A 230,686-nucleotide genomic window follows, 5' to 3' on the forward strand; every position below is an offset into this window, starting at 1 on the left:
CCAGATGGATAAGAAGAAGTTCTTCCTCTACAACGTCATCGGCGCGCTGCTGTGGGGCGGCGGCGTGACGCTGCTCGGCTTCCTCCTCGGCGACAAGGTCCCGTGGGTGCGGGACAACCTGGACATCATCTTCATCGCCATCGTGCTGGTATCGGTGCTGCCCATCGGCATCGAGGTCCTTCGCGGCATGTCCGCCAAGCGCCAGGCCCAGGCCTACGGTACCGACGCCGTTGACGAGTTCATCGAGGAACACACCCCGGAGGACGAACACAAGACCCCCCGCCACCCTAAGTAGCCGGATAGCGAAAGGCGCGGTCCCCACCATGGGGACCGCGCCTTTTTCATGCATATCCTCGGGAGGTTCCCGGCCCGAGCTGCGTCAGGCGGGCTGAGTTTCCAGGGCCGCCACGATGGACGGCAGCAGGGCACGGAAGGCCTTGCCGCGGTGGCTGATGGCGTTCTTCTCCGCGGCCGACAGTTCGGCACAGCTGCGGTCGTGGCCGGCCGGCTGCAGAATGGGGTCATAACCGAAGCCGCCGGCCCCGCGGGGCTCGCGCAGCAGGACGCCCTCGAGCTGCCCGTACTCCACCACCTCGCGCGTGTCCTCCCCATCGGCTGCCGGGACAGCCAGGGCCGCCGCACAGACGAACGCAGCACCGCGGTGCTGGTCCGGCACGTCGGAGAGCTGGCCCAGGAGGAGATTGAGGTTGGCTTCGTCGTCGCCATGCCTGCCGGACCACCGCGCGGAGAAGATGCCCGGCGCGCCGCCCATGACGTCGACGGCGAGCCCAGAGTCATCCGCGATGGCCACCAGGCCGGTGGCGGCGGCCACGGCGCGGGCCTTCAGCAGCGAGTTTTCCGCGAACGTGACACCCGTTTCGACGACGTCCGGCGCACCCGCCGCAGCCGCATCGACCACCTGGGTATCGACGTCGAGCCCTGGGACCTGGCCGCGCAGGAGCTCGCGCAGCTCCCGGAGCTTGCCCTTGTTGTGCGTGGCAAGGACCAGCCGCGGGGTGGCCCCGTCACTCACAGGGTGTCCGCCAGCGTCTCCCGCTGGATGGCCGCGAGCTGGGTGGTGCCCAGCAGCGCCAGGTCCAGGAGCTGGTTCAGCTCGTCACGGTCGAAGGGCGCACCCTCTGCGGTGCCCTGGACCTCCACGAACTTGCCGGACCCGGTGACCACCACGTTCATGTCCGTCTCGGCCCGGACGTCCTCAACGTAGGGCAGGTCCAGCATGGGAACGCCGTCGATGATGCCCACGGACACGGCAGCGATGGTGTCGGTCAGCGGCTGGGCGTTCCGCGCGATCAGCTTGTTGTCGCGGGCGAAGCGGATGGCATCGGCCAGGGCCACGTAGGCGCCCGTGATCGCCGCGGTCCTGGTGCCGCCGTCGGCCTGCAGGACGTCGCAGTCCAGCACGATGGTGTTCTCGCCCAGGGCCTTGGTGTCGATGATCGAGCGCAGGGACCGGCCGATGAGCCGGGAGATCTCATGGGTGCGGCCGCCGATCTTGCCCTTGACGGATTCCCGGTCGGAGCGGGTGTTGGTTGCACGCGGGAGCATGGCGTATTCGGCGGTGACCCAGCCCCTGCCCTCCCCCTTGAGCCAGCGCGGGACGCCTGCGGTCAGGGAAGCGGTGCACAGGACCCTGGTGTTGCCGAATTCGATCAGCGCCGAACCTTCAGCCTGGTTGGACCATCCGCGGGTGATGCTGATGGGCCGGAGCTGGTCGGGGGCGCGGCCGTCGGCGCGCACAATGGGCACTGCAGTTGCTTCAGAAGTCATGCCTTTAGCTTATCGAGTGCCAAGGGCAGGGTCCGCCCCGGCAGCCGGGCATGCTCGACCGGCCGCTAGATGGTGTAGTGCACTCCGGCCACGGCCACGGCCACATCGCCCGGGAAAACCGGGCGCGCTTCAGCCATGACGGTGGTCTGCGAGGTCCAGACGGGGATGTGGGTCAGCAGGAGCCTGCGGGCGTTCGCGGCCGCTGCTGCTTCGCCGGCGCGCTTGCCGGTGAGGTGGACGTCCTTGATCCCGTCGTCGCGGCCCTCTTCGAAGGCCGCCTCGCACAGGAACAGGTCGGCGTTCTTCGCTGCCTCTTCCAGGCCGGGGCACGAGTCCGTGTCCCCCGAGTAAGTGAGGGTGCGGGCCACCGGGTTGCCATCCTTGTCCGGTTCCACCACCTCCACCCGGAGCGCGTACGCCTCCTCCACGGGATGGTTCACGGCGTAAGGCGTCACCGTGAAAGGGCCCACCGTCACGGGCTGGCGTTCGCTCCAGTTGGTGAAGTCGAATTCCTCGTGCATCCCGGGGTCCAGGTCCAACCCGTAGGCGGTGGCCATCCGGTCAGCGGTGGCGGCGGGTCCCCACACGGGAATGCGGCCTCGGTCCCACCCACCGGGCTTCCAGCGGACGGCGACGTGCAGTCCGCACAGGTCCATGCAGTGGTCCGGGTGCAGGTGGGTGAGGAAGATCGCGTCGATGTCCTCAAGGTCCGTGTAGCGCTGGATGGCGCCGAGGGCACCGCTGCCGAGGTCCATGACCACTTTCCAGGTCCGCTCCCCGTCGGTGGCCGTCAGAAGGTAGCAGGATGCCGGGGATCCGGGGCCGGGGAACGAGCCGGTGCAGCCGACGATGGTGAGCTTCACAGGCCGGTCCCCCCGCTGCTGCCGGCGGGGCCGGTGTCCGCAAGTGCGCGGTCCACGAAATTGGAGATTCGCGGCCGGGTCCGCGCGCTCTGGGCCGCTGCGATCATCTCCGGCGTGATGCGGGCAAGGCTTCCCGTGGGGTACTGCGCAGCCACGTGGTCCACGTGGCGGACGGACAGCACCTCGGGTCCGAGGAACCGCCGGGCCAGGGTTTCGAACTGCGCGGCGTCGCCGGTGGCCACGAAATGGTGCTCGGGCGGGGTGGCCGCCGTGCGCTGCAGGTTGTTGGTTGCCAGGGCCCGGTAGACGTCCTTGGCGGTTTCCTCGGCGCTGGAGACGAGGGTGACATCCGCCCCCATGACATAGGAGATGACGCCGGTCAGCAGCGGGTAGTGGGTGCAGCCCAGCACCACGGTGTCCACGCCCGAGGCCTTCAGGGGTGCGAGGTATTCCTCGGCAACGGCCAGCAGCTCCGGCCCGGTGGTGATGCCGGCCTCGACGTAGCTGACGAATTCAGGGCAGGCCACGGAGGTGATGTGCAGGTCCGGGGCTGCGGCGAAGGTGTCCTCGTAGGCCCGGGAGCCGACGGTGGCGGAAGTTCCGATGACGCCGACGCGCCCGGAGCGGGTGGCCGCCACGGCGCGGCGGACAGCCGGCTGGATGACTTCAATGACAGGGATGCCGTACTTGGCCGTGTACCGCTCGCGGGCGTCCCGGAGCACAGCGGCCGACGCCGAGTTGCAGGCTATGGTGAGCAGCTTGACGCCGGAGTCCACCAGTTCGTCCATGACGCCGAGGGCATTGGCGCGGACTTCGGCGATGGGCAGCGGCCCGTAGGGCCCGTGTGCCGTATCCCCCACGTAGAGGATGGACTCGTTGGGCAGCTGGTCGATGATGGAGCGGGCCACCGTGAGGCCGCCTACGCCGGAATCGAAAACGCCGATGGGCCGGGTTTCCAGCGCCGCTGCGGGAGGGTCGCTGGCTGCGGACACCTGTGCAGCGACCGCTGACGGCTCCTTGCTCGAGGCTGTTGTCATGATTATTCGAGGATAGGTCTTCCCTGAAGCCTCAGCCATCATGTTGTGGCCTGGAACTCGTGTCTGATGTGTCACAGGCCCGGCTGCCGGCGCGGCGGCCGCCGCTCAACGGCGGCTTTCCATGGACTGGAGCATGGCCTGCACCAGGGATTCCTGCAGCCAGGTGGTGAAGTTGTAGACCAGCGCCAGGTAGCTTTCCACGTCTTCGGCCTGGGACCAGTCCTGCATCAGGTGGACGTGCTCGGCATCCTGTTCGTCGCGGATGTCCAGCCGTTCAGCCAGCACCAGGCGGACGTCGTTCAGCGCCGTGGACCAGTGCTTCGCGCCCTCGGTGGTCAGCACGATCTCGTCCTTGTCCAGGTCCAGCGCCGCGGCCCGCAGGGCTCCGATCTTGGTTTCCCGCAGCGAGCGCTCGGTGAGCTGGCGGAACTCCAGCGAGGCGTCGCCGTCGTCCTTGACCACGTTCGGCAGCAACCGCCTGACCGCACGGTCGGTGGGCTCAACCACGTCCATGTCCAGTCCGATGAGTGCCGCCAGCGGGTCCTGGCCCTCGCGTTCCTCCGGCTGCAGCATGGAGATGACATCGGCAATCAGGCTCCGCAGGAGTTCGCGCTCGGTTGGTTCCAGGAATCCGGTGATGCCCTTGAGTCCGTACTTGAATGCCTTAGCCACGTTTCCCCTTGCCCCGGCCCGGGTTGCCGGACGTGCCGCTTGCCTTTTCCACTGTGGCCCACAGCCCGAAGCCGTGCATGGCCACCGCGTGGCGCTCCACCTGTTCCTTGCTGCCGTGCGTCACGATGGACCGGCCCTTCTTGTGGACCTCCATCATGAGCTTGTTCGCCTTGGTCTCCGAATACCCGAAATAGCTTTGGAAAACGTAGCTGACGTAGCTCATGAGGTTGACGGGATCGTTCCAGATCACCAGGTTCCAGGGGATGTCCGGGGCGGCCAGGGTGTCTATGGACTCCGCTGTTCCGGTCCGGGTGCCCTCCTGCGTATCAGGGCCGGGCGCAACGCTAATGCTCATCTGTCCATTCTATGGGGCTGGCTACTAGAGTGATTTTCGTGAGTACCTCTGCCGGCTGGGACCATCCCCGCACGTCCTTTTATACAGACCACTACGAGCTGACCATGCTGCAGGCTTCGCTCCATTCCGGCGCGGCCCACCGCAAATCGGTGTTCGAGGCCTTTGCACGGCGGCTCCCGGACGGCCGCAGGTACGGCATCGTGGCAGGCACCGGCCGGCTGCTGGAGGGCATCGCCAACTTCCGCTTCGGCAAGGCGGAGCTGGATTTCCTGGCCCGCACCAACGTGGTGGATGACGCCACGCTGGAGTACCTGTCCTCCTACCGGTTCTCCGGCGACATCTGGGGTTACGCGGAGGGTGAGGCCTACTTCCCCAACTCCCCCATCCTGATCGTCGAGGGCACGTTCGCCGAAGCCTGCATGCTGGAGACGTACATCCTGTCCGTCCTCAACCATGACAGCGCCATCGCTTCCGCCGCGTCGCGCATGGTCAGCGCTGCCGGCGGCCGCCCCTGCATTGAGATGGGGTCGCGGCGCACCCACGAGGAAGCGGCTGCTTCGGCCGCGCGTGCCGCCGTGATCGCCGGCTTTGGCAGCACCTCCAACCTCGAGGCCGGCATCCGGTACGGCATCAGGACGGTGGGCACCGCCGCGCACTCCTTCACGCTGCTGCATGACACCGAGCGCGAAGCCTTCGAGGCGCAGATCGCTTCCCTCGGCGAGGGCACCTCCCTTCTGGTGGACACGTACGACGTCGAACAGGCCGTCCGCACGGCCGTGGACATTGCGGGTCCCCGGCTGGGTGCGGTGCGGCTGGACTCGGGCGACCTCGTGGCCCAGGCACAGTGGGTCCGCCGGCTGTTGGACGACCTCGGCAACGAGAACACCAAGATCATGGTCACGTCCGATCTCGACGAGTACGCCATCGCCGCCCTGCAGTCCGCTCCGGTGGACGCTTACGGTGTGGGCACGTCGCTGGTCACCGGTTCCGGTGCTCCCACCGCCAGCATGGTCTACAAGCTGGTCAGCCGCACGGACGACGACGGCGCGTACGTCTCCGTGGCCAAGGCCGCCAAGAACAAAGCCAGCGTGGGCGGGCGCAAATATGCGCTGCGCAAGCTGGACAGCCGAGGCACGGCTACGGCGGAGGTAGTGGGCGTAGGCCACCGCCCCGAAGACGATGGGAACGACCGCCCCCTGCTGCAGCAGTTCATGAAGAACGGCGAGCTCCTTCCCGGCTGGACCGGGCACGAGGGAGTGGTCCGGGCGGCCCGGCGGCACGCCGATTCCATGGCCGAACTGCCGCCGGTGGTCAACCGGCTGCAGCGCGGCGAGGCAGCAATCCCCACCATCTACGAAGACAACTGAGGAGGACTGATGTCACGCGCACTAATTATTGTCGACGTCCAGAACGACTTCTGCGAGGGCGGTTCGCTTGCCGTTGACGGCGGCGCTGCCGTGGCCGGCGCCATCAGCGAATACGTCGACGCCCACCACAACGAATTCGACCACATTGTGGCCACCCAGGACTGGCACATCGATCCGGGCGGGCACTTTTCGGAAACCCCTGATTTCAAGGACAGCTGGCCGGCGCACTGCGTGGCGGGCACCCGCGGCGCGGACCTCCACCCGGACCTGGACACCGAATACATCGAGGCGTATTTCCGGAAGGGCCAGTACGCTGCCGCGTACTCGGGCTTCGAGGGACTCCTGGCGCCCGAGGACGCCGTCCCCACCGGGGAGCGCCAGGCCGGTTCAACAGGCGACGCCCTTGAGCCGGACGGGGACGCCGTCGGCCTCGACGACTGGCTGCAGAGCCATGACGTTGAGGACGTTGTGGTGGTGGGGATCGCCACCGACTACTGCGTGCTGGCCACCTCCCTCGACGCCGTCCAGGCAGGATACTCGGTCACCGTGGTCCGGTCCCTCACGGCGGGCATTGCCGAAGACCTGGAAGAAGCCGTGGCGGAGATGGAACTCGGCGGCGTAGACGTCGCCTGAAAGCCGGAACCTACAGGAATGGCCGGGCCTACGGGCCCGGCCATTCCTGTTTTCCTGTCCGCTACTTGCGGCCGACGAACCAGTCCTGAAGCTTCCGCAGCCGCGCCTGCAGCTGTTCCTCGTTGGCCTGGGCCACCGGTGGACCGCCGCAGACGGTGCGCAGCTTGGTGTGCACCATGCCGTGCGGAGTGCCGGTCCGGGCCGCCCATGCAGCCACGTTTTTCGCCAGCTCGTTCCGCAGGTCCATCAGCATCCTATGGTCCGGTACGGCTGGAATCACGGTTTCCGCCGCCGCCGGCCCCTTCCGGTTCTTCCGGTTCAGCTGTTCATGCTGGCGCTGCCGCAGCAGCGTGCCCACCTGCTCGGCATCCAGGAGCCCGGGGATGCCCAGGAAGTCCATTTCGTCGTCGGACCCCACCTCGCCGCCGGTGCCGAACTCGCCGCCGTCGAACAGGACCCTGTCGAAGGAGGCCTGTGAGTCCAGTGCCTCGAACTTGCCCTTGGTGAGGCTGTCCGAGGCTTTGTCCTCCCGGTTCGCCTCGGCCATCAGCGAGTCCTCGGGGTTGAACAGGCCGTCGCCGTCTTCTTTCTCCGGCCGGTCCAGGGCGTGGTCCCGCTCCATTTCCATGGAGTTGGCCAGCGCCATCAGCGTGGGGACGGACGGCAGGAACACCGAGGCAGTTTCGCCGCGCTTGCGGGCACGCACGAAACGCCCCACAGCCTGGGCAAAGAACAACGGCGTGGACGTGGACGTTGCGTACACACCGACGGACAGCCGGGGCACGTCAACGCCTTCGGACACCATCCGGACAGCCACCATCCACCGCTTTTCGCTAGCGGTAAACTCCTCGATCTTGCTCGAGGCCTTCGCGTCATCGGAGAGGATCACCGTGGGCGACTCCCCCGTGATCCGCTTCAGCTGCCCGGCGTAGGCCCGCGCGTCCTCGTGGTCCGTGGCAATCACCAGGCCGCCGGCGTCGGGCACCGTGCGGCGCACCTCGCTGAGCCGCCTGTCCGCGCCCGCCAGGACGGCGGGGATCCACTCGCCGGCCGGGTTTAGTGCTGTCCGCCAGGCATGCGAGGTGATGTCCTTCGTGACGGCAGCCTCGCCCAGGGACGCCGCCATCTCCTCGCCGGCACTGGTACGCCAGCGCATCTGGCCCGAATACGCCATGAACATCACGGGCCGGACCACGTGGTCGCGCAGGGCGTTGCCGTAGCCGTAAGTGTAATCGGCTTTGGAGCGCCTGATGCCGTCGCGGTCCTCGGCGTACTCCACGAACGGAATAGGCGAGGTATCCGAACGGAACGGTGTTCCGGTCAGGGACAGCCGGCGGATCGCGGGGTCGAAGGCCTCCCGCAGACCGTCGCCCCAGGACAGGGCTTCGCCACCGTGGTGGATCTCGTCCAGGATCACCAGCGTGCGGGCGGCCTCGGTCTTGGCGCGGTGCAGCATCGGTTTGCTGGCAACCTGGGCATACGTGACAGCAACCCCGATGAATCCGCGGCCGTGCTGGCCGTCCGAGTTCTTGAAGTTGGGGTCGATCGCGATGCCCACCTTGGCTGCAGCGTCAGCCCACTGCCGCTTGAGGTGGTCGGTGGGCGCCACGATGGTCACGCGGTTTACCGCACCGGAATCGATGAGCGTTGAGGCGATGCGCAGGGCGAAGGTGGTCTTACCGGCGCCGGGCGTTGCTACCGCAAGGAAATCGCGGGGGCTTTTGGCCAAGTAGAGGTCAAGGGCCTCCTGCTGCCAGGCACGGAGTTTCGGGGCGGTTCCCCAGGCTGCGCGTTCCGGATAGGCCGGGGGCAGGGTGGGGCCGCCAAAGAGCGTCTCCGTCACTATTTGTTGCTGCCTGAGTCCCCTCCGGGACCCTTGCCGCCGTCATTGCCCGGGCGGAGGCCCTCGTAGACCTCTTTGCACGTGGGGCACACCGGGAACTTCTTCGGATCCCGGCCCGGCGTCCAGACCTTGCCGCACAGTGCGATGACGGGCTCACCGCTCAGCGCCGACTCCATGATCTTTTCCTTGCGGACATAGTGCGAAAAGCGCTCCCGGTCCCCCGGTTCGACCTCCTGGCGCAGTTCCTCGCGCTCAATGGTGGCCGTGGACGTACCAGCCCCGGAAAGCTCGCGCATCGGGTCGTTTTCGAGAGGGTCCGTCATGCTAGTCATGCCAACCATCTTAGCCTTTCCGGCAGGGCTGCGTCCGACGGCGGCGCGGCTCCCGGGGGCACGTCCATCCGGGCCGGACGCATCCCGGCGAAGCCCGGCGTCGTACGTTTCCGCGACGCGCCCGGGTGCCGGAGGTGCCGCTAAAGGCCCTGCCAGGAGGGCTTGTTGTCGTAGGTATGCCGGTAGAAATCGGCGAGTTTCAAGGCCGAAGCGGCGGCTTCGTCCACCAGGACGGTGGCGTGCGGGTGGAACTGCAGGACCGACGCCGGGCAGATCGCAGCAACGGGTCCCTCCACGAAGTCCCGGACCGCCTGCGCCTTCTGGGCTCCGGTTGCGATCAGGATCACGTGCCGGGCGTCCATGATGGTGCCCAGGCCCTGCGTGATGACATGGTGCGGAACGTCCGCCAGGCTGGTGAAGAACCGCGCGTTGTCCTTGCGGGTCTGTTCGATCAGGCTCTTGATCCGGGTGCGCGAGGCGAAGGAGGACCCGGGCTCATTGAAACCGATGTGGCCGTCGGTGCCAACGCCCAGCAACTGCAGGTCCACGTCCCCGGCAGCGGCGATGGCGGCTTCATAGGCATCGCAGGCTGCCGGGATGTCCGCGGCGGAGCCGTCCGGCGAATGGACGTTGGCGGGATCGATATTGATCCGGTCGGTGAATTCGCGGCGGATCACGTTCCGGTACTGCTCGGGGTGCCCGTCGGGCAGTCCCACATATTCATCGAGGGCGAAGCCAGACGCCCGGCTAAAATCCAGCCCTGTTGCGTGGCGCGCGGCCAGTTCCTCGTAGACGGGCAGGGGCGAGGACCCGGTGGCCAGCCCCAGCACAGCGTCCGGTTTGCGCCGCAACAGCTCTTCGATGGCGTCAGCGGCCAGCTTCCCGATGGGACGGCTGCCGCCAAGGATTACAACTTCCACGTCAGGCCGTCCTTCGGGGGTGGTGGATCAACGGTTCACAGTGAGTTGGGCCAGCATTTCCGGACCGCGGGCTTCCAGCCAGCGGCCGCCAACCCTGACGCCCACCACAAAAAGTACCAGCCCCAGGGCCAGGCCTACGCCAAGGTTCAGCCACCCGAAGAACGGATTACCCGTGACGCTCTGCACGATGAGCAGCGCGGCCTCCGGAATGACCAGGAAGGCAAGCACGCCCATGCCGCCGAATTGCACCAGCATGGTCTGGCCAACATTTCCCGGCGGCTTCTTGAACGGGCTGTCGCCCGGCAGCGGAACGGCGATGTTGTACCGGGCGGACACCACTGATGACAGTCCCAGCCCGCTGAGCAGCATGCCCAGTGACAGGCCCAGCACGCCAGGCAACCACTCCCAGGACCCGGTGAAGGCAAAGGGCACCACCGTGAAGGCCAGCACCACCGGGACGGAGAGGATCAGGCACGCCAGTGCACGGCCCAGGCGGTCTGCGGTTCCCCGGACCCCGGTGGCCAGGTGGAGGGCGAAGGCGGTGTTGTCATAGGAGATGTCTGCAGAAATGGACCAGGCCATGAGGAAAGCCGTGAGCGGGCCGAGCACGGAAAGGGCGCCCAGGCTGTCCCCCTGGCTGGCCTGGAAGAACAGCACCACGGCCAGCAGCGGAATGACAATGAGCGATCCGCCGTAGCGGGGGTCCCGCAGCCAGTACGTGAGTGAACGGGCCGTTACGGCTCCGGTGGGTGTTGGCGGCAGCAAGGCGAACATTCCCAGCTTTCCGCCCTTCCGGCTTCCACCGCCTGCGTAGGGCGGGTTGACCAGCGCGCGTTCCAGGAGGACTTTCCAGCACCAGGTAAGGGCCGCCAGCGTTGCGGCGGCGATCAGCAGTTTCAGACCGGCGGCCCCGGGTTGCCCGGCGTCAATGTCTCCGCCGAGGGACCAGGCCGCACCCAGCGGCGTCCATGCAAGGGCACGGGCGAAGTCAGGCAGGAACGCCGCCGAGGCGCTGATGCCTTGTGCAACACCTGCCACGATGGGTCCCAGCAGGATCAGCGGAATCATGAAGACCACGCCGCTGATGTCCTTGAAGCGCCGGGACGAGGCAAGGCTGGCCGTAGCCGTGGTCACCACCTTGGACAGGATGATGCAGGTCAGGATTCCCAGGACAGCCCCCACCAGTGCGGCACCGGCCGAAAGGATGCCCCGTGACCAGGTTGCCACGGTGGCAAGACCCACCAGTGCGGTGGCCACCCCGGGGATGCCAATCAGGCCGCCCAGTGCGAGCCCCGCCAGAAGCTGCCGCATGGGCACGGCGAAGGTGGTGAACCGCAGCGGGTCCAGGGTCATATCGGCAGAGGATACGGCCACCGGGATGAGCCCCCACCCAAGGATGGCGATGGATCCGCCCAGCACCACGGCAGTCTGTGCAATTTCGTGGCTTTCGCGCCCCACCATGATCAGCGCGACCACCAGCGCCCCCACGATTCCCACGGCATAAAGGGCGCCAAAGGCAATACCCACGATTTGCCAGGGGCTGCGCTTGAGCCCGTTGCGCAGCAGAGTCAGCTTGAGCCTTAGGAGGTGCGCAACCATTCCAGCCCTTCCGTGTGGCTCCGGCCGCCCACCAGCTGGACGAAGCGGTCTTCCAGGGAGGCTCCGGCGCGGACCTCGTCAACGGTTCCGGCAGCCAGCACACGGCCGCCTGCCACCACTGCCACGTGGTCGCACATGCGCTGCACCAGGTCCATTACATGGCTGGAGACAATGACTGTTCCGCCCGAGGCGACGTAGCTGTCCAGGATTGACCGGATATTCGACGCCGAGACAGGGTCCACGGCTTCAAAAGGCTCATCAAGGACCAGGAGCCGCGGGGCGTGGATCAGTGCCGAAGCGAGGGCGATCTTCTTGGTCATGCCGGCCGAGTAGTCCACCACCAGGGTGCCGGCGTCCTGGGCCAGGTCCATGGCAGCGAGCAGCTCGCCCACCCGGGAAGCCACCACCCCGCGGTCCATGCCGCGCAGCAGCCCGGCATAGGTGATGAGCTGTTCTCCGGTGAGGCGGTCGAAGAGCCGGACGCCATCCGGGAGGATGCCCATCAGCCTTTTGGCCTCCAGGGGATTCACCCAGACATCCACGCCGTGCACCAGGGCCGTGCCGAAGTCCGGGCGGAGAAGCCCCGTCGCCATCGACAGGGTGGTGGTCTTGCCGGCGCCGTTGGGACCCACGATGCCGTAGAAGGAGCCGGCCGGGACATCGAGGCTGATTCCGTCCACGGCGATCTTGGTGCCAAAACGCTTGGCCAACCCCCGGATGGACAGTGCCGGAACGGCCCCGCCAGGGGGTGGGCCGGCAGGGGTGGGTGGAAGCGCCGGGTGCGGTTGCGGAGCAGTCATGAAGCCAGACTAGCCCGCAGGTGCCGCCCCTGGGGTCCTCCCGGAGGAGTAGCGACAAAGGCGTACGACGGCGTCCGCGGGCGGGTGCCTAGCGGGCCTTGCGGATGCGGATGGGGCCCTTGGCGGTGCCCGGATCCACCACGGAACCGCCCTGGGTGACCTCGACGTCGCCGGCGTCAACCAGCCGGCGGGCGGCTTGGCGGACCGGCTCCATCAGACCCCGCCAGTGCTCGCCGCCCACGGCGCGGGCGGCATCGGACGGGCAAATAGTGGATGTGGCTGCCCGGGCGGCCAGCAGCTTCAGGATGGCAGTCTCCAGTTCCTTGCCGGTGGGCCCGGAAGAGGAAGAGCCGGAGGCGGACTTGCCGGAGGCGGACTTGCCGGACGGGGCAGCGCCGCGAGGTGCCGCGTCATCCGATGGCTTCGGCCCGTTCACGGCATGCCGTTCAGAACGAGCGCCGCGGAATGGCGCGCTCATACTGCGGAACCCACGGCAGGTCATGACCCAATTCGAAGGCCGCACGAAGCCACCAGTGCGGATCGCGGAGCGCCGCCCTGGCAATCAGCACCGCATCCGCCTGGCCAGTGGCCACAGCGTGCTCCGCCTGCCCGGCGGAGGTCAGGAGTCCCACCGTGCCGGTGGGCACTCCGGTTTCCTCCCGGATGGCGGCAGCGAATCCGGTCTGGTAACCCGGGCCCACGGTGATTTCCTGGTGGGCCACCGCTCCCCCACTGGAAACGTCGATCAGGTCCACGCCATGCTCCGCCGCCTGGCGAGCCAGGCGGACAGACTCCGGCAGGCCGATGCCGCCCGGCGCCCAGTCGCTGGCGGAAATCCGCAGCAGGAGCGGCATTGAGTCCGGGATGGCGGACCGAACGGCATCGATGACGGCGAGCATCAGGCGGTTCCGCCGTTCCTCGTCGCCGCCCCATTCGTCGTCACGGGTGTTGCTCAAGGGGCTCTGGAACTGGTGCAGCAGGTAGCCGTGGGCCCCGTGGATCTCCACAGTGTCGAAGCCGGCATCGACCGCCCGGACCGCGGCAGCGACGAAGTCCGTAACCACTGCCTGGATCTGGTCCCCGGTCATGGCGGCCGGAGTGTCGTACCCCTCGAACGCGATTGCCGACGGGCCAACCGTGGTCCAGCCGCCCTCCGATTCGGGCACCGTCCCGCGCCGGCCGGAAAACGGCCAAAACGTGGAGGCCTTCCGGCCGGCGTGGGCCAACTGGACGCCGATCCTGGCCCCGCCGGTGCCGTGCTGGTGCACGAACGAGGTAATCCGCCGCCAGGCGTGAACCTGATCGTCGTTCCAGATGCCGGCGTCGCGCGGGCTGATGCGGCCTTCGGGGTTCACGGCTGCCGCCTCGGTGAGGATCAGCGCGGCCCCGCCGGCGGCAAAGGAGCCCAAATGCATCAGGTGCCAGTCGTTGGGAACACCCGGGGCGGCGTCGGCATCGCAACTGTATTGGCACATGGGTGATACCCAGCCCCGGTGCTGCAGTTCCAGGGACCTCAGCTTCAGCGGCTCGAAGAGCGCCGGCACTAGAAGAGCACCCTCGCCAGGGCCTGGCGCGCCTTGGCCACCCGTTCGTCCGAGGCCCCCACGACGTCAAACAGCTCCAGCAGCCGCACCCGCGCGGTCTCACGCTCCGGGCCGAAGTTCCGGCCGATAAAGGCCACCACGCGGTTCAGCCCATCCTCAACGTGGCCCCCGGCGACATCAAGGTCCGCGACGCCCAGCTGCGCTTCAATGTTGTCCGGCTCATTGGCCGCCAGCGCCCGGATGGCCTCGGTGTCCTGGGCAGACACCACCTGCAGCCTGGCCATCAGCTCCACCTGTGCCAGGCCGGCCTTGGCCTCGTGATCGGACGGCATCTCGTTAAGGGCCTGCCGGTACGCTTCTGCCGCCGACTCGTAGTCCCCTGCTTCGATGGCGTCGTACGCGGCCTGGTGCAGCGGGGGCAACGGAGCTTCTTCCGGTTCGCCGCCGTCCCCGGCGTTCAGGCTGCCGGTGACACCGTTGGCAGCGGCAACCTTCAGCAGTTCATCGAAAAGGCTGCGCACCTGTTCTTCCTCGGCGTGGCCCTGGAAGAGGGGAACCGGCTGCCCCTTCAGGACGGCCACTGCAGTGGGCACGGCCTGGACCTGGAAGGCCTGGGCAAGCTGGGGGAACGCTTCGATGTCAGCAGCGCCCAGTACCAGCCGGCCGCCGTAGCCGGCCACCACGCGGTCCAGGACCTCAAGGGCCGCAGCGGATTCCGGGGAGTACGGAGCCCACAGGGCGAAGACCACCGGCACCTGCGCGGAGAGCTCCACGAGCTGCTGGAAGTTCATCTCCGTCACCTCGACCCGCAACTCGGGGCCATTTCCCGGACCGCTTGTCCCACCGGCCGCCGGGGTGCCCGCCGGGGCATCCTGCGACGGCGGTGCCGCTGACGGCGACGGAGCGGCGGGGCGTTGCTTCAGGCTGGAAAGATCGACGGCGCCGCGCAGGTTAAGCAGGTTGGCAGCGGCCGGAGGGACTGGACGGGAAGCAGGCGAACTCATGCTTCCCACTCTAGCCACTGCGGCCGCTGCCGGTGGTACTGCGGTAATGGGACTACTTGGTGCGGGCGGCTACTTGAAGCTGGCGCCCACGAGCCCGCGGGTTGCTGCCACAAGCTTCATGGGATCGGAGGACCCCGCCGGCGGCACGTAGACCGCCACCGACTCGGCGAAGCTCAGGACCATGCCCGTGGTGGTTTCCTTGCCTCCGGCCAGGGCTGCGGCGTCGTCACCAATGGAGAGCTTGTCTCCGGCGGCCTTCGGGGTTCCTTCGAAGCCGAAGTTGATGCGGCCCAGCACCAGTGCGCCGCCATCTTCGGTGCGGAACACCACGGTGCCTTCGGGGGCCACCTTGTGGGTGAAGGAGAAGTTTCCGTTTTCGCCGGCCTTGACCACCTCGGCCTGGTAGGACAGGGTGTCGGCAATGTACGGCGAGGACTCGCCTTCCACGATCTTGTCCTTGAACGCCGAATCGGCATTGCTGAGCCGGTCGGCCAGGCCCGACAGGGCCTCTTCCCCGGTGTACAGCAGGCCGGTCTTGTCTTTAGCCTCCACGGTCTCAGTGCCGTTCCGGCTGATGGCGGGGAACGTGGTGCCCGGCTGGAGCGGAGTGGTCTCCATGAGCTTGTAGTTTTCCCGCGGGGACTTCTGGACGAGGGTCAGCAGCTGGGGAACCACGTTGCCATCACCCTGGGAAACGGCGAGGACCGAGCGCGGCCATCCGCGGTCCGTGGTGACCGCCGTCGTCAGGAGCTTGGTGGAACGGACCGGCATGCGGGCCTCATACGAGCCCACCTGCGAGCGGATCTTGTAGTTCGAGGTACGGACTTCCAGCTCCGTACCGCCCACCCGGTCAGCCAGTTTTGCAGCATCCTTGGCGGCGTCGCCGGCGTCGGCAGCACTGGACACCTGCTCAAGGATGCGGCGGAACTGCACGTCCAGCAGGACGGGGGCGGCGTTTCCACCCTGGGCGGCAGGCGCCGAGGCAGAGCCCGTGGGAGCGGGGGCAGGCGATGTGGCGGCCGTGGCGGCAGTTCCCGTGCCGGCCAGTACCGCAGCGGCCACGCCGGCGGCCGCCATGGTGACCCTGGAGGAGGAGCGGGCCTGCTTGCGTGCACGGGCACGCTGGGCGAATCCGCTGCCCTCGCCGTCGCCGTCACCGTCGCGACGGCGGGCCGAGAGCACGGCGAGGACAATCCCGCCAAGGATGAGCAGCGCGCCGAGGACCATCAGCGGGATGGCCCAGGGGGTGGCGGTGTCGTTGGGAAAGGTCATCGAGACAGTCGCGGGAGCAGCCTTGGTTCCGTCAGCGGCCAGCAGCAACGTCCAGTCGCCGTCCGCCGGAGGCGTCCAGGAGTATTCAAGCTCACCGCTGGCATTCTCCGTGGTGACCCAAAGGTCGGATCCTGCAGGGTTGGGTGCCGTGGCTTCGCCGTCGGTATGTTCAACCTGCAGGGACTTGCCGTCCTCGGACGTTCCCGTGATGGTGTTGTGCGCAGCGGTGCCCACCCATGCCTCAACGTCATCGGGCCGGCCCGCGGCAAGCATGAAGTTGCCGTCGCCCTGGACATCGATCTTGACGGTTCCGCCGTGGAGTGTCCGCAGCTTCTGGTCGAAGACGGTCAACGGGGCAGCCGTAGCGTCGGCCGGCGCGGACGCCGTAAAGGTCTCGGAAGGGGCCCAGATGGTCTTCTGGCCGATACCGGCCAGAAGTGTCAGGAGGCCGAGCAGCACAAGTGCGGCTGCAGTCTTTAAACGCAAGGGAACACCTATCATCAGCGGGGTTTAGCTTCAATAGTAACCATTTTGTTACCACGAGCCCCAGTTCAGGCCCGGTTCATGGCTATCCGGCAGTCCTCGCCAGGAGTCTCTGCGGTGCTCCTCCGCAGGTGTTGACAAGCCTGCTGATAGTGTTTGCGATGATCATCACACCGGCCCGCCAAGGCGGTGCCATGCACGGAACAGGCGCCAAAAACCAGTGACTGACAAGACGGACGAGTCCTCCCAGGCAGCAGGCGATCCAAGGGACGTTGGACCGTCGCCCGCGGTCCCCCAGGGGCCCGGAACTGCCCACCGGAAGGGCGCCGCCGCAGCAGCGCTGGGCTTCCTGGCACGTCGCCTCCGCCAGCCGCTGCCCGGCGCGCAGCCGCGGCTCCGTTTCGAGATGCCCCCGGAATACTCCCAGCAGGACCAAACCACCGAGGACCCCGACGGCGTGACGCGCCCCCAGTTCGGCGCCCCCGGACCACGGATGTCCCCGCAACATCCGCTCTACATGGGCTTCATGGGAACCGTCGGCGTCGGGGTGGCGCTGCTGGTCTACTGGATTGGATCACACACCACCCAGTTGCTCCTGTGGATCGTTGCGGCGCTCTTCATCGCGCTGGGCCTCGAGCCCGTGGTGAAGTGGCTCGAGAACCGGAAGATCCCCCGGCCGGCCGGAATCCTGATGTCAGTCTCCGTGCTGATCGTCGCCGTAGTGGGCTTCTTTGCCACCCTGATCCCAACGATCGTCCAGCAGGTCACCGAGATAGTGCAGCAGGCGCCCACGTGGGTGCGGGATTTCATGAACTCGGACCTTTTCCGCACCCTTGACGACCAGTTCGGTGTCCGCGACCGCATCGCCGATGAGTTGAACAAGTTCGTCAACGATCCCAACGCCGTGGGCGGAATCGCCGGCGGCGTCGTGGGGTTCGGCTCCACGGTGGCCAATGGCCTGTTCGGTGCCCTGATCGTCCTGGTGCTCAGCCTCTACTTCCTTGCTGCCCTGCCGGCAATGAAGAAGTGGGGTTACCGGCTGGCCCCGCGTTCCCGCCGGCACCGGGTGGAGGCGTTGTCGGATGCCATCACCAAGTCCGTGGGCAACTACGTGATCGGCCAGGCCTGCGTTGCCCTGCTCAATGCCACCTTCGCCTTCATCGTGATGTCGATTGTGGGCATTCCGTTCGCCCTGCTGCTCGCGTTCGTGGTGGCACTGCTTGCCTTTATCCCGCTGGTGGGTGCCATGATCGCCGGCGTTGTCGTAGTCCTCATCGCCCTGACCGTGGGCTGGCAGACGGCCGCCATCTACGCCATCTGCTACTTTGCCTACCTCCAGTTCGAGGCCTACTTCATCTCGCCACGCATCATGCAGAAGGCCGTGGCCGTTCCCGGTGCCGTCGCCGTCATTTCCGTGATCGCCGGCGGCAGCCTGCTGGGGGTCCTGGGCGCCCTTATCGCGATTCCCACGGCGGCTGCCATCCTGTTGCTGATCAAGGAGATCTATATCGTCCGGCAGGACCAGCACTAGCCCGGCAACCGCGGGGATGCCCGCTTCGGGGACGGGTCAGGAGGCGGCAGTCGCCGTGGGCCCGTCCCACTCGGTCGGCAGTGCAGCGGCGTTCCCGTCCGTTGCGGACACCCGCCCCACAATCTCGTTCAGGACCCGCGCGGCGTACTTCTCGCCCACCCACAGATGCTTTGCGCCGTCCACGCCCAGCACGTGCGCTTGGGGAACCAGGCTGAAGCGGGCTGCGGCCTCGGCGGGCTGGAGGAAGTCATCGTGCTCCGGCACCAGGACCGTCAGCGGTTTGCCCGACTCCGCCCACAGCTGCAGGTGCTTGTCCGTGGCCCGGTGCAGCGGCGGGGACAGCAGGACAGCACCCTCCACCTGCGATGCCACAGGTTCGGTGGCACCGTACATCAGTGCCAGTTCCGTGCCGAAGGACCAGCCCACCAGCCACCGGTTGGGCAGCCCGCGTTCGACGGCGAAACGGACCGCCGCTTCCACGTCGTGGCGTTCCCCCACGCCTTCCTCGAACGCACCCGTGCTGGTGCCCCGGGGGGAGCCGGTGCCGCGCGTGTTGAAACGCAGCACTGCGATGCCGGCCAGCGCCGGCAGCCGGTAGGACGCCTTGCGGTAGACGTGCGAGTCCATGAAGCCGCCGTGCGTAGGAAGCGGGTGCAACGTGATCAGCGTGGCCCGGACCTCGCCGGATTCCGGCAGGGCGAGTTCGCCCACCAGAGTGTGTCCGTCCGCTGTCTGCAGCTCGACGTTCTCGCGCCTGGCCGGCAGGACCGTGGAGGCACGGATGGGAACGGGGCCAGCGGCCTGGCTGAATTCGTACGACGCCGGATCAAAAGTCATGCCTGCCAGCTTAGCGACAGCGGGCGGTCTCCACGGCCCGGGCTCCTCCGCGCCAGCTGTTCAGTGCCGCGTCAGCGGTACCTGTAGCTGCGCGAATTCCAGCAGTTCGTGTGCCAGTGGCGGCGTTCAGCGAGGCCGGCGGCGGCACCGAACAGGTGGTCGTCCTTCCAGACCACCAGGTGTGCCACCCCGGGCAGCACGGCGGTGGAACATTCGGGGCAGATGTAGGTCTTCGCCGCGTTACGCGCTGTCATGCTGCGGACCATCCATTCCCCGTCCGGGGCGCTTTCCCGGCGGGCGATGCCTGCCCGGGCCCGTTCGAGGTCCAGTTCGGGAACGTCACCGTTCCCCTTTTTTCCGGTTCCCCGCCCGGTTGCCGCAGGCTTCCCGGACACGGGACGGCGGGGACGGTTGGAGCGCGGCATGCATCCATTCTGCCCCAGCGGGACGGGGCGCTACTGCAGCCTCTCCGCGAAGAGTGGTGCACTGCCGCCGGCCCCCGTCGTCATTCCCGCTCCGGCACCCGGTAGTGTGTACGGCGTGCGACTTGTGATTGCCCGATGCTCCGTTGATTATGTTGGCCGGCTCAAAGCCCATCTCCCCCTCGCCACCAGGCTCCTGCTGGTCAAGGCGGACGGCTCTGTCCTTGTGCATTCAGACGGTGGCTCGTACAAGCCCCTGAACTGGATGAGTCCGCCGGCCACACTCCGTGTTACGTCACCGGAGGACGTTGACCTGGAGTTGGGAGTCGCGGAGCAATGGACGGTCCAGTCCGCGAAGACGGATGACCGGCTGATCATCAATATCCATGAAAAGCTCAGCGAAACCTCCCACGACCTCGGCGTGGACCCGGGCCTGATCAAGGACGGCGTGGAGGCGGACCTCCAGCGGCTCCTGGCCGACCAGATCGAAACGCTGGGAACAGGCTATTCGCTGATCCGGCGCGAATACTTCACGGCCATCGGTCCGGTGGACATCCTGGCCCGGGACGGCGACGGCGCAACCGTGGCCATCGAACTCAAGCGGCGCGGGGACATCGACGGCGTGGAGCAACTCACCCGCTACCTTGAGCTGTTGAACCGCGATCCCCTGCTGGCACCGGTGCGCGGCATCTTCGCCGCCCAGCAGATCAAACCGCAGGCCAAGGTCCTCGCCAACGACCGCGGGATTGATTGCGTGACCCTCGATTACGACGCAATGCGCGGTGTCGACGACAGCGAATCCCGGCTCTTCTAACGCCGCCTGTCCTTTCGGCATTGGCCAATTGTGTCCCGACAAGGCATGCACCCCGGTTTTTACCTAAAATTTGTCCGATTCCGCCGCCGAAGCGTTGACCTGCGGGAACGGGCATGAAATTCTTAACTCAGTCTTTGTGTAGGTGTTTTTCATGCTCGCAAGACATGTTGCGAGCGCGAAGCTCCTGCAGGGCCAGTTCCTTTTCCGGACGGCTATTCAGGATTCTTCTCGCGGAGTGACCAAGGCCGGTACGAAGTGTGCCGATCTTAAGAAAGTTCCACAATGAGGAGAAATAAATGGCACAGGGAACTGTGAAGTGGTTCAACGCTGAAAAGGGCTTCGGCTTCATTACCCCGGACGACTCCGACGGCGACGTCTTCGTCCACTACTCCGAGATCCAGACCGGCGGCTTCAAGACCCTCGACGAGAACCAGCGCGTTCAGTTCGAAATCGGTCAGGGCGCCAAGGGCCCGCAGGCCACCGGCGTTACGCTCGTCTAGTCTTCGGACAGACTGCTAAGCCTGATTAGCAAAGAATGGTCCCTGGCATAATTGCCGGGGACCATTCTTTTTGCCTGGCGCATTGTTGGGCCAGCCTTAGCCTTTGCGTTATGCGGCCCCGGCCGGGCGATATCCGGCAGCGAACGGCATCCTTATCAGACTAAATTCCGGACCAGCCTGGCGCCCTGGGGCAGGGACAGGCCAGGCAGGTAGGCCCGGGTGAGCGCACGGCCGATGGCCGGCAACTGAAGAGGGTCCTGGTAGTAGAGGTACAACGCCCGGTACTCGGGCTTGAAACGGGACTTGAAGGCCGCCAACGACCGGAATCCATAAACGGGTTCCAGCGCGTGGCCCACCAGGTCAAGGATGCGGACCAGGTTCTTGGCTCCCCCTTGGGCGGTGTCCTCGGCTCCCCCGTCATTCGCCAGCGGTGAACCGGACAGCGAAATCACCTCCACGGAATCCCGCAGTTCCAGGACAGCGGAGGCGATCAGGAATTCCATCACGCCGGGGAAACCGTCGGCGCCCCGGCGCATCACGTCCAGCGTCCGGCTGACGAGGCGGCCGTCGTCGTACACGGGAAGCCAACTGGTGAACCCGTGGACCCTGCCTTCACCGTCGACGGCAAGGCAGCACAGCACCTCATCGTCGTCGAGCTCGTCCACGCTGCCAAGCGTGAAGCCCATTTCCGGTACGGACTTTCCGGCGGCCCATTCCTCGGACACTTCGTTCAACCGGGTGCGCAAGGCTACCGGCAACCCGCTGTACGGACCCCAGACGGCATGCACCCCCAACTTGGCAGCCCGGTTCAGTGCCGTCCGGACGTTCTGCCACTCCTTGCCCTTGAATTCCAGCTCCCGGATGGCCAGCCGGGTTTCCTGGGCCACCGATACCCGGGAGAAGCCGCGCTCACGCAGGGCCGGCCACACCGAGTCGTCGCAGGAATACAGTGCCGGAATCAGCGCCTCGCGCCGGCAATGGGCGAGGAATCCCTCCGTGACGGCCAGCTGGGATCCGGCAGGGCCGATGGCACACCCGAGGGTCAGGGCAACACTGCCGTGCTGCTGGTAGGCCATGGCTCCCTGGCCGTCCGGGCTGAACCAGTATGCGTTCGGTTCCCACAAGGCCATCCAGGACAGCGGGCCGCCGCCCTGGTGGAGCAGCGTCCGCGCCCGTGCCCGGTCCTGCCGGCCGGAGTCGTGCCCGTGGTTTCCGCCCAGCAGCGCCCACCACACGGCTGCCAGCGCAATAAGCCAAAACACGGGCCCGGAATAGGCGAAGAGGACAGCCTCCACCGTGTTCCGGTCTGCGAAGACCCGGTGGAAATGCTGCGGAATCGGCACCGGTACATACTGCCGGGCCAGCTCGGCAAACAGACCCAGCACACCGCCGTCGCGGGACATCCCGCCAGAGGCGAACCATGCGGTGGCATAGGCGGCAGCCAGCACCCCCCAGGAGCCGCCCACCAGCACGGCAAGCGTGCGCCGGGCGGTGGGCAGGGTCTGCACCCGGAATTGCCTCCGGTTCAGCCACAGGATGACGGACAGCAGCAGCGGAACCACCACCAGCGGAAGCACATGGGCAAAGGCGGAGCCCATGGGCGCCGCGTGCGGGCCCTGCGGCCTGGAGGGAACCAGGGCGAACAGTGCAAGGTACACGGCGGCCAGGGCCGTCACAGCCAGCTGGATCGCCAGGGCAATGTTCAAGGCCATCCTGCGTCCCCGGCGCATCCCGTCGGCGCAGATCAGCAGCAGGACCACCGGGACCACTGCCAGTGCCAGGCCGAACGGACCGGCGAAACCTGCCCTGCCCGCTTCAAGGCAGGACGCTTCCACAGTGGCCCCGCAGTTGAACGCCAGTTGGCCCAGCGTGGGCAGCGGATTCAGGACAACGTCCCGAAGCAGCGCCAGCGGCCCGGTGGGTGCCCGGGTGATCCCGGTGAGGATGGGCCCGACGGCGAACACGGCCACCATCAGGGCCAGCAGGTTACGGGCCTCCCGTCCGGTGGAGCGGTGCCGGTGGAGCCTGCCTTCGTCGCCTTGGATCCACCAGCCCACCAGGAGTCCCAGCAGCGCGCCAAGGAGGCCGATCACCGTCTCGGCATGTCCCACGTACAGGACGAGCAGCAGCGAGATCGAAAGTGCCGCCGTCCGCAGGCGCCGCTGCCAGAGCACCGGCAGCCGGGCGCTGCCTGCCATGCCTGCGGCGAGCACCGGGGCGTAGGGGCCGATCAGGATGACGTCGGTCATGGTGTCGAGCCACCCGTCCCCCACATAGGCCGCGAGCTGGGTAACCAGGAGGAACAGCGTGACGGCCGCGAACTGGCCGCCCAGGAACAGTGCAGCGGCACTCCGGAAACCGAGTTTCCGTTCGGCAAGGCCCAGCAGCACAATGATCATCAGCGCGGCCACCACATAGGCAGTGGGGTTGGTGGCGAAGAAGAGGCTGGTGAACAGCGACCACCAGCGCCCCTCACGCAGTCCGGGACCGCTGACGCCGGCAACATCCAGCAGCTGCTCGGACGGACCGGCCAGGAAGCTGTCCGTAGCCGCGCCTGTACCCACAAACACGGCGAGCACCACAAGCGTGAACGGCATGGCCTTCAGCCCCGTCGCCGCCCTGCCCAGCGTTGGCCGGACCACGGTGTCCCAAGCCAATGCCATGGTCCGGGTGTCCTGTCCGCCGCTCATCCGCCGGTCCCCCACTGGGCTGCGAGGAACTGCAGGGCATCGCCAAACCGCCGGGACGACGTGTCCCACGAGTGCCCGGTGTGCTCCACCTCGTAGGCGCGTACGGTGAATCCGGCGTCCCCGGCAGCGGCCGCCAGGGTCCTGAGGTAGCCCACAAATTCAGTATCGTTCTGCCCGGCCGTCAGGTACAGGCCATGGCCGTCAAAACGCTTGTCCGCCATGATGGCCAGCGGCGTCTGCCGCAGGAACGCCTCGGGGTCGCCCGGGAAGGCGGCGTCGATGGTCTTCTGGCGTTCCTTGGCGATGGCGGGCTCGGCTTCTGCCGAGAACGCCAGGACCTCGGGAAACAGGTCAGGATGGCGGGTTCCCAGCTGGATGGCGCAAGTGCCGCCGAAGGAGAATCCCCCTACCGCCCAGTGCGAATGGTCCGTGTCCACGGCAAGGGTGGAGCCGATCCACCGCGGCACATCCTGCGACAGGTAGGTATCGGCGTGGGCGATCTGGCTGTCCATGCACATGGTGTTGGCGTTCTGCGACCCGTTTGCGTCGGGGACCACCACCACGGGAGCCACGCCGCCATGGGCGGCAGCAAAGGAGTCCATGTGGCCGCGGAGGGCTCCGCCGGTCAGCCAGTCGGCCGGACCGCCGGGCTGGCCGGCAATGAGGACCAACACGGGCAACGCCGGACGGTTCTGTGCAAAGTAGGCCGGAGGAAGGTAGATGAAGGCGTCCCGGGTATCCATGCCGGAGATGGTGCCTGGAATGGCGGCCTTGCGCAGGACTCCCCCGTCCGGGATGTCCCCTTGCGGACGCCAGCCCTGCAGCGCCACGCCGTCGGGCGCTCCTGCCGGCCGGACGAGGTTCTGTTCCAGGGCAGGAATGCGGGCAAGGGCGGTCCCCATCAGGTCGCTCACCGTACGGTTGAGGCCGAAGTAGGCGTTGATTTGCACGCTGGACAGGGCAACCACCAGCAGTGCGGCAGCCAGGCCACCGCCACGACGGCGCCAGGAGTTGCGGGGCAGGAGGAACAGCCAGAGGAGTACCGCGGCCACAGCTGGCACCAGCCACAGAAGGACCGGGTCCGGGATGTTTTCCGGGAAAACGGAATAGAGGTTAATCAGCGCCCAGTGGACGGTGGCCACCAGCGCAAAGGCCACGGCAACGGCGGCAATGACCCGGTAGAGCCAGCGCACCGGTCCGTGGGGCGGCGGTGGCATGAGGAGGAACGCGGCGCCGGCGAGGCCCAGGATCAGCGAGGCCCAGTAGAGGGGGCCGTCGGTCAGCCGGACATCAAGGATCCAGTCCACGCGTCTAACGCCAGGTGCCGATGCCGATGACCGGCCCGGCTTCCAGCCACGACGACAGGCCTGTGTAGGCATCGAACTTCATGGCGAGCCGCAGGTCCTGGCCCTCGTAGCGAAGTTCCACGATGACGACGTCGGGCTGTACCTTGACGGCTTCGGCCTCTGTGGGCTTGCGGCGGCCAAGGAGTTCAAGGGAATGCCGCTTGAACTTGTGTTTTGGGCGGACACTGAGCGAGAGCAGCCGGAACCACTCAAGGTCGTTGTCCTGATAACGACAAACCCCCATCTGCCAGCTGTTTCCAGCCATGCAAATGGAGGCGTCCACCGTGCCGAGGGCACGCCGCAGGTTAAAGCGGCGCACCCCCGAAAGGCACAGTGCAAAAATCAGCAATCCAAAGGCGATTGCCAGTGCGATGAACGAAATACCCGGTGCGTCCATCAAGGTCGTGCTAGCGGATCCCAGCGGTAGCCGAGCCGCCAAGCTGGGCGTTGTCAGCAACGATGACTACCCGGTTGTTGTCGACGGAGAAGAACCCGCCGTCAACATCGACCGAAATACGGTCTCCCGACACCGGCTGGATCGCGAGTTCACCTTCGGCCAGGATCGCCAGCAGGGGCGAGTGGCCGGGCAGGATTCCGATCTCACCATCGCTGGTGCGGGCCTTGACCATCGTGGCCGCTCCGGACCACACGAAGTGGTCCGCTGCGACAATCTCAACCTCAAGCTCAGCCATATTACTTGGTCTGTTCCTGGATCTTGGCCCACTGGCGCTCAACGTCATCGAGGCCGCCGACGTTGAAGAACGCCTGCTCCGCAATGTGGTCGAGCTCGCCGTCGCAGATCGCCGTGAAGCCTTCGACGGTGTCCTTGATGGAGACCGTGGAGCCCTCAACGCCGGTGAACTGCTTGGCGGTGTAGGTGTTCTGCGAGAGGAACTGCTGGATACGGCGTGCACGCGACACGACGATCTTGTCCTCTTCGGAGAGTTCGTCAACGCCGAGGATGGCGATGATGTCCTGGAGTTCCTTGTTCTTCTGCAGGATCTGCTTCACACGGACAGCCGTGTTGTAGTGATCCTTGCCGATGTACTGCGGGTCCAGGATTCGCGACGTGGAGGTCAGCGGATCCACGGCCGGGTACAGGCCACGGGATGCGATTTCACGGGAAAGTTCCGTGGTGGCGTCCAGGTGCGCGAACGTGGTGGCCGGGGCCGGGTCGGTGTAGTCATCTGCGGGAACGTAGATGGCCTGCATCGAGGTGATGGAGTGGCCCTTGGTGGAGGTAATGCGTTCCTGCAGGAGACCCATTTCGTCGGCCAGGTTGGGCTGGTAGCCCACGGCAGACGGCATGCGGCCGAGCAGGGTGGAAACCTCGGAACCTGCCTGCGTGAAGCGGAAGATGTTGTCGATGAACAGCAGCACGTCCTGGTTCTGGACATCGCGGAAGTACTCCGCCATGGTCAGTGCGGACAGTGCAACGCGAAGGCGCGTTCCCGGCGGCTCATCCATCTGGCCGAATACAAGGGCGGTGTCCTTGAGGACGCCTGCCTCTTCCATTTCAACCCAGAGGTCGTTGCCCTCACGGGTACGCTCTCCAACACCGGCGAACACGGAAGTACCACCGAAGTTGCGCGCAACACGGGTGATCATTTCCTGGATCAGAACAGTCTTGCCCACGCCGGCGCCGCCGAACAGGCCGATCTTGCCACCCTTGATGTACGGGGTGAGAAGGTCGATGACCTTGATGCCGGTTTCCAGCATCTCGGTGGAGCCTTCGAGCGAAGCGAAGCTGGGTGCCTTACGGTGGATCGGCCAGCGTTCGCTGATGTCCAGTTCCGACTCGGTAACGTCCAGGGGCTGGCCCAGCACGTTGAAGATGTGGCCCTTGACGCCGTCGCCAACGGGGACGGAGATCGGGGCGCCGGAGTCCACCACTGAGGTGCCGCGGACCAGTCCGTCAGTAGCCTGCAGGGAGATGGCGCGGACGAGGTTGTCACCCAGGTGCTGGGAGGTCTCGAACGTGATGGTCTTGGTCTCACCGTTGAGAGTAATCTCGGTGGTGAGGGCGTTATAGATGGACGGGATTGCGTCAGCCGGGAATTCGACGTCGACAACCGGGCCGATTACGCGCGCAATGCGGCCGGTGGCACCGGACGTTGCGGCTACGTGTTCGGTAGCAGTGGCAGTCATCTCTCTCACTTCACTCAGTAGATGGCGTGGGGTTAAGTTTATCTGTTGTGGTGCAGGTTCCGCGGAAACCGGGTCAGTGCAGGCTAAGACGCAAGAGCGTCGGCACCGGCAACAATCTCGGAGAGCTCCTGCGTGATCTCGGCCTGGCGGGCCGTGTTGCGCAGACGCGTGTACTTCTTGATCAGGTCGGTGGCGTTGTCCCCTGCCGACTTCATCGCGCGCTGGCGTGCGGCCAGTTCGGATGCGGCGGCCTGCAGCATTGCTGCAAACAGGCGTGACTCGATGTAGCGGGGCAGCAACGCGTCGAGGACCTGTTCGGTCTCCGGCTCGAACTCGTACAGCGGCAGAAGCTCCGACTCGGAGGCGGCTTCTTCCTCCACTACCTCAAGCGGCAGCAGGCGGATGACCGTGGGCTCCTGGGTGACCATGGACTTGAAGCGTGTGTAGACAACATGGATTTCGTCCACGCCGCCATCTTCGAAGTCCGCAGCAAAGTCGGCCAGCAGTGCGGCACCGATTTCACGCGCGGTGCTGAACTCGGGTGCGTCGGTTCCTCCGGTCCAGACCCGCGCATATTCGCGGTTCCGGAAGTCGAAGTAAGCCTGGGACTTACGTCCCACGAGGTAGGTCTTGACTTCCTTGCCTTCGGCGTGGAGCAGCTCGTTGAGACCTTCCGCCTGCTTGAGGACGCTGGCCGAGTACGAACCTGCCAGGCCGCGGTCCGAGGTAATTACCAGGACGGCGGCACGGCGGATCTGCTCCGGCTCAGTGACCAGCGGGTGGTCGATTTCGCTTTGGCTGGCGACAGCAGAAACGGCGCGCGTGATCGCGTTCGCGTAAGGCAGTGAAGCTGCTACGCGCGCACGGGCCTTCCCGATGCGCGAGGTAGCGATCAGTTCCATCGCCTTGAAGATCTTGCGCATCGACGTGGTCGAGCTGATCTTCTGGCGGTAGACCCGGATCTGGGCTCCCATACTTATCCTTTCCTAACATTCCGTAAACCGGGTGTGCCGGACCCTGCGGGCCCGGCACACCCGGCCATCGGAACTAGCGCTTCTGCTTGACGATCTTTTCCTGGTCGACTTCGCCCTCGGAGATGGCGTCATGTGCCTCGTGGCCTGCGCCCACCAAGTGGTTGTCGCCTTCGCCGAAGAAGCCCTTCTTGAAGTCGATGATGGAGGACTTCAGAGCTGCTGCGGTGTCATCGTCCATCACGTTGGTCTGCGCCAGCGTGGTGAGGATGGAGGACTTGTGCTTGAGGTGCTCCAGGAACTCGGTTTCGAACCGGTTCACATCCTCAACCGGAACGTCATCCAGGTGGCCGTTGGTGCCTGCCCAGATGGAGACAACCTGGTCCTCAACCGGGAACGGTGAGTACTGGCCCTGCTTGAGCAGTTCCATCAGGCGGGCTCCACGGGTGAGCTGCTGGCGTGACGCGGCGTCCAGGTCCGAGGCAAACATAGCGAACGCCTGCATGTCGCGGTACTGGGCGAGTTCCAGCTTCAACGTGCCGGAGACCTTCTTCATGGACTTCACCTGCGCTGCACCGCCAACGCGGGACACCGAAACGCCCACGTCGACTGCGGGACGCTGGTTGGCGTTGAAGAGGTCCGACTGCAGGAAGATCTGGCCGTCGGTGATGGAGATGACGTTGGTCGGGATGTAGGCGGACACGTCGTTCGCCTTGGTCTCGATCAGCGGCAGGCCCGTCATGGAACCGGCACCGAGCTCGTCGGAGAGCTTTGCACAACGCTCCAGGAGACGGGAGTGCAAGTAGAAGACGTCACCCGGGTAGGCTTCGCGTCCCGGCGGGCGGCGGAGCAGCAGGGACACGGCGCGGTAGGCTTCAGCCTGCTTGGACAGGTCATCAAACACGATGAGGACGTGCTTGCCGCCGTACATCCAGTGCTGGCCGATCGCGGAACCTGCGTACGGTGCCAGGTACTTGAAGCCGGCGGGGTCGGATGCGGGAGACGCCACGATGGTGGTGTACTCGAGCGCGCCGTTGTCCTCGAGGGTCTGGCGGACAGCGGCAATAGTGGATGCCTTCTGGCCGATCGCCACGTAGATGCAGCGGACCTGCTTGGTCACATCGCCGGAAGCCCAGTTGGCCTTCTGGTTGATGATGGTGTCGATCGCAATGGCCGACTTGCCGGTCTGGCGGTCACCAATGATCAGCTGACGCTGGCCGCGTCCGATCGGAATCATGGCGTCGATGGCCTTGAGACCGGTCTGCATCGGCTCGTGAACCGACTTGCGCTGCGTCACGCCGGGAGCCTGGAGCTCCAGGGCACGGGTGGCTTCAGCCTTGATCTCGCCGAGGTCGTCGATGGGCACGCCCAACGGGTCGACTACGCGGCCGAGGAAGGCGTCGCCCACGGGCACGGACAGAACCTGTCCCGTGCGGTGGACTTCCTGGCCTTCTTCGATACCGGTGAAGTCGCCGAGGATGATGACGCCGATTTCGCGGACGTCAAGGTTCTGGGCGAGGCCCAGCGTGCCGTCCTCGAAGCGCAGCAGCTCGTTCGCCATGACCGAGGGAAGGCCCTCAACACGGGCGATGCCGTCACTAGCGGTGGTTACGCGGCCGACCTCTACGCGTTCTGCGTTTCCGGGTTCGTAGGACGCCGCGAACTCGTTCAGCGCATTACGGACGTCGTCGGCGTTGATGGTCAATTCGGCCATCTGCAGTCCCTGCTCTCCTGTTTTGTGATCACCGTCAGGTGACCGGGGTTTCTATCAGTTTGGTTGTGCTTGTCCGGCTAGCCGGCCAGCTGGCGTTGCAGCTCGCCCAGGCGGCTGATGACCGAAGCGTCGAGCACTTCGTCACCCACCTGGACGCGGATACCGCCAATGAGTGCCGGATCAACGTTGATGTTGACCTTCAGTTCCCGTCCGTACAGCGCGTTCAGGCCCGCCTGGAGGCGGGACAGCTGCGTCGACGTCAGGGGACGGGTCACGCTGACCGTTGCAATCCAGCGCTGCTGCCGCTTGGCCGCCAACTCGGCGAACCGTTCCACCAGGCGCGTCGCCTTGATGCCGCGGGGCTGGGTGACTGCCTGGGTAATGAGGACTTTTGCTTCCTCACTGACACCGGGCACCAGCTTTTCGGCAAGGGCAGCCTTGGCTGCCCCGCTGGCCTGTGGTTCGGACAGAGCACGTTGTACCTCGTGGCTGGACGCCACGGCCTGGTTGAAGGAGAACAGGTCGTTCTCCAGTTCTTCCAGGCCAGTGATGCCGGAGGCAGAAACGGCCGACTTGTTTTCAGCAACGGAAATGACCACCGTTGCGGCAAGAGTCTCGAGTGCATCGCCGATGTCCCGAGCAGATGCCCAGCGTGAACTGGCCAATCCGCCCGCGACCTCTGCAGCATCAGCGGAGACTTTTCCGCCAACCAGCTGCCTGACCAGCGCCGACTTTTCGTCACCGTTACGGGACGGGTCAGTCAGGGCGCGGCGCAAGCCAGCCGAGCTGTCCACCATTCCCAGAATTCCGAAGAGTTCCTTAGCCAGCTGCAACGATGCGGTGGGAAGCTTTACTTCCAGCGCGGCCAGTGCTGTTGCCAGCGATTCGCTCGATACGCCTGCCATTACTTAGCTGCACCTGCGCTCTGGGTCTCCAGATCTGCCAGGAACCGGTCCACAACCCGTGCTGAGCGGTCGTCGTCGTTGAGCGATTCGCCCACGATGCGGCCGGCAAGGGTGGTGGCCAGGGTGCCAACCTCGGAGCGCAGGGACACAACGGCCGCCTGGCGCTCGGATTCGATCTGTGCGTGTGCCTGCGCAGTGATGCGTGCAGACTCGGCAGCAGCCTTCTCCTTGAGGTCCGCGAGGATCTGCGCACCTTCGGCGCGTGCTTCCTCACGAATGCGGTTTGCTTCGGTGCGGGCGTCGGTCAGCTGCTGCTTGTACTCTTCGAGTGCAGCAGACGCCTCAGCCTGGGCTTTTTCAGCCTTGGCAATGCCACCTTCGATGGCTTCGGCTCGCTCGGCAAAGGTCTTCTCGAACATCGGGACAACAAACTTGACCACGATGAACATGAGAATCGCGAAGCCAACCAGGACAACGCCCATTTCCCAAAGGTTGGGAACGAGGGGGTTAACCTTTTCGCCTTCAGTGGCGGCTGAGATGATCAGCTGATTCATATTTCACCCGTCCTTATCTACTCGGTTCTGAATGTTCGCTTCGCGCCAGGACTAGGAAAGGACGAAAGCGAAGACGAGACCAAGGATGGCGAGGGCTTCGGTCAGTGCCAGACCAAGGAATGCGATCGGCTGCAGCACACGCTGAGCCTCCGGCTGACGTGCCACACCGTTGATGTAAGCGGCGAACACGAGACCCACACCGATACCACCGCCGATGGCCGAGAGGCCATAGCCGATGAGGTTGAGGGAGCCGTTGATTGTGCCTTCCATTTTTCTTCCTTTCAAGATGCCACCCATGTGGCAGGTTGTTTGGGTTGCTTCATCCCCGTGAGGGGAAGATTTGTGTGTGCCTGTCGGCAGGGCGCCTAGTGGCTGTCGGCGTGCAGGGCGCCTTCGATGTAGATCGCCGTCAGCAGGGTAAAGACGTAAGCCTGCAGAACCATGATCAGGGCCTCAAGCATGTACATGGCGATCGCACCGGCGAGCACCAGGACAGAGGTGCCCTTCAGGAGGATGCTTTCCTGCATGACCAGGTATTCGATGCCGGAACCGGCGATCATCACGATGAGGTGGCCGGCCAGCATGGTGGCGAACAGACGGAGGCTGTGCGTCACGGGCCGGACGACGAAGTTGGAGATGATCTCGATCGGGATGACGATCGGCAGGATGAACCAGGGAACACCCGACGGAACGGTGGCCAGCTTGAAGTAGCGAAGGCCGTTCTTCTTGACGCCGATGGCGATCCAGGTGAAGTACACGATGCCGGCCAGGACGTATGCTCCGCCGACGTGCGAAAACGTGGGGAGCTGGATGACCGGGATGGCGCCGTAGATGTTGTTCACCAGGATGAAGAAGAACAGGCTGAACAGCAGGGGCACGTACTTGATAAAGTCGCGGCCGCCGATGATGTCCTTGGCGATGCCATTGCGGACGAAGCCGTAGGCGGCCTCGCCGGCGAACTGGAGCTTGCCGGGTACCAGCTGCTGCTTGCGTGCAGCCAGCACGAAGAAGACGGCGATAAAGACGACAGAGAGGAGGACCAGCAGCATCTGCTTGGAGAATCCTTCTGCGGCACCCCACGGCAGGATTGCCGGCAAATGCATTTCGTTAATACCAGGAGGTGTAAACTCTCCTGAATCTTGGGCCGGGAGCGCAAGCGCGATCAACGCGTTTCCTCTCTGCAGTGTCCATCATTGGGCGTTGGGCGGGGAGCAGGGGCCTTGCGGCCTGAAGTTCCCCCTGTGAAATTATTTGGCATTCGTGCCGCCGTCCTGGGACGGACCGCTGGCAGCAGGACGATCACCAGTGTTTTTGCGGGAACTGGTGAGGCCATGCATGTGGGAAAGGTAAAAACCTCCGACGGCTCCAAGCAGAGCGCCTGCGAGCACAATCCAGCGCGTTCCCCACAGAAAATCCAATCCCCACCCTATCAAACTCCAGACGATGATTCCGCCAATGATGTAGCTGAAGACGGCCATCCCGGCGTTGTATCCGCCGTCGGTGTTTTCGCTGGAGACGCCGGGCGCAGAACTGCCCTGCGCACGGCTGCCGTTACCGGCAGCGTCACGTTTCCTTGAGTTACGCACGGGGCTCCCCTTTGTCCTCTGGATCGTTGTAGATCTGAAGTCGGACTTTGCTGAAACCATAGATTTCGGCCGCCTGCCACAGGACGACGGCCACTACGGCTCCGGCGACGAACCAGCGGCCTTGCAGCCATTGGGGCGCCCCCAGCACGAACATCACAATGGCGAATCCCACGACTTTGATGAAGTAGGTGGCCACGAAGACGCCGATGGCACCGGAGGGGTTGCTTCGTCCAACGAAGTGGCCAACCAGGAGGCTGATTCCAAAGAACAGCATCACCAGCAAACCGCCCAAAGCACTTGAGAGTGCGGCGGCACCACCGTTGAGGAACATCGCGGTTGCACTGCAGAGGACCAGGCCTATTGCCGCGGCAGCGGCGCTGATCTTGAGCAGGTGCAGCCACAGCGATGCGGTGGGACCGGAAGCACCAACATGTCCTTTGCCGGACGCAGGTCCGGGCTCGGCGTTGGAGGTCATTCGATCCCAATCGTCGGGGGCATTTGGCGGGGAGCCAGCAGGGTGGAGTGGCAGCTTGTGCTGCCCCTAAATTCTACACGAGATAGAAAATGTTTCCGCACGGCGTTACGTGGCTGGTTCCTCGCCGCTGCGGGACAGGTACGGCCACGCCGTGATCAGGCCCATGACCAACGTGGCGAAGAGGTCAACCGCGAGGACGATCTGCCAGGGGAAGATGGCAAAGGCGAGCCCGCCGAAGGACAGCACCACTGTCCACAGGTACATAAGGATCACGGCCGTGCGGTGCGAGTAGCCGATGTCGAGAAGTTTGTGGTGCAGGTGTCCACGGTCCGCAGACCACGGCGATCGTCCTCGCGCGGTGCGCCGGACTACGGCGAGGCCCAGGTCCAGCAAGGGCAGGAAGAGCACGGCGAAGGGAAGGAGGATGGGGATGACCGTGGAAATACCGTTGGCCCGGTCATACAGGCCCGAGGTGATCTGTCCCGTGGACACCACGCCTGCCGACGCCATCAGCAGCCCGATCAGCATGGCCCCGGAGTCCCCCATGAAGATCTTTGAGGGGAACCAGTTGTGGGGCAGGAACCCGAGGCAGCCGCCTACGAGGACCGCCGTGATGAGCGTGGCAAGGTCTGAGTAATCCAGCAGAACCGCATTGCGGTGTACCCAGTAGGCGGTGACGAAGAACGCCGTTCCGCCGATCACGGCCACTCCTGCGGCAAGACCGTCCAGGCCGTCGATGAAATTAAAGGCGTTCATGGTGGTGACAATGAGCCCTGCGGTCAGCACCACCCGGAGCGTTCCGTTCTCCAGGTAGATGGGTTCGGGAACCCAGGGAACGATGGTCATTTGTACGCCCCAGGTGGCCACGGTAAGCGCAGCCAGGCTCTGGCCGATCAGCTTCACCCACCAGCGAATGTCCAGGAGGTCGTCGGCCACGCCCACCAGGACGATCACCGCGGCCCCGGCCAGCACTCCCCACGGCGAGAAATTGTTCCGGTAGATGTCCTTGACGAAGAAAGACTGGCTCGCGACGATCAGTGCCACCATCACACCCAGGAAGATGGCGACGCCGCCAAGCCTGGAAACGGGGGTGGAGTGCATGTCGCGGCTGCGGATGGGCTGGTGCAGTTCGAGCCTGTGGCCCACCACCCGGGCACCCCAGGTCGCGGCGTAGGACACGACGGCGGCCGTCAGGCCCATGAGCAGGTACATGATCATGGGGTGATGGCCGTTTCAGGATTGATGGGGCCGGGAATGGACCGCCGCGCCGGCGGCAGATCCGAGATAGGTGGGCTCACTGGCCGGGAATCTGTTCTCCGATAAATGAAACTTCTCCGTCGCCGAGCGCGCAGCAGACAGTACGCAGATAGCTTTACGCAGTGCCTTACAGGGCTGTATTACAGTGGACTCTAGTCAAAGATACTAGCGCCAACGGCGTCATGGCTCCGCGCCACACTCGCGCAGAAGGAGCAGGGAAACCCCTGACAGCCATGCTGAAAGGACCCCCATGACCGCCCGCATTGCAGTTGCAGCCGTGACCTTCGACCGTCCGAAGGAGCTCGCGGTACTGCTGGATTCGATCAAGGCCCAGACGGCCGCAGTGGACACCATTTGCCTGGTGGACAGTGGCACAACGCCGGCGCGCAGCATAGCGGATCAACATGCCAACGTTGACTATGTCCGGTCCGAAGCCAACCTTGGCGGGGCCGGCGGGTTTGCCCTCGCGGCCCTCAAGGCGGTGGCCAGCGGTGCCAAGTGGATCTGGATGATGGACGACGACGCCGTGCCCGCCGATCCTGAATGCCTCGCCACGCTGGTCCGGGAGGCCGAAGCCCGCGACCTGGAGGCTGTGGTTCCACTCGTGACGGCACCCGGACAGCCCGACAGGCTTTCCTTCTTCTTCCGGCTGGACGGCAAGGTCACCCACGACCGCGCCGAGGTGGAGAAACTGGGGTTCCTTCCCGACGACGGGCACTTCTTCAATGGCGCGCTCATCCGGTCCGACGTGTTCTTCAAGGTGGGCCTGCCCGACATGCGCCTGTTTATCCGCGGCGACGAGGTGGACTTCACCATCCGGCTCCGCCAGGCAGGGATCAGGTTTGGAACAGTCACCACCACAGCCATTACACACCCGCACGCGTTTTCCGAAACCCAGCACGTGTACGGCGCCGGATGGCACGTCATCGTTCCGGAATCGGCGTTCAAGCGCTATTACTACTACCGCAACCGCGGGTACCTCATCCGCCGGTATTTCCGGGTCCGTTCGTTCATTGCGGACGTAGGCGGCTACCTGGGGTACTTCCTGCAGCGCCGCGACCTTCCCGGGCTGCTTGCCTGGGCACGGACCTTCAGCGCCGGCCTGCGCGGCAAAGGATTCGGCCCGCTGGAGGACCAGAAGTTCTAGCGGCACTCCCCGCGTAGGGGCTGCCGGAGGAGCCCGTTAGCCCTTGCTGGATAAACGGCGCGTTGCCAGGAGCCACAGCAGGACCCAGGGCTCGCCGAAAACACGGTAGGCAACGCGGCGCGGGTGCAGCAGCAGCCGCCAGGCCCATTCAAGGCCCAGCCGGCCCAGCCAGCGGGGCGCCAGCTTCTGGATCCCGGCCAGCTGTTCGATGGCACCACCCACGGCGCAGTAAATGGCCGGCGGCAAGCCGTCGAGCCGACGCTGCAGCACTTCCTCCTGCAGGGGCATGCCCAGGCCCAACAGCACCAGCTGCGGCTGCTCGCGGTGCAGCCAGGCGACGGCGGCATCCTCCAGTTCAGGGTTCCAGTCCTCGCCCGGAAAACCTTCCACCCGGGCACCGGGAACGATGGTCCTCAGCCGGGCGACAGCACCGGAATTGGCTTCATTGCCGGCGCCCACCACAGCAATCCGCTCGAGGCCGCGCACTTGGTCAAGGGCGGGCAGCCAGTCGGTGGAGCCGAGCCGGTAGTCCATGACGGGACCCGCCGCGTTGCCTGTCCTCCCCCACAGCCACAGCACGGGCGCCCCGTCCAGGAGCACGATGTCACTGGCCTCGTAGAGCCGGCGAAACCCATCATCGGAGAGGGTGAGCGTGACGCTGTGGAGGTTGTGTCCCAGCACCGTCCGGGTGGAGCCGTCCTCGATAAAGCGGCTGAGCTCCTCAACCAGCTCGGGAACCCGCAGCGGCGTGGCGTGGACGTCCAGGACAGGAATCTGCTGGCGGTCCAGTGCCATCAAGGCTGCTGTTCCCTGGCCGGTGCGGCGGCATCCGCCGGCTCGGCCTTCCCTGCAGATTCACCGTTGCCCGCTTCGTTGCCGACGATTCCCTCATCGGCCGGCTCTGCTGCCACGGCTGGCTCCGCAGTATCCTCCTCGGCATTCTCCTCAGCCATGGGAATCTCGCCGAGGCCCAGGACGCCCGGAACGTGCTCGCGAAGCTGGTCGAGACTGACCGCACCGTTGCGGACAACGCGGAGGCGGGGCCCGGTGGCATCAACAATGGTGGAAGGAACCGCGTCCGCGCCCTCGGCCGGGCGGAAGCCGCCTTCCAGGTAGACCTCCACGGAGTCCGCCAGCTGCTCGCGCGCTGCGGCGGCGGTTTGTGCCGGGGCGTGTCCGGTCCGGTTTGCGGAGGATACGGCCAGGGGCCCGGTGAGGGTCAGCAGCTCCTGCGCAATTTCATCGGCCGGCATCCGCAGCGCTACAGTCCCCTTGGTCTCGCCAAGGTCCCAGTCCAATGAGGGCTGGGCGTGGAAAATGAGCGTGAGGCCGCCGGGCCAAAAGGCTTCCGCAAGCTTGCGGGCCTCCGCGGAAATGTCCGTGGCCAGCCCGTCCAGGGCGTTGATACGGGGAATCAGCACGGGCGGCGGCATGGTGCGGCTGCGTCCCTTGGACACCAGGAGCATGGTGACGGCCTGCGGCGAGAAAGCGTCGGCGGCGATTCCATACACGGTGTCCGTGGGCAGGACCACGCATTTTTTCTCGCTGATGGCCCGCTGGGCATGTTCGAGGGCTTCGGCGCGCTGGCTGTCGGTGCTGCAGTCGTAGGTTGTGGTCACAGGCCTATTCTTTCATTCCGTGTGGCCAGGTCCGGCAAGGAAGGCGCTGGTGGCGCGCTCTTTGCCGTTCAGGTCCACGTGCGTGCTGATACCGGTCCAGGCTCCCTGCCTGCCGAGCATGGCGGCGACCCAGCCGGCCTGGACTTCGGCGTGTTCCATCACAAAGTAGCCCCCGGGCCGTAGAAGACGCGCAGCGGAGGCCGCTGCCGCCGTCGGGAGCTCCATACCGTCCGCTCCCCCGCCGTACAGTGCCTCCGGCGGGTCGTGCAGTGCCACTTCGGGTTCGTTGGGGATGGCTTCGGCGGGGATGTAGGGCGGGTTGGAGATCACGACGTCGAAGGTTCCGTTCAGCTCCGGAAGTGCCGTTCGCAGGTCCCCCAGGACGAGGTGGACGCCGAGGGGTTCGAGGTTCCGGGCCGCCCAGGCGTGGGCCAGCGGACTGAATTCGACGGCGTGGACTTCGGCGACGGGAACCTCATGTGCGATGGAGCCTGCGATGGCGCCGGACCCTGTTCCGAGGTCCACGATCCTCGGCGCGTCCATTCCCGCCACATGGTCGATCACCAGCTGGACCACCGATTCAGTCTCGGGACGGGGAATGAAGACACCCGGGCCTACCGCCAGTTCCAGATACCTGAAGTGGGCCACCCCGGTGATGTGCTGAAGGGGTACACGGCCTGCCCGTTCCGCCACAAGTTCGTCATACCCCTCTGGCGCCGGGGTGTCGCCCAGCATCAGGGCGCGGAGCCGGCCCAGGCCCACCTGGAGCAGGTGGTCGGCGAGGAGCTCGGCGTCAACGCGGGGGCTGGGCACACCCGCCTCGCGGAGGACAGCGGTTGCCGCACTGACGGCGTCAGCGAGGGACTGGCCTGCACTCATACGCGCGGACTAGTCGCCGATGGCGTCCAGGCGTGCCTGTTCGTCCATCTCGATGGCAGACTGGATGACCGGTTCCAGGTCCCCATTCATGACCTGGTCCAGGTTGTACGCCTTGTAGCCGGTGCGGTGGTCCGCGATCCGGTTCTCCGGGTAGTTGTACGTGCGGATCCGCTCGGAGCGGTCCATGGTGCGGATCTGGGATTTCCGCTGCTCGGAGTTGGCGGCGTCAATCTGCTCCTGCTGGTGGGCAAGGATGCGTGCACGCAGCACGCGCATGCCGGCTTCGCGGTTCTGCAGCTGCGACTTTTCGTTCTGCATGGCCACTACGATGCCCGTGGGAAGGTGCGTGATGCGGACGGCGGAGTCCGTGGTGTTCACCGACTGGCCACCCGGGCCGGAGGACCGGTACACGTCGATCTTGAGGTCGTTCTGGTTGATTTCGAGCTCTTCGGGCTCGTCAACCTCGGGCAGGACCAACACGCCGGCGGCGGAGGTGTGGATGCGGCCCTGGGACTCGGTGACGGGGACGCGCTGCACGCGGTGGACGCCGCCTTCGAACTTGAGCCGTGCGTAGACGCCCTCGGCGGGATCGTTGGAGCTGCCCTTGACAGCCACCTGGACGTCCTTGTACCCGCCCAGGTCGGACTCCGTGGAAGAGATGATTTCGGTCTTCCAGCCGCGGGATTCCGCGTACCGGGTGTACATGCGCAGGAGGTCACCGGCGAACAGCGCGGCTTCGTCGCCGCCTTCGCCGCCCTTGACTTCGAGGATCACGTTGCGGGCGTCGTCCGGATCGCGCGGGATCAGCAGTCGCCGAAGCTTGGCCGCAGCAGTCTCCAGGGATGCCTCCAGCTCGGGAACCTCTGCAGCGAACTCGGAATCCTCGGCTGCCATCTCCCTGGCAGCGGAAAGATCGTCCCGCAGCCCCTCCCAGCGGTGGTAGGCCTCCACAATGCCATTAAGCTGAGCCGACCGCCGCCCCAGCTTCCGGGCAAGCCGCTGGTCAGCATAAACAGCAGGATCCCCCAGCTGTGCCTGGATAGCATCATGCTCATCAAGCAGGCCCTGTACGGACTCAAACATTTATAAACCTCTTTCGTTCTGTGCCCATCTTAAAACAGGCACAAGAAGCGGCGCGCCACGGTGAGCGAGCCCCGTAACTGCCGCGCGGATGTTCCGCCCAGGGAGTGGCATCGGGCCTATCGAAGCGTTGCAGCTGACGTACGCAGTACGTCAGCTGCAACGCGAAGGGGCGGGGGCGGAACATCCGCGCGGTACCCACCGCACGAACGCACCGCGCCCCGCCCTTTACTCAGCTACTTGTCGTTATCCGACTTAGCACCAAGCGTCGTCTTCTGTACCTGCATGAGGAACTCGACGTTGCTTCCGGTCTCCCGGATCTTGTTGGTCAGCAGCTCAAGGCTCTGCTGCGTTTCGAGTCCGGAGAGGACGCGGCGCAGCTTCCACATGATCTTGACTTCCTCCGGCGAGAGCAGGTTCTCTTCGCGGCGGGTGCCCGATGCGTTGACGTCCACGGCGGGGAAGATACGCTTGTCTGCCAGCTGGCGGGACAGGCGCAGTTCCATGTTGCCGGTGCCCTTGAACTCTTCGAAAATGACTTCGTCCATCTTGGAGCCGGTCTCGACGAGGGCGGTGGCCAGGATGGTGAGCGAGCCGCCGTTTTCAATGTTGCGGGCTGCACCGAAGAAGCGCTTCGGCGGGTACAGCGCGGCGGAGTCCACACCACCGGACAGGATGCGGCCGGAGGCCGGTGCTGCCAGGTTGTAGGCACGGCCCAGGCGTGTCATGGAGTCCAGGAGGACCACCACGTCCATGCCCATTTCCACGAGGCGCTTGGCGCGTTCGATGGAGAGTTCGGCCACGGTGGTGTGGTCGTCTGCGGGACGGTCGAAGGTGGAGGCAATGACCTCGCCCTTGACTGTGCGCTGCATGTCCGTGACTTCTTCGGGACGTTCGTCAACCAGCACCATCATGAGGTGGACCTCAGGGTTGTTGGTGGTGATCGCGTTGGCGATGGACTGCAGGATGAGCGTCTTGCCGGCCTTGGGCGGCGAGACGATCAGGCCACGCTGGCCCTTGCCGATGGGAGCCACGAGGTCGATGACCCGGGGACCGATCTTCTTGGGGTCCGTTTCGAGGCGCAGGCGCTCGGACGGGTAGAGCGGGACCAGCTTGGCGAATTCGACGCGGTCCTTGAGCTCTTCGGCGGTCTTGCCGTTGACGGACGTGACGCGGACCAGGGCGTTGAACTTCTGGCGGGTGGACTGCTGGCTGCGGTCTTCGCCGTCGCGCGGTGCACGGATGGCGCCGACGACGGCGTCACCCTTGCGCAGGTTGTACTTCTTGACCTGTGCCAGCGAAACGTAAACGTCGTTGGGGCCGGGCAGGTAGCCGGAGGTGCGGATGAACGCGTAGTTCTCCAGGACGTCCAGGATGCCGGCGACGGGCAGGAGGACGTCGTCCTCGGTGACCTCGACGTCGTCGACGTCGGGGCCCTGGTTGCGTCCGCGGCGGCGGTCGTTGCGGTCGCGGAAGCGGTCGTTGCGGGAGGTGTTGTCCCGGTCCTGGCCACCGGAGCGGTCGTTACGGTCGTTGCGGTCGCGCCGGTTGCGGCGGTTCCGGCGGCTGCTGCCGTCGGTGTCATCGCCATCGCGGTTATCGCGGTTGTCACGCTGGCCGGCGTCGCGCTGGCCGGCATCACGGCTGTTGTCGCGCTGGCCGGATTCACGGCTGTTGTCGCGCTGGCCGGCGTCACGGCTGTTGTCGCGCTGGCCACCGTCGGCATCGCGGTTGTCGCGGCCTCCACGGGTGCGGTCGCGGCGGTCATTGCGCTGGCCGGCATCCACGGTTTCGGTGGACTCGGAGCGCTGCTCGGCGGCCTTCTGCTCCGTGTTGCCCTGATCGGCGGCCTTGGATTCGCCGGCCGGCTGCTCCGCGGGAGTTTCGGCGGGAGCCTCCTGGGCGGCGGCTTCGCCACGGCGGCGGTTGCGGGTACGGGGCTGGCGGCGCTCGGAGGCACCTTCGGCGGCTTCCGCAGCGGGAGCGGCTGACGGCGCTGCAGCGGTTTCCGCAACGGGCGCTGCTTCAACTGCAGGAGCAGTTTCAGCGGCCGGGGTCACAACAACACCATCGCTGCCGGCGCGGCGGCTGCGGCCGCGGCGGGCACGGGTGCCTTCGGCGGCCGGTACTTCGGCAGCCTCAGGGGCGGCCGGAGCGGAAACAGCGGGAGCGGCAACAGGAGCGGTGGCCTTTTCAGTTGCCCGGGCCGGTGCCTTGGTGGTGGGAGTGCCGGCACGGTGGGCGGAGATGGCAGCCACCAGGTCCCCCTTGCGCATGCGGGAACCGCCCGAGATTCCAAGCTGGCTGGCCAAGGCCTGCAGCTGGGCGAGCTTCAGGCCTGCAAGGCCGCTGCTCTTGGCGGGTGCTGCCGGTGACTCGGCAACAGAAGATGATAGTTCCACAGCTGGTGACAGCTCAGTGGTTTCGGTCACGAAGGATCCTTCCCCCTCGACGGCGTCCGGACTGGGAGCTGGACGCGATGATTTGATCTGGGCTGCAGTTCAGATCTGCAGCCGCATTTTGCGGCCTTGCCGGTTGGATTTCGGCCAGCAGGGCCGGTACTGATTCACCTTCCGTACCGCCCGTGGCGGGACGGAGGGCTGACGCGTGGGGGGCAGTTGGATGCTGCAAATTCCTGCGACAGACCAAGCAGGTGGCACCGGAATAGATTCGCAGTAGGAGATCAGTTGCCACTGAGTGCAGAAGCAGATCAGATAGGCGGAATTACCGCCGGTGCACGTCCACCTTAGCACCTTCCACGTCCACTGCGAGCTTCAGCACGCGCCAGTTCACTTCCGGCGTGTTGGCTCCTGTAAACGCGGTGATGAAGGCCAGGATGTCGGCTGCTTCCGGCTCGCCGTTGGCCAGTACCAGCACGGTGGGGCCGGCACCGGAAACCACTGCGGCATGGCCCGCCTGCCGCAGCGCACCAATCAGCGCTGCACTGGGCCGCATGGCCGATGCACGGTAGCTCTGGTGCAGGTAGTCCTCAGTGCCCGCCAGCAGGAATCCGGGGTCCCGGGTGAGGGCGTGGACCAGCAGCGCGGCCCGGCCGGAATTCATGGCGGCCGCGTGGTGTCCCACCGAGGCGGGCAGGAGGGCCCGCGCCGCTTCGGTGGACAGCTCGAAGTCCGGGACAGCCACAATGGGAACCACTGTTCCGGCCACCTCGGCGCGGGTGCTGCTGTACTGGTCACTGTCCTGCCATGACAGCGCCAGTCCGCCATAAATCGCCGGTGCGACGTTGTCCGGGTGGCCTTCCATCTCGCTGGTGAGCTGCAGGATCCAGTCCCGGCCGCGCCGGCTTTCCGCTGGAACCATGGCATTCGCGGCAGACACTGCTGCAACCACTGCCGACGCGGAGGAGCCCAGCCCCCTGCCGTGCGGGTTGACGTTCTGGGCCGTCACCTTCAGGCCGCCGTGGCGGAAGCCGAGCCGTTCGAAGGCCGCATCCATTGCCCGGATCACCAGGTGGCTGGCATCCCGCGGCAGGGTATCTGCCCCTTCGCCGCTCAGGTCGAAGACCAGTTCCTCCGTGTCCAGGCTCTCCACCGTCAGGGTGTCGTGCAGGGCCAGTGCCATTCCGAGGCTGTCATATCCCGGGCCCAGGTTGGCCGTGGTGGCCGGGACCCGGACCGTGACGCGCTGGCCGGCCTTAATGAGTTGCAGTCCGACGGCGGCCTGCGAGGTGGCGTTCAAGGCTATTTTTCTTCCAGTCCCAGTTCAGCAGCAACAGTAACGACGTCGTTGGAGACCTTTACCGGCTGGACGTCGCTGCCGTCCTCGGTGCGCAGCGCCCACTGGGGATCCTTGAGCCCGTGCCCGGTGACAGTGATGACGATGGTCTTCCCGGAAGGAACCTCACCGGCAGCGTGCTTCTTGAGCAGTCCGGCGACACCAGCAGCGGAACCGGGCTCAACGAAGACGCCTTCCTTGGCGGACAGCCAGCGGTGTGCGGCCAGGATTTCGTCGTCGGTCACGGCGTCGATCAGGCCGCCGGACTCGTCGCGGGCACCCACGGCACCGTCCCAGGAGGCGGGGTTGCCGATCCGGATGGCCGTGGCGATGGTGTCCGGTTCGGTGATGGGGTGGCCGGCAACGAACGGCGCGGCACCGGCGGCCTGGAAGCCCCACATGGTGGGCGTCTTAGTGGACACTGCGGGAAGCGTACCGGCGGTTTCGGACTCGAACGGCGCGGAGTACTCCTTGTAGCCCTTCCAGTACGCGGTGATGTTGCCGGCGTTGCCCACGGGGAGGACGTGGATGTCCGGGGCGTCGCCAAGGGCGTCAACAACCTCGAACGCTCCGGTCTTCTGGCCCTGGATGCGGGCGGGGTTCACGGAGTTGACCAGGAAAACCGGGTAGGACTCCCCCAGTTTCCGGGCAATGTCCAGGCAGTTGTCGAAGTTGCCGTCCACCTGCAGCAGCGTGGCGCCGTGCGCAATGGCCTGGCTCAGCTTGCCCATGGAGATCTTTCCTTCGGGCACCAGGACGGCGCACTTCAGTCCCGCTGCCGTTGCGTAGGCGGCTGCGGAGGCGGAGGTGTTGCCGGTGGAGGCGCACACCACTGCCTTGGCACCGGCCTCGACGGCGGCGGTCATGGCCATGGTCATGCCGCGGTCCTTGAAGGAACCGGTGGGGTTCATGCCCTCAACCTTGAGGTACACCTCAGAGCCGGTGAGCTCGGAGAGCTTCTGTGCGTGCACCAGCGGAGTGCCGCCTTCGCCCAGGGTGATGACCCGTGTGGATGCCGTGACGGGCAGGCGGTCAGCGTATTCGCGGATGACGCCGCGCCATTGGTGAGCCACTTAGACTCCTTCTACCCGCAGAACGGATGTAACTGAATTGATGACGTCCAGGCCCTTCACGGCCTCGACGGTGGCCGCAAGGGCGGCCTCGGACGCGCGGTGGGTGACGATCCTGAGTTCGGCGGATTCCACGTTGGAGTCCGCGTCGCGGTGGATGGTCTGCCGCATGGTTTCGATGGAGACACCGTTCCCGGCGAACAGCTGGGCAATCCTGGCCAGGACGCCCGGCTGGTCCGCAACATCGAGTCCGATGTAGTAACTGGTGACCGAGGCATCGATCGGCAGGGCCGGGACATGGCCGGTGGTGGTTTCGGTGCGCTGGGGTCCGCCCAGGACCAGGCGCCGTGCAGCTGAGACGAGGTCGCCCAGGACGGCAGACGCCGTCGGCGTGCCACCGGCACCCTGTCCGTAGAACATCAGTTCGCCGGCATTTTCCGCTTCGATGAACACGGCGTTGAAGGCGCCGCGGACAGCAGCCAGCGGGTGCTCGCGGGGCAGCAGCGTGGGGTGCACGCGGACGGACACGCCGTCTTTGCCGTCAGTTTCCGTGCCTCCGGCCGTCAACTTCTCGGCGATTGCCAGGAGCTTGATGACGAAGCCGGCGTCCTTGGCCGCGGCGATATCTGCCGCAGTGACGGAGGTGATGCCTTCGCAGTGGACGTTTTCCAGCGCAAAGCGGGTGTGGAAGGACAGCGTTGCGAGGATGGCGGCCTTCGCGGCGGCGTCATGGCCTTCGACGTCGGCTGTCGGGTCGGCCTCCGCGTAACCGAGGCGCTGCGCTTCGGCGAGGGCGTCGGCGAACTGGGCACCTGTTGAATCCATCTGGTCAAGGATGAAGTTGGTGGTGCCGTTGACGATGCCCAGCACCCGGGTGATCCGGTCGCCCGACAGGCTGTCGCGGATGGGCCGCAGGATGGGAATCGCACCAGCCACGGCGGCCTCGAAGGACAGCTGCACGCCGGCTTTGTCCGCTGCTTCGTACAACGTGGGGCCGTCCTGCGCGAGCAGGGCCTTGTTGCCGGTGACCACGCAGGCACCGTTAGTGAGCGCGGAGAGGATCAGCGTGCGGGCCGGTTCGATGCCGCCCATCAGTTCGATGACCAGGTCGGCGTCCTTGACCAGGGTCTCGGCGTCGGTGGTGAACAGTTCCTGCGGCAGTTCGACGTCGCGCTTGGAGTTTACGTTGCGCACGGCGATGCCGCTGAGCTCCAGCCGCGCACCGGTGCGGGCGGCGAGGGCGTCGGCGTCCTCAATGAGGATCCGCGCAACCTGGGCCCCAACGTTGCCACAGCCCAGAAGGGCTACTTTCAGGGTTCGCATTTCCGTCATTCAGGCTCCCATGTCGCGGTTCAGCAGATCTTCTTCGGTTTCCCCGCGGACAATCAGCCGGGCAGATCCATCGCGCACCGCGACAACGCCCGGCCGGGCCAGATAGTTGTAGTTGCTCGAGAGGGCCCAGCAGTAGGCGCCGGTTCCCGGTACAGCAAGCAGATCACCGGCTGCCACGTCCCCGGGCAGATATACATCTCTAACAACTATGTCGCCGCTCTCGCAATGTTTGCCCACCACTCGGGACAGCTGCGGGGCGGCCGTGGAGGTGCGCGAGGCAAGGACGGCCGAATAATCGGCGTCGTACAGCACCGGGCGGGCGTTATCGCTCATGCCGCCGTCCACTGAAACATAGCGGCGGGGATACGTAACGTTGTTGCCTGCGTCACCATTGTTCGACGCATTCGCGTCGACGCGGACGGTCTTGAGCGTTCCCACTTCGTACAACGTGAAAGTGGTGCTGCCAACGATCGCGCGGCCCGGCTCGATGGAGATGCGCGGCGCGTCGATGCCCAGCTCGGCGCAGGTCGAACGCACGACGGCGGCCATCGCCGTCGCGATCTCCGCCGCGGGACGCGGGGTGTCCACCGGCGTGTAGGCAATGCCGTAGCCGCCGCCGAGGTCCAGCTCGGGCATGGTGATGGAGTACTTTTCCTGCATGGCCGCCAGGAAGCGCAGCAGCTTCTCGGCGGCCAGGGCAAACCCGTCGGGTTCGAAAATCTGCGACCCGATGTGGCAGTGCAGGCCAAGCAGCTCGATGCCCGGGTGGGCCGATGCTGCGGCCACGGCTTCCTCCGCTGCGGAGAGCCCTGCCTGGTCCGTGGTGTCCGCGGCCATGGAGAGGCCGAACTTCTGGTCCTCGTGGGCGGTGGCGATGAATTCGTGGGTGTGCGCGTGCACACCCGGAGTGAGCCGGAGCATGACCTTTGCCAACCGGCCACTGGCACGGGCGATGTCCCCCACCCTGACCAGCTCGTCCAGGCTGTCCACCACGATGCGGCCCAGGCCCATGTCCAGGGCCCGGGTGATCTCGGCGTCGGACTTGTTGTTGCCGTGCAGCGCAACCCGCTCCCCTGCGATGCCGGCGCGGGCAGCCACGGCGAGCTCACCGCCGGACGCGGTGTCGAGGCGGAGCCCTTCCTCTTCCACCCACTTCACCACGGCGGTGCACAGGAAGGACTTACCGGCGTAGTAGACGTCCACGCCGCCGCAGATATCGGCGAAGGCTGCGTCGAAGGAGTCCTTGAAGGCGCGGGCACGGGCACGGAAATCGGCCTCGTCCATCACGAAGAGGGGCGTGCCGAACTGCTCTTTGAGCTCCTGCACGCCAACGCCGCCGACAGTGAGGGCGCCGGCACTGTTCCGGTCAACGCTGCCAGCCCACATGGGTTCGTGCAGCGCATTCAGGTCGGCCGGGACCTGCAGCCATTCGGGGGCCAGCGGGGACGCCGCGTGCCCGGCGTGCACAGTCCTTCCAGTGGTTGTCATGGCGCTCACATCCGTTCCGGGGCGGAGACACCCAGCAGGTCAAGGCCGTTGGCGAGGACCTGGCTGGTGGCGTCGTTGAGCCACAACCGCGTGCGGTTGGTATCGGTGACGGCTTCGTCTCCCATGGGGGCAATCCGGCAGGCGTCATACCAGCGGTGGTAGGCACCGGCGATGGTTTCAAGATGCCGTGCCACGCGGTGCGGTTCACGCAGCTCCGCGGCCTTGGCCACCACCGACGGGTAGCTGCCCAGGAAAGAGAGCAGCTCGTTCTCGGTGGCGTGGTCCAGCAGCGAGGCATCGAAGCTGTCCGCGCCGTCCACCTGGCGTTCCACGCCGGCTGCCACCGCGTTGCGGGCGGCACCGCGGGAACGGGCGTGGGCGTACTGCACGTAGAACACCGGGTTTTCGTTGCTGTTCTTCTTCAGCAGCTCCGGGTCCAGCGTCAGCGGGGAATCCGCCGGGAAGCGGGCCAATGAGTAGCGCACCGCGTCCTTGCCCAGCCAGTCGATGAGGTCCTTGAGCTCGATGATGTTGCCCGCGCGCTTGGAGAGCTTGGCCCCGTTGACGGAAACGAGCTGGCCGATCAGCACCTCGATGTTGACCTCGGGATCGTCCCCGGCGGCGGCAGCGATGGCCTTGAGGCGGTGGATGTAGCCGTGGTGGTCGGCTCCCAGCAGGTAGATCTTCTCCGTGTAGCCGCGGTCCTTCTTGGAAAGGTAGTAGGCGGCGTCCGCGGCGAAGTAGGTGGGCTCGCCGTTGGCGCGGACCATGACGCGGTCCTTGTCGTCGCCAAAGTCCGTGGTGCGCAGCCACACCGCACCGCCGTCGTCGAACACGTGGCCCTGCTCGCGCAGGCGCGCCACGGCACTTTCGATGGCACCGGCGTCGTGCAGCTCCTGCTCGGAGAAGAAGACGTCGAACTCGACGCCGAAGTCCGCGAGTGTGGCCTTGATGTCCTTCATCTGGGCTTCGTAGGCGGCAGCACGGATGACCGGCAAAGCAGCGACCTCGGTGAGTTCGCGGATGTCCGGATGCGCCGTGAGGACCTCATGGCCAAGGTCTGCGATGTACTGGCCCGGGTAGCCGCCGTCGGGGACGGGCAGGCCGTGCAGGCGGGAGTACACGGAGTTGGCGAACGTGTTCATCTGCGAGCCGGCGTCGTTGATGTAGTACTCCGCGGTGACGTCGGCGCCCGAGGCCCGCAACACCCGGGCAATGGCGTCGCCGAGGGCGGCCCACCGCGTGTGGCCGATGTGCAGCGGCCCGGTGGGGTTGGCGGAGACGAATTCCATGTTGACGGTGTGGCCTGCGAGCGCGGTGTTCGTGCCGTACTGTGTGCCGGCCTCCACGATGACCTTGGCCAGGGCACCGGCGGCAGCGGCGTCAACGGTGATGTTCAGGAAGCCCGGCCCGGCGATGTCCACGGCGGCGACGCCGCTGATCGTCTTCAGCCGCGCACTGAGGATGGTGGCGAATTCGCGGGGATTCGTGCCGGCCTGCTTCGCGAGCTGCAGCGCGATGTTGGTGGCCCAGTCGCCGTGGTCCCGGTTCTTGGGTCGCTCCACGCGCACGTCCTCGGGGACGGCTGATTCTGCCAGGGCGATTTCGCCGGCGGCGACGGCGTCCTTCAGGCATGCGGATATGGCGAGGGAGAGTTCTTCGGGAGTCACCCTTCTAGGGTACCGGGGGCCAGTCACAGCAAAGAATTCCGGGCATTTGCTTCGTCGTGTATCCGAGCAGGGCGCCTCCAAGGAAATCCCAGAGAATGCACAGGGTTGAACCAATATGGTGGTTTCAGCGTTGACAAGGTCGTAACGTCCGCCCATACCTGTGATCACCCTACGAAACGAGAGCCTTCATGAGACCCTCAGCACTGAACCGACCGGTACGCAAGAGCATCTATGTTGGAATCGCCGGGCTGTCCCTCGTGGGCACTGTGGCCGGCTGCGCCCCCTCGGCGGCCGAAAGCAACCCCGTTTCGACCGCGGGCGGCGCCTCTGCCGCGGCAACCACACCCTCCGCAGGGGAATCTGCACTGGCCAGCAGTGGTTCGAGCTACAAGGACGGTACCTACAGCGCTGACGGGACGTACGTCTCGCCCAACGGAAACGAAACGGTGGGGGTGCAGCTGACCCTGGCGTCGGGCAAAGTGACTGATGTCCAGATCACCCAGCACCCGTCCAATCCCAACACCCGCAAGTTCCAGGGCGAGTTCGCCGGCGGTGTCGCCGCCCAGGTGGTGGGCAAGAACATCGAGGACCTCAATGTGTCCAAGGTGGCCGGTTCGTCCCTGACCAGCGGTGGCTTCAACCAGGCCGTGGAGCAGATCAAGTCGGAGGCGCAGTAGGCGGTGCCGCACGCGGACTGGGCTGCTTTCTCGTTCGAGGGAATCGGGACGGGCTGGGAGGTTTCCACGCCGCACGCCCTTGGGCTGTCCGCACAACAGGACCTGCTGGCCCTCGTGGAAAAGTTCGACGCCGTCTGGTCCCGTTTCCGCGCCGACTCGCTGGTCAGTGCCATGGCCCGCGAGCCCGGCAGCTACAGCTTTCCAGCAGAAGCCGCCGGGCTCGGGGAACTGTACAGGACGCTGTACGGGCTGACCGGCGGCGCCATGACGCCGCTGGTGGGCGCAAGCCTCGAGCGCCTGGGCTACGACGCCGCCTATACGCTCCGGCCGTCGGGTGACCCGCTGCCGGCCCCGCGCTGGGAGGACGTCCTGGACTGGAACGGGACGTCGATCAGCACCACCGCCCCGGTGGTGCTGGACATCGGGGCAGCAGGCAAGGGCCTGCTGGTTGATGTGCTGGCATCCGCCCTGGAGGTACACGGCGTGGAGGCCTTCATGGTGGACGCCAGCGGGGACCTGCTGGCCCGCGGCCCCGGTACCGTCCCGGTGGGGCTTGAACACCCGTATAACCCGGCCCAGGCCATCGGCGTGGTGGAACTTGGCGGCAGGGCACTGTGCGCTTCCGCCGCCAACCGCCGGGCCTGGGGCGACGGACTGCACCATGTCCTTGACGCGACCACCGGGCAACCGGTGCGCACCGCCGTCGCAACCTGGGCGCTGGCGGACACCGCCGCCGTGGCCGACGCCCTCGCCACCGCCCTCTTTTTCGTCCCCGGCGCTGTGCTCGAGGAGTCATTCGACGTTTCCTGGCTGACGGTTTTTTCCGACGGCAGCGCCGCCTATTCCGCAGAATTCGAAGGGACACTGTTCACATGAGCACCGTTGAGACGCCGTCCGCCGGCCCGGCACCCACCATTGCCGGGCGGCTGGACACCGTGCTTGGCCGCTTCACGATGTACCGGCTCATCCTGCTGGTCCTGGCGGGCCTGGTGGCCTACAGCCTGCTGCTGGACGTGCTGGGATGGCTGACGTTCGGCGTTCCGGAGATGCTGGCCCACCTGGCCCTGTGCCTTTTCCTGACCTATGCCTCGAACCGTGGCCTGGCTGCGTTGTTCAGGGTACGCCCGCACTCGGAGTCCTCCCTCATCACCGGCCTGCTGCTCTACTTCCTGTTCTGGCCTACGTTCCAGGCAATGGACGTCGCCGGAGTGGCGTTAGCCTGCGTCCTTGCCTCCGCCTCGAAATACGCACTGGCGTGGCGGGGCAGGCACGTCTTCAACCCTGCAGCCCTCGGTGCCTTCGTGACCGGCCTGACCGGGCTCAATATCGCCACCTGGTGGGCGGCCACGCCGGCCATGCTGTGGCTGCTGGTTCCCGGCGTCCTGCTGGTCCTTTACCGGACCAGGAAGCTCCTGATGGCCTCGGTGTTCACGGTGGTCTCAACATCGATCATCACGCTGGAACTGCTCCGGGCCGGTATGGGCGCGGGGATGGGTGTCTGGCAGGCACTGGCGCAGCGGCCTGTGCTGTTCTTCGTGGGCTTCATGCTGTCCGAACCCCTGACGCTGCCGCCGCGCCGTTGGCAGCAGCTGTCCCTGGCGGCACTGGTGGGCGTGCTGTTCGCCGTCCCGTACAACTTCGGCTTCATCGCCAATTCACCCGAGGCTGCACTTCTGGTGGGCAACCTTGCGGCCTTCCTGCTGGGCCAGCGCGGCGGCGTAAAGCTCCGCTTTGCCTCCAGCCGGCCACTCACGTCCAGCACCACCGAGTTCTCGTTCACGCCATCGCATCCCGTGCGGTTCCTCCCCGGCCAGTACATGGAACTGGACCTGCCGCACGCGAAAACCGACGGCAAGGGCAGGCGGCGCGTGTTCAGCCTTGCCGGTTCGCCGAGGGAACGCCTCGTGAAATTCGGCGTCCGTACTGCCGAACCCCTTTCTGCGGCCAAAAACGTCCTGCTGGGTCTGCAGCCCGGTGATGAGCTCACGGCCACGTCCGTGGGCGGCGACTTTGTCCTGTCCCGGGATCCGAACCGTCCGGTGCTCCTCGTCGCGGCGGGCATCGGCATCACGCCGTTCCTCTCGCACGTCGCCTCCGGCGCACTTGAGGAACGCGACGCGGTACTGGTCCTGCTGGCCAGGAGCGCGGACGACGTCGCCTATGCGGACGAACTCAGGGCTTCGGGTGTCCGGGTCCTGGTACGCACCGCCGACGGGTCAGAGCCGCCGTCAGGCCTCGACGCTGCGCCGGCCGGCACTTCCAGGCTCGACGCAGATGCGCTGAAGGCCCTCGTCCCGGACATCGCGGGCCGCGACGTCTACGTGTCCGGCTCGCCCGCCAGCGTGGCGTCCTTGCGCCGCGCCGCGCGCCAGGCCGGGGCACGGCGCGTGCATGTGGACTCCTACTCGGGTTACTGATGGGCGTGGCCCAGGGTGCCCGGGCAGGCCGTTCCGGCACTGCCAGGGATTGGCCGGGGCCTTGAACCCGCGCCGATTTTCCTTTGCGGGGCACCTTCCTGCTAAGCTCTAGGACGTCCCGCCAGCAACGGCAGGAACCCCGGATTGCCCTCGTAGCTCAGGGGATAGAGCGTCTGCCTCCGGAGCAGAAGGTCGTAGGTTCGAATCCTATCGAGGGCACAGCAAACACCCCGCCGTCCAGTACGGCGGGGTGTTTTGTTTAACCCGCCGGACAGCAGCCCGCTCTGTCATGCGTGCACAGCCGCGGCTGCTGACTGCTGCCCGGCGGAAACGTGGCTGCCGTGTGGCTGCCGCCAAATGTCCGTGCCCCCTCCTAACCTGAAGTTACCTACTTGAGGGGGTACGCCATGCACGTTCCGTTCTGCACCATCGTTCCGCCGTACCTGCTGCGGCGTCTTGCCCGGCAGGACGCACCGGAGTACTCCGCGGCAGCCAGGGCTGCCAAGGAAGCCCTGGTCCATGTGAAGAGTGTCCAGGCCGCCCGGATAACCGCCCGTCCGGAGACCACCGCCGGGATGCTGGCTGCCAAACCGGGCCCGGCAATCAGGACCATTTATGACGCCCACGGTGCCGAATCCCTCCCCGGAAAACTGGTGCGGAAGGAAGGCGAACCACAGACCGGAGACGCCGCTGCCGATGAAGCCTATGACGGCCTGGGCCATACCCACCGCCTCTACGCGGACGTCTTTGGCCGGGACTCCATTGACGGCCGCGGTCTCCCGATGGACGCCACCGTGCATTTCGGCAAGCTGTACGACAATGCTTTCTGGGACGGCAAGCAGATGGTCTTTGGTGACGGCGACGGTGCCGTCTTCCAACGGTTCACCGCCTCACTGAGCGTCATCGGCCACGAACTGGCGCACGGGGTCACGCAGTTTTCCGCCGGCCTTGCGTATCGCAACCAGGCCGGCGCCCTGAACGAATCAATGTCGGATGTGTTCGGCGCACTGGTGGAGCAGTATGTGAAGGGCCAGTCCGCGGCGGAAGCCAGCTGGCTCATCGGCGAGGGACTCTTCACACCGGAGGTGCAAGGGCAGGCACTGCGCTCCATGAAGGCCCCGGGAACGGCGTACGACGACGATGTGCTCGGCAAGGATCCCCAGCCTGATTCCATGGACGGCTACGTCCGGACCAGCGCTGACAACGGCGGCGTCCATATCAACTCGGGCATCCCCAACAGGGCGTTCTACCTCGTGGCGGAAGCCCTGGGCGGAAACGCCTGGGACGCACCGGGGCGCATCTGGTACGAAACCCTGACCGGGGGCTCGCTTCCCGCCACGGCCACCTTCACCGTCTTTGCCCGCGCCACGCTCGCGGCGGCGGTGGAACTTTTCGGGTCGGACAGCAAGGAGCATGACGCCGTCCGGCAGGCGTGGGAAACTGTGAAGGTCAAGCTTTAACAGATGCCTGGCTGCCGGATTCCAGGCCGCCAGGCTGAGCGGAAGCCCCAGGAACCAGGCCATGAAGATCAGTGTGGAGCGCACCGGTGGAATCGCGGCGATCACCAGGGTGTGGACCGTGGATGCCCGGTCCGAGACTGCCATCAACCAGTGGCAGCCGATCGTTGAGGCGTGCCCCTGGGACGCCGTCCCGCGGACCGCGGTGGCGGCGGCAAGGGAGTTCGCCGACGCCCAGCCGGATCGGTTTATTTATTCCATCCGTGCAGGCGGGCGCCGCGCCGCGCTCCCGGAGCGCGCAGTCACCGGTCCGTGGCGCATCCTCGTGGAGAGTGCCCGGGCCGCAGCGGAACAGGACCAGGCGACAGCGGACGACGACGGGACGTCCGGCGCGTGAGCTAGCCCGCCTCGGCCAGTTGCCCCCGGAACGCCCGGCGATAGGACTGCGGGCTGGTATCCAGTACTTTTGCGAAATGGTGCCGCAGCAGCACCGGGTGGCCGAATCCTGATTCCCTGGCCACTTCATCGATATTCAGGTCCGTGGACTCGAGCAGTTCCTGCGCCCGCAGCACCCTTTGGGAATTGAGCCACGCGGCGGGCGTGGCCCCGGTTTCCGACCGGAACTTCCGTGCGAACGTGCGCGCTGACATGTGCACCCGGGCCGCCAGTTCATTGACCGAGTGCTCACGGTCAAGGTTCTGTACCATCCAGCGCAGCAGTGCCTCCATGGGCGCCGAGCCGCAGGTGGGCATGGGCCTGTCGATGAACTGGGCCTGGCCGCCGTCACGGTGCGGGGGAACCACCATGTCCCGTGCGATGGCGGAGGCAACCTGTGCGCCGAGCTCCACCCGCACCAGGTGCAGGCAGGCGTCAATGCCTGCGGCGGTTCCGGCGGAGGAGATGATGTTGCCGTCCTGGACATACAGGACGTTTTCATCGACCCGGGCGGCCGGATAGGACGCGGCCAGCTGGTCCGAGTAATGCCAGTGCGTGGTGCAGCGGCGGCCATCCAGCAGCCCGGCCCGGGCCAGGGCGAAAGCGCCGGAACAGATGGACATGACCCAGGCTCCCCTGGCATCAGCGGCGCGCAGGGCATCCAGGAGCGATTCCGGCAGGTCCTGGTCGCGTCCGAACGGGGCCATGATCACCAGGTCCGCGTCCTTTGTCGCTTCGAGGCCGAGTTTGACGTTCATGGACAGGCCGGATTTCAGCGGCACGTCCCCCGGCGACGGCGTGCAGACCCGGAATTCAAAAGCGGGAACGCCGCTCCCCCGGTCCGAGCGGTCGATTCCGAACACCTCGCAGGCGGTGCCGAATTCGAACATCGAGAAGTTGGGAACCACGATCACTGCCACGGTTTTCAGCATGTCTTCAGTATGGCAGAAATTTTCCCTTTTTGGGCATTTCTGCCACTGTTTCCTGCCGGTCCACAGGAGAAGCATGGAGATATGGAAATCTTCGCAGCCATCCTCATCATCGTCCTCCTCCTCGTCGCCGCGGCCACCGTGGCGGCACTCCTCAGCGACGGCCGCGGGCACACGCCGCCCGTCGCTTCGCACCAGGACTGGTCCGCGCTGGACCTGCCCAGCACCAACTACACCCTCCGCATCTTCTAGCCACCAGCAACCGCCGCAGGCAGTCGAACCACAGGGAGCCGGCCCCGCCGCAGTAGACTGTCTGCAGCCATGACTTTTCACATTTCCTATCCCGCCGAGCTGCCGGTCTCCGAGCGCCGCGAGGACCTGATGGCAGCCATTGCGGCCAACCAGGTGACTATCATTGCCGGCGAGACCGGTTCCGGAAAGACCACCCAGATCCCCAAGATGTGCCTGGAACTGGGCCTGGGCGAGAACGGGCTGATCGGCCACACCCAGCCGCGCCGGCTCGCCGCCCGCACCGTCGCCGAACGCATCGCCGAGGAACTGGGCGTGGAGATCGGCCAGGAGGTGGGGTTCCAGGTCCGCTTCACCGGCGAAGTCAGCAAGGCCACCAAGGTCAAACTGATGACCGACGGCATCCTGCTGGCCGAGATCCAGCGCGACAAGCTGCTCCGCAAGTACAACGCCATCATCATTGATGAAGCCCATGAGCGCAGCCTCAACATCGACTTCATCCTCGGCTACCTGAAGCGGATCCTCCCCCAGCGGCCGGACCTGAAACTCATCATCACCTCGGCCACCATCGATCCCGAGCGCTTCGCCCACCACTTCGGCACGCCGGAAACACCGGCACCCATCATCGAGGTCTCCGGCCGTACCTTCCCGGTGGAAATCCGTTACCGCCCCCTCTCCCAGCCCAGGGAGGAAGACGATGACGCCTCGGACGACGAGCTTGAAGAGGACCGCGACCCCCTGGACGCCGTCTGCGACGCCGTGGACGAACTCGCGGCGGAAGCCCCGGGCGACATCCTCGTGTTCTTCTCCGGCGAGCGCGAGATCCGAGACGCCGCCGAAGCACTCCAGGCGCGCATCCAGGGGAACCGCCGGCTCGCAGGCACCGAGGTGCTACCGCTCTTCGCCCGCCTGAGCCTGCAGGAACAGCACAAGGTCTTCCACCCGGGCAGCAAGCGCCGGATCGTGCTGGCCACCAACGTGGCAGAAACCTCGCTGACGGTCCCCGGCATCAAATACGTCATCGATACCGGCACGGCCCGCATCTCGCGGTACTCACACCGCACCAAGGTCCAGCGGCTGCCCATCGAACGGGTTTCCCAGGCCTCAGCCAACCAGCGGTCCGGCCGCTGTGGCCGCGTCTCTGACGGCATCGCCATCCGGCTGTACTCGGAGGAGGACTTCGAGTCCCGCCCCCAGTTCACCGATCCTGAGATCCTGCGAACCAACTTGGCAGCAGTAATCCTGCAGATGACCGCCATGGGCGTGGCACGCGGACCCAAGGACGTGGAGGAATTCCCCTTCGTCGAACCGCCGGAAACCCGGGCCATCAACGACGGCGTCACCCTCCTTCGCGAGCTCGGCGCCCTGGCTCCCCCGCGGTCCCAAGGCAAGGCCGGGCAGGCGGAAACAGGCACCCGGGGCGGACCCCAGGGCGGCGGCCTCACCGCCGTCGGGCAGAAACTTGCCCAGCTGCCCGTGGACCCCCGCCTGGGCCGCATGATCGTGGAGGCCGGCAAACGCAACTGCGTGCGGGAAGTCATGATCCTCGCCGCTGCGCTCACCATCCAGGACCCGCGCGAGCGCCCCACGGACAAGCAGCAACTGGCGGCAGAGAAGCACAACCGGTTCAAGGACGAAAACTCGGACTTCACCGGTTACCTGAACCTCTGGAACTACCTGCAGGAGAAGCAGCAGGAACTGTCGTCGTCGGCGTTCCGCCGCCTGTGCCGGGCGGAGTTCATCAACTATCTCCGGGTCCGGGAGTGGCAGGACCTGTTCACCCAGCTGCGCCAGCTGGCCCGCCCGCTGGGCATCAGCCTGGACAACAAGCGGCTCACGGATCCGGTGGGGAACCACGAGGGTGTCCACATCAGCCTGCTGTCCGGGCTGCTGAGCCACATCGGCATCCTGGACGAACGCAAGCGCGAATATGCCGGTGCCCGGGGCAGCCGGTTCGCCATCTTCCCGGGCTCCGCATTGTTCAAGAAGTCACCTACGTTCGTCATGGCTGCCGAATTGGTGGAAACCAGCCGGCTGTGGGCCAGGGTGGCCGCGAAGTTCGATCCCGACTGGGCCGAGCAGGTGGCACCGGACCTGGTGAAGCGCAGCTACAGCGAGCCGCACTGGTCAACGCGCCAGGGCGCCGTCATGGCCTACGAGAAGGTGACCCTCTACGGTGTCCCCATCATCGCCCAGCGGCGGATCAACTATGGCCGGGTGGACCCGGTGGTGGCGAGGGAGCTGTTCATCCGGCACGCCCTGGTGGAGGGCGACTGGCGCACCCACCACAAGTTCTTCCACCGCAACCGTGCCCTCCTGCACGAGGTGGAAGAGCTTGAAGCCCGGATGCGGCGCCGTGACCTGATGGTCGACGACGACACGCTCTTCGACTTCTACGACGCCCGGGTGGGCGCCGATGTGGTCTCGGAACGCCACTTCGACAAGTGGTGGAAGGATGCCCGCCGGGACAATCCCGACCTGCTGGACTTCGACAAGGCACTCCTGCTCAGTGACGATGCCGAAGACCTTGACGAGGCCGCCTACCCGAAGACCTGGCTTCATAAGGGCTTCGAACTTCCGCTGACCTACGAGTTCCACCCGGTGGCCCCCGGGTCTCCCCCGAACCCCTCCGACGGCGTGACGGCGGAAGTTCCCGTGCTGTTCCTCAACCAGCTCGATGACGCCCCGTTCCGGTGGCTGATCCCCGGACAGCGCGTGGAGCTGGTGACGGCCCTGATCAAATCGCTGCCAAAACAGGTGCGGAAGAACTTTGTCCCGGCCCCCGACGTGGCACGCCAGGCCGTGGCGCTGCTTGAGGCCGACTTCGATCCCGCCACGGACGGGCTGGAACCGTCACTGGAGCTGGCCCTGCGCCGCCTCCGCGGAGCGGTCATTCCCCCCGGCTCGTGGAACTGGGACGCCGTGCCGCCGCACCTGCGCGTGAGCTTCACGGTGGTAGATAGCAAAGGCAAGGCCCTGGGCGAAGGCAAGGACCTTGCGGCGCTCCAGGAGAGCCTCGCCCCGGCTACCCGGCGCGCCATTGCCGAGTCCCTCGGAGCCACGCCCGCCACCACGACCCGCGCGAAGGCCCAAGGCAAGGGCCAAGGGCCGTCCGGGGCCGCTCCAGCCGGAGCAACGCGCGACGCCGGAGCGGCGCCGGCCGGGCAGCCCGCCCCCACCAACGCCGGCGACAGCCAGGCCGCTGCCGGATTCGTGGAGCGCGACGGCCTGACGGAGTGGAGCTTCGGCACCGTAGAGCGCAAGGTCAGCAACATGGTCAAGGGCCATACGGTGACCGGGTACCCGGCGCTGGTGGACCAGGGCACATCCGTGTCGCTGCAGGTATTCCAGACGCCGGATGAGCAACTGGACGCCATGCGGGGCGGTGTCATCCGCCTGCTGGCGTTGCGCGTCCCGGCGCCGGACCGCTACGTCCTCGAACACCTGAGCAACACCGAAAAGCTCACCTTCAGCCAAAATCCGCACGGCTCAGTGTCAGCCCTGATCGCCGACTGCGCGCTGGCGGCCATCGATAAGCTCACCCCGGCTGAGCTGCCGTGGGACAGGAACGCCTTCGACCGGCTCTATGAGGTGGTCCGTGCGGAGCTGATCGACACCGTGTTCAGCGTGACTGCCGTCGTGGAGCGCATCCTCGCCAGCACCCGCCGGATCGAAAAGCAGCTCAAGGGCACCACCAGCCTGTCGCTGATCAGCGCCCTGAACGACGTCAAAAGCCAGCTGGAACAGCTGGTCTACCCCGGTTTTGTGGCACGCACGGGCTACGCGCAGCTCAGCCAGCTGCCCCGGTACCTCACTGCCATCGAGAAACGGCTGGAACGCCTGCCGGGCAACGTCCAGCGCGACGCCCTCAACATGGCCGTGGTCCAGCGTCTCGAAGACGACTACGACGATGCCGTCTCGGCGCTGCTGCCGGGGCGGCGCGCCGGGCATGAGTTAACCCAGGTGCGCTGGATGCTCGAGGAACTCCGGGTGAGCCTCTTCGCCGTCGAACTTGGAACTGCCTACTCCGTCTCGGAGAAGCGCATCCGCACCGTACTCAACAAGGCCCTGGCCCCGGCATAGCGGGCAACTTACCCCACGAGAGGAAACCCCATGGAGATTTCGCTTGCCCACGGGCCAGCCGGCACCGAGATAGCCGGCTTTGGCCACGCACAGCCGGTGCGCGTCATGGACAACCATGAGCTCGAAGGCATGATGGACACCAACGACGAATGGATCCGCCAGCGCACCGGCATCATCACGAGGCGGATCGCCGCGGAAGGCGAAACCGTAGTGGACCTCGCCATTCCCGCCGCACGGATGGCGCTGGAAGACTCAGGCGTTCCGGCCGCGGACATCGACCTCGTCGTCGTGGCCACCACCACTGCAGCCGAGCGGTCACCCAACACCGCCGGACGCGTGTCAGCAGCCCTCGGGCTGGGACGGGACGGCCGGGGACCCGCCATCATGGACGTCAACACGGCCTGTTCGGGATTCGAGTACGCCCTGGGCATCGCCGACCAGGCCATCCGCATGGGAAGCGCCTCGCACGCGATCGTGGTGGGGGCCGAGACCCTCTCGGCGGTGACTGACTGGACGGACCGTGCGACGGCGGTGCTCACCGCCGATGGTGCGGGCGCCGCCGTCGTGCGCCCCTCCGCCACCCCGCGGATCGGCCCGGTGGTGTGGGGTTCGGAAATCGGCATGGCCGACGCCGTCAAGATCTCCCCGCCCTCGGGACGCTTCGCCCAGAACGGCCGCGAGGTGTTGCGCTGGGCCCTCACCAAGGCACCGGAGCGCGCCCGCGAGACCGTTGCCCGCGCAGGCCTGACCCTGGACGACATCCAGGTGCTGGCCGCGCACCAGGCCAACCTGCGCATCATCGAGCCGCTGGCCGAGGCCCTGGGCATGACGGACCGCGTTGTCATCACCGATGTCACCGAATCGGGGAACACGTCTGCTGCCAGCGTGCCGCTCGGCTTGAGTAAGTGGTGGCACTCCGGCAAAATCCCTGCGGACGTCCCGGCATTGCTCTTCGGGTTCGGCGGAGGCTTTACCTACGCCGGCACGGTGGCGATGACGCCCCGCCGCGCGTAACGGACCCCACCGGGCTGCTGATTGCCGGCACATCTCGCCGGCAATCAGCAGGGCCTAGTCAGCCGGGACAAACTCCCCGTACCCGGCGGCCCGGAGCCCCTCGCGGAGTTTGGCGGCATTGGCATCCAGCACGGCAGGGTCCGGGTTCTGGTCCGCGGATCCGAAGTCGAAGTCAGCCATGGTCCGGGACGGCCACACGTGGACGTGCAGGTGGTTGATCTCGTACCCGGCCACGATCAGCCCGGCCCGGCTCGCGCCAAAGATGTCCACCTGGACTGCGCCGATCCGCCTTGCCACCTCCATGACTTTCGTCAGCGTCTCCGGCGACGCGTCCGTCCACCGGTCCACTTCTTCGGTGGGGACCACCAGGGTGTGGCCGTCAGCCAGGGGGCCGGTGGTGAGGAAAGCGCCGACCCCGTCCTCGCGCCACACAAACCGGCCGGGAATCTCGCCGTTTAGGATCTTGGTGAAAAGCGTGCTCATGCGTCTGCCTCCTTGGCGGGTGACTGAAGGGTTCCGGCGTCCAGCACGAAACGGTATTTGACGTCGCCGGCAACCATCCGGTCGTAAGCCTCATCAAGCTGGTGCGCACCGACCACTTCGATGTCGGCCAGCACGCCGTGTTCCGCGCAGAAGTCCAGCATCTCCTGTGTTTCTGCGATACCGCCGATCAGCGAGCCGGCATAGGCCACTCGGCGGCGGATGAGGGTCCGCGGATTGACCGGAGGCATCTCCCCGGACGGCAGGCCGAGCTGGAACAGGGCGCCGTCCACGCGGAGGGTGCGGAACAGCGCGTTCAGGTCGTGCGGTGCCGCCACGGTGTCGATGATGACGTCGATGGTCCGGTTGGCGCTTGCCATGGCGTCCGCGTCCCGGGACAGGACCACCTCGTCAGCTCCCAGCTCCAGCGCGGCGGCCACCTTGGATTCCGAGGTGGTAAAAACGACCACCCGTGCACCCATGGCTTTGGCCAGCTTGACTGCCATGTGCCCGAGTCCGCCCAGGCCCACCACACCCACTACGTCGCCTTCTTCAACATCGAAGTGCCGCAGCGGGGAGTAAGTTGTCACACCGGCGCAGAGCAGCGGCGCGGCGGCAGCCGGGTCCAGTGCGTCCGGGATGCGGAGGATGTACCGTCGGTCCACCACGATTGAGGAGGAGTAGCCGCCCTGGGTCATGGCGTCACCGTTCCTCCGGTCCGTGGCGCCGTACGTTCCGGTCATGCCGTTTTCGCAGTACTGTTCCAGGCCGTCGAGGCAGCTTTCGCATTCCCGGCAGGAATCCACGATGCAGCCGACACCCACGCGGTCACCCACGGCGAAGTCCGTGACGCCGGCACCGACCCGGCTGACCCGTCCCACAATCTCGTGGCCTGGGATCAGCGGGTAGGTTTGGCCGCCCCACTCACCCCGGGCGGCATGGACGTCTGAATGGCAGAGGCCGCAGAATTCAATGGCGATTTCGACGTCGTCGGCCTTGGGTGCGCGCCGGGCGACAGTCAGCGGGACCAGTCCGCTGTCCTGGGACACGGCTCCGCGGGCTGCCGCCAGCAGGCCCTCGACCCCGTTGGCGGGGAGACGGCTGCCGGGGAGGTCGGCGGCGGGTTCGATGGGTTTGGCAAGGGGCGGGGGAACGGGGCGTCCTGGGGTCATAGTGCGACGCTACCCTTGCCTGCGGCGCCGTTTCCAGCCGGCCCCCGGGTGGTGCGTCCGGGTTCGGGGCCTGTGGCCACCGGCAGGTCCGGATGGTTGGACCACTCGGAGAACGAACCCGGGTACAGCGCCGCCGTAAATCCCGCGGCGGCCAGCGCAGCCACCTGGTGCGCGGCAGTCACGCCGGAACCGCAGTACACGGCCACGGGTGTCTCTTCACGGACGCCCAGCACCTCGAACCTGCTCCTCAACACGGCCGCCGGCAGGAATGCGCCGGTCCCGTCGACATTCTCCGACGTCGGCGCGCTGACGGCCCCGGGGATGTGACCGGCACGCGGGTCCACCGGCTCAACCTCGCCGCGGTACCGCTCCCCCGCCCGCGCATCGAGCAGGAGCCCGCTGGCCGCCCAGGTGGCGGCAGCAGCGGCGTCGACCACAGGCATGGCTCCGTCGCCCAAGGTGACGTTGCCTGGGACCGGCTGCACCGGGCCCGTTTCAATTGCCAGGCCGGCGGCACGCCAGGCGCCCAATCCGCCGTCGAGCAGGTATGCCTCGGGCAACCCGGCGTTCCGCAGCATCCACCACGCCCTGGCGGCGGCCATGTTTCCGGTGTCGTCGTACGCCACCACCACGTCGCCGTCGTTGATTCCCCAGCGGCGGGCGGCCGCCTGGAAGTCGGCGGGAGCGGGCAAGGGGTGCCTCCCCCGCCTGGGCTCTGCGTGGGCAGCGAGTTCCGTGGCCAGGTCCACGAACACGGCGCCGGGCAGATGGCCTGCGAGGTAGTGTTCCCTGCCGTGCGGATCCCCCAGCGCCCAGCGCACGTCCAGCAGTACGGTGCGCCGGCCTTCAGCGAGGAGCTCCGTCAGCCGGGCCACGTCCATCAGGGGATTCATCGTTCTCCTTGGGTGGTTGCCATTGTGCTTCCACTCTAGGCGGCGCGCTCCCGTCCGCGGGTAGGCTGGTGCGGTGGCAAACGGATACAACGGTTATGCAGGCGGGGGCAACGCAGGCGACGGCAGCAGGGCGGGTGCGGACGGGAGCGGCCGTGGGCGGCAGGACCGGGATTGGGCCGACCAGGCGATCCGCAGGATTACGGCGGAAAACAACCGCTCCGCCGACACCCATCTCTATTCCATTCCGCTGCCGGAGCACTGGGGCGTCCAGCTTTACCTGAAGGACGAGTCCACGCACCGGTCAGGGAGCCTGAAGCACCGGCTGGCACGTTCCCTCTTCCTCTTCGGCCTGGTCAACGGCTGGATCCGTCCCGGTACCACCATCGTCGAGGCCTCCAGCGGCAGCACCGCCGTCTCCGAGGCCTACTTCGCCCAACTGCTGGGGCTGCCGTTCGTCGCGGTCATGGCGCGCAGCACCAGCCCCGAAAAGATCGCCCTGATCGAACAGTTCGGCGGTTCCTGCCTCCTGGTGGACCACGCCTCCGATGTGTATTCGGCGGCGGAAGAGGTGGCCGCCACCTCCAACGGGCACTACATGGACCAGTTCACGTATGCCGAACGGGCCACTGACTGGCGTGGCAACAACAACATCGCCGAATCCATCTTCGGCCAGCTCAGCCAGGAAGAGCATCCGGTGCCGGACTGGATCGTGGTGGGAGCCGGAACCGGCGGCACCAGCGCCACCATCGGCCGCTACCTCCGGTACCACAGCCACCCCACGCAGCTGCTTGTGGTGGATCCCGAGAATTCAGCTTTCTACCCGGGCTGGCTTGGCGGGAGGACCGGCGCCACTGGCCCCGCCACGGGGCTGCCGTCCCGCATCGAAGGGATCGGGCGGCCGCGCATGGAACCGAGTTTCGTGCCGTCCGTGATCGACCGGATGGTCCAGGTCCCTGACGCAGCGTCGGTGGCTGCCATGCGGCACCTCCGTTCCCTCGCCGGGCTCCATGCCGGCCCGTCGACGGGAACCAACCTCTGGGGCGTCTGGCAGCTGATCGCGGAGATGCTGGCGGACGGCCGCCACGGCAGCGTCGTCTCGCTGATGTGCGACGGCGGCGAACGCTACGCGGGCAGCTACCACAACGCCCAGTGGCTGGCCTCCCAAGGCCTTGAACCCGCGCCGTGGGAAGCGGTCATCGCGGAGTTCTTCGAGACCGGCCGGTGGACGGGAGCCTAGATTTCCACGGACTCCCCTGCAGCCAGGTGGACATAGTCGGTCCCATACTTGGCACCGATCCGCTTGACGTGGGCCTCTACGATCTTCAGGCCGTTATCGTTGAGCAGTCCGTCATGGATCTGGAAGGCTTTCGGCGCGCGCACGCCCACCACGAAGTCCACCACCTCACCGGCCTTGCTCCAGGGCGCATGCAACGGGACCAGGAGGGTCTTCACACTGATGCCGTCGGGGATGATGAACGAGTCGCCCGGGTGGTACAGGTTTTCATCCAGCAGGTAGCCGATGTTCGCCACCACCGGAATCTGCGGGTGGATCAGTGCATGCTGGCCGCCGAAGCTCCGGATATCGAATCCTGCTGCCTGGAATGAGGAGCCCGGTTCCACGGCGTGGATGCGGTCCTGCGCGTCCCCGGCTTCGGAGCGCATCTGCGCCGCGACGCCTGCGGGGGCATACAGCGATAGATCCTTGTTGTTGCGAAGGGCACCTGCCACTGCGTCGACGTCGATATGGTCAGCATGTTCGTGGGTCACCAGCACCGATTCCACACCGGCCAGCGCCTCCCCGGTTTCGGAGAAGTTGCCGGGGTCGATCACCAGGACCCGGTTGTCCTTCTCGAGGCGGACACAGGCATGGGTGTATTTCGTCAGCTTCATATCGCCAGCCTAGGGCGGCCCCCGGAAAGGTGTCCACGGAGCTCCGGCTGGTAATCTTGATAGTTGCCACCAACACCACGGAAGCGAGTTCATCCATGCCGCTCGGCGCCAAGGCTGATTCCACCCCGCCTGCCCCGCCTGCGGGTGCCGGCAAGGAACAGCGCGTCACCAAGCAGCGCCGTGCCGTCAGCGCTGCACTGGACGAACTGGACGACTTCGTCAGCACCCAGGAGCTGTACAGGATCCTGCAGAACCAGGGCGTCTCGGTATCCCTGGCAACCGCCTACCGAATCCTCCAGTCGCTCGCGGACGAGGGATTGGTGGACGTGCTGCGCAACGGCGAAGGCGAAGCCGTCTACCGGCGCTGCGCCGTCACGGAGCACCACCACCACCTGTTGTGCCGCAACTGCGGCAGGGCCGTGGAGGTGGAGGCGCCCGCCGTCGAAACCTGGGCTGCCCGCACCGCTGCCGAGCACGGTTTCACCGAGGTGGCGCACACCGTGGAAATCTTTGGCCTCTGCCCGGACTGCACCGCGCTCAAGGCCGCCGGCCGGCTCTAAGCCCGGAGGCTTTCCGGCCGAATCCTGTCAGCGCGGTTGCAGGACCCGCCCGTTGATGCCCCTGCGCTGCCGGACCGATCCGATGACGCGGCACACCACATAGATCAGGAACGACAACGTGGTCACGTAGGGGCTGATGGGAATCCGTCCGCCGAGGGCCAGCAGGATTCCGCCCACCGTCGCCGTCACAGCGAAGGCCACGCTCAGCGCCACCACGGCCACAGGGGAGGATGTCACCCGAAGCGCGGCTGCAGCAGGCGTAATCAGCAGGGCCAGCACCAGCAGGGCGCCCACCACCTGGATGGACAACGCCACACTGACGCCCAGTAGGACCATGAAGACAATGGCCAGGGTCCGCACCGGAACACCCCGTGCTTCGGCAAGCTCGGGATCCACGCTGGCGAAGTTCAGCGGCCGCCACATGGCAACGAGCGCGAGCATGACCACCACGGCGGTTCCTGCCAGCGCCTGGAGCTGGACCGTGTCGACGGACACGATCTGGCCGGTCAGCAGGCCGAACTTGTTGGCGGCGCGGCCCTCATAAAGGGACAGGAAGAGGATTCCCAGGCCGAGCCCGAAAGGCATGATGACGCCGATGATCGAGTTCTTGTCCCGCGCCCTGACGCCCATCAGCCCCAGCAGGAGTGCCGCGGCGACGGAGCCGACGAGGGAACCAAAGACAATATCGGCGCCGATGAGCAGGGCGAACGCCGCACCGGCGAATGACAGCTCGGAGATGCCGTGCACCGCGAAGGCGAGGTCCCGCTTCATGACGAAGGTTCCCACCAGGCCGCCCAGGAGGCCCAGGATGGCTCCGGCCCAGATGGAGTTCTGCACCAGGACCAGCAGCTCACCGTAGTTGTCGAAGTTGAAGATGGCTCCGAGGATGCTGTCAGCGTCCATCAGGCAACCTCCCCCGCCAGCTCATGCGTTTCGGCATGGTGGTGGGTGGTGGCGTCAGGGAGTCCAACCACCACCAACCGGCCATTTGCCCGGATGACCTCAACATGGCTTCCGTACAGGTCGGACAGCACTTCGGTGGTCATGACGTCTTCCGGTGTTCCCACCCTGAACCGGCCGCCAGCCAGGTACAGCACCCTGTCTACGTAGTCGATGATCGGATTGATTTCGTGGGTTACGAACACCACGGCGCTGTTGCGTTCGCGGCACTGGTTGTTGATCAGCGCGCTGACTGCCTGCTGGTGGTGCAGGTCGAGTGAGAGGAGCGGCTCGTCGCACAGGAGCACCTGGGGGTCCGAGGCAAGGGCCTGGGCCACCCGCAGCCGTTGCTGCTCGCCGCCCGACAGCTGGCCCACAGGCACCTTCGCGTAGTCGGCTGCGCCCACCAGGTCCAGGAGTCCGTCGATCCGGCGGCTGGTCTTCGCCGACGGGAGCCGCAGCCCCCAGCGGTGGCCGTCCACGCCCAGTCCCACCAGGTCGCGGGCGCGCATGGGGGTGTCGGGAGCAAAGGATTTTTGTTGCGGGACGTAGCCAATCAGCCTGCTGCCACGCTCCACGGGCTTGCCGCCGATATCGACGTTGCCGCGGTGGAGGTTTTGGAGGCCGAGCAGGACTTTCAGGAAACTCGTTTTACCGCTTCCGTTGGGTCCGAGGACCGCAAAGAACTCGCCGGGGTTGATGTCCAGGTCGAGGTCCTCCCAGAGCGTCCGCTCGCCGAACTTCAGGGACGCTCCGGTAAGGCTGACGACTGGTTCCACCTATTTGCTCTCCAGGATCGTGCTGATGTTGTCCACATTGTCCGTCATCCACTGCAGGTACGTCTTGCCTTCGGGGAGGGTTTCGTTAAAGTCCACCACCGGGACGCCTGCGGCCTCCGCCGCCTTCTTCAGGGCCTCGGTCTGGGGCCCTTCGGTCTGTTCGTTGTAGGCGAGCATCCGAACGGACTTGCCGGACATCAGGTCTGTGGCCGCCCTGAGGACGGCGGGCGGCACGTCCGTGCCTTCCTCGATCGCTGCGGTGTAGTCCGCGGGGGTCGCGTTGACCAGGCCTGCGTCTTCCAGGAGATAGAGCGGCACGGGTTCCGTGACAGCCACCCGGGCTCCGCCGCCTGACGCCTTCAGCGTGTCCAGCTTTCCGTGCAATTCCTCCAGCGACGACTTGAAGGAGGCAGCGTTGGCCTTGAACTCCTGCGCGGATTCCGGCGCCCGGGCCGACAGTTTGGCTTCCAGCTCGTCGGCGAGATGTTCCATGGCATGGAGGCTGTACCAGACGTGTTCGTTGAAATCGCCATGGTCATGCCCGTGGTCTCCTGCCGAGGCATCGGCACTGGCGGAGGGCTCAGCCTCCTCGCCGGAATGCTCCAGGCCGGAGAGTTCTACGGCGTCAAGCACGTTTCCGGCGTCGAGCTTGCTGCCGTCCACCAGGGTATTCATGAAGTCGTCGTACCCGCCGCCGTTGGTGATCACCAGGTCGGCCTTGGACACCGCCAGCCGGTCCTGGGCGGTTGCCTCGTAGGAGTGCGGGTCCTGGCTGGTCTTGGTGATGATCGAAGTTACGCTGACCTTGTCGCCACCCACTGACGACGCGATGTCGCCGTAGACGTTGGTGGAGGCAACCACATTGATTCCAGTGCCACCGGACTGCGCCCCCGGCGAAGCGTTGTCCGGCTGGGCGCTGCATCCGGAGAGCAGCAAGCCAAGGCCGGCAAGGGCGGCCAGGGGCGGACGGACGGCGGAGCGGTGCACGGAAAACCTCGGTTCACTGGGGAGGGGAACAACAGGTGCCCAGCTTATACCTAAATAGGAATCATTCCTATTTAGGTATGGGTAAGCCCGGCCCTCTGGACCCCCCAGGGACCGGGCTCACCGGCACTGCAGCGCCTATCCCCCGTTGGGTTGCCCCAGCCGGCGGATGCCGGTGGCCTGGGTGGCATCCCGGATCTCACCAACCAGCTGTTCAATCACGTCCTCAAGGAACAGGATGCCCTGGGTGTTGCCGTCCTTACCGATGACGCGGGCAAGGTGCGAGCCTGTCCGCTGCATGACGGACATGGCCTTTTCGATTTCATCGCCGAGGGCCAGGTTGGCCAGGGAACGGACCCGGCTTTCTGCGATCGGCAGCTCGTAGGCCGCCGCAGGGATGGACAGCACATCCTTGACGTGCAGGTAGCCGTACAAAAGATCGTCCTCGTCCAGCATGGGGAACCGTGAAAAGCCCGTGCGGCTGACGGCCTTCTCAAACTCCACCGGGGTGGTGGCAGCCTTGAGCATGACCAGGCTGTCCAGCGGCACCATGATGTCCCCCGCCGTGTATTCGGAGAACTCCAGGGCTCCGGTGATCAGGCCGGCGTCGTCGTCCACCAGTCCGTGCCGGGTGGATTCCTGCACGATGGACTGGACCTCCTCGAGCGTGAAGGACGAGTTGACCTCATCCTTGGGCTCGATCCGCAACAGCTTGAGGATGTGGTTCGCCGACCAGTTCAGCACCGAGATGACGGGGTGAACCAGCCGTGCCACGAAGACCAGCGGCGGGGCAAGGAACATTGCCGCCTTGTCAGCGACCGAGACCGAAATGTTCTTGGGCACCATCTCGCCAAAGGTGACGTGCAGGAAGGTCACGAACATCAGGGCAACAGCGAACGCGGCGATATCGGCCACCTCCACGGGCAGGCCCACCAGCTCCAGCGGCGCGGCGAGGAGGTGGTGGATCGCGGGCTCGGCCACCAGCAGGATCAGCAGCGAGCACACCGTGATGCCAAGCTGGGCGCAGGCCAGCATCAGCGACACGTTCTCCATCGCCTTCAGGGTGGTTTGGGCCCGCTTTGACCCGGACTCCGCCAATGGTTCAATCTGGCTGCGCCGGGCGGACATGATGGCGAACTCGGCCGCCACGAAGAACGCGTTGCCGAGCAGCAGGAACGCCAGCCAGACGATGCCGGCCCAGTCGCTCATGATGCGCTCCCGTCGTTGTTGCTGTCCGGTTCAGGGGCAGCCGGCCGGAAGCAGATACGGTCGATGCGGCGCCCGTCCATCCGGGTGACGCTCAGCGTTCCGCCATCGACGGCCACCGTGTCCCCCACCGCTGCGATCCGGCCGAGTTTGCTCATCACGTAACCACCCACGGTTTCGTAGGCCGATTCGTCCGGGACCGTCAGGCCCGGGATCTGCTCGGACAACTCGTCCGGGCGCAGGAGTCCCGGGAAATACCAGTCCCCGGAAGCGCTCTGCAGCAGCCCCGGCCGCACCTTGTCGTGCTCGTCGGCTACCTCGCCCACAATTTCCTCGACCAGGTCCTCAAGCGTGGCAATGCCTGCGGTGCCACCGTATTCGTCGAGGACCACAGCCAGCTGGAGGTTGCCCTCGCGGAGTTCCGCCAGCAGGGCGTCAAGGTGGATGGTTTCGGGAACCCGGAGGACTTCGGTCATGATGGCGCCGGCCTCAAGCTTGTGCCGCCTGTCCCAAGGCACGGCCACGGCCTTCTTGACATGAACCAGGCCCTTGATGTCGTCCGCGGAATCGCCAATCACGGGGAACCGTGAATAACCAGTGCGGCGCGCCGCGTCAACGATGTCGGAGACCGGCTGGTCGGCATCGACCATCTCCACCCGGATGCGCGGCGTCATGACGTCGGCCGCGGTCCTGGAGGAGAAGTTCAAGGTGCGGGACACGAAGTTGGCCGTACCGGCGTCGAGCGTTCCCATCGCCGCCGAGCGGCGCACCAGTGACGCCAGCTCGGACGGGGTGCGGGCGCCGGAAATCTCTTCCTTGGCTTCCATCCCGAAGATGTGGAGCACCCGGTTGGAAAAGCCGTTGAGGACCACGATGGCCGGCCTGAAGACCGCGGTGAAGATCAGTTGCGGCCGGGCCAGGGCCTTGCCGACGGGGAAGGACAACGCGATGGCCATGTTCTTGGGAACGAGTTCGCCCAGGAGCATCGACAGCAGCGTGGCCAGCACCATGGCGAGGACCAGCGAAATTGAGGCCGCAGCAACCTGGGGCAGGCCAAGGGCAGTGAGCGGGCCCTCCAGGAGGCGGCCCACCGACGGTTCCATGACGTAGCCGGTGAGCAGCGTGGTGAGGGTAATGCCCAGCTGGCAGCTTGAGAGCTGGGTCGACAACGATTTGAGGCAGGCCAGCAGTGGCACGGCACCGGTGTCACCGGCGTCGACGGCGCGCTGGACCGTCGGCTGGTCAAGGGCGATCAGGGAGAATTCGACGGCGACGAAGAAGCCCGTGCCGGCGATCAGCAGCAGTCCTGCCGCCAGGAGTAGCCATTCCATTCAGCACCCCGCCGGCCCGGACAGGGGTCCGGGAATCACGGGGCTGGAATATCGGTCCGGCGGAGGGTGGTCGGCGGATGCCCTGTCCCCGGGGAATTCGACCGGGGAGGCCGACAGCAGATGATGGGCGCGTGTTCGGGGTTTGCCGGCTCTGCGGGTGGGCTGTGCGGCGCTGTGGTTCATGCTCCGCTGACAGCCCCCAGGCCGGCACCTAGATTTACTGTCCATAAGGATTTCAGTCTACAGGAGCACCTGTCCCCGGCCCGTTCCCCCGGCACCGGCAGCGGACTCCGGATCCCCATACCCGGGGACACCATCCGGGGTCTCTTCCAGCCGCCATAATCAACGGCCAGAACGTCACTTCATGATTTGGGTCACCCTTATTGGCAGATACCACATCGGGGTTACTAGACTTGCAAAGGTCTGGGTTCAGAGGACTCAGGGAAACCGGTCCGTCAGAGTGCTGTAGCACCGTATGGCCGGCAGAGAAATCAAACTCATGGAAGAGGCGTATTTCAAGTGCCAGAGCAGCCAAGCCACCGTCTACCAGAGGAATTTGGCGGGAACGAGTGGCTCGTTGATGAACTGTACGAGCAGTATCAGCAGGACAAGAACGCTGTGGATGCCAAGTGGTGGCCGCTGTTTGAATCGTTCGACTCAGGCAGCAGTTCTTCTTCCAACGGACACTCGGCGAATGCCGCAGCGAACCCTCCCACAACCAAGATGCCTATTGTGAACGCGGCACCTGCAGCACCGGCACCGTCGCCGGCCGCCGCACCGCCTGCGCCCGCAGCAGCACCGGCCGCAGCACCCGCGGCCGCGGCACCTGCGAAAAAGGCTCCCGCCACGGAAGCTCGCGACGGCGGCCGGAAGCCCGCCGCCGGAGCCCAGCCCATCCCGGCCCAGCTGCCCAAGAACGTCAAGGCACCCACCGCTCCGGAAGAGGACGTCGTCTCCGTCCTCCGCGGACCGGCCAAGGCCATCGCCACCAACATGGTCACCAGCCTTGAGGTTCCCACCGCCACCAGCGTGCGCGCCATCCCGGCGAAGCTGCTGATTGATAACCGCGTGGTCATCAACTCGAACCTCGCCCGGGCCCGCGGCGGCAAAGTCTCCTTCACGCACCTCATCGGCTACGCCGTGATCCGCGCCCTGTCCCAGTTCCCGTCCATGAACGTGTACTACGACGAGGTGGACGGCAAGCCCGTCGCAGTCCAGCCGGCGCACGTCAACTTCGGCATCGCCATCGACATGCCCAAACCTGACGGCACCCGCCTGCTGATGGTCCCGAACATCAAGAAGGCCGAAACCCTCAACTTCGCCGAGTTCTGGCACACGTACGAGGACCTGATCAAGCGCGCCCGCAACGGCAAGCTCACGGCCGACGACCACCAGGGCACCACCGTGTCCCTGACGAACCCCGGCGGCATCGGCACCGTGCACTCGGTTCCGCGACTCTCCAAGGGCCAGGCCGCCATCATCGGCGTCGGCGCCCTCGACTACCCCGCCGAGTTCCAGGGTGCCAGCGAAAAGATCATCGCCCAGAACGCCATCAGCAAGGTCCTCACCCTGACCTCGACGTACGACCACCGCGTCATCCAGGGCGCCGGCAGCGGCGAGTTCCTCAAGCTGGTCCACCAGCTGCTGCTGGGTGCGCAGAACTTCTACGACGAGATCTTCGAAGCACTGCGCATCCCCTACGAGCCCGTACGGTGGAGCCCCGACCTCCAGGTCGACCCGGCCGACGAGATCAACAAGGTTGCCCGGATCCAGCAGCTGATCCACTCCTTCCGCGTGCGCGGCCACCTGATGGCGGACACCGATCCGCTGGAGTACGTACAGCGCAAGCACCCCGACCTTGACGTCCTGACCTATGGCCTGACCCTCTGGGACCTGGACCGCGAGTGGCCCACGGGCGGTTTCGGCGGAAAGCCGATGCTGAAGTTCCGCGACATCCTGGGTGTCCTCCGCGACGCCTACTGCCGCACCACCGGCATCGAGTACATGCACATCCAGGAGCCGGAAGAACGCAAGTGGTTCCAGGACCAGCTCGAGCACCCTTACTCGAAGCCCAGCCGTGAAGAGCAGCTCCGGATCGTCTCCCGGCTCAACGCCGCGGAAGCATTCGAAACCTTCCTGCAGACCAAGTTCGTCGGGCAGAAGCGCTTCTCCCTCGAAGGCGGCGAATCACTGATTCCGCTGCTCGACGCCGTCATCTCGGAAGCGGCCGACGACGGCCTCGACGAGGTTGCCATCGGCATGGCCCACCGCGGCCGCCTCAACGTCCTGACCAACATCGCCGGCAAGACCTACGCCCAGGTGTTCCGCGAATTTGAAGGTACTCAGGATCCCCGCTCCGTCCAGGGCTCGGGCGACGTCAAGTACCACCTCGGCACAGAAGGTACCTTCACGTCGGAGAACGGCAACGAGACCAAGGTCTACCTGGCCGCAAACCCGTCCCACCTCGAAGCCGTGGACTCCGTCCTCGAAGGCATCGTGCGCGCCAAGCAGGACCGCCTGGACCAGGGCGAGGCCTTCCCCGTCCTGCCCATCATGGTCCACGGCGACGCCGCGTTCGCCGGCCAGGGCGTTGTTGCCGAGACGCTGAACCTGTCGCAGCTCCGCGGGTACCGCACCGGCGGCACCATCCACGTGGTGGTCAACAACCAGGTCGGGTTCACCACCGCGCCGTCGTCATCGCGTTCGTCCACCTACTCCACGGACGTCGCCAAGATGATCCAGGCACCGGTGTTCCACGTCAATGGCGACGACCCCGAGGCAGTGGTCCGCATCGGCCAGCTTGCCTACGAGTTCCGCCAGCGCTTCCACAAGGACGTTGTCATCGACATGGTGTGCTACCGCCGCCGCGGGCACAACGAAGGCGACGACCCTTCGATGACCCAGCCGATGATGTACAACCTGATCGAAGCCAAGCGTTCGGTCCGCAAGCTGTACACCGAGGCCCTCATCGGCCGCGGCGACATCACCGAGGAAGAAGCAGAGCAGCTGCTCCGCGACTACCAGGAACGGCTGGAGCGCGTCTTCGCCGAGACGCACGCAGCGCAGACGTCCCCGATCCCGATCGTCACCGCCGACTCCGCGGCCGTCTCGGACATCGAGCGGCCCATCGCCCAGCAGTCCGATTTCGGTACGAACGCCCCGGCCAGCACCGCGATCTCTGCCGACACCCTGGCCCGCATCGGCAAGGCGCACGTCGAGATCCCTGAAGGCTTCACGGTGCACGCCAAGCTGAAGCAGCTGCTGGAGAAGCGCGAGCAGATGTCCCGCGAAGGCGGCATCGACTGGGGCTTCGGCGAAATCGCCGCGTTCGGCTCCCTGATCATGGAAGGCGTCCCCGTCCGGCTCGCCGGCCAGGACTCCCGCCGCGGTACCTTCGTGCAGCGCCACGCCGTGTTCCACGACCGCGCCAACGGCAACGAATGGCTGCCGCTGGGCAACCTGTCAGATGACCAGGCCAAGCTGTGGATCTATGACTCGCTGCTCTCCGAATACGCGGCCATGGGCTTCGAATACGGCTACTCGGTGGAGCGTCCGGATGCACTGGTCCTTTGGGAAGCGCAGTTCGGCGACTTCGTCAACGGCGCGCAGACCATCATCGACGAGTTCATCTCATCCGCTGAGCAGAAGTGGGGCCAGCGCTCCTCGCTGGTCCTGATGCTGCCGCACGGCTACGAGGGCCAGGGGCCGGACCACTCGTCCGCCCGCATCGAGCGCTTCCTCCAGATGTGCGCCGAAGAGAACATGATCGTGGCCAACCCCACCACCGCGGCATCGCACTTCCACCTGCTGCGCCGCCAGGCGTACAGCCGGCCGCGGAAGCCGCTGATCATCTTCACTCCCAAGCAGCTCCTGCGCCTGAAGGCCGCCGCGTCCTCCGTCGAGGACTTCACCACCGGTACCTTCCGCCCGGTGATCGCCGAGCACGAGCACCTGGATGCGAACGCCGTCGAACGGGTCCTCCTGGTCTCTGGCCGCCTGTACTACGATCTTCTGTCAACCCGCCAGAAGACCGGCGACAAGACCACCGCCATTGTCCGCGTTGAGCAGCTGTACCCGCTGCCGAGCGCTGACATTGCGGCCGAGCTTGCCAAGTACCCGAACGCCGAGGTTATCTGGGCCCAGGACGAGCCCGCCAACCAGGGACCGTGGCCTTTCATTGGCCTGAACCTGCCGGACGCACTTGACCGCAGGGTCCGCCTGGTGTCCCGGCCCGCATCGGCCTCGACGGCGGCCGGTTCCATGAAGCGGCACGCTGCTGAGCAGGATCTGCTCCTGAAGCAGGCATTTGCACGGAAGTAGGCAGCGCGCTGCCCGGCCGGAGTCGAAATACCAGACTCCGGCCGGGCAGTTCTGTTTAATGGATGGACAGCGCCCTTTGTGTGCCGGTTGCAGCTCCAGGCGGCAACCGGCGCACACCGGCCGGTCAGTACGAACGTAAAGAGGATCGTGTGGAAGACAGGAAGCTGCGCATTGCAGCTGTAGGAGACGAACTGCTGGCCGGACTGGGAGACCCCCGCGCGCTGGGTTGGCTGGGGCGTGTCCTTGCCCGGACACCACAGGACGGCATGCTGCTGGAAAGCTATGCCCTGCCCTGCCCCCAGGAAGGCACCGAGGGGCTGGCCGCCCGTTGGCTGGGCGAGGCCGGACGGCGCTTCAGCGACCAGGCGGAGAACCGGCTGGTCATCGGGCTGTCGGGCCGCGACGTTGAGTTCGGCCTGTCCACGGCACGAAGCCGCCTCAACCTCGCCAACATCCTCGACTCCGCATCGCAGAACCGGATCGAGGTTTTCGTCGTGGGCCCGCCGCCCACCCTGGACCCGGCCCAGAACCGCCGCCTCGACGAGCTGAACACTGCCTTCGCAGATGTCACCACCCGCCGGAAGCACCTCTACGTGGACACCTTCTCCCCCTTGCTCAACCATGAGCAATGGCGCCAGGACCTCGCCGCCAACGGAGGAACTCCCGGGCAGGCCGGCTATGGCCTCATGGCCTGGCTGGTCCTGCACCGCGGCTGGTTCCAGTGGCTGCGCATCAACGCCCCGGAGTAGCCCGGTTTCGCGATATATCTTGACCCGCCTGCGCCTCCGGCGTACGGTGGATGCAACCGCGATATATCGTCTTTGGAGGGGCAATGCCTGAGCAGAGCTGGACAGTCACCAGTCCGCAAACCATCGATATCGACGCCGTGACGTCGCTGAAGCTCGGCATGGTCAGCGGCAGGTTCGATGTTGTGACCCATGGAGAGCCGGTAACCCGCATCGAGATCTCCCAGGTCGAGGGAGATCCCGTCGCTGTCTCGGTGGTGGACGGCAGGCTTGAGATTCGCCACCAGCTGCACGGCCCCCAAGGCTGGTTCAAGAACCTGATGGGCACCGTCAGCCATCACAGCGACAATTCCGCGATCATCAGCATCGCAGTCCCGGAGAATGTCGAAGTTGAGGCAGGCACTGTCAGCGGCGACGGGCTGGTGTCCGGGATCTCCGGACACACCAGGCTGAACACCGTCTCGGGATCAGTCATGGCGGACGGCACAGCCGGCGAGTTGCACGTCAATACCGTCAGCGGGGATGTAACCGCCCGGAGCCACTCCGGCGTGTTGACCGCCAAGAGTGTTTCCGGCGAGGTCACCGTTTCCGGCACCCTCAGCCACGTCCGGGCCAATACGGTCAGTGGGGACCTCAGCTTCGACCTGCACGGCTTTACGGAGGACTTCGGTTCCAACTCGGTGTCCGGGGACCTGACAATCCGGCTGCCGCACGACGTCGGCGTGGACATCGTGGCCAAATCGGCCAGCGGCGCGGTAGTCATCAACGACCACCGCTATGCCCAGGTGGGCGGGAAGGTGGAAACCATCGCCGGGCCGGACCGCCAACTGATGCTGGTCCGGACAAATTCGATCTCCGGCACCACGTCGATCTTCCACGGGGCGGAGCGCGGTAACGCGGAAGCAGGGCTCTGATGCCCCCGGTATTCGCGCATGGCGCCCTCCGCCTGTATCTCCTTGCGCTCCTGGAGTCGGGGCCGAAACACGGCTACGAGCTCATCAAGGCCCTAAAGGACAGGTTTGGCGGCACCTACTCCCCCAGCGCGGGCACCATCTACCCTCGCCTCGGCAAGCTTGAGGAGGAAGGGCTGGTATCCACTGAAACCGCCGGCAGGAGGACCAATTACCGCATCACCGAGTCCGGCCTGGCGGAGCTGAACAGCCGCCGCGACGAACTGGCCGGGGTGGAGAACGAGATCTCGGCCTCCGTACGCCGGCTGGCGGACAGCCTTCGGGAAGACATCCGAAGCAACATGCGCGGCCTCCGCGCGGACCTCGCAGCCACGGCAGAGGCAGCCCGCGCCACCGCAACCGCTGCTGAGTTCAGGGGCAGGAGCGGACGGACGCCGGCCGAGGGAAACCGGGCACTGAAGGAAGCGGAAATGATGCTGCAGGCATTCCGCGACGACCTCCGGCGGGAGCTGCGGCTGAAGGCGGGCAAGGAGCCGCTGAGCCCGGTGGCATTGGAGACGGTCCGCACTGTCCTGGAACAAGCCAGGATCGCCGTCCTGAACTCCCTGGCGCGCTAGCAGCTGCCACAGCCGCCGGGTCCAGCTGCAGGTCATGCGGCGGTGCCGGTTCGCGGCGGGTCTGATCATGTGGGAGACTGGAGGGCAGCTCTTTTGAGTACCGAAAGTAAGGAGGCCAGCTATGAGCAAGCGTGCACGCAAGCGTCGTGACCGTAAGCGTGGCGGCGCGAACCACGGGAAGCGCCCCAACACCTAGGCAACAGCCAGGTACCACGGTTCAAGTGAAAGACCCCGGACGCCAATCGGCTTCCGGGGTCTTTCACTGTTTAAAACCTGTTACTGCTCCCGCACCCAACGTATCCCGTTGGGTGCGGGCTGCCGTCGCGGCGCGTGCTCAGCGCACCGCTGCGTCCTGGTCTAGGCGTCCACGGGCCTGATGGCGTGGATGCGGTCCAGGATGGCGTTCTTGAGGTTGTCCGGGGCCGCTTCGGTGCAGGAGCGCTTCACCATGTTCCGGATGACGCACTCGAGGTCATACTGCTCCGTGCATTCCGGGCACTCGTCGAGGTGGTTCTTGATCTCCGTGATGTCCTCACGGGTCAGCGCACCATCGAGGTACTCATAGATGCGTTGCATCCGGGCGTCGTCGCAATCGCCCAATCCCTGGCAGTCGCTCATTTCCTGCTCTCCTGTTGTTTGGTGTTGGCCGCGGCCTGCGATTCCACGCCCGTCTTGAATCCGCGCTCTGCGGCGTACTCCGCGAGCATGTCCCGCAACATCTTCCGGCCGCGGTGCAGCCGGGACATCACCGTTCCGATGGGGGTGTTCATGATGTCGGAAATTTCCTTGTACGCGAACCCCTCCACATCCGCGAAGTACACGGCAAGCCGGAACTCCTCGGGAATGGCCTGAAGGGCGCGTTTGACGTCAGAGTCCGGAAGGTGGTCCAACGCCTCTGCCTCGGCGGAACGGAGTCCGCTTGAGGTATGCGATTCGGCCCGCGCCAATTGCCAGTCCTCGATGGTGTCCGAGTTGGACTGAAGGGGTTCGCGCTGCCGCTTGCGGTACAGATTGATGTAGGTGTTCGTCAGAATCCGGTACAGCCAGGCTTTCAGGTTTGTTCCCGGCTTGTACTGGTGGAAGGCCGAAAACGCTTTGGTGTAAGCCTCCTGCACCAGGTCCTCGGCGTCGGACGGGTTCCGGGCCATCCGCATTGCGGCAGAGTAGAGCTGATCGACGTACTGCATGGCGTCACGCTCAAACCGGAGCCTGCGTTCCTCCACCGATTCGGTGGAAACGTCCAGGCCGTTGCCGCCCGAATCGCCGGTGGGTACGTCCCGGGTTTCCCCGCCGTCTGACGGCACTGCAACGTTTCCGCCCTTAGCTTCAGCGCCGGACGCTTCATACATGGCCGAAACGGCCGGATCCAAGGTACTCATTGCCTTCAAGTCTACTGTCAGGCTCCTCGGCCCGGCGCTGCCATACTCCGGCAACGCGTCCGATACCAGGTCCAGTGCCACCGGCCCTGGAGCACCAACTCCGTCCAACACCCTCGCCAAGGCCCAACTCCGCTCTCTGTCCGGTGTCCCGTTCTGCTGCTTGCTTTCGGGTCCAGCCCCCTGCGCGGACCCAAGAGCCATAACCGCCGGCCTTGGGCAAATATTCCCTAAAAGTGCAAGACTAGAACGGACTTATGCCGCTGCCGATGCGGTTCGTCCAGCCAGGAGGAAATCCATGTCCTTTGTCCGCACGCTCGCCCGCCCCATGCTGGCTTCCAGCTTCGTCATTGCAGGATTGGACAAGCTCAAGAACGCCGACGACACTGCCCAGCAGTTGTCACCCCTGCTCCGCAAGGCGGCGGCGTCCCTGCCCTTCCAAACGGACGAGAAGACGCTCGCCCGGGTCATCGGAGGAACCCAGGTAGGCGCGGGAGTGCTCTTCGGACTGGGCAAGTTCTCCCGGCTTTCCGCCACCGTCCTGACGGTGGTCTCGCTGCTTAACACGTTCGTTGAATGGCGCAGCGCGGACATCAGCAGCAAGGAAGGCCGCGAAGCGCGCCGGGGCCAGCTGCTCAAGAACCTGTCGCTCAGCGGCGGCGCACTGCTGGCTTCCGTTGACACCGCAGGCAGGCCCGGACTGGCGTGGCGCGCGGAACACCTGGCTGCCGACGCCCGCAAGGGTGCCGCCCACCTCGCCGCGGATGCGCGCAAGACCACGAACAAGAAGCTGACCAAGGCCGACAAGGCCGTGCGCCGCGCCGTGGAGCAGGCTACGGGGGCCTAAAGGACATGATCGCTGCAGCCGCTGCCCGGAATGACTCCGGAACGACTGTCCCCCACTGGCCGGCACCCTACGCAGACCGTCCCGTAGACGCCACCGTCACGGTGCCCGGCTCAAAGTCCCTGACCAACAGGTACCTGGTCCTGGCAGCCCTGGCTGACGGGCCATCGCGGTTGCGGGCGCCCCTGCATTCCAGGGACTCCGTCCTGATGATCGAGGCGCTGCGCCAGTTGGGCGCCACGATCACCGAGGTTCCCGGCGACGGCGCGTTCGGCCCCGACCTTGAGGTGGTTCCGATGCGGCACCGGGAACCTGAGGGGCAGGGGAACGCAGCGGGCACCGCGGTGCGCATCGACTGCGGCCTTGCCGGCACCGTCATGCGCTTCGTTCCACCACTCGCGGCGCTGCGCAGCGGTGCCAGCACGTTCGACGGCGACCCGCACGCGCGGAAGCGCCCCATGGGGACTATCATCGAGGCCCTTAAAGCCCTCGGCGTGAATGTCTCGGCCGAAGATGGCAGCACCCCCGCGTCGCTGCCGTTTGTCGTCGAAGGAACCGGAGCAGTCCGCGGCGGGCACCTGGTTATCGACGCCAGTGCGTCCTCGCAGTTCGTCTCCGCGCTCCTGCTGGTCGGTGCACGGTTCACCGAAGGCCTGCACCTGGAGCACGTGGGCAAGCCTGTGCCCAGCCTCGACCACATCAACATGACGGTGGCTGTACTCCGCGGCGCCGGTGTGCAGGTGGACGATTCCGTTCCCAACCACTGGGTTGTTGCTCCGGGGCCCATCCGTGCCTTTGACCAGCAGATCGAGCAGGACCTTTCCAATGCAGGTCCGTTCCTGGCCGCCGCCCTCGCATCCGCTGGAACCGTCAGGATCCCGGGCTGGCCGGAGCAGACGCAGCAGGTAGGCGACCTGTGGCGCAGCATCCTGGCCCGCATGGGCGCAGAAGTGACACTGCTGGACGGGGTGTTGACGGTCCGGGGCGGGTCCGAAATCAAGGGGGCGGATTTCGCCGACACCAGCGAACTGGCACCCACAGTGGCCGCGCTCTGTGCCCTGGCCACCGGCCCCTCCCGCCTGAGCGGCATCGCCCATCTCCGGGGGCATGAAACGGACAGGCTCGCCGCACTGGTCACCGAGATCAACCGCCTGGGCGGCGACGCGGAGGAAACCAGTGACGGCCTGGTCATCCGCCCGGCGAAGCTGCATGCCGGCGTCGTCCACAGCTATGCCGACCACCGCATGGCCACAGCCGGGGCAATCCTCGGCCTCGCGGTCGAGGGTGTCCAGGTGGAGGACATCGCGACGACGGCCAAAACCATGCCGGACTTCCCGCGGCTGTGGACGGGCATGCTCGAACAACGGGGAACGGCCTCACTGGGCTCCGAAGCTGGAGCGGGAGGTTCCGCCGGTGCCGCGGAGGACTGACTCCTGGGACGAATCCGACGTCCGGATCCGGCCCAACAAGAAGGGCACCCGGCCGCGCACGAAGGACCGCCCCAGCCACGACGACGCCGTAACAGGCCGCATCATTACGGTCGACCGCGGACGCTACACCGCCGTCGTTGACGAAGACTCCGGCGATGAGCGGACAGTCATTGCCGCGCGGGCGCGGGAGCTGCGCCGGAACCCGGTGGTAGCCGGCGATTTCGTCTCCCTCGTCGGTGACGTGTCCGGGGACCCCAACACCCTGGCGCGGCTCGTCAAAATCCAGGACCGCACCACCCTCCTGCGCCGCAGTGCAGACGACACTGACCCCATTGAACGTGCCGTCGTGGCCAACGCCGACCAGCTGGTGGTGGTGGTGGCAGCAGCAAACCCCGAACCCCGCACAGGATTCATCGACCGCGCCCTCGTGGCAGCGTACGACGCCGGCATTGAGCCGATCCTGCTGGTCACCAAGGCGGACGTGAAGGATCCCGGCGAGTTCCTGGCCAACTACACGCACCTTGATTTCCCGGTCATCATCAGCCGGACCGCCGACCTGGAGGCGTCAGGCATCGACGCCCGCTCCGATGACGGGTTGTCGGCCCGGCTGGACAGTGACGCCGTTGCCGGGCTCAGGGCACACCTGGGCGGCAAGGTCACCGTAATGCTGGGGCACTCCGGCGTCGGTAAATCAACCATGGTGAACGCCCTGACCGGCGCTGAACGGGCCACCGGCGGCGTGAACGCGGTAACGGGACGGGGACGGCACACGTCGTCGTCGGCCCTTGCCCTGCGCCTGGCCGACGCCCCTCCCGGCAGCTGGATCATCGACACCCCAGGCATCCGGTCATTTGGCCTTGCCCATGTGGATCCGGACCGGATCCTGAGGTCGTTCCCGGATCTTTCGCCGGGCACTGATGATTGCGAACGCGGCTGCAAGCACACCGCCACTGCCGTCAACTGCGGGCTCGACGCCTGGGTGGCCGGCGGACACGCAGGACCCACCGGCGAAGCACGCCTGGCTTCGCTCCGCCGGCTCCTGGGCGCGGATCCCAGGATGGAAGCCCAGGAGGCCAAGGAGCTCGGCACCATCAGCTGACAGCGCCAACCGGCACGGCCGACCTCCCGGCAGAACCGGCGCCAGACGGTAGTTTGGAACCATGATCCAACCCGCTTCGACCTATAACGACGACCTGCGGCTGGCCCATGTCCTGGCCGATTCCGTGGATGACCAGACCATGAGCCGCTTCAAGGCGCAGGACCTCCACGTGGAGACCAAGCCAGACCTGACGCCTGTCACCGATGCGGACAAGGCCGCCGAGGAAGCCATCCGCGGCCAGCTCTCACGCTCCCGGCCACGCGACGCCGTGCTGGGTGAAGAGTTCGGCAGCACCGGCCACGGCTCCCGGCGGTGGATCATCGATCCCATCGACGGCACCAAGAACTTCGTCCGCGGTGTTCCCGTCTGGGCCACGCTCATCGCCCTGGTTGATGAGGGCGAGCCGGTAGTGGGCGTCGTCAGCGCACCCGCCCTGGGAAAGCGGTGGTGGGCCGCCAAAGGCATGGGGGCCTACATGGGCCGTTCCCTTGCGTCGGCCACCCGGCTCCGGGTCTCGGACGTTTCTACCCTGTCCGACGCTTCGCTGTCCTATTCCAGCCTGGGTGGCTGGAAGGAACGCGGCAACCTTGACGACTTCCTGGGCCTGACTGAGGACGTCTGGCGCACGCGCGCCTACGGCGATTTCTGGTCCTACTGCATGGTGGCCGAAGGGTCCGTGGACATCGCCTGCGAGCCCGAACTGAACCTCTATGACATGGCCGCCCTCGTGCCCATCGTGGTGGAGGCCGGCGGCCGTTTCACCTCCCTCGAAGGCGAGGACGGCCCATTCGGCGGGAACGCCCTGGCCACCAATTCCATCCTGCACACCGAAGTGCTGCACCGGCTGAACCCCGGCCTGGACGACCTGCTGTAGGCCGGCCTCCTCCCGAACAATCGACCGCGGGCGCCTCCGAAAGGTGGCGCCCGCCGTCGTAATCTTCGAAGAAAGTCCCGTTTCCGGGCCGCACGTAACAAAACCCTTAACAATCCTCCCGGCTTCAGACGGGGCCGCCGGATGTTCTAAGGTTTTATCCAGGTCACGAGTGCCAGCGCTAAACCCCGGTTTGCTGGCCGGCAACCCTCCATTCGCGGTGGGGTGCCCCGGGTGACGACCAGGCCGGTCCGGAGCGGATGCGGCAAGCGCGGATTCCAGCACTGCCGGAGTCCTGTCCTGAAGTGAGGTCTCCATGACTACTGCCGTCGACTCCCCCATTACCGCCATCGCGGCCGAAAACGTCCCTGACGAACGCCTGGCCGCCGCCGGACGTCCGCTTTCAGCGGTTACCGGCGCTGAAATCCTGGCCCCGTTGATCTCAGGTGGCCACGTCCGCTACGCCAACCTCGACTACGGGGCGTCCGCCCCGGCCCTGACCGTGGTGTCGGCCTACCTCAACGAGATCCTGCCGTTCTACGCCAGCGTCCACCGCGGCGCCGGCTACGCTTCGCAGATCAGCACGTCCGTTTACGAGAACGCGCGCAACATCGTCCGCGAGTTCGTCGGCGGACGCCCCGACGATTCCGTCATCTTCACCAGGAACACCACCGATTCCCTTAACCTCCTGGCAGGTTGCCTGCCCACCACGGACGGGCGCCCCGCAGGGGATGTCCTCTACCTGGACATCGAACACCATGCCAACCTGCTGCCGTGGCAGGGTGTCCCCCACCGGAGCATCGTTGCGGCCGACACGATCGCCGGGACCATCGATTCGGTGCGCGCCGAGCTTGAGCAGGGCGGCGTCAGCCTGCTGGCCGTCACCGGCGCCTCCAACGTCACCGGCGAAATCCTTCCCATCCGTGAGCTCGCCGCCCTCGCCCACCGGTACGGTGCCCGCATCGTGGTGGACGCGGCCCAGCTGGCGCCGCACCGCCGCGTCGACATCAGCGCCGACGACGTCGACTACCTTGCCTTCTCCGGGCACAAGCTCTACGCACCCTTTGGCGCCGGCGTCCTGGTGGGCCGCCCGGACTGGCTCGACGCTGGTACCCCGCACCTTGCCGGCGGCGGCGCCGTCAAGGAAGCAAGGCTCGACGGCGTCAGCTGGGCCACTGGCCCGGCCCGCCATGAGGGCGGCTCCCCGAACGTGCTGGGCGCCGCTACCCTGGCGCGGGCAACACAGGTTATCGCGGGCCTGGACCAGGACCGCTGGCACGCCCACGAGTCGGCCATCCGTTCCTACCTGGTGGAAGGCCTGCAGGCGATCGACGGCGTCACGGTGCACCAGATCTTCAAGGACACCGATCCTGACAAAGACACCATCGGGGTAGTGAACTTCTCGGTGGCGGGTTACGACGCCGGCCTGGTAGCCGCGTACCTGTCCGCCGAGCACGGTGTGGGACTCCGTGATGGCCGTTTCTGCGCCCACCCGCTGCTGAAGCGCCTCGGCCTGCCATCGGGATCGCTGCGGGCAAGCTTCGGAGTCGGCTCCCGGCTCGAAGATGCCCAGCGGCTCCTCGCAGGCATTGAAAAGCTCCGCCGGGACGGGCTCGGCTGGGACTACGTAGTGGATGCCGGACGATGGGTGCCGGCCAACGACACCAGGACCTACCCCCACTGGGCACCGAACACCCCGGGAACTGCCGGCGCAGCTCCCTGCCTCGACGACTGACGGCCAGAAGCCCGCACCCGGGTGCATGCGGTAAATTCGGACGGTACCCGCAGGGAATCAGCTGAAGGAGGCCGTACGTGGTTCGGGGTGGGCCCAAACTCGATCACGGGCGGCGCCGTGAGCTCGGCCAGAGCTTCCAGGACGGCGGCAAGCACTATGACAGGGTCCGTCCGGGGTACCCGGCGGAATCCGCGCAGTGGCTGGTGCCCGCGGGCGCCCATGATGCGCTCGACGTCGGTGCCGGGACGGGAAAATTTACCGACCTGCTGCTGGCGCTGGGATTGTCCGTAACCGCCGTCGACCCGTCCGCGGACATGCTCGCGCAACTGTCCGGCCAATACCCGGCCGTTGCAGCCCTGCGCGGCACTGCCGAGGCCACCGGGCTCGAGGACTCAAGTTTCGACGTCGTCAGCGTTGCCCAGGCCTGGCACTGGTGCGACGCCCTCGCGGCCAGCACGGAACTGGCCAGGGTCCTCCGCCCGCAGGGAACGCTGGGACTGGTGTGGAACCAGCTGGACACCTCAGTGCCGTGGGTGCACCGGCTTTCCCGCATCATGCATGCCGGGGACGTCTACAAGCCCGGACAGCGGCCGCTGGTAGGCCCCGAATTCGAGGGCCTCGAAGGTCACGTGACCCGTTGGCAGGATCCTGTCACGCCGGCCGACCTGATGGAACTGACCAAATCCCGGAGCTATTACCTGCGGGCCAATGAACAGACCCGTGCCAAGGTCCTGGCCAACCTCACCTGGTACCTCCACGAACATCTGGGGCACGCCGAGGGTGAAGAACTCAGCCTGCCGTACCTGACGTTGTCCTGGCGCGCCGTCCGCGCGTGACACGCGGATCCCGGCCGCGTCCCGCCAACGGGTAGGCTTGAACTGTGAAGACCAGCGCGCCCTCCTCCTCCATTGAGGACTACGTCAAGGTGGTCTATTCGTTCACTGAATGGCAGGACAAGCCCATCACGTCCTCGCAGCTGGCGCAGCGCCTGGGAGTGGCAAATTCCTCAGTTTCGGAGATGGTCCGCAAGCTGAAGGACCAGGGGCTGGTGGACCACAAGCCCTACAGCGCAATTACCCTCACGGATGCCGGGCTCCGGCTTGCGCTGTCCATGGTGCGCCGCCACCGGCTCATCGAAACGTACCTTGTCCAGCAGCTGGGCTACAGCTGGGATGAAGTCCACGACGAAGCCGAACTGCTGGAACACGCTGTCTCAGACACCTTTATCGAACGGGTGTCAGCGCAACTGGGCCACCCGGACCGCGACCCGCACGGTGATCCCATTCCCACGGCCGACGGCAAGGTCCACATGCCCGTTGCCCGCCTCCTCGGCGAACTCGACGAGGGCCACACCGGCCGGATCACCCGTATCAGCGATGACAACCCTGAGCTGCTGCGCTACCTCGCGGCCGAAGAGATCGACCTTGATTCCGAGGTTGAAATCCTGGGACGGCGGCCCTTCGGCGGTGCACTCATCGTGCGGATCAGCAGTGCCGGCCGGACCAGGGAATTCGATCTCGCGGACGAGGTCACCTCCGCGCTGTGGGTGCACACCGGCCGCCCCCACGAGGGTTGCATCCTGGCGGAGTCCTGACATGCGCACGGCCGGATGAGGGAGTCGTGGATTCCGTCGGGCCGTGCCTGGCTGGCGGTAGCCGCCGGCGGCCTCGTTGGTTCTGAACTCCGGTACGGGCTGGGCCTGGCCTTCCCCGACCCCGCAGGGTCGGTGCCCTGGACAACGCTCTGGATCAACGTCGTCGGCAGTTTCGTCCTGGCCGCCCTGACCACCTCCTGGATGGCGCGGCCGCACACCGCGTTCTGGCTCCGTGCCGGGCTGGGGCCTGGGCTGCTTGGCTCCTTCACAACGTTTTCGGCGGTGGTGTTTGCCGTGGACCAGCTGGCGCGCGACGGGCAGCACATGGTGTGGATCGCCTACCTGGGGCTCTCCCTGCTGCTGGGCCTGCTCTCAGCCGCCCTGGGCTGGCGCCTCGGTAAGCTCACCGGGCGATTGTCCACCCCGGACGGCTCCGGGAGCCGGCAGTGATCAGCGCCGTGTTGGTGGGAATTTTCGGTATCTCGGGTGCGCTCCTGAGGTTCGCCACGGACAGCTGGTTCGCCCACCACAGCTCCCGGCGCACCGTCCGGCTGGGACTGTCGAAGGACCCGCTCCACTGGCCCTGGGCAACACTGGTGGTCAACGTGGCAGGCTCCTTCATCATCGGGATCTCGTACGGCCTCACCACGCAGCTGGGGCTGGGGCACGAGTGGAGCATTGGCCTGGCGACGGGCTTTGCAGGCGGCCTGACAACCTTCAGTTCCTGGACCACTGCCACGGTGCGCCTGCTCGGAGAGGCAAGGTTCGGAGCCGCAGCCATGAACCTCGCAATGAACCTCGTACTGGGCCTTGGCGCCGCCGCCGCCGGGATCGCCTTGGTGTCCTGAGGACGCCGTCCCGTCCATGGCGGCCTGTCCCGTTCACGTATTGTGGAGGTGATGATCAGCAGACGCGACGTGGCTATAGCCCTCGATATCCCCATGGAAATGGCCCAGCGCCACGGCCTCCCCAAGTTCATGTCCGAGGAGCAACTCAGCGCGCTGTTGGACAGCCCGCCGGCCTGGCTGGAACAGTCCCGTGCCAACCGGACGGGCAAACGGCCGGTCTGGGTTCACCTGGTGTGCGCGGTGTGCGGTTACGAGGAAGCGGCACGGCCCAAGAAATGGTGGCCGGACTTCACCTATGTGGTGTGCGACCATCACCGCCCGGACGAAGTGCCGCCGGCCCAGCCGGGATTTGTCCGCAGCGAGTTCGACGGCGTGGGCACCCGCTTCGTCGGCATCGCGGACGTGGAAGCGCCCGACGGCGGACGCTGAACCGTTCGGCCAGGCTCACTTGGGGTTGCTGGTCATTTCGTCAGGGACCGCCACCAGGCGGAGTTCCGCCCCGTCACGGAGCACCTCCAGGTCCAGCGGCTCACCGATGGCATCGGAGAACAGCAGCCGCTGCAGGCTTTCGGCGTTGCTGACTGCCCTCCCGCCGGCGGTCATGACGATGTCCCCTGCAGCCAGGCCGGCCCGGTCTGCCGGAGAGCCGGGCAGCACCTCAACGATGCGGAGGCCGTCCCGCTGGCCGCTCCGGATGACAGCCCTGGGATTGAGCCGGACCGGGGTACTGACGAGTCCCAGGTAGGCCCGCCGCACCCGGCCGTCCGATAGCAGGGCGGAAATGATGCGCCGGGTGGTGGAGTTGATGGGGATAGCCAGGCCCAGCCCTGCCCCGGCCACGGCGGTGTTAATGCCCACGATCCTGCTGTGCGTATCGGCCAGGGCGCCGCCTGAGTTCCCCGGGTTCAACGCAGCGTCGGTCTGGATGACGTCCTCGATCACCCTCCGGTTGCCGTCCGCCCAGACCGGTATGGCGCGGCCCAGGCCGCTGACCACTCCTGCTGTTACGGATCCTGCAAGTCCCAGGGGGTTTCCGACGGCGACGACGAGTTGCCCGACGCGGAGCGACTCGGCATCTCCCAGCTCGGCGGGCCGGACCCTGGGGCGCCGGCCATGGACCACTGCAAGGTCGGACAGCGGGTCAGCGCCCACCAATTCCAACTCCATCCTGCTCCCATCGGCAAAGACAGCGTGCCCATTACTTGTTCCCGTCACCACATGGGAGTTCGTGACGAGGTAGCCGTCCTCCGTGAAAAGCACCGCTGAACCGGCTCCAACGCGCATCCGGCCGTTGCGGCGGGTGGCGGACATTTCGATGGCGGCAACATGCGGCGTGACCGCCGCTGCCACCCGCATGACTGTGCGTGAATACGAATCCAAGGCGTCGTCGTCGTACCTGCCCGAAGCCTCTTCCCGTGCGCGCTCCATGACGCACCTCCCTGTCCTGGCACCTTGCGCCTGCGGCGCTGGGGTGCTTACCGGATACAACCAGCGGCCGGGCAACCCTAGTCCCGGGCCGGCTACGCCTTCGGTGAACGCCTGCTCTTCGTGCTCCTCCCCTGCTGCAACCGCATCTCCGCCGCACCCCGGGCCGCCTTCACCTTGGCCCGCCCGCACCATCACCGGGGCATGTGCGGTGCTAAAGTACCCGAGGGGAATTCCTCCACAACCCCAAACTTTGTGGGTTGTACTGGCTTCACCGACGATGCGGTTTTCATGCCACCCGGGCGTTGTTCCCGCGGAAAGCACGCCTGGCCGCCAAAGCTGTGCCGGCACAGGACCCCGTACCAGGGTGAACCCACAGGACGAATAACAAGGAGTACGTGTGACCGGACAGGTCTTGTTCCGAACGCGGTCGGAACTGCGACGGAAAGAATCGGTCAACGCGACCCGCAAGGACATCCAGGCCCTTCGGGCCCTGGCAGTCATGCTCGTGGTCCTCAACCACTTGTGGCCCGTCCGGCTTCCAGGCGGGTACGTCGGCGTCGACGTATTCTTCGTGATCTCGGGCTACCTGATCTCCAAGCACCTGCTCGGCGAGCTGGAACGGTCAGACCGCATCAACCTTGGTCAGTTCTATGCCCGGCGGATCAGGCGGCTCCTTCCGGCAGCAACTCTTGTGGGCGTCATCTCCCTCCTGGCCGCCTGGGTGCTCCTTCCGTTCTCGCGCTGGGTGGCCATAGCCCAGGAGACCATGGCATCGGTCCTGTATGTCGAAAACTGGGTTCTGGCCGCCAAATCCGTGGACTATTCAGCGCACAACGAAGCCGCGTCCACAGTGCAGCATTATTGGTCGCTCTCCGTCGAGGAACAGTTTTACCTGGTCTGGCCGCTGCTTATGCTCGGACTGTTTACGGCCGCGGTCAGGTTCCGGCTCCGCCGGCGGGCGCTACTGGCCCTGGGGGTCGCGCTTGCCAGCGTCATCGCGCTGGTGTTTTGCATCTGGTTTACATACACCAACAAGAGCCCGGCCTACTTTGTCACGCCGGCCCGCGTCTGGGAGTTCGGCGCCGGGGCCCTGTTAGCCATTGGGGGCGCCCACGCTGTGGGAGCTCTGCGCCTGCGGCTGCCCTCCTACCACCTGGCCCTCTCCGGAACAGCGCAGTGGCTGGGGTACGGCCTGATCGCGTTCTCCGCCCTGACGTTTAATGAGCAGACGTTTTTTCCCGGCTTCGCTGCCGCGGTTCCCGTCCTCGGCACTGTACTGGTGATTGCGTCGGGGCCGAACAGCCCCTTCTGGTCGCCCAACCAGGTCCTTGCCGCAAGGCCTATCCAGTTTGTGGGCGACCTGTCCTACTCGCTCTACCTGTGGCACTGGCCGCTCATCGTCCTGGCGCCGGCCATCCTGAGCCGCCCGCTCGGCACCTTGGACAAGATCGGCATCCTGGCACTGGCCATCGGGCTTTCCTACGCCTCGAAGAAACTCGTTGAAGACCCGGGCCGCACCAAGCTCCTGAAGGGGGCCAAACCGCTCCGCGTCGTGCTGGTCATGGCGGCCGCCATGGCCACCGTCTGTGCCTTGTGCGGGGGCCTTCTGCTGAGTTTCGGAAAAGCGCAGGAGGCAGAGACAGCCAAGCTGCAGAATCTTTCCGGGGACCCCTGCTACGGCGCCCGCAGCCTGGACCCGAAAAACAACTGCGGTGATCCCTTTGGCCCTGCCCGGGTTGCCAACGTGGGCCCGAACGAGGCACCGCGCTTTGACGCCCCGGAATGCCACCCGGCCGCAGACCCCATCGTTTTTGAGGACCAGAAACTCCTGACGGAATGCGATTTCACCGGCGGCGCTCCGGCCTCCGCAACTGTTTGGCTGATCGGCGACTCGCACGCGGAGCAGTGGAAAAGCGCCCTGTATGAACTGGCCCGGCTGCACAAGTGGAAGCTGAAAGAGTCCATGGTGGGCGGGTGTCCGTTCGTCGATGTAAAGCGGGTCGCTTTCATGGGCGAACCCGCGGATGACGCACGCTCCCAGAAACGGTGCCTGGAATGGAGCAAGCAGGTGACGGACAGGATCGTCCAGGAAAAACCCGGCATGGTCTTCGCGTCCTCCTTCGGCGCCGGCGAGACGATCGACGACGGCACGGGCCGCCCCCAGTTGGAGCAGTACAGCGACGCCGTCGCCAAGCGGTTCCTCGCCTGGACGGGGGCGGGGTCCCGCGTCTTCGTCTTCCGCGATCCCCCCTTGACCCTGCGCCACAGCAGCCCGGACTGCGTGGCGCTCAACCAGCAACAGCCCATCAACTGCGCGAACCCCCGTACCGAGGCCCTGGTGCCGGACCCGATTGCGAGTGCAGCCGTTGGCATGGGCAAGCCATCGGTGAAGGTGCTCGACATGTCGGACCAGTTCTGCGACGACCAGACCTGCTACGCGGTCATCGGCGGCCTGCAGGTCTACGCCGATTTCGACCACGCCTCACGGAGCTACATCCACTCGCTGATGCCCGTGGTGGCGCAGCGGTTCAACGAGGCCCGGCAATAACCCTGCCTGCAGAGGTCTGAGGAACCGGACCCTGGATCACGCTGGTCCAGGGTCCGCTCTTTGTTTGAGGCACCAGCCTGGGCAATCCGGGCAAAGAAAAGCACCCCGGTCCGGAGACCGGGGTGCTTTTTTCGGTGACTCGACCCATCCGCGAAGGATGTCCCGAATCACCGCTTGGGTGTGGAGATGGGGGGAATTGAACCCCCGTCCGATGTCGTGTTGTCAGGGCTTCTCCGGGCGCAGTTTGCGTCGGACTTTCTCGGCCCCAGCCATGCTGCAAACAGCTGGCTGATCCGGGCCCAGTCATCTAAGAGTCCCGTTTACCCCGATGACGGGGGCAAACAGCAGTGGCTATCTAAATGACGCCAGGATCCGGGGCAATAGCAACCTCGGGCTGACGGACTGTCTTACTGCTTAGGCAGCAAGAGCGAAGTCAGTGCGCTTAGATTCGGCACTTATTGGTTTGCAGACAGCGTTTACGAGATAATTCTGCATCCTCGGCCCGCTTCACCTGTCGCGACTAACATCGTCGAAACCGATCATCCCCGTATTTTGTTACCAATCCATGTTACCCAATCCCGCGGGCGTACCCGCCGGACTATTCATAGTAACGCATGTTGTGCCGGATTCATTCCGGGCAACACCGCTCAGCCGCGCCGCCTGTTGCGTTCCCGCATCTCGCGCTGGGCTTCGCGGTTGTCCTGTTGTTCGCGGAGTGTCTGGCGTTTGTCGTACTCGCGCTTACCGCGGGCTACGCCTATTTCAACCTTCGCGCGGCCATCCACAAAGTAGAGCTGCAGCGGCACGATGGTGTAGCCGGCCTCCTGGACCTTGCGGGAGATCTTGATGAGCTCTTCGCGGTGCAGGAGCAGCTTACGGCGGCGCCGGGCAGCGTGGTTGGTCCAACTGCCCTGGTTGTACTCCGGAATGTGGATGGCTTCCATCCACAGTTCGTCGTTATAGAAGGTACAGAACCCGTCCACCATGGACGCGTGCCCCTCTCGAAGGGATTTCACTTCGGTGCCCATCAGCGCAATACCGGCCTCATAGGTATCCAGCACGTGGTAATCATGCCGGGCCTTGCGGTTGGTGGCCACCACCTTACGGCCACTTTCTTTGGGCACGGAACAGCTCCTCAATCGAATCGAAATGTCCTCCGGCCGGGTCGCAGCGGAGTCATACCAGTGTACGGCAGGGCCGCGCAGCCCTAGAGCAGGCCCATCGGGTCGACGGCGGCACCGTTCAGCCAGGTTTCGAAGTGGGCGTGGCAACCTGTGGAGTTGCCCGTACTGCCGGAGTAGGCGATGAGCTGGCCCTGCGAGACCCGCTGCCCATTCGACACCACGATGCTGGAGTTGTGGTAGTAAATGGTGGTCAGCGAGTTGCCCTGCACCACCCCATGGTCCAGCTTCACCCGCCAGCCGCCGCCGTCAGCGGAGTTCCAGCCGGAGCTGAAGACTTCACCGGCTGCTGCGGCGTACACCGGGGTACCGCAGGCGGCACCGAAATCGATACCAGTGTGGACATAGCCGCCCTGGCCGTAGAAATCGATGGTCCCTGGCGGAGTGGTCCGCCAACCAAAACCGGACGTGATGGGAATGCTGCCGTCGAACGGATGGCGGAGGCCGAAGGCCGACGGCGATCCGGCAGCAGGGGGCACATACGGCTGGACCGGCGGTGCCGGGCGGTTCGCTGCCGCGGCCGCGGCGGCGGCAGCCGCAGCAGCTGCTTCGGCCAGCCGGCGCTGCTCAGCTTCCCATGCCTCCCGTGCCCTGCGATCGCGCTCGGCGATCTCGTTGGCCACCTGGTTCTGGCTTGCCTGGACCCCGGCGAGCTGGGCCTGGATTCCCGGCTTGGCGGCCTGCAGCTCAGCGTCGAGGCGCGTCGTGTCTGCGATCAGCTGGTCAACCTGGGCTTTCTTGGCTGCGGCTTCGTCGCGGGCCGCCTTCTCACGCTCAAGGGCGGCGTCGGCCTTGGCCTTTAGGTCCTTGATTTCCGCTTCCACGGCCTGGAGGCGTGCCTCGGAGTTGACGTTGGTGGCGTTCTGCTGGCTCAACTTGTCCATGGCGGCGTTCTGGCTGCGCATGGCCTGATCAGCAAGGTCCATGGTGTCGGTGAGGCTGCCGCCGTTGTTCGAACCGAAGAACAGCGAGAGGTTGGAGGGGACACCGCCGGACTTGTATGCCTGCGTGGCGATCTGGCCGATCAGTTTCTTGGTGTCGGCGATCTTCTGCTTGTCCGTTTCCAGCTGCTGTGTGATTTTCGCCTTGTTCTGCTGGGCCATGTCAACGCGGGCGGACAGTGCCTCGACTTCCTTGACGGCGCTGGCCACGCGCCCCTGCGCTTCGAGCAGCGCCTGCTGGGCGCCGGGCAGTTGGCCCTGGTACAGGACCAGGTCGCCGGCGGCCTTGGCAATCCGCGAGTCAACGAACTCCAAAGACTGCTGGACGCGTTGTGCTTCGGCCTGGAGCGCGGCCTGCTTGTCTTCCAGCTCATCGGCGAATGCCGGCGGTGTGGACGAGGCAAGCCCGGAAGCGAGGACGACGGCGAGTACCCCGCTCAGGAGCGCCGAGCGGCGCGCTGCATGACGCCTCGGTCGCAGGCGCACGGGATTTTCTGACGTTACGTTCATCGGCATTCCTTGGTCGGTTTGCATAGCCTAAACGCGCAAATATCTGCGAAGGGTCAAGAGGGACGAAATTCCAGCCAAGGATCCGCCAAGGATCAGCAGTGCAGGCACCAGGATCAGTGTCTGGCCCGAGGAAATGAACGCGGTGTCCGGATACTGCTTGGACATGTACTCCCCCAGGAAGAAGTGGGCCACGGCCCACAGCGTTGCCGAGGCAAGGGCTGCACCGATCACCGCTGCTATGACGCCTTCGAGGATGAAGGGCAACTGGATGACGGTCTTCGAGGCGCCCACCAGGCGCATGATTCCGGTTTCCCGCCTGCGGCTGAAAGCCGAAAGCCGGATGGTGGTGGCGATGAGCAGGATGGCACACACGATCATGACACCCGCGATGCCCACCGCAACGAGGGAAGCCCCGTTCATCACCGAGAAAAGCCGCTCCAGCAGCTGACGCTGGTCGATCACGGTTTCCACTCCGGGCTGGGAGCTGAAGGTTTCACTGATGATTTCGTACTTTTCCGGGTCCTTCATGTTGATCCGGAAGGAAGCCGGCAACTGGTCCGGGGTTACGGAATCGACAATCGGTGAGTTCGAGAACTGGTCCTTGAAGTGCTTGTAGGCATCTTCCTTGGACTCGAACTGGAAGTCGTTGATGTATTGGGCCACAGCCGGGGACTCGAGCAGGGTATTGAGGCTGTCCTGCTGCTCCGGGGTGACCGAACCGCCCGCACAGCCGGTGGCCGTCGAGCCGTCGCTGCAAAGGAAGACGGCTACCTGGACTTTGTCATACCAGTAGCCCTTCATCTGGTTGATCTGCATCTGCAGCATTCCAGCCGCACCCACGAACGTCAGCGAGACGAACGTGACCAGGATGACCGAGACCACCATCGAAAGGTTGCGGCGCAGGCCGCTACCGATTTCGGAAAGGATGAATGCGAGCCTCATCGCTGCGCCTCACCTTCGCTGCCTTCGTCCGCCGGGCGCGCGTCGGGTTCGTCCCTGCCGCTGGCGTCCTTGAGCCTGCGGGACTGCCCGATGACCGGAATCATCGAGGTGTAAAGAGCCTTGGCCTCGTCGCGGATCACCACGCCGTTCTTGAGCTCCACCACCCGTTTGCGCATTTCGTTGACGATATCGTCGTCGTGGGTGGCCATGACCACCGTGGTGCCATTCTGGTTGATCTTGTCCAGCACTCCCATGATGCCCATGGAGGTGGTGGGGTCCAGGTTTCCGGTCGGTTCGTCAGCGAGGAGGATGCCGGGGCGGTTCACGACTGCCCGGGCAATGGCTACACGCTGCTGCTCACCGCCGGAGAGCTCGTGAGGCATCCGGTGCTCCTTGCCTTCGAGCCCCACGGTCTTCAGGACCTCGGGGACGGTGTCGCGGATGACGCTGCGGCTCTTGCCGATGACCTGCATGGCGAAAGCCACGTTGGCGAAGACGTTTTTTTGAGGCAGGAGGCGGAAATCCTGGAAGACGACGCCAATGCCGCGGCGGAGGCGGGGCACCCGCCAGCTCGAGATCTTCGCGACGTTCTGGCCGGCCACGTAGACGGCGCCCGAGGTGGCGCGGTCCTCTTTGAGCACGAGCCGCAGGAATGTTGATTTTCCGGAGCCTGATGCTCCGACGAGGAACGCGAATTCGCCGCGGTCGATCTCAAGGTTGATGGAGTCCAGCGCCGGCCGGGCCTTCTGGTCGTAGACCTTGGTGACATTTTCGAATCGGATCATGGCCCTAAGTACCCTGCAGGGCATGGCTGATTCGGAATGCAGCCCAGTTCTGCAGCCGGTGCACGGGTGTTCGTTGGGGGAAGTAGGGCCCCGGCCCCTCGACTATACGCAGGATTCGCTGGCTAATACGCGGCTTTGGGGGCGTGTCGCGGTAAGCCGATCTGCCGTGGCCGCGTTCCGGCCCTACTTCTCAGCGTTGCGGTTGTCCGTGCGCCAGCGGATGCCGGCGTCGATGAAGTCGTCGATCTCGCCGTCGAAAACAGCCGACGTGTTGCCCACCTCGTGTTCGGTGCGCAGATCCTTGACCATCTGGTACGGGTTCAGGACGTATGAGCGCATCTGGTCTCCCCAGGATGCCTTGACGTCCCCGGCCAGCGCCTTCTTCTCGGCGTCTTCCTGTTCCTTCTTCAGCAGCAGAAGGCGGGACTGCAGGACGCGCAGTGCAGCTGCCCGGTTTTGCAGCTGCGACTTTTCGTTCTGCATCGACACCACTACGCCGGTGGGAATATGCGTGAGCCGGACAGCGGAGTCTGTGGTGTTGACTGACTGGCCGCCAGGACCGGAGGACCGGAAGACGTCTACCCGGATCTCGTTATCCGGGATCTCGATCGAGTCCGTCTGCTCGATCAGCGGAATGACCTCCACCGCGGCGAAGGACGTTTGGCGCCGCCCTTGGTTGTCGAAGGGGCTGATCCGCACCAGCCGGTGGGTGCCGGCCTCAACGCTGAGGGTGCCGAACGCGTACGGTGCCTTGACCTCGAACGTGGCCGACTTAAGCCCGGCTTCTTCGGCGTATGACGTGTCCATGACAGTGGTGGGATACCCGTGGCGCTCTGCCCAGCGGAGATACATTCTCATCAGCATTTCAGCGAAGTCGGCAGCGTCAACGCCGCCGGCGCCGGCACGGATCGAGACCACAGCTTCACGCTCGTCGTACTCGCCGGACAGAAGCGTGACCACCTCCAGGTTCTTCAGCGCCTTTTGGATCGACTCCAGCTCCGTGGCCGCTTCTCCCATGGAGTCGGCGTCACCTTCGTCCTGGCCGAGCTCCACCAGGACTTCAAGGTCATCGATGCGCGATGCCAGGGTGGTCAACCGCTCAAGCTCTGACTGCCGGTGCGAGAGTCGGGACGTGATTTTCTGGGCCGCGGCGGGGTCATCCCACAGGTCCGGCTCCCCCGCACGCTCACTGAGTTCGGCGATGTCTTCCCTCAGCGCCTCCATGTCGGTAACCCGTTCAATGGACTCGTAGGTGGCGCGGAGCGCGCGGATTTCAGCGGAAAAATCAATATTGGCCATGGTCGTTTAAGCCTACGCTATCCGGCGAAAGGCACTGTTCTCCGCACCCGGCCGCGGGTTTGCCGGCCTACCGTGTTAACCGCGAGCGCGCTGTCGACGTCGCTTCAATCAGGATTCCGTCTGGAACCAGGAAGTTCACCACCGGCGGATGGACCGCGGCGGTGAGCACGACAACGGCGGTAGAGCCATCCGGGGTACCGGTTGCCCCGGCAACTGCCAGGGCGTCAAACCGTGCCGAGGCGGGGCTCCTGGCTACAAAGTCAGCCGCGACACTCCGAACCCTTGCGGGGTTGAGGACGGCAGATGGGCTGCCGCCCTGGGAAGCCACCTCACCCAGCGTGTAGCTGTCCGCTGCAGCAAGGGAGGCGCCGTCTGCCAGTGACAGCAGGCGCTTATGCTCCAGGTAAACGGAAGAAATTCCCATCACGACTGTGGCCACCAGCAGCGCCAACGCCACATACCCGACTATCATCACCGTTATCTGGCCGTCCTCGGATGTCGACTCCCTCACCGGAACCTCCCCACAATCTGGGTAGCGGCTGCCTCCACCTCGGTGGCAGAGAGCCGGACGCCATCCTGGAACGGAACGAACGGCAGCGGGATGGACAACCTGACGGTGACGGTCACAGCAGTGCCCGGCGCCAGACAGTCAGCGGGGTCACAGGTTGTTGCCATCGAGGCCTGATCCGGGCTGTGTCCAAAGTCGGCCAGTGCCAACGCCACGGCCTGCTCCGCGGCCGCCTGGGCTGACGTGCTGTCGGGTTGGGCGACGTAGACCTTCGCAGCCTGGTCGGCCGCCCCCACCACAGCGAACGAGCCGCCCTGCATCTGCGCGACGGTGATGATGAAGTAAACGAGCGGGACCATCAGCAGCAGGGCAAGGAACGTGAACTCCACAACCGCACTTCCCTGCTCGCTGCTCCCGGCGGCTCGCCGGCCGGATGATTCCGGTCCCCGGCACAGTGCCTCCAGCAACCGGCAACAGACACGTCGGAGCACTCGCCGGGAGTCACGGCTGTACCGCGGCATGGCCCGTCACCTCCAACATTCCGCGGGGTCCGATCAACCCCACTACAGGCATGGGAGCCCGGACCGTTACTTCCAGCGTTCTTAGCCCCTGGACGGTCACTTCGCTCGTGCTGATCTCCTCAGCGAAGGATGGGTTCAGGGCAGTCATGATGAGGCCGCGGGTCCGTTCTTCCGCATCACCAGGACCCCGGTCCGCGAGTGTTCCGTACCGCGCGCCAGAAGCTGCCGCGTCAATCAGTGTGTTCCGGACGTGGAGTACAAGGGTCAGTTGGAGAATTGCCAGGAAGAACATCGTGAGCAGGCCACCCACCAGCACAAAATCCACCACTGCCGAACCCTGCTCCCGGCCAGGGACACCTGGCTGAGCGCGACCGAAGGCGCGTACGGAAGCGGCCATGGGGCTAGTTGCCCACCTTGTCCATTGCCTGGTTGAACATGGCCTCAAGGGCGGGACCGGCTAGCGCCAGCAGAGCAGCCACGAGGACCGCGGACATCAATGTGATCATGACCCACCCAGGAACATCACCCCTCTCGGGATGATCGGCAACGTGGGACTGCCCCCGCTGTTGCGCGCGGCGATGGACGGCAGGGAAACGGTACCGGGCCGCGCGCCGCACGCCCGTGCTGGCCCAAGCGCCGGGTGAGGCGGCGAGCGCAACCAGTAATACTGCCCAGCGGAGTGCTCGAATCTTCATTTACTCTTCCTGTCCTGTTGTTTTCCGTGCCGTTGACGGCGTTGTCTTGGATTGCGTGCTGTTTTCGTCCCGATCAGTTGACGCCGTTAGAGACCCAGGCTGATTGCGGCGATGCCGGGAAAGACGGCAAATACCACCGTCAGTGGAAGCACGCCGAAGACGAGGGGCACCATCATGGCAATTTCCTTCTTCCCGGCGGCTTCCATCAGGTCCCGCTTGGCTGTGTCGCGGACATCCTGGGCCTGCGCCCGCAGTACGTCTGCGAGGGGTGTACCCCGTTCGACCGCAACAACGATTCCGTCCACGAACCGGACGAGAGGTGCAAGGTCCGTACGCGCGGAGAACTCCTGGAGGGCGTTGATCAAGGGCTTGCCTGCCCGCGTTTCTGCCAGGATCGTGGAGAACTCCTTGGACAACTCGCCCTTGGCGCTCCGGCAGACCCGGTCCAGGGCTCCGGTGGCACTCTCCCCTGCACCGACGGCCAGTGCCATTAGTTCGGCGAGGCTGGGAAACTCAGCCATCATCCGCTCTTCCCTCCTACGGACCTGCACACCCAGCCAGTAGTCCCGGACAACAAAGCCCGCCACCCCGCTGCCGATGATGGCCACAGCAGCCAGCAGGGCGTTAAACCTTCCGGCCGCAGCCCCCACGGCGACAATGGCCGAAGTGAGGGCAAAACCTGCGGCGGCCCACATGACCTGCTCGGCGCGAAAATCTATGACTGACTTGCTGATTCCGGCCTGCGCGAGCCGGCGGGCTGTTGCCCCCGGAGCGGGACTCATCTTTCCCAGGGCGGAGATGCCATCGCGGATAAACGGGCGGAGGATCCGCTCCAACGGTCCGAAGGGCGTCAGGGTGTGTTCACCGGACAGAAGGCGCGATTCCAGGTTCTGCGATTTAAGCTGGGGCTCAATGCGCTGGGCCAGAGTGGTCGCCCGCATAAGCGGAGACCTGAAAATGACCAGCCACAGTCCGATTCCCAGCACGGCACCGCAAACGGCGGCGGCCGGTGACACGGTGATCATCGGAGCACCCGTTCATCCTGGGGCAGGGCACCGATCCTGAGCATCGTTGAGTAGCAGACCAACGAGATCACGAGCCCGCCGAGGAGTACCGCCGCTCCCATGGCTGTGTTGTATGCCTGCACAGCCTCGGGCCGGGTAGCGAGGAGAAGCATCACAATCCACGGCGCCGCGACGGCAAGCCGGGCGGCATTGACGGTCCAGGACTGGCGGGCTTCGAGTTCGCTGCGCGTTCGGGCGTTTTCGCGGAGGAACTCGGCCAGGGTTCCCAGCAACTTGCCGAGGTCCGACCCTCCGACCTCACGGGTCAGCCGCAAGGCTTCGACGATCCGGTCGGCCACGGGGTCGGCGAGCCGGTTCTTCAGCTTGTTCAGGGAACCGTCGAACTGTCCTCCGGCCCTGTAGTCCGCGCCGAAGTCGCGAAAGACCGGTCTTAGCTCCTCAGGCCCCTTATCACCCAGTTGGATGAGCGCCTCCGGCAACGGGAGTCCGGCCCGGATCGCGGATCGCAGATGGTCAACGACGTCGGGCCACAGCTGGCGAAGGAGTGCAGTCCGTTTCTTCGCGCGCGACCGAAGGATGGTCAGCGGAAGCCAGCCGGCGAACAGCCCGAAGCACACAGCGATCGGCCACGACCTGCTCACGGCGAAGAACACCAGGACTACGAACAATCCCAATCCGAGGCAGGTTCCGAGCAGTCCGCCCACAGAGACCTTTTCGACTCCTGCGGCGGCCAGCAGGTCTACGATCCGGCTGGGCTTCCGTTGGCGGGGCTTGCGCTCCGGCGATTCCCACAGTGACCCCAAATAAGGAACAGGCCCGTTCCCGCCGTGGCTCCCAGCAGTGCGGACATCATCGCGGGTCCAGCAGGGCTGCAACGTCATAGCCTGCGCGGGCAAACTTTTCTATCGCAGGCATCGCGTTGGCGCGTGACTGCAGGACGCCGTCGGCCATGGCGAACACCGGCGATGACTCAATGATTCCGTTTTCAACCCGCCGCCCAAGGGAAAGGATCTCGGTTACCTCCCGGCGTCCGTTGGCAAGCCGGCTGCAGTGAACCACCAGGTCAATACAGGATGCGACCGTTGGAACGACGAAAGCCGACGAGATGTTCTCCCCTGCCAACAGGGGAAGCGTGCAGATCTTGGTGACGGCATCATGGGCTGAGTTGGCGTGGACCAACTCCAATAAATACCGGGTCTCAAAAGTGCGTGCTGCCACGCCGGTTGACTTGCCTCAATGGCAATCAACCGAGGTGAAAGCAGAAACATGAAGCAGCAGTCAACAGAACCCCACTGGCTGGACGATCTATCAGAAGCAGACATCAACGGGCTGAGCGAACAGCTCATTAGTGGCTTCGCGGGCAACAGCTACGAGGTCGTCACTCCGAAGACTCAGAAGCCAGTCACCCGCATCCGGAAAGCCACGCCCGCACACAAGGGCACCATCGGCTTCCTGACCGCCGCGTGAAGGGTTCTAAAGGTCCCGATGCAGGCTTTTGTAAAAACTTGTCAATACCTCTGGGCAACTTTTTCGGAGAAATTTTGGACGACGACCAGCGGTCCGCTTTTCCGCTCAATCTAGCGGATTCAACAATGTTGACGAAGTGCCTTCGGAGTGACAACCGCTATTTACACATTCGACCTTGCGTCCAAATTTGTACCTCATCATGGTATTAGGAGCAGATGCAGTTCAAGAATATTGAACTCGGAAACTGCTCCGGGAATGCCACCAAATAGGAAGGAGAACGATCGTGAAGATTTGCGGAAAGGGTCACCAACGATCTGAGCATGAGACCAGATGCGGCGAGTGCCACACAGAGGCGAAAGCGTCTTGGTACGACCGCAACCGGAAAGAGATTTCGGAAAAGGGCAAACAGGATCGTCTCGACGCAATGGCGTACCGGCAACTCGTCGCCTCGCAAAAAGAGCCAATCGCCAGCTAAGTATTTCGAACTGCTGAGCATCAGCAGACAAAAAACAAAGGCTCCGCCGCTCTAACGACGAAGCCTTCTGAAAATGCACCACTCCCACGCTACATGGAAAGAAGTTCATCAACATGAGTAAATCTACCCCAACAGCGAAGGTCTACGCAAATGGACTGACAGCGGTCCAGCGCGCAGCCAAAAGGCACTTCACCAACAACCCCGACAACGACCAGCTCGACACGCGTGTTATCGATGCAAAGTCCTTCCTGACGATGGTGCCAGCGTTCTTGAACACGTTGACCCGCCCCAAGCTGGATGCCATCTACCGAGCAACCTTCAACGGTGTGACCGACTGGGATGCATGCGTTCAATGGGCAGACGATCCCGCCGACGACGGCTATGCGCCTAGCAACGCGGTACGGCGGCTGTGGAAGCAGTTTGCTGGTTGGGAAGTCCCCAAGGGCATGCGGGTCCACCATTCCTGCCACATCCCAAGCGAGTGCGCAGACGGAATCTTCTGCACCCACCGCGCATGCGTCAACCCCCTTCACCTGTACCTGACGACCCCGAAGGGTCTGACCTCGAAGAGCCACAACGCGAAGCTGGGCAAGGGCAAGAAGCTCCCCGAATACATGTTGACGTGGACGGTCTGCAAGTACGGACACGACACAGTCCCCGGCAAGGCATGCACCAAGTGCAACGCGATTCGCCAAGCGAATTTCCGGACTAATGCTGCTGCTCGTCGCGCTGAACGGGAAGCCGCTCTCGCAGCAGAACTGGCTGCTGAGCTTGACCGCGATCTCTTCGACGAACTGGTCACGCCTGACGCTTCGGAGCTGACAGCCCTTGGTTATTGGGTCACCAAGCCGAAGACGAAGCGGGCAAAGAAAGCCGACTGACACCAGCACCACCAGCTTCACCCCGATGCGGGGAGCGTTCTGAGAACACTCCGCTCCCGCGTCACCCTCCCTCACTGTTTCACCGAAAGATTCCCCGGAAGGGGTGCCGCATCATGTCCTCATCCTCATCGAAAAAATCCGCATCCGTTTCCGCTGCTGACGACATCAACTTCGACGTTTCGCTGTACACCGACATGGTCCTCATGGCGAAGGAACCGAAGAAGAACAAGTCGATTCCCTACGCGGACCGTGTTGCGAACAAGACGCCCGATGGTCAGTTGCGCCGGGGCACAACCACCTACCGCACGCCCGGTGCACGATCCGCGATCCTGCGTTTGTTCAACAGCGTTGATGTCGCTTCGCTCGGTGACGATCTGGTCATGATCACGCTCAAGTACAAAGGCTCACGAGCCAAGCGCCTGCGTCTGGCACCCAACGACGAGTCCGTCAACGGGCAGATCGAACGGTTCGACATGTTGCTGTCGGAAGAGCTGGGCACGCCAGCAAAGTTCCTCTGGTTCAAGGACTTCAATGACCCCTACCTTGGCGGCGGAGTTCATGGACACTTCCTGCTATCCCGTGGCGGCAGGGGCGCTCGTGGCTTCGATCGACTTGTTCGCGGCTGCTGGGCAGAGGCATCAGGTCAAGAGTTCGATGCCCCCGGAGAAAACGCATGGACGCCCACGGTCACCGAATTTTGGTACGGCGAAACTCCGGAGCAGACGTTCAAGAATTTCGTCCGGTATGAGGCACAGAAGTTCAACCCCGAGACCGGAGAAGTTGAGAAGAAGATTGCCCAGAAGCGTGTCGACAAGGCGTGGCTCGACTCTGACAACTATCAGGTCAAGTGGGCTGGTATCTCCGACGCTTTGATCCCCGCAACCCCCCGGAAATTCAAGATCACCTGCGCTTGCGGCAATGCTGATATCCGCTCCGTCATGCAGAAGCACTCCCCCGCAGAGCGCAACGTCGTCCAGTTCGATTGCCGGGAAAACCTTGGCGAGAAGGTCGACATCGATTTGGGACGTTGGTCCTACGACCTCACGGACAAGGGCTGCACTGAGTTCATCCGCGTCACGCCGGACCTCATCGAAGACATCGCAGCAGTCGAAGAAGCTCACGCCGGTTGCACCGGTCCCGCCACTGTAGAAGCCGTTGAAGCAGCCGATGCTCCGGCTACCACTCCTGAAGTTTCCACCCCCGCAGAAGCCAACACAGCGGCTCCTGTTTCAACCGCAGTATCCCTCACAGAAGATAAGGAAAGCACCATGAACAACTGCCCCAGCCAGAACCTTGACTACACCGAGTTCGAAGCGAACCCGTACAAGTTTCTGCTCAAACTCAATTCCACGATGAAAAACTTCACCATCGACGACGCCCCTATCCACGACCTGCTCGTTGTGACCAGCAGGCTTGCCGAAGATGGCATTGATGACTATTCCGATGTCGAGACCCGCATGATGTGCATTGCGGTAGATGCGTTGGTCGAGCGCTATCGCTGGAGCTTCGAAGGTGACGAGCAGTGGGCGAACACTTCCGCCACCGCCCCTTGGGAGGACCCGCAGCTTGTGGCTTGCTACGTCTTCGGTTCGATCGTGGACTACGAAGAGCGGCTCGCGGAAGAGAAAGCTGCGTACGAAGAGCGGATGGGGAACCACCGGGCGATGATGAAACTCATTCGACTGGGCAAGGAAGAAGAAGCAGCCGAAGCCGCAGCGGCAGCAGCCATCGTTGCTGGTGCCGAAGAGCTTGTCCGCACCGCAGAGGTCACCGGAGAGATGGAAGAATCCGAGATCATGGAGCGCGTTGCAGCTCGCGCCGAGGTCATCAAGCCGCGAGTTTCATCGTTGCTGGTGAATGCAGGTCATGCTCCGGTATCGGAACGGAAGACGTTCGCAGCTAAGACGTTGTCCGAGCAATTCGCAGAGGTGGAAGAATCGTCAGTCCACGCTGCACTCGTGGAGATTCCCCGGATTGCCAATGATCCCGAGTCCCGCCGTCCACAGTTTGTGGCTCGTCTGGCGAACCGGACCGAAGCTGACCTCGACTACCTTGCAGCGCTGGTTCGTATGGAGCGCAACGCGGATGAGTTCGTGGCGGACCTGATCCCGGAGGATGAATTGAGTGAGCGCTTTGCGCAAGAGACTGCGCTGATGAACTCGTTGCTTAGCTCCGGGAAAATGACGCCCATTCCTCGGGCGTGGCTGGAAGCAAGAAGGGAAGGGGCGCTCTGAGGTTCCGGAAGATTGGTGGGGTGCTGCTGGTGGGAAACTGCTGGCAGCACCCTTCACTTTGCTCACAGACCCCCTAGGGGTATCTAGCGCGCCGGGAAGAGCCGCCGAAAAGCCCCTCACCCCCAATATGCCAAGTGCACGCCCCGCTCCTCGTGCAATGCCATCTACTTTTACTGACACTTTGGGATGTTTTGTCAGCAAGATGCTGACAGTTAGGTCTTCTGTCGGCAAACATCGGTGGGTGAACATCCGTCAGGCGGATGCTCAGTCCCATGGGGGTATCGGGTGAAGCGGACGCGAGGACAGACGGTCCACTCCCCTCTTAGGCTGGCTCCGGTCGTGGGGCGGCGCTGCGCGCGGCAGGGAGGCGGCGGGCGAAGCGTTCAACTGTCAGTCCTGACCGATAGCCTCCGGCTCATGGAAACAAAAAGGATCGAGAAGGTCTTTGGTGGTCTCGCGGACGGTGCAACCTTCCAGCACGACGGAGTTCTTGCCGAACGCTTCGATGCCCGCGTGTACTTCGGCGCTGAAGACACGGAGATGTGCGGCTGTGATCCCGACGAGGAGAGCCTGAGTGCCCCCTACAAGCTCGATCGGGAATTGAGCGAGCTTAGTGGTTGCTGGGCTTATGTTCCGGACGCAGAGGCTGTCCTGTGAACTCGTTGGTGGAATTGCTTATGCACGGCGGTGGTCTCGAAGGTGCAAGCCAGAAGCAGATTCGCGCGGTGCTTGAGAAGCTCGGCACCATCGCGGTTGTTGTCCCGCATGCCTCTTTGCCGCAAGCCCACTTCGGCGTCAACGATGGTGAACCGTACCTCATCCTTTTGAGCGCTGACGGCGGACCAAACACGTCGGTCCCCTTCGCACGCGAGCATCTTTCAGCCGGACGGTCCATGCGTGCAGTGAAGGAATCCATGTCGGTGCATGCCGCGATAACCTCCGAGGTTCCGATCCATCAGGACTCCTACGGCAAGGCGCGGGAGCAGTTTCTTCGCAACCGGATCGAAGCTGACTCCATCGCAGCAGGCGGGGCACCAGCCCTTGCGGAAGGTGCGCTGTGAGCGTCGCACCGGGACGCCCGATTCGCCGTTGGACGGATGAAGAGCTGGACGCACATGCTTTCGCTGGTCCGCATGCACCGCTAACATGCCAAGGTTGCATTCAGCGTGAGCGCAGGGAATACGAGCGCGCTGCTGTTGACGCTGGTGATGTTATCGAACGTTTTGCAAAAGGCTGGCTTTAGCGAAGGCTCCTGTTTCATCCCAGAAGCAGTGTCTGCAATTGCAGCTAACTCACGTAGCCCCTTCTGTTCGAAAAAGCGTATTCCATTTCTGGTATAGAATTTAGGTAGGAACAGAAACCCGATCGAACCGGATCGCGGGTACAGAATTGCATAGCAACTTCACCAACAAAGTCTCCGGCTGGCTGGCACTTCCTTTCGCAATATCACTGCGTCTTAAGGAACTGCTATGCAAAACAATGTCTCCCAGTATGCCGAGTTGAATGCGCTGTTGCGCGTTCTCTCCCGACCACTCGCCACGGATGCTCTGCATCACCTCTCCAAGGGTCCCTTGACCGTCAATGAGCTGACGGACCGCATTGGTCAGCCACAAGCATCAGTGAGCAAGGCGCTGACCGTTCTGCGTTTTCATAACTTGGTGTCGTACAAAAAGGTTGGCGTGAAGCACGTTTACCGGATGGAACCAACCGAACTGATGCACGTGATTAGCGCTCTTTCCGAGTGTGTGAGCGGCGATATCGAGGTGACGGCATGAGCACCTCGCTGATTGATTTCTTGTTGGCTCGGATTGCCGAGGACGAGAGCTTCGTCCAGCGCATAATTGCGGCTACCTACTGCGATCACAACGCCGAGTGGCGATGCGATTCGAGTGCGGTGCTGTCTATCGGCGACGAAAAGTTGGATTCACTGATTCCGACTTGTTGTGCCGTTGTCGGTGATTTTGCGGCTCGCTTCGACCCGGCTCGCATCCTCGCTGAGTGCGCGGCGAAGCGTGCGGTAGTGGAGTTGCATGAGGGCGAGATACAGATCATCCACACGGGCGCGAGTGCCATGAGCGGCGATCCACTCGCCCACGGTCTGGTCATCAAGTCCGAGGGTCGAGTGATCTTAGAAGCCCTCGCTACGGTCTACTCGTCGCATCCTGAGTACCAGAGTGACTGGGCGGTGACGGCATGATCACCTTCGGGAACGAAGAGGATACTCGCGCATTTCAGAACGGACTCAAGTCGATCTTTGGCTTCATATCTGGGCAGGAGATTGACCTCGATGTGGTCCTGTCGCATTCGCGTTTGACCATGGAGGACTACGGCGATGCTGGCAGCAAGCTATCTATCAGCCTCTCCTGCAATACGGCGCAAGGCAGGGTCGAAGTTGAAGCAACGGGCATGAGCATCAACCGAATTCTGGAACTCGGCAAGGCTGAGGTGCATCGCATGGCGATTGACGCTGGCATCGCTGCTCCTGTGGCGGACGGGTGGTTGTGATGAGCCGGTCCTACGAGGCGTCAGCAGCTATGCGCCGTGCCGCATGGTCTCCCGAGGGCAAGGCGTTCGCATCAAAGGCGAGCAAATACTTCGCGAATGAGCGCCGCAACGCCACGAACCAACTCGCCCGTGAGTACGTCGGCGGTGGACTGTCAGTTGCACTCGTGTTCGAGGGTGACATCTACTCCGTCATCGTCCATCACCCTGAGCACCAGTACCCGATCACTCACGCCGAGGCTCCACGCGAGCGTCCTGCGCGTCGGCTGTTTGGTGAGGTAGTTGCGGAGCTGACCGAGCAGTTTGAAGCGCAGGGATGGAGGTGGACGGCATGAGTGAATCGGTAGAAGACCAGAAGCTCACAGCAATCGATGTTGCCCTATTGATGCTGGCTCAGCACGCAGAGTCGTTCCCGGACGTGCGCGGGATGGATGAGCAGAAGCTCCACTTCCTCGTGTACTTCGCTCAGGGACATTGGTTGGGAGTTCACGGCACACCTCTCTTCGATGACCCGATCATCGCCGGTCCCAACGGTCCGTGGATTCCTTCCCTCGAAGCACTACGACCGAAGGGGCACGTGTTCTGATGATCGCGAAGCCACCACCACGAGTCACTGGCAAGTGCTGGACTCCGGGCAAGCGCGGGTACAGCAGCTTCAGGGAGGCACTGTTCTCATCGCGCCTCTCCTTGGAGCTGTTCGTCTACGCCTGCCCCTGTGGACAGTTGCACCTCACCCGCAAGGACAAGGGGCAGGTCCACCCGGCGCATGTCGGAGATAGCCGCCGAACTAGGTATCAGTGAACTCACGAAGGAAGTAGCACGATGAATGGCGTTGAATTCTCTAGCGATAACGGAGAAGAGTTGGGGATGCTGTTCCGGCTTGGCGCGCTGAAGATGCTCTCGGACATCCTTGGGCGGTCGGTCACCGAAGCCGAAGAGGACGGGATATTCCACGAGATTGAAGGATGGTCTCATAACAGGACCGAGACCCTGACAATGCGTCTCAACACTGGCGGCGAGGTCTCTCTAAAGCTCTCGCATCCTTTGAATAACCGCTTCTTAGAAGTAGGACGTGAAGAGCGTGTTCGCCTCGCTACGGAAGCCGGAGCAACCTCGCTGGCAGTCGTTGAAGGATGGCTCTAATGAAGAACTCCATGGTTGATTCCTCGGACGATCTGTTCGCTGACCTGTTCGCCGTGACTGATGTTAATGTCGCACCAGCTCCCGTCGTCGCTCCGGCTGTCGATCCCCCGGCTGTTCCAGTTGGTCGTTCTGTCCTCGATGTTCTTGATGCTCAGCATGTTGCGATGGCTGTCCCGCTGACGCGGTCCGTGTTCCTGTCGTTCCTCGGGCTGCTGTACGGGTCGTGGCATTCCCCGGATGTCCAAGACGTTGCGGAGGCTGCTGGTGTCGATATGAAGCTGGCACAGAAGCACCTGACCGTTCTGGAGAAGGCAGAGTTGCTCACGGTCTGCAAGTACACGGGCAGTGTCTCCATCAACCGCATGATGTTCCAGCAGTTCAAGGACTGGGTGCTGGGTCCGTACGTGGACGAGATGTCCGATGACCTTGTCCGCGTACTCGATATAAGGAGTGCGTGAGAGGAACAAAGAAGCCCCGATCCAACAACCATGGATCGGGGCTTCTTGCTGACTTCAGAACTAGCGGCGCAAACGCATGCGCTGGATAGCTGCGGCTACTCCCACGCCCTTCCAGACAACAAGGGTGACAAAGCCGGCTATGACAATAAGGGCGACAAACAGAACCCACGGCACAGGACTGATCGTGTCAGCCGAGGCAGTAGTCGCGGCAACGCCCATTGCCTCAATACCCCCGTCTCCAACGATGTCCTGTACTGGACGCACTCCGTATGACCCGGCATGCGGTCCTACAGGTGCCACAGCAGCCACAGCAGCCACTGAAGGAGCAGCCATAGCCTCCGCAGCATTCTGGACGCTCTCAGCCGCAGCAGGCGCTTCCGCTTCTACTACCGGTACATCTGCTGGCTGGTTAGGTGTGATCGCTGCCTGCCCCGCTGCGGGCACAGGAGCTGCATAGACCGGTGCTGGTGCAGCCGGAACCTGATAGACCGGCTGTGGAGCTGCTGGAGGCTGGTATGACGGTGCTGGTGCAACGTACATAGGTGCAGGGGCTGCTGGAGCAGGAACGTAGGGAGCCGGTGCAGGTGCTGGCGGAACATATGGAGCCGGAGCTGGTGCGGGTTGAGCGGGGACAGGAACCTGCGCGGGAGGAGGCGGTACTGCTCCAGCACCACCCGTACTGCCACCACCGACGCTGCCGCCAACGCCAGTGTTCGCGCCTTTGCCATCGTCGAAGCAGTACTGCGAGCCGTTCGGTGCAGTCTGGCAAATCGTTGCTGCCTGTGCTGGGGCTGCTGCCAATGCTGTTGCAGCCAGTAGCCCGAGTGCTAGGGCAATGGATGATCTTCTGATCACTTTGTACTCCATTTCTTCTCTAGATGGATGGAGTGCACAAACTATTGCGAGGCACTGACAAAAATACCCCATGGGGGTATCCGCTAAAATTGAACCACGGGGAAACATACGCATTGAGCAGCCGGGAACCGGCGCAACCACACAAGAGATCGCCCGCAGTCAAAACAATCCCCTCACTGCTGGAGCGCCGAAATGTCATCTGTCATTGCCACACCTATGCCCGTCACCCTCGAAACCGAGATCAAGAATCTCCGCACCTATCTGAAGAACGCCCTATGGATGCCGCAGCATCTCGATATCACGATGGCGAAGCTGGACGTGATTGCCCGCCCCGGTTCAGATGGTGGCAGCGCCAAGCTGAAGAATGAGCAGAACCCCATAGCCTTTGACGCCTTCTTCGCCCACGAGCAACTTAGACGAGCACTTTCCGTCACGGTCAACGACATCCAGCAGTGCCGAGCAGCGTGTGCCATGCTTCCCGACGAGACAACAGGGGCGCTGGCTCAGTGGCTATTGGACGGCGACCAGCTCGTCTGGCTGTCCCAAAGCCACCTATGGAGGAATACCTACAACTCCATCATCGAAGGGGTCTCAGGGGCACACAAGGCGATTGACCTGCCTGAATACGAAGAGCCGACGCTGGACAATCTCATGCGCACCATTCAGAACATCCCGGCATACGTGCTGGACGCTTATGCCACTGCGCCGAAGATCGTGGAAGCACTGAAGATTCACGGCATCACGAACCTGAACCGGAACAGGATTCACGCATGGGCTGACGATAAGCCGGACGAGCTGGTCGCCGTGGTTCGCCCGATCGTCAAAGCGCGCTACTCGGGATATTGGTTGACTCAGGAGATCGTCAACACTCCCACCTACCGCCTTCGGGATGTGTGCAACCTATGGCTCGCAGCCGAGCTAAAGAAGCAGGCAACGCTGCTCAAGAAGCAGGCTGCCGCAGAACGTAAAGCGGTCAGATTAGCCAAAAAGAGTGAACTAGCTATGGCTGCTTGAGCTTATTTGTGCGATCCTGAAAGATTATGTTGACTTTTGATGTTTTCTGTCGTACAGTTTTTATAGCTAGAGATGTCGGAAAAACTGGATCTCTGAAAAGAAGCCCTTTGAGCATTAGCTCGGGGCTTCTTTTATTTGCTCCCACATTCTGGTGGGACGGACGAATTTCCTAGGCACTTCCCTAGATCGTGTGGTGAAGGTTCAACTCCCCCATCGTCCGTCCCACCCGCAATCCCCGAGGCGCGCGTTTTGACTTTCGCCCTTTTGACTTCCTGCTGTGAGGGCGGGATATAGGCAGAAGTGGAATTTTGATGGCGCGCGTTTCGGTACCACTTGCAAGCGAACAAAGGTCAGCGATGCAGAACACGATGAACACCCACCGCCGTGCCTATCTGCTATCGATTGTTGATCCGACTGCCCGAGCATACGTAGCGAGCATCATCAGCACCGCTGAGAGCCTTCCTGACGCTGTTTGAGCACCAACCGCTTATACATGTGGTCACGCATATGAGGAGGCTGTCTGAAGCCCTCTGATCGCATGTTTACGGTTCGGCAGTTTCCTTTAGGTACTCCCGAACTCCCAGCCGTTCTCGTCTCGGGAGCTTGTGTAGGTCAAGCTTCATGGCGAAGGTCAGGCGACCAACTGCCGTCGTGTATTCATCGCCAAGCCCACCCAGCACACGAGCCTTTTCTTCTTTGGGAAGGTTGCCTACTTTTCTGGCGATCTTCTTCGCAACTGTCACCACGTCTTGGGCTAGTTCCGTGATCTCAATGGGCGCGAGGATGGTGATCCGCTGCGAGTGCACTAACTGTTTTGCAAGATACTCGGACTCCAAGATGGTCCCGTCGAGGATCAGGTCCAAGTTCCCCAACCCCGAATCCGCTAAGAAGCTGCTGTACGCCTGCTGCTTTTGCTCGCGTAGCCACTTAGCGTGGTCAAGCCGCGCGTTGAGCCGTGATCCCAGCAAGACGCCCAGAAGCGTGAATATGCCGGTGGTTCCAGCGGTCATCAGGACTGTCTGCCAAGGCTCCATGACCAAATCCTATTCACCTCGTTCGCAACGCCATAGAGAGGCTCACACAGCCATGGAATCAGCAGCACCGAAGCCAGCGCCCCTCAAGCCTCTGGTAGTTCCGGAGAAGCGTGCACAGCGCCTCGCACCGGACACAAGGAGCTGGTCATCGTCATCAGAACCGTTGACGAACAAGGTCTTCTCCAAGGACGACGCCGATCGCATCAAGAAGGCGCTGGGGTTCTGATGCTGACCATAATCCCGGCGGCTACAGCCAAGAACACTGGGTGTGACTGCCCTGAGGATGCTGAGCGCTCCCGTGTGCTCCATAAGGCGGACGGCAGCATCGTCGAGGGCTTCGTACCCTCACGCACTAATTCACGGCTCTCCTAGAGGCATTCAACGAGAGGCGTTCCAAGTACCTGAACGGAGGCGTCATGCCGGTGTCAAGGCATAGCGCCGAAGAGAAGGCTGCGGCAGTCGAACGTTATCGCCTCGAAGGTCCAACCGTGGCTGCTGAGCAGTACGGAGTCACGAAATCAACGATCAAAGACTGGGCTGACAAGGCTGGCGTCCGAACGGTTCGGACGGCTTCCACGCGCGCGGCAACAGAAGCTCGGGCATTCGATCTGAAGCTGAAGAGGCAACAAGCCATCGAGCTGCTGATGAATGAAGGGCTGGAACTTCTCCACGATATTCGCAAGCCCTACAAGGATGTCGTGGTCGGCGGCAAGGACAACGTGGCTACCGAGTTCATGCGTGAGAAGCCGTCCTTCGTGGATCGCAAGAACATCATGACCGCTTCGACGACTGCCTTCGCTTCTGCTGCACGTCTCGCAGCGATCGATGCCACCACTGCTTCTGACCTGACCGAGAAGCGCAAGGACCTTCTGACGCGTATGGGCGAGCAGTTGGGCTTCAAACCGTTCGAAGACGACCATATAGAGGAGGTCCCCGATGTCAGCTTTGGCGATCCAAGCGAAGCTACCGATGGCGATCTCTCCGAAACAGTTGGACTACCTGCGGAACTCGAATAAGAGCTTCAACGTTTGTCACGGCTCGGTCAGTAGCGGCAAGACTGTGATCACGCTTTATCGCTGGGTGTTCTTTATGGCGGATGCCCCACCGGGTCAGGCTGGGATGTTCGGTCGAACGCGCGAGTCGGTAAAGAGCAACCTGTGGAATGTCCTGAAGGACCGTGAGTTCTTCGGTGATCTCGTTGACGAGTTCCAAGGCAACCCGCTGTCCGGCTGGGTCAAGATGTTTGACCGTGAGGTCCGCGTCATGGGCGCGAACGACGTAAACGCAGAGATGACCATCCGAGGTGCAACGCTCGTCGGTGCATGCGTGGATGAGATCACAGTATTGCCTGAGGGCTTCTTCAAGATGCTTGTCAGCCGTCTGCGTGTACCTAGGGCGCAGCTATTCGGCACGACCAACCCGGACTCCCCGAATCACTGGTTCAAAGTCGACTTCATCGACAAGATCAACGACCCGGTGAAGCCCCTGCCCGGTTGGACTCTGTGGCATTTCACCATGGATGACAATCCGGGGCTGCCTGCTTCCTATGTGGCGCAGCAGAAGGCTATCTACGCGTACGGGCTGTTCAAGCTTCGGTTCATCGACGGCTTGTGGGTGTCTGGTGACGGTGCCATCTTCGACTTCTGGGACCCTGCTAAACACGTGGTGAAGCACGCTGATCTCCCGCTGATGCGCCGTGTCTACGCCGTGGGGCTGGATGGTGGCTTGTCCAGCGCGTCAGCCGGTATCTGGTTGGGGCTGGGCGCAGACAACGTCCTCTACTTTTTCGATGAGTGGAACTGGACGCACAGCAAGGACAGAGCTGGATTGAGCTATCACGAGCAGGCAAAGCTTTTCGTCAAGAAGTTCAACCAGCCAAACACGTTGGGGCTGAGGAAAGCCGATCTGAAACCTCGGTGGACCATCGTGGACTCCGCTGCCCTCGACTTCAAACGCGCTCTGCGGGACAACGGCATAACCAACATCGGCAACTGCAAGAAGGACAACGTGCTGCAAGGCATTGGTGTCATTGGTTCGATGTTGGAGAGCCGCAAGTTGAAGGTCTCTGACTCGTGCATTGGATTGATAAACGAGATTCCCGGCTACGCGTGGGATCAGAAGCAGTCATTGGTCGGCGTCGATGCTCCCAACAAGAAAAACGATCACCATCTTGATGCGGCTCGATATGCATTGATGAGCACCCAAGGAGACTGGCTCCGCGATATGGAGCGCAATCGCTAACGAAATGGAGGGCAGCTATGGCTTTGCCTAAGAACGGTACTGATTTCCCGCTGCCCCAGATGGCTGCAATCGCTCCAAAGTACCGCGAGTACAACGCGTGGTACATGGCTGATGCATCCGAGTTGAGTCACATCTACTCCACTGCTGGCAATAAGGGGAAGGTTGGCATCTTCACTCGCATCAAGCGGATGTTCATGGGGACGCCACCGGATGAAGAAGGCAATCAGCATGTCTATAACCTGAACGTTGCTGCTGAGATCACGCGCAAGTCAGCGGACCTGCTGTTTTCCGATCCTGTCCGGATTGAAGCCCGCGATACCGTAGAGGACCGTCCGCAGGCACTGGACCTCAGCAAGCTCTCTGCGCGCCTCCAGTTGCTCACCGGACCGTATCTCGATGCGACCCTCATTGGAGCCGCTGAGACGGCTGCTGCGCTTGGTGGGACGTTCCTGAAGGTCGCATGGGATGCCAACATCAAAGACCACGCGTTCATCGTCAAGGTGGACGCCGACCTAGCTGTACCGGAATTCGCGTTCGGCTTCCTCAAGTCGGTTCAGTTCTGGCACAACGTAGCCACTGAAGGCTCCACTGTCTGGCGTCACGTCGAGGAACACTTCGTTGACTCAGATGGGATCGGTCTGGTTCGTCATGCCCTCTATATGGGTCGGGACGACAATGTCGGCATCGTCGTCTCGCTGACTGATCGAGACGAAACGCGATCCTTTGCTGAATTCGTCGACGAGAACGGGTGCGTGAGCACCGAAACGCCCGGTCTGAGCGCCGTTTACCTCCCTAACCGGACTCCGAATGCTATTTGGCGGAAGGACCCCTTAGGAGCCAATCTGGGGCGTTCCGACTTCGAAGGAATCTTGCAGCCTCTTGATGCAGTAAACGAGGCTTTCAGCTCTTTGATGCGAGACATCCGGTTGAGCAAGTCGACTTTGATCATCTCCGAGAAGCTACTTGAAGACCTCGGTGTGGGCGAAGGACTTGCGCACGATATCGATCGCGAAATCTTCACTCAGGTCAAGGACACCTCGGTGCCTGACGGTGACGGCAACGGTATGCCGATCACACAGGTGCAATTTGCCGTCCGGGTCGAGGACTTCCAGAAGGTGATCAACTTCCTCAAGGGAGCACTGCTGTCTATTGCTGGATACTCCAGCCAGACATTCGGCTTGGTGGAATCCAACAGCGCTATGACGGCTACCGAGACCAACGCGCGCGAGCGCGCCTCTCACATGACCCGTGAAGCCAAGGTTCGCCTGATGGCTCCCCAGTTGTCCGCTATCGCCCTGAAACTGCTTCTCACTGATGCAGCCAAGTTCGATACGGGCATCACGGTTCCTGATGGTGTTGTCATCGAGTCGATCTTTGCTGACGCCGTGCAGCCTGACGCTGAAGCTATCAGCGCTCAGAATGCTAGCGACTTCTCGTCTCAGTCTGCCTCAACTGTGACCCGTGTGGGTCGCGCTCATCCTGATTGGTCTCCCGCTCAGGTGAAGAAGGAGGCTGAGCTAATTCTGGCTGAGCACAAGAAGCCTGAGCCAGCCGCTGCTGCACCTGCGGAGACCGTTGTGGAACCGGCAGAGGACCAAGTAGCGGCGTGACGCTGCAACTCCCCAACTCATAACTAAATACGCCTCACAGCCACTCGTAGATCGGGTGGCTTTTTTCATATGCAGAAAGAGTCAGGTACTCCAGATGAACAGCTCCACCGCGCTACTGCACGGCACTATCGATCCAGCTTCACCCGACTTCTATGAGCAGCTCCGTGCGTTTCACTACGCCACGTTCGGGGATGCAGTCATGGAAGCCGATGGCGATGCTCCCTCAGGCGATGTGGTTGATCCCGACGCCTCCAAGGAACCTGCTTCGACTGAACCGACGAAGTGGGACGGCGACATCAAGTCGCTGCCGACCGAAGTGCAGACGTACATCTCCAACCTCAACAAAGAGTCCGCTTCCAAGCGCGTCTCCGCTAAGGAAGCTAAAGACGCTCAGAAGGCGACTCTGGACGCGATTAGCAAGGCGCTTGGATACGAAGTCGAAGACGGCAAACAGCTTGATGCCACTGCCCTCGCCGCCGACGTGTCTGAAAAGAACCGGGTTCTTGCCGAGAAGGACGCTCGAATCAACGAGCTGCTGACCGATGCCGCTCTCCGTGATGCAGTGCTTGCTTCTAAGGCATCCCCGTTGACGGTCTCAGTTCTACGGGGCGAAGGAAAGCTTGCCGGTCTTGATCCTGCGGCTGACGACTTCGCATCCAAGATCGAAGCCCTTGTCGCAGACGCCGTCAAGCGGCACCCCTCTCTGAAGGGGCGCTCCAGTGCCGGTACCAGTGGACCGGACCTAACGGGCGCTGACGGAGATACGCCGATCACCCAAGAGGCATTCAACAAGATGGACGCTTTCGAGCGCAACGCTCTTCTCGTTTCACATCCCACCACCTATCGGAAACTTTCCGGTCGGAACTAAGAACCTAAGGAGTTCTCAAAATGGCAACACTACGTAAAGACCTCTTCGCCCCTGAGGTCTATGAAGACATGGGCAACGCCGAGTTCAAGAAGAAGATCGTCATGGCTCAGGCTGCCAATCAGGATGACACCCTCGTCGGCATGCCCGGTGAAACGGTTGTCTTCGAACGCTGGGAAACCCTCAGCGAAATCGAGGACATCGATGAAGAGGACGTTCTCGAAGTCGAGTCGATGACCCAGAGCGCCTCAAGCGCCACCATCAAGGAAGCCGGGAAGGCTGTTGGATGGTCCGACCGCGCGAAGCTTGTCGGTAAAGGCAACTTGCAGGACCAGCTCATCCAGCAGTACGGCGAACTGACAGCCCGCAAGGTGGATAGCGACCTGATGAGCGCAGCTCTTCTGCGCGTTCCCGAGGGGCGCTACTACGCTGACGGTCGTCCGGCGACCCCGACCAACCCGCTCAGCTTCAACGCGGGTGAAACGACCGGCTTCAGCTACAACCCCATCGTTGACGCCGCGCAGCTCGTTGGTGATGACTTCGAAACTGATGAGTGGGCTGGTCTCTTCATCAATAGCCTTGACCGCGCTACCGCGATGAAGGACACGCAGTTCCAGCAGGCTAATCAGGGTGACGGCTACAACGGGCTTATCACCCGTGGACGCATCGGTGACGTGAACGGTCTTGCCGTTGTCGTCTCGGACCGCGTCCCCGTGGGCAAGTCTCTTCTGCTCAAGAAGAACGCCCTCTCCGTCAAGTGGAAGCAGCGTCCTTGGGTTGAGCAGGACCGCGACATTCTGGCTCGAAAGACCGTTGTCGCCATCCACCTCCACTACGCCACGAAGCGCGTGAACGACAACGGCGTTATCGAGATCAACTGGAACACCGCTAAGTAGCCTCTGGCTGCTCGACGGGTCCGAAAGGGAGATTGACATGGGAATGCTCATGGCAAGACACCGCAGCAAGTACGTCGGGCGAGCAGTTGTAGAGCCGGTACAGGACGAAACTCCTGTACCGGCTTCTGCCGACTCCTCCGAAGCCTCTGCTGACGGCGCTACAACGACTGAGGCATCAGCAAACACCACCGATGAAGCTCAGGCAACTACTGACGCTGACAACAAGGTTGAAAATGCCGGCGACAACGAGGGTGACAGCCAGAGTGCTGAAGCCGAAGCAGGTCCTGACGAGAAGCCTTTGACGGCTGCTCAGAAGAAGAAGCTCGCTTCTGCCGAGAAGAAGGCTGCTGAAGCCACCAAGTAGTACCCAACGATTCGAAAGGAGGCGCTCCGATGCGCACTTATGCAACAGCCGCTGATCTCGTGATGTGGCTGGATGGCGGGAAGAATCCGGACAACGCTAAGGCATTGCTGCGGAGCGCCTCCCTTCTTGTCGAAAAAGCCACCAAGAGGGCGGTCTACAGAACGAATTCTGAGGGCTTCCCGCTCGACGCGGCAGTCCGTGTTGCTTTTCGCGATGCTACGACGGCACAGGTCGAGTTCTGGGCTGCTCTGGGGGTCAATCCGGTCGCTGGTACAGCCGGAACTCCACTCGATGTCCTTGGAAAGGGCATGGATGGTGCTTCTGTCGCTTATGGGGCGGATAAATCAGTCCTAGCAGCGAAGGCAACCGCCGCTGAGACTCTTGGTCCCGTTGCCCTGAACATCCTGAGTGCGGCTCGCCTGCTCTCTGGACCAGTCAGGGGCTACCGATGAGCGGTCTATTCGCAGAGTTCATGATCCACACGCTCCGGGTCCATGCCAAGACGTTCACGCTGGACTCCACCGGCTCGCCAGTGCCCCACACGATGGCTCCGGTCACCGTCAAGGGCAAGATGCGGTCAATCAGCGCCAGAGAGTCCGGAGCATCCGGGCTATCACTCACCAACACGTGGGTCTTTACGACTACTGATGAGTGGAACTTCGGTGCTGTGACCGATGTGGAGTGGCTGGACAAGCTCAACGCCGCCGGTGAACCCCGCACGTTCGACCAGCACGGCTCATCACTCCCGTCTGAGATGGGCTGGGAGACCGACCACACCAAGGTCTACCTCGTGGAGCGGGGTGCTGATCTTGGATAAGCGTCAGTTCTCTCGCATGTTGAAGGAGAAAGCAGCCAAGACCGCCAAGGTGCAGCGGTTCGCTGAGAAGGCGGCTGATGCACTTCGAGCTGAGATCGAGCCGCACCGCAGGACGGGTCAGCTTGGTCGCTCCGTCGAGATTCAGCAGCACACCAACAGCGATGGCATCAAGGTCCCGTTCGTCGCACTCACTCATCCCGCTGCCTATTGGATCGAAAACGGTCACTGGGCTGGTGACGGTCCAGAAACAGTCTGGGTCGAGGGCATCCACGTCGTGTCCAACACGGCAAAGAAACTAAGGAGGTCGTGATGCACGACGATGACGACCTGCTTGATGAGGAAGTCCTGATCGTGACGCTACTGAAGGCAGCAATGCCTGATGTCACGTTCACGACGACCCCTACATCGCTTAGCGCCAAGAAGCTCCCCTACGCGGTGATTCAGTCCTCGGAGTTGGATGACGCAGTGGACGCCCTTGGTCAACGGTGGCTGTTTGAGATCACGTCGTCTCATGAGACCCGAGAGCAGTCCAAGCGCCTCGCCATGGACATCTTTTCGCTGATGGGCAAGTTCCACCGCGAAACAGCCGGTTCTACCGAGCTGGGCTACATCAACGAGGTGACTCGCTTCAAGCCGCAGCGGTATAGCACCACCGCTGAATCATCTGTGGGCAGGGAGCACCTCTACCACTACCACGCTCGATACGACATCGAAGTGGCTTCCTAGCGGGTTCCCCGCACAACAAGACAAGGACATAACCATCATGGCTAATGAACTGAACAAGGCAACCCGCCTCCGGATCAAGTACATCGACGTTATCTTCAACGACGATCTGACTGCCGAACCCATCGACCCCGCCGTATTCGATCGCCGCGCTCTGGTCGGTGAGTGGCACCAGCTCGGGTACCTCGACCGTTCACAGGTCGTGGAGATTCCGCGATCCGGCGGCGAGGTCACTGTTGATGACACGCTCAACGAGCTGGCTGTTGACAGCGAGCAAGCTCCCATCGATCGCGATGTGACCTTCGCAGTGCAGCAGACCGACCTCGGAGTGCTGAAGGCGATCTACGGCGACGATCTCTACGACGAAGAGACCGACGAGTTCGAACTCCCTTCACAGCCCATCAGCAAGACGCGTCAGTACCAGATCATGCTGGAGACCACCAAGGGTCAGAAGCGCTGCTTCCGTCTCGCTGGCTCCATCTCGACGACTGCTGACCTGTCGCTGGACCCGACGAAGACCTCTGCTATCCCGGTCTCCATCAAGGTCCTGTCGCACAACGGCAAGGGCATCCGCATGGTCGGCTTCGGTCCGGCTGCGCCTGTCGTCCCCTAGTAGCTAGCAGCTACCCCGCAATACCAGCATGCCCCGCAGATTCTGAGAGTCGTCTGCGGGGCATGCCTTTGCCCCGGCAAGGATGCATCACCCCTGACTCTCGCCGTTTCTTTCAGACTCTCAAACCCCTAAGGATTCACCATGTCCGAGAACATCAGCACCGAAGCTACAGCGTCCGCAGAAGCCCCCGAAAACGTGGCGGCTCCGGATGTTGCCCCTGAACATTCCGATCCCGTTGTGGAGCCGCTGGTGCTCCCTGAGCAGGTCGAAGGGATGTCGAACATGCGCCGAATGAAGACCATCCATATCAAGGACCAGAAGCCACTGCTCGTTGGACTCCGGCACCTTGCCAAGAGGGAATCGGAAGAGAAGTGGGATGGCTTCGACACCGCTGCCAACTATGCCGAGTTTCTGCGTCGCTACGCCGTGGACAAGGACGATTTCGACGAATTGTGCTCTGGCATTGATGCTCGGGTGAAGATCATGTTCCTCGCCGCTGCTTGGATGTCCGAGCTAAAAAAATAATCGCCGTCCGGGAGTTGATGCAGGCGCATCCGGAGCTGGCTAGAGACTTCGCTGCGCACTTCCCGACGTTCGATCCATGGGAAGTGCTCATCGAGCAGACGCCGGCTCTGGTTCGCGGCTTCTACGACCGCCTAGGACGGCTGCGCCTCGCACCAGACAGCGAGTACTACGCCCCGCAGGTCAAGGAACAGGCACGCCTCGCCAAGGAGAAGGAAGACGCTCTAAAGGCTTCCCCTGACTTCGATGAGGAACTGTACCGGCTGGAACAGTTTGAGGCTGCTGAGAAGGCACGCAAGGCGAATCCGCTGGAGTTTTACGGCTATACGCCCACGGATCGCCGCCTTGATGACCTCGCGGACGCCATTGGTCTCCTGCGGTTCAACGCCCGACAGCACTGGGCTGGTGATCGCCACGACGAGCTGCCACCATTCCGATTCGTCCATCGTCCGGGCAGAGAGATCAAGCACCCCGACGCTGACGATCCCCGCTACACGGATGACTTCGACGAAGTGTTCGGTGCCTCGGAGTAGTCCAACAAAACAATAAGAGAGAAGTGCACCGTGGCAAAAAAGAACCTTGGCGCTGATCAGGTCGGCATGGAAATTGTTCTCGATGAGGGCAATTTTGACCGGGATAAGGAAAAGCTTCTCGCGCCGCTGAAGAAGCCCGTCAAGGTTCCTGTCGAACTGGATGAGGAAGCCGCACGGAAGGCTGCCGCGAAGCAAGAGGCAATTCAAGCCGAACGCGATCGGAAGGCAGAGCAACGCGAAGCAGAAGCAGCACGCAAGAAGGCTGAGCGTGAAGACGCTGCCGCGAAGATCAAGGCAGAGAAGGACGCCGAGCGGGATCGAATCCGGGCAGAACGCGATGCTGAAATTGCACGCAAGAAGGAAGAACGCGATAACGCTGCTGCCGCGAAGGAAGCAGAACGGCTCCGCAAGGAGTCTGTCAGTGACCTCGACAAGGCGTTCGTCTCTCGGAACCAGTCCGACGTAAAGAAGCTCGCCGCTAAAGCAGATGCTCTCATCCCCGTTGGTATCGACGGCGACAAGCTGCGAGCTGAGCTGGCTGCAAAAGTGGCTGCTGCAACGGCAGCCCTCAAGGCAGACATTCCCGTCGAAGCTGCCGAGGTTGCGGAGTTCCGGGCTGGTATCGCGACACTCGTCAATGAAGTTGAATCGCAGGTCGTTGACCTTCAGGTCGAAGCTGACACGGTTGCTGCAAGGCTGAAGCTAGAAGCCATCGAGCGAGACCGCCAGCTCAAGCTACAGGTGGACGTTGATACGGCTGCTGCCAGCGCTCAGATGGCTGCATTCCGTGCCAGCCAGATGGCTGCTAACGCTGCTGCTGGTCTCGGATCAGTCATGGGCAATGGCGGTTCAGGCGGATTTGACCCGTCGAAGCTCTTCGGCAGGGTTGGGAACATCGGTGGTGGCGGCAACGGCACCGGGATCACTTCCGCTGTTGGCATGGCTGGACCTTATGGCGCAGCCGCTGCTGCGGCTCTGGGACTCGCGCAGGCTGTCGGGCAAGTAGTTGCCCAGACTGCTGGATTGAGCCTCGTAGCGGGTGCTGTGGGGCTTGTTGGTACTGCCGCTGGTTCATCGCTCGCACAGGTCACTAGTCTTGCCGCGTCCGTTGGGACTCTTGCTGGTACTGCTGCACTGCTCCCTGCTGTGGCAACGGGTGTTCTTGGCATCGCTGGGACCGCGCTGACGATCATCGACGGTCTCCCCGACGCTCTGACGGCGATGCGGGAGGCACAGAAGACTGTTGTAGCCGCTAACCCGGAGATCGAAGCCAGTAGGGCGAAGCGTGCGCGCGAGACCGTTGTGGACGCGGAGAAGGCTGCCGCCAAGGCGCAGATCGCTGCTATCGACGCAGTGGCTGATGCCCGTGAGGCTGCCAACAAGGCTAATGACAACGCGGTTGATTCCTACCGCAGTGCTGCGAAGCAGGCTGATGATGCTGCCAAGGCTTTGATCCTGACGCAGCTCGACCTCACCAAAGTCCGTGAGGACGCGGCTGCTGCTCTGGAGAAGATCGGGGTTCAGCTTGAGCGGTCTGCCTTCAATGAGACCAAGGCTAATAAGGCGCTGAAGATCGCCCGCGACAACCTCGCGGAGGCTTCGACCAACAAGCGCTTGATGCCAGAGCAGCTTGGAGCCTACAAGGATGCCGTCACCGAAGCCGAGATCGCTGCCAAGGAAGCCGCTGCCAACCACAAGCAGACGCAGAAGGACTTCACTGAAGCCGACAAGGTCCGCATTGACGGTACTGGCGAGATCATCGCCGCTAAGGACCGGGTGAATGAGGCTGAGGAACGCAGCATCGAGCTGGCTCAGCGTGCATCCGCTGCACTTGCTGCCATTGAGGCAACACGCCTTGCAGGCATCGAGAATGTCGAGCAGGTACGGATCGATTCTGCCGAGCGTGTCAATGAGGCTGAGAAGCGTGCTGATGCTGCGGCTGAGGATTTCCGTATTCGTGGGCTGGAAGCGGCTGACAAGCAGGCTGCCGCCACGAGTGGGCTAGAGGATGCCCTCAACCGCATCTCCCCTGCTGCTCGCCGTGCTCTGACCGCTGTCAGTAGCCTGATGGACGAGTACAGGTCACGTGTTGGCATGCCAGCGCAGGAAGAGTTCTTCGAGGGCTTCGAAGAGTCGCTGCGGAACGCTACCGACAAGTTGCTACCGGAACTGGAAACAGGTCTGGGACGCATCGCTGGCACTCTGGGTGACGCGACGACGACTTGGTTCGATGAGATCGCTGGTTCGCTTGATGAGGGCGTGCTGGACCGGATTCTGGACAACTTGAACACCGGTCTTTCCAACGCCAACGCTGGTATCGCTCCGATCGTGGATGCGTTCACGACGATGGGGGAAACGGGTTCAACGTTCCTGCCAGAGCTTGGTGATGGGTTCGCTGATCTGGCGGTGAGGTTCAACGACTTCATTCAGGACGCTGCTGCATCGGGCGAACTGGAACGCTGGATCGAAAAGGGTCTGGATGGCATCGAGGACCTCGGGTCCATCGCGCTGAACGCTGCTAAGGCTATCGACGAGATCGGGAAGGCTGCTGACGCTGCTGACTCCCTCTCGCTGGGTAGCTTGGCTGATGGCGTGGAGGGCTTCTCCGAGTGGCTGGCTGATCCCTCCACGCAAGAGACGATGAAGACGCTGTTCGAGGGCGGGAAGCTGTTCTTCGACAACCTTGGAACGTCATTGCCTGTTATCGGGGACGTTCTCGCGAAGAATGCACCAGCGATGTCTGAGCTGGCTGGAACCTTCGGTGAGATCGGCTCTGAGGTGCTTGGCACGCTTGCAAAGCTGTTCGGTGACCCTGCGGTCGTGGAAGGCGCTCAGAAGTTTGCTGACGGGCTGCTGGGAGGTCTGGAGGCTCTAGAGCCTGCCATTCCCGGTATCGCAGAGTTCCTCGGGAAGTTCCTTGAGTTCCTCGGCGTATTCAGTGAGGAGGGCGGTGAAGGTCTAGCTGACTTCATTGAATGGTTCGCCCCGATGGCGACTGACCTCGTTGAGGGCTTGACGATCGTCCTGCCGCTGCTGAACGACTTCCTCGGATTCGTCAGCGGCATGTCCAGCATGGACCCGGAGACGCTCGGCTCGTTGTTCGGCGGAGTTATCGATGGTGCCGAAGGCGCTCTGAACTTCCTGAACGGTGACTTCTCTGGCAACTGGGGTGACGCGTGGTCCGGCATCTTTGGGCAGGTCTCACCACCAGCCATGGCTGGTGACTTTGCTCTCTGGTCGCAGGAGCTGTTGGGCGGTGTCGATGGCGTGTTTGGCGGCTTCGACTTCGGAGCAACCTTGGATGACGCGTTCAGGAACTACGGCAACTTCTGGGATGACATCTTCGGTGACTTCGACGAGGGCTTCGCTGACCTCCTCGACGGCATCGTGGATAGTTTCCGCAATGGTGGCGTCGATGCGCTCAACGCCCTGAAGGACGGACTGCAAGGCTTCAATCTCGGGTCCGCGATGGACGCTCTGAACCCCATGAATGTCTTCAACTTTCAGGGTGGTCAGGGTGCTCGCATGGCACCGATGAGCCTCGCGTCGGACCGCATGTTCATGGCGGCAAACGCTCCAACAGCTTCTGACTACAGCTCCTACGGGGGCAGCCGTCAGTCCGCTGCGTCCTCTGCCGGTGCAGGCAAGTACTACACCATCGAGAACCTTTCGATGACCGCACAAAACGATCTCGACGAGATGCTCTCGGGATTCTTCAACCGCATTGAAATGGGAGCATAACGATGGCATTCGACAAGTCGAAGGCGTATGAGTACACCGTCATCGGCGGCTCTCAGGTCTTGACCAGCAGCACCCCAACCCCTGACGAGCGCGGTGGCTTCATCACGCTCGGCAGGGGTGGTGTGCGGGGCTGGGATGAACCGGTGTCACTGAAGGCTGATGGAACTCCAAACGGCAGGACTGTTTCTCTCTCCGGGGCTGTGAAGGCTCCTGATGGGCGGCTCCACCGCGATGAACTCTACGACAACCTCGTTGGTGCTGTCCCGATGGGCGACCCGGAACCGGTGGTGTTCTACCGTGATGGGCTGGTGCGGCACATTCTTGCGAAGCTGGGGTCCACTCCGCCACAGAAGGACATCGTCAACCCACGCAAGGCGAACTACGGCATTCAGCTCTACGCCGAGGACTCTCGCCGCCTATCCGGTGACGGTACGGGCTACGAGTTCTCATCGGCTACACAGCGTGGCATGGCTGGCTCCATGACCATGTACAACAGCGGCAACGGCATCACGCCGCCGATGGAGCTGCGCTTCGAGGACTGCGCTACCCCACGCATCACAGTGGATGGTTCGCCCACAGCGCCTCTCTGGCTCGACTTGACAGTTCCGGCGGGTCTGGAGCTGCGCGTCGATCTGGAGAGCCATCAGGCGTTCCTGAGCAACGGTCTGGACGTGACTGGTGCTATCCGTGGCGACTGGCCGCGGCTGGATCGCAAGACAAACACCTTCCGCTTCACAGCGAACACCCTCGGCACAGAATCTCTGGCTGCGATCTGGTGGCTCGACTCTTGGCTATAACTTTGGAGCTTCCCCATGCGCTTTCTCATTGCTAACAACCGGTCCGACCTGATCGTCGGCGCACTACCGCTAAAGAGCAGTGGGTTCGGGTGGGCGATCCAGCAGTTCTTGAACCAGACGTTCACCTTTGATCCGAAAGACAAGAAGTGCCCGCGCAACTGGCGGGCACTTCTTGAATCAGGCGTGAACTACATCGTTCCAGTCAGGGATGATGCTGACCCGTCAGACCGCATGATCGGCTACACGATCAATAGCTGGAGCGAATCCGGCGATGGTCTGATCAAGATTCAGACTTCGACTTGGGAGCGGGTCTACGACAACTTCCTCGCCGGTGGTCCTAGGTTCGATCTGGCGGACGTGACGAGCACCGTGTTCGTCACTGTCGCCAGCACAGTGAATCAGGACGGCGTTGGTTGCAACATGACCTTCGATTGCCCTGCCAGCGGACGCTTGATCAACAAGTACGTCACTGCCGGTGACCGCCTGACTCCACGAGACGTTATGGATGACATCGCCGTTGATTTTGAGTGGACGACGGATGTCGTGTGGGATAACGAGGAGCACACCAAGCTTCGCAAGGTGACACGGACGGGCTACCCCCATCTGAGCATCGCCACGACGACGCCAACAATCGCCTTCACACGCGACGTAAACGGCAAGGGCAACATCCTTGACTACTCGTTCACGGATAGCCGCAGGGAGGGCGAATACGCCACGTACGTCGTTGCCACAGGCAGCGGCGTGGATGATGACCAGATCGAATCAGCACCTGTCATCGACGAGCTGGCAGAGCGGGCTATCGAAGACGGCGGCGAAGGTCGCATGCGTGTGATGAAGTGGGAAAACTTCTCCGGTGTCACCACTGTTGCCGAGGCGAACGTCATGGCGCAGCGTATGGCGGACAACTACTTCGCCAAGCGCAACATCATCACCTTGAAGGTCTCCACGACCGGAGCGGTCAAGCCGTCACAGATTGAAAAAGGCGCGTTCGTGCGTCTGGACCTCTGGACCAAGGCTGGAAACCGTATTGACGAAGTGTGGCGCGTTATTGCCTTGAAGGAATCGTCTGATGGGAAGTACTACGAACCGACACTGGCAAAGATCGGCGTAAAGCCCGCTGACTTCCCGCGTCCGGCTGACGTATCCGAGATCGGTCGTGCGATCCGAGAGGTCAACAGGCGCGTTGATCGTCTGACAAACCGCAACCCCAGCATCAACGGTGTTAGGACCAGCGGTTCACGGCTCCGCCCTGACGGGACGATTGAACGCCGCAATGGCAGCACGTGGGAACCAGTCACTGCTGGTGGTGTCTCCCGAGGCATCGTGGCGAGCTACGACGCTGCGGGTCGCACTGCTGACGTGACGATGGACCGCTCCGGAGCGTCCAAGACGGCTATCAACGGTGAGATGGATGCTCTGCATCCCGGCGACATTGTCTGGGTAGCTGCTAACACTGACCGTGACAGCATGCCGGTGATTGTTGCTGCACCCCGCATCACCAACCCCAGCACGGACATCTTCGGTCCATATGGCGCATCGCCGTTCTATCCCATCGATGCGGCTGCTGAGGTTCGCACTCTTCCCTACGGTGCAACGTTCAAGGACGCGGACAACGCGCTCGGCTTCGGTCGGGATGCCGTGGTCATCGACAGCCCAGAAGACTTCAACATCTTCTTGCCCGACTCTGGGACTCGCGAGTCGATAAAGCCACCTGCTGGCTACGAATGGGTCCCCGGCATGCAGCGCGTGTGGGAGAACAGGTTCTTCCAATTCTTCAGCAAGGACGGAAACCCGAACTCTCCGGTCTGGCTCTTCCAGTGGAACCCGCAGACGCGAGGCTGGCTTGATCTCGGCGGATTGCCGGCGTTCGTTGACGCCATCACCAATACTCATGGTGACGGTGTGTGGGCTTCTCATAGCGCCGGTGTGGAGGTGTTCGCTCCTCCCGCAGTTGTTCTGCTGAAGGTCCGCCAGCAGCAGTTCGTCGGGTCGAACCTCTTGGGATGGCGTATCCCCCTCACTGCCAAGGTGTACTACTGGAACGCAGTAGCGGGAATGTGGAACATCGCCAGCCTCGACATCATGTCGGGCAAGATTCCGAACTGGTGGTCTAACGATGCGCCAGTGTACGACGCAGCTACTACGGCGATATCCGCGAGCTGGGGGATCAACAGCGGCAACCACGTCTTCTTTCGGACATGGCTTCGCGGTCAGAACCTCGATGTGAACTCGGAGCTACACCACCTAAATCTTGCATCAGGCGATTTGTCCACGGTTGCTGTTAAATCGGCGTACATCGACGATCAGGACCAAGGCGCGGTGAGCGAGTACGTGGGTTCAGGACTCGGCAGTTTCATTCGCCTTTCTTCGGACGGGCAAATGTACTGCGGCACCCCGGCAAAGCGCGCCTACGAGTTCGGTCAGATGGTCATCACGGACGCGACGCTGAAGATACGGAACTTGGATAGTTCAACGATCCGCACGTCGATCGTGCAGCCCGCGAACATGGACTCCAATACGCCGGTGGGTCAACTGATCCCTCAGCGTGTCTGGAACACTGCTCGCTACATCCTGTCCTCCCAGATTTACAGCGCGGACAGCAATGGAACTGCGAAGGGGTACAGGGGCGCGCTGTGGGACCACTGGGCGAGTTCCGGCACGTCCTACCAGATCGTCACCCCGGACACGGTTCAGACGGGCATACGGCGCGCGCAGGTGTCGATGCCGATCCAGTGCACCGATGGCGACGTGATCGCCAACCTTGACACGTCGAATGCGGATGCAGTTGGCAGTCAGGGACCGTCTCACCAGATTCACCAAGTGGTGATCTAGCTCTACCCCCTCATATTCAGCAGCAGCGCTTCGGTTCCGGGGCGCTGCTGCTGTTTCCCGAAATCAGCCCACGCAAATACTTAGGACGCCTAACAGCACCTCGCACCCGAACGGAACGACCCATGCCCGTCCCTACTCCACCCTCAAGCTCCGACGTACTGCTCGCGAACTGGGCGATCATCTCGTTCATACTGCTTTTTGTCTTCGGCATCATCGCCGCTGTACTGGCAATCACTTGGCGCAACGTCAAGAAGAACCCGAAGGTCATGAATCTCTTGACCAACTTCATGCAGATGGTTGAGGACTACACGGGAGAACCTGCCCGTCCCGGTGTCCCTGAACGGCTGGGATGGAATATGCGGCTCCAGAACATCGAAGTCAGCCAGACCAGCCAGACGGCGTCGCTCAGGCGTCTGGAGGACATCCAGAAGGCTCACGGTGAGCAACTTGACTCTGTGCACCACGAGGTGAACTTCAATCACGGAGGAAGCGTCAAGGACGCTGCTGTGGAAGCTAAGCACGGTGTGGCGGAAGTGAAGACCGAGATGCAGGAGCTTCGAGCGGGACTGGACACGATCACCGAGCTGATCTCAGCAAAGGTGAAGCCGCTTCTCTCCATAGAGCACACCGTGAACCACAACGAGGTTCGACCGATCGACGGGACCATCGAGGACTGATCTGTGGCAGGTGCTTATACATACACTCACGCATACCTACAGCCCTTCATCACCCGCTGCGCTACGTCTCCACCCCTGCTTATCTATGTTCCCGACCACTACTCTCTCCCCTTCATTCACCCCTACCTGACTCCACCTTGCTTGCTCCCTGATTGCTTCGCGAAGCGATGGGATTCGTGGTGTTTCGTGGTGCTCTGGCTTCCCTGTGATTCGGTCTGTGGTCCTTCGGACTGATTCAGGTTGGTGGCAGCAGAATGCACCGTCCTGCTGCCCCTTCTGTACTACCCCTTCCCCCTTATAGCTCCCGGTTGCGGGATGCTTCGTCCTGCCTGCTTATAGGAGCTTCATCATGCCTTCTGCTACTTCTGCATTCTCTGTCCCCTTGGAAACACACCGACTGGTGGAAGGGATAAGTCCGGACCGCGTTGGGGGAATCAATGGGGGACGCGGGGTGATAACTCCGACTGTCTCTGCTGTTGTTCGAAACGGGAAGACGGTGACGCTGGTCCCGTGGGAGTACACCATTGAGGCAGATGGTTCGATTCGCTATGTGAATGAACTGGGTGTTGTTCAGTCGTTTATCGATGTGCCTGCCTATGACGTTCCGGGAGCAACTGCTGGTACCGGGTTGCAGTACAAGGTCCAGCGTTGGTACTCGCAGAATGGTGTCCCTGTTCAGCTTGAGGACTTCCATATCAATGCTCCGGCTGCGGGACTGACGAACTTGTCTAACGTTGCTCCGGTAGCAGTGGTGGATGGTGTTCCGATCACGAAGGGCGATAAGGGTCCTGTGGGTCCTGCTCCGGTGCTGAAAGCCGGTACTGCGACTGTTGTGGCTCCGGGGTCTCTTCCGGTCCTCTCAATGCGTTCTGAGGCTCCGGGGACGTATGCGTTGGATGTTGCGATCCCTGCTGCTGCTCCGGGGCGTGAGGGTCCTCCGGGTCCTGCTGGTCCGGCTGGTATGACGTGGCGTGGCTTCTGGGATGCTGAGATCGACTATGTGGACGGCGATGCTGTTTCCCACGATGGCAGCTCTTGGTTCGCTGCTGGTGATCCAGCGGTTGGCGAGGAGCCGTCGATCGATTCTGTCTCGTGGCACGTCACTTCGATGCATGGCAAGGATGGTCGTGATGGTGCTGACGGTCTTCCGGGTCCGGCTCCGCAGTTCACTGCGTCCGCTACGACGTTGGCAGCCGGTGCAGACGTTTCTGTGGAGGTCTCGGGTGTCTCGCCCAGCTTGCATCTGGAGTTCGGCATCCCTCGGGGTGCTGATGCTGTTGGTGGAAGCGGTGGTGGTGCCTCGGAGCGTTCGACGGGGTGGCACGCCTTCGGGAACCAGTACGCTTCCCAGCGTGTCCGCATTCGGCGTCGTGGAGACATCGTGGAGGTGTTCATCCTCAGCGTCAGCGGGGCAACTGATCAGTACACGTGGGTCCTGCCCAACTACTTGGGGTACGGACCGGGCTTCGGCACCGTCATGAACCACCTCTACCCTGTGTACTCCACGGCGAGCAAGCGGCAATTCCTTAAGTGGGAAGCCAGCAACGGCTCCATGTACGCATATTTGGAGAACCCGGACTACACCAATCCCGCAGTGGATAACAGTGGCGTTTACGTCCACTACTTCCAATACCCGACGCTGGAGGCATTCCCGGAACCCGAGGACATTGTGTTGCCTCAGGGGTTCTACAAGATGACGGAGCCGGTCAGCAAGTACGACTGGTAGCCATCGAAGGGTACTCACTTTTGAGTACCCCTCTAACTGAATAACTTCCCTTCAAGGCATCCGAGCACCGGGTGCCTTTTTCTATGCCCTGAGAAAGGCACCCACCGTGGCGTACAAGCTTGAAACTCAATACAACAGCCCTAACTTCACCGCTGGCAGCTCCGTTCCGAGCGTCTACGGCATGCTGCGGCTCATCGACTACATCACCATCCACTGGTGGGGCGAGCCGTCATTGCGCCCTTCCTACGAGGGTGTCGTTGCGTACCTCTGCCGTCAGGGTGGCAACACTTCTGCTCACGAGGTGATCGAGGCTGGTCGTGTCGCTGTCATCATCGACCACATCAACGCGGCTTGGCATGCTGGCAACGCTACGGGCAACGCTCGAAGCATCGGTCTGGAGCTGAATCCCCGTGCGAGCGAGGGTGACTACCAGACAGCAGCAGAGCGCGTTCGCGATCTGTGGGCGTTCTACGGCGAGAAGCCCCTCAAGGCGCACAGGGACTGGTTCAGCACTGCCTGCCCCGGCGTCTACGATCTGGCGAAGCTGGAACGCCTTGCCAAGGGTTCGTTCGGTGTTCCGACTCCTACTCCCGTAGTTGCGGCTCCTGCCCCTGTGGTGACCGCCCCAGCGCCTGCTGCACCCGTTGTGGCTAGTGGGAAGCGCCTGACACTGCCTGCTTCTGCAACTGGTTGGAACATCTACCCGTTGAACCGTCCTCCTGTGAACGGAATGCAAGTTGGCAAGCTGAACCCGAGCCTGTTCGGCGGTCTGACCTACGACATCATCAGGATGAACCAGCCCGCTGTCGCCGTGATCCGCACTCGCGACTTTGGCGAGGTCCAGATTTACGTGGGACCTGAGACTGGCGCGGTGATCAGCGGTGCTGCTTCGGCTCCTGCTCCTACTCCGATCCAGCCTGTACCAGCTCCGGCTGCTCCATCTGCTGAGCTGCACAGCCGCACGGTGACCAACGCCGTGGCATGGGTCCGCACTGGTCCTCGTGCCGACGCTCCAACAGCCCCCGGCTACCCGGAAGGGATCGCCAAGGGCGCGACTCTGTCCATCCGTGGATTCGTCGCCGGTCAGGACCCCTACAACAACGGAAACGATGCTTGGTACGTCACCCGGAGCGGATTCTTTGTGTGGGCTAACGCTGCTGGAAACTCGCTTGCGGGTCTTCCGAAGCTGAACTAGGCGGCGGTGTCAGTGGGGAGACACGTCGCTGTTCGCAAGAAACGCCCGATCAGGAACTCTCTGGTCGCTTCTGTAGCCGTCGCACTGATATTTGGTGTGGCGGCTACGGCTTTCCCTGCTGTCTCCGCACCCGTGGAACAGCCTCTGACAGCCGAGATTCAGCTTCAACCGATAGTTGCGCCTGTAGGTGTTTCTGTCCCGTTTGAGCGCCCTGTGGTGACCACTGTTGCCGCCCCGATTCCGGTCGATGACGGGCGCATGAGCCTCGCTCAGTTCATCGCCAAGTACGAGCACACGTATCAGGTGCTTCCCGGCTACAGCACTGCCGAATGCATGGCTTTGTTCAGTCACTACAACTATCAACTGGTCCACGGTGATGCCTATTCGGCTCCCGGCGCTCAGGACGTGTGGCTCAGCAACACGTGGTCAGCGTATGACCGGATCGATGCCTCACAGCCTGCTCGGCGCGGCGATGTCGTGCTGTGGTCCGGTTCTTTCGGTGCCTATCAGGGCGGCGGCTACGGGCACGTGGGGATCGTTCTGGAGGATCACGGCGGCACGCTGCTGGCTCTCTCGCAGAACCCAACGCCGATTGTTCGGCTCGAACTCAGCAAGTACGGGGTGCTCGGATATCTCCGACCCCACAACCTCAAGCAATAAGGAGCATCATCATGGCGGATCACCGCGCTGTCCCTACAAGTACCCAACAGCTATACCCGTGGCGTACCGTTGCCCGGTCCATCTTCCAGTTCGTGGTGGCTGTAGCTGCCGCTGCACCGCTGATCTACGTAGCGATCTTCAGCGCCTCCCCCGAGGCTGCTACCGGGGCTGCTGCTGTTGCTCTGGCTGTCTCAGGTGCCATCACTCGCGTCATGGCGTTGCCGGTCGTCGATGAGCTGCTGAAGCGCTTTGCGCCGTTTCTCGCATCTGAACCGAAGAGCTAGGCTAGACGTTCATTCACTGATTCAGACAGTTGGATGTTTCCAAAAAGACCCCACCTTGCCTTCGTGGCGGGGTGGGGTCTTTTGTCGTTTAAGGTCTACTTGGCACTCAGGGCGAAGACAGCGCCAAGCGTCGTGAGCAACACCCCGAAAAAGGTCATGCCCTCGGTGAAGAGTGAAAAGCCATCCTTCACATCACCGGGGGAATTCTTGATTGTGGAACTCTTAGCAAGCAGTTCCCCGAACTTGCCCGACGCAGCGATGACTGCTCCCGCAACGGCTAGCCGCGTCGTCTCAGTGGCGAAGAATCCGGCGAGAAGGGCTAGCCCCCCGCAGATGACTACTGCTACACATACATACACAAGTTTCATTATTCGTATCCTTGTCTGTGATCCGGACATTGCTGTCGACAATGTCAATCTTGGATTCCTAACGGCTTCTAAATCTCCCCATCGAAAGCCTGTCTAAAGCTCGACTTCAACAGGCAGGGATTTTGTGCACTCAGTAGCCGGGATGTCGACGCCGTCCTTTACCCAAGTCTGTCCCGTTAGGACTTTGTACGAGTCAGACTTGGTGGTCCGCCAGTGGACGCTTCGCGTTTCACCCCAGTAGTCGAGAACAATCTTGTCTGCGCCGCTTATAGCCACGTCGAATGCTGGGGTGAGGAGAAACTCCTCGACACCCTGCGCTCTGTGGAGCATGCCGCCGAATGGCGTTGACCGTCCTCGGATTTCGCCTACGGGGCATGTCCCACTGGTGCCATCGCGCAATACCCATGACAGCGTTCCGCCACGTAGAGGGTGAACGCTAATGTTCTCAATCTCGACAGCAATGCTGCACATGCCCGGTTGAGTTTCGGAGCGCTCGATTTTTGGACGTACCACTGGCATGGGCTTAGTTGCGAAAGCTAGCGCCCTCGTCGCATCCTTCGCGGTCGCGGCGCTCTGTCGTGCTGCAATCATCGCGGCGATGGCAGCCAAGGCACCAGCGGCTGCGGCCACCGAGTCCGCGTCGAGATTCAGTGCCCGCAGGATCGTATACATCACGCCAATAACGGCGATGATGAGGAGGACAAGGAAGATTGCGGACTGCTGCCGGAGCCACCGCTCCGCACTGCCCCTCCATGCGCGAATGCGACCCATCAGGGGCGCATCTCAACGAATCCGAAGTCCGTGCTGACTCGGCAAGTTTGGTTGGTTGTGTTTACGGTCCCGTCCTTATGCGTTGCCGTGTAGGTGAAGTCCACCTCATACGCTGACTTGTTGCGTAGAAGAGCCACCTGCTCAACGTCGCCCCGGAAGCTGGTCGCGGTGATCTCGTAGTACTTTGGGGCAACCCCAGCAATCTTTCGGGCAGCATTGGCTGCCACCGTTTTCACTTGCTTTACGCACGCCTCTTTGACCTTGGTGGCGGTGCTGGTGTCTACGCGTTTAAATTCTTCGGCAGCCACAGCCGCTTCCGAGGAGGCGACGGAAGCAGCTTCCTTTTCACGGTTGGCGTTCATGCTACTGGATACCACCAGCCCAATGATCAGTACTACCCCTACACCAAGCCATACTAGGCAACCGGCGAACGGACTCTTCCTTTTAGGCGCAGTCGTAGGCGCCTCTCCCCCATTTGTCATGCGCTGATCTTATCCAGCGACTGGATCAAGCCCCGTCTGTGACGCCCCGTTTGGAGAGCATGATGAGCACGTATCGGTGCAGGTGCGCCCAACCTTCCCATTCCTCACCTGCTGCACGGTCACGGATCACCTTCAAGGTTCCGGTACTGGCTGTGGGGTGCCCGGCGATCCTGCCGAGGGCGTGTGGGCTATCAGTGTGTTCAGCAAGCCATGCCAGTTCATCTGCCGTGACACCGGCTCGGGAGATGAGAGCCAAGACGACCTCATGGTGAATGCCGGTGATCATCAGGGCAGCAATGGCTTCAGGCGTGACGTTGGTCCGTGTAGCCGCAGTGACCTGATCCTGCCAGCGTTCAGACCGAGCGAGTTTCAGCAGCTCCTCTCCGGTGTAGCTCTTGTTCATGCGTAGGGACGCGTCGCTTCCGGGCTTTTCATCTGTATCTCTGCGAGCCACTCCGGGTCAGTACTCGCGATCACGCGGGTGATAGTTGCGACACCGTTGGCATCCCTCCTCATGTCCACCCCTACGACATCCTCCATAGCGATGCTCCTGCAAAGAGCGACCAGTGTTCCGGAATCCAAGAAGTAAAGATGCTTCATCCGCTCCTTCTCAGACGCAATGAAGTATCCATTGAAGAGGTAGCTGCCCTCGACTTCGATCCCGTCCTCTCCTTCATACGGGGCTTCGACCTCATCGCAACTGAGCACGAGCACAAAGGAGTGGATGATCTGGTTGGCGAGGTGGGCGAGGGTGATCTGATCCTTGATCGGGTTGGCGATGTCGTAGAGCGCGTCGATCTCATCGCGGTTGTAAAAATCCGGTATCGGTCCAATGCGCGGGTGTCGCACTACTGGAACCTGCTTGGCGGCGAGGCTATCCGAGAGTTTTCGAGCCTCCAGCAGGCGTCGTATTGCATAGCCCGCCATCATCAGGTCCTTCTCCACACGGAAGCTCGACCGTTCCGTCCAATGCTCCTGACGGGTCTTCCGCTCTAGCCGTCTGGCGATGCGCAGGAGTTCGTACCGCCATGGAACAGAATCGGAAATCATGCTGGGAGTCTATCCGGGCGGGTGTCCGAGGCACCTGTCAAAAACTATAGGTTGTGACAGTGCGTGGAGACGAGCCGTTTCTCGCGGGCGATTCGGGGCGATCCACTGTCAATAAGCCTGTCATTATCAAACTGTCATAAACTCTACTGTCAAAACTGACTTTTCTGTGGCAGACTGACAACCATGACGACGACGGTGGAAGCAACGGGCAAGACAGTAGGGTATGGGCGCATATCCACAGGCTCACAAGACGCCTCATTGCAGGAGGACGCACTGAGCAAATACGGCGTCGAGAAGATTTACATCGACACCATCTCCGGCGCGAAGGCTGAGCGTCCTCAACTCCAGATCATGCTCGACCACCTGCGCAGCGGCGATACCGTCGTGGTCTGGAAGATTGACCGCATGGGTCGTTCCCTCATCCACCTCGTGCAGCTCGTTGAAGAGTTGCAGAAGAAGGGCGTCGGACTTGTGTCCCTGACCGAGGGTCTGGACACCCGCACTGAGATCGGACGGTTCCAGCTCAACATCCTTGGTTCCGTAGCCCAGTGGGAACGGGACACCATCAGGAGCCGCGTGCAGGCTGGTGTGGACTCCGCGAGGGCAAGGGGGCGCGTAGGAGGCAGGAAGCCGAAACTAAGCGCTCAGAAGCTCAAGATGGCAAAGACCATGTACGCGTCGAAGGAGTACACCATCAAGGAGATCGCGGACGAGCTGGTGGTCAGCGAATCCACCATCTACCGGGCGATCAGGGAAGCCTAGGCGAGAGGGTCCCTGCTGACCAGCAAAGGAGTTCCCGCGCTGGTCAGACTGCCCCAAGTCTCCGTCAACCCGCCGTTCACCCTCCACACGACCTTTAGTCGATGGGGATTGAGGATATTCTTGATACCAACCATTGGCGGTGCTTTGCGAACGGCAATGCGGTCAATGACGATTCGCAATCGTGCATTCTTCTTCGAGACGCTCAGCCCGTTGAATACCTCGTTCAAGGACATCAAATTCTCGAAATCGACATTGGACAGTCGCAAGTCTGACAGCTCATCCTGCAACCGCTTCTTGGTCGCCTCGTCGGTTGCGCGAACGGCGTTATAAACATCGGTGGTGATCACATCGTCACGTAGGTCCTTGTACGCCCGCAAAAGGTCATCAGTGACTTTTTGTATGCGCGTCTCCAGAGCGACGATCTCGGCGGCATTGTCGTTAATCCGCTGGAGTTGTTCGTCAGGAACCACCCGATTCAGCATCTTCACAAACTCATCAACAATGAACTCCTCCAGTTTCACAGCCCCGATGCGCATTTTTCCGCAACCATGATTGGAGTCCGAGCAACGATAATTCGGGTAGCGATGAATGCCAGATTCGGGGTCACCGTCTACCTTGTACTTGATCCCGTCGTAGCCCATGGGTCCGCCGCAGTTCATGCAGAACACCATGCCGCCTAAAAGGCTCAGGGTCGGACGCTTTCCCCTTTTGCGATCGGACGTATTGATCAGCTTGTCCCGAAAAGCCCTCCATTTCTTTTCGCTGATGAGAGGCTCCCAAGTGCCCGGATGGAAGCCTGCCTCGTTCTCTAACAGAGAGGGGGTAGTCACAAGCTCGTTGGTGCGGCGGTTGCCACGAACTTCCTGCGACAGGTGCATCCGCAGACCAGCTATTGACGGGGAGGCTAGCGATACCTTGAACGACGTGTACTCGCGCTGCTCCCCCGTGACCTCCCTGAATCTCTTCAGGCACTTCATCAAGCTTTCACCAGAGAGATAGTCGTCGATGACCCTGACAACTTCAGGTCCGGCAACGGGGTGGGGCACTAACCGCAGCTTTCCTCCGAACCCTGTGACAGCTTCGTCGTTCGGGATAGCCATATAGCCAATCGGTACCCTTCCCCCGTTCCACCGCCCATCTTCGGCGTGAGTCTTTTTCTTGTCTCGGATTCGCTGCGTCATGCGCTCGGTCTCAGCACCGCCGAGAATCGAGCCGATACCAGCCATAACCCTGCCGTCAATGGAGTTGAAATCAGCATCTGAGGACGTGACGAAGTGCAGCTTCAGCGGGTTGCCCGCGTCCCTAACCCGCTTGATGAATGCAAGCATCTCGTGGGGCTGCCGGTGGATTCGGTCAGGCGCATAGGCAACGATAGAGTTCACCGCTCCTGACAGCGCGAGACGCTCTACCGCCTCCCATGCGGGGCGTTTCGTACCAGCCTTGGCTGCTGACAGGTTGTTATCCGCAAAGCCCCCACGGTAGCCACCAAGGCGCGTGTCGTCACTGGTGTTTGGGTAGTGCACGAGGTCTGAGCGACCGGCAAGAAACTCGTGGCATAGCCTGATCTGCTGCTCCGTGCCTGACGCGTCACCGTACTTGTCAGAACTAATCCGAGCATAAATTGCAGTTGGCATACGCCAACCCTATACGGGGCAGCAGACCCGCCCTTGGGGTGCATCATGTATTTATTGGAGTTGGCGTGGACGGTACACATCCCCGGCAATCCGCTGTTGAGCGCAATCAGCATGTCAAGACTTTCAGCCTCCCGTACTTCACCGACCACGAGGCGGTCTGGCCGCATTCGCAGCGCTTCCTTGACGAGGCGCCGGAGCGGGATCTCGCCTGTTCCTTCAAGGTTCGGCTGCCGGCACTGGAGTCCCACCACATCACGCAGGGGAAACTGCAGCTCAAAGATTTCCTCCACCGTGATGACCCGCTCCCGGCTGCCGATGCTGGCGGCGAGGCAGTTCAACATGGTGGTCTTACCGGCCTGGGTTGCCCCTGATACCAGGATGTTGAGACCACTGGACACTGCCGCCCCCAGGAACCGGGCCGACTGCGGCGTCAGGGTGCCCAGCTCCACCAGGTGTTCGAGCCGGCTGGCTTTGACGACAAACTTTCGAATATTCACGGCCCAGTGGCGGCGCGTCACGTCCGGAATGACGACGTGGAGCCTGGAGCCATCAGGGAGCGCAGCGTCAACAAACGGAGATGACATGTCCAGGCGCCTGCCGGAACTCTTCAGCATCCTCTCAACCATGTCACGCACCTGCTGCTCAGTAAGGCTGAGCGAGGTTAACTCTGATTCCCCGTTGCGTGCCACATAGATTTCGTTGGGAGCGTTCAGCCAGATCTCTTCTATCGAGGGATCGTCCAGCAGCGGTTGGAGCACTCCGAAGCGTGCAACTGCGTCGAACAGAAACCGCCGCGCTGCGTCCAAGGGACCCAGTGGTGGAAGCGGCCCCATGAGGGCCCGTTCGTCGTAGTCCGTTACCGCGGCGTCGACTAGCCGTCGCACTTCGCCTGATTGGTTGAGCGGGTCAAGCCCCCTGCGCCTGATCAGTTCCCGGACTTCGTCCTCGACTATCCCCAGAGCATCCATGCCAATTTCCCCCAGTTGACTGCCGCCCCCGGCGGAGGCAGTGCAATTGGGTCCAGCCTAGGGAGGCTACACCATGGCAACAAGTCAAATTCCACAGAATGTGGATAAACCACCACAGCGCCGCCCTTATCACTCCAGCCCCAAAAGAACCACTGGTTACGCTGGTCACACCAGTGCTATGGTGAGCGCGTTAATTGTCGAATTACCACGGTCAGGTGCCTCCCTGGGGGGCAGCATTTGGCCAGTTATCGAAATGAGCGCTCAGGAGAGCGCCACATTGTCTCCGGAGCCAATATGAAGCGGAACCCGTCTCAGTCCCGTCGCCCCGCCGTGAAATCGCTGTGGGTCATGCTGCTCGCAGCCTCGCTAATGGCAAGCCCCGGAATTACGGGCGCCGCCGTGGCTGTTGAACCGGCGCCTTCACCAACTGCGTCGGCAGCACCAGAAGCAAGTTCGCCGACCACACCGCCTGCACCCGCCTCGCCATCTCCGGGCGGAGCCACCCCGGCATCGCAGGAGCCCGCGGCAGCCACCGAGCCGCCGGCTCCGGCGCCCTCTCCGGAAGCCCAGCAGTCCATGGCCGAAGCGGTCGGGATTGGCGGCGCCGAAATGGGCCAGCGATCTGCACGGGTGGTGCGCTCGGCCCCCTCGGAATCCGTACGGAAGCTTAGTTCCGAAGCGCTGACCAGCGAAGGCACCTGGATGCCCACGTTCGGGGTCCAGGGGCTCGACGTGAGCGGCCACCAGCCAAGCGTGGACTGGAAACAGCAGTGGAACATGGGGTCCCGGTTCGCCTATGTGAAAGCAACTGAAGGGAACTACTACACCAATCCCTCCTACAGTTCCCAATACCAGGGAGCGCGGAACGTGGGAATGATCAGGGGCGCCTATCACTTCGCCATCCCCAACTGGTCGTCCGGCGCAGACCAGGCCCGCTACTTTGTGCAGAATGGCGGCGGTTGGTCCTCGGACGGCTACACCATGCCGCCGGTTCTGGACTTTGAGTTCAACCCTTACGAGGGCCGAACGATCAACGGTTTCTACTTCGGCAACACCTGCTACAACATGTCCGCAGCGCAGCTTCAGTCCTGGATCCGGGACTTCGGAAACACCATGCGCTCATTGACCGGGCGGCTTCCCGTTATCTACACCAACACGAGCTGGTGGAACCAATGTGTGGGCAATCCTTCCGGGTTCGGTGATTATCCACTGTGGATGGCCGCCTACCCCAGTTCTGCCACCAACAATGCCGGCCCTGTCCCGACGGGTAGCTGGAGCACCTACAGCATCTGGCAATACAGTTCCACGGGCCCCTTCGCCGGCGATTCCAACGTCTGGAACGGCGACTACGCCTCCTTGCGGACGTTTGCCGGAGCTGCGGCTCCCGACGGGTCCTTCGACGACATGTCCGTGCAGCGGGTCGGATCCACTACGCAACTGAACGTGCGCGGCTGGGCTGTCGACTTTGCCAATTCTTCGGCCTCAACGCAGGCTCATGTCTATGTCACCGGCCCGGATGGCGTGCGCACCGGCTATGCGCTCCCCGCCAACATAGCCCGCCCGGATGTGAATGCTGCCCTTGGAGTCACCGGGCAACATGGCTTCCAGCAAGGCATCCAGATTCAGAAATCCGGAACCTACCAGGTCTGCGCCTACGCCATTGGCGCATTCAGCAATACTGAAATTGGCTGTAAGTCGATTGATGCAAAGGGCGTTGAGTCGCCCATGGGCAGCATTGATGACGCCAGGGAAGTGCGGAGCGCAGACAAGGTCACGCTTTCCCTTCGGGGCTGGGCAATTGACGGTGCCAACCCGGCCACGGCAACAGAAGCCCATGCCTACCTGACGGCGCCGGACGGTACCAGGACCGGTTACGTGATGCCCGCGAACCTGTCGCGACCCGACGTCGACCAAGCATTGGGGATGGGCGCCAATCATGGCTACCAACGCGATATTCCCATTACGGCGCCCGGCAGTTACAAACTCTGCGTTTATGCCATCGGCCAGTACAGCAACACCGAGATCGGCTGCAGGCAGCTGAACTTCGCCCCGGCGGCCGCTCCCATTGGCAGCTTCGATGACGCGTCCCTGATAAAGACCTCCACCACAGCCGCACTTTCAGTCCGTGGTTGGGCGCTGGACCGCGGGGACTCAACACGGTCCATCTCTGTCCACGTCTATGTGACCTCGCCGGACGGCACCACCAAGAACTATCCGTTCTCCGCCGCCCAGGCCCGGGCCGACGTCAACAGCGCCCTTGGGGTGACGGGGAACCATGGCTTTGCCGCGGCCATACCCATCACGGCGCCCGGACAGTACAAGGTCTGCTCTTATGCCATAGCACTCAGCCCGCTTGCCCCCGGAAACCCCCTGCTGTCCTGCCGCAACGTCGATGTCGGAGCGGTCGCACCACCAATCGGGAGCCTCGACAGCCTGACTGTCAACAAGACGAGCACCGCTGCCTCGCTGTCCCTCGCCGGCTGGGCCGTGGATAAGGCAGACGCCTCGCGGCCCATCGACGTGCACGTATATGTCACGGCACCTGATGGAACCACTAAGGGCTATGCCTTCAACGCGTCCCGCCCCAGGGCTGACGTCAATACTGCGTTCGGTGTGACGGGCGACCACGGCTTCGCTCCCTCGATCCCCATCACCAGCCCCGGCGTCTACACTGCCTGTGCTTACGCCATCGCGCCCAGCCCTCTGGCGTCCAACAACCCGCTGATCGGCTGCCGCACGGCTGACGCCGGCAAGAGCGGTGTACCAGTGGGCGTGCTCGACTCTGTAGCAATCAAGACGGTTGCGGGGGTTACCTCGCTGGAGGCGACGGGGTGGACCTACGACCCGGATATGCCCACGCTTTCGAATCCTGTTCACGCTTATGTCACCGGCCCCGACGGCAAGACCACGGGATACGTTTTCTCAACGACGGTGGACCGGCCCGATGCAAACAAGGCTTTCGGTATCACGGGTACCCACGGATATTCCGTCAACGTCAAAACCACGGTCCGTGGAACTTATACGTTGTGCACCTACGGGATCGGAGTGTCACCGTTCACCACCGGTAACACGGCGCTGGGTTGCCGGACCCTGACGTACTAGGGGCTGCCCGGCCAACAGAAAGAGGGGTGAAGCTCGGCTTCACCCCTCTTTCTGTTGGTAACTAGTTGTTGCTCTCGGCCAGCAACTCCAGGAGGTACGCCCCGTAACCGCTCTTGACGAGCGGCTCGGCGCGTTCGCGCAACTCGTCGTCCGTCAGGAAGCCCAGGCGCCACGAGATCTCTTCCGGTGCCCCGATCTTGAGACCCTGCCGGTTCTCGACGGTGCGGATGAAGTTTGAAGCGTCGTTCAGGTCATTGAATGTCCCCGTGTCCAACCAGGCAGTTCCCCGTGGCAGGATCTCCACCTGCAGCTTTCCGGCTTCGAGATACTTACGGTTGACATCCGTGATCTCAAGCTCTCCGCGTGCCGAGGGCTTCAGGTTTTTGGCGATGTCCACCACGTTGTTGTCGTAGAAGTACAGTCCGGGCACCGCGTAGTGGCTCTTCGGTGCAGCTGGCTTTTCTTCCAGAGACAGTGCCTTGCCCTGTTCGTCGAACTCGACCACGCCGTAGGCCGACGGATCCTTGACCCAGTACCCGAAGACCGCACCGCCGTCGATGGTCTTGAACCGGCGCAGCTGGGTGCCCATGCCCTGGCCGTAAAAGATATTGTCGCCGAGCACGAGGGCCACACTGTCGTCGCCGATGTGCTCTGCTCCGAGGACAAATGCCTGGGCAAGGCCATCCGGCGAGGGCTGCTGCTTGTAGGTGATGGAGACGCCGAAACGGGAGCCATCTCCGAGGAGCCGCTCGAACTGTTCGGCGTCATGCGGGGTGGTGATAATAAGAATGTCCCTGATCCCGGCAAGGATGAGGGTCGACAGCGGGTAGTAGATCATCGGCTTGTCGTAGACAGGTACCAACTGCTTGCTGACACCCAGTGTGATGGGGTGAAGCCTTGAGCCGGTTCCGCCGGCAAGTATTATTCCGCGCATGCCCCCCATCTTTCCCTTCGCTAAGTGCAGCGGCAAATCCGGTACCCTTGGGAATTATGCAGCGACTTCTTGTGACCGGCGGAGCCGGCTTCATTGGCTCAAACTTTGTCCACTATGTATTGGAAAACACTGATGACCACGTCACTGTTCTGGACAAGCTGACCTACGCCGGCAATCTTGAATCACTGCGCGGCCTGCCCGAGGACCGCTTCACCTTTGTTGAGGGTGACATCGCCGACGCCGGCATCGTGGACGGCCTGGTCGCAGGCACCGACGTCGTGGTCCACTACGCAGCAGAATCGCACAACGACAATTCCCTGCACGACCCCCGCCCCTTCCTGGACACCAACATCATCGGCACCTACACGCTGATCGAAGCGGCCCGGAAGCACGGCAAGCGCTTCCACCACATCTCCACCGACGAGGTCTACGGCGACCTCGAGCTGGACGATCCCGAGCGGTTCACCGAGCAGACCCCGTACAACCCCTCCAGCCCGTACTCGTCCACGAAGGCCGGCTCGGACCTCCTGGTCCGCGCCTGGGTGCGCTCCTTCGGGCTGCAGGCAACCATCAGCAACTGCTCGAACAACTACGGCCCGTACCAGCACGTGGAGAAGTTCATCCCGCGGCAGATCACCAACGTGATCGACGGGATCCGTCCCAAGCTCTACGGCAAGGGCGAGAACGTCCGCGACTGGATCCACGCCAACGACCACTCCTCCGCCGTCCTGGCCATCATCGCCAAGGGAACCATCGGGGAAACGTACCTGATCGGTGCTGACGGCGAAAAGAACAACAAGGACGTCGTTGAACTGATCCTCAAGCACATGGGCCTGGCCCCGGACGCGTACGACCATGTAGTGGACCGCCCCGGACACGACCTGCGGTACGCCATCGACTCCACCAAACTCCGCAACGAACTTGGCTGGGAACCCCAGTTCTCCAACTTCGACGCCGGCATCGAAGACACCATCGACTGGTACCGCAACAACGAACAGTGGTGGCGCCCGCAAAAAGCCGCCACCGAAGCCAAATACAAGGAACAGGGCCAGTAGTCCATGTCTCTGGAGTTCTCGAAAAAGCTTTCCGGCCACACAACCCCCATTCCCGGCGTCGTTCTCTACGACCTCCCGGTCCACGGCGACAACCGCGGCTGGTTCAAGGAAAACTGGCAGCGGGAAAAAATGGTTGCCCTGGGACTGCCGGACTTCCGGCCGGTCCAGAACAACATCTCCTTCAACGAAAAAGCCGGAACCACCCGCGGCATCCATGCCGAACCGTGGGACAAGTTCATCTCCGTTGCCACGGGCCGGATCTTCGGGGCCTGGGTTGACCTTCGCGAAGGGCCCTCGTTCGGCGCTGTCTTCACCGCTGAACTGGACCCCAGCCAGGCCATCTTCATTCCGCGCGGAGTCGGTAATGCCTTCCAGACCCTCGAGGACAACACGGCCTACACCTACCTGGTCAACGACCACTGGTCCGCCGATGCCCAGGGGCAGTACACCTTCCTGAACCTGGCTGACGAAACCGCTGCCATTTCCTGGCCGATCCCGCTGGACCAGGCCGAGCTCTCCGACAAGGACAAAGCCCACCCGCGGATGGCAGACGTCGCCCCGATGCCGGCCAAGAAGATCCTCGTCGTTGGCGCCAACGGCCAGCTGGGCAAGGCACTGCGCGAACAGTACGACGGCGACGCAAGGGTCGAGTTCGCCGGCCGCGGTGAGTTCGACCTCGCCCGGGAGGATTCCTTCAAGAACCGGAACTGGAAGAATTACTCCGCCATCGTCAACGCCGCGGCCTACACCGCTGTGGACGCTGCCGAATCCGAGGAAGGCCGGGCTGCCGCCTGGGCCATCAACGTAACGGCCGTCGCCAACCTGGCGCGCACCGCCGTCGAGCATGACCTCACGCTGGTCCACGTCTCCTCCGACTACGTTTTTGACGGGAGCCAGGACAACCACGACGAGGACGAGCCCCTCACACCCCTGGGCGTTTACGGCCAGACCAAGGCTGCAGGCGAGGCGGTGGCAGGTGTCGTTCCCCGCCACTACATCGTGCGTACAAGCTGGGTTATCGGTGAAGGCAACAACTTTGTCCGGACCATGGCCAGCCTCGCTGGGCGGGGGATCAAGCCGGCGGTGGTCAATGACCAGACCGGCCGCCTGACCTTCACCCAGGACATCGCAGCTTTCATCAGCCACCTGCTGACCACCGAAGCCGCCTACGGTACCTACAACTTCAGCAACGCCGGACCCGTAAAGAGCTGGGCCGACATAGCTGCGGACGTTTACGAGCAGGCCGGCGCCTCCAGGGCTGATGTCACTGGAATCACCACTGCTGAATACTTCAAGGACAAGGCCGCCGCTCCGCGACCGCTCAAGAGTGCCCTGAACCTGGCGAAGGCACACTCCACGGGTTTTGATGTCGCCAATGCCGATGAGCGGCTGACTGCCTACCTAAAGGCGGAAAACGATAAAGCATGACTCCTGCAGAGCAAGCCCACCGCACCCTGGTGATCATGCCGGCCTGGAACGAATCGGAGGCCATCGGCGGCACCATCCGGGAAGTGTTCGAGTTCGGCCCTGACTGCAGCGTCCTCGTCGTGGACGACGGCTCACGCGACAACACTGCCCAGGTTGCCCGCGACGCCGGCGCACTGGTGGTGCAGCTCCCGTTCAACATGGGGGTGGGCGGAGCGATGCGGACCGGCTTCAAGTACGCAAAAATGCATGGCTACACCCGGGTCATCCAGGTGGACTCCGATGGCCAGCATGATCCTCGTGATATCAAGGCCGTCCTCGACGGCCTGCAGGAAGCGGACATCGTTATCGGGGCCAGGTTCGCGGACAAGGGCACGTACACCGTCAGGGGCCCCCGCAAGTGGGCCATGAACGTCCTGGCCTGGACCATCTCGCGGATTGCGGGCACCCGGCTCACGGACGTGACGTCCGGTTTCCGCGCTGCCAATGCCAAGGCCATCCGCCAGTACGTGGACCACTACCCCGCCGAATACCTTGGCGACACCATCGATTCGTTGGTCGTCGCCATCCGGTCGGGATGTACCGTGCGCCAGGTGGGCGTCTCGATGCGCGAACGGCAGGGCGGGACCCCAAGCCATGACCCCGTCAAGGCCGCCATCTACCTGGGCCGGTCAGCCTTTGCCCTCCTCTTTGCGTTGACGCGCAAGAAGAACGAACCGTCGTCCAACTAGGAGTTTCCATGGCCACCCTCGTTGGCTTCATCTTTGTGCTGGTCATTCTGCTGATCATCTTCGAAATGCTGCGCCGCCGTCACCTGCGCGAAAAGTACGCCGTCATCTGGATCATAATTGGGATTGGCGTCCTGGTGCTGGTGGCCTTTCCGCAGCTTCTCTTCTGGTCAAGCGGAGTGCTCGGCGTGAAGGTGCCTTCAAACCTCCTGTTCGCCATGGCTATCGTGCTGCTGGTGTCCGTTTGCCTCCACCTGTCCTTCGAACAGTCCCAGGCGGAAGACGAAGTCCGCGTCCTGGCGGAGGAAGTGGGTATCCTTCGGCTCAAAGTCCTCCAGCTGGAAGAGAGCCTGACGCAGCGTGGCACAGCCGCCGGCAATGAAACACACCCGGAAACGCTCCCACCCGAACCAACAGCTTAACGAAAAAAGGTGGCTGCCCCAGGATCTGGGGGCAGCCACCTTTTTATTCAGTCCGCTAGGAAACCACGTGCTTCAGCAGCCTGGGCAGCGAATCGGTTTTCCCGATCATCAGTGAGCGGGCAACCAAGGTGGCTGCGTTCAACCGCGACGTCGTGTGGAAGGCCGCAGCGCGCGCCGTCCCGTTCCAGCCAAGTTCCCGGAAACGCCGTGCCTGTCCTTCGAAGTACGCGCGCTCTTCATCGAACCGGCGCCCGTCAAGTGCCTTGACCGACGAGTCCGATGCCGAGTGCCGGCGGTAGAGGAACGCGAGCGTCGGGTCAACCACCATGGCACCGCCTTCGGCTGCAATATCCAACAGCAGCGCAAGGTCCTGCACCACGTGCAAACCCTCCGTGAAGCCGATACGGCGGATAACATCCGTGCGCCATGCCAGGGACGGGAAGTACGCCCAGTCGGCCCGGACAAGGCTGGTGGCCATCTTTTCGCCCTGCAGCAGGACTGTGGACTTGGTGGAGGGTGCGTATACCTTCTTGACGATGTCCACCAGCGGGGAGCATGCACGCCCTTGCTCATCGATAACCTGAACGCCGGGCTGGACAACACTGGCCTCGGGGTAGGCTTCGAACGCCCTGGACACGACGTCGAGGTAGTTCGGCAGCATGATGTCGTCGGCACCCATGACCACAACAATGGGAGCTTCGGCCAGTTCCAGCGCCTTGCGGTAGTTGCCGTTGGCGCCGAGGTTCTCTTCGTTCTTCTGGTAGCTGACCCGCGGGTCAGACATGGATTCGAACCAACGCTGGGGTTCCGGGCTGGGGTAACCGTCGTCGACCACGATGAGGCGCCAATCCTCGAACTGCTGGCTCATGACGCTTTGCGCCGCAAGTTTCATCAGGTCGACGTCGCCGTAGTACGGAAGCAATACATCAATGGCCATGTGCCAGGTAGGTCCTTTTCTTGAAGATTCACAGGGTTGGATCTGTTTGCCCGGAGATGAGCACCCCGGTCAATGCTACCGTGTCGGCCTGTGCGGGCGGCTTCCAGCTGCCTGTCCCGGCCCCTGACCCTGGGCAAATGGAGGCTCCTCCGCCCCGACGATAGACTGAAGCCTGCTGTCTGACAGTTCCCTGACGCATTGGAACGGTCTATTTGGGTAAGCGAGAAGGAACTATAAGACGTGACGCACCAGAGTGACCCGCGGGTGGTGGCTGTTATCTCGGCCTTCCACCCTCCCCAGGACCTTCCCGAGAGGGTCGAAAAACTCAACCAGCAAGTCGTCCACACAGTTGTTGTAGACGACGGTTCCGACCCCCAGCAAACGAGCAGCGTGCTGAAGGGTCTGGAAGCCCTGGGATGCACCGTGCTGCGCATGCCCGAGAACGTGGGAATTGCGGCAGCACTCAACGCAGGAATCGATGAAGCGCTCAAGGCGTGGTCTCCGGATTTCCTCGTCACGCTTGACCAGGACTCCGCGCTTGATGATGGATACATCGCTGCCGCGTTGGCCACGTACGCGGAGGCAAGTGCCAACGGGGTCGACGTCGGCCTGGTCAGTGCCCAGTCGCACAACGGCCTCCACGTTCCGCTGCTGGCCAAGAGGGCACGGTTTCCCGAAGCCTTTGACCCCCTGCAGTCGGGCGCCGTCATCCCGGTATCCACGCTCAAAACAGCTGGAATGCTCGACGGCAGGTTGTTCATTGACTGCGTCGATTCTGAATTCAACCTCCGTGTCAGGTCCCACGGCCTGGCCACCCTTGTGGGCAAGGGGTGCAACATGACCCATGCCCTCGGCCAGGCACAGCCAATGATGCTTTTCGGATGGCATGTCAGCGTTTTGGGCCGAAAGCGCCACGTACATTCACATGCCGCTTTCCGGGTGTACTACATGACCCGGAACAACATCCACCTCTGGCGGCAGTACGGCGCCAGATTCCCGATCTGGCTGCTCCGCAGGCTCCGCTTCCAAGTGGAAAGTGACGTTTTCAGGATGCTGTACGGCGCCAATCGGAAGGGGCAGTACCGGGCGTTCGCCCGCGGCTTCGTGGATGGCTGGCTGGGACGGCTCGGCAAGATCGATCCGTCTTTCCAGCGGAAGATCAGCGCGTGAGCGGGGCCGGCGCTGTGCGGGTATCCGTGTGCATGGCAACGTACAACGGCCAGGAGTACGTTGCAGAACAGATTCAATCCATCCTTTCGCAGCTGTCACCGGAGGACGAGCTCATCGTCGTGGACGATGCGTCAAAGGACTCCACGCTCGACGTCGTCCGTCGCATTGAGGACCCGCGCATAGTTCTCCTGCCAAGCGCGGAAAACAAGGGTTATGTTGCCAGTTTCGAAAAGGCAGTCTCTGCCAGCAGGGGCGAGTACATCATGCTGTCGGACCAGGACGACATCTGGCTTCCCGGACGCGTCGAGAAGCTAGTGGACGCCCTGCAGACCAAGGACTTCGCCGCGAGTAATTTCACCGTGTTCGGGGGCCCGGCCAACAGATATCACAAAGTTCAGCTCAAGGAATCGGACAGCGGTAGGTGGGTGGCCAACCTGGTCACCACGTGGATAGGCATCCGCCCCTACTACGGGTGCACCATGGCATTCCGGGCGGCAGCCAAGAAACAGATCCTCCCCTTCCCGGAGTTCCTCACCGAAACCCACGATCAATGGATCGCTATCGTCGCCAACCTCAACCGGAGCATGGTCCACGTGGCAGCCCCCACCGTTGCCCGGAGGCTGCACGACGAGAATACGACCCCCAAATCCCGCCGTCCGGTCGCAGTGATCCTGCGGGCAAGGATCATGCTCCTTCGCGCCATTTTCGTGGCCCTGGTGCGGAAGCCGGGAACTCGATGACATCGCAAGGGACCCCTGCACCGCACCCATCCGGGGCGGGTACCTACGCCGGAACCTTCGGCGCGGTGGCCTTGGCCGCCTACAAGCCGGACCATCCCATGTTTGCGCGCCAACTCCTGTCAATCCAGGCACAGACCCACACGCATTTCGTCTGTCTCATCTCGGTGGACGGCGACTACCAGCAGGTTGCGGATATGGTCCGGCAGATCTGTGGCGGGGATGACCGCTTCCAGGTTCTCGGATACAGCAGCCGGCTTGGGTTCCACCACAATTTCGAGCGGGCCCTCAAAGCCGTTCCGGAAGAGGCCCGCTGGGTTGCCCTCAGCGACCAGGACGACTACTGGTATCCCGGGAAACTGGAGGCGCTTCTCCCCCGCCTTGACGGTGCCGCCCTGGTTACAGGGCAGGCACGGGTGGTGTCGCCGGAAATCTCCGCAACCGACTCGGACCCCGCAAGGGGGAGGCTCACCGATAGGAGAAATGTCGGGGCTGCGGACCTCATCGCCACTAACCAGGTCACCGGATCCCTGTGCGTATTCCGGCGCGAATTGCTTGAGACAGCTATCCCCTTCCCGTCGCTGGCAGCGCCGTCCCAATATCACGACCACTGGCTTGCGCTGTGCGCCCTCGCCTCCGGAGGCATCAGCATCCTTGACGAGGTGTTGCAGGATTACATCCAGCACGGCGGCAACGTGGTGGGCGAATCGCGGCAAAGCCTGCCCACTTCCATACGGAACACGCTCCGTTTCGTGAAGCGGTACGAAGGAAGCACCTCACCGCGGAGTATCTGCAGCATCATCTATAAGACCGGGCTCGGATGGCGGACGCTCATGGCGAGGACTCTGTTGGCACGCTCCGCGCAGGCCGGCTCCTCCACGAACCCGGAATTGCAGGATGCCCTGAACTTGTATGCACGGCCCCGGGCCTGGCGCCTGTTCAGGTCCCTGAGGGACGGGGTGCGGCGCAAGAACGTCGCTCCCATCCGCGCTGCGGAGATTTACCTCGGCGTCGTGCTCCCATGGAACCGGCACAGCGGGATCAGCAATCCACGGTAACCCAGTGTCGCTCCCAGAGCACCGGCGGTAGAGACCTGAGGCGGCGCTCCGCCACGATCTCGCTCGGGATCGTCAAACATCCACGCACGCGGCCCTGGGACGCGCAGCAAACGGCTCTAACAAGACCGGACGGAGCTGCCCCACGGCCAGCCGGCAATACCAACAGAAGGAAGCACTTAGAGCATGAAAGCTGTGTTGTTAAGATTGGCCGGCTTTACGGGGTTGCCCCTGGTGTCGATACTGACCCCGTTCCTTCTTGTTCCCATAGTGGCGCGCGTTGCCGGGGAGGGCGGCTGGTCTACCGTCGCATCCGGGCAGGCCATTGGGGCCTTTGGCGGTGCAGTCATCGCGTGGAGTTGGAACACCCTCGGCCCAGTAGAGATAGCCCAGAACCCTTCCCAGCAGCACCGTGCCGAGGTTTACCGGCAAAGCATCAGAACCAGGCTGGTCCTGTCGGCGTTGGTTTTCCCGTTTGTGTTCATACTGGCCTGGCAGTTGGCAGCCCCTGACCACCGGCTGGATGGCGCAGCGATGTCCATGACCACCGCTGTTGCTGGACTATCCCCGGCCTGGTATTGCATCGGCGCAGGAAAGCCTGCCCTTCTGGCAACGTTCGACGCGCTTCCCCGGGTGGCGGCCACAATTGTTGCCGTCCCCGTGATCTTGCTGACGACTCATATTTGGCTGTACGGAGTCATCCTGCTCGCTGCCGTTGGCGTAAGCCTGGTCATATTCCAACGCATCGTAGTCCCGGAACGGGGTAAAACCTTCACGTCCTGGGGCGGAACTTGGCGCTACTTGCGCCAACACTTCGGGCCGGCCGCCATCAGCCTGTCCGGCACAACTTACGCAGCAACCCCTGTCCCCATAGGCCAGGCCCTTGTTCCCAATACCGTTATGGCTGGATTCAGTTCCGCGGACACGGTCTACCGTTTCGGTCTCTTCTCCGTGATGGCTTTGGGCAATACGTTCCAAGGCTGGACTTTGGAGCCGCAGGAGGCCAGCCCGAAGAAGCGCCACACCGCCGCCATTGTGTCCCACCTTGCACTGGGGCTGGCGGGAGCTGCCTTCCTGGCGATCCTGGGACCGCTGGCTACAGAGATTATCCTTGGATCCGTCAACAAGGCCGGCCAAGCGACATGCGCTCTCTACGGCCTGTCATTCCTTTTCATCTCCGCCAGCACTCCGTTCATCCGTAACCTCCTGCTCCCGCAGGGCCGCCAGCGTCTCATCCTTGTTTGGACGCTGATCTCGGCCGTCATCGGAATTACCCTCATGTTTCTTGCTGCGAGCCGAGGATGGGCCGATGGCATCGCTCTGGCAATGGCCCTCAGCGAGGCCATACTTTTCCTGGGCCTGCTGGTGCCTGGGCTACGCCTGCTGAAAAAGGCGTAGCCCAGTACCAGTTTCCGTCAACGCCACGGTATGTGGCGCTGGCGGGTCCCTCGCTCAGTTGCCGCAAAGCTGGAGCTTGTAAAGCTTTGCGTCGCCTTCCGAATCTTCAAGTGTGGCCATGCCTGCGGCAATGAGGCTGTCCAGCCCCTTGTAACCGCTGTCCCGGCCGTGCACTTCACGGTGGCCGAAGTCCAGTATGTAGTCGATGTTCAGCTTTTGGACCGCAGGGCAAACCGCGGGATCGTCTTTGGACGGGGTTGGCCCGTTGAGGAGCGCTCCCGTTCCGTCAGGAACGGCGCTAAGGATGTGCAGCTGGATGAGCTTCCGGTCTGCCAGGGCATAAGCCAGGGAACTGCCGTTCCAGGGGTTCCCCACCATGACGGCGTCCTCCGGAACTTCCTCCGAAAGGCGGTCAATCAGCTCCAGCTCATCACTGGAGATCAGGGGTGAGTCAGCAGAAAGCCTGTATGAACCGGCCATGGAGTCCTGCGCCGGGCGCACGCTTCCACGCTGGGTGAGCACACCCAGCGCCAGGACGGCAATCAGGCCGGCAACCACCATGTAGGTTGCCAGCGGTACACGGGCGCCCTTTTCGAAGGGTTTGCCCCGTTCCGCTGCAGTCTTCCGCTTCGCAATCCCCGCGCTGCGGGTGACGCCCCGAAGCATGAGCTCCCAAGCGCAAACAGCACCACGAGTGGCAAGGGGAATCGTGACCAACGGCAGGAGAGCGGCAAGCCGGGGAGGATCGTTGTACCAGATTCCCGTCCAGTAGGCCCTGAAGTTGTCAGCAGGGAAAGAACTGACCACAACAAAGAGGAACGCCGCCACGGCATAGGTTCCCAACCACCACAGCTGCCGGCCGGACCTGATTACCACGAAGATGCCAACAAGGGTCAGCGCCATGACGGCCCACGCCACGGGGCGTCCAATCGCGGAGCTGGCGATGACTTCTCCTATGGCCTGGCCGCTGCTCTCAACGGGCGGCCAGAAGGCAGCCTCCGCCGGTGGCCGGACGAGGTCCCAGAGGATGCGCACAACGACGACGGCGATCACGCCCATCGCCATCAGGGCCGCCGTGGCCGTCCATCGGGTTCGCCCGCGCGCCGAAGTCCATGTCCGCACCAGGAAGCGCACATAGACGAAAACCGCAGGCGGAGTCATCAGGGCAATCCAGGCCATGGCGGCGCTGGGGTGGGCGAGGGCGACGCCCGGGAGTACTGCGAGGAGGAAGAGTGCTCCGATGATCCTGGAATGGATCGGCACCGCGGACAATCCGAGTACCTCAAGCGAGACAGCCAGAACCAGGGGCAGGAGGGCAACGGCAAGGAAATTCGGGTACAGCACCCCAAAATCCAGCAGTGAAATGGGAAAGGCGCCAAAACCGGCGGACAGGACACCGGCGGACAGGATGACCGCGGGGCGCTTTCCCCAGACAGTACGTGCGAGATACAGGCAGCCCAGGGGCCAGACAACGGCGGCTACGACAATGTTGATCACATTGACCGAGACCGGTATTCCGCCGCCGCCAACGCTGACCAGCAATGAAACAAGGTCATGCCATGCCGCGGGGTAGGAGGCCGCACCGGTCATCTCATTGAGCGTCAGGGATGAGCCTGAGCCGGTGTCGAGGATGTACCGGATCGCGTTCAGATGAAAGACATTGTCAAATGTCTGGGAAAATGACTCCGGGTGGCCGATCGCTTCCACAAGCCGGCGCGCAACCAAAAAGGCTGCCATGACAACCGCCAACACGATGGAGCCCAGGACCCAACGCCGATTGCCGCCGTCATGCGGCTGAACTGCCGTGCCTTTCTTCGCCACCACAACCGACGCCACAAAGGCGAGTCCGGCCAAAATCGCAGTGATAACAAGGACTGGCGGCAGCGACCACCGGACTCCCGCGAACGGAGCCACGATCGCAGCAATGGCCACGATTGAGACGCTGATTCCCGGTGCCAAGGCGAAGATACGGAATCCCCTCAGCCTGGCTGCCGCACCCACGGCGAGTCCCGGGACAAACAGCAATGCCGCTGCCAGGACAAACTGAGGGACTGTATCAAACCAGGACAAGAATCCTCCGAAAATTCAGTGGCACAGCGGCCAGAGCGGCACGCCGTGCCACAAAACTTTGACGATAAGGGACCATCATCCGCCCCGAAGCGAACGTCCTCGCGCAGCTAACTGTCAGGCCCGCAGAATCGAGACTGCCTCGTGGATTGGTCCGTCGAATTTCACGTTACCGTGCTCCAGGAGGATTCCCCGGTCGCAGATGCGGGAGACCAGGTCCAGGTCGTGACTCACCACCACAAGCGTCTTCCCGTCGCGGGCGAGTTCCTGGATCTTGTCGATGCACTTTCGCTGGAAAGGCTCGTCGCCCACGGCAAGGATCTCATCGATCAGGAACACTTCGGGATCAGTATGGACGGCAACGGAAAATGCGAGCCGCAAATACATTCCTGATGAGTAGAACTTGACCTCGGTATCAATGAATTGCCCGATCTCGGAAAATTCGACAATGTCGTCGAATCGGTCCTTGACCTGTTGCTCGGTCATTCCCAGGATGGCGCCGTTGAGGAAGACGTTGTCCCGGCCGGACAGGTCGGGATGGAATCCGGCCCCCACTTCGATGAGGCCCGCCACCCGCCCCCTGGTCCTTACGGTTCCCGAATCCGGCAGCATCACTCCGGAGATGTGCTTCAGCAACGTCGATTTGCCGGAACCATTGAGGCCCAACAGCGCCACGGTCTCCCCCGTTTTGACGTCGACAGAGACGTTCTTCAGCGCGTGGAACTTCTCGGACAGATCGCCTTTCCGGCCCTTGACCAACCAAACAACTGCCTCCTTGATGGAGCGCGTGTGGCGGAGGACGAACTGCTTGCTGATGTCTGAAACTTCAATTGCGTTGACCACTCACAGCTCCTGAGCGAAGCGGCCCTCGAGCCGCCGGAAGGTGAACTGACCCAAAATGACAATGGCCAAGGCGATAACCAGGCCCAGCGGTGTCCACAGGGTGAAGAGATTTGGTGGCATAGCGGTGGTGCCATCTGTGGTGGGGAACCAGAACGCGTAATGGAACAGTTCCACACCAATGGTGATGGGGTTCGCCTGGTAGATGGCAAACCACGTTGAACCGAGTTTCGCTTCCACCATCGACCACGCATACATCACCGGCGAAGCCCAGGTTGCAACCATCAGGAGCATGTCCACCAGGTTCTCCGAATCCCGGAAGTACACGTTGGCAGATCCGAAAAGCAGGCCAAGGCCGGTGGCCAGCAGGCCCACGATCACGAAACCCGCCACAGCTGCCAGGAGCTGGAACACACTCGGATGCCATCCTGCCAGCAGGCAGCCGGCCACAAGGACCACCAACTGCGGGAAAAAGTGAACCGCGGACACCCACACAGAGGCAACCGGGAAGAGCTCACGGGGCAGGTAGATCTTCTTGATCAGGTTTCCGTTGTTCACAATTGAACGGGACGCGTTTCCCAGCGCCTCGGAGAAGAAGTTGATCAGAACGATCCCCGAGAAGAGGTAGACCGCATAGTTCGGAAGACCCTCGGGGTTCCTGGCGCTGCGCTCCAGCCCCAGGAATACACCAAGGGCAACGTAGAAGACGACGAACTGAACGCCGGGTTTTACGTAGGACCACAGCAGTCCGAGAACGGACCCTCGGTAGCGGACCTTGAGTTCCTTGCGGACCAACAGCTTGAGGAGGAATCCCGACTGCCGAATGTCCCGCAGTCCACCCCCAAGCCCTGGACTTGTCAGTTCAGCCGGAGAAGATGCACTCACTTGATTTCGTTCTGCGTGTGTTGCTCGAACGTCTTCCTCCACGACTCCATCGACGTCAGGTCCGCGACAGCTGCCTTGTACTTCCTGCTGAGCGCGGGCCATTCCTTGAGCAGCGCGGTATGCAGGCGCGCACTCTCCGCCAGCATCTTCCTCAGTTGCTTGGGGTCCCGCTGGTACCAGGACGCACCGGTCCCCTCGGCGTTCGAGACAACTGCACTGTCGTACTGCGCCATGCGCCACCACCGGTTGTCCTGGTGGGCAATGGTCGTTTGCGGGCGTTCAGTGCTGGTTCCCTTCACCGGGCTCGCCAGCTGGCGGACGACGGTTTTTGCTGCCCAGGGAAGCAGGGAAATCTTTGACGGCTGGGCCGGCCCGTGTCCTCGGCGCGGCGGCTTGTCCATCTTGGCCGCCGGGAAGTCTTCAGGATTCGGTTTGAAGACGGCGTCGGGGTGCGCAGACATCATTTCGCGGATCTGGGGCAGCTTGGCCGGCAGAAGGTCAGGCAGGGCTTCGGGCCCCTTCAGGACGTCTTCGAGCGCCCACTGGCGGCCCTGCGCGGTGGCGTACTGCATGGAAACAAGGTGTTTGACATCGGCATACTGCGATTCCTTGATCACGCGCCCGCCGAACTCGTAAGGGCTGTGGAGCAGCGCGGCCACTACGCGGTTCCGGGCGTGGAAGTACGCCTGCCAACCGACGAGGTCGTCCTTGTCGATCCAGGAGACATGCCACACGGCCGATCCCGGAAGAGAGACAGTGGAGTAACCGTGGGCCTTCGCACGCAGCCCGTACTCCGAGTCGTCCCATTTGATGAACAAAGGAAGGGAGAGCCCGATTTCCCGGATTACCTGCGTGGGTATCAGGCACATCCACCACCCGTTGTAGTCAACATCGCAGCGGCGGTGCAGCCAGGACGTCTGACGAAGGTTGGAGGACTGGAAGTCGTGACCCAGGATCATTTCGTCGCTGGGCAGGGACGGCTGGAAGCGGTAGGGGTTAACCACCTCTCCAAAGGTGTGCAGCACCGTCCGGTTGTAGAGGTCGAACATGTGCCCGCCCACCAGCGTTGGCGTCTTGCAGCGATCCGCGAAGGTCAGCAGCCGGATGATGCTTTCCGGCTCCACGACGACGTCGTCGTCCATGAGCAGTGCATAGTCGCTGCCGTTTTCAACGGCCTCAAACATGCCACGGGCGAATCCGCCCGACCCGCCGAGGTTGGACTGGTTAATGATGCGCAACTTGCCGTTGAGCATCTTTTTGATGTCCTCAAAGCCATCCGCATCGGCGAGCTTCTGCGTCCCCTGGTCCACAATCAGGATTTCCTGTACGTGGTCGAGAGCCTCTTTGCTTTCGGCCAGGAGCCGAAGATTATTGAGGCAGAAGTCGGTCTTGTTCAGGGTGGTGATCTGGAGGGTCACAGAGCCGGGGCTGCTCTCAACGGCAGGGCCCTGCCATTCCGCATCGAGCATCACCAGTGGCTCGGTTCCGGCCAACAGGTCGAACCAATACCAACCGCCGTCACCGAAAGGTGCCAGCGACAGCTCGAAGAAGTTCTCGGCAGTACCCTCAACGCGGCGCGTGTCTACGCGCTGCAGGGAGCCGCGGGCGTTCGACTTGTACACGATGACAGAACCAGCACCCTGCGTGCGGACCTGCAGCCGGACCTTGTCCACGGTGGTCCAGCGCCGCCAGTAGCTTGCAGGAAAGGCATTGAAGTAGCTGCCGAAGGACACCCGTTCGCCAGACCGTACGGAAGTCGAGTGCCGCGAGAGGAAATCCTCCACGTGGGCTTCCTTGGTGGGGCTGCTGATAGTCCGGGCCTTGGGGGTTTTCCCGTCCCTGTCGCCGGCTGTCGGCAACTGGATCCCTGTGGCAGTGCCCATGTCCATGTAGAGGGGAACAGTATCCATCTGGCTGGCGCTGGGGAGGATGACGCGCTGCAGCGTCTGCCACTGCTGGCCGGTTTCCACCGCTCCGCCCTCGGCCTTGTTCTGGTTCTTGGTATCGGTGGGGACGCTCATGCGTCGACTCCTCCGCTTTCGATGTCGGCTCCCGCCTCGAAGTGAGGACGGATCTTGTTGTCGAACATGGTCAGGGCAGAACCGATGGCCATGTGCATGTCAAGGTACTTGTAGGTGCCCAGGCGGCCACCGAAGAGGACGTCCTTCTCACCGGCCGCAAGATCGCGGTACTTGAGCAGCCGGTCGCGGTCTGCCGATGTGTTGATCGGGTAGTAGGGCTCGTCGCCCTTCTCCGCAAAGCGCGAGAACTCGCGCATGATGATGGTCTTTTCCGTCTGGTATTCCCGCTCGGGGTGGAAGTGCCGGGGTTCGATAACGCGGGTGTAAGCCACGTCTTCGTCGTTGTAGTTGACCACGGACGTACCCTGGAAGTCGCCGACATCGAGGACTTCCTCTTCGAAATCAATCGTGCGCCAGGAGAGGTCACCCTCGGCGTAATCGAAGTAGCGGTCAACGGGACCCGTGTATACGACCGGAATATTGCCGACAACCTTGTTCTTGCTGTATTCGTGCGACTCGTCAAAGAAGTCAGTGTTCAGGCGGACCTCGATGTTCGGGTGCTCCGCCATCTTTTCGATCCAGGCCGTGTAGCCATTGGTGGGCAGGCCCTCGTACTTGTCGTTGAAGTACCGGTTGTCGTAGTTGTAGCGGACCGGCAGCCGCGAGATGATCCCGGCGGGAAGGTCCTTCGGGTCCGTCTGCCACTGCTTGCCCGTGTAGTGCTTGATGAAAGCTTCGTACAGGGGACGCCCGATCAGCTGGATTCCCTTGTCGTTAAGGTTCTGCGGGTCGGTGCCTGCAAGCTCTCCGGCCTGCTCCTGGATCAGGTCCTTGGCCTGGCCCGGAGTGAGGTTTGCCCGGAAGAACTGGTTGATGGTGGCGAGGTTGATGGGGAGGGAGTAAACCTCACCCTTGTGAACGCCGTAAACCTTATGCACGTAGTTGGTGAAGCTGGTGAACCGGTTGACGTACTCCCACACGCGTTCGTTTGAGGTGTGGAACAGGTGGGCACCGTAGCGGTGCACCTCGATACCTGTCTGCTCTTCCTTTTCGCTGTAGGCGTTTCCGCCGATGTGGTGGCGACGGTCGAGGACAACGACCTTCAAGCCGAGCTCAGTGGCGGCCTGTTCTGCGATTGTCAGGCCAAAAAAGCCGGACCCTACGATGACGAGGTCAGCGGTCACAAAATCTCCTGGTTCGAATGCGGGCAGCGCAATGTTGAGCATTGTCTGCTGCTCTAGCCTACCCGAGTGACTGCGGCGCCAGTCGAATCGCCTCCCTTACCGGCTCGGCCAGGGATGCGGGTCATACCTCGCGCAGCTCCCCGTCTGTTTCCACATAATTGGCCCCGGTCTGCGGACAGACCCAAAAGGTTCCCTCCTGCTTTAACGGGTGCCCGGCACGGCCAACCCATCCAACGCGGCGGGCAGGCACCCCCGCGACAAGGGCGAAGTCCGGCACATCCTTGGTGACGACGGCGCCCGCAGCAACGGTGGCCCAAGCACCGATCGTTACGGGCGCAATGCACACGGCCCGCGCTCCAATGGCGGCACCTTCCCGGATGGTTACCCCTACCTTGTCCCAGTCCCCCTCCGCCTTCAGGCCCCCGTCGGGCGTGACCGCCCGGGGGAAGACGTCATTGGTGAGTACAACGGCGGGTCCGATGAAGACGCCCGGGGCAAGGACGGCGGGCTCATAGACAAGGGCGTAGTTCTGCACCTTGCAGTTGTCCCCCAGGACCACTCCCGGACCTATATAGGCCCCGCGTCCAATCACACAGTTACTCCCCAGCCGCGCCGATTCCCGGATCTGGGCAAGGTGCCACACTTTCGAACCGGACCCGATGACGGAATCGGGGGAAACATCGGCACTGGCAGCAATGGTGCTCACAGGTCTCCTTCGTGGCCGCAGGACCGCCGGTGGAGGTCCGTGTGGGCGATCCTAGCCCAGCGAAGGATCAGCAAGGCAGTACCTGCGGAACAATTCGAGGTTTTCCACATAGCCCCGGTACGGGCCTGCCCGTTCGGAGCCCGGCCCTTAGCTTGGAAACAACGTTCAAAGGAATCCACCACATGACACTCCACTGCACGTTGGTAAGAGCAGCCGGCCCTGGTTCGGGCAACGAGCCCCTGGAGCTGACCATCGAGGCTCCCGCCGGAACGGCCGGGACGGAAATCCACCACCTTCTTGCCCGCAAGTTCGGCACAGGGGAGGTTACCGTCCGGGGAATACGCCTGGGCTCGCTCAACGTTGGCACGGCTCCCCTAGTCGCCGGCGCGGTACTCGTCGATGCCGGAGATGCCAGGCCGCCGCTCCGGAAGCAGCTGCCCCGGATTGCAGACGAGGCGGAAGCTGGACTGGCGTTGGCTGTCCACAGCGGCTCGGGAGCCGGCACCGTTGTAGCCCTCGCCCGCGGGACCTTCACGATTGGCAGGAGCGGCGCACGGATATCCATTGACGACGCCGAAATGTCGCGGGAGCACGCAAAACTGACCGTCACGGACACGGGCATCTTCATCGAAGACCTGGACAGCTCCAACGGAACATGGGTGGATGGCCGGAGAGTCCGGAATGCGGCGGTGTCCACGGCATCCGACATCCGGTGCGGAACGTCGGCCATGTCCCTGATCTTCACGGACGGCCCGCCGGCGCCCCTGGCGGACGCGGGCGCTTCGGTGGCGGACCCCATCCCCGTTACCGCCGGCACTGATCATGGAAACCGCGCAGTCCTCGTACTGACCGCAACGCTCCCCCTGGCCATCGGGGTCGGGTTGGCCGTCTTTACGGGAATGTGGATGTTCCTGGCGTTCGCCGGCGCCTCAGCCGTCTCGATGCTGATTCCGCTGCTAACAGGGCGAAGGCAACGGCGGGAAACCGCAGCCGCAGTCGCTGGTGCTGTCCAGGAAGACAGACAACGACGACGGCGGGCCGGGCCATCCCTGGCCACACTCGCCTTGAGTACGCCGCGCCTTGGATCCAACGGAACAGGCGCCGGCGAAGGGAGGATCTGGCTTCGACTCGGCCTCGGCGTCCAGCCCGCGAATATCAGCGTCCAGCATGCCCGCGCCGTCCGGGACCTGCCGTCCGCGGGTGCAGTGCCACTCCTCCTCGACCCGTCCCGGCCGGAAACAGTGTTTCAAGGAGCACGCCCGGCGCTGGATGCCATGATTAGGGCGCTGGTCATGCAACTGGCCGGTTATCCCAGGGGCCGTGAGACCAGGGTGGTCATCCACGGCCGGCCCGAAGTCCTGCCCCTCGCTGCAAGGTTCCTTCCGCGAGTCGTCCTGACGGCAACCGGGGAGTCATGCCGACGGCATCTGTCGGAGAAGTTATTAGGGGGTTGCCCGCATGGAGTCCTCATTCTGGCCGGCCCGTCCGATTGCCGGGAAACGGACAACACCCTTGCCGCGACTGGCGTCCAGCTCGGATGGCAGGTGCTCAGGTTCACCACCCCGGCAGAGCCAGCCAGTACCGCGGATGTGGAACTGTCCGAACCGGAATCGTCCCTCCTTTGCCCGGAAACCCACACGAAATTCGTTTCCGATCTGGCCCCTGCGAAGGTCTTTGACGCGTTCTGCCGAAACCTTGCAGCCGGAGCGGATGGCAGGGCGCGGGAAGACTGCATCCCGGATACGTGCGCCCTCGCGGACGTCATGCCCTTATCGGCGGACGCAACGGCTGCCCGGTGGGAGAAGGGTGCGCAGACCACCGGGCTGGCAGTTCCGTTGGGGCTCAGCGCCGGAGGCGTCAGGTCCTGGGACCTTGACGGAGACGGGCCTCATCTCCTGGTGGCGGGGACCACCGGTTCGGGGAAGTCGGAGTTGCTGCGAACCCTCGTTATTGCGCTGGCACTAAATCATCCGCCAGAACTGGTGAACTTCCTGTTCGTCGACTTCAAGGGTGGCTCCGGACTCGGGCCGCTGGCCGACCTCGTGCACTGTGTCGGGCTGCTGACTGACTTGTCCGCCAGTGAGCTTGACCGCACGCTTGCCTCACTGCGGGCTGAGATCCGGCTCCGTGAGGAGGCCCTCGCCGCGGCCAACGTGCCGGATCTGGCCTCCTACCAATCCACGCAGGATGCGGCCGGCCCTGCGCTCCCCCATCTGGTCATCATCATTGATGAGTTCAGGATGCTCGTGGATGACGCCCCGGACGTCCTGCGGGAGCTGATGCGCATTGCCGCCATCGGACGGTCCCTGGGCATCCATCTGGTGATGGCCACGCAGCGGCCGCAGGGAGCACTGACAGCCGATATCAGGGCCAACGTGACATCCAGCATTGCCCTGCGGGTCCAGTCCGACATGGAATCCCATGACATTATCGGCACCAAAGCTGCGGCGGGCATCGGAGTGGACTGCCCAGGACGCGCATTCCTTGCACGGGGAACGGAGCCTGCCCAGGAATTCCAAGCGGCAACACTGAACCTTTCCGGCAGTGAAACCCGGAACGATGCCCTTCACGTTCAGCGCACCTTCGACTTCCTGAGGGCGGAAGAAGGAGCTGCTCCCGGATGCCAAACGCCAACCCCAGCGCAGGCCGCGCGGCCCTATGTTGAAATGGTCCGCAGGCTTTGGACATCACGGGGCCGGTCCCTGCCCCGGCACCCAGTAGCGCCTCCCCTCCCGCATGATCTCCGAGACCCTGTTTCGGCACCGGCGCAGGCAAGCGGCCAGCCGCCAACCGGATCGCGGCCGGATTGGTCTGTTGAGCTGGGCGCCCTCGACCTGCCCCATGCCCAATGCGTCCTTCCCCTGACCTGGGAACCATCCCGGCACGGCCACCTGGCACTTGTTGGCTCTGCCTCCTCCGGCGCCGTTGAAGCCCTGGACCTCGCAGTCCGTCGCCTTCTGGCGCACCCGCGTGAGTCACACTGCTACTTCCTCGACGCCCCTGGCGGACTCCAGCATGCCGCCGGCCATAGAAGGACGGGTGCCCATGCCGGAATCCACGAACTCCGCCGCGCGGTCCGGATATTGGAGCGGCTGGCCCTCGAGCTTGGGCACCGCCTCAGCCGCCCTGATGAAGGGGCTACTCCGTTGGTGCTGGTCATCTCCGGATGGGGATCGTGGATGTCTGCCTTCAGGTCCGGACCGCTTGCGTGGGCTGAGGACGTGGTACAGGACCTGGTCCGGGACGGTCAGCGCGCCGGGATAACTGTCGCGATATCCGGGGAACGGGAACTGGCCACCGCCCGCTTTGGCGGTTCCCTGCCCAACCGGCTGTACTTCCCCGCAGCCTCCAACGAGGACAGCAGGCTCGCGTGGCCCAGGATGCCTTCCACGGAAAAGGTAAAAGGGCGGGCGGTGGCCTTCGGACCAGTCGCCGGAAGCGAGCCCGCGGTCTGCCAGGTCTACGACCTCGCCATAGCGGACCAGTGGCAACGGGACCCGGACATGGAGCTGAACTCCACGCCTGAAGTCCCGCCCTTCCGGATTGAGTCATTGCCCCCGCTTATCTCAGCGACGGACGTTCAGGAGTCTGCGGCGAGCCCGTTCTCATCCGTGGCCGCCGCCCGGTCCACCCCGCCCGGACTTCTGATCGGCGTGGGTGGGGACGAACTCTCCCCGGTCCGCCTGAACTTACCCGCCGGCGGCGTTTTCACCATCCTTGGCCGCCCCGGCGGTGGTAAAACCAACAGCCTCCGCGCGCTGAGGATCCTGAACCCGGAAGCCTGCTGGGTGCATCCGCCGGACACCGTAGAGCCGGACAGGTTTTGGACATCACTGCGCTTGGACCCCGCGTCCCGGGCCGCGGCCGGGCGCCGGATCCTCATCGCCGACGACGCCGACCAACTGTCTGCCGACGCCCTGACCGCACTGGCGGAACTCCAGTCACGGGGCCATAACGTCCTGTTGACAGCAAACTACAATCCCCTGCTGCTGCAACGCCTCCCCCTTGTTATGGCGTCCAGGGCTCACGGCACCGGAATGCTGCTCGCGCCGCGCTCCATGGCGGACGGGGACCTCTTCGGCGTCCGCTTCGAAGCGGAGCCCACTGCTCCGCCGGGCAGGGCAGTGCTGATTTCCGGAGGAGGGTCGGCCGCCCTCCAGGTCGCGTGGGCGCCGCCGGGAGGGGTCGCCGGAGGCCGCAAGGCGGGCTAAAGGCCGGCGGCGCTCCTCCGGTCCGGGAAGCGTAGGCGGGCTATAAGGCCGGCGGCGCTCCTCCGGTCCGGGAAGCGTAGGCGATAACGCTGCTATGGAACAGGAGCACAAGGGCTGCCACCGCAGGAACGACCATCGCCAATCCAGCCAGGATCAGTCCGCTGGTCAGGGTGGGGAAACCGATCGTCAGAACGAACAGTTGGGCTACCAGGGCCGCCGCACGGGTCCACCGGAACCCGCGGTACAGGAAATGACCGACCGCGAACAACCACGCCGAAAAGGCGAGCAAAAGCCCGAGGGTAAACACCGCACCCCAGAACGACAGGACAGGGCTCCCCGATACCAACTCGAATGCGTACCAGGCAGCTGCCGCCAGGAGGGCCGTCGCCTCAACCGCAACCACCACGGCAATAAGGACAGCGGCGCGGGGAGGCCGCACTTTCACTGATGGAACGGCACCGTCCTGGCCAGGGTGGGTTCCCCCCGGAGGAGGCGAGGAATCTGCGGGGTTGGAAGGGGGTCTTGACACACTGGCACCCTACCCGACATAGTCGGAGACTGGTGAGGGCCAGTGCCAGCAGTGTGATGTATCGCTCAGCATTCCCGGGATATCAAGCGTTATTACCCCTTGTTTACACAGCGTTAACATGACAGGCTTGATGGAGATGACCAAGGGGGCCCCGCCGGGCCCTTTTCCTTTGTAGCTACTAGTGAATAATTTCACAAAGGGCGATTCCCAGAAATGGAGCAACTAATCAGCATGGATTGGCGTAACCGCGCAGCGTGCCTCGAAAAGGACCCGGAACTCTTCTTCCCCGTCGGGAACACAGGGCCGGCTCTCCTGCAGATTGAGGAAGCCAAAAGTGTCTGCCGCCGGTGCCCGGTAGTCGATACCTGCCTCCAGTGGGCACTTGAGTCCGGCCAGGATGCCGGCGTTTGGGGCGGCATGAGCGAAGACGAGCGCCGCGCCCTTAAGCGCCGGGCAGCCCGGGCACGCCGCGCTTCATAAGCGGCAGCCCCCCCGACATACAGCGGAAGGATATCCGCCAAGTAGAAAGAGCCCCGGCAGCAACCGATCAGGTTGCCGCCGGGGCTCTCTCCATTCAATGCCAGGGGACGCCGCCGGACAGCAGGCGGCGTCCGGCTACCTGCCCAAGAGGCTGAGGCGGATGCGGACCGCTGTGCCGCCGCCTTCGCGGGGCAGCCACTGGATGGTTCCGCCAAGCTCGCTGGTCACCAGGGTCCGCACGATCTGAAGGCCAAGACCCTCGACGTGCGGAGTATCCGGTAGTCCCACGCCATCATCGGCGATGGTCACGGTGAGCTCTTCGTCGTCACCATCTTCGCCCTCGGCACGGTCGGCAATGAGCCACACAGTCCCTGCCCGCCCCTCAAGGCCATGTTCCACAGCATTGGTGACCAATTCGTTGATCACCAGCGCGAGCGGGGTGGCCAGATCGCTGGGAAGCTCGCCAAAGGTACCCGAACGCTCCGTCTTCACCTGCTGGGACGGCGAGGCGACCTCCGCGGACAGCCTGAACTGCCGTCCGATCAGCTCATCGAAATCGACGCTCTGGGTCAGGCCCTGGGACAAGGTTTCGTGGACCAGGGCGATCGTCGCAACCCGGCGCATCGCCTGCTCCAGGCCCTGTTTGGCTTCCTCGCTGACCATCCGGCGCGACTGCATCCGCAGCAGGGCGGCAACGGTTTGCAGGTTGTTCTTCACCCGGTGGTGGATCTCGCGGATGGTGGCGTCCTTGGTGACCAGCTCCATTTCCCGCCGCCTGAGCTCCGACACATCGCGGCACAGCACCAGGGCTCCGAACCGTTGCTGTTCGTCGCGAAGGGGAATCGCCCGAAGGGACAGGCTGACGCCGCGGGACTCGATTTCACTGCGCCACGGCATCCGGCCGGTAACAACCAGGGGCAAGGTTTCATCGACCATCCGGCGGTCCTTGAGGAGGCTGGCGGTTACTTCCGCCAAGGAACGGCCCTCCAGCGATTCACCATCACCCAGCCGGCGGAAGGCAGAAACGCCGTTGGGGCTGGCGTACTGCACCACACCGTCGGCGTCGAGCCTGATCAATCCGTCCCCTACCCGCGGTGCGCCGCGGCGCGACCCCGTTGGTGAAGCGAAGTCGGGCCACAGGCCAAGCGTCCCCATCCTTAACAGGTCATAGGCGCACTGACGGTACGTCAGCTCTAGCCGGGACGGCATCCGTGAGCTGGACAGGTCCATGTGGGTAGTGACAACGGCCAGGGTCCGTCCATTCCGAACCATGGGAACAGCCTCGACCCGCAGGGCCATGTCGCTGCTCCAGTTTGTCTCGCTGGAGCGCTCGATGGCCCTGCTGTTCCAGGCCTTGTCCACCAGGGGCCGAAGGTCGGAGCGGATGCCTTCGCCGACGAAGTCCCCGTGAAACACGGTGTGCGTTGTGGACGGCCGGACGTGCGCCAGCGCCACATACCCGTATTCGGGATGCGGGAACCACAGTGCGAGGTCGGCGAAGGCCAGGTCAGCAACCATCTGCCAGTCCCCCACCAGCAGGTGAAGCCATTCGGCATCACCTGGGCCAAAATCGGCGTGTTCCCTGATGGGGTCGGTAAAGATTGCCACTGCACCTCCAGTTGCGACGCCTGATTAATCAGCGCCGGACGATAGACCTCAAGAGCCTCAATGCTACCGACAGCGACGCCATATCGTCTGTTTCGAGTGCGTTGACCTCATCGAACATGCTCTTCGCACGCCCCAGCTGTTCGGCGTTCCGGGCCTCCCACTCCGTGAGCCGCGCCTCTGGTGACTGTCCCGCGGCCGTGGCGTCCAGCACCGCCGTCGTAATGTCCGACACCGTGGAGTACAGGTCATCACGAAGTGCCGCCCTCGCCAATGCCTGCCAGCGGTCCTGCCGGGGAAGGCTGCTGATCCGTTCCAGTAGGGAATCGGCGTGGAAACGGTTGAACACCGTGTAATACGCGGCGGCGATGTCCTCAACCGGCTCTTTCCGCAGGCGGGCGATCTTTGCGATGTCCAGCAGCACGAAGCTTTCGAACAGTTCAGCCCAGCGCAGGGCAAGGCCATCCGGAAGTTCCCATTCGCGCGCGTTCTCGAGCCAGCTTCCCACCCGTTCACGGTCCTCGCCCCGCAGGTAGTCCAGGACGCGAGCACGCAGGGGATCCATGAGTGGCTTGAACTCAGCCACCACTTCATCGATGGGCTGGGATACGGTGCCCTGGGTGAGGAGCCACCGCACTGCGCGGTCAAGCAACCTGCGGATATCCAGGTGGACCGTGCTCCAGTGCTCCGTGGGGAACGAGGCAGGCAGGCTGTTGAGCTCCCGGACCATCACGTCCAGCTCGTAAATCTCACGCAGTGCGACGAAAGCCTTGGCCACGGCCACTTCGCTGGCTGACGTTTCTTCCATGACGCGGAAAGCAAAGGTGATGCCTCCCATGTTGATCATGTCGTTGGCAACCACCGTGGCGATGATTTCGCGCCGCAGCGGATGGGTGTCCAGTTCAGCGTCGAAACGTTCACGCAGCTGCGTCGGGAAGTAATCGCGGAGGGTTTGCCGGAACCACGGATCGTCCGCAAGATCGCTTTCCCGCAGTGCTGTCGCCAGTTCTATCTTGGCGTACGCCGCGAGGACTGAAAGCTCAGGAGACGTCAGTCCCTGGCCCTGCTGCAGCCGTTCGCGCAGTGTGTCCGTGGTGGGCAGGGCCTCCAGGTCGCGCTTCAGGTCGGCTGATTTTTCCAGCCAGTCCATGAGGCGTTCGTAGCTGGGGCTCCACTCGGCAACCCTTGTGCGGTCGTTCAGCAGCAGGATGTTCTGGTCAATGTTGTCTTCCAAAACGAGGCGTGCCACCTCGTCGGTCATGGAGGCAAGGAATTCAGCACGTTCGGCCGCGTCCAGCTTCCCCGCAGCAACCATCCGGTCAACGAAGATCTTGATGTTGACCTCATGATCGGAGCAGTCCACGCCTGCGGAGTTGTCGATGGCGTCGGTGTTCAGGATGACGCCCTGGAGTGCCGCCTCGATTCGTCCGCGCTGCGTCATTCCCAGGTTGCCGCCTTCACCGACCACCTTGACGCGGAGGTCCCTGCCATCAACCCTGATCGAGTCGTTGGCCTTGTCCCCCACCGACGCGTTGGTCTCGCTGCTGGCCTTCACGTACGTCCCGATGCCGCCGTTGTAGAGAAGATCTGCGGGGGCCAGCAGGATGGCCCGCAGGAGTTCGGGCGGGCTGAGCTCCGTGGTGGCGGCGGGAAGTCCCAGGGCGTCGCGTACCTGGGGCGACACCGGAATGGACTTGGCCTGCCGGGCGAAGACACCGCCACCTGCGCTGATGAGGGACTTGTCGTAGTCGTCCCATGACGACCGGGGCAGCTCGAACAGGCGCCGGCGTTCAGCGAAGGACTGCTCCTCGTCCGGCGTGGGATCCAGGAAGATGTGCCGGTGGTCGAAGGCAGCGAGCAGCCGGATGTGCCGGGACAGCAGCATGCCATTGCCAAACACGTCGCCGGACATATCGCCCACGCCCACCACGGTGAACGGCTGGGTCTGGGTGTCCAGGTCCAGCTCGCTGAAGTGCCGTTTCACGGATTCCCACGCACCGCGGGCGGTGATGCCCATCGCCTTGTGGTCATAGCCAACGGAGCCGCCCGAAGCGAACGCGTCTCCCAGCCAGAATCCGTACTCAGCGGCCAGGCCGTTGGCAATGTCCGAGAAAGTGGCAGTCCCCTTGTCCGCTGCGACCACAAGGTAGGAATCGTCGTCGTCATGCCTGACAACGTCCGACGGCGGCACCAGCTTCTCATCCGCGCCTTCAGTAACCAGATTGTCGGTGAGATCCAGCAGGCCCCGGATGAAGGTCTTGTAGCTTTCAACGCCTTCGGCCATCCACGCAGCCCTGTCGACGGAGGGGTCCGGCAGTTGCTTCGCAAAGAAGCCGCCCTTGGCCCCGGTGGGAACAATGACCGCGTTCTTTACCGTCTGGGCCTTCACCAGGCCGAGCACTTCGGTGCGGAAGTCCTCCCGGCGGTCCGACCAGCGCAGGCCACCGCGGGCGACCTTGCCAAATCGGAGGTGCACGCCCTCAACCCGCGGAGAGTAGACCCAGATCTCGAACATCGGGCGCGGGAACGGCAGGCCGTCGATCCGCGCCGGATCGAGCTTGAAGCTCAGGTGCCGCTTGTCCTGGTAGAAGTTCGTCCGCAGGGTGGCCTCAATGAGGTTCACAAATGTCCGCAGGACACGGTCAGCGTCCAGTGTCGCAACCTTTTCGATGGACGCTGACAGTTCTTCGCGTACGGATTCCTGGGCCGCCTGCCGTGCATCGGCATCCAGTGACGGATCGAACCGTGCGGCGAAAAGGGCACTAAGCCCCCGGGTCACGTCGGGGTTGGCGAGGAGGGTATCAGCCATGAACCCGAACGAATTGGTGTTACCCATCTGACGCATGTAGCGGGCGTAGGCACGCAGGACGGTGATCTGGCGCCAGTGCAGCCCCTCCCGAAGGACCAGACGGTCAAAAGCGTCGGATTCTGCCGCGCCGGTCACAGCCGCGCTGAAGGAGTCGGCCAGGAAGCCTCCGGTTGCCACCGGGTCAACGCCCGCAGGGTATTTCAGCCCAAGGTCGTAGAGGAAGAAGTCGCGGCGGTCCGCGGTCTCGATTTCGAAGGGCCGTTCATCGAGAACCTCGAGTCCCAGATTGTGGAAGAAGGGAAGGATTTGGCTCAGGCTCTTGGGCTCGAGCATGTACAGCTTGACCCGCGCGTCCTCCTCAAGGGTTGCGCCGGCCCCCTCGGGGAGGTAGACGTGGACGCCCGGACGCTCCTGCCGTGCACCTTCGGTGCGCTCGGCTGCCGCTCCGTACTTCTCGAAGCGGGCGATGTCGGCAAGGGCATCTTCCACTTCGTAGTCCACCCGGTAACTCGCCGGGAACGCTTCAGCCCAGATGGCCGCCAGTTCCTTAGCTTCCGCCGCGTCGCCGCCGTCGCGCAGCACCTCGGCGATGCCCTCGCTCCAGGACCTCGCCGCACGGACCAGCCGCTTTTCGAGCTCCCCGCTGTCAACGTGGCTGACGTCTGCATCCTTCGGCAGGCGGATCCTGAAGAAGAGTCGGGCCAGAGCCGATTCCGTCATCCTGGCTTCGTAGTCAATGGACACCGCCTGGAAGGTCTCGCGGAGTTCCTGCTCGATCCGAAGCCTGACATTGGTGGTGTAGCGATCCCTGGGCAGGTAGACGACAGCCGACATGAAGCGGCCGTAGATATCGGGCCGGAGGAAGAGCCGGGTCCGGCGGCGCTCCTGCAGCTTCTGGATGCCGACTGCCGTGGCGGCGAGGTCGGGGACTTCGATTTGGAACAGCTCGTCGCGGGGGTAGGTCTCCAGGATGCCGAGCAGGTCCTTTCCGGAGTGCGAGTCCGGCGGGAATCCCGCATTGCGGAGGACAGCGTCGACCTTTTCCCGGACGATCGGAACTTCACGTACTGAGCCGGTGTAGGCACTGGTGGCAAACAGCCCGATGAAGCGCCGTTCTCCGTTGACGTTGCCGGCGGCGTCGAAACTCTTGACGCCGATGTAGTCCAGGTAGGCGGACCGGTGGACGGTGGAGCGGGAATTGGCCTTCGTGATGACAAGGGCACGCTTTTCCCGCGCCTTTTTGCGTCCCGTATCCGTCAGGTGCTGGATGTGGGGGGAATCGGCCGCTGCCCGGAGCAGGCCAAGGCCGCTGTCCTCCCGCAATTCCAGGACGTCCTCCCCGTCCACGTTGATCAGGACGTATTCCCGGTAACCGAGGAAGGTGAAGTTTCCGTCGTCGAGCCAGCGGAGGAGGTCCTGCGCCTGCCGCAGTTCGGCAATCTGGGCCGGGTTGGCTACCTGGTCAAGGCTTTCGGCAATCTGCAGCGCTTTCTGGCGCATTTTTGGCCAGTCTTCGACGGCCGCGCGAACGTCCTTGAGCACTCGCTGCAGTCCTTCAAGCAGCGACGCTTTGGCTTCGTCGGAGATGCGGCTGATCTCGACGGCGATCCAGGACTCCATGTGAGAGGCATTTTCGCCGGTGGCTATCAGGTGGGACAGGCTCGGCATCGCTGCGGTATCACCGCTGGAAATTCCGATATGCGACGGAACCCTGTTGACCTTGACCAGCTGCCCGGATTCCCGGTTGCGCGTGGCAACGAACATGGGGTGGATGACGAGCTTGATGGCCGCATGCTGGCGGACCAGTTCAGCGTTGACTGAATCCACCAGGAAGGGCATGTCGTCCGTGACGACAAACACGACGCTGCTGTCTTCCTCATCGGAAATGGCCACTTTCGCCTGCCCCGGCAGCCGCTCTGTTGCGACTTCGCGGTGGTGGTCCGCCCGCTGTGCCAGCAGTTCCTGCGGATAGCTGCGCGCGTCCTCCTCGGCGAGATGCTGGTAGTAGTCCCCCATGAAGCCTTCAAAGCCTTCAACGGAAAGGGCCTGATCCTCCACGCTGGATCCAGACGACATCAACAAACGCCTCCATCACACGATATGCGCTGCACCTTTGCAGCTCTTATGGCGAGCCTAGTCCTTTGCCCTGCGGCCTGCTGTGGAAGAAAATACAGAGGATTTCGCCTTTTGCTGGACGGGTGCACAAACAAGTTGGCGGATGGAGCGGCGAAGGGCTGACTCGGGCGACGATTCGAGCAGCAATGATCCTGCAAGCAGGGCCGCATCTGCGGCAGCGATGTCGTACGGCAGGAATGCTTGGAGCTCAGATGCCGGACCGTAACGCTCCCAGGCATCCCGCAGCTGCCGTTCGGGGCCCCTGCCAACAGAAGACGACCGCACTTTGTTCATCACTACCATGGGCGAGGCCTGGGGAACGGCGTTCTCCAGTTCAGCAAGTCCTTTGACCAACCGCGGCACGCCCACGGGATCAGCAGCCCCGACCGCGAACACGGTGTCCGCCACCTCCAGCGCACGCAGGGTTGCCCCGTTTCGCCGTGGCGCCATGGTGTCAAAACTCAGTTCTTCATCCGCCTCGAGGCAGAAGCCTGTGTCCACCACAACAACGTCGGCGATCTGCCGCGCCCGTTCCAGGACGAGCGCCAAGGCCGGTGCCCTGAGCTCCGTCCAGCGGTCTGCCCGCGTAATCCCGGTGAGTACTGTGAAGGTTCCGGCAGTGGTTGCCACAGGGACGGCGAGCCTGCGGAGGGCGTCGGCATCGAGGGCGCCCTGGTCGGCAAGCCGGCAGGCCTGTGCCAATGCAGCCGATTCGTCGAGCAGCCCGAGCACCGCAGCGACGCTCGCCCCGTAGCTGTCAGCGTCGATGAGGAGGACCTGCTCGCCATCTGCCGCCAGTTCAGCCGCCATGTTGGCGGCAAGGGTGGTCCGGCCCGGAGAGCCGGCGGGTCCCCATACTGCGATGATTCGTCCTGGTCCGGGCCCGCCCGGATCTGGTTCAGGTTCCGCGGCAACGGGATGCAGGGCTGCGCCGGTGTCCGCAAGGGAGCTCATTGCGGCCGCACGGGCCGGCGCCCCTGTCAGTTGCTCCACGGCGTCGGCGATCCGGTCCGAAAGTTCCGCAGATTGCACGCCTGTCAGGGCGGACGCCACACCGATCTTGCGGAGTCGCCCTGCTTCTTCGGCACTGTCGGTGAGGGCGATGATGGCCACGCCAACCGCTCCCAGCCGGTCTACCAACGAAGCCGTGAGGGCTTCGGATCCGTCTGCCACGACGGCCGCCCTGGCCAGCCCGCTTTGGCACGCCGCCAGCAGTTCGGGCAGTTCGGCGCATCTCCTGACAACTGTGACAGGGCCGTGCAGGCGTTCGAGTCCGCCCACCAGGTCTTCCCGGGTTTGCCCGACGGTGACGACAGGTATGCTCACTTGGCGCCCCCCGGGTTCCACACGACGGAGATCCGGGCGTCGTTGGCCTGGGCGCCCAGGATGGCCGGCATACGGCTGTCCTCCACCAGCACCATAAGCACCGTGCTTTTGGCGGATCCGAGTGTTGTTGAACCTGCTGCTACTTCGGCGATTTCGGCACCCGGCAGCAGGAGCTTTGGTTCACTGAATCCGTTCTTGGCATCCGGCTGGGCAACCCAGACGTCCACACGGGCCCCTGCGATAACCTGCGCAGGCAGGGTTCCGTCCACCGTAATGGCCACCGGCTTGCGGTCAAGGTCGTCCACCTCCCCGAGGCTGGCACGAGGGACCAGTTGGTCTTTTCCGATGCGTTGCACGGCCACCGCGCCCCGGGGCAACCCGGATTCGGCGGTGATGTAGTGCCGTTCCGAATCGCCGAGCCGCACCTTGGCACGTACCACGTTCGCTTCCGTCAGCGCTTCGCCCACGGCTATTCCGTCGCGGGCCGCGTAGACCTCCGTGGTTTGGTCTGCACTTCCGACCAGGAATACGACTCCCGCCACTGATGCAAACACCAGGAGGATCCCTACCAGCAGGCGCGGATCTTTCCACGAGGGGCGCTTCAGGCGTGCTGATGCGGCTGATGTTTCTGGAACCATGCCGTTTCTCCCCCTAGACATGCCGGCGGGCCGTTCCGTGGCCGGACACCTCATTGTGGCGGGACGGACGCCGGAACGAAAGTCAAAGTCCCAAATATGCCGGAACTGTGGATAACGCAGGCATGTACCCCGTTCGGATGGCAAAATGGTGGCATGCCCAGGTTCCTCACGCTCGCAGATGTTGCCGAGCAGCTCCAGATCAACTCTCCAGCCGCGTACGCACTTGTACGGAGCGGAGAATTGAAGGCCATCCAGGTTGGTGGCCGCGGGCAATGGCGCGTGGAAGAGAAGATGCTCGAACAGTACATCGAGGAACGCTATGCAGAAGCGAGCAGGATGATTCAGGAGTCCAAGTCGAAGTCGGTCTGAGCGGGCGCGTGCTTCGTCACCGCCGGCCCTGCCGGGACCGGGCGCCGGCTACAGTCCGGCCTGCTTCCTGGACCTGATGGCCGCAAGTGCGGCGAACGGCACGGTTGATACGTCTCCAACATGCCGGCTTCTCCGGGCTTCACCGGGCGTAACTGCCGCTACGTCCACATAGTCCTTGCCCACGCGGTCAATTACGCCGTCCAACCGCGTGACGCCCGTGCTGCCACCGAGGCTGATACTCAGCTCAGCCCTGTCCCTGGCGAGGGCCCGGAGCGAATGCGCCAACCCAAGCGCGCGCCGTACGGCTGACGGTTCGGTTCGAGCGAGCCTGCCCAGGCCTACGTAGCGGGCAACCGCCGGGTATGGAATGAGGACCTGGTACCAGTCTTCGTCAATAACCAGGGCCTCGGCACCGGCGTGGGCAAGGCGGCCACTGACCGATTCTCCGCTCAGGAGGTGGACCCCGAGCGTGCATCCAAGTACGCCGCGGAGCCTGTCGGAGAATTCGATAGCCACCAGTTCAGCGCGGGTTCTCTCCCCGATCTCGGCCTCCAGTGAAAGCCGGTCAGATTCCGCCAGTTGGCTTTCCAGGTCGTCGAAGAGTGCATCCCAGCGCATCCGGCCACAGTAGGTCCGACCGGGCACGCCGTCAATTCCAGGAAGTTTTTCTCTCCACCGTCTGGACATATGGCTGAAAACGGGCGCAAACTGAGTCAAGCAATATCAAACTGCATCAAACAACATCAAAAGGATGAATCAATGATGAAGCGCGACTCGCACGGATTCAGGCTGGACGCCCTGATGGCCTTGGCGTTGTTAGTCCTGGGAGCTGTGCTCGTTTTCATCGGATGTGGTCTTGTCCTGCAGTGGCAGGAGGCAACTGCCAAGCACCAGAGCACGTCCGCCGAGGACATCCTGGGGGCCGTCGCACTAATTTCGGGCTCGGTGCTTATCGCCTGGTGGTTTCTGTCTCTTGTGGCCGCCGGAGCGGGCGTGCTCCTGGAGCGACACGGAAAGGTCCGTGCAGCTTCGCTGACGCGCAGGCTTTCGCCCGCTTTCATGAGGCGCCTGGTCGTCACGGCGCTCTCATTGCAACTGGTGTCGGGTGCAGCGGCCAACGCCGAAACCTTGACTTCGGGTCCGCAGTGGGCCCCCACCCAGGAGTACGCCTCGGCTGTGGATGCAACCCCGGACCTGCCGGCCCCGCGCCCGGTACCTTCCACAGGGACGCCAGGCGACCCCGTCTGGGACGCCACCTCCACGCAGGCTCCGGCATCGGATGCAGGCCCGGCGGCGGGCCAGCCGGAGCAGACCTTGACGCCGGGATTAGTCCCGACGTCAGCGGGACCGGACCAACTTGCCCAAACAACGCACGCTGCTGCCCCAATCACTGCGGACGCAAGCTCCGGCGCCGCGAATCATTCCCAGCTGCAGCCCCGATGGCAGCCCCGGACTGCCCCGCTGGTGGATCCAGGGCTGTTGGCCCCGCCCGCCCAGCGCGAAGAGGCCACGCCGGGTAGGGGGTCAGATCACACAACAGGAATCGTGGCAGTCCTGGCCGGGGACACCCTGTGGGACATTGTGCGGGGCCAGTTGGGCACCAATGCTTCCGACATTGACGTCGCCCTCGAGTGGCCGAGATGGTACGAAGCCAACAGGGCTGTCATCGGCCAGAACCCGGATGTCCTGCTCCCGGGCCAGGTCCTGCAGCCACCCTCAGCGTCTTAAGCATCCGTAACCATGCCGGTTTGGTGCCGGCACCACCAAAACCAAAGGGGAAAGCAATGCCAGCAGTGACGCCAATCCGCGCCCTCCAAGGAAGAACCGAAAGTAAAGCTGACAAGGGCTTCACCCCGGGCGCAGCCAGCCAGGAGCCGCCGGAACAAACGCAGCTGCGACAGAGGCAGCTGCGGGCCCTGGGCCAGGGCCGGCCGGCCCCGCGTTCCGGAGAGCCGGATCAGCTCCGGGCCGCGGACGAGGAATCGGAAGTCCGGGCCCTTACGCGTGGAACGGTGCAGGCTGCCATGGAAGTGCTGGCCGGGATCCGGCCCGTCCACCAACTTGCCCGCCGGCTTGACCCCCGGTGCCTCGCCGCCCTCCAGCACCGCGCCGCGCTGATTCGGCGGGAAATCACCAGGACCGGAAATCCGGCGCTGGGCCGGCTGCACCGAAACTCCATTGTCCGGTCAGTAAGGATCTGCGAGGTGGCAGTAGGCACCTACGAAGCCAGTGCAGTGGTAGTCGATGACGTCCGTGCGCGCGCCGTGGCAATCCGCCTGGAGCGCAGCAAGCAGGTGTGGCGAGTCACGGAACTCGTCATTGGATGACCATCCGGTTGGCCACCCGGACAAAGAAGAGGGCAGGGTCCCGGGATACTGTCTCCCGCTGGCCCTGCCCTCGCCTTACACGTCGTCGTCCGTGGACTCTGCTTTAGCGCCGCTTCTTCTTAGCCTGACGCTTGGCGGCTTCTTTCGCCGCATCCTGCTCCGCCGCCTTTGCGGGGTTGCCTGAGCGTCCTGAGGAACGGGTTTCCACCCGGGTCTGGGTTCCACCGCTCTCGCTGGGTGCCGTGTACTGCAGCTGCGCAGGCTTTTCGGGGGCTTCCAGGCCGGCAGCCCGGACCTGCGGCTCAACGTGTTCGGTGTGTCCGCCGGCGGCGTCCTCCACCACCACGTCCTGGGCCGGAGTCACTTCGACTTCCAGGTTGAACAGGAACCCGACGCTTTCCTCCCGAATGGCTTCCATCATGCTTTGGAACAGGGTGAAACCCTCGCGCTGGTACTCCACCAGGGGATCGCGCTGGGCCATGGCACGCAGCCCGATGCCCTCCTTGAGGTAGTCCATCTCGTAGAGGTGTTCCTGCCATTTGCGTCCGATGACTGACAGCACGACGCGGCGTTCCAGTTCCCGCATACTCTCGGAGCCGATGCTTTCCTCCCGCGCCTGGTAGACAAGCCGGGCATCCGAAAGCAGCTCTTCCTTCAGGAACTCCACCGTCAGCCGGGACTTTCCGCCGACTTCTTCGATGATGTCGTCCGCGCTCACGCTGACTGGGTACAACGTCTTGAGATTGGTCCACAGCTGGTTGAAGTCCCAGTCGTCGCCGTTGCCTTCGGCGGTGGCGTCATCGATGAGGGCCATGATGGTGTCCTCGACAAAGAACTGCACCTTTTCGTGCAGGTCGTCACCCTCGAGGATCCGGCGGCGGTCGCTGTAGATCGCTTCACGCTGACGGTTCAGGACGTCGTCGTACTTCAGGACGTTCTTTCGCTGCTCAGCGTTGCGGCCCTCCACCTGACCCTGCGCCGAGGCGATGGCGCGGGATACGAGTTTGGATTCGAGGGCCACGTCGTCAGGAACGGAGCTGTTCATGAGGCGTTCTGCAGCGCCGGAGTTGAACAGCCGCATGAGGTCGTCTGTCAGGGAAAGGTAGAACCGGGACTCGCCCGGGTCGCCCTGGCGTCCGGAACGGCCGCGGAGCTGGTTGTCGATGCGGCGGGACTCATGGCGTTCGGTGCCGAGGACATACAGTCCACCGAGGTTGAGGACCTCTTCATGCTCATCTTTGACGGCCTGTTTGGCCGCTTCAAGTGCAGCCGGCCACGCGGACTCGTACTCCTCGGAGTTCTCCTCCGGGTCGAGGCCGCGCTTGGCAAGTTCGGCAACCGCCGTAAACTCGGCGTTGCCGCCCAGCATGATGTCGGTGCCTCGGCCGGCCATGTTGGTGGCCACCGTGACGGCGGCCTTACGGCCGGCCTGCGCAACGATCGCGGCCTCCCGTGCGTGGTTCTTGGCATTCAGGACTTCGTGGCGGATGCCGTCCTTGGCGAGCAGCCGGGAAAGATACTCGCTCTTCTCGACGCTGGTGGTACCCACCAGGACGGGCTGGCCCTTTTCATGGCGTTCGGCAATATCCCGGACGACGGCGTCGAACTTCACTGTTTCGTTCTTGAAGACGAGGTCGGACTGGTCGATGCGCTGCATGTCGCGGTTGGTGGGAATGGCCACGACGCCGAGCTTGTAAGTGCTCATGAACTCGGCCGCTTCGGTCTCAGCGGTACCGGTCATGCCTGAGAGTTTGCCGTACATGCGGAAGTAGTTCTGCAGGGTGACGGTGGCCAGGGTCTGGTTCTCCGCCTTGATCTCGACGCCTTCCTTGGCCTCGATCGCCTGGTGCATGCCCTCGTTGTACCGGCGGCCGGCGAGGATACGGCCGGTGTGCTCGTCAACGATCAGGACTTCGCCGTCCATGATGACGTAGTCCTTGTCCCGCTTGAAGAGTTCCTTGGCCTTGATGGCGTTATTAAGGAAGCCGATGAGTGGCGTATTGGCGGACTCGTACAGGTTGGAGATGCCGAGGTAATCCTCGACCTTCTCGATGCCGCCCTCAAGGACGCCGACGGTGCGCTTCTTTTCATCGACTTCGTAGTCTTTTTCGGGCTGCAGCCGAAGAACGACCTTTGCGAATTCGCTGTACCAGCGGTTTGTGTCGCCCTGGGCGGGTCCCGAGATGATGAGCGGGGTACGGGCCTCGTCAATGAGGATGGAGTCAACTTCATCGACGATGGCGAAGTTGTGTCCACGCTGGACCAGTTCGTTCCGGTCCCAGGCCATGTTGTCGCGCAGGTAGTCGAAACCGAATTCGTTGTTGGTTCCGTAGGTGATATCCGCTGCGTACTGCTCGCGCCGGACCGCAGGGTCCTGGTTGGCAAGGATGCATCCGCTGGTCAGCCCGAGGAAGCGGTAGACGCGGCCCATGAGGTCGGACTGGTATTCGGCGAGGTAGTCGTTCACGGTGACCACATGGACACCCTTGCCGGCGAGGGCATTCAGGTAGGCAGGAGCGGTTGCCACCAGGGTCTTGCCTTCACCGGTCTTCATTTCCGCGATGTTGCCCAGGTGGAGGGCGGCGCCACCCATCAGCTGGACGTCGAAGTGCCGCATTCCCAGGGTGCGCGAAGACGCTTCCCGAACAGCAGCAAAGGCCTCCGGCAGGAGGTTCTCGAGCTTTTCGCCGTCCTGGTGGCGTTCGCGGAGCCGGTCCGTTTCTTCACGGAGCTCGGCATCGGTAAAGGTCTTGAACGAGTCTTCGAGGGCATTGATGGAGTCGGCATAATTCCGCAGTTGCCGAAGTGTTTTCTTGTCACCCGTGCGGAGAAGTTTTTCGATAAGTGATGCCACGTGAAGATGCTCCCAGTCTCATGCCGCCGAATTCTGGCGTTTTTAGTCTACGGGAGAGACAACCTGCCGGTGCCGGTTTCCCTCAGAGCGGATCGGAGTCCGCGTTGCCGACGGCCCGCGCAAGGTCCGGCGCGAGGTCACCGGACGGCCAGACCTCCACGGACTGGAGGCCCAGCCATTCAGCCATAAGGCGCAGTTCCGCGGCAAGTTCGACGGCGGTGTCCGGCGGGGCGGCCGGCTCGGCGAAGGCGGCCCGGGCCAGCAGTTTTCCGCCTGCGCGGTCGGCCTTCAGGTCCACCCGGGCAACGATGCCGTCCCGGAGGAGGAAGGGAAGGACGTAATAGCCGTGCCGCCGCTTGTGTTCGGGCGTGTAGATCTCAATCCGGTAGTGAAAGCCGAAGAGTTCTTCCAGCCTGCGGCGCTCGAACACCAGCGAATCAAAGGGGCTGAGCAGGGCACGTCCAGTTGCCCGCCGAGGCAGGACAGCATCGGCATGGCGGTAGACATCCCGCTTCCAGCCCGAGACGGTCACCGGTTCCAGCACACCCCGCGACACCAGGCGTTCCACAGACTGCGCCGTTGCGTTGACGGGTGTCCGGAAATAATCGGCAAAACACCGGACAGTTCCGACGCCGTGCGCACGGGCGGCAGCCTCAGTCAGCCGGTCCAGTGCCCCGGCCCGATCTCCGGTTCCCGTGGGGTCCTCCCCCGCGCCAATTCCGGCATGCGGGAGAATCTTCGCCGTGAGGGTGTATTTCCGCTCGAATTGCTCTGTCCGTGCAGCTGCGGAGACGAGCCCCGCTTCAAAGAGGTGTTCCAGGACCCTTTTGACGGCGTTCCAGTTCCAGCCCCAATTGCCTGTTTGCCGTTCTTCCACGTGGCCGATCCGGGCGGTCAGCTCGGATGCGGTCAGGGGACGGCTACCGGCAAGGGTTGCCAGGATCAGCTCCGATATCGCAGCCCGCTGGTCCGGGTCCATGCTTCCGGCACCAACCCACGAACGTTTCTGCCAGAGCAGGAGGTCCGCATAGTGTTCCGGTCGGATGTAGCTGGCCTCGTGTGCCCAGTACTCAACCATCCTGCGCGGGTGGACACCGGACATCCGTTGCAGAATGCTCCGGTCGTAGTTCCCGAGGCGCGAGTAGAAGGGAAGGAAATGGCTCCGCGCCAGGACGTTTACGGAATCGATCTGGACCAGCTGCAAGCGGGCAAAGGTGCGGCCCACCGTCCGTGAAGTTACGGGTCCGGTGGGCCGTCCTTTGTCGAGCCCCTGTGCTGCGAGAGCGATCCGCCGGGCCTGGTTAAGGCTCAGCGAAGCGGGCACCCCAGTCCTCTCTGTTGATTGTTGCTGCCAGCACCCTAAGCGGTTGCCGCGGCATCATCCGAACGGTAGGCGAGGATCTTTTCTTCCACCACGGTGTCTCCGGGTTCGCACTCGTGGTCAAGCGTGATCACACCATAGGTCCAGCCGCGCCGCCGGTACACGACGGACGGGGTATTGGTGGCCTTGTCGACGAACAGATAGAAGTCGTGCCCCACGAGTTCCATGTTGTCCACGGCGTCGTCGAGCGTCAGCGACGCTGCCGGGAAGACCTTCCGGCGGATCAGGACGGGGGAATCGCCTGCCGGGATATCGTTGTCCACGTCGTAGGGAGACCTGTCGGCGGATGACGCGCTGGCCTCGCTCCGGTGGCTGGCCTCCATGTAAAGGGGCTCGTGCGCACTGGCCGGTTCGAGGGACGCGGTTGCTTCCCTCACAGCCTTGGGCGTGTGGCGTCCGTGATGGACCTTCTTCCGGTCCTTGGCCCGGCGCAGGCGTTCAAGCAGCTTGTTGTACGCAAGATCGAAGGCGGCGAACTTGTCGGCAGCGCTGGCTTCGGCGCGGATCACCGGTCCGCGGCCCAGGACTGTCACCTCAACGGTCAACTGGTCGCCTGTTTGCCGGGCATTGGTCTCTTTGGAAACCTTGGCATCGACCCGCTGGACTTTGTCCCCCAACGACTCGATCTTTGAGATCTTCTCCCCGGCATATTCGCGGAACCGGTCTGACACTGTCAGATTTCGTCCGCTGATCATAAACTCCATGGTGCCCTCCAAATGACTTCGGTGACACGACGGCGGCGCTTCCCTGGGCCGATCTGCCTGACAGTCGAGCCCCTCTCCGAGCCGCCATCGAAAGGTACATTCTGTCTTGGTACCCACAACCGACGTTAGTTCATCGTCATCCGTTATTCATCCTTTCCCGGTTTATTTTTTTCTAAGTCGCGGTAGTTTCGCTGCTGGCTTAGGATGGGCCGTCCGGGCCGCCCGAGACCGGCGGACGCGTTGCGGCGAGTACCACCGCCCCTGCCACCCGGACCCCGTCGCGGTGCAGTGCACGCGCGGCTTCGGACAACGTGGAACCGGTGGTGAGGACGTCGTCGACGATGATGCAGCGCCTCCCGGCCACCCTGCCGCGGGCGCGCCGCCGCACCGTCATGGAGCCCCGGACGCGCCTTGCCCGGTCACCCCTGTCGAGGCCTTTCTGGCCGCCGGCCGGCCGGATACCTCCGGGGGTGGCCTTGGCGAGGACGTCCTGCATAACGGCGCCGGGAAGCTGCCGGACGGCCTCGGCAAGGAGCAGGTGCACGGGGCTGAATCCCCTAGTCAGATAGGCGGCTGAACTGGTGGGAACCGGAACCAGGACATAGGGCCGCCAGTCTCCCGTTGCCGTCCGCACCGCTTCTGCGAGCGCCCTGCCCAGGCACTTCCGGAGCCGGTGCTGGCCGTGGCGCTTATAGGACAGCAAAGCCTGGGCGAGTTCCTCCCTGTAGACGCCGGCTGCAACCACCGGCAGCAGGATCCTTCCGTCCACATCTGTCAGCGCGGGTGCGGCAGCTTCGGCACGGAACGGTTGCGCGGTGAGCCGGCGTACCTGCCGGGAGCAGTGCGGGCAGAGCTGGTGGTCCTCAGCGCCGCAGCCCACACAGTCGGCAGGAATCGCCAGAGCCAGAAAGTCTGCCGCGGCTCCTGCCACCTGGTCGCCAAACCGAAGGAGGGCGCTCCGATGTTCTGACCGGTGCCTCGCCACGGGTTGGGACGGGAGGAGGTCAGGGTCTGCCCGGCCACTGCCGGGCATTGATTCGCTGCTCACGGCTCAACGATTCCTGCAGCCGGCAGCAAAGGAAAGCAGCACCAGGGCCTATGTGGACCCAGACCACACCGCGTTACCCATGGGCCTCAGTACCTGCAGCCCCTACCCCGGGTACGAAGGATCGATGGGGCCCTTGATCTGCGGCGACCATCCGTTCCCAAGCCGCTGGAAGATACCCTCTGACGATTGCCCGTAGATCTCCTCCTGCCCGTTTCCTGCGCTGAGCGCCACCAGGCCCGGCCAGGGAGCGAGCTGCTGGGGCTGGCCCGAGGTGAGGGAGAGCAGTTCCGGCGTCACGTTGGCTGCCGCCGCGCCCTTCATGACCACCACCGTAGAGTCGTTGACCCAGGCACCCTGGTCCGGGTTGCTGTCGGTCGCCAGGGTGGTCGGCTGGGTCAGTTCACGGGGTGTCCCGTCACCGCCGCGGATGATCCCGGCGACCTGGACCCGGGTCTTGCCGTTCTGTTCGGAGATGACCAGCGCACGGACGCCTTCCCGGGAAACCCGGAATTCCTTGACGGACCGTCCCGCCAGCCAGGCCGGCGCCAGCGTCACCGACGGAACCGAAGCCCCTTCAGCGACTCCGGTGGGGCGGAAGGCCACCACTTCGGTGGCCCCGTTTCCCCCGGGCCCGGCCGACCATACCCAGTCGTTGAGGCTGAAGGAGGGCCGGCTCAGTGTGCTCCGGGTCGTCAGGGCGCGGGCCGGCTGGCCCGGGTTGATGCTGTACAGGGTTGTTCGGCTCTCATTGAGGAAGGCAGCGGTCTGCGAGACCGGGGATTCCGCAGGAAACCGTGGGTCCAGGGCGGAGACGGGCTGCATATCCGGAAGAGGCGAAATCCTGTTGTTTTCGTACCGCACCAGTTCATTGCCGCTGACGGCGATCTGGCGCGAGGGGGCGCTCTTGTCCTGGACCGGCGGGAGGACCGAGCCGTTGTCCTCCACCCTCACCAGGTCCTGGTTGGCCCGCAGCTCGACATTCACGACGTCGGGCTGGCTGCGGAACGTCAGGGTGAGCTGCATCTGCATCCGAAGGCGGTCCTCCGGGGATGTCTCAGTGAGTTCCTTGGCCGTCAGGTCCACCTGTGCGGCTCCCGAGACTACGGGAACGGACTCACGGGCGAGCTTGATGCCAGACGGGAAGGCGCTGGCCACCGCGCCGCGAAGGTAGGGGGCCGGCCCCGCCAGCAGGGCACTTGTCATGGCCTTGACCGTCTTGTTCCTGATGAACCAGCGGACGTCGGGGACGGCGTAAGTGAACGTGGGGTCGTAGAAGTAGATGGGATAGGCGCCGTAGATCACCTTGAACGTTTCCTCGGCGATGGCGGTCCCGTCCGGTATTGCAGAGATACGCCATTCCCCGTCCACCTGGGTAACGGTGACGGGGATCCGTTCCACGGTGCCTTCCGGGGACTGGGTGGTGATCCCGTCGGCGTCGACGGTGTAGGCCACATCCAATTCATAGTTGTAGACGTTTTCGGTGCCTGTGGCCACCACGCGCGCGTCCCGGTATACGAGGGCACGCTGGTCCGGCTTCCAGGACACGGACGAGGCCTGCGTGAGGTACTGGCGGGCCACGGCGTAGTCGTCCTCGTAGCCGCTGCCGGCGCGGTAGAAGTAGTCGATAATGGTTTCCGGTGATGCGCCCGGTTGCGGTGCAGCCGGGAGGAAGACCGGCGCGTTCAGGTTGCCGGCGCTGCCTTCGCTGCTCTTGCCGACCGGTCCCGAGATGGGGATCCGGGCGCAGCCTGCCAGCACCACAACCAGCAGAGCCAGCAGGAAAGCACCGAGCTGTGCCGGACGGCCGCGGCCGGTCATGGGTTCTCCTTCGTCGTCGGCACCGGCGCCAACCGCGCCGCTCCGGTTTCCAGGACCAGGATGTTCCTGGTGTCGGGTTCCCGGGGAACGCTGCCCGGTTCGCCCGTGGTGATGTTGTCTTCGGGTTCGAGCTGCACGGGCGAGTTGCCGATCTCTTCGCCTTGGCGCAGCGGCAGGGTGAGCCGGAAGTTTGCCCCGCTGCCTTTCCTCCCCCATGCCTGCAGCCAGCCGTTGTGGAGTTTGGTGTCCTCCGCGGCTATGGACAGTCCCAGGCCGCTGCCGCCGGTGGTCCGGGCGCGGGCAGGGTCCGCGCGCCAGAACCGGTCAAAGACCCGGGCCGCCTCAGCCGGTTCCATGCCGATGCCATGGTCACGGACAGCGATGCCGACGGCGGTTTCGCTGGCTGCCACAGTGACGGTCACCGGCCTGCCCTCACCGTGTTCGACGGCGTTCAGGATCAGGTTCCGCAGGATCCTGTCGATCCGGCGCGCGTCCATGTCCACAACGATGGCCCCGGCTGGTGCACTCAGAACGATCTCTGAGCCGTATTCCGCGGCTACGGGCGACGCGCCCTCGATAACGTGCGCGATGACGTGGAGGATGTCTTCCGGTTCGGCATCCAGCACGGCCACACCGGCGTCGAAGCGGGAGATCTCCAGCAGGTCCGAGAGCAGCGACTGAAACCGCTCCACCTGGTTGTAGAGCAACTCGGCAGACCGCTTGTTAATGGGGTCGAAATCGTCACGGGCGTCGTACAGTACCTCGGCCGCCATCCTGACGGTGGTCAAGGGAGTGCGCAGTTCGTGGGACACGTCGGACACAAAACGCTGCTGCATCTGCGAGAGTGTGGCGAGCTGGGTGATTTGCTCCTGCAGGCTGGCAGCCATGTGGTTGAACGAGGCGCCCAACCGGGCCACCTCGTCCTCGCCGCGCACCACCATGCGTTCCTGCAATTGCCCGGCGGCCAGTTTCTCCGACACCATCGCTGCGTGGCTGACCGGGCTGACCACGTTGCGGGTGACGTACCAGGCCACCGCACCGATCAGGAGAACCAGCACTGCGCCGCCGGCCCAGAGGACGCTTTGGATCTCGTCCAGGGTCTGCTGCGCCGTGTTGAGGTCATAGATCAGGTACAGCTCATAAACGGTGCCGTTGAAGGTCACCTTGTTTCCGACGGCGATGCCTGGCCGGTCCTCGGTGCCCACAGGGATCACTGTGGACGCCCAGTACTGGTCCTTGCCGGATTCCTGGACCGCCTTGCGGAGCTCCGGGGGGATGACACTGACAGTCAGCTGGTCAGAGGCCCGGGATTCCACCCAGCGGTTCCGTGGCTTGGTCTGCTCCGGCATGGCTTCGAAGACATAGCGGCGCTGGATCACGGAGCCGCGGCCTTCCACCGCGTTCAGGGTGTCGTAGACCAGCGTGATGACGCTTGACTGGTCGGTGACCTGGGCGCCGTCGAACGTCTCCTGGACCTGCTTGACGTTGTACCGGGTTTCCGATTCGGCCTGCGTCAGCCGTTCCTGGAAAAGGTTGTTGGCGATCTGGTTCGACAGGTAGGCGCCAACTACGGCGAAGGACGTGACGGCCAGAAGCAGCGTGGTGAGGACAGTCCTGAACTGCAGGGAACGGCGCCAACGCTTCTGCAGGGCGCGTCCGACGTAGCGCAGTGCCGGCAGGAAACGGAGAATGCCGGTTTTGACCAGCCGGGCCACCCTGAGGCTGACAATGACGGCACGGCGCTGCCAGATCCGCACGCGGAAGGCGAACTGCCTGAATCCGGGACTGATGGCATCGGTGTGCTCCGCGGACTGGTGGTGCTGCGCCGTTTGGTGGTGCTGCTGTTCCTGGTGTGGCTGTGCCACGGCACGCTGTTCCGAATCCGCTGCTTCTCCGGGGGTCGCCTGGGCGGGGACGCCGGACCGGCGTTCCCCGTCGGAGGAAGCGGGGTCAGGCCCCTGCTTTGTAGCCGACACCACGCACCGTCAATACAACTTCCGGAGCTTCCGGGTCCTGCTCGATCTTGGACCGCAGGCGCTGGACATGGACGTTGACCAGGCGGGTGTCTGCCGCGTGGCGGTAACCCCATACCTGTTCAAGCAGCAGTTCACGGGTGAAAACCTGCCACGGCTTGCGGGCAAGGGCCACCAGCAGGTCGAATTCCAGCGGCGTCAGGGAGATCCGTTCGCTCCCGCGGCTTACCGTGTGCCCGGCAACGTCAATGGTGATGTCCGCGATCCGCAGAGTTTCCGGTGCCTTCTGGTCTCCCGGGCGGAGCCTGGCCCGCACCCGTGCCACGAGTTCGGCGGGCTTGAACGGTTTTGGCACGTAATCATCGGCCCCGGATTCAAGGCCCCGGACGACGTCGGACGTGTCCGCCTTAGCGGTGAGCATGACGATGGGCACGTCCGACTCAGCGCGGACCTGCCGGCAGACCTCGATGCCGTCCACCCCGGGGAGCATAAGGTCCAGCAGGACCAGGTCCGGCCGCGATGACCGGAAGATGTCAAGCGCCTGGGCGCCGTCCGCGCAGAAGACGGGTTCAAAGCCGTCATTGCGAAGAACAATTCCAATCATTTCGGCCAGCGCTTCGTCATCGTCAACCACCAGAATGCGTGCCTTCATAGTTATATATTCCCTTATCAGGGGGGCTTTGTCCTGTTGAGCGGCTTCGGCATGGCGGAACGCTAGGACGTCCGACGCCGGAACTATAGGCTGGGACCGTGCCGGACCTTCCCGGCGGCTTACGGCTGTCAGGGCCCGGCCGCGGGACAACGGTGCGGCCGGAATGGGGGAAGGAAGAGCGTGGCAGGACAGGATTCAGGCCGGGAGGAACCGGCCGGAGCGGAGCAGCCCTCCGACGGTTCCCGGGAACCGCGGCCAGGCCAAAGCCAGCACGGCAGCGGCGGGAACCAGCGGAGCCGGAGCGATGACGGATGGGTGGCTCCGAACCGGGAAACTGCCGGCGAAGGCAAGGGGACGTGGGGTGGCACCCCGTCGTGGGGTCCCCCCGGGCCATGGTCCCAGCAGCCGGGCGGCAGCCCAGACCAACCAGGCCAAGCCCAGCCGGGGCCGGGCCAACCGCCGTACGGACAGCAGGCCCCGTGGAACGGTCCCCCGCCGGCTTACCCGGGCGCAGCTTATCCGCAGCAGCCCTACGGAACGCCCTATGCACCCGGCTCCGGGAACCAGTACGGCAACCAGTTTGGGAGCCCCTACGGACAGCCCCGCTATGTTGCCCCACCTAAGCCCGGCATCGTTCCGCTGCGGCCACTGATGTTCGGCGAAATCCTTGACGGCTCCTTCCAGGCCATCCGCCGGAACCCGAAAGCCATGCTGGGTGCCGCCCTGCTGGCGCAATCGCTCTCGGCGATACTCGCCGCCGTCGTCACGGCCGTGTCCGCCACATCTGCCGGCTCCATCGAAGCCTGGGTGGAGGGCGCCAGTCCCGCGGACTTGGCCGGAGTGGGATTCGGCTTCGCCGGCGCCATCCTGGTGGCCAGTATCCTGACGCTCGTTATTTCTGCGGTGCTGCAGGGCGCCATGGTGGTGCCGGTGGCCCGCTCGATCCTCAACAGGCCCACAGGGTTCCGCCAGATGTGGGCCCTCGCCAAGTCCAGGGCCGGTGCGCTGATTGGCCTCGCTGCGCTGCTGATGGCAGCCGTGCTGCTTGCTTTCGTGATATTCGGTGGCGTGGCGTTCGCGCTCATCGCCGGCACCGACCGGGCAGCCGGGGCGCTGTTCCTGATTCCCCTTGTCCCTGCCTTCATTGCAGTGTTTGCCTGGATTGCCATCAAGGTCATGGTGGCCCCGGCCGCGGTGGTCATCGAGGAAGTGGGTCCGATCGCCGCCCTCCGCCGGTCCTGGCAACTGACCCGCGCCAACTGGTGGCGGATCTTCGGAATGACCCTGGTGGTAAGTCTTCTTGTGGGCGTGATCAGCCAGGTGGTGATGATCCCGGTCAGCCTGCTGACCAGTTTCCTCGGCACCGTGGTCTCACCCCACGGCGGATCCGGGCAGGACGCGGGGATGGCGGTGGCTATAGGCATCGCCACCGCTGTCCTCGGCGCCCTGGTGGGCGCGCTGGGTTACGCGTTCCAGACGTCGGTGATGGCCTTGCTGTACATGGACCTCCGCATGCGGAAGGACGGCCTGGACATCACACTCCTCCGCCTGCTCGAGACGGGCGCTGATCCCGACGGCGTTCCAGGCCGGGGTGCGGCATTCACCGCACCGGGCCACGGTTCCCAGGGACCGTCCGGAAGTGCATGGCCGGATGTCCGCTGAACCCCCGGTGCTTCCCGACGCGGACAAGGCACGCAGGTGGGCCGCGGAGGAGCTGGCAAAGCCTGAGTACCGGGACGTTGAGCCGTCCTGGCTGGAGACCGCGTGGCGGAACTTCCTCGAGTGGCTGGGTTCCCTGGACGGGCCCTCGGGTCCTGCCGGGTCGGTTCCCACCCCGGTCATAGGCATCGTTATCGTCCTGGTCCTGGCCGTGGCCATTGTCCTGGCCCGCCCACGGCTCAACCCGGCCGCCCGGAAGCCGAAGGATGTCTTTGGTGCTGACAGCACCCTCAGTTCCACCGACTACCGCCAGCGCGCCGCTGAGGCCGCGGCCGCCGGAAAGTGGGACGACGCCGTCGTCGACCGTTTCCGTGCCCTGGTGCGCTCCGCCGAGGACAGGGCCGTCATCGATCCGCAGCCGGGCCGGACCGCGGATGAAGCCGCACGCGAACTCTCCGTGCCGTTCAGCGCTGAGGCGCAGCGGCTGGCCCAGGCAGCCGCTGCCTTCGACGCGGTCCGCTACGGCAACAGGCCTGCCGGCAGCGCGGAGTACCAGGACATGGTCCGGCTCGACGACGCCCTGGCGGCAGCCAAGCCCGAACGTCCTGTGGACCGGAATCAGCCGGCGGTCCTGCCATGACCGGACCCGCGACGGTGGCTGCCCGGGAAGCGGTCGCGGGGCAAGCTACCCGTCGGTCCTTCCGGGCCCGGCTGCGCCGCCACCGGGGAGTGGCAGCATTCGGCGCGCTGGTGGCCGTCGGGCTGGGCCTGGTGATTTGGGGCCAGTTGGCGCCCAAGGGAGACGTCGTCCCGCTGTCCGTGAGCAATGCCGGTCCCGGCGGCGCCCGCGCCATCGCCCAAATCCTTGGCAACCACGGGGTGCAGGTCCACGACGTCCGGAACTACGACGCTGCAATGGCTGCCCTGGACGGCAGTTCGTCCGCTACCCTCCTGCTTTACGACCGGAACGGAGCCCTGGACGAGGAGCGCCTCCGTGACCTCGCGGACTCAAGTGCCCGGGTGGTGGTGGTCTCACCACGCCTCGAGACGCTCCGCGCCCTGGACAGTGACATCCGGCAGGCAGGCGTTGTGCCGGACGGCACGCCCGCGCTGGACCCCGGCTGCTCCCTCCCGGATGCGCGGGCGGCAGGCCAGGTCACCGGCGGGTCAGGATTCGTGTACGACGGCGGGACCACCTGTTTCCGCCCGTCCGGCTCGGCCGCCGGGGTGCTCGCGGCCAGCACTGACGGCAGGCTGGTGGTCCTCGGCAGCACCGCAGTCCTGGGAAACGAGCGGCTGGACGAACTGGGAAATGCCGCCCTCGGGCTGCGGCTGCTGGGTGGCTCGCCTGACCTCGTGTGGTACCTGCCGTCCGTGGAGGACATGGACCTCACCGGATCGCCGCGGACCCTCGACGAGTTGGCACCGGACTGGGTGCGCTTCCTGGGCCCATGGCTGGTTGTCGTCGCCCTCGCCGCCATCGCCTGGCGCGGCCGGAGGCACGGGCCGTTGGTCTTCGAGCCCCTTCCCGTCGTGGTCAAGGCGGTGGAGACTGCCGAGGGCCGCGCCCGGCTCTACCACGATTACCGGGCCCTGGATCAGGCCCGGGACAACCTGCGCGCGGGCACGTTGTCCCGCCTCGCCGTAGCCCTCCGGCTTGGTCCGGGAGCCACCGCTGAGGCCATCGTTGATGCCACGGCACGGCACTTGGCTACGCCTGCATCCACGGTCAGCGGCCTTATCAATGAACATCCCCGCAGCGAGGCCCGCCTGGTGGCCTGGGCCCGGGAACTGCACACCCTGGAGAAAGAGGTCAAAAGACGATGAGTGAACATGGCAGCGGCCAGCAGGTCCTTGACCCGATGGAGCACGATTCCGCCCGGCAGGCGCTCCTGGATGTCCGGCATGAAGTGGCCAAAGCCGTGGTGGGACAGGACGCTACCGTCACCGGCCTGCTGATAGCCCTGCTGTCGCAAGGCCATGTCCTCTTAGAGGGGGTGCCCGGCGTTGCCAAGACCCTGCTGGTGCGGGCATTGTCCGCGGCACTGGATCTGGAGACCAAGCGGGTCCAGTTCACCCCGGACCTCATGCCCGGCGACGTGACAGGGTCGCTGGTCTACGATTCCCACACGTCCGAATTTACGTTCCGGGAGGGGCCGGTCTTCACCAACCTGCTGCTGGCCGACGAAATCAACAGGACCCCGCCCAAGACGCAGGCTTCGCTGCTCGAAGCCATGGAAGAACGCCAGGTCTCGGTGGACGGGGAGCCCCGCCCTTTGCCGACGCCCTTCCTGGTTGCCGCCACGCAGAACCCGGTGGAGTACGAGGGGACCTATCCCCTCCCGGAGGCGCAGCTGGACCGGTTCCTGCTCAAGCTCACCATGCCGTTGCCGGAGCGCGGAGACGAGATGGAAGTCATCAGGCGCCACGCGGCGGGTTTCGACCCCCGGGACCTGGCAGCGGCGGGTGTGCGTCCCGTAGCGGATGCCCGTGACCTGGAGCGGGCCAGGCAGGCAGTGGCCACCGTGGACGTAGCCCCCGAAATCATCGGATACATCGTTGACCTCGTGCGGGCTACCCGGACTGCCCCGTCCTTCCTGCTGGGTGTATCGCCGCGCGGGGCGACAGCACTACTCAACACGTCCCGGGCCTGGGCATGGCTGTCCGGCCGGACGTTCGTCACGCCGGACGACGTCAAGGCGCTCGCCCTCCCCTGCCTGCGGCACCGGGTGGCCTTGCAGCCGGAAGCACAGATGGACGGGGTGCAGGTGGATGATGTGCTGGGCAGCATCCTGGCGTCGGTCCCCGTTCCGCGCTGATGGCCATTTCCGGGCGTTTCGTCCTCCTGGTACTGCTGGGGCTTGTACCGGTCCTGCTGCTGCCGGGGTGGGGCTCGTTCTTCGCCGTGGCCGCTGTGCTAGCAGCCGTTGCAGGCGCTGACCTTGCCTTGGCCGGATCGCCCCGCTTGCTGCAGCTGGTCCGCAGCGGGCCCGTCAACGTTGCCCTCAACGCGCCGGTGCACGCCGCGCTCACCATCCATAACAACGGACGGCGCCGCGTGCGCGGCAGTTTCCGCGACGCCTGGCAGCCTTCGGCCGGGGCGGCCAACCCAATCCAGCTGGTGGACGTGCCCGCGGGCGAAAGCCGGCGTGCCGCCGTCGTGCTCCGGCCCGTCCGGCGCGGCGACCTGAAATCGCCGCATGTCACCTTCCGTTCCTTCGGCCCCATGAGGCTTGCCGCCCGGCAGCGGACCGTCATTTCGGCCGGGTCGATCCGGGTGCTTCCGCCGTTCAATTCGCGGCGGCACCTGCCCTCGAAGCTGCAGAAACTCCGCGAGCTCGACGGCAAGGCGGCGGTCCAGATCCGCGGCGCCGGCACCGAGTTCGACTCCCTGCGCGACTACGTCCGGGGCGACGACGTCCGCTCCATTGACTGGCGGGCAACGGCGCGGCGCTCCGCCGTGGTGGTGCGGACCTGGCGTCCCGAACGGGACCGCCGCGTGGTGATGGTGCTGGACACTTCCCGCACCGCGGCGGCAAGGATCGACGACGAGACGCGGCTGGACAGCGGCCTGGAAGCTGCCCTGCTGCTTGGCATCCTCGCCGAGCGCGGCGGAGACCGGGTGGACTTCCTCGCTTTCGACCGCAGGGCACGGGTCCGGGCTGGCACCGCGGGCAAGGGCAACCTGCTGGGACGGCTAGTCCAGGCCATGGCACCGCTGGAACCGGAACTCATCGAGATGGACTGGGCCGCCGTTCCCGCCGAGGTACGGGCGGTAACTGCCCACCGCTCCCTGGTGGTGCTGCTGACCAGCCTCGACGGAGGCGCACCGGAGGAAGGCCTCATTCCCGCGGCGGCGCAGCTGGCCGCACAGCACGTGGTGGTGGTGGCCGCGGTGCGTGACCCCCAACTGGGCGCCATGTTGGCCGAACGCAGCGATGCTGCAGGAGTCTTCAGGGCAGCTGCCGCCGAACGTGCACTCCTCCAGCGTGCCGCCGTCAGCGCTGAACTCCGCCGTTTTGGCGTGGAGGTGGTGGATGCCGAACCGCACCAGCTGCCACCCGGGCTGGCCGACATGTACATCCGGCTCAAGGCTGCCGGTAGATTGTGAATCCAGCGCCGCAATCCAGCAGGAGGTCCCCATGAACGCACCGATCTATAAGCAGGCCCTGGGCGCGGACTTCAGCCGGCTCCAGCCGGAACTCCAGGAGTACTTTTCCCTGGTGCCCGGCTCGGGGCGGTACGGCGTGGGCGAGGGAACGTTCGACGTCGTGGGCTGCCGCCAATCCTGGCTGCGCCCACTCATGCGGCTTACCAGCAGCGAAGAGGCGTTCTTTCCGGAGTACGGCGAGAATGTCCCGTTCCGGATCGAGAACCACGCGCACCTCGATCCCTTCGGCCGTTCCAGCCTGACAGCACGGCGGGAGATCCGCTTTACGGGCCGCACCCGGATGTTCCAGGACACCACCAGCGTCAACCAGCGGAGCGACCTGCAAGAGCAGGGCGAGGGGAAGAAGCCGAGCGGCGGAACCCCTCTGGTGGACTACGTGGGACGGTGCCGGCGGATGGTCACCGACCTGAACCTCAGCGTGACCCCGGAGGGCAGGCTGCGCGGCGTATCCGAAGCCTCCCGCCTGTTCCTCGGGCCGCTGCGCATTCCCCTGCCGTCTGCGCTCGACGCCAAAGCCTACGCCGAGCAATGGTGGGATCCGGCCGAGGGCCCCGCCGGCAGGCACCGCATCCAGGTCAAGGTCATCCAGCCGCAGATCGGCTTGGTGCTGGTGTACGCCGGCAGCTTCGATTACCGGCTGCGGCCTTACACCGGGGGCAGCTCCGCCCAGAGTTTCCTGCCGCGGTACGCACAGCCGGATCGATGGGAAAACCGGACCTGAGCGTCCTGGCCGGCCTAGCCGAGGGCCTGCTGGTTCAGCCCGTCGGCCACCTTGGTCAGCTGGCCCAGGAGTTCCTTTGCCCGGGACGGGGTGACGGCGGCCAGCCCGGATGAGGGTGTGATCCGGACGCTGCTGATGGCGGCGGCAGGAAGACCAAGCTGCCGCCACGGGCGCCACACGGCGTCAACGCAGTCAGCGGTCTTCGTCCGTGCAGTGCCGGCCACGTCCAGCGCACCGATCCAGAGCCGCTTTCCAGCTTCAGAGGCGCCCGCCAGCTGTTCCCACTGGCGGGTGGTCAGCGCCTTGAGCGGCACGGCAACTCCGTCCGCACCGGCCGCGAGGATCTGTTCGAACGGCGCCTCCACCTCAGGTACCGCAATAACAGTTTCCACGGCGCCGGCGGCACGTAATGCGTCCAGTACGAGGCGCCACGACTCCCGGGCTTCGGAACCCGCCACCGCGCGGAGGGTACGGTAGCCGCTGGCCGTGGGGATAGTGCCGGCCAGCACCGCAGCGATATCCGGTTCGTCCAGCTGGACAACCAGCCGGGCTCCGGGCACGGCGGCCGCCACCCTGCCGAGGTAGCTTCCCACGCCGGCAGCCAGCGACGCCGCGAGGTCCCGCCGGGCACCATAGTCGATCAAGGCACGCTCACCGTTATGCAGGTGCAGTCCCGCGGCCAGGCTCATCGGGCCGACCAGCTGAATCTTGATTTCCGGGGCAGGGCTGTCTTCTGCGCCCGCCACATCGGCCAGGATGTTGATGTCCGTGGACAACGCCGAGGCCGCGCGGCGGTAATCCTTGCCCGGCCGGTCCACCAGGCGCCAGCCGAAGGGCTGCACATCGACGGCCAGCTCTTCAAGGAGGGACGCGGTGCGCCCCAATGCGTCGGAGCCGACGCCGCGGGCCGGGAGTTCCGGGAGGAACGGCAGGTGCGGGCTGCCGAGTTCGCCGCGGATGATCCGCATTGCTTCGTAGGGGTCGTCACCGGGCCACTGCCCGAGTGCCGTGGCGGTCACTTCCGTGGGCAGGAGCTGTTCCGGCGCCGGAGCGGAAACCCCTGGGTGTTGGGCGGTCACGCTCGCGTCGGCGCCTGCGCCTGCCGGCCAGTCGCCGCCTGGTGGTCCTCGGCAATGGCTTCGTGGTGCCGGATCACTTCGCCAATGATGAAGTTAAGGAACTTCTCGGCGAACGCCGGATCCAGGTGAGCGTCCTCGGCGAGCCTCCGCAGCCTTGCGATCTGCGCCGCTTCCCGCCCGGGATCGCCCGCAGGCAGGCGGTGGTTGGCTTTGAGGAATCCGACTTTCTGCGTTGCCTTGAACCGCTCGGCCAGCAGGTACACCAGGGTCGCATCGATGTTGTCGATGCTGGAGCGGATTGACAGCAGTTCAGCCATCACCGACTGGTCGACCTGCCCGGCCAGCGAACTGGCTGCGGGGTCGAAATCGTCGGAATCGGAAGAATGGAGGTTGTGCTGCGTCATGCATCCAGTCTATGGGCAGGCAGCGTATTGAACCGGCTGTTAAGCGCCGGTGCAGCGTTTGCCGCACCGGCGCTTCACCCCGTGGCCGAACCCCGAGCCTAGAGGCCCAGGAGTGCCCGGCTTTCCTCCCGCCGCCGGGCCTGCTCGTCAGGATCGGGAACCGGAAGCGAGGCGATCAGGCGGCGGGTGTAGTCGTGTTGCGGACTTCCCATGACCTGGCTGCCGATCCCCTGTTCCACCAGCTTTCCCTTGTACAGCACGCCCACCCACGTGGACAGGATGTCTACCACCGCGAGGTCGTGGCTGATGAACAGGCAGCCGAAACCGAACTCTTCCTGGATGTCCCGGAACAGTTCCAGGACCTTCGCCTGGACCGAGACGTCGAGGGCCGACGTCGGCTCGTCGGCAATCAGCAGCCGCGGGTTCAGGCTCAGCGCGCGCGCCAGGGACGCCCGCTGCCGCTGCCCGCCGGAGAGTTCATGCGGGTACCGTCCCGCATACGACGCCGGGAGCTGGACTGATTCGAGCAGCTCGCCGACGCGTTTGCGCGCCTGCCCTTCGCTGGGCCGGGTGTGGATCACCATGGGTTCGGCGATGCATTCGCCGATGGTCAGCTGCGGGTTGAAGGAAGCGGCCGGGTCCTGGAAGACGAACCCGATGTCCTTGCGGAGCGGCTTGAAGGTCCTTTCCCGCAGGTCCAGCATCTCGTAGCCCAGGACCTTGAGGCTGCCGCCGGTGGTCCGGTTCAGGCCGGCGATGGCCCGCCCGATGGTGGTCTTGCCAGAGCCGGACTCCCCCACCAGCCCGAAGACCTCACCCCTGGACAGGGTGAAACTGACGCCGTCCACTGCCTTGAAGGCCGGTGTTCCCAGCCTTCCGGGGTATTCGATGGTGAGGTTTTTCGCTTCGACCAGCACCTCCCCGCCCTGGTGGCGCCGTTCCGTCAGCCCTTCCGACGCCGAGTTCCGGCCCAGGTGCGGCACCGCGGCCAGGAGCTGCCGGGTGTACTCCTGCTTGGGCTCGGCGAACAGCTTCCGCGCTGGCGCCTCTTCCACGATGTCGCCCCGGTACATCACCACCACCCTGTCGGCCAGGTCTGCCACCACGCCCATGTTGTGGGTGATCAGGACGATCGAGGTGCCGTATTGGCCGCGCAGGTCACGGAGCAGTTCCAGGATTTCCGCCTGGACAGTGACGTCGAGGGCTGTGGTGGGTTCATCCGCCACGATCAGTCCGGGGTTCAGTGCGATTGCGGCTGCAATGACCACCCGCTGCTTCTGCCCGCCGGAGAACTGGTGGGGGTAGTAGTTCACCCGGTGTTCGGGATCCGGGATACCCACCTTGCGGAGGGCATCGATGGCCCGTTCCTTGGCTTCCTTGGCTGAGACCCGTTTGCCGCTGCCCTGTCCGGAGTGGGCGCGGATACCCTCTGCGATCTGCCAGCCGACAGTAAAGACCGGGTTCAGTGCCGTGGACGGTTCCTGGAACACCATTGCCACGTCCCGCCCGCGGATCTGACGCAGGCGGGCAGGGCTGAGGCTGATGATGTTGGTGCCGTTGATGAGGACGGCGCCGGAACTGGTGGCCGTTTCAGGCAGCAGGCCGAGGATGGTTTTGGCGGTGACGGTCTTTCCCGAGCCCGACTCCCCTACGATGGCCAGGACTTCACCGGCCTTGAGCTCCAGGCTCACATCCTTGACGGCATGAACGTCGCCGGAGTCGGTGGCAAAGGTGACCTCCAGGTGGTCGATGCCAAGGACGGTCTTTGTTTCCGGGCCTCCGTTGCCCGATGGCGTGTCCAGGTTTTCGGTCACGGTTTGCTCGATTCTGTGTCTCGTCCCGGGGCGGCGTTGCCGGCTGGGGAAACGGCCGGAGCCTTGCGGTTCGCCCGCTTGCGGCCGCGCAGGCGGGGATCGTTGAGGTCGTTGATGCTTTCACCCACCAGGGTCAGTCCCAGGACCACCCACACAATGGCCAGGCCCGGGAAGACTCCCGTCCACCAGATGCCGGAGGTCGTATCAGCAAGGGCCTTGCTCAGGTCGAAGCCCCATTCGGAGGCCGAGCTGGGTTCGATGCCGAAGCCCAAGAAACCCAGTGCGGCCAGCGTGAGGATCGCTTCTGACGCATTGAGCGTGAAGATCAGTGGCAGTGTCCGCGTGGCGTTCCGGTAGATATGGCGGGTGATGATGCGCAGGTTCGACGCCCCCACCACCTTGGCGGACTCAACGAACGGTTCGGCTTTGAGCCGGATGGTCTCGGCCCTGATGACCCGGAAGTACTGCGGGATGAACACCACGGTGATGGATATGGCCGCTGCCATGACACCGCCGAAGAGGCTGGACTGTCCGCCGCTGATCACGATGGCCATGACGATCGCCAGCAGCAGGGAAGGGAAGGCGTAGATGGCGTCCGCCACCACCACCAGGATCCGGTCAAGCCAGCCGCCGATGTAGCCGCTGACCAGTCCAAGGATGACGCCGGCGAAGATGGACAGCACCACGGCGATGATGATGACCAGCAGTGCCGTCTGGGTTCCCCACATCACGCGGGAGAGGACGTCGTAGCCACCCACGGTGGTGCCCAGCGGGTGCTTGCCGCCGGGCGGCTGCTGGGCGGGAAAGTTTCCGTCGCCGTCAGACAGTTGGGCGAATCCGTACGGGGCGATGAAGGGGGCAAGCAGTGCGGTCAGGAGAAAGACTGCTGTCAGGACGAGGCCCATGATGAGCATCCCGCGCTGCAGTCCCACGCTTTGGCGCACATGCGACACCACCGGGAGCCGAAGGAAGAAGGATGCCCGCGGGTTGGCCACGGGTGCTGGTGCTTCAGTTGTGGACATGGTCAGTACCTCACCCGCGGGTCGATCAGCGCGGCGACGACGTCCACGATGAAGTTGGTGGTGGCGACGATGACTGCCAGGAGCACCACAATGCCCTGGACGGCAACGTAGTCACGGGCCGTGAGGTACGTTGCAAGCTGGAAGCCCAGCCCCTTCCATTCGAAGGTCTTCTCCGTCAGGACTGCACCACCGAGCATCACGGCGATCTGCAATCCCATCACGGTGATGATCGGAATCAGCGCCGGTTTGTACGCGTGCTTGGTCACCAGCCTGAACTCGCTGACCCCGCGTGAACGGCCGGCCTCGACATAGTCCTTGCCGAGCGTGCCGATGACGTTCGTGCGCACGAGGCGGAGGAAGATCCCGGCCGTCAGCAGGCCCAGGGCAATGGCCGGAAGCACAGCGTGGGCCATGACGTCGCCCAGGGCAGCCATGTTCCCGCTGCGCAAGGCGTCCAGCCAGTAAATTCCCGTGGGAGCCTGGAGCGACGTCAGTGCCAGTTCGGTCGAGATCTTCGCGCGCCCGGCCACCGGCAGCCAGCCCAGCCAGACGGAGAACGTCAGCTTCAGCAGCAGTCCGGCGAAGAACACGGGGGTGGCGTAGCAGAGGATGGCGAAGATGCGCAGGACGGCGTCCGGAAGGTGGTCCCTGCGCTGGGCCGCCAGCATGCCCAGCGGAATGCCGACGAGGAGCGCCACAATCAGGGCGTTGATGCTCAGTTCCAGGGTGGCGGACCCGTAGGTCCCGAGCATTTCTGTCACTTTGCGGTTGTCGGACAGTGTGGTGCCGAAGTTGCCGGTCACCAGCTGTCCCAGGTATTCGAAGTACTGCACCAGGAGCGGCCGGTCGTACCCGGCGGCGGTGATCCGCTGCTGCAGTTGGTCTGGCGGCAGCCTGCCGCCCATCGCGGCGGTGATCGGGTCGCCTGTGATCCTCATGAGGAAGAACACCATGGTGACCAGGATGAAAATAGTGGGGAAAATCAGGAGGAAACGGATCAGGATGTACTGGCCAAGTCCTCCGCCGGACGACTTCTTCTTAGCCGGCAACAGGCCGTCGGAATCTTCCGGCGGCGCTTCAATCAATGTGGTCATCGGATTACCTAAAAGCTAAAGCCCGCGCCATTGCTCCCCCACAGGACTGGCTGGAAGCGGCCAACGGGGCGGGATGCTGGTGCATCCCGCCCCTTTGCCCGCCGTGGGCAGAATTGGCCGGACTACTTGGAGATAACACCCAGGCGGGTCTTGAACGAAGCGTCCAGGGTGGTCTCCACGCCCTTGACGTCGGCACCGGACACGAGGACCTGGGCACCCTGGAGCAAAGGCAGGGTGGAGAGGTCCTTGGCAACGGCGTCCTGGGTTTCGCCCAGGATCTTGACGCGCTCGTCCTTGTCCACTGTGGTCAGCTGCTTCTGGATCAGGGCTGCAACGGCGGGGTTGTCGTAGTGGTTCTTCAGGAAGTTACCCGGAACGAAGAACGGCGTGAGGTAGTTGTCCGGATCGGAGTAATCGGGGAACCAGCCCAGCTGGTAGACCGGGTAGGCGTCGGCGGTGCGGTCCTTGGAGTACGTGACCCACTCGGTGGACTGCAGGTTCACGGTAAACAGGCCGGACTTTTCAAGCTGTTCCTTAATCATGGCGTATTCGTCGCCCGAGGAGCTGCCGTAGTGGTCCGGGTTGTACTGGAGCTTGATGGTGACCGGGCCGCTGATTCCGGCGTCGGCGAAGACCTTCTTGGCCTTGTCCAGGCTCGGCTTGCCGCCATCTCCGTAGAGGTCCTTCAGGGGCTGCTTTGCGCCGAGGAATCCTTCCGGGACCACGGAGTAGGCAGGCAGGTACGTGCCCTTGTAGACCTGGGTGGCGATGGCGTCGCGGTCCACGATGTTGGCCATGGCCTGTCGGACGGCCAAGGCCTTTGCGGGGTCGGCCTCGGGGGTCTTGGCGCCGTACGGCATGGTGTCGAAGTTGAAGACGATGTACCGCAGCTCGCCGCCGGGGCCCTTGTGGACCTTGACCTTGGAATCCTTCTCCAGGTCGGCGACGTCCGTGGCGGTCAGCGACCGGCCGGCAACATCGATGTTGCCCTGCTGGATATCGAGCTTGAGGTTGTTGGCGTCGGCGTAGTACTTGATGTTGGCGCCGCCGTTGGCTGGCTTGCCGAGCAGTCCCTGGTAGTCAGGGTTCACGCTGAGGCTGATGAGCTCGTTCTTCTTGTAGCTGTCGATGCTGTAGGGACCGGCGAAAGGCTTGGCTTTGACGATGTCGTCGTCGCCCATGACCTTGTCCGCCGGGAAGACTTCCTCGTCGATGATGGGTCCCGAGTTTGACGCCAGGACGCCCGGGAAGACCTGGTCGTTTGCGGCCTTGAGCTTGAAAACGACGGTGGTGTCGTCAGTCGCTTCAACGGACTCCAGGTTGCTCAGCAGCGACGCAGGGCCATTGGGGTCCGCGATCTTGACCACGCGGTCAATGGAGAACTTCACATCGGATGAAGTGAGCGCATGCCCGTTGGCGAATTTCAGTCCGGATTTCAGCTTGACCGTGTACTCGGTGGGGGCGGTGAAGGACGCTGATTCGGCGATGTCCGGCGAGGCGTCGGCACTTCCGGGCTTGGCGTTCAGCAGGAAGGGGTAGATCTGGTTCATCACCAGGAAGGAACCGGCGTCGTAGGAACCCGCGGGGTCGAGCGTGACCACTTTGTCAGTCGTTCCGAGGGTAATCGTGCTGCCTCCGCTGCCGTTCGTGGAGGTACCGCCACCGCCCGACGGGCCCGTGCAGGCCGTCAGTGCGAGTGCGGAGATGCCTGCCAGCGCGATGGCGCTGTGCAGTGCTTTGTTGCTCTTGGTCATCTCTGAACTTTCTGTCCGATGAGTACCTGCGCGCCGGCCACAAAAAGGCGCATGAGCCCGGGCAGCGGCGCGCAGTGCTGATGGGTAGATTCAATCAGAGAGTCAGCACCCAGGAGCGCCAATCCTGTGAGTTGAGACACAAAATTTACCTTGGGCAACAGATGTTTTCCTCCGGCCTGCCGGTCAGGGGGCGGCACGGCAAAAAACGCCGCCCCTACTGCGCGGGGCGGCGTCGTGAGGCGGGCGACTGCCCGGCCTGGGGAAATGTCCTAGAGCACTGCCCGCTGGAGCGAGCGGGCGGCGTCGATGGTGGCCTGGCCGAGCACCCGGCTGCCCTGGTACAGGACAACCGTCTGTCCGGGTGCCACGCCGCGCAGAGGGTCGGTCAGCGTGACCACAAGCCGAGCAGGGGCGTCCGCGGCCTCGGGATCCGCTTCCATCCGGGCACGCGCCGGAACGGGGTCCCCGTGGGCCCTGACCTGGGCATAGCAATCGAATTCCGCGCCGGTTTCCACTTCCCCGATGGGCAGCCCGGCCCAGGACACTTTGATGCCCTGGATCTCATCGATGGCCAGCAGCGCCTCAGGGCCGACCACCACCTTGTTTTCCTTGGGCCGGATCTCCAGCACGAAACGGGGCTTGCCGTCAGCGGCCGGGCGTCCCAGCTTCAGGCCGCGGCGCTGGCCTACCGTGAAGGCGTTGGCGCCGGGATGCTCGCCAACCTTCGCGCCGGTTTCGTCCACGATGTCCCCGGTGGCCATGTCGATCTTTTCGGCGAGCCACCCGGCGGTGTCGCCGTCGGGGATGAAGCAGATGTCGTGACTGTCGGGCTTGTTGGCCACCGACAACCCCCGGCGCTCAGCTTCCGCGCGGACCTCGGCCTTGGACGGCGTGTCTGCAAGGGGAAACATCGAGTGCTTGAGCTGCTCGTGGGTCAGGACGCCCAGCACATAGCTCTGGTCCTTGGCCCAGTCCGCGGCGCGGTGGAGCTCGCGGTTCCCGTGGGAGTCTTCGATGACCTTGGCGTAGTGGCCGGTGCAGACGGCGTCAAAGCCCAGGGCGATGGCCTTTTCGAGAAGCGCCGCGAACTTGATCCGTTCGTTGCAGCGCATGCAGGGGTTGGGGGTGCGGCCCGCGGCGTATTCGTCGATGAAGTCCTGGACCACATCTTCTTTGAAGCGCTCCGAGAAGTCCCACACGTAATAAGGAATGCCGAGTACGTCGCAAGCACGCCAGGCGTCCCGCGAGTCTTCAATGGTGCAGCAACCCCGGCTGCCTGTCCGCAGCGTACCGGGCATCCGGGACAGCGCCAGATGGACGCCGACGACGTCGTGGCCCGCCTCGACGGCGCGGGCGGCTGCAACGGCGGAATCAACGCCGCCGCTCATGGCTGCTAAAACTCGCATGCTGGCTTTCTGGTGGAGGTATTCGGCTTGTGGCCAAGGGGCGGACCGCCGGCACGTGCCGGAAAACGATCCTCGCCTATCTATTCTACGGCCGGCCGCAAATCGACACCCTTGCCCACCCGCGGCCGGTAACGGCACCCGGTCAGCGGACGTTTAGGCGGGCAACCGTCGCGGCCGTTTGGATGGAGGATTCATGGCCAGCCATCCCCGCCTGCCGCGCGCGGGCGCAGGCATCAGGAAGCGCTGCCAGCAGGGCCTCCACGTCCGCCTCCGTGGACGCGTGGCCGAGGGTGAAGCGCTGCGCACCACGCGCGGTTTCCTCATCCAGCCCCATGGCCAGGAGGACGTGCGAGGGGCGCGGCACCCCGGCGGTGCAGGCCGAACCGGTGGAGGACTCCACGCCGGCGAGGTCCAGGAGGAACAACAGCGAATCGCCTTCACAACCCGGGAAGGTGAAATGGGCATTGCCGGGCAGCCGGCCATCGCCCGGCGCACCGCGAAGGATCGCTTCCGGCACCCGCTCCCGGACGCCGTCGATCAGCCGGTCCCGAAGGGCGGCGATCCGGCTGGACTCCGAGGCCAGGGCAGAGGTTGCCCCCTGGGCCGCAGCGGCAAAAGCGGCGATGGACGCCGTATCCAGGGTTCCCGAGCGGACATCGCGCTCCTGGCCCCCTCCGTGCTGGACCGGGGTCAGCTTGACTGCCCGGCCCAGAAGCAGCGCCCCCACGCCCACCGGACCGCCGATTTTGTGGCCGGACACGGACATGGCGTCCAGCCCCGAGCCCTTGAAGTCCACCTCTACCGAGCCGAAGGCCTGGACGGCATCCGAATGGACAGGAACGCCAGCCGCGTGGGCCATCCCGACAATCCGCGAAATGGGCTGGATGGTCCCCACTTCGTTATTGGCCCACATCACGGTCACCAGGGCGATGGATCCGGGGTCGCGCGCAAGTTCAGTTTCCAGGACGCCGAGGTTCACTACGCCGTCGCTGTCTACCGGCAGCCACGTCACGTCGGCGTGTTCGTGCCGCTCCAGCCATTCCACAGTGTCCAGTACTGCGTGGTGTTCGACGGCGGAACAGAGGATTCTCCGCCGCGCAGGATCCTCTGCCACCCGGGACCAGAACAGGCCTTTGACGGCGAGATTGTCGGCCTCAGTGCCGCCGGAGGTGAAAATGACTTCGGAGGGGTGGGCGCCGGCGGCAGCGGCCACCACTTCCCGGGCGTCCTCGACCGTGCGGCGCGCCCGGCGCCCTGAGCCGTGCAGTGACGACGGGTTTCCGGTACGGGCCAACTCGCGCGTTAAAGCGGCCAGCGCTTCGGCGGAAAGTGGGGTGGTGGCGGCGTGGTCGAGGTAGGCAGACACGCAGCAATTCTATCCCCGGGGCGTGACCGCCCCTGGCTGCTGTGTACCCGCGGGTGTATCCACAGCTGTATCCGCGTTGATCCTGGCGCAACATCCTCCCGGGACAGCGGCGGCCGCCACATCGTCCCCACTGCCCCCGCAGGCCTGCGCGGCGCCGCGCAGGAAGGCTCCGTTCATGACGCAGACTACGTCGCGGTACTCCCGTGACAGCCGGTGGAACGGGCAGTTTGGCAACGTGTAGCCGCCGCTCCCGTCCGGAACCGGCCGGTATCCCGTGGACGTCAGAAAGTCCTCCAGCGACGCGGCGCCGCCGGCCTGGTCGCGGCCCGCCGTAAAGGCAGCTTCCCGAAGCGCCTCGCCTACCGTCTCCCCCGTGGTTTGCGCCCGCTCAATGGCCGCAGCAAGGACTTCTCCGGCAAGGTCATAGTTCCGGTCGGGAACCGAGGCCGTAACTTCCCGGGCAGCGGGCCGGTACATCTTGGCCGGCCGGCCCGATCCGGGCCCGGTGCGCCCCGGCGGCTTGTGGAATTCCACGGACAGAAGGCCGTCCTGGACCAGGCGGTCCAGGTGGAACGAGGCGGTGCTCCTCGGCACGCCGGCCGCGCCGGCCACCTCATCGCGTCCCAGCGCGTGCGGGGCGGCAGCGACGAGTTCAAAAATCCGGAGCCGCTTGTCGTCGGCCAGCGAGGCGAGGGCCGCCACGCGGCGCACCCAGGGAAGCCTGCCCATAATCCACCACTTCCATAGTCAATATCTCTTGATTATAGACCTGCGAAGTTTCTAAAATAGTAAAATCTACTTTTAGAAGGAGTTGCTATGAAAACTGCATCAGCCACACGCACTCATCACCTGACGGCCGTTGATCCGGCGCGGCAGGCCTTCCTGCTCCTGCGCACGGTGTTCACGGTTGCGCCGATCCTGTTCGGCCTGGACAAGTTCACGAACGTGCTCACGGACTGGACCATCTACCTCGCCCCGCAGGCCACCGCCGTGGTGCCGCTCCAACCCGAGACCTTCATGTACGTGGTTGGTGTCGTGGAGGTAGTGGCAGGCATCGCCGTCGCAGTACGCCCCCGCTTCGGATCCCTGCTGGTGGCCGCTTGGCTGGCCGGCATCATCATCAACCTCCTCGTCCTGGGAAGCTTCTTCGACGTTGCCCTTCGCGATTTCGGCCTGCTGGTGGGTGCATTGGCCCTCAACCGCCTGGCGCAATGGAACAGCAGCGCCCAGCGGAACGGAGCGTCCAGGCAGGAGCAGACAGCGCCGCGGACCACTTAGTTGGACGGTGGCAGGATCGGCAGGAACTTAACGACGTCGCCACGTGCCGACCCCAAGGATGCGGTATCAGGGCAGGACACACTGACGTAGACCGAAGAACCTGCAGTCGCAAACAGCCGGGCCAGGATTGCCGTGGCCCGGCCGCCCTGCGGCACGGCGGGCTCCAACGCCAGTACCTCGACGGTACGGGCGGGCGCGTCAGGATCGCCGCCCCACCGCAACTTCTCCGTCTTGAGGTATTCCGGCAGGATCGTGGGATCCAGGTACTTGAAGAGCGCCACTGTGGATTCGCGGTCGTCACCCTTGGCCAACGCCGACTGGTTACCCCTGACCTTCGCCGCCACCAGGCAGCCGTCAGCCTTAAGATATTGGCTTTCACCGGCGACGTTGTCCTTGACCTGCTTCCACCCCGGGGCCTCCTTCAGGCCGTCAGCCAGCCCCACCGGAACACCGCGCGCCAGGATGGCGCCGGCGCTGAAGGGAAGGTCCTGCGCAGCCACGGCTTCAGCATCATGGCCTGGAGTGATGGTAGGGGTGGCCAGCGCCGACGGACTCTGCACCGGTTCGGGAACGGACGGATCGCGGACATCCACGCTGCACCCCGCCAGCAAAGTACCCACCACTGCGGCTCCGGCCGCGAGCGCCTGCAGCGGCACCCGCCGAGGCCTTGCGCGCGCAGCCCTGCCCGCCGTCGGCATCTCCATCTCCACCCCAGTCAGTTCCCGGACGGCCGCTTCGGCCGTGCCCCCACGAGTCTAAACTCCAGGGCACCGGGAACCGGAGCCGCCCGGACGGACGTTGAGAGAACAGAGACCGCGGCCGTCCCATAAGGAAGGTCGCTGGCTAGACTGGGCAGGCCGGATTCCCGCGGACCGGCTGACGGAGAAAAGGATGAGTGTTTGACTGAGGGCAACAGCTCCCACTACCAGGTCCTCAAGGTGGCCGTCACTGCCACCGACAAGGAAATCAAGCTGGCGTACCGCCGCGCTGCCCGCTCGGCCCATCCGGACCAGGGCGGCGATGCCGCGATTTTCCGGCAGGTGACTGCAGCGTATGAAACCCTCATCGATCCGCAGCGCCGCAAGGCCTACGACCGTTCCTATGCGGCCGGATCCTTCCAGAACGGTGCAGCGGACAGTGGACCGCATTTCGACGCTCCGCCTGCCGGCAGCCGGGCTTCCGCTACCGTCCACCGCCAGCCCGGGACGCGCAACACCGCCGGAGACCCACCCGTTTATGTGCCGCCCTACGACGACGGCGGCATGGTTCCGCTGATTCCCCTCGCCCAGGCCAGCCAGCAGGTCCACGGCGTGCCGCGTAAACGCGGAATCTTCGGCGCCGAGGCCAGGATCCAGCGCGAGATGCGCACGGTTCAGCTCCTCACCCGGCAGGTGCTGCCGGCCATCCCGGCCGCGAGGCTGATCAACGGCCTCCTGTCCCCCGCCGACAACAGCCACATCGATCACGCGGTCCTCTCGGGTTACCGGCTGGCGCTGGTGGGTTCCATGCTGCTTCCCAAGGGCGCCTACGCGTGGGACGGCCGGACGCTGAACCACGGAGGGCGTGCCATCGCACCACCGCAGCTTGGGCAGGTGGTGCGCGCCATGCAGGATATCTTCCCGGAGCTGAACGTGACGGGATGGACTGTGGTCCACAGCCCCGGCGGAAATTTGCACGAACCGGTGATTGACCAGCACCGGCGATCAGCTGGCGAACTCGAAGCAGTCAGGATCGTGAACGCTGCGGGGCTGACCCGCGGGCTCAAGGAGTTCCTGTCCTCCGGCCCGGCCCCCAACACCGTGAATGTTCCGGTCCTTGCCCGCCTCCTGCACGGAATGCACTGACTGCGGTAGCTAGGATGGGATGGTGTTCCGCATCCTCTTTCACGAACCCGAGATTCCCGGCAATACGGGCAACGCCATCCGGCTCGCAGCCATCACCGGTGCGGAACTGCACCTCGTGGAGCCGCTGGGCTTCGACTTTTCTGACGCGAAGCTCCGGCGGGCGGGCCTGGATTACCATGACCTCGCCGTCGTTACCGTGCATCCCACCCTTGAGGACGCGTGGCGCCACCTGAAACCGGAACGCGTCTACGCCTTCACCTCGGATGGCACAGCCAGCTACACGGACATCGCCTACCAACCCGGCGACGTCCTGATGTTTGGCCGCGAATCCGATGGCCTCCCCGCCGAGGTGAAGACCGACCCGCACGTAACGGCCACTGTCCGGCTGCCCATGCTGCCCGCCCTGCGTTCCCTCAACCTGGCCAACGCCGCCTCGATCGCCGTCTATGAGGCGTGGCGGCAGCAGGGGTTTGCCGGCGCCAAAGTCTGATCAGGCATCGTCACTCCGCGTCGCGCCGACGCCGGGTGCCTGCAGGAAATCCGCAAGGCGGCCCATCCATTGGCCCGGCAGCCCCGAATCACAGCTGGGAATCGTCGCACGCGTGATGGAGGAGGAGCAGGTGACACTTCTGGAGGCAGGGTCCAGACCCGCTCGGCATGTCAAGGGCATTGCTAAAGATTCTCCGCCAGGAGACTTATGCTTGGAAGCAATGGAGACTCCCAAGGCGCCAAACACCGAGGCTGTGGCAGCAGTAACAGATCCCCCGGCTGACTCGAGCCACCAACTGGCAGTCCTGCTGGAGGGTATAGCGCGGGGCGATCAGGCAGCATTTGCCGAGTTTTACCGGCTGACGTCACGCAGGGTGTTCGGCATGGCGCGCCGGGTGCTGATCGACCCCGAACTCAGCGAAGACACCACCCAGGAAGTATTCCTGCAGGTGTGGCAGAACGCTGCGAAGTTCGATTCCTCGGCCGGAAGCCCGCTGTCCTGGCTGATGACTATTTCCCATCGGCGGGCCGTGGACCGGGTGAGGTCGGCACAGTCCTCCAGCGACCGCGAGGCAAAGTACGGCGCGAGCTCGCAGGACATCGAGCATGACAGTGTTTCAGACGAGGTAAGCAGCAGGCTGGAAGCCGAAGCTGTGGTCCGCTGCCTGGAGACATTGACCGAAACGCAGCAGGAGTCAGTGCGCCTGGCCTACTACGGCGGCCTTACCTACCGGGAAGTCGCTGAACGGCTGAACGCTGCAGTACCAACCATTAAGTCCCGAATCCGCGACGGGCTGATCCGATTGAAGACCTGTTTGGGGGTGAGTTGAGATGACAGACATGAACCAAGGACACCACGGCCGGTCTTTCGGCGATACGGTCGCCGCGGACCTCGCATCAGGCAGGGCCGTGGATCTCGCGGAGCTCTATGCCCTGGACGCTGTGACGGACCAGGAGCGGAGCGCCATCGACGAGTACGTCTCCTCCGCACCGGAGCCCGAGCGGCAGGCCTTCCTCGACAGGGTCCGCCAGGCACGGGAAACACTGGCTGCCACCTTCCGCGTCGAGGAAGAACCCCCCGCAGATCTCTTTGATCGGATTGTCGCCCAGCTTCCGGCGCACGCAGTGGCCACCGAGGCCCCACCGGCAACAGTGCCCGCAGCGGCGGACGGCGATGAACTCGCCATGGCGCGCCAGCGCCGGGAAGAACGGCGCCGGTCTTCGGGAACACGCCGCTGGCTCGCGGGCGTTGCTGCTGCCGCGGCAATAGCCCTGGGCGGAGTCGGGTTGGGAGCGTACTTCGCAGACCAGAACGATCCCGTCAACCAGGTAGTCAGGGCATCGGATCTTCGCGAGGCGTCTGTGGACGTTACCGGCGGCGGTACGGCCACACTGTTCATCTCGCCCTCGGAAAACGCCGCAGTGGTGAAGATGAACGGCGTTCCGGCGCCTCCGGCGGGCAAGGTCTACCAGATGTGGCTCATTCCCAAGGACGGTTCGGCACCAGTTTCCCAGGGGTTGATGGACAAGGAAGCACTGTCCAAGCCGGCTGTGGTGGAAGGAATTTCGTCAGCCGCAACGCTCGGAATCACCGTGGAGCCTGTGGGCGGTTCCCGCACCCCCACCCTGCCCACGGTCGCAGCTGCTCCGCTCGGAGCGTAGCCACACCCCGAATGCAGAGAACACCCCGCCTCCTGAAGGAGGCGGGGTGTTCTGCGTTGGCGGCTAGAAGCCGGCGATGGTCCCTGGGCCGTTCACGGCCACTACATGGAACGCCTCTGCGCTCTGCCCGGCCGGAAGCCCGGCCCGTTGGGCGTTGACGCTCATGCCCTGCCTGACGGCTGCCTCCATGGCTGCCACATCGGGATGCTGGCTCACGTGCACGTGAATGGCCTGGAGCTTCGCGTCCACGTGGCCGGTCACGTCCACCACGTGGTTTTCGCGCTCCTCCGGGCCCGCATAGAGCCACAGCCACGGCAGCTTATAGGCCTCAAGCCCCGCTTCAGCCAGTTCCGGGTAGGCGAAGGGGTTTTCGACCGCCGGGTAGACGGCGCGTGTCACGGCCTCCCCCACCGCCAGGTGGTCCGGATGGCTTTTCTGGATGCGCCGCCAGTTACGTTCAGGATGCATGGAAAGCACGACGTCGGGACGGATTTCGCGGATAAGCCGCACCACTCCGCGCATCACGTCGTGCGTCGGTTCGAGGTAGCCGTCGCGCTCGTGGAGGTAATGGATGTCGGAGACGCCCACCAGCTGGGCGGCCCTTCGCTGTTCAGCGTCACGCATGACGATAATGTCTGCCCGGTGCGCCGGATCGAATCCCCCGGCGTCGCCGTCGGTCATGATGCAGTAGCTCACCTGCACCCCTGCCGCCGTCCAGGCGGCGATAGTCCCGGCAGCACCGAAGTCGATGTCATCGGGATGTGCCGCGAAACAGAGCACCCGCTCCACCCGGTGGATTTCCGGATTGAACGGGCTCTGGTCCTGCTGAATCAGTGCAGCCAAGGTCAGCCTTTGCGCTTCCTGATTTCCGCCGCTGCCTGGGGCAGCACATCGAAAACGTCGCCGATGATTCCAAAGTCTGCGATTTCGAAGACGGGAGACTCGGCGTCCTTGTTGACCGCGACGATGACCTTGGAGGTCTGCATCCCGGCTTTCTGCTGGATGGCGCCCGAGATGCCTGCCGAGATGTAGAGCTGCGGCGACACGGTCTTGCCGGTCTGTCCCACCTGGGCGTCGTGGCTGATCCAGCCTGCGTCTGTAGCCGCCCGCGATGCACCCACGGCAGCGCCCAGGGCGTCTGCTAGTTCCTCGACGGGGCCGAAGTCACCGTCCATGCCGCGCCCGCCGGCCACCACTACGCGTGCGTCTGTCAGGTCGGGGCGTCCGCTCGCCGCTTTCTGCTCGCGGGCAGTGATGCGGGCAGCGGGTACGGTTCCGACTGCAACCTCCACGGTGACGGTTTCCGGTGCCGAGGGTGCTGCCGCCGGTTCCGGTACCACGTTGTTGGCCTTGATGGTCAGGACGGACACAGGGGTCTTGGCCTTGCAGGCGGTGGTGTAGGACCCCGCCAGGACCGACTTGTGGGCGGTTCCGTCGGCATCCACGGACACGACGTCGGTGATGACGCCGGCGTTGAGCCGGATGGCCAGGCGTGCCGCTACTTCCTTGCCTTCCGGCGAGTTATCCAGCAGAACGACGCCGGCTCCCGTGTTCTCTGCGGCGGCGGCCAGGAAGGCGGCCTTGGGGGCGACCAGGAAGTCGTTCAGGTCCTGGGCGGAGGGCCGCAGCACGGCCGCGGCGCCGTATTCGGCAAAGGAGGCGGCGACGGCGTCGGTGAGTTCACCGTTGACGGCGACGGCGGGTTCCCCCAGCGAGCGGGCCAGGGTCAGCAGCTCAAGGCTGCTCTTCTTCAGGGCTGCGCCCGGGTTGTCAATGAAAACGAGTACTTTTGCCATGTCTGTGATCCTCTTAGAGCAGCTTCTGGGCGGCCAGGAAGTCCACCAGCTTGATGCCGGCGTCGCCTTCGTCGGTGATGATGGTGCCGGCGGTCCGTGGCGGCCGTTCTTCGGCGCTGGTCACCGTGGTCCAGGAGCCGGCGAAGCCAACCTGGTCGGGGGAAACTCCGATGTCCGCGAGGGACAGCGTGGCGATGCTCTTGCGCTTTGCAGCGATGATTCCCTTGAAGTTGGGGTACCGGGGCTCGTTGATCTGGTCCGTCACGGACACGATGGCGGGCAGCGGTGCTTCCACGGTTTCGGAGGAAGTGTCCGCGTCGCGGCGTGCAGTAAGGCTGCCACCGGCGACCTCCAGCGAGGAAGCGAAGGTCACCTGCGGCAGGCCAAGCCGTTCGGCCAGCTGTGCCGGTACCAGGGACGTCTCACCGTCAGTGGATGCCATGCCGGTGATGACCAGGTCCACCTGGCCGAGGTGCCGGATGGCTGCTGCGAGCGCGAGCGACGTTGCGGCCGCGTCGGAGCCTGCCAGGGCATCGTCGGTGAGGTGGACGCCTTCGGTGGCACCCATCTGCAGGGACTTCTTGACGGCGTTGACTGCGCCGGAGGGGCCCATGCTCAAGGCGATGACCTGGTTGCCGGCCTTGCTGCCGCCGCGTGCCTCGGCGAGCTGCAGCGCCGCTTCGAGCGCGTACTCGTCCAGCTCGGACAGGATGCTTTCATCGCGGTCCGTAGTGTTGCCCTCTCCGTTGAGGTGGCGGTCAAACTGGGCGTCCGGTACATGCTTGACCAGGACGACAATCTTCAAAGTATCTTCCACTGTAGTGACAGCAGCCTTCCATGCTTGTGGACAGCCAGCCGGGTGAGGTCATGGCCGCGGAGTGCCCGGCATGCGGGTAGGTCTAGCTAACCATATTGCGACCGCCATGTGACGCCCGGTTAACCCCTGTGTCCGTGCGTTTCCCTGCGCGGACGCCGGCATCCGGAAACACGGCGGCCGGGCGGTCAACCGAAGGCGGCGCCGCCCCCGAAGGTGCGGCGCCGCCGTCGTTATTGCCGGTTCACCGGCGTGGTGGCCCTAGCTGGCCGCCGTGCCCAGTTTGACGTCGAACGTCTGTTCCTTGCCGCTGCGCAGGACGGTGATCTTCACGGAGGATCCTGCCGGCTGTTCGCGGACAGCCGCAGTCAGCTGGTTCGGCTCACCGATGGCGAGGTCGTTGAACTTGGTGATGACATCGCCCACCATGATCCCCGCGTTGGCTGCGGGCGAGTTGGCTTCCACGGTGGCAACGTCTGCGCCGACGGAGAACTCGGAGGATGCCCCGGAGGTCGTCTTTGCCTTGACGCTGACCCCAAGCTGCCCGTGGGACGCCTTGCCGTTGTCGATGATCTCCTGAGCCACGCGCTTGGCGTTGTTGATCGGGATGCTGAAGCCCACACCGATGTTGCCGCTGGAGGAGGATGAGGTGCCCGAGCCGGCGGAGGCGATGGCAACGTTCACGCCGATGATCTCGCCCTTGCTGTTGACCAGTGCGCCGCCGGAGTTACCCGGGTTGATGGCCGCGTCAGTCTGGATCACATTAATGGCGATGGATCCCTGGCTTGAACTCTGCTGGCTCTGGCCGCCGCCGGGAGGCGCGAACTGGAAGCCCTCGTCCCCGCCCTGGCTGTTGTCTCCGCCTTCGGGCGCTGCCGACGAGGCCACGCTGATGGTGCGGTTGAGGGTTGAGACGATGCCGTCCGTCACGGTGCCGGTGAGTCCCAGCGGTGAACCGATGGCAATGGCGGTGTCGCCCACATTGAGCTTGGAGGAGTCGCCGAGGGTGGCAGGCGTGAGGCCGGACGTGTCGTCCACCTTGATCACCGCAAGGTCAGACAACGGGTCGGTGCCCACCAGTTTGGCGGGAACCACCTTGCCGCCGCTGGTACGGATCTCCAGGCTGGCGTTGGCAGACTGGCCGTCAAGGGTCACCACGTGGGTGTTGGTCAGGATGTGGCCCTGGTCGTCAAGGACGATGCCCGAGCCGGTTCCGCCGGAACTTCCGCTGGTGGCGCTGATGGTGACCACGCTCGGCGAAGCCTTCACGGCGGCCGCGGTGATCTCGTTGACGCTGTCCTGGTTGTTGACGATCACGGTGCCGGGCTGGCTGTTGCTGCTGGCCGTGGTGGAGGTTCCCGTGCTGCCGAACAGCTCGCCGGAACCAACCGTGGCCACGCCGCCGCCTACGAGGCCGGCAGCAAGGATGCTGGCCACCAGGGTCCCGACCCCGAACGTCGCCTTGCGCCGAGGAGCATCCTTGGCGTTGGGGGCAAATCCAACGCCGCCGGCGGGATCCCCGTGGGCAGTTCCGGCAGCCGGCTGGCCGTAATTGTGCGCGTTCCCGTTCTGCTGGTGTTGCGGGTTCTGCCCGTGTTGCGGGTTCTGCCCGTAATAGGCCGACTGGCCGTAGAACGGCTGGCGCTGCGGGTACTCGGGGTGCTGGCCCCGCGGAATTTCCCGGGTGGGGTTGTCCGTGGCCTGGCGGTCAAACTGTTCGGTGGGGTACTGGCGCCCCTGGTCAGCTCCCCCGGTGTTCGCGTGGGTAGGAGTATTGCTGTCCGCGCCCTGGTTGCCTGTTTCAGGGCCGGCACCCGGACCGTCCGCATGCCGAGCGTCCGTGGGACCGTCTCCCGGCATCGTGGGCTGCTGCCAGGGATTCCGGCTGGTGGACCGGCCGTCCTCGGGGCCGTGTCCGGAACTTTGGTTCTCAGTCATGGGACTTCCTTTCATCCTCGTCTGCATTAACTATGTACCCCGTCGCTGGAACAAGTTCGGATGTTTGCTGGGAGCTTGCTGAACGCGGCTGGCACCTGATCACCAGCTATGACCTCCCCTGGGAGCGGCCCTGCCCGCATCGTTTCGCTGGTGGCATATTCAGCTCAATGGACGGCCTGTGGGGTGCACCATAGAATCAAGATGAAATGCCACAGCGACCTGCGGCTTCACACCGAGCGTGGGGGCGCTGCTGGATTTCGTGACGACTGATTCGTCCGGAATCGGTGTCAGGCGTGCTGAAGGGTTGCACATGCGGTCAAAGTTCAAACGTATTCTCGCCGTCGTTGGCCTTGCCGGTCTGCTGGCGGTGCCCGCCGGCGCGGCCTGGGCCGAAGATCCGGTCACCATCCCGTCGGGAAAGAACATCGTCGACAACGCGAAGGTTCTTGGCGGCCGCGAGGGTGAAGTCCAGAAGGCCATCCAGGACTTGCTCAAAGACCACAAGTACAACCTTTACGTTGTCACGGTCGACACCTTCACGAGCCCTACTGATCCCGTCCAATGGACGCAGAAGGTGGCCGAGTTGAAGGGCATGGGCCGGGCCGACGCAGTTCTGGCGATGGCCGTGGATGACGGAAAGTTCAATTTCGTCACGAACTCCGCGAGCCCGATACGGTCCAAGCAGGCCAACATCAGCCAGAACGCTGTCACAGCCAACCTCGCCGGTGGCAAGCGCGACTATGCCCAAGCCGCCATCGACACTGCGGCGGCTATCGGAGACGCTGCAGGCGGAGGTAACGGCAACGTCTCCTCCGGCAACGACGCCGGTGCTGCGGTACTCGTGGGGACAGGCGTTGTGGCCGCCGGTGGCGCCGGCGCCTACCTGTACTTCCGCAACCGCCGCAAGAAGGCAGCCGGTCAGGCTTCGAGCGCCAGCTATGGCCCTCAAGGTGGCCAGGTGGACCCCTTGGCTTCCCTTAGCGTCGAAGAACTGCGCCGCAAGAGCGGCCCACTGCTGATCGAGGCTGATGACGCCATCAAGTCCAGCGAACAGGAACTCATGTTCGCCCAGGCCCAGTACGGCGACTCTGCCGTGGGCAACTTCACCAAGGCCCTCGATGAGGCCAAAGCCCACATGACCGAATCGTTCAAGCTCCAGCAGCAGCTCGACGACCACATCCCGGACACTGAGGAGCAGCAGCGGACCTGGCTGGGCGAGATCATCCGGCGGTCGGAGGCTGCGCTGGCCTCCCTGCAGGAGCAGAAGGCGGACTTCGACTCGCTGAGGGAACTCGAAAAGAACGCTCCCCAGGCCCTTGCCGTCATCAATGCCGGAGCACGCGACGCCGACGCAAAGATTGCCAACGCCGAGGAATCGCTCACCACGCTGCGCGCCAAGTACGCCGACAGCGCCCTGGTCCAGGTGTCCGACAACATCCTTCAGGCCAAGGAACGCCTCGCCTTCGTCAAGAACGCCACCGCGGCCGCGCAGCAGAAGCTGGACGAGGGTGAAGCGAGCCTCGCCGCCGTGGCCGTGCGTGCTGCTGAGGAAAGCCTCCACCAGACGACCGTCCTGATCGATGCCATCTCCAAGCTCTCGTCCAGCCTGGACGAGGCCCGCAACAGCCTTGAGGCCGCGGTGGTTGACACCTCCCAGGACCTTGCCCAGGCCCGGGCGATGATCCAATCCGGCGCCCACCCCGAGCTTGCCGGCCCGGTAGCAGGCGTCGAGGCTGCCCTGGCCCAGGTCAAAGCCGAAATCCAGGGTGGCAAGATCGACCCCATTGCCACGCTGCAGCGGGTCGAGGCTGCCCATCAGTCCCTCGACCAGTCGCTGACCGGAATCCGCGACCAGCAGGAGCAGGCACGCCGGGCCCAGGCCTCGCTGCAGCAGACCATCATGTCCGCACAGGCGCAGATCAGCGCTACCTCGGACTACATCACGGCCCGCCGCGGCGGCGTCGGCACCGAGGCGCGGACCCGTTTGGCGGAATCCCAGCGGAACCTGGACTACGCGCTCTCCATTGCACGGACCGATCCCGTCACAGCCCTCACCTACGCACAGCAGGCACACGCCCTCGCCGCGCAGGCAGCCCAGTTGGCCCAGGCGGATGTGGACCACTTCGACGGCTACGCCAACCAGGGCTACGGCCGGGGCGGCATGTTCGGCGGCGGCGGAGGCGGCGGCCTGGGTGGCGCCATCTTGGGCGGCATCCTGATCAACTCCATCCTCAACGGTGGCGGCGGCGGCGGTTGGGGCGGCGGCCACGGCGACGGGGGCGGCGGGTTCGGCGGAGATTCCGGCGGCTTCGGTGGCGGCGACTTCGGCGGCGGTGACTTCGGCGGCGGTGACTCGGGGAGTTTCTAGATCCACAGGCTAGGCGCCCGCCGGAATACCGGCGGGCGGATAGACGCAGTACACCACTGTTCACCGGCAGCAGTGGCCACAACAGAGCAGGACGAAAGGTAACACCATGGTTAAGCAGTCCATTTTCGGCCGCATCGCTCAGCTGGCGAAGGCAAACATCAACTCCTTGCTGGACAACGCTGAGGATCCGCAGAAGATGCTGGACCAGATGGTCCGGGACTACACCAACAACATCGCCGAGGCTGAGTCAGCCGTGGCGCAGACCATTGGCAACCTCCGCATGCTCGAAGACGACTACAACGAGGATGTCCGCAATGCCCGCGACTGGGGCAACAAGGCCCTGGCCGCCTCGCGCAAGGCCGATGAGTTCCGCAGCAATGGCGACGTGACGGACGCCGAGAAGTTCGACAACCTGGCCAAGGTGGCCCTGCAGCGCCAGATGGCTGCCGAGAGCGAAGCCAAGGGCGCTGAGCCCAGCATCGCCTCGCAGCGCGAAGTGGTTGACAAGCTCAAGAACGGCCTCGACCAGATGAAGGGCAAGCTCAACCAGCTCACCAGCAAGCGCAACGAACTGGTGGCACGGTCCAAGACCGCAGCCGCACAGACGCAGGTCCACGACGCCATCAAGAGCATCGACATCATGGATCCCACCAGCGAAGTGGGACGCTTCGAAGAGAAGATCCGCCGCGAAGAGGCGAAGGTCCGCGGCCAGCAGGAACTCGCCGCATCGAGCCTCGATGCACAGTTCAACCAGCTGGAAGACCTTGGTGAGCAGGTGGAGATCGAGGCCCGCCTGGCCGCACTGAAGTCCGGCGGCAAGAGCACCCAGGCCATCGGTTCGGGCAATTCGGCCGAACCAGCATCCACCGTGGATGAGGCGGATTTCGATAAGCTCTGAGCCTGCGGGAGCAGGTAATCACCAACGTTGAAGGGCCGGGACGGAAAGTCCCGGCCCTTTGCCGTTCCCCGGTGTGTAGCGTGGTGGCATGGCTTCCACAGATCTGACGTCACTCGTATGGCTGCGCGACGACCTTCGCCTCGATGACAACCCTGCACTGTCCGAAGCTGCCCACCTCGGTGTGCCGATGACAGTGGTCTATGTACTGGACGAGGAGTCGGACGGTGTTCGGGCGCTCGGAGGGGCCAGCCGGTGGTGGCTGCACCACTCGCTGGCGGCACTCAGCGCCGATCTGGAAGCCAAGGGTTCGCGGCTGGTGCTGCGCCGCGGCAAGGCCGCCGACGTCATCAGTTCACTGGCTGCGCAGACGCATGCGGGCCACCTCTTCTGGAACCGCCGCTACGGCGGGCCGGAACGCGATATCGACGCCGGCCTGAAGGAATGGGCTGCCGGCAACGGCATCGAGGCCTTCAGTTTCCAGGCCAACCTGCTCTTCGAGCCCTGGACCATTAGGACCGGCGCAGGCGGCCCGTACAAGGTCTACTCACCGTTTTGGCGTGCCTGCCTGGCAGCCGGCGACATCCGGGATCCTTTCGACGTTCCCCAAGACCTTCCCGAACCGGCTTCCTCCGGCCGCGGCCTCCCGGCGAGCGACTCCCTAGGCAGTTGGAAGCTGCTGCCTACCTCGCCCGACTGGAGCGGAGGGCTGGCCGACACGTGGGTGCCGGGCGAAAAGGGCGCGCTGGACCGCCTAACGGACTTCCTGGACGGTCCCATTGAGGACTACGGGACCGGAAGGAACATCCCCGGCACTGAGGGAACCAGCCGGTTGTCTCCGTACCTCCGGTTCGGCGAAGTCAGTCCGTTCCGGGTATGGCGTGAGATCCGCCGCCGCCATCCGCGGCAGGTTCCTGCCGACGTCGGCATCTTCCGCTCCGAACTCGGCTGGCGGGAATTCAACTGGCACCTGCTGTATCACAATCCGGAACTGGCCACCCGGAGCTTCCGGCCCGACTTTGAGAAGTTCGAATGGGGATCACTGAGCCGGCAGGAACTGGCCGCGTGGCAGCAGGGCCAGACCGGCTATCCGCTGGTTGACGCCGGTATGCGGCAGCTCTGGCAGACCGGGTGGATGCACAACCGCGTCCGCATGGCAGCGGCATCCTTCCTGGTCAAGAACCTCCTGACCGACTGGAGGGTGGGCGAACAATGGTTCTGGGACACCCTGGTGGACGCCGACGCCGCAAACAATCCCGCAAACTGGCAATGGGTGGCCGGCTCCGGAGCGGATGCCTCGCCCTACTACCGCATCTTCAATCCGGTAACCCAAAGCAAGAAGTTCGACGCCGGCGGCGACTACCTGCGCCGGTTCATCCCGGAGATCGCCGGCCTTGAGGGCAAAGCGATCCACGAACCATGGACGGCGGAGCTGGAGAGCTACCCCCAGCCCCTGGTGGAGCTCCCAGAGTCACGGGAGCGGGCACTGGATGCCTACCAGAAGCTCAAGGACTCGTGACCGCTTGTACGGGCCGCCAGGGTCAGCGGCTGACCTTGCCCATCAGTGACGCGATGGGGCGCAGGAAAAGCGGGCGGGCGAGGAACCAGGCGCCAACCATGACAGCCACGGAAGCGGCGAAGACCCAGAAACCGAACCAGCCGTCGTCGTCACGCACACCGTACATGTGGTTGAGGTTCCGGAGCGCCCCCGTGGCGAAGACCAGGAACACATGCACCACCACGAAGGCCACGAAGTAGATCATCACCGGGAAGTGCACGGCACGGGCCCACTCGATGGGGTAGGCCTTATTCAGGCCGGCAGCCTTCTTGGGCCATGCACCGGACATGCGCAGCCCGGTGATGAACGCCAGCGGTGCGGCGATGAAGACGGTGATGAAGTAGGTCAGCAGCTGGAGCGCGTTGTAGTTGACCCAGCCGTTCTCCGTGGGCCAGTTCAGCGATGCGTACTGGAGGGCGGCCGAAAGGGCGTTCGGGAACACATCCCAGCTGGTGGGGACAATCCGCATCCACTGGCCGGTGGCAAACAGGAGAACGGCGAACACCAGGCCGTTGAGGATCCACAGGGCATCCAACGTGAGGTGGAACCACAGCTCAAGGCTGATCTTCGTTGGAGCGTTCCGGGTCCGGATCAGGCCCTTGTTGTTGCGGGTCCAGTGGGCGCTGGGACGGGTGGTGGTCCGCACCTGCCAGCCCGTACGGATAATCAGCAGCAGGAAGAAGGCGTTGAGGAAGTGCTGCCACGCCAGCCACGCCGGGAAGCCCTCGGGTGCCGAGGCCGGCAGCTCCGAATGCCCCGGGTAGGCAGCCACGAAGGAAGCCACGGCGGGAAGGCCCACAAGCCATCGGGCGGCGAGGACCACCAGTACCAGCGCCACGAGGACGGCCGGGACGCCCCAGTAGAGTCGGGACCGCTTACCCGTGGCGGCGCCGGGCTTCTTCGTGGGTGTGGACATCGAACTACATTCCTCTCGAGAATGACTGGCCAGGTGCTCGCAGCACGCAAGCCCTGCGAACGAGAATACTAGGAACTACCCTCATCCACGGAAAAAAGAAGACCCCGTCCGGCTGGTGTGCCGAACGGGGTCTTTCCATAGTTGCGGGGACAGGATTTGAACCTGTGACCTCTGGGTTATGAGCCCAGCGAGCTACCGAACTGCTCCACCCCGCGTCGCTTGATCAACACTACCCTATCTTTTCGGCCGCCGTGACCACGTGGCCCAAAGCCCCTCCCGGCCATCCGCCAGAGGCGTGCCATGCCACCGCCAACCGACACAGCCAGGAGCACAAAAAAGACCCGGACACTGTTTCCAATGTCCGGGTCTTTTACCAGTTGCGGGGACAGGATTTGAACCTGTGACCTCTGGGTTATGAGCCCAGCGAGCTACCGAACTGCTCCACCCCGCGTCGCAAGAACTACTTTACCGGGAGGTGAACGCCAAGCCAAATCGAGACAGCGTGACGTCCGTTACGCAAGCGGCACCCGCTTCCCGGAGGAAGCGGGTGCCGCTTTACGTCGTCGTACTTTCATTCAGGTCCTGGGCACCCGGGGGGGGGCTCAGGACGCCGCGAGCCTGGCTAGTTGCTGGGCGACGGTGTCGGCGTTGCCGTTGGTGCCGGGCTGGCTTCCGGGGCGGTGCCGGGAATCTTGGCCTCGGCGTCCACGGCCTTCTTCAGTGCCGCTGTGATCCGCTTCTGCGCCTCACCATAAGCGGCGAAGTCACCGGTTGAGAGAGCCGACTGGCCGGCCTGGATGGCGGCATTTGCTTCGTCCAGCGCCGCCTTGAGCTCAGCCTTGGCGTCCGCTCCCGGCTCCGATGGATTAGCCGGCGCGGCTGGCGTCTGCCCGTTGTTGTCCGAGTCGCCCGCCGCTGCGCCGGAATTACCGCCGAACAGCTGCTTGAGTGCTTCGTCCAGGGTGGGCGCGAAGCCCACCTTGTCACCGAACGCCACCAGCACGCGCTGCAGGGTGGGATAGGAGGTCTCACCGGTCGACTTCAGGTAGACCGGCTGCACATACAGGATGCCGCCGCCCACGGGCAGGGTCAGCAGGTTGCCGTTCAGCACGTCCGAGGCACCCTGGCGCAACAGGTTCAGGGCCTGGGACACCGTGGGATCGGAGTTGAACTTGTTCTGCGCCTGGCCCGGGCCGGGGACCTGGGTTTCCGGCGGGATATTGAGCAGGCGCAGCTTGCCGTAGCCCTCACCCTTGACCCCTGCCTGGTTACCGGCGTCGGAATCCGCTGCCAGGAAGCCATAGAGGACGTTGCGGGCGTTGTTGTTCACGATCTGCGGAATGAAGGATGACGTGAGCTGGAACGCCGGCTTGTCCTGGTCAGGCATCTGCAGCGACATGTAGAACGGCGGCTGCTTGACGTCCGTGTCCACTGTGGGATCGGCCGGAACGCTCCAGGCGTCGTTGTTCTTGTAGAAGCTGCGGGGGTCCGTCACGTGGTACTGGCCCAGCAGTTCACGCTGGACCTTGAACAGGTCCTCCGGGTAACGGACGTGGCTCATCACCGCGCCGGACATCTCAGAATAGGGCTTCAGGGACGTGGGAAACACTTTGTTCCAGGCCTTGAGGACAGGGTCCTGGTCATCCCAGGCGTACAGGGTGACGGAGCCGTCGTAGGCGTCCACGGTTGCCTTGACGGAGTTCCGGATGTAGTTCACGGTGCTGTTCGGCAGGGCCACGGCGCGGCCGGAGGTGGTCTGCGTGTCAGCAGTGGCCTCAGACAGCTGTTTTTGCTGCGAGTAAGGGTAGTACTGGCTGGTGGTGTAGCCGTCCACGATCCACTTCACGCGGCCATCAACAACCGCCGGGTAGGCGTTGCCGTCAACGGTGAGGTACGGCGCAACCTTCTGGATGCGTTCCCGGGGGTTGCGGTCGTACAGGACCTGCGAATCGGAGTTCACGCCGTCCGAGAGCAGCAGGTCCGAGGACTGGAACTTGATGGCGTACAGGACCTTGTTGAAGAACGAGCCCACGTTCGGGCCGCCGTTGCCGGTAAACGTGTACTGGGTTTCGCCTTCGCCTTCGCGGCCGGACGGACGGTCCTGCTCACGCGGAGCGGTGCCTTCCGGGGCGCCAACGATCGAGTACTCGGGTGAGGATTCACCGAAGTAGATGCGGGGCTGGTAGGAGGAGTCGTTGCCCAGGACGCCATTGGAGGGGATGCCCGACTGCAGGAATTCAGGCTTGCCGTCCACGGTGAACTTGTTGCCCTTGGCCGCTACCACGCCGTAGCCGTGCGTGTACACGACGTGCTGGTTCAACCAGCCCTGCTGGTTGGCTGCCACGTTGGTGGGGTTCAGTTCCCGGACAGCGATCACGGTGTCCTGGATCTTGCCGTCCACCTCGTACCGGTCAACGTTGAGGGCCTCGGGGAACTGGTAGTACGGGCGGTACTGTTCCAGCTGTGCGAAGGCGTCAGAGATCAGGTTGGGGTCCAGGAGCCGGATGTTTGCGGTGGTCTGCGCGTCCGGGGCCAGGGCACCTGATGTTGCGGTGTTGGTGGCGTCGTAGCGGGTCTCCTGGATTCCATCGAGCCCGTAAGCGCTGCGGGTGTTGTCGATGTTCCGCTGGATGTAGTCCTTCTCCAGCGTTTCTTCCGAGGGACGGACCTGGAACTGCTGGATCACCCAGGGGTACACTCCACCGGCCAGGATGGACGTGATGATCAGCATCGCCGTTCCGATGACCGGCAGGCGCCAGCGGCCGATGATGGCTGCCACGATGAACAGCGCGGCTACCAGCACGGCAGCGACGGCGAGGATGGCCTTCGTGGGGATGACGGCGTTGACGTCCGTGTAGAGGGCACCGGCCCAGCGGCCGCCATTGCTCTGGACCGAGGAATACCGGTCAAGCCAGAAGTTGATGCCCAGCAGGATCAGGAACGCGGCACCGGTGACGGCAATGTGGATCTGGGCGGCACGGGCGGTGTAGACGCCGCGCTCCATGAGCCGGATGCTGCCGTAGAGGTAGTGCGTCAGGATGCCGGCGATGCCGGCAATGACAACCACGCTGATCAGGAAGCCTGTGACGAATCCCAGGAAGGGCAGGACCATCACATAGAAGCTGATGTCCATGTTGAACTGGGGGTCCTGCTTGTTGAAGCCCACCTGGTTGAAGAAGAGCAATACCTTCTGCCACTGGCTCGCGGCCGCGCTTCCGGCGAAGAGGCCGAAGAGGATGGGCAGGCCAATCATGACCACCCGCCGTACAGGTTCCAGCTGTGCCTGGTAGCGGTTGAGGTTGTCCCGGATATCGGAATCAGGCGCGTAGACCGGCCGGGAGCGGTAGGCAATGCGGATGGCGAAGAACACGCCGGCGAACATCAAGGCGAACCCGGCAGCGAAGATGGCGATCTTCGCAAGGTTCTCAGTGATGAAGACTTCCATGAACCCCAGCTGCCGGTACCAAAGGACGTCGGTCCAGACGTTGGCGAAGAAGATGAAGCCCACGACGACGAGGGCAACAACGATCAGGGTGGGCGTCAGCGCGCCGCGTCGGGAAGGGGGTCTGCCGGTGGACATGGTGCTGGCGGGACGGGACAAACTGGGTACCTCATAGCTGGTCGTCAGATATTCGAAGCGTGCGTGCGAGTGACGTACTCCCCCGGCCTGCAGCTGGAATTGTCCGTCACCTTTGCCACGAGTGGCGGTAAGGCTTAGTTCCTGTCGAGTCTAGATGCGCCCAGTCTAGTTGTTTCCGCAGGTGGGCAGGCCCGTTGTGTCCTGGCCGCTGCCGGCACGTTCGACGGCGGACCTTGCCTCCGCGAGCTTGTCCACCTTGACCACCTGGAGCCCGTCCGGGATGTGCCCCACCACTTCCCCGCAGTTTTCCGCGGGTGCCAGGAACAGGGTGGCTCCCCCGGCGCGGGCGCCCTGCATTTTCTGCACGATGCCGCCAATGGCCCCAACAGTGCCGTCAGGCGAAATGGTGCCTGTGCCGGCGATGTGCTTGCCGCCGGTCAGGTCGCCGGGGGTGATGGTGTCGATGATGCCCAGGGAGAACATCAGCCCGGCCGACGGGCCGCCCACTTTGTCCAGCGAAATATGCACATCGAAGGGGAACGTAAACAGGTACTTGAGCATCACCCCGAGGATGAACCGGCCTTCGCCGTTGTCCTTGGGGGTGATGGTCTCAGTCACCGGCTGACCGTCCCGCTCCAGCACCACGGCTGCGGGGGCGCCCTTGCCTGCCGCGAGCTCGTCCTGGATGACGGCCAGTGACGTGATGTCCTTGCCATTGATGGTCTTGAGGACGTCCCCGGTTTGGATCTTGCCTTCCGCAGCCGACCCGTTTGACAGTCCCGCGGCCTCTAGCTGCTGGCCGAACGGGATGTCCAGTTCGTTCAGGGCCGAGGCGACGGCGTTTTCCTGGGAAGTGGTCATGGCGACGGAACTCTGCTGGGCGGCTTCTTCCTTGGTGGTCCCCGTGGGATAGATCAGCTCCACCGGATAGACGGACTTGGACCGGTCAAGCCAGGCGGAGAAAGCGGTGAGGATGCTGACCGGGCTGTTGGGGCCGCCGTCGACGTACACCGTGGTGAGGTCCAAGTTGCCTGCCGCCGGGTAGGACTCATGCCCGGTGACCTTGATGACGGGAGTCCCCTGCCCCTGTCCCAGGGTGTTATACGTGGGTCCCGGGGATTCGATGACGTACGGCACGGGGATGACCCCGACGGCGATGCCCAGGCCCAGCGCCGTCATACCGGCAAGCATCATGGCTGAAACCCTGGGGCTTCGGCGGGGCGCAGGCCCAGTTGGCGCGCCGCCGTCCGCGTCATTGCCGCCGGCCGCTCCGCCGTCGTGATCCCCTTGCCGGGGCTGGGAAAGAAGCTCTGAAGCGTGGTCCTCGGAGGGGTACCCGCCACGGGTTGTAGTCACCCAACAACAGTACGCGGTGGCAGGACCCGGGGGCTCTTTGCCCACAGCGAACGTCAAGCCGGTGCGGCAGACAGCCGCGGATGGCCGGGGTACCGTGAAGGTTGAGCACCAGTCACACCGACGATCGGCGGGATCATGACCTCCAACCCACACAATTCTTCGAACGGCGACGATACCCCCAAGGATCCGTTGGCCGAGATGCTGCAGAACCTGATGGGCGGCAAGGGCATGGAAAACTTCGATCCGGCCGAGCTCGCAAAGGCTGCCGGCCTGCCGAACGATCCCAACCTGCTGGCCCAGATGTTCTCCCAGGTCCAGGCCATGATGAGTGCCCCGTCCGAGGGGCCCGTCAACTGGACGCTGGCACACGACAATGCACGGCGAGTGGCCGCGAGCAGCTCCGATCCGTCGGTTACCTCCCAGCAGTCCCGGGAGGTGGATGAGGCCCTTCGCCTGGCGGAGCTGTGGCTTGACCCGGTCACGGACCTGCCGTCCACCGGACTGATCGGGCGGGCCTGGTCGCGTGCGGAGTGGGTCGAGGCAACACTGGGAACCTGGAAGCGGCTGACGGAGCCCGTGGCGAACAGCATTGCCAATGCCCTCTCCTCCGCCATGACGGAGCAGATGCCCGAGGAAATGAAGTCCATGATGGGCGGCGCCTCCTCGATGCTGCAGAACATGGGCGGCGCCATCTTCGGGATGCAACTGGGCCAGGCCATCGGCGCACTCTCGGCAGACGTTGTCAGCTCCACTGATATCGGCGTGCCGCTTGCGGATCTGGAAATGGCCCTGTTGCCGGCCAACGTTGCCGCTTTCGGGGATGGCCTGTCCCTGCCGGAAAACGACATCCGGCTGTTCCTGGCAGTGCGTGAGGCCGCCCACGCCCGGCTGTTCGTGCAGGTCCCCTGGCTGCGGGGGCACCTCCTCGGAGCCATTGAGGCATATGCCCGCGGCATCCACATCGACACCTCGCGCATCGAAGAGCTGGCCCGGGACCTGGATCCGAGCAACCCCGAGGGAATCCAGGAAGCCCTCTCCCAGGGTGTCTTCATGCCCAAGCGCACCCCTGCGCAGGAGCAGGCCCTGGAAAAGCTCGAAACGGCGCTGGCCCTCGTGGAAGGCTGGGTGGACGAACTGACGGCCGCGGCCACCGAGAATGTGCTCCCCTCCGCTGCCGCGCTGCGTGAAACCGTCCGGCGGCGCCGCGCAACCGGCGGCCCGGCAGAACATGCCTTCGCCTCCCTGGTGGGGCTGGAGCTGCGGCCGCGCCGCCTCCGGGACGCGGCCACGCTGTGGGCCGCCCTCAAGGACGAGCGCGGCGTCGAAGGCCGGGACGCCATCTGGCACCACCCGGACCTGCTGCCCACCGCCGAGGACCTGGACGATCCCAAGGGTTTCAGCGCCCGCCGCAAGCTGGCAGAGGCCAGCGACAGCGAAGTGGACGATGCCCTGCAGAAGCTGCTCAGTGGTGGTTTTGATGCCCCAGCCACCGACGACGCCAACGAAACGTCGGCTGGCGCCGCGGAGAACGGCGACGGAGCCGCGGGTTCCGGCTCAGCCGGCTCCGGCGGCGACAGCACCGATAACGACGGCACAGATAACGACACTACCGACGACGGCGGCGAAGGTACCCAGCCGAAGGCCTGACCTTCCCGCTGCGGCGGCAGCGCATTCCACCTAGTCGGCGTCCTCCGGCCAGCCCTCGGGCTCCGGCAGGGCGCCGGCTTTGTCGTCTCCGGCTCCGCGGCCGTTGGCCAGGCCGCGCGCGGAGGCAAAGGACACCCCTTCAAGGAATGCTTTCGCCCGCTGCGTTTCCGGGTACGCCTCGAGCAGCTTCCAGAACGCGGCGTTGTGCCCGGCCACGAGGAGGTGCGCGAGTTCGTGCAGCAGGACATAGTCAATGACCCACTGGGGCATCGGCTTCAGCTTGTCCGAAAGCCGGATGGTGCCCTCCGCCGGGGTGGCGGAGCCCCAACGTGAATTCTGGTTGCTGACCCACCGGACGGAAGCCGGAGCTGACCGTCCCCCCAGGTACTGGGCAGAAAGGTGGGCGGCGTGGGCCGCGAGGGCGGCATCGGACGCCGGCCGTTTCCTGCCCGCCGCGCTGCGCCGCTCCCCCTGCCGCTGCAACTTTGCCAGCATGCGCCGAACCCACTCGGTTTCCTGGGCCGAGGTAAACCGCGCAGGGATGGCGACGACGGCAGTCCCATCCTCCCAAAACGCAGCCACCGTACGGGTCCGGCGGGAAGACCGCCTGACCTCCACCGGCGCGCCGTCGGCTGTGGTCAGTGTGGGCGGCCCGCCGGACCTCACAGCTCGGTGCTCTCGGTCAGCACCCGCAGGACGTCTTCGCCGTACTTCTCAAGCTTTGATGGACCCACACCCGCCAGGCCGGCAAGGTCCTCGATTGATGCCGGCCTCGCCTCGGCGATGGCGGTCAGGGTGGCGTCGGTGAAGACCACGAACGCTGGCACATCGGCAGAGAGTGCCACTTCACGGCGCCAGGTCCGCAGGGCTTCGAACGTCTGTTCCTCGTAGCTGGGCGGGCACGCATTGCACCGTCCCACCTTGCGCTCCGCGCCGGAGGACAGCATGCTGCCGCAGACCCTGCACACTGCCGGGGCGGCAGCCTTCCGCCGTGGAGCCGGGCCCTTCCCGCGGGTGCTGGACGTGGCCACGGAATTGGGACGGAGTCCGTCAAGGAACCTGGACGGTTTCCGGTTTGCCCGGCCGCCCGGCGTCCGCGCCGTACTCCAGGACAGGGAAAGGTTCTCCCGCGCACGGGTGATGCCGACGTACAAAAGCCGGCGCTCTTCATCCACCGATTCCGGGGAATCGGCGAAGGAGATGGGCATCAGGCCTTCACTGAGGCCCACCAGGAACACCGCGTCCCATTCCAGGCCTTTTGCGGCGTGCAGGGACGCCAGGGTGACGCCCTGCACTGTGGGGGCGTGCTGGGCGAGCGAACGTTCCTGGAGTTCGTTGACGAAGTCCGCCAGTCCGAACTCCGGTCCACGGACCTGGACCAGCTCATCGGCGAGGGCCACCAGTGCCGCCAGGGACTCCCACCGTTCCCGCAGTGCACCGCCGCTGTGCGGGGCGGAGTCCGTATACCCAAGGGAGGAGACGATGTCCCGGACCAACTGCCCGAGCGGTTCGCTGGCTCCCTCTTCACTCACCGCCCTGGTGGCGGCACGCAGCTGGAGGATGGCGTCCCGTACTTCCTTGCGGGCAAAGAACCTCTCGCCGCCGCGGAGCTGGTAGCCGATGCCGGCGGCGGCCAGTGCCTGCTCGTAGGCCTCGGACTGCCCGTTGGTGCGGAAAAGGATGGCAACTTCGCTTGCCGGGGTGCCGGCGTCGAGCAGTGCCTTGATCTTTTGGGCGACGGTGGCCGCCTCGGCTTCGTCGTCGGTGCACTCGGTAAAGGTGGGCACCGGGCCGGCGGGACGCTGCGCCACCAGTTGCAGGGGCGCGGCCCACGCGGCATCCGCTGCCGGACCACCGCTGCGACGTCCGCCCAGCAGGTCGTTTGCCAGCTTCACCACCTGGGGTGTGGACCGGTAATCGCGGATCAGCTTGACCACGTTGGCCTGCGGGTACCGGGCCTTGAAATCCAGGAGGTGCCGGGGCGAGGCGCCGGTGAAGGAGTAGATGGTCTGGCTTGCGTCGCCCACCACGCAGAGTTCGTCCCGGCCACCGAGCCAAAGCTCCAGCAGCCGCTGCTGCAGGGGCGAAACGTCCTGGTACTCGTCCACCACGAAGTGACGGTACTGCTCCCGGACGGTGGCAGCCACTTTCTCGTCCTCCTGCAGTATCCCCACGGTGATGAGGAGGACGTCCTCGAAGTCGATGACGTTGCGGTCTGTCTTCACGTCCTCGTAGGACTGGAAGACGCGGGCCACGGCGGTGAGGTCGAAGCCGCCCGGGGCGCCCCTGTCCTGGGCGTTTTCCAGGTAGTTGGCCGGGGTCAGCATGGAAACCTTGGCCCACTCGATTTCCGAGGCGAGGTCGCGGATGGAAGCCCTGTCAGTGCTGAGCCGCAGCCGGCGGGCAGCCTCCGCCAGGGTCTGTGCCTTGTGCTCCAGGAGGTTCGGCAGCGTGCCGCCAACGGCCTGCGGCCAGAAGAACTGCAGCTGGCGCAGCGCCGCCGCATGGAACGTCCGGGCCTGCACGTTGCCTGCCCCAAGGTCCCGGAGCCGGCTTCGCATCTCCGCCGCGGCCCGCGCCGTGAAAGTCACGGCCAGGAGCCGCTGCGGTGTGTAGACGCCGGAGTGGACCCCATAGGCGATGCGGTGGGTGATGGCCCGGGTTTTTCCGGTTCCGGCACCTGCCAGGACGCACAAGGGTCCGTTCAGGGTGCTGGCCACCTCGCGCTGTTCGGCGTCCAGCCCGCCCAGGATGCGGTCCTCCAGTGAGGCAGTACCGTCCTGCGAAAGGGCTCCGGTGAAGTTGTCTGTAGTCACGTCTATTGCTCTGTGTCCCGTTGCTGCTTTGTTCGACTGCCGCGCCAGTCTTGTGAATATGGATCTCAGACGTCGGCGAGGTCCCGGATCCGGCCGCCGTACCAGTGTTCAATGAGTGCCCGGGCGATGGAGAGCCTGCTGGAAATGGTGATCTCGCCGCTGAGCACGGCGTCCTGGAGTTCCTCCCGGCTGAACCAGCGCGCCCTGGTGACCTCCACGCCGTCGGGCGTTGCCACGGCGTCATCGGTGACGGCGGTAAATCCAAGCATAAGGGAGGCGGGGAAAGGCCACGACTGCGAGCCCAAGTACTGGCAGGCTTTCACGCGGACACCCACCTCCTCGAACAGCTCCCTGACCACGGCTTGTTCCAGCGACTCCCCGGGTTCGACGAAGCCGGCCAGGGTGGAGAAGTTTTTTGCGTCGGCCGGCCCCCCGCCGCCCAGGAGCAGGCGGCCATCCGGGCCCACCACCGTCACGATGATGGCAGGATCTGTCCGCGGATAGTGCTCGGACGAATCCGCGGGGCAACGCCGCACCCAGCCTCCGGCCTGCACTTCAGTGGGCGTGCCGCACCGCGGACAGTGCGTATGGCCGGCGTGCCAGTTGGCAATGGCACTCGCCTCCACAAAGAGCGCTGTCGCCGTGGGACCCAGGCCGGCGGCCACATCACGGAACCCGGCCCATGAAGCCTCTTCGGGAACGCCTGCCGTTCCCGGCTCGACCGGGGCGGGCAGCACGAACAGCAGCAGTTCCGTCCCCGTGGGAAGATCGGCCGCCGGCAACGCGGAACCCAGGTAAACCATCAGCTCCGGAACGGTACCCGCCGCCGCCAGCTCCGCGTGCAGGGAGCGGGCGTTGGAAAGGAGCAGGCTGCCCCCGCTCACCAGCCCTTGCCTGCCTGCCAACACAACCGCCAGGGTGTCCGGAGCGGCCAGGAGCTCTTCCACCATTCCTGCCTTCATCCGTTCCGTGGAGCCCCTGTCCACCAGGGCGGGCCGCACCGGAAGCAGGGTGTCGCGAAGATGGTTGGCAGCCAGGAGTCCCGGCCCGTCCGGCATGATGGCTGGTTGCCCTTGGGCGGGCGTTTCCTGGTGGACGGGCGTGGCAGACTCCGCGTGGCTCATGACTCCACCGTACTGACTGGGACTGACATTTGAACATTTTGGCCCCGTTGGGTATCCCCCTGTTTTGCACGTATCTGGAGACTCGCCGCTACCGGACCGGCGTCTTGGACGGCGGGCAATCTACCGTGGGACGGTGAGAAGAAAACCGATTGAACTGGCAGCCGTTGCAACCGCAGCAGTCCCCGGACTGACCCCGACGGCAGTTAGCTCCGCTCCGGATGATCCCGCGGACTTCGACTCGGCGCTGCTCCTTGACTCCGAAGGCAAACGCTGGCGCGTCAGGTCACCCCGCCATGCGGAAGCCAGCGCCCGGCTGGAAACGGAATTCCTCGTCCTTCGTGCCTTCGCTCCTGCCATCCGGGCTGAACTGCCGTTCCTCATGCCCACGGTGGCTGGCAGCGTCCGGCTGGGAACCCTGAGCACCTTCGTCTACTCGCACCTGGCCGGCAGCACCCGCAGCGTTGAGGACCTCACCGCCGGCCCGGCTCCGCTGGCCCGGGAGATCGGCGCTGCCCTGGCAGCCATCCATGACCTTCCGAGGTCGCTGGTCAGCAACGCCGACCTGCCCAGCTACACCCCCAATGAGTTCCGCCAGCGGCGCCTTAATGAGCTGGACCAGGCGGCCACCACCGGCAAAATTCCTTCGGCGCTGCTGCTGCGCTGGGAACACGCCATGGAAGACGTGTCGCTCTGGCGCTTCAATCCCTGCGTGGTGCACGGCGACCTGCACGAGGACAACCTCCTGGTGGAGGGCCAGCGCGTCACGGCAGTCACGGGATGGACCGATCTGCGGATCGGCGACCCCGCCGACGATTTCGCATGGCTGGTGGCCTCCAACGAACAGGACTTTGTTGACGCAGTCCTGGCTGGCTACACCGCCAGCCGCCGCGACACCCCGGACGCGCACCTGCTGCGCCGGGCAGCCCTGTCTGCGGAGTTTGCCCTCGCCCAGTACCTGGTCAAGGGCATCGCCGCGGGGGACGCCGAAATGGTGGCCGAAGCAGAGGGCATGCTTGAAACGCTGGCCGCTGACATCGCGGAGCACGGAGGCCAACCCATCAGTGTCGAACCCCAGCCGCCAATCCAGCCAGGGCAGACGGCCGACGTGGCGCCGGCAGGTTCGGGCGCCGGCACCGCATCGGACACCCAGTCCCCGGAGGGCCAGTCCCACGCGGGTTCTTCCACGCAGGAAGCGCTCGACGGCGGCCCGGCGGCGGGAATGCCCGCCGTGACGGTTGTTCCGGTGCCGGTCCAGCCCTCAGTTTCCGCCATTCCGTTGCCGGCGCAAGCAGCAGTTCACGTGACCAGGATTCCTGAGGCGCCTGCCGCAGCAGCAAAGGGCGAGGGCGTGCCGGCCACGGAGCACGGCAGCGACACGGCTTCCCCGGCCGACGCGGACCAGGGCGCCGGCAGAGCAGGAGACGATACCTCCACTGCGGCCCTTTCCGTCATCAAAACCAACCCCGGCCAGTAACCGTTCGCTGCCGAGCCCGGCAGCGAACGGTTACTGGTTGGCAACAGCCGCGGCAACGATCCCTTCAAGTTCTGCTGCTGTCCCGAGATCGTGGGGCCGGACTACCTCGTTGTCTCCCACGTAGAAGAACGCTGCCCGTACCGATTCAACTGGAACGTCCATGAGCCGCGCCCAGGCAAGCCGGTAGACAGCAAGCTGTACGGCCCGCGTCTTGAGCCGCGCGCCCGACGGCCTTCGCCCCGTCTTCCAGTCGACCAGATCCCAGCGTCCGTCGGCGTCGCGGAACACAGCATCGATCCGACCACGCACCACCACGTCGCCCACCCGGGTTTCCACCGGAACTTCCACGTAGGCAGGCGCCCGGTCGGCCCATTCCGAAGACCGGAAAGTTGCCACCATGGCGTCGAGGTCGTAAGCGGCATCAATGTGGTCATCAGACCCTGGGGCCTCGCCGAGGTCGAGCATTCCCGCGGAGCCGAAGTAGTCCTCCACCCATGCGTGGAAGGCTGTCCCCTTGCGGGCGGACATGCCAGGTTCTCTTGGTACGGGCCGGCGGAGCCTGGCCAGCACGGCCGCCGGATCCTCCTCCAGGTCAACCAGGGTGGAAGCAGAGATGTGGGTTGGCAGGTGGACGTCCTGTCCCTGGGACCGGCGTGAACGGCGTTGCAGCAGCAACGCAGCTTCCCGGGCCCAGCCGGCTGCCGGGCCGGCCAATCCGGGGTTTTTGGCCGGGTCCTGCTGGGCCAGGAGATTGGCGGGCCCTTTTTCCAGTTCGGCCAGCACCCTCGCTGCGGCGGCTTCCATGGGTGCCCTGCGCCCTCCGGAGAGACGGAGCCGTTCTCCCGAACGGGGATCAATTGGTCCTTCCAGGGGATCGTAAGGCCAGCCCGCCACTTCCGTTTCCAGCGTCAGAGGGCTGTTTTCCGGCAGGGCTTCTTCATCGAGTGACAGGGGATGCACGCTTGCACGGGCCAGTGATCCGGCCGCCGGCACCGCCAAGGTTTCCAGTTCGGCAAGGAAGGGGGACATGGTGCTCCGGCCCGACCGCGAGCCTACCCAGGCAGCGCTGGACACCCACAGGACATGTTTTGCCCGGGTATAGGCCACGTAGGCAAGCCTGCGTTCCTCCGATTCACCGTGTACCTGCACGGCTGCCTTGAAGTCTTTTTCGGCATCGATCCAGCCCTTCTGGTCCGGCTGGTCCAGGTCCCATTGCGGGAGGTCGGACCGGTCCCCGCGAAGCGGCCACGGAAGCGCAGCGGTTCCGCTGCTCCAGCGTGAATCCTTGTCGGTGGGGAAAGCCCCGGCGTTCAGCCCCGGAACGAACACCGCATCCCATTCCAGCCCCTTGGAGGCGTGAACCGTCAGGAGCTGGACGGCTTCCCGGTTCA

General features: G+C 64.1%; 212 protein-coding genes, 3 tRNA genes, 1 other RNA gene, 3 pseudogenes and 1 riboswitch (2 of these 220 running past the window's edge). Of the genes and pseudogenes, 100 read left to right on the plus strand and 119 right to left on the minus strand.

The genetic code is table 11. The features are described 5' to 3' along the window. On the plus strand, positions 1-295 hold the final stretch of the coding sequence (locus BLT71_RS13355; RefSeq protein WP_091724019.1) for a DedA family protein. It extends 485 nt beyond the left edge of the window; 295 of the gene's 780 nt are visible here — the last part of the coding sequence; its start codon lies off the left edge, out of view; it ends in the stop codon at positions 293-295. Between the two features lie 84 nt (positions 296-379). Here the strand turns inward: BLT71_RS13355 and rdgB are convergent, their stop codons facing one another. From rdgB to clpS, 6 genes are all read right to left on the minus strand, one after another. Next, positions 380-1,033, minus strand: a complete 654-nt coding sequence (rdgB, locus tag BLT71_RS13360) for an RdgB/HAM1 family non-canonical purine NTP pyrophosphatase (protein WP_091721096.1) — start codon at positions 1,031-1,033, stop codon at positions 380-382. After that, positions 1,030-1,788 (minus strand): ribonuclease PH, encoded by a 759-nt coding sequence (gene rph / locus BLT71_RS13365; RefSeq protein WP_015937492.1) that lies wholly within the window; start codon positions 1,786-1,788, stop codon positions 1,030-1,032. Before rph ends, rdgB begins: the two co-directional genes overlap by 4 nt. A gap of 65 nt (positions 1,789-1,853) precedes the next feature. Further along, positions 1,854-2,651, minus strand: coding sequence for an MBL fold metallo-hydrolase (locus BLT71_RS13370; protein ID WP_091721099.1), 798 nt, complete (start codon positions 2,649-2,651; stop codon positions 1,854-1,856). After that, a complete protein-coding gene (gene murI / locus BLT71_RS13375) occupies positions 2,648-3,688 on the minus strand; it encodes a glutamate racemase (RefSeq protein WP_390896657.1) in 1,041 nt (346 codons plus the stop codon). The genes BLT71_RS13370 and murI overlap by 4 nt, the downstream gene beginning before the upstream one ends. Before the next feature lie 105 nt (positions 3,689-3,793). Further along, positions 3,794-4,360, minus strand: a complete 567-nt coding sequence (locus BLT71_RS13380) for a DUF2017 domain-containing protein (protein ID WP_091721101.1) — start codon at positions 4,358-4,360, stop codon at positions 3,794-3,796. Next, entirely contained in the window at positions 4,353-4,715 is a 363-nt protein-coding gene (gene clpS, locus BLT71_RS13385) for an ATP-dependent Clp protease adapter ClpS (protein ID WP_091721104.1), read from the minus strand. The genes BLT71_RS13380 and clpS overlap by 8 nt, the downstream gene beginning before the upstream one ends. Positions 4,716-4,753: 38 nt before the next feature. Here clpS and BLT71_RS13390 point away from each other — a divergent pair, with 38 nt between their 5' ends. Both BLT71_RS13390 and BLT71_RS13395 read left to right on the plus strand, forming a co-directional pair. After that, entirely contained in the window at positions 4,754-6,082 is a 1,329-nt protein-coding gene (locus tag BLT71_RS13390) for a nicotinate phosphoribosyltransferase (protein ID WP_091724023.1), read from the plus strand. 9 nt (positions 6,083-6,091) lie between these two features. Next, on the plus strand, positions 6,092-6,715 hold the full coding sequence (locus BLT71_RS13395) for an isochorismatase family protein (protein WP_091721106.1): 624 nt from the start codon (positions 6,092-6,094) through the stop codon (positions 6,713-6,715). Positions 6,716-6,776: 61 nt separating this feature from the next. On the opposite strand, the gene BLT71_RS13400 is transcribed toward BLT71_RS13395, so the two are convergent. From BLT71_RS13400 to BLT71_RS13440, 9 genes are all read right to left on the minus strand, one after another. Next, positions 6,777-8,558, minus strand: a complete 1,782-nt coding sequence (locus BLT71_RS13400) for a DEAD/DEAH box helicase (RefSeq protein ID WP_091721109.1) — start codon at positions 8,556-8,558, stop codon at positions 6,777-6,779. Next, positions 8,558-8,899 (minus strand): DUF3039 domain-containing protein, encoded by a 342-nt coding sequence (locus BLT71_RS13405; protein ID WP_015937500.1) that lies wholly within the window; start codon positions 8,897-8,899, stop codon positions 8,558-8,560. Before BLT71_RS13405 ends, BLT71_RS13400 begins: the two co-directional genes overlap by 1 nt. A 131-nt stretch (positions 8,900-9,030) precedes the next feature. Then, entirely contained in the window at positions 9,031-9,810 is a 780-nt protein-coding gene (nagB, locus tag BLT71_RS13410) for a glucosamine-6-phosphate deaminase (RefSeq protein ID WP_091721112.1), read from the minus strand. Between the two features lie 27 nt (positions 9,811-9,837). Continuing rightward, positions 9,838-11,409 (minus strand): transporter, encoded by a 1,572-nt coding sequence (locus BLT71_RS13415; protein ID WP_091721115.1) that lies wholly within the window; start codon positions 11,407-11,409, stop codon positions 9,838-9,840. Next, complete coding sequence (locus BLT71_RS13420) at positions 11,391-12,209, minus strand: ABC transporter ATP-binding protein (RefSeq protein ID WP_091721118.1); 819 nt, start codon at positions 12,207-12,209, stop codon at positions 11,391-11,393. The genes BLT71_RS13415 and BLT71_RS13420 overlap by 19 nt, the downstream gene beginning before the upstream one ends. 88 nt (positions 12,210-12,297) lie before the next feature. Continuing rightward, positions 12,298-12,687, minus strand: coding sequence for a DUF3253 domain-containing protein (locus BLT71_RS13425; RefSeq protein WP_322788287.1), 390 nt, complete (start codon positions 12,685-12,687; stop codon positions 12,298-12,300). After that, positions 12,656-13,753 (minus strand): NADH:flavin oxidoreductase/NADH oxidase, encoded by a 1,098-nt coding sequence (locus tag BLT71_RS13430; protein WP_091721121.1) that lies wholly within the window; start codon positions 13,751-13,753, stop codon positions 12,656-12,658. The genes BLT71_RS13425 and BLT71_RS13430 overlap by 32 nt, the downstream gene beginning before the upstream one ends. After that, positions 13,753-14,757 (minus strand): tetratricopeptide repeat protein, encoded by a 1,005-nt coding sequence (locus BLT71_RS13435; protein WP_091721124.1) that lies wholly within the window; start codon positions 14,755-14,757, stop codon positions 13,753-13,755. The genes BLT71_RS13430 and BLT71_RS13435 overlap by 1 nt, the downstream gene beginning before the upstream one ends. A gap of 69 nt (positions 14,758-14,826) precedes the next feature. Beyond that, positions 14,827-16,530 (minus strand): hypothetical protein, encoded by a 1,704-nt coding sequence (locus BLT71_RS13440; RefSeq protein WP_091721126.1) that lies wholly within the window; start codon positions 16,528-16,530, stop codon positions 14,827-14,829. A gap of 202 nt (positions 16,531-16,732) precedes the next feature. Between BLT71_RS13440 and BLT71_RS13445 the strand changes: the two genes are divergently transcribed. Next, positions 16,733-18,043, plus strand: a complete 1,311-nt coding sequence (locus tag BLT71_RS13445; RefSeq protein ID WP_091721129.1) for an AI-2E family transporter — start codon at positions 16,733-16,735, stop codon at positions 18,041-18,043. A 36-nt stretch (positions 18,044-18,079) separates the two neighbouring features. Here the strand turns inward: BLT71_RS13445 and BLT71_RS13450 are convergent, their stop codons facing one another. Continuing rightward, positions 18,080-18,880, minus strand: a complete 801-nt coding sequence (locus BLT71_RS13450) for an alpha/beta hydrolase (RefSeq protein WP_091721131.1) — start codon at positions 18,878-18,880, stop codon at positions 18,080-18,082. Between the two features lie 71 nt (positions 18,881-18,951). Further along, entirely contained in the window at positions 18,952-19,305 is a 354-nt protein-coding gene (locus BLT71_RS13455; RefSeq protein ID WP_015937510.1) for a hypothetical protein, read from the minus strand. Positions 19,306-19,420: 115 nt separating this feature from the next. Here BLT71_RS13455 and nucS point away from each other — a divergent pair, with 115 nt between their 5' ends. Continuing rightward, a complete protein-coding gene (gene nucS, locus BLT71_RS13460; protein ID WP_091724026.1) occupies positions 19,421-20,116 on the plus strand; it encodes an endonuclease NucS in 696 nt (231 codons plus the stop codon). Between the two features lie 296 nt (positions 20,117-20,412). Next, positions 20,413-20,616: a cold-shock protein gene (locus BLT71_RS13465; RefSeq protein ID WP_011692441.1), complete on the plus strand. Its 204-nt coding sequence runs from the start codon at positions 20,413-20,415 to the stop codon at positions 20,614-20,616. A gap of 155 nt (positions 20,617-20,771) precedes the next feature. Here the strand turns inward: BLT71_RS13465 and BLT71_RS13470 are convergent, their stop codons facing one another. The 14 genes from BLT71_RS13470 to BLT71_RS13535 all read right to left on the minus strand — a co-directional run bounded on the left by BLT71_RS13470 (position 20,772) and on the right by BLT71_RS13535 (position 34,223). Next, positions 20,772-23,306 carry a bifunctional lysylphosphatidylglycerol flippase/synthetase MprF gene (locus BLT71_RS13470; protein ID WP_091724028.1) on the minus strand — a complete coding sequence of 845 codons (2,535 nt, stop codon included), beginning with the start codon at positions 23,304-23,306 and terminating at the stop codon, positions 20,772-20,774. Next, entirely contained in the window at positions 23,303-24,613 is a 1,311-nt protein-coding gene (locus tag BLT71_RS13475; protein WP_091721134.1) for an alpha/beta hydrolase, read from the minus strand. The genes BLT71_RS13470 and BLT71_RS13475 overlap by 4 nt, the downstream gene beginning before the upstream one ends. A 4-nt stretch (positions 24,614-24,617) precedes the next feature. Further along, the gene (locus tag BLT71_RS13480; RefSeq protein ID WP_091721137.1) at positions 24,618-25,049 is read right to left on the minus strand and encodes a DUF2550 domain-containing protein; all 432 of its coding nucleotides are present in this window, start codon (positions 25,047-25,049) and stop codon (positions 24,618-24,620) included. Between the two features lie 10 nt (positions 25,050-25,059). Further along, positions 25,060-25,344, minus strand: a complete 285-nt coding sequence (locus BLT71_RS13485) for a F0F1 ATP synthase subunit epsilon (protein ID WP_091721140.1) — start codon at positions 25,342-25,344, stop codon at positions 25,060-25,062. Between the two features lies 1 nt (position 25,345). Beyond that, entirely contained in the window at positions 25,346-26,800 is a 1,455-nt protein-coding gene (gene atpD, locus BLT71_RS13490; protein WP_091721143.1) for a F0F1 ATP synthase subunit beta, read from the minus strand. An 83-nt stretch (positions 26,801-26,883) separates the two neighbouring features. After that, positions 26,884-27,774 carry a F0F1 ATP synthase subunit gamma gene (locus BLT71_RS13495; protein ID WP_091721145.1) on the minus strand — a complete coding sequence of 297 codons (891 nt, stop codon included), beginning with the start codon at positions 27,772-27,774 and terminating at the stop codon, positions 26,884-26,886. Positions 27,775-27,847: 73 nt separating this feature from the next. Further along, positions 27,848-29,485 (minus strand): F0F1 ATP synthase subunit alpha, encoded by a 1,638-nt coding sequence (gene atpA / locus BLT71_RS13500; protein ID WP_091721148.1) that lies wholly within the window; start codon positions 29,483-29,485, stop codon positions 27,848-27,850. Positions 29,486-29,562: 77 nt separating this feature from the next. After that, complete coding sequence (locus BLT71_RS13505; protein ID WP_091721151.1) at positions 29,563-30,390, minus strand: F0F1 ATP synthase subunit delta; 828 nt, start codon at positions 30,388-30,390, stop codon at positions 29,563-29,565. Further along, entirely contained in the window at positions 30,390-30,944 is a 555-nt protein-coding gene (locus tag BLT71_RS13510; RefSeq protein ID WP_015937520.1) for a F0F1 ATP synthase subunit B, read from the minus strand. The genes BLT71_RS13505 and BLT71_RS13510 overlap by 1 nt, the downstream gene beginning before the upstream one ends. A gap of 51 nt (positions 30,945-30,995) precedes the next feature. Further along, positions 30,996-31,214 carry an ATP synthase F0 subunit C gene (atpE, locus tag BLT71_RS13515; protein WP_011775261.1) on the minus strand — a complete coding sequence of 73 codons (219 nt, stop codon included), beginning with the start codon at positions 31,212-31,214 and terminating at the stop codon, positions 30,996-30,998. Positions 31,215-31,309: 95 nt separating this feature from the next. Continuing rightward, positions 31,310-32,110 (minus strand): F0F1 ATP synthase subunit A, encoded by an 801-nt coding sequence (gene atpB, locus BLT71_RS13520; RefSeq protein WP_056085165.1) that lies wholly within the window; start codon positions 32,108-32,110, stop codon positions 31,310-31,312. A gap of 81 nt (positions 32,111-32,191) precedes the next feature. After that, positions 32,192-32,530, minus strand: a complete 339-nt coding sequence (locus tag BLT71_RS13525) for an AtpZ/AtpI family protein (protein WP_091721153.1) — start codon at positions 32,528-32,530, stop codon at positions 32,192-32,194. Further along, a complete protein-coding gene (locus BLT71_RS13530) occupies positions 32,523-33,005 on the minus strand; it encodes a hypothetical protein (RefSeq protein ID WP_091721156.1) in 483 nt (160 codons plus the stop codon). Before BLT71_RS13530 ends, BLT71_RS13525 begins: the two co-directional genes overlap by 8 nt. Before the next feature lie 105 nt (positions 33,006-33,110). Further along, a complete protein-coding gene (locus tag BLT71_RS13535) occupies positions 33,111-34,223 on the minus strand; it encodes an MraY family glycosyltransferase (protein ID WP_091721159.1) in 1,113 nt (370 codons plus the stop codon). 289 nt (positions 34,224-34,512) lie between these two features. Between BLT71_RS13535 and BLT71_RS13540 the strand changes: the two genes are divergently transcribed. After that, positions 34,513-35,409: a glycosyltransferase gene (locus BLT71_RS13540; RefSeq protein ID WP_091721161.1), complete on the plus strand. Its 897-nt coding sequence runs from the start codon at positions 34,513-34,515 to the stop codon at positions 35,407-35,409. A 36-nt stretch (positions 35,410-35,445) separates the two neighbouring features. Here the strand turns inward: BLT71_RS13540 and BLT71_RS13545 are convergent, their stop codons facing one another. The 10 genes from BLT71_RS13545 to argS all read right to left on the minus strand — a co-directional run bounded on the left by BLT71_RS13545 (position 35,446) and on the right by argS (position 48,282). Further along, positions 35,446-36,204 (minus strand): WecB/TagA/CpsF family glycosyltransferase, encoded by a 759-nt coding sequence (locus BLT71_RS13545; RefSeq protein ID WP_091721164.1) that lies wholly within the window; start codon positions 36,202-36,204, stop codon positions 35,446-35,448. Continuing rightward, positions 36,204-37,028, minus strand: a complete 825-nt coding sequence (locus tag BLT71_RS13550; RefSeq protein ID WP_091721167.1) for an L-threonylcarbamoyladenylate synthase — start codon at positions 37,026-37,028, stop codon at positions 36,204-36,206. The genes BLT71_RS13545 and BLT71_RS13550 overlap by 1 nt, the downstream gene beginning before the upstream one ends. A 12-nt stretch (positions 37,029-37,040) precedes the next feature. Then, positions 37,041-37,907 carry a peptide chain release factor N(5)-glutamine methyltransferase gene (prmC, locus tag BLT71_RS13555; RefSeq protein ID WP_091721169.1) on the minus strand — a complete coding sequence of 289 codons (867 nt, stop codon included), beginning with the start codon at positions 37,905-37,907 and terminating at the stop codon, positions 37,041-37,043. Between the two features lie 9 nt (positions 37,908-37,916). Then, entirely contained in the window at positions 37,917-38,990 is a 1,074-nt protein-coding gene (prfA, locus tag BLT71_RS13560; RefSeq protein WP_091721172.1) for a peptide chain release factor 1, read from the minus strand. Positions 38,991-39,223: 233 nt separating this feature from the next. After that, positions 39,224-41,419: a transcription termination factor Rho gene (gene rho, locus BLT71_RS13565; RefSeq protein WP_091721174.1), complete on the minus strand. Its 2,196-nt coding sequence runs from the start codon at positions 41,417-41,419 to the stop codon at positions 39,224-39,226. A 292-nt stretch (positions 41,420-41,711) separates the two neighbouring features. After that, positions 41,712-42,686 carry a homoserine kinase gene (thrB, locus tag BLT71_RS13570; RefSeq protein ID WP_091721177.1) on the minus strand — a complete coding sequence of 325 codons (975 nt, stop codon included), beginning with the start codon at positions 42,684-42,686 and terminating at the stop codon, positions 41,712-41,714. 2 nt (positions 42,687-42,688) lie between these two features. After that, entirely contained in the window at positions 42,689-43,795 is a 1,107-nt protein-coding gene (thrC, locus tag BLT71_RS13575; RefSeq protein WP_091721182.1) for a threonine synthase, read from the minus strand. After that, positions 43,796-45,124 carry a homoserine dehydrogenase gene (locus BLT71_RS13580; protein WP_091721185.1) on the minus strand — a complete coding sequence of 443 codons (1,329 nt, stop codon included), beginning with the start codon at positions 45,122-45,124 and terminating at the stop codon, positions 43,796-43,798. It lies immediately after the preceding gene. Further along, positions 45,125-46,612 (minus strand): diaminopimelate decarboxylase, encoded by a 1,488-nt coding sequence (gene lysA, locus BLT71_RS13585; RefSeq protein ID WP_091724030.1) that lies wholly within the window; start codon positions 46,610-46,612, stop codon positions 45,125-45,127. It lies immediately after the preceding gene. 5 nt (positions 46,613-46,617) lie between these two features. Next, positions 46,618-48,282 (minus strand): arginine--tRNA ligase, encoded by a 1,665-nt coding sequence (gene argS, locus BLT71_RS13590; RefSeq protein WP_091721187.1) that lies wholly within the window; start codon positions 48,280-48,282, stop codon positions 46,618-46,620. Positions 48,283-48,470: 188 nt separating this feature from the next. Here argS and BLT71_RS13595 point away from each other — a divergent pair, with 188 nt between their 5' ends. From BLT71_RS13595 to BLT71_RS13620, 6 genes are all read left to right on the plus strand, one after another. Then, complete coding sequence (locus BLT71_RS13595) at positions 48,471-48,959, plus strand: FMN-binding protein (protein WP_172829975.1); 489 nt, start codon at positions 48,471-48,473, stop codon at positions 48,957-48,959. 3 nt (positions 48,960-48,962) lie between these two features. Next, positions 48,963-49,835 (plus strand): FAD:protein FMN transferase, encoded by an 873-nt coding sequence (locus BLT71_RS13600; protein ID WP_091721190.1) that lies wholly within the window; start codon positions 48,963-48,965, stop codon positions 49,833-49,835. Next, entirely contained in the window at positions 49,832-51,376 is a 1,545-nt protein-coding gene (locus BLT71_RS13605) for a ferredoxin--NADP reductase (RefSeq protein WP_091721192.1), read from the plus strand. The genes BLT71_RS13600 and BLT71_RS13605 overlap by 4 nt, the downstream gene beginning before the upstream one ends. 146 nt (positions 51,377-51,522) lie before the next feature. Continuing rightward, positions 51,523-51,595 (plus strand) — tRNA-Arg (locus BLT71_RS13610). A gap of 188 nt (positions 51,596-51,783) precedes the next feature. Continuing rightward, entirely contained in the window at positions 51,784-52,836 is a 1,053-nt protein-coding gene (locus BLT71_RS13615) for a M4 family metallopeptidase (protein WP_091721194.1), read from the plus strand. Positions 52,837-52,897: 61 nt separating this feature from the next. Beyond that, a complete protein-coding gene (locus tag BLT71_RS13620; RefSeq protein ID WP_091721196.1) occupies positions 52,898-53,230 on the plus strand; it encodes a protealysin inhibitor emfourin in 333 nt (110 codons plus the stop codon). 1 nt (position 53,231) lies between these two features. On the opposite strand, the gene BLT71_RS13625 is transcribed toward BLT71_RS13620, so the two are convergent. Further along, positions 53,232-54,200, minus strand: a complete 969-nt coding sequence (locus BLT71_RS13625) for a GlxA family transcriptional regulator (RefSeq protein ID WP_091721199.1) — start codon at positions 54,198-54,200, stop codon at positions 53,232-53,234. A gap of 81 nt (positions 54,201-54,281) precedes the next feature. Here BLT71_RS13625 and BLT71_RS20595 point away from each other — a divergent pair, with 81 nt between their 5' ends. From BLT71_RS20595 to BLT71_RS13635, 3 genes are all read left to right on the plus strand, one after another. Further along, complete coding sequence (locus BLT71_RS20595) at positions 54,282-54,449, plus strand: hypothetical protein (RefSeq protein WP_172829976.1); 168 nt, start codon at positions 54,282-54,284, stop codon at positions 54,447-54,449. A 69-nt stretch (positions 54,450-54,518) separates the two neighbouring features. Further along, positions 54,519-58,529: an ATP-dependent RNA helicase HrpA gene (gene hrpA, locus BLT71_RS13630; RefSeq protein ID WP_091721201.1), complete on the plus strand. Its 4,011-nt coding sequence runs from the start codon at positions 54,519-54,521 to the stop codon at positions 58,527-58,529. Between the two features lie 30 nt (positions 58,530-58,559). Continuing rightward, positions 58,560-59,543 carry a beta-ketoacyl-ACP synthase III gene (locus BLT71_RS13635; protein WP_091721204.1) on the plus strand — a complete coding sequence of 328 codons (984 nt, stop codon included), beginning with the start codon at positions 58,560-58,562 and terminating at the stop codon, positions 59,541-59,543. Positions 59,544-59,597: 54 nt separating this feature from the next. Here BLT71_RS13635 and BLT71_RS13640 read toward each other — a convergent pair whose 3' ends face one another. Genes BLT71_RS13640 through BLT71_RS13650 form a run of 3 tightly spaced genes read right to left on the minus strand, consistent with a single transcriptional unit; the run spans position 59,598 to position 62,088 of the window. Then, positions 59,598-60,026 (minus strand): HIT family protein, encoded by a 429-nt coding sequence (locus tag BLT71_RS13640; protein ID WP_091721207.1) that lies wholly within the window; start codon positions 60,024-60,026, stop codon positions 59,598-59,600. Beyond that, positions 60,023-61,195 carry an NAD(P)-dependent alcohol dehydrogenase gene (locus BLT71_RS13645; protein ID WP_091721208.1) on the minus strand — a complete coding sequence of 391 codons (1,173 nt, stop codon included), beginning with the start codon at positions 61,193-61,195 and terminating at the stop codon, positions 60,023-60,025. Before BLT71_RS13645 ends, BLT71_RS13640 begins: the two co-directional genes overlap by 4 nt. Then, the gene (locus tag BLT71_RS13650; protein ID WP_091721211.1) at positions 61,192-62,088 is read right to left on the minus strand and encodes a sulfurtransferase; all 897 of its coding nucleotides are present in this window, start codon (positions 62,086-62,088) and stop codon (positions 61,192-61,194) included. Before BLT71_RS13650 ends, BLT71_RS13645 begins: the two co-directional genes overlap by 4 nt. Before the next feature lie 187 nt (positions 62,089-62,275). On the opposite strand from BLT71_RS13650, the gene BLT71_RS13655 reads away from it, so the two are divergent. Continuing rightward, positions 62,276-63,325, plus strand: a complete 1,050-nt coding sequence (locus tag BLT71_RS13655) for a PLP-dependent cysteine synthase family protein (protein ID WP_091724033.1) — start codon at positions 62,276-62,278, stop codon at positions 63,323-63,325. Here the strand turns inward: BLT71_RS13655 and BLT71_RS13660 are convergent. Next, positions 63,322-63,978: an MBL fold metallo-hydrolase gene (locus tag BLT71_RS13660; protein ID WP_091721213.1), complete on the minus strand. Its 657-nt coding sequence runs from the start codon at positions 63,976-63,978 to the stop codon at positions 63,322-63,324. The genes BLT71_RS13655 and BLT71_RS13660 overlap by 4 nt on opposite strands. 95 nt (positions 63,979-64,073) lie before the next feature. On the opposite strand from BLT71_RS13660, the gene BLT71_RS13665 reads away from it, so the two are divergent. Continuing rightward, positions 64,074-64,538: a Fur family transcriptional regulator gene (locus BLT71_RS13665; protein WP_091724035.1), complete on the plus strand. Its 465-nt coding sequence runs from the start codon at positions 64,074-64,076 to the stop codon at positions 64,536-64,538. Positions 64,539-64,565: 27 nt separating this feature from the next. Here the strand turns inward: BLT71_RS13665 and BLT71_RS13670 are convergent, their stop codons facing one another. The 5 genes from BLT71_RS13670 to BLT71_RS13690 form a co-directional block, all read right to left on the minus strand. Then, a complete protein-coding gene (locus BLT71_RS13670; protein ID WP_091721216.1) occupies positions 64,566-65,441 on the minus strand; it encodes a metal ABC transporter permease in 876 nt (291 codons plus the stop codon). Then, positions 65,441-66,256 (minus strand): metal ABC transporter ATP-binding protein, encoded by an 816-nt coding sequence (locus tag BLT71_RS13675; RefSeq protein WP_091721219.1) that lies wholly within the window; start codon positions 66,254-66,256, stop codon positions 65,441-65,443. Before BLT71_RS13675 ends, BLT71_RS13670 begins: the two co-directional genes overlap by 1 nt. Beyond that, positions 66,257-67,243: a metal ABC transporter solute-binding protein, Zn/Mn family gene (locus BLT71_RS13680; RefSeq protein WP_091721221.1), complete on the minus strand. Its 987-nt coding sequence runs from the start codon at positions 67,241-67,243 to the stop codon at positions 66,257-66,259. Between the two features lie 135 nt (positions 67,244-67,378). Next, on the minus strand, positions 67,379-68,449 hold the full coding sequence (locus BLT71_RS13685; protein WP_091721224.1) for a hemolysin family protein: 1,071 nt from the start codon (positions 68,447-68,449) through the stop codon (positions 67,379-67,381). Then, positions 68,446-69,777: a hemolysin family protein gene (locus BLT71_RS13690; protein WP_091721226.1), complete on the minus strand. Its 1,332-nt coding sequence runs from the start codon at positions 69,775-69,777 to the stop codon at positions 68,446-68,448. Before BLT71_RS13690 ends, BLT71_RS13685 begins: the two co-directional genes overlap by 4 nt. A gap of 519 nt (positions 69,778-70,296) precedes the next feature. Here BLT71_RS13690 and BLT71_RS13695 point away from each other — a divergent pair. The 5 genes from BLT71_RS13695 (at position 70,297) to BLT71_RS21060 (ending at position 76,567) form a co-directional block, all read left to right on the plus strand. Then, positions 70,297-74,097, plus strand: coding sequence for a multifunctional oxoglutarate decarboxylase/oxoglutarate dehydrogenase thiamine pyrophosphate-binding subunit/dihydrolipoyllysine-residue succinyltransferase subunit (locus BLT71_RS13695; protein WP_091721229.1), 3,801 nt, complete (start codon positions 70,297-70,299; stop codon positions 74,095-74,097). Positions 74,098-74,246: 149 nt separating this feature from the next. After that, positions 74,247-74,846 (plus strand): GDSL-type esterase/lipase family protein, encoded by a 600-nt coding sequence (locus tag BLT71_RS13700; RefSeq protein ID WP_091721231.1) that lies wholly within the window; start codon positions 74,247-74,249, stop codon positions 74,844-74,846. An 83-nt stretch (positions 74,847-74,929) separates the two neighbouring features. Continuing rightward, positions 74,930-75,757, plus strand: a complete 828-nt coding sequence (locus BLT71_RS13705; protein WP_091721234.1) for a DUF4097 family beta strand repeat-containing protein — start codon at positions 74,930-74,932, stop codon at positions 75,755-75,757. After that, positions 75,757-76,371: a PadR family transcriptional regulator gene (locus BLT71_RS13710; RefSeq protein ID WP_091721237.1), complete on the plus strand. Its 615-nt coding sequence runs from the start codon at positions 75,757-75,759 to the stop codon at positions 76,369-76,371. The genes BLT71_RS13705 and BLT71_RS13710 overlap by 1 nt, the downstream gene beginning before the upstream one ends. A gap of 121 nt (positions 76,372-76,492) precedes the next feature. Then, positions 76,493-76,567 carry a 50S ribosomal protein bL37 gene (locus BLT71_RS21060; protein WP_369299106.1) on the plus strand — a complete coding sequence of 25 codons (75 nt, stop codon included), beginning with the start codon at positions 76,493-76,495 and terminating at the stop codon, positions 76,565-76,567. A 161-nt stretch (positions 76,568-76,728) separates the two neighbouring features. On the opposite strand, the gene rsrA is transcribed toward BLT71_RS21060, so the two are convergent. Both rsrA and BLT71_RS13720 read right to left on the minus strand, forming a co-directional pair. Continuing rightward, positions 76,729-76,989, minus strand: coding sequence for a mycothiol system anti-sigma-R factor (gene rsrA, locus BLT71_RS13715; RefSeq protein ID WP_056085089.1), 261 nt, complete (start codon positions 76,987-76,989; stop codon positions 76,729-76,731). Beyond that, a complete protein-coding gene (locus tag BLT71_RS13720) occupies positions 76,986-77,825 on the minus strand; it encodes a sigma-70 family RNA polymerase sigma factor (RefSeq protein WP_390896663.1) in 840 nt (279 codons plus the stop codon). The genes rsrA and BLT71_RS13720 overlap by 4 nt, the downstream gene beginning before the upstream one ends. 220 nt (positions 77,826-78,045) lie before the next feature. Here BLT71_RS13720 and BLT71_RS13725 point away from each other — a divergent pair, with 220 nt between their 5' ends. The 10 genes from BLT71_RS13725 to BLT71_RS13770 all read left to right on the plus strand — a co-directional run bounded on the left by BLT71_RS13725 (position 78,046) and on the right by BLT71_RS13770 (position 86,597). Further along, entirely contained in the window at positions 78,046-78,594 is a 549-nt protein-coding gene (locus tag BLT71_RS13725) for a DoxX family protein (protein WP_015937562.1), read from the plus strand. A gap of 5 nt (positions 78,595-78,599) precedes the next feature. Then, complete coding sequence (aroA, locus tag BLT71_RS13730; protein WP_091721242.1) at positions 78,600-80,021, plus strand: 3-phosphoshikimate 1-carboxyvinyltransferase; 1,422 nt, start codon at positions 78,600-78,602, stop codon at positions 80,019-80,021. After that, complete coding sequence (gene rsgA, locus BLT71_RS13735) at positions 80,005-81,120, plus strand: ribosome small subunit-dependent GTPase A (protein WP_091721245.1); 1,116 nt, start codon at positions 80,005-80,007, stop codon at positions 81,118-81,120. Before aroA ends, rsgA begins: the two co-directional genes overlap by 17 nt. 61 nt (positions 81,121-81,181) lie before the next feature. Further along, the gene (gene hisN / locus BLT71_RS13740) at positions 81,182-81,994 is read left to right on the plus strand and encodes a histidinol-phosphatase (RefSeq protein WP_015937565.1); all 813 of its coding nucleotides are present in this window, start codon (positions 81,182-81,184) and stop codon (positions 81,992-81,994) included. Positions 81,995-82,155: 161 nt separating this feature from the next. Then, a riboswitch (SAM riboswitch) is annotated at positions 82,156-82,269 on the plus strand. A 38-nt stretch (positions 82,270-82,307) separates the two neighbouring features. Beyond that, positions 82,308-83,726 (plus strand): aminotransferase class V-fold PLP-dependent enzyme, encoded by a 1,419-nt coding sequence (locus BLT71_RS13745; protein ID WP_091721248.1) that lies wholly within the window; start codon positions 82,308-82,310, stop codon positions 83,724-83,726. A gap of 77 nt (positions 83,727-83,803) precedes the next feature. Then, complete coding sequence (locus BLT71_RS13750; RefSeq protein WP_091721251.1) at positions 83,804-84,562, plus strand: class I SAM-dependent methyltransferase; 759 nt, start codon at positions 83,804-83,806, stop codon at positions 84,560-84,562. 44 nt (positions 84,563-84,606) lie between these two features. After that, positions 84,607-85,320 carry a metal-dependent transcriptional regulator gene (locus BLT71_RS13755; RefSeq protein ID WP_091721253.1) on the plus strand — a complete coding sequence of 238 codons (714 nt, stop codon included), beginning with the start codon at positions 84,607-84,609 and terminating at the stop codon, positions 85,318-85,320. A gap of 15 nt (positions 85,321-85,335) precedes the next feature. Beyond that, complete coding sequence (locus BLT71_RS13760; RefSeq protein WP_091721256.1) at positions 85,336-85,770, plus strand: fluoride efflux transporter FluC; 435 nt, start codon at positions 85,336-85,338, stop codon at positions 85,768-85,770. Next, on the plus strand, positions 85,767-86,168 hold the full coding sequence (locus BLT71_RS13765; protein WP_091721259.1) for a fluoride efflux transporter FluC: 402 nt from the start codon (positions 85,767-85,769) through the stop codon (positions 86,166-86,168). The genes BLT71_RS13760 and BLT71_RS13765 overlap by 4 nt, the downstream gene beginning before the upstream one ends. Before the next feature lie 51 nt (positions 86,169-86,219). Continuing rightward, positions 86,220-86,597, plus strand: coding sequence for a hypothetical protein (locus BLT71_RS13770; protein ID WP_091721261.1), 378 nt, complete (start codon positions 86,220-86,222; stop codon positions 86,595-86,597). A 15-nt stretch (positions 86,598-86,612) separates the two neighbouring features. Here the strand turns inward: BLT71_RS13770 and BLT71_RS13775 are convergent, their stop codons facing one another. Continuing rightward, positions 86,613-87,596 (minus strand): S1C family serine protease, encoded by a 984-nt coding sequence (locus BLT71_RS13775; protein WP_091721263.1) that lies wholly within the window; start codon positions 87,594-87,596, stop codon positions 86,613-86,615. 397 nt (positions 87,597-87,993) lie between these two features. On the opposite strand from BLT71_RS13775, the gene BLT71_RS13780 reads away from it, so the two are divergent. Further along, positions 87,994-90,144 (plus strand): acyltransferase family protein, encoded by a 2,151-nt coding sequence (locus BLT71_RS13780; protein WP_091721265.1) that lies wholly within the window; start codon positions 87,994-87,996, stop codon positions 90,142-90,144. Positions 90,145-90,322: 178 nt separating this feature from the next. On the opposite strand, the gene ssrA is transcribed toward BLT71_RS13780, so the two are convergent. The 13 genes and pseudogenes from ssrA to BLT71_RS13845 form a co-directional block, all read right to left on the minus strand. After that, positions 90,323-90,691: a transfer-messenger RNA gene (gene ssrA / locus BLT71_RS13785) on the minus strand. 100 nt (positions 90,692-90,791) lie between these two features. After that, the gene (smpB, locus tag BLT71_RS13790; RefSeq protein ID WP_015937574.1) at positions 90,792-91,268 is read right to left on the minus strand and encodes an SsrA-binding protein SmpB; all 477 of its coding nucleotides are present in this window, start codon (positions 91,266-91,268) and stop codon (positions 90,792-90,794) included. Between the two features lie 83 nt (positions 91,269-91,351). Beyond that, a complete protein-coding gene (locus BLT71_RS13795; protein ID WP_091721267.1) occupies positions 91,352-92,776 on the minus strand; it encodes a M23 family metallopeptidase in 1,425 nt (474 codons plus the stop codon). A 27-nt stretch (positions 92,777-92,803) separates the two neighbouring features. Continuing rightward, the gene (gene ftsX / locus BLT71_RS13800; protein ID WP_015937576.1) at positions 92,804-93,718 is read right to left on the minus strand and encodes a permease-like cell division protein FtsX; all 915 of its coding nucleotides are present in this window, start codon (positions 93,716-93,718) and stop codon (positions 92,804-92,806) included. Then, entirely contained in the window at positions 93,715-94,503 is a 789-nt protein-coding gene (gene ftsE / locus BLT71_RS13805) for a cell division ATP-binding protein FtsE (RefSeq protein ID WP_091721269.1), read from the minus strand. The genes ftsX and ftsE overlap by 4 nt, the downstream gene beginning before the upstream one ends. Before the next feature lie 183 nt (positions 94,504-94,686). Then, the gene (prfB, locus tag BLT71_RS13810; protein WP_091721272.1) at positions 94,687-95,802 is read right to left on the minus strand and encodes a peptide chain release factor 2; all 1,116 of its coding nucleotides are present in this window, start codon (positions 95,800-95,802) and stop codon (positions 94,687-94,689) included. Between the two features lie 67 nt (positions 95,803-95,869). Then, complete coding sequence (locus BLT71_RS13815; protein ID WP_231994295.1) at positions 95,870-96,313, minus strand: pilus assembly protein TadG-related protein; 444 nt, start codon at positions 96,311-96,313, stop codon at positions 95,870-95,872. Then, a complete protein-coding gene (locus BLT71_RS13820) occupies positions 96,310-96,699 on the minus strand; it encodes a hypothetical protein (RefSeq protein ID WP_390896659.1) in 390 nt (129 codons plus the stop codon). Before BLT71_RS13820 ends, BLT71_RS13815 begins: the two co-directional genes overlap by 4 nt. A gap of 112 nt (positions 96,700-96,811) precedes the next feature. Then, positions 96,812-97,228 (minus strand): TadE family protein, encoded by a 417-nt coding sequence (locus tag BLT71_RS13825; protein ID WP_091721280.1) that lies wholly within the window; start codon positions 97,226-97,228, stop codon positions 96,812-96,814. Between the two features lie 4 nt (positions 97,229-97,232). Next, positions 97,233-97,448, minus strand: coding sequence for a hypothetical protein (locus tag BLT71_RS21080; protein WP_456154002.1), 216 nt, complete (start codon positions 97,446-97,448; stop codon positions 97,233-97,235). A 164-nt stretch (positions 97,449-97,612) separates the two neighbouring features. Next, a complete protein-coding gene (locus BLT71_RS13835; protein WP_091721285.1) occupies positions 97,613-98,551 on the minus strand; it encodes a type II secretion system F family protein in 939 nt (312 codons plus the stop codon). Then, positions 98,548-99,404 (minus strand): annotated as a pseudogene (locus BLT71_RS13840) (type II secretion system F family protein). The gene BLT71_RS13835 and the pseudogene BLT71_RS13840 overlap by 4 nt, the downstream one beginning before the upstream one ends. After that, positions 99,401-99,727 (minus strand): annotated as a pseudogene (locus BLT71_RS13845) (CpaF family protein); the annotation flags it as partial. The pseudogenes BLT71_RS13845 and BLT71_RS13840, both read right to left, overlap by 4 nt. 60 nt (positions 99,728-99,787) lie before the next feature. Here BLT71_RS13845 and BLT71_RS13850 point away from each other — a divergent pair. The 13 genes from BLT71_RS13850 (at position 99,788) to BLT71_RS13915 (ending at position 109,580) form a co-directional block, all read left to right on the plus strand. Next, the gene (locus BLT71_RS13850; RefSeq protein ID WP_157693465.1) at positions 99,788-100,018 is read left to right on the plus strand and encodes a hypothetical protein; all 231 of its coding nucleotides are present in this window, start codon (positions 99,788-99,790) and stop codon (positions 100,016-100,018) included. 588 nt (positions 100,019-100,606) lie between these two features. Next, on the plus strand, positions 100,607-101,374 hold the full coding sequence (locus BLT71_RS13855; protein ID WP_091721291.1) for a hypothetical protein: 768 nt from the start codon (positions 100,607-100,609) through the stop codon (positions 101,372-101,374). Between the two features lie 113 nt (positions 101,375-101,487). Continuing rightward, a complete protein-coding gene (locus BLT71_RS13860) occupies positions 101,488-103,608 on the plus strand; it encodes a hypothetical protein (protein ID WP_091721294.1) in 2,121 nt (706 codons plus the stop codon). A gap of 417 nt (positions 103,609-104,025) precedes the next feature. Beyond that, positions 104,026-104,265 (plus strand): hypothetical protein, encoded by a 240-nt coding sequence (locus BLT71_RS13865; RefSeq protein ID WP_157693466.1) that lies wholly within the window; start codon positions 104,026-104,028, stop codon positions 104,263-104,265. Beyond that, positions 104,262-104,669, plus strand: a complete 408-nt coding sequence (locus BLT71_RS13870; protein ID WP_157693467.1) for a hypothetical protein — start codon at positions 104,262-104,264, stop codon at positions 104,667-104,669. Before BLT71_RS13865 ends, BLT71_RS13870 begins: the two co-directional genes overlap by 4 nt. Positions 104,670-105,077: 408 nt before the next feature. After that, the gene (locus tag BLT71_RS13875) at positions 105,078-105,383 is read left to right on the plus strand and encodes an ArsR/SmtB family transcription factor (RefSeq protein WP_091721302.1); all 306 of its coding nucleotides are present in this window, start codon (positions 105,078-105,080) and stop codon (positions 105,381-105,383) included. Further along, complete coding sequence (locus tag BLT71_RS13880; RefSeq protein WP_091721305.1) at positions 105,380-105,805, plus strand: DUF6221 family protein; 426 nt, start codon at positions 105,380-105,382, stop codon at positions 105,803-105,805. Before BLT71_RS13875 ends, BLT71_RS13880 begins: the two co-directional genes overlap by 4 nt. Next, positions 105,802-106,113: a hypothetical protein gene (locus BLT71_RS13885; RefSeq protein WP_091721307.1), complete on the plus strand. Its 312-nt coding sequence runs from the start codon at positions 105,802-105,804 to the stop codon at positions 106,111-106,113. The genes BLT71_RS13880 and BLT71_RS13885 overlap by 4 nt, the downstream gene beginning before the upstream one ends. After that, positions 106,113-106,445, plus strand: coding sequence for a hypothetical protein (locus tag BLT71_RS13890; RefSeq protein ID WP_091721310.1), 333 nt, complete (start codon positions 106,113-106,115; stop codon positions 106,443-106,445). Before BLT71_RS13885 ends, BLT71_RS13890 begins: the two co-directional genes overlap by 1 nt. Then, on the plus strand, positions 106,442-106,696 hold the full coding sequence (locus BLT71_RS13895; RefSeq protein ID WP_157693468.1) for a Panacea domain-containing protein: 255 nt from the start codon (positions 106,442-106,444) through the stop codon (positions 106,694-106,696). The genes BLT71_RS13890 and BLT71_RS13895 overlap by 4 nt, the downstream gene beginning before the upstream one ends. Before the next feature lie 236 nt (positions 106,697-106,932). Further along, positions 106,933-107,253, plus strand: coding sequence for a hypothetical protein (locus BLT71_RS13900; protein ID WP_091721316.1), 321 nt, complete (start codon positions 106,933-106,935; stop codon positions 107,251-107,253). After that, positions 107,253-107,711, plus strand: a complete 459-nt coding sequence (locus BLT71_RS13905; RefSeq protein ID WP_091721318.1) for a hypothetical protein — start codon at positions 107,253-107,255, stop codon at positions 107,709-107,711. Before BLT71_RS13900 ends, BLT71_RS13905 begins: the two co-directional genes overlap by 1 nt. A gap of 1,047 nt (positions 107,712-108,758) precedes the next feature. Continuing rightward, a complete protein-coding gene (locus tag BLT71_RS13915; protein ID WP_157693469.1) occupies positions 108,759-109,580 on the plus strand; it encodes a hypothetical protein in 822 nt (273 codons plus the stop codon). A gap of 542 nt (positions 109,581-110,122) precedes the next feature. Here the strand turns inward: BLT71_RS13915 and BLT71_RS13920 are convergent. Beyond that, a complete protein-coding gene (locus tag BLT71_RS13920; RefSeq protein ID WP_157693470.1) occupies positions 110,123-110,590 on the minus strand; it encodes a hypothetical protein in 468 nt (155 codons plus the stop codon). A 76-nt stretch (positions 110,591-110,666) separates the two neighbouring features. Between BLT71_RS13920 and BLT71_RS20405 the strand changes: the two genes are divergently transcribed. The 22 genes from BLT71_RS20405 to BLT71_RS14020 all read left to right on the plus strand — a co-directional run bounded on the left by BLT71_RS20405 (position 110,667) and on the right by BLT71_RS14020 (position 131,710). Next, positions 110,667-110,840 (plus strand): hypothetical protein, encoded by a 174-nt coding sequence (locus BLT71_RS20405; protein WP_157693471.1) that lies wholly within the window; start codon positions 110,667-110,669, stop codon positions 110,838-110,840. A 262-nt stretch (positions 110,841-111,102) separates the two neighbouring features. Next, complete coding sequence (locus BLT71_RS13925; protein WP_157693472.1) at positions 111,103-111,630, plus strand: hypothetical protein; 528 nt, start codon at positions 111,103-111,105, stop codon at positions 111,628-111,630. Further along, on the plus strand, positions 111,551-112,855 hold the full coding sequence (locus tag BLT71_RS13930) for a PBSX family phage terminase large subunit (protein ID WP_091721329.1): 1,305 nt from the start codon (positions 111,551-111,553) through the stop codon (positions 112,853-112,855). Before BLT71_RS13925 ends, BLT71_RS13930 begins: the two co-directional genes overlap by 80 nt. A 17-nt stretch (positions 112,856-112,872) precedes the next feature. Next, positions 112,873-114,465, plus strand: coding sequence for a hypothetical protein (locus BLT71_RS13935; protein WP_091721332.1), 1,593 nt, complete (start codon positions 112,873-112,875; stop codon positions 114,463-114,465). Between the two features lie 94 nt (positions 114,466-114,559). Continuing rightward, positions 114,560-115,333: a hypothetical protein gene (locus tag BLT71_RS13940; RefSeq protein ID WP_091721335.1), complete on the plus strand. Its 774-nt coding sequence runs from the start codon at positions 114,560-114,562 to the stop codon at positions 115,331-115,333. A 20-nt stretch (positions 115,334-115,353) separates the two neighbouring features. Continuing rightward, positions 115,354-116,226, plus strand: a complete 873-nt coding sequence (locus BLT71_RS13945) for a phage major capsid protein (protein WP_157693473.1) — start codon at positions 115,354-115,356, stop codon at positions 116,224-116,226. A 37-nt stretch (positions 116,227-116,263) separates the two neighbouring features. Continuing rightward, the gene (locus BLT71_RS13950; protein ID WP_091721341.1) at positions 116,264-116,590 is read left to right on the plus strand and encodes a hypothetical protein; all 327 of its coding nucleotides are present in this window, start codon (positions 116,264-116,266) and stop codon (positions 116,588-116,590) included. A gap of 29 nt (positions 116,591-116,619) precedes the next feature. Beyond that, positions 116,620-117,042: a hypothetical protein gene (locus BLT71_RS20410; protein WP_157693474.1), complete on the plus strand. Its 423-nt coding sequence runs from the start codon at positions 116,620-116,622 to the stop codon at positions 117,040-117,042. Next, positions 117,039-117,407 (plus strand): hypothetical protein, encoded by a 369-nt coding sequence (locus tag BLT71_RS13955; RefSeq protein ID WP_091721344.1) that lies wholly within the window; start codon positions 117,039-117,041, stop codon positions 117,405-117,407. Before BLT71_RS20410 ends, BLT71_RS13955 begins: the two co-directional genes overlap by 4 nt. Beyond that, positions 117,391-117,717, plus strand: a complete 327-nt coding sequence (locus tag BLT71_RS13960) for a DUF5403 family protein (protein WP_172829977.1) — start codon at positions 117,391-117,393, stop codon at positions 117,715-117,717. Before BLT71_RS13955 ends, BLT71_RS13960 begins: the two co-directional genes overlap by 17 nt. Beyond that, the gene (locus BLT71_RS13965) at positions 117,717-118,133 is read left to right on the plus strand and encodes a hypothetical protein (protein WP_091721349.1); all 417 of its coding nucleotides are present in this window, start codon (positions 117,717-117,719) and stop codon (positions 118,131-118,133) included. The genes BLT71_RS13960 and BLT71_RS13965 overlap by 1 nt, the downstream gene beginning before the upstream one ends. A gap of 37 nt (positions 118,134-118,170) precedes the next feature. Beyond that, positions 118,171-118,743 carry a phage tail tube protein gene (locus BLT71_RS13970; RefSeq protein WP_091721352.1) on the plus strand — a complete coding sequence of 191 codons (573 nt, stop codon included), beginning with the start codon at positions 118,171-118,173 and terminating at the stop codon, positions 118,741-118,743. A 141-nt stretch (positions 118,744-118,884) separates the two neighbouring features. Then, positions 118,885-119,268 (plus strand): hypothetical protein, encoded by a 384-nt coding sequence (locus BLT71_RS13975; protein WP_091721355.1) that lies wholly within the window; start codon positions 118,885-118,887, stop codon positions 119,266-119,268. A gap of 83 nt (positions 119,269-119,351) precedes the next feature. Next, positions 119,352-119,798, plus strand: a complete 447-nt coding sequence (locus tag BLT71_RS13980; RefSeq protein ID WP_157693475.1) for a hypothetical protein — start codon at positions 119,352-119,354, stop codon at positions 119,796-119,798. Positions 119,799-119,828: 30 nt separating this feature from the next. Continuing rightward, entirely contained in the window at positions 119,829-123,539 is a 3,711-nt protein-coding gene (locus BLT71_RS13985) for a hypothetical protein (protein ID WP_091721360.1), read from the plus strand. A gap of 2 nt (positions 123,540-123,541) precedes the next feature. Beyond that, positions 123,542-124,336 (plus strand): hypothetical protein, encoded by a 795-nt coding sequence (locus BLT71_RS13990; RefSeq protein ID WP_091721363.1) that lies wholly within the window; start codon positions 123,542-123,544, stop codon positions 124,334-124,336. Positions 124,337-124,351: 15 nt separating this feature from the next. Continuing rightward, positions 124,352-127,168 (plus strand): hypothetical protein, encoded by a 2,817-nt coding sequence (locus BLT71_RS13995; RefSeq protein WP_091721366.1) that lies wholly within the window; start codon positions 124,352-124,354, stop codon positions 127,166-127,168. Between the two features lie 122 nt (positions 127,169-127,290). Next, positions 127,291-127,845, plus strand: a complete 555-nt coding sequence (locus BLT71_RS14000) for a hypothetical protein (RefSeq protein WP_091721368.1) — start codon at positions 127,291-127,293, stop codon at positions 127,843-127,845. Positions 127,846-128,194: 349 nt separating this feature from the next. Further along, complete coding sequence (locus BLT71_RS20415; RefSeq protein ID WP_157693476.1) at positions 128,195-129,571, plus strand: hypothetical protein; 1,377 nt, start codon at positions 128,195-128,197, stop codon at positions 129,569-129,571. A 106-nt stretch (positions 129,572-129,677) separates the two neighbouring features. Then, positions 129,678-130,766: a peptidoglycan recognition protein family protein gene (locus tag BLT71_RS14010; RefSeq protein WP_091721373.1), complete on the plus strand. Its 1,089-nt coding sequence runs from the start codon at positions 129,678-129,680 to the stop codon at positions 130,764-130,766. Positions 130,767-130,982: 216 nt separating this feature from the next. Next, on the plus strand, positions 130,983-131,426 hold the full coding sequence (locus BLT71_RS14015; RefSeq protein WP_157693477.1) for a CHAP domain-containing protein: 444 nt from the start codon (positions 130,983-130,985) through the stop codon (positions 131,424-131,426). A gap of 11 nt (positions 131,427-131,437) precedes the next feature. Next, positions 131,438-131,710: a hypothetical protein gene (locus BLT71_RS14020; protein ID WP_091721379.1), complete on the plus strand. Its 273-nt coding sequence runs from the start codon at positions 131,438-131,440 to the stop codon at positions 131,708-131,710. Positions 131,711-131,805: 95 nt separating this feature from the next. Here BLT71_RS14020 and BLT71_RS14025 read toward each other — a convergent pair whose 3' ends face one another. From BLT71_RS14025 to BLT71_RS14045, 5 genes are all read right to left on the minus strand, one after another. Further along, complete coding sequence (locus BLT71_RS14025; RefSeq protein WP_091721381.1) at positions 131,806-132,078, minus strand: hypothetical protein; 273 nt, start codon at positions 132,076-132,078, stop codon at positions 131,806-131,808. A 93-nt stretch (positions 132,079-132,171) separates the two neighbouring features. Next, positions 132,172-132,849 carry a hypothetical protein gene (locus BLT71_RS14030; RefSeq protein WP_091721384.1) on the minus strand — a complete coding sequence of 226 codons (678 nt, stop codon included), beginning with the start codon at positions 132,847-132,849 and terminating at the stop codon, positions 132,172-132,174. Next, complete coding sequence (locus BLT71_RS14035; RefSeq protein WP_091721386.1) at positions 132,849-133,211, minus strand: hypothetical protein; 363 nt, start codon at positions 133,209-133,211, stop codon at positions 132,849-132,851. The genes BLT71_RS14030 and BLT71_RS14035 overlap by 1 nt, the downstream gene beginning before the upstream one ends. 145 nt (positions 133,212-133,356) lie before the next feature. Continuing rightward, a complete protein-coding gene (locus BLT71_RS14040) occupies positions 133,357-133,734 on the minus strand; it encodes a hypothetical protein (protein WP_091721389.1) in 378 nt (125 codons plus the stop codon). After that, the gene (locus tag BLT71_RS14045) at positions 133,731-134,381 is read right to left on the minus strand and encodes a hypothetical protein (protein ID WP_091721391.1); all 651 of its coding nucleotides are present in this window, start codon (positions 134,379-134,381) and stop codon (positions 133,731-133,733) included. The genes BLT71_RS14040 and BLT71_RS14045 overlap by 4 nt, the downstream gene beginning before the upstream one ends. A 183-nt stretch (positions 134,382-134,564) precedes the next feature. Between BLT71_RS14045 and BLT71_RS14050 the strand changes: the two genes are divergently transcribed. Continuing rightward, a complete protein-coding gene (locus BLT71_RS14050; RefSeq protein ID WP_091721394.1) occupies positions 134,565-135,143 on the plus strand; it encodes a recombinase family protein in 579 nt (192 codons plus the stop codon). On the opposite strand, the gene BLT71_RS14055 is transcribed toward BLT71_RS14050, so the two are convergent. Both BLT71_RS14055 and BLT71_RS14060 read right to left on the minus strand, forming a co-directional pair. After that, on the minus strand, positions 135,140-136,777 hold the full coding sequence (locus BLT71_RS14055; RefSeq protein ID WP_091721398.1) for a recombinase family protein: 1,638 nt from the start codon (positions 136,775-136,777) through the stop codon (positions 135,140-135,142). The genes BLT71_RS14050 and BLT71_RS14055 overlap by 4 nt on opposite strands. A gap of 56 nt (positions 136,778-136,833) precedes the next feature. Then, positions 136,834-137,745, minus strand: a pseudogene (locus tag BLT71_RS14060) (CpaF family protein); the annotation flags it as partial. A 294-nt stretch (positions 137,746-138,039) separates the two neighbouring features. Here BLT71_RS14060 and BLT71_RS14065 point away from each other — a divergent pair. Next, positions 138,040-140,847: a lysozyme gene (locus BLT71_RS14065; RefSeq protein WP_091721401.1), complete on the plus strand. Its 2,808-nt coding sequence runs from the start codon at positions 138,040-138,042 to the stop codon at positions 140,845-140,847. A gap of 61 nt (positions 140,848-140,908) precedes the next feature. Here the strand turns inward: BLT71_RS14065 and rfbA are convergent, their stop codons facing one another. Continuing rightward, the gene (rfbA, locus tag BLT71_RS14070; protein WP_015937587.1) at positions 140,909-141,781 is read right to left on the minus strand and encodes a glucose-1-phosphate thymidylyltransferase RfbA; all 873 of its coding nucleotides are present in this window, start codon (positions 141,779-141,781) and stop codon (positions 140,909-140,911) included. A gap of 56 nt (positions 141,782-141,837) precedes the next feature. Here rfbA and rfbB point away from each other — a divergent pair, with 56 nt between their 5' ends. Genes rfbB through BLT71_RS14090 form a run of 4 tightly spaced genes read left to right on the plus strand, consistent with a single transcriptional unit; the run spans position 141,838 to position 145,411 of the window. Further along, positions 141,838-142,836: a dTDP-glucose 4,6-dehydratase gene (rfbB, locus tag BLT71_RS14075; RefSeq protein WP_091721403.1), complete on the plus strand. Its 999-nt coding sequence runs from the start codon at positions 141,838-141,840 to the stop codon at positions 142,834-142,836. A 3-nt stretch (positions 142,837-142,839) separates the two neighbouring features. After that, positions 142,840-144,264, plus strand: coding sequence for a sugar nucleotide-binding protein (locus BLT71_RS14080; RefSeq protein WP_091721406.1), 1,425 nt, complete (start codon positions 142,840-142,842; stop codon positions 144,262-144,264). Then, positions 144,261-144,992, plus strand: coding sequence for a glycosyltransferase family 2 protein (locus BLT71_RS14085; protein ID WP_056085032.1), 732 nt, complete (start codon positions 144,261-144,263; stop codon positions 144,990-144,992). The genes BLT71_RS14080 and BLT71_RS14085 overlap by 4 nt, the downstream gene beginning before the upstream one ends. An 8-nt stretch (positions 144,993-145,000) precedes the next feature. After that, the gene (locus tag BLT71_RS14090; RefSeq protein ID WP_091721409.1) at positions 145,001-145,411 is read left to right on the plus strand and encodes a DUF2304 domain-containing protein; all 411 of its coding nucleotides are present in this window, start codon (positions 145,001-145,003) and stop codon (positions 145,409-145,411) included. Between the two features lie 55 nt (positions 145,412-145,466). On the opposite strand, the gene BLT71_RS14095 is transcribed toward BLT71_RS14090, so the two are convergent. Beyond that, entirely contained in the window at positions 145,467-146,348 is an 882-nt protein-coding gene (locus BLT71_RS14095) for a glycosyltransferase family 2 protein (protein ID WP_091721411.1), read from the minus strand. A gap of 240 nt (positions 146,349-146,588) precedes the next feature. Between BLT71_RS14095 and BLT71_RS14100 the strand changes: the two genes are divergently transcribed. From BLT71_RS14100 to BLT71_RS14115, 4 genes are all read left to right on the plus strand, one after another. After that, positions 146,589-147,518: a glycosyltransferase gene (locus BLT71_RS14100; RefSeq protein WP_091721414.1), complete on the plus strand. Its 930-nt coding sequence runs from the start codon at positions 146,589-146,591 to the stop codon at positions 147,516-147,518. 32 nt (positions 147,519-147,550) lie between these two features. Next, the gene (locus tag BLT71_RS14105; protein ID WP_091724036.1) at positions 147,551-148,258 is read left to right on the plus strand and encodes a glycosyltransferase; all 708 of its coding nucleotides are present in this window, start codon (positions 147,551-147,553) and stop codon (positions 148,256-148,258) included. Continuing rightward, positions 148,255-149,313, plus strand: coding sequence for a glycosyltransferase (locus tag BLT71_RS14110; protein ID WP_091721416.1), 1,059 nt, complete (start codon positions 148,255-148,257; stop codon positions 149,311-149,313). Before BLT71_RS14105 ends, BLT71_RS14110 begins: the two co-directional genes overlap by 4 nt. 183 nt (positions 149,314-149,496) lie before the next feature. Then, positions 149,497-150,708: a lipopolysaccharide biosynthesis protein gene (locus BLT71_RS14115; protein ID WP_091721419.1), complete on the plus strand. Its 1,212-nt coding sequence runs from the start codon at positions 149,497-149,499 to the stop codon at positions 150,706-150,708. A 54-nt stretch (positions 150,709-150,762) separates the two neighbouring features. On the opposite strand, the gene BLT71_RS14120 is transcribed toward BLT71_RS14115, so the two are convergent. From BLT71_RS14120 to BLT71_RS14145, 6 genes are all read right to left on the minus strand, one after another. Beyond that, positions 150,763-152,778 carry a DUF6541 family protein gene (locus BLT71_RS14120; RefSeq protein ID WP_091721421.1) on the minus strand — a complete coding sequence of 672 codons (2,016 nt, stop codon included), beginning with the start codon at positions 152,776-152,778 and terminating at the stop codon, positions 150,763-150,765. Between the two features lie 114 nt (positions 152,779-152,892). Continuing rightward, positions 152,893-153,618 carry an ABC transporter ATP-binding protein gene (locus BLT71_RS14125; protein ID WP_045729775.1) on the minus strand — a complete coding sequence of 242 codons (726 nt, stop codon included), beginning with the start codon at positions 153,616-153,618 and terminating at the stop codon, positions 152,893-152,895. Continuing rightward, positions 153,619-154,500, minus strand: a complete 882-nt coding sequence (locus BLT71_RS14130) for an ABC transporter permease (protein WP_056085018.1) — start codon at positions 154,498-154,500, stop codon at positions 153,619-153,621. Next, positions 154,497-156,521 (minus strand): glycosyltransferase, encoded by a 2,025-nt coding sequence (locus tag BLT71_RS14135; protein ID WP_091721424.1) that lies wholly within the window; start codon positions 156,519-156,521, stop codon positions 154,497-154,499. The genes BLT71_RS14130 and BLT71_RS14135 overlap by 4 nt, the downstream gene beginning before the upstream one ends. Beyond that, complete coding sequence (gene glf / locus BLT71_RS14140) at positions 156,518-157,705, minus strand: UDP-galactopyranose mutase (RefSeq protein ID WP_091724038.1); 1,188 nt, start codon at positions 157,703-157,705, stop codon at positions 156,518-156,520. The genes BLT71_RS14135 and glf overlap by 4 nt, the downstream gene beginning before the upstream one ends. Positions 157,706-157,826: 121 nt before the next feature. After that, positions 157,827-158,411 carry an acyltransferase gene (locus tag BLT71_RS14145; RefSeq protein ID WP_091721426.1) on the minus strand — a complete coding sequence of 195 codons (585 nt, stop codon included), beginning with the start codon at positions 158,409-158,411 and terminating at the stop codon, positions 157,827-157,829. 182 nt (positions 158,412-158,593) lie between these two features. On the opposite strand from BLT71_RS14145, the gene BLT71_RS14150 reads away from it, so the two are divergent. Then, positions 158,594-162,622, plus strand: coding sequence for an FtsK/SpoIIIE domain-containing protein (locus BLT71_RS14150; protein WP_091721428.1), 4,029 nt, complete (start codon positions 158,594-158,596; stop codon positions 162,620-162,622). Positions 162,623-162,662: 40 nt separating this feature from the next. Here BLT71_RS14150 and BLT71_RS14155 read toward each other — a convergent pair whose 3' ends face one another. Beyond that, a complete protein-coding gene (locus BLT71_RS14155) occupies positions 162,663-163,061 on the minus strand; it encodes a hypothetical protein (RefSeq protein WP_091724039.1) in 399 nt (132 codons plus the stop codon). Between the two features lie 321 nt (positions 163,062-163,382). On the opposite strand from BLT71_RS14155, the gene BLT71_RS14160 reads away from it, so the two are divergent. Then, positions 163,383-163,631 (plus strand): WhiB family transcriptional regulator, encoded by a 249-nt coding sequence (locus BLT71_RS14160; protein ID WP_015937605.1) that lies wholly within the window; start codon positions 163,383-163,385, stop codon positions 163,629-163,631. Between the two features lie 135 nt (positions 163,632-163,766). Here BLT71_RS14160 and BLT71_RS14165 read toward each other — a convergent pair whose 3' ends face one another. Genes BLT71_RS14165 through BLT71_RS14180 form a run of 4 tightly spaced genes read right to left on the minus strand, consistent with a single transcriptional unit; the run spans position 163,767 to position 172,124 of the window. After that, complete coding sequence (locus BLT71_RS14165) at positions 163,767-165,239, minus strand: sensor histidine kinase (protein ID WP_091721433.1); 1,473 nt, start codon at positions 165,237-165,239, stop codon at positions 163,767-163,769. A 28-nt stretch (positions 165,240-165,267) separates the two neighbouring features. Then, positions 165,268-170,121, minus strand: a complete 4,854-nt coding sequence (locus BLT71_RS14170) for an NAD-glutamate dehydrogenase (RefSeq protein ID WP_091721436.1) — start codon at positions 170,119-170,121, stop codon at positions 165,268-165,270. Between the two features lie 57 nt (positions 170,122-170,178). Continuing rightward, positions 170,179-171,486 carry an AAA family ATPase gene (locus BLT71_RS14175; protein ID WP_091721438.1) on the minus strand — a complete coding sequence of 436 codons (1,308 nt, stop codon included), beginning with the start codon at positions 171,484-171,486 and terminating at the stop codon, positions 170,179-170,181. Further along, a complete protein-coding gene (locus tag BLT71_RS14180; protein ID WP_091721440.1) occupies positions 171,483-172,124 on the minus strand; it encodes a hypothetical protein in 642 nt (213 codons plus the stop codon). Before BLT71_RS14180 ends, BLT71_RS14175 begins: the two co-directional genes overlap by 4 nt. Positions 172,125-172,277: 153 nt before the next feature. Here BLT71_RS14180 and BLT71_RS14185 point away from each other — a divergent pair, with 153 nt between their 5' ends. Next, a complete protein-coding gene (locus BLT71_RS14185; protein ID WP_045729765.1) occupies positions 172,278-172,493 on the plus strand; it encodes a helix-turn-helix domain-containing protein in 216 nt (71 codons plus the stop codon). 48 nt (positions 172,494-172,541) lie between these two features. On the opposite strand, the gene BLT71_RS14190 is transcribed toward BLT71_RS14185, so the two are convergent. After that, a complete protein-coding gene (locus BLT71_RS14190) occupies positions 172,542-173,111 on the minus strand; it encodes a hypothetical protein (protein ID WP_091721442.1) in 570 nt (189 codons plus the stop codon). Between the two features lie 141 nt (positions 173,112-173,252). On the opposite strand from BLT71_RS14190, the gene BLT71_RS14195 reads away from it, so the two are divergent. Together BLT71_RS14195 and BLT71_RS14200 are read left to right on the plus strand one after the other, a co-directional pair. Further along, positions 173,253-174,221, plus strand: a complete 969-nt coding sequence (locus BLT71_RS14195; RefSeq protein WP_091721445.1) for a LysM peptidoglycan-binding domain-containing protein — start codon at positions 173,253-173,255, stop codon at positions 174,219-174,221. A gap of 56 nt (positions 174,222-174,277) precedes the next feature. Then, positions 174,278-174,820 carry an Rv3235 family protein gene (locus tag BLT71_RS14200; RefSeq protein WP_091721448.1) on the plus strand — a complete coding sequence of 181 codons (543 nt, stop codon included), beginning with the start codon at positions 174,278-174,280 and terminating at the stop codon, positions 174,818-174,820. A 103-nt stretch (positions 174,821-174,923) separates the two neighbouring features. On the opposite strand, the gene secA is transcribed toward BLT71_RS14200, so the two are convergent. The 7 genes from secA to mtrA form a co-directional block, all read right to left on the minus strand. Next, positions 174,924-177,674, minus strand: coding sequence for a preprotein translocase subunit SecA (secA, locus tag BLT71_RS14205; protein WP_091721450.1), 2,751 nt, complete (start codon positions 177,672-177,674; stop codon positions 174,924-174,926). A gap of 82 nt (positions 177,675-177,756) precedes the next feature. Beyond that, positions 177,757-178,998, minus strand: a complete 1,242-nt coding sequence (locus tag BLT71_RS14210) for a winged helix-turn-helix domain-containing protein (protein WP_091721453.1) — start codon at positions 178,996-178,998, stop codon at positions 177,757-177,759. A 35-nt stretch (positions 178,999-179,033) separates the two neighbouring features. Continuing rightward, positions 179,034-179,759: a ribosome hibernation-promoting factor, HPF/YfiA family gene (gene hpf, locus BLT71_RS14215; RefSeq protein WP_015937616.1), complete on the minus strand. Its 726-nt coding sequence runs from the start codon at positions 179,757-179,759 to the stop codon at positions 179,034-179,036. A gap of 199 nt (positions 179,760-179,958) precedes the next feature. Beyond that, positions 179,959-180,807, minus strand: a complete 849-nt coding sequence (locus BLT71_RS14220) for a ComF family protein (protein WP_091721455.1) — start codon at positions 180,805-180,807, stop codon at positions 179,959-179,961. 102 nt (positions 180,808-180,909) lie between these two features. Beyond that, positions 180,910-182,625, minus strand: a complete 1,716-nt coding sequence (locus BLT71_RS14225) for an LpqB family beta-propeller domain-containing protein (protein WP_091721458.1) — start codon at positions 182,623-182,625, stop codon at positions 180,910-180,912. Then, on the minus strand, positions 182,622-184,415 hold the full coding sequence (mtrB, locus tag BLT71_RS14230; protein ID WP_091724041.1) for an MtrAB system histidine kinase MtrB: 1,794 nt from the start codon (positions 184,413-184,415) through the stop codon (positions 182,622-182,624). The genes BLT71_RS14225 and mtrB overlap by 4 nt, the downstream gene beginning before the upstream one ends. A 160-nt stretch (positions 184,416-184,575) precedes the next feature. Beyond that, positions 184,576-185,250: an MtrAB system response regulator MtrA gene (gene mtrA, locus BLT71_RS14235; RefSeq protein ID WP_015937620.1), complete on the minus strand. Its 675-nt coding sequence runs from the start codon at positions 185,248-185,250 to the stop codon at positions 184,576-184,578. A 180-nt stretch (positions 185,251-185,430) separates the two neighbouring features. Between mtrA and BLT71_RS14240 the strand changes: the two genes are divergently transcribed. Genes BLT71_RS14240 through BLT71_RS14265 form a run of 6 tightly spaced genes read left to right on the plus strand, consistent with a single transcriptional unit; the run spans position 185,431 to position 191,801 of the window. Beyond that, positions 185,431-186,912: a DUF7847 domain-containing protein gene (locus tag BLT71_RS14240; protein WP_231994298.1), complete on the plus strand. Its 1,482-nt coding sequence runs from the start codon at positions 185,431-185,433 to the stop codon at positions 186,910-186,912. Continuing rightward, positions 186,902-187,549 carry a DUF4129 domain-containing protein gene (locus BLT71_RS14245; protein WP_172829979.1) on the plus strand — a complete coding sequence of 216 codons (648 nt, stop codon included), beginning with the start codon at positions 186,902-186,904 and terminating at the stop codon, positions 187,547-187,549. Before BLT71_RS14240 ends, BLT71_RS14245 begins: the two co-directional genes overlap by 11 nt. Continuing rightward, entirely contained in the window at positions 187,546-188,736 is a 1,191-nt protein-coding gene (locus BLT71_RS14250; RefSeq protein ID WP_091721464.1) for a DUF4350 domain-containing protein, read from the plus strand. Before BLT71_RS14245 ends, BLT71_RS14250 begins: the two co-directional genes overlap by 4 nt. After that, positions 188,733-189,728 carry an AAA family ATPase gene (locus BLT71_RS14255; RefSeq protein WP_091721466.1) on the plus strand — a complete coding sequence of 332 codons (996 nt, stop codon included), beginning with the start codon at positions 188,733-188,735 and terminating at the stop codon, positions 189,726-189,728. Before BLT71_RS14250 ends, BLT71_RS14255 begins: the two co-directional genes overlap by 4 nt. Next, the gene (locus BLT71_RS14260) at positions 189,728-191,020 is read left to right on the plus strand and encodes a DUF58 domain-containing protein (RefSeq protein WP_091721469.1); all 1,293 of its coding nucleotides are present in this window, start codon (positions 189,728-189,730) and stop codon (positions 191,018-191,020) included. Before BLT71_RS14255 ends, BLT71_RS14260 begins: the two co-directional genes overlap by 1 nt. Positions 191,021-191,051: 31 nt before the next feature. Next, positions 191,052-191,801 carry a DUF4166 domain-containing protein gene (locus BLT71_RS14265; RefSeq protein WP_091721471.1) on the plus strand — a complete coding sequence of 250 codons (750 nt, stop codon included), beginning with the start codon at positions 191,052-191,054 and terminating at the stop codon, positions 191,799-191,801. Between the two features lie 14 nt (positions 191,802-191,815). Here BLT71_RS14265 and BLT71_RS14270 read toward each other — a convergent pair whose 3' ends face one another. The 9 genes from BLT71_RS14270 to BLT71_RS14310 form a co-directional block, all read right to left on the minus strand. After that, positions 191,816-192,880, minus strand: coding sequence for a uroporphyrinogen decarboxylase/cobalamine-independent methonine synthase family protein (locus tag BLT71_RS14270; RefSeq protein ID WP_231994300.1), 1,065 nt, complete (start codon positions 192,878-192,880; stop codon positions 191,816-191,818). Beyond that, a complete protein-coding gene (locus BLT71_RS14275; protein WP_015937628.1) occupies positions 192,877-193,284 on the minus strand; it encodes a chorismate mutase in 408 nt (135 codons plus the stop codon). Before BLT71_RS14275 ends, BLT71_RS14270 begins: the two co-directional genes overlap by 4 nt. A gap of 98 nt (positions 193,285-193,382) precedes the next feature. Beyond that, positions 193,383-195,098, minus strand: coding sequence for an ABC transporter ATP-binding protein (locus BLT71_RS14280; RefSeq protein WP_172829980.1), 1,716 nt, complete (start codon positions 195,096-195,098; stop codon positions 193,383-193,385). Further along, entirely contained in the window at positions 195,095-196,120 is a 1,026-nt protein-coding gene (locus BLT71_RS14285) for an ABC transporter permease (RefSeq protein ID WP_091721473.1), read from the minus strand. The genes BLT71_RS14280 and BLT71_RS14285 overlap by 4 nt, the downstream gene beginning before the upstream one ends. A 2-nt stretch (positions 196,121-196,122) precedes the next feature. Continuing rightward, positions 196,123-197,214, minus strand: coding sequence for an ABC transporter permease (locus BLT71_RS14290; protein ID WP_091721476.1), 1,092 nt, complete (start codon positions 197,212-197,214; stop codon positions 196,123-196,125). 122 nt (positions 197,215-197,336) lie between these two features. Further along, on the minus strand, positions 197,337-198,968 hold the full coding sequence (locus BLT71_RS14295) for an ABC transporter substrate-binding protein (RefSeq protein WP_091721478.1): 1,632 nt from the start codon (positions 198,966-198,968) through the stop codon (positions 197,337-197,339). A gap of 269 nt (positions 198,969-199,237) precedes the next feature. Continuing rightward, positions 199,238-200,374, minus strand: coding sequence for a tRNA 2-thiouridine(34) synthase MnmA (gene mnmA, locus BLT71_RS14300; protein ID WP_091721481.1), 1,137 nt, complete (start codon positions 200,372-200,374; stop codon positions 199,238-199,240). A 142-nt stretch (positions 200,375-200,516) separates the two neighbouring features. After that, positions 200,517-201,740, minus strand: coding sequence for a cysteine desulfurase family protein (locus BLT71_RS14305; protein ID WP_091721484.1), 1,224 nt, complete (start codon positions 201,738-201,740; stop codon positions 200,517-200,519). 9 nt (positions 201,741-201,749) lie between these two features. Beyond that, positions 201,750-202,469: a helix-turn-helix transcriptional regulator gene (locus tag BLT71_RS14310; protein ID WP_091721487.1), complete on the minus strand. Its 720-nt coding sequence runs from the start codon at positions 202,467-202,469 to the stop codon at positions 201,750-201,752. A gap of 87 nt (positions 202,470-202,556) precedes the next feature. Between BLT71_RS14310 and BLT71_RS14315 the strand changes: the two genes are divergently transcribed. After that, on the plus strand, positions 202,557-203,018 hold the full coding sequence (locus BLT71_RS14315) for a DoxX family membrane protein (protein ID WP_157693478.1): 462 nt from the start codon (positions 202,557-202,559) through the stop codon (positions 203,016-203,018). On the opposite strand, the gene BLT71_RS14320 is transcribed toward BLT71_RS14315, so the two are convergent. Beyond that, the gene (locus tag BLT71_RS14320; protein ID WP_091721490.1) at positions 203,015-203,716 is read right to left on the minus strand and encodes a hypothetical protein; all 702 of its coding nucleotides are present in this window, start codon (positions 203,714-203,716) and stop codon (positions 203,015-203,017) included. The two genes, BLT71_RS14315 and BLT71_RS14320, sit on opposite strands and share 4 nt — an antisense overlap. A 201-nt stretch (positions 203,717-203,917) precedes the next feature. Between BLT71_RS14320 and BLT71_RS14325 the strand changes: the two genes are divergently transcribed. From BLT71_RS14325 to BLT71_RS14340, 4 genes are all read left to right on the plus strand, one after another. After that, complete coding sequence (locus BLT71_RS14325; RefSeq protein ID WP_091721493.1) at positions 203,918-204,862, plus strand: J domain-containing protein; 945 nt, start codon at positions 203,918-203,920, stop codon at positions 204,860-204,862. A 22-nt stretch (positions 204,863-204,884) separates the two neighbouring features. Then, on the plus strand, positions 204,885-205,352 hold the full coding sequence (locus BLT71_RS14330) for a tRNA (cytidine(34)-2'-O)-methyltransferase (RefSeq protein ID WP_091724047.1): 468 nt from the start codon (positions 204,885-204,887) through the stop codon (positions 205,350-205,352). A 220-nt stretch (positions 205,353-205,572) separates the two neighbouring features. Beyond that, positions 205,573-206,181, plus strand: coding sequence for a sigma-70 family RNA polymerase sigma factor (locus tag BLT71_RS14335; RefSeq protein ID WP_091721495.1), 609 nt, complete (start codon positions 205,573-205,575; stop codon positions 206,179-206,181). 1 nt (position 206,182) lies between these two features. Next, positions 206,183-207,013: an anti-sigma factor gene (locus BLT71_RS14340; RefSeq protein WP_091721498.1), complete on the plus strand. Its 831-nt coding sequence runs from the start codon at positions 206,183-206,185 to the stop codon at positions 207,011-207,013. Positions 207,014-207,076: 63 nt separating this feature from the next. Here BLT71_RS14340 and BLT71_RS14345 read toward each other — a convergent pair whose 3' ends face one another. The 4 genes from BLT71_RS14345 to BLT71_RS14360 form a co-directional block, all read right to left on the minus strand. Beyond that, positions 207,077-207,856, minus strand: a complete 780-nt coding sequence (locus BLT71_RS14345) for a PIG-L deacetylase family protein (protein WP_091721500.1) — start codon at positions 207,854-207,856, stop codon at positions 207,077-207,079. A 2-nt stretch (positions 207,857-207,858) separates the two neighbouring features. Next, positions 207,859-208,809, minus strand: a complete 951-nt coding sequence (locus BLT71_RS14350; protein ID WP_091721502.1) for an electron transfer flavoprotein subunit alpha/FixB family protein — start codon at positions 208,807-208,809, stop codon at positions 207,859-207,861. A gap of 13 nt (positions 208,810-208,822) precedes the next feature. Beyond that, positions 208,823-209,614, minus strand: a complete 792-nt coding sequence (locus BLT71_RS14355; protein ID WP_015937642.1) for an electron transfer flavoprotein subunit beta/FixA family protein — start codon at positions 209,612-209,614, stop codon at positions 208,823-208,825. Between the two features lie 270 nt (positions 209,615-209,884). Continuing rightward, positions 209,885-211,561 (minus strand): S1C family serine protease, encoded by a 1,677-nt coding sequence (locus tag BLT71_RS14360; RefSeq protein WP_091721505.1) that lies wholly within the window; start codon positions 211,559-211,561, stop codon positions 209,885-209,887. A 310-nt stretch (positions 211,562-211,871) separates the two neighbouring features. Here BLT71_RS14360 and BLT71_RS14365 point away from each other — a divergent pair, with 310 nt between their 5' ends. The 3 genes from BLT71_RS14365 to BLT71_RS14375 all read left to right on the plus strand — a co-directional run bounded on the left by BLT71_RS14365 (position 211,872) and on the right by BLT71_RS14375 (position 216,343). Beyond that, the gene (locus BLT71_RS14365) at positions 211,872-213,929 is read left to right on the plus strand and encodes a TPM domain-containing protein (RefSeq protein WP_091721507.1); all 2,058 of its coding nucleotides are present in this window, start codon (positions 211,872-211,874) and stop codon (positions 213,927-213,929) included. A 106-nt stretch (positions 213,930-214,035) separates the two neighbouring features. Beyond that, on the plus strand, positions 214,036-214,827 hold the full coding sequence (locus tag BLT71_RS14370; RefSeq protein ID WP_091721510.1) for a PspA/IM30 family protein: 792 nt from the start codon (positions 214,036-214,038) through the stop codon (positions 214,825-214,827). A gap of 88 nt (positions 214,828-214,915) precedes the next feature. Continuing rightward, the gene (locus BLT71_RS14375; protein ID WP_091721512.1) at positions 214,916-216,343 is read left to right on the plus strand and encodes a cryptochrome/photolyase family protein; all 1,428 of its coding nucleotides are present in this window, start codon (positions 214,916-214,918) and stop codon (positions 216,341-216,343) included. A gap of 22 nt (positions 216,344-216,365) precedes the next feature. Here the strand turns inward: BLT71_RS14375 and BLT71_RS14380 are convergent, their stop codons facing one another. The 5 genes from BLT71_RS14380 to BLT71_RS14400 all read right to left on the minus strand — a co-directional run bounded on the left by BLT71_RS14380 (position 216,366) and on the right by BLT71_RS14400 (position 222,234). Beyond that, complete coding sequence (locus tag BLT71_RS14380; RefSeq protein WP_091721515.1) at positions 216,366-217,298, minus strand: cytochrome b/b6 domain-containing protein; 933 nt, start codon at positions 217,296-217,298, stop codon at positions 216,366-216,368. Between the two features lie 141 nt (positions 217,299-217,439). Beyond that, positions 217,440-217,513 (minus strand) — tRNA-Met (locus BLT71_RS14385). 162 nt (positions 217,514-217,675) lie between these two features. Beyond that, positions 217,676-217,749 (minus strand) — tRNA-Met (locus BLT71_RS14390). Between the two features lie 171 nt (positions 217,750-217,920). Continuing rightward, positions 217,921-220,878: a UPF0182 family membrane protein gene (locus tag BLT71_RS14395; RefSeq protein WP_172829981.1), complete on the minus strand. Its 2,958-nt coding sequence runs from the start codon at positions 220,876-220,878 to the stop codon at positions 217,921-217,923. Positions 220,879-221,043: 165 nt separating this feature from the next. Continuing rightward, a complete protein-coding gene (locus BLT71_RS14400) occupies positions 221,044-222,234 on the minus strand; it encodes a YlbL family protein (RefSeq protein ID WP_231994302.1) in 1,191 nt (396 codons plus the stop codon). A 135-nt stretch (positions 222,235-222,369) separates the two neighbouring features. On the opposite strand from BLT71_RS14400, the gene BLT71_RS14405 reads away from it, so the two are divergent. Then, the gene (locus BLT71_RS14405) at positions 222,370-223,881 is read left to right on the plus strand and encodes a zinc-dependent metalloprotease (protein WP_091721523.1); all 1,512 of its coding nucleotides are present in this window, start codon (positions 222,370-222,372) and stop codon (positions 223,879-223,881) included. A 30-nt stretch (positions 223,882-223,911) separates the two neighbouring features. Here BLT71_RS14405 and BLT71_RS14410 read toward each other — a convergent pair whose 3' ends face one another. The 3 genes from BLT71_RS14410 to nudC all read right to left on the minus strand — a co-directional run bounded on the left by BLT71_RS14410 (position 223,912) and on the right by nudC (position 227,821). Next, positions 223,912-224,547, minus strand: coding sequence for a M48 metallopeptidase family protein (locus BLT71_RS14410; RefSeq protein WP_091721524.1), 636 nt, complete (start codon positions 224,545-224,547; stop codon positions 223,912-223,914). After that, on the minus strand, positions 224,544-226,697 hold the full coding sequence (locus BLT71_RS14415; protein WP_091721527.1) for an ATP-dependent DNA helicase UvrD2: 2,154 nt from the start codon (positions 226,695-226,697) through the stop codon (positions 224,544-224,546). Before BLT71_RS14415 ends, BLT71_RS14410 begins: the two co-directional genes overlap by 4 nt. Positions 226,698-226,762: 65 nt before the next feature. Continuing rightward, positions 226,763-227,821 (minus strand): NAD(+) diphosphatase, encoded by a 1,059-nt coding sequence (nudC, locus tag BLT71_RS14420; protein ID WP_091721530.1) that lies wholly within the window; start codon positions 227,819-227,821, stop codon positions 226,763-226,765. Positions 227,822-227,954: 133 nt separating this feature from the next. Between nudC and BLT71_RS14425 the strand changes: the two genes are divergently transcribed. Next, on the plus strand, positions 227,955-229,295 hold the full coding sequence (locus BLT71_RS14425) for a macrolide 2'-phosphotransferase (RefSeq protein ID WP_091721532.1): 1,341 nt from the start codon (positions 227,955-227,957) through the stop codon (positions 229,293-229,295). 30 nt (positions 229,296-229,325) lie between these two features. On the opposite strand, the gene BLT71_RS14430 is transcribed toward BLT71_RS14425, so the two are convergent. Further along, on the minus strand, positions 229,326-230,686 hold the final stretch of the coding sequence (locus BLT71_RS14430; protein WP_091721535.1) for an ATP-dependent helicase. Its footprint extends 2,143 nt past the window's final position; the window shows 1,361 of its 3,504 coding nt (coding positions 2,144-3,504); its start codon lies off the right edge, out of view — the gene reads right to left on this strand; its stop codon occupies positions 229,326-229,328.

Origin of the sequence: Pseudarthrobacter equi, assembly GCF_900105535.1 — a bacterium.
Classification (GTDB): Bacteria; Actinomycetota; Actinomycetes; order Actinomycetales; family Micrococcaceae; genus Arthrobacter; species Arthrobacter equi.

Coding starts and splice junctions, on each gene's coding strand:
- BLT71_RS13440 (WP_091721126.1), bottom strand. CDS start 16,530: ATGATAGGTGTTCCCTTGCGTTTAAAGACTGCAGCCGCACTTGTGCTG.
- atpA (WP_091721148.1), bottom strand. CDS start 29,485: ATGGCCGAATTGACCATCAACGCCGACGACGTCCGTAATGCGCTGAAC.
- BLT71_RS14320 (WP_091721490.1), bottom strand. CDS start 203,716: ATGCCGACGGCGGGCAGGGCTGCGCGCGCAAGGCCTCGGCGGGTGCCG.
- BLT71_RS13875 (WP_091721302.1), top strand. CDS start 105,078: ATGCAAAACAATGTCTCCCAGTATGCCGAGTTGAATGCGCTGTTGCGC.
- BLT71_RS13945 (WP_157693473.1), top strand. CDS start 115,354: ATGGCAACACTACGTAAAGACCTCTTCGCCCCTGAGGTCTATGAAGAC.
- BLT71_RS13615 (WP_091721194.1), top strand. CDS start 51,784: ATGCACGTTCCGTTCTGCACCATCGTTCCGCCGTACCTGCTGCGGCGT.
- BLT71_RS20410 (WP_157693474.1), top strand. CDS start 116,620: ATGCGCACTTATGCAACAGCCGCTGATCTCGTGATGTGGCTGGATGGC.
- BLT71_RS14180 (WP_091721440.1), bottom strand. CDS start 172,124: ATGGTTCCAGAAACATCAGCCGCATCAGCACGCCTGAAGCGCCCCTCG.
- BLT71_RS13935 (WP_091721332.1), top strand. CDS start 112,873: ATGGCTTTGCCTAAGAACGGTACTGATTTCCCGCTGCCCCAGATGGCT.
- BLT71_RS13545 (WP_091721164.1), bottom strand. CDS start 36,204: ATGGCACTGGACCGCCAGCAGATTCCTGTCCTGGACGTCCACGCCACG.
- BLT71_RS14055 (WP_091721398.1), bottom strand. CDS start 136,777: ATGCCAACTGCAATTTATGCTCGGATTAGTTCTGACAAGTACGGTGAC.
- BLT71_RS14050 (WP_091721394.1), top strand. CDS start 134,565: ATGACGACGACGGTGGAAGCAACGGGCAAGACAGTAGGGTATGGGCGC.
- BLT71_RS14350 (WP_091721502.1), bottom strand. CDS start 208,809: ATGGCAAAAGTACTCGTTTTCATTGACAACCCGGGCGCAGCCCTGAAG.
- BLT71_RS13535 (WP_091721159.1), bottom strand. CDS start 34,223: ATGATCATGTACCTGCTCATGGGCCTGACGGCCGCCGTCGTGTCCTAC.
- BLT71_RS13660 (WP_091721213.1), bottom strand. CDS start 63,978: ATGAAGCTGACGAAATACACCCATGCCTGTGTCCGCCTCGAGAAGGAC.
- BLT71_RS14040 (WP_091721389.1), bottom strand. CDS start 133,734: ATGAACAAGAGCTACACCGGAGAGGAGCTGCTGAAACTCGCTCGGTCT.
- BLT71_RS14150 (WP_091721428.1), top strand. CDS start 158,594: ATGACACTCCACTGCACGTTGGTAAGAGCAGCCGGCCCTGGTTCGGGC.
- BLT71_RS14365 (WP_091721507.1), top strand. CDS start 211,872: ATGCGGTCAAAGTTCAAACGTATTCTCGCCGTCGTTGGCCTTGCCGGT.
- BLT71_RS13825 (WP_091721280.1), bottom strand. CDS start 97,228: ATGGCCGCTTCCGTACGCGCCTTCGGTCGCGCTCAGCCAGGTGTCCCT.
- BLT71_RS13650 (WP_091721211.1), bottom strand. CDS start 62,088: ATGAATCCCCTGATGGACGTGGCCCGGCTGACGGAGCTCCTCGCTGAA.
- BLT71_RS13505 (WP_091721151.1), bottom strand. CDS start 30,390: ATGGCAGGCGTATCGAGCGAATCGCTGGCAACAGCACTGGCCGCGCTG.
- BLT71_RS13420 (WP_091721118.1), bottom strand. CDS start 12,209: ATGACTGCTCCGCAACCGCACCCGGCGCTTCCACCCACCCCTGCCGGC.
- BLT71_RS14160 (WP_015937605.1), top strand. CDS start 163,383: ATGGATTGGCGTAACCGCGCAGCGTGCCTCGAAAAGGACCCGGAACTC.
- BLT71_RS14295 (WP_091721478.1), bottom strand. CDS start 198,968: ATGACCAAGAGCAACAAAGCACTGCACAGCGCCATCGCGCTGGCAGGC.
- BLT71_RS20415 (WP_157693476.1), top strand. CDS start 128,195: ATGCCTTCTGCTACTTCTGCATTCTCTGTCCCCTTGGAAACACACCGA.
- BLT71_RS14190 (WP_091721442.1), bottom strand. CDS start 173,111: ATGCGCTGGGATGCACTCTTCGACGACCTGGAAAGCCAACTGGCGGAA.
- BLT71_RS14250 (WP_091721464.1), top strand. CDS start 187,546: ATGACCGGACCCGCGACGGTGGCTGCCCGGGAAGCGGTCGCGGGGCAA.
- clpS (WP_091721104.1), bottom strand. CDS start 4,715: ATGAGCATTAGCGTTGCGCCCGGCCCTGATACGCAGGAGGGCACCCGG.
- BLT71_RS14405 (WP_091721523.1), top strand. CDS start 222,370: ATGACCTCCAACCCACACAATTCTTCGAACGGCGACGATACCCCCAAG.
- rfbA (WP_015937587.1), bottom strand. CDS start 141,781: ATGCGCGGAATAATACTTGCCGGCGGAACCGGCTCAAGGCTTCACCCC.
- rsrA (WP_056085089.1), bottom strand. CDS start 76,989: ATGAGCGACTGCCAGGGATTGGGCGATTGCGACGACGCCCGGATGCAA.
- aroA (WP_091721242.1), top strand. CDS start 78,600: ATGATCGCTGCAGCCGCTGCCCGGAATGACTCCGGAACGACTGTCCCC.
- mnmA (WP_091721481.1), bottom strand. CDS start 200,374: ATGCGAGTTTTAGCAGCCATGAGCGGCGGCGTTGATTCCGCCGTTGCA.
- BLT71_RS14310 (WP_091721487.1), bottom strand. CDS start 202,469: ATGGGCAGGCTTCCCTGGGTGCGCCGCGTGGCGGCCCTCGCCTCGCTG.
- BLT71_RS13835 (WP_091721285.1), bottom strand. CDS start 98,551: ATGATCACCGTGTCACCGGCCGCCGCCGTTTGCGGTGCCGTGCTGGGA.
- BLT71_RS13990 (WP_091721363.1), top strand. CDS start 123,542: ATGGCATTCGACAAGTCGAAGGCGTATGAGTACACCGTCATCGGCGGC.
- BLT71_RS14025 (WP_091721381.1), bottom strand. CDS start 132,078: ATGAAACTTGTGTATGTATGTGTAGCAGTAGTCATCTGCGGGGGGCTA.
- BLT71_RS13625 (WP_091721199.1), bottom strand. CDS start 54,200: ATGCTGAAAACCGTGGCAGTGATCGTGGTTCCCAACTTCTCGATGTTC.
- BLT71_RS14170 (WP_091721436.1), bottom strand. CDS start 170,121: ATGTCGTCTGGATCCAGCGTGGAGGATCAGGCCCTTTCCGTTGAAGGC.
- BLT71_RS13425 (WP_322788287.1), bottom strand. CDS start 12,687: ATGAGCGCGCCATTCCGCGGCGCTCGTTCTGAACGGCATGCCGTGAAC.
- BLT71_RS13450 (WP_091721131.1), bottom strand. CDS start 18,880: ATGACTTTTGATCCGGCGTCGTACGAATTCAGCCAGGCCGCTGGCCCC.
- hpf (WP_015937616.1), bottom strand. CDS start 179,759: ATGGAGTTTATGATCAGCGGACGAAATCTGACAGTGTCAGACCGGTTC.
- BLT71_RS13885 (WP_091721307.1), top strand. CDS start 105,802: ATGATCACCTTCGGGAACGAAGAGGATACTCGCGCATTTCAGAACGGA.
- murI (WP_390896657.1), bottom strand. CDS start 3,688: ATGACAACAGCCTCGAGCAAGGAGCCGTCAGCGGTCGCTGCACAGGTG.
- BLT71_RS14255 (WP_091721466.1), top strand. CDS start 188,733: ATGAGTGAACATGGCAGCGGCCAGCAGGTCCTTGACCCGATGGAGCAC.
- BLT71_RS13540 (WP_091721161.1), top strand. CDS start 34,513: ATGACCGCCCGCATTGCAGTTGCAGCCGTGACCTTCGACCGTCCGAAG.
- BLT71_RS13485 (WP_091721140.1), bottom strand. CDS start 25,344: ATGGCTGAGCTTGAGGTTGAGATTGTCGCAGCGGACCACTTCGTGTGG.
- BLT71_RS13465 (WP_011692441.1), top strand. CDS start 20,413: ATGGCACAGGGAACTGTGAAGTGGTTCAACGCTGAAAAGGGCTTCGGC.
- BLT71_RS14265 (WP_091721471.1), top strand. CDS start 191,052: ATGAACGCACCGATCTATAAGCAGGCCCTGGGCGCGGACTTCAGCCGG.
- BLT71_RS13480 (WP_091721137.1), bottom strand. CDS start 25,049: ATGGACGCACCGGGTATTTCGTTCATCGCACTGGCAATCGCCTTTGGA.
- BLT71_RS13605 (WP_091721192.1), top strand. CDS start 49,832: ATGAGCACCGTTGAGACGCCGTCCGCCGGCCCGGCACCCACCATTGCC.
- BLT71_RS13975 (WP_091721355.1), top strand. CDS start 118,885: ATGTCCGAGAACATCAGCACCGAAGCTACAGCGTCCGCAGAAGCCCCC.
- ftsE (WP_091721269.1), bottom strand. CDS start 94,503: ATGATCCGATTCGAAAATGTCACCAAGGTCTACGACCAGAAGGCCCGG.
- BLT71_RS13860 (WP_091721294.1), top strand. CDS start 101,488: ATGTCCTCATCCTCATCGAAAAAATCCGCATCCGTTTCCGCTGCTGAC.
- nudC (WP_091721530.1), bottom strand. CDS start 227,821: ATGAGCCACGCGGAGTCTGCCACGCCCGTCCACCAGGAAACGCCCGCC.
- BLT71_RS14335 (WP_091721495.1), top strand. CDS start 205,573: ATGGAGACTCCCAAGGCGCCAAACACCGAGGCTGTGGCAGCAGTAACA.
- BLT71_RS13900 (WP_091721316.1), top strand. CDS start 106,933: ATGAATGGCGTTGAATTCTCTAGCGATAACGGAGAAGAGTTGGGGATG.
- BLT71_RS14225 (WP_091721458.1), bottom strand. CDS start 182,625: ATGACCGGCCGCGGCCGTCCGGCACAGCTCGGTGCTTTCCTGCTGGCT.
- BLT71_RS14195 (WP_091721445.1), top strand. CDS start 173,253: ATGATGAAGCGCGACTCGCACGGATTCAGGCTGGACGCCCTGATGGCC.
- BLT71_RS13640 (WP_091721207.1), bottom strand. CDS start 60,026: ATGAGCACGCTTTTCACCAAGATCCTAAACGGCGAGATTCCCGGCCGG.
- BLT71_RS13970 (WP_091721352.1), top strand. CDS start 118,171: ATGGCTAATGAACTGAACAAGGCAACCCGCCTCCGGATCAAGTACATC.
- BLT71_RS14285 (WP_091721473.1), bottom strand. CDS start 196,120: ATGTCCACAACTGAAGCACCAGCACCCGTGGCCAACCCGCGGGCATCC.
- atpD (WP_091721143.1), bottom strand. CDS start 26,800: ATGACTGCCACTGCTACCGAACACGTAGCCGCAACGTCCGGTGCCACC.
- rfbB (WP_091721403.1), top strand. CDS start 141,838: ATGCAGCGACTTCTTGTGACCGGCGGAGCCGGCTTCATTGGCTCAAAC.
- hisN (WP_015937565.1), top strand. CDS start 81,182: ATGATCCAACCCGCTTCGACCTATAACGACGACCTGCGGCTGGCCCAT.
- BLT71_RS14185 (WP_045729765.1), top strand. CDS start 172,278: ATGCCCAGGTTCCTCACGCTCGCAGATGTTGCCGAGCAGCTCCAGATC.
- BLT71_RS13995 (WP_091721366.1), top strand. CDS start 124,352: ATGCGCTTTCTCATTGCTAACAACCGGTCCGACCTGATCGTCGGCGCA.
- BLT71_RS13955 (WP_091721344.1), top strand. CDS start 117,039: ATGAGCGGTCTATTCGCAGAGTTCATGATCCACACGCTCCGGGTCCAT.
- BLT71_RS13530 (WP_091721156.1), bottom strand. CDS start 33,005: ATGACCTCCAACGCCGAGCCCGGACCTGCGTCCGGCAAAGGACATGTT.
- BLT71_RS13760 (WP_091721256.1), top strand. CDS start 85,336: ATGAGGGAGTCGTGGATTCCGTCGGGCCGTGCCTGGCTGGCGGTAGCC.
- BLT71_RS14360 (WP_091721505.1), bottom strand. CDS start 211,561: ATGACTGAGAACCAAAGTTCCGGACACGGCCCCGAGGACGGCCGGTCC.
- BLT71_RS14085 (WP_056085032.1), top strand. CDS start 144,261: ATGACTCCTGCAGAGCAAGCCCACCGCACCCTGGTGATCATGCCGGCC.
- BLT71_RS13435 (WP_091721124.1), bottom strand. CDS start 14,757: ATGAGTTCGCCTGCTTCCCGTCCAGTCCCTCCGGCCGCTGCCAACCTG.
- BLT71_RS13580 (WP_091721185.1), bottom strand. CDS start 45,124: ATGACGGAAATGCGAACCCTGAAAGTAGCCCTTCTGGGCTGTGGCAAC.
- BLT71_RS14245 (WP_172829979.1), top strand. CDS start 186,902: ATGTCCGCTGAACCCCCGGTGCTTCCCGACGCGGACAAGGCACGCAGG.
- BLT71_RS13665 (WP_091724035.1), top strand. CDS start 64,074: ATGCCGCTCGGCGCCAAGGCTGATTCCACCCCGCCTGCCCCGCCTGCG.
- BLT71_RS13690 (WP_091721226.1), bottom strand. CDS start 69,777: ATGGAATGGCTACTCCTGGCGGCAGGACTGCTGCTGATCGCCGGCACG.
- BLT71_RS14080 (WP_091721406.1), top strand. CDS start 142,840: ATGTCTCTGGAGTTCTCGAAAAAGCTTTCCGGCCACACAACCCCCATT.
- rph (WP_015937492.1), bottom strand. CDS start 1,788: ATGACTTCTGAAGCAACTGCAGTGCCCATTGTGCGCGCCGACGGCCGC.
- BLT71_RS13880 (WP_091721305.1), top strand. CDS start 105,380: ATGAGCACCTCGCTGATTGATTTCTTGTTGGCTCGGATTGCCGAGGAC.
- BLT71_RS14030 (WP_091721384.1), bottom strand. CDS start 132,849: ATGGGTCGCATTCGCGCATGGAGGGGCAGTGCGGAGCGGTGGCTCCGG.
- prfB (WP_091721272.1), bottom strand. CDS start 95,802: ATGGCCAATATTGATTTTTCCGCTGAAATCCGCGCGCTCCGCGCCACC.
- BLT71_RS13895 (WP_157693468.1), top strand. CDS start 106,442: ATGAGTGAATCGGTAGAAGACCAGAAGCTCACAGCAATCGATGTTGCC.
- BLT71_RS13510 (WP_015937520.1), bottom strand. CDS start 30,944: ATGAATCAGCTGATCATCTCAGCCGCCACTGAAGGCGAAAAGGTTAAC.
- BLT71_RS13775 (WP_091721263.1), bottom strand. CDS start 87,596: ATGGAGCGCGCACGGGAAGAGGCTTCGGGCAGGTACGACGACGACGCC.
- BLT71_RS13725 (WP_015937562.1), top strand. CDS start 78,046: ATGTCCTTTGTCCGCACGCTCGCCCGCCCCATGCTGGCTTCCAGCTTC.
- BLT71_RS13915 (WP_157693469.1), top strand. CDS start 108,759: ATGTCATCTGTCATTGCCACACCTATGCCCGTCACCCTCGAAACCGAG.
- BLT71_RS13620 (WP_091721196.1), top strand. CDS start 52,898: ATGAAGATCAGTGTGGAGCGCACCGGTGGAATCGCGGCGATCACCAGG.
- BLT71_RS13710 (WP_091721237.1), top strand. CDS start 75,757: ATGCCCCCGGTATTCGCGCATGGCGCCCTCCGCCTGTATCTCCTTGCG.
- BLT71_RS13670 (WP_091721216.1), bottom strand. CDS start 65,441: ATGGACGCTGACAGCATCCTCGGAGCCATCTTCAACTTCGACAACTAC.
- BLT71_RS13795 (WP_091721267.1), bottom strand. CDS start 92,776: ATGAACGTAACGTCAGAAAATCCCGTGCGCCTGCGACCGAGGCGTCAT.
- ftsX (WP_015937576.1), bottom strand. CDS start 93,718: ATGAGGCTCGCATTCATCCTTTCCGAAATCGGTAGCGGCCTGCGCCGC.
- BLT71_RS14275 (WP_015937628.1), bottom strand. CDS start 193,284: ATGACGCAGCACAACCTCCATTCTTCCGATTCCGACGATTTCGACCCC.
- prmC (WP_091721169.1), bottom strand. CDS start 37,907: ATGAGTGCAGGCCAGTCCCTCGCTGACGCCGTCAGTGCGGCAACCGCT.
- BLT71_RS13950 (WP_091721341.1), top strand. CDS start 116,264: ATGGGAATGCTCATGGCAAGACACCGCAGCAAGTACGTCGGGCGAGCA.
- BLT71_RS14000 (WP_091721368.1), top strand. CDS start 127,291: ATGCCCGTCCCTACTCCACCCTCAAGCTCCGACGTACTGCTCGCGAAC.
- BLT71_RS13415 (WP_091721115.1), bottom strand. CDS start 11,409: ATGGTTGCGCACCTCCTAAGGCTCAAGCTGACTCTGCTGCGCAACGGG.
- BLT71_RS14110 (WP_091721416.1), top strand. CDS start 148,255: ATGACATCGCAAGGGACCCCTGCACCGCACCCATCCGGGGCGGGTACC.
- lysA (WP_091724030.1), bottom strand. CDS start 46,612: ATGACAACCACTGGAAGGACTGTGCACGCCGGGCACGCGGCGTCCCCG.
- BLT71_RS13855 (WP_091721291.1), top strand. CDS start 100,607: ATGAGTAAATCTACCCCAACAGCGAAGGTCTACGCAAATGGACTGACA.
- BLT71_RS13745 (WP_091721248.1), top strand. CDS start 82,308: ATGACTACTGCCGTCGACTCCCCCATTACCGCCATCGCGGCCGAAAAC.
- BLT71_RS13645 (WP_091721208.1), bottom strand. CDS start 61,195: ATGACCCCAGGACGCCCCGTTCCCCCGCCCCTTGCCAAACCCATCGAA.
- BLT71_RS13905 (WP_091721318.1), top strand. CDS start 107,253: ATGAAGAACTCCATGGTTGATTCCTCGGACGATCTGTTCGCTGACCTG.
- BLT71_RS13635 (WP_091721204.1), top strand. CDS start 58,560: ATGGAGATTTCGCTTGCCCACGGGCCAGCCGGCACCGAGATAGCCGGC.
- BLT71_RS13705 (WP_091721234.1), top strand. CDS start 74,930: ATGCCTGAGCAGAGCTGGACAGTCACCAGTCCGCAAACCATCGATATC.
- BLT71_RS14315 (WP_157693478.1), top strand. CDS start 202,557: ATGAAAACTGCATCAGCCACACGCACTCATCACCTGACGGCCGTTGAT.
- BLT71_RS13940 (WP_091721335.1), top strand. CDS start 114,560: ATGAACAGCTCCACCGCGCTACTGCACGGCACTATCGATCCAGCTTCA.
- BLT71_RS14340 (WP_091721498.1), top strand. CDS start 206,183: ATGACAGACATGAACCAAGGACACCACGGCCGGTCTTTCGGCGATACG.
- BLT71_RS13495 (WP_091721145.1), bottom strand. CDS start 27,774: ATGGGAGCCCAGATCCGGGTCTACCGCCAGAAGATCAGCTCGACCACG.
- BLT71_RS14065 (WP_091721401.1), top strand. CDS start 138,040: ATGAAGCGGAACCCGTCTCAGTCCCGTCGCCCCGCCGTGAAATCGCTG.
- BLT71_RS14105 (WP_091724036.1), top strand. CDS start 147,551: ATGGCAACGTACAACGGCCAGGAGTACGTTGCAGAACAGATTCAATCC.
- BLT71_RS13470 (WP_091724028.1), bottom strand. CDS start 23,306: ATGAGCGGCGGACAGGACACCCGGACCATGGCATTGGCTTGGGACACC.
- BLT71_RS14200 (WP_091721448.1), top strand. CDS start 174,278: ATGCCAGCAGTGACGCCAATCCGCGCCCTCCAAGGAAGAACCGAAAGT.
- atpE (WP_011775261.1), bottom strand. CDS start 31,214: ATGGAAGGCACAATCAACGGCTCCCTCAACCTCATCGGCTATGGCCTC.
- hrpA (WP_091721201.1), top strand. CDS start 54,519: ATGACTTTTCACATTTCCTATCCCGCCGAGCTGCCGGTCTCCGAGCGC.
- BLT71_RS14375 (WP_091721512.1), top strand. CDS start 214,916: ATGGCTTCCACAGATCTGACGTCACTCGTATGGCTGCGCGACGACCTT.
- BLT71_RS13930 (WP_091721329.1), top strand. CDS start 111,551: ATGTCAGCTTTGGCGATCCAAGCGAAGCTACCGATGGCGATCTCTCCG.
- BLT71_RS14115 (WP_091721419.1), top strand. CDS start 149,497: ATGAAAGCTGTGTTGTTAAGATTGGCCGGCTTTACGGGGTTGCCCCTG.
- BLT71_RS13685 (WP_091721224.1), bottom strand. CDS start 68,449: ATGAGCGACTGGGCCGGCATCGTCTGGCTGGCGTTCCTGCTGCTCGGC.
- prfA (WP_091721172.1), bottom strand. CDS start 38,990: ATGTTTGAGTCCGTACAGGGCCTGCTTGATGAGCATGATGCTATCCAG.
- BLT71_RS14020 (WP_091721379.1), top strand. CDS start 131,438: ATGGCGGATCACCGCGCTGTCCCTACAAGTACCCAACAGCTATACCCG.
- BLT71_RS14035 (WP_091721386.1), bottom strand. CDS start 133,211: ATGAACGCCAACCGTGAAAAGGAAGCTGCTTCCGTCGCCTCCTCGGAA.
- BLT71_RS14260 (WP_091721469.1), top strand. CDS start 189,728: ATGGCCATTTCCGGGCGTTTCGTCCTCCTGGTACTGCTGGGGCTTGTA.
- BLT71_RS14095 (WP_091721411.1), bottom strand. CDS start 146,348: ATGGCCATTGATGTATTGCTTCCGTACTACGGCGACGTCGACCTGATG.
- BLT71_RS13405 (WP_015937500.1), bottom strand. CDS start 8,899: ATGGTTGGCATGACTAGCATGACGGACCCTCTCGAAAACGACCCGATG.
- BLT71_RS13850 (WP_157693465.1), top strand. CDS start 99,788: ATGGCAATCAACCGAGGTGAAAGCAGAAACATGAAGCAGCAGTCAACA.
- BLT71_RS14380 (WP_091721515.1), bottom strand. CDS start 217,298: ATGTCCACACCCACGAAGAAGCCCGGCGCCGCCACGGGTAAGCGGTCC.
- BLT71_RS13890 (WP_091721310.1), top strand. CDS start 106,113: ATGAGCCGGTCCTACGAGGCGTCAGCAGCTATGCGCCGTGCCGCATGG.
- BLT71_RS13395 (WP_091721106.1), top strand. CDS start 6,092: ATGTCACGCGCACTAATTATTGTCGACGTCCAGAACGACTTCTGCGAG.
- BLT71_RS13455 (WP_015937510.1), bottom strand. CDS start 19,305: ATGCCGCGCTCCAACCGTCCCCGCCGTCCCGTGTCCGGGAAGCCTGCG.
- BLT71_RS14090 (WP_091721409.1), top strand. CDS start 145,001: ATGGCCACCCTCGTTGGCTTCATCTTTGTGCTGGTCATTCTGCTGATC.
- BLT71_RS13920 (WP_157693470.1), bottom strand. CDS start 110,590: ATGACCGCTGGAACCACCGGCATATTCACGCTTCTGGGCGTCTTGCTG.
- BLT71_RS13865 (WP_157693466.1), top strand. CDS start 104,026: ATGGAAACAAAAAGGATCGAGAAGGTCTTTGGTGGTCTCGCGGACGGT.
- BLT71_RS20405 (WP_157693471.1), top strand. CDS start 110,667: ATGGAATCAGCAGCACCGAAGCCAGCGCCCCTCAAGCCTCTGGTAGTT.
- BLT71_RS13595 (WP_172829975.1), top strand. CDS start 48,471: ATGAGACCCTCAGCACTGAACCGACCGGTACGCAAGAGCATCTATGTT.
- BLT71_RS14370 (WP_091721510.1), top strand. CDS start 214,036: ATGGTTAAGCAGTCCATTTTCGGCCGCATCGCTCAGCTGGCGAAGGCA.
- BLT71_RS14135 (WP_091721424.1), bottom strand. CDS start 156,521: ATGAGCGTCCCCACCGATACCAAGAACCAGAACAAGGCCGAGGGCGGA.
- mtrA (WP_015937620.1), bottom strand. CDS start 185,250: ATGAAGGCACGCATTCTGGTGGTTGACGATGACGAAGCGCTGGCCGAA.
- BLT71_RS13965 (WP_091721349.1), top strand. CDS start 117,717: ATGCACGACGATGACGACCTGCTTGATGAGGAAGTCCTGATCGTGACG.
- BLT71_RS14395 (WP_172829981.1), bottom strand. CDS start 220,878: ATGTCCACCGGCAGACCCCCTTCCCGACGCGGCGCGCTGACGCCCACC.
- BLT71_RS14290 (WP_091721476.1), bottom strand. CDS start 197,214: ATGACCACATTGATTGAAGCGCCGCCGGAAGATTCCGACGGCCTGTTG.
- BLT71_RS20595 (WP_172829976.1), top strand. CDS start 54,282: ATGGAAATCTTCGCAGCCATCCTCATCATCGTCCTCCTCCTCGTCGCC.
- BLT71_RS14045 (WP_091721391.1), bottom strand. CDS start 134,381: ATGATTTCCGATTCTGTTCCATGGCGGTACGAACTCCTGCGCATCGCC.
- BLT71_RS13770 (WP_091721261.1), top strand. CDS start 86,220: ATGATCAGCAGACGCGACGTGGCTATAGCCCTCGATATCCCCATGGAA.